The following is a 187,417-nucleotide window of genomic DNA, read 5'->3' as shown; positions in this document are numbered from 1 at the left end:
AGAGCTCGGCCACCTGGGGCGGGCTGACCCTCCAGGTCGTCGCCGAGCGCGGCACCGTCACCGTCAGCCCCTTCGCCAAGGGCGTCGCCGGGCATGATGCGCACGGCGAGACCTGGAGCCCGGTGGGCGCCGGCCTCGACGCGCTGCTGCTCGACGAGTTCGTGCACGCCGTGCGCGAGGGCCGGCAGCCGCAGCCCGACGCCGGCGTGGGCATCCGCACGGTCGAGATCGCCACGGCCGCCCAGGCCTCTGCCTCCCGCGGTGGCGAGGTCGTCACGCTCTGAGCTCGCTCCACGCGGGAGGGCGATCTCGACTCTCCGACGCCCTCCGTCACCGGTAGCGAATTCGCAGCCTCGACATTCCCGCACTCTGCGCTGAACCTCGCAGGTGCGTGATGACGATGCGACTCGCCAGCGCGACGAGCGCAGCCGCAGGCAGCCCGGCGACGGCCAGCACCATCACCCACACATGTCCTGTGAAGCACGCACAGCAGCTCAGCAGAACTCCCGTGAGCCAGACTCCGGCGCTGATCCCGACCGCGTCAGGGTGATCCACAGAACCGGCGACAGCCACGGCGATCGCCGCGATGAGAGCAACGACCACGCCGGTATACCCGAGGAGCCCGAAAACGGGAGCGAGGTCGTTCGAGATGCTGAGTGTCGAGATCATGTGGCGGGCCCTCCGACGAGCGGTATCAATTGCGTGTTCTCTTTCCATGACGCGTAGAGCGGCGAATCGTGACGCGGACGGCCGGAACTCGCTGGCCGCGTCCACAGGCAGGGGCCCTGGGGAGCGAGGGTCCACCAGATAGGACACGAGCGCTGCGCCGACGTAGCACCGATCTGGGAAGAGAACCGTCGAGGCAGGAATACTGCGTTTCGCGTCATGCCCGGCGGCCTCCGAGGTCTCTACAACGAGGACCAGGGGAGAGACTCCCTCGAGGCGAGAGGAAGAGCATGACCGAACATCGCCGACGCGGCGCCCACGCGATCGAAGCCGGATCCCCGGCCACGGCGAACTGCGTCTTCCTCCATCCGCGGGCGCTCGAAACGTTTCGCCGCCGCACCGGTCGTTCCGTAGCGCAAGTCCTGGACGATGCGCAGATGGATGTGCTCGACTTCAGGGCGCGTATTCACCACCTGGGGTTCGAGCGGGGAGAGGCCAACCGACTTGCCCTCGCACTCGACACCACCCTCCGCGAACTGGCGACGACCAGCACCGTGTTCGCCACCGCCGAGAGAATCCGGCGCACCAGCGACAGTCGGTAGCTCCGTCGAAGGAAGCATCTGCCCCACGTTCCCAGCATCGACGGGTATGCTGACCCGTTGGGTCGTCCGACCCCGAAGAGTCCCGAAAGGCGGTGATGGCGATGTCCGGTGATAGTTACGACGCCGCCTTCGCTGCGTCGAGACTCCCTGCGTTCACGCGCTGACCTTCCGGTCCGCTTTCGCACGTCCTCCCTCGCAGCCGTCGGCGGCGTCATCCGCCCCTGACGAATCCGCGCACGGTGCTCTCTGCCGCCGTGCCGCTGACCTTCCGGTCCGCTTTCGCACGTCCTCCCTCGCAGCCGTCGGCGGCGTCATCCGCCCCTGACGAATCCGCGCACGGTGCTCTCTGCCGCCGTGCCCCTGCGAGAACGGAGCCGCATCATGGCGCTCATCGACAACGGCGTGTACGTCCACGGACGTCGCGTGGAGACCCCTAAGAACCTGGACGAGACCTACCGGCTGCTGGATGCGGCCGGCGGGATCGCCTGGATCGGCCTGTACCGACCCAGCCCCGAGGAAGTGGCGTCCGTCGCTCGCGAGTTCGACCTGCATCCGCTCGCCGTCGAGGATGCGCTCTCCGGGCACCAGCGCTCGAAGGTGGAGCGCTACGGCGACACCCTGTTCGCCGTACTGCRCCCCGCGCGCTACCGCGATGAGCAGGAGTCGATCGAGTTCGGCGAGCTGCACCTGTTCGTCGGCCCCCGCGAGTTCGACCTGCATCCGCTCGCCGTCGAGGATGCGCTCTCCGGGCACCAGCGCTCGAAGGTGGAGCGCTACGGCGACACCCTGTTCGCCGTACTGCGCCCCGCGCGCTACCGCGATGAGCAGGAGTCGATCGAGTTCGGCGAGCTGCACCTGTTCGTCGGCCCCGACTTCGTGGTGACGATCCGGCATGCCGAGTCGCCCAACCTCGCCGCCGTGCGCGCCCGCATGGAGGCGAACCCCGCGCTGCTCGCGATGGGCCCCGAGGCCGTGCTGTACGCGATCCTCGACGAGGTCGTCGACGGGTACGAGCCGATCGTGGCGGGGCTCCTCAACGACATCGACGAGATCGAGGACCAGCTCTTCGGCGACGGCGACGACGACAGCGCTCTCTCCCGCCGCATCTACGAGCTGTCCCGCGAGGTCATCAACTTCCAGCGCGCCGTGCACCCCCTGAACGGGATGCTGGAGTGGCTGCGCCGCGGTTCCGAGAAGTACCGCATCGACGAGGAGCTGCAGCGCTCCCTGCGTGACGTGCTCGACCACACGATCCGCGTGAACGAGAAGATCGACTCCTTCCGCGCGATCCTCGAGAACGCGTTGACCGTGCACTCCGCGCTCGTCGCCCGTCGGCAGACCGAGGCCGGGCTCGCGCAGAACGACGAGATCAAGAAGATCTCCTCGTGGGCCGCGATCATCTTCGCGCCGACGCTGGTCGGCACGGTGTACGGCATGAACTTCGATGTGATGCCCGAGCTGCACTGGGCGTTCGGCTACCCGATGGCCATCGGTGCGATGGTCGCCTTCGCCGTCGGTCTGTTCGGGGTGTTCAAGTACAAGAAGTGGCTCTGATCGCCAGGCGTCAGGGGAGGACCATACGGTCCTCCCCTGACGCCTTCTCTTGGGCTACAGCGCCGGTGCGCGACGCGCGCCCGTCGCCTGCTCGTACGCGTACGCGAAGGAGAGAAGCGACGCATCGCTCAGGCGTGTGCCGATGAAGGTGAGCCCGATCGGCAGACCGGAGTCGGTGAAGGCACTCGGCACAGTGATGTTCGGATACCCGGCAAGCGAGGTGTTGCGCGTGCTGCTCTGGAACGACGGGGGCTTCTGAGCCTGCAGTGAGGCCGCGGGCAGATCGGAGATCGTGACGATCGCGTCGAGGTCATGCTTCCTCAGGACATCGTCCACACTCTCCTGAGCGCGCGTGGTCACCATCTCACGATGTGCGCGATACTCGGGATCCTCGACGTTCCCATCGGTCCTGTCCGCCATGACGAAGTAGTCCTGTTCGAGCGGGATCGGCAGTTCGACGTCGGCGTGCTCCTGGTTATAGGCGATGAGTTCGGTCAGACTCCGCGGGTGATCGCCAGGAGTCGTCTCCAGATACCGGTTGAGATCGTGCTTGAACTCGGTGAGCACAGCAGGAAGGAGATCCGTCGGCACCAGCGACTCGATGTCGGGCACGTCGGCGCCTTCGATCACGGTCGCGCCCAGGCCACGCAGCACCTCGACAGACATGTCGAACGCGTCGTCCGCTTCATCATCGACGCCCTCATGACCCTCGCGCCATACCCCAATGCGACTGCCGTGCAGTGCGCCCTGGTCGAGGAGGTCGTCGAGATCCTGGGGAAGACGCCCATCGACGGAGTCAGCGTCTGCATCGTCGTGTCCTGCGATCACCTGCAGCGTGATGGCCGCATCCGTCACGGTGCGGGCGATCGGGCCGGGCGAATCGTGCTTGCTCGTGATGGGAATGACGCCCGAACGACTGACGACTCCGAGGGTGGGCTTCACGCCGACCGTCGATGCGGATGCGGCGGGGCAGGTGATCGAGCCGTCGGTGTCCGTGCCGATCGAGACCGTGGCGGCCGCCGCGACGGCCGCGCCGCTCGACGAGCCACAGGGCGTCCGCTCCCTGTCGTAAGGGTTACGGGTCTGCCCACCCACGGCGCTCCACCCGGCCGGCTGCTTCGACGAGTAGAAGTTGGCCCACTCGGACATGTTGGTCTTGCCGAGGATGATCGCCCCCGCCTCACGCAGCCGTTGCACGAGGAAGGCATCCTGCGCCGGCTTCGATCCGGCGAGCGCGGTCGAACCAGCCGTGGTCCTCTGCGCATCGGCGGTGTCCATGTTCTCCTTCAGCAGCACAGGGATGCCCTCCAGCGGCCCGCGGGACTCATCGGACCGGCGGCGCTCATCGCTCTCCTGCGCGAGGTGGAGCGCGTCGGGGTTGGTCTGCACGATGGCGTGGAGGGTCGGGTTCAGCTTCTCGATCCTGTCGAGGTAGGCCTGTGTCAGCGCCTCGGCATCCAGCTCCTCCTCGTCCATGGCGTGCTGCAGCTCCGGGATGGTCATCTCATCGAGGAACGTCGACATGTCCGCGCCGGGTTCGGGCGCTTTCACGCCGACCGTGCAGGCCGTGAGTGGTGCGGCCAGGCACGCGACTGCCATCAGGGCCACGAACCCGCGCCGTCGATGTCGGTTCGAGTTGTGCATCTTTCATCTCCTGTCACAGCGTCGGCATGGCGACACCGGGTGCGAATCGGTTGGTGTGCTGCCCCGCTTCTCAGCGCGGGGAAGAGCGCTTGAGCGGCGCCTCTATCGACGCTAGGTTCGCGGGACGACGACCACGAGGGAGCCTGTCACCGCATGGGGGTGTGGCAGGCTGCACCGTTCAGAGGATGGCGGATGCGACCTCTTCGTCGTCGCGGTCGCTGTCGCCGCCCGCGACGTATGTCAGGCACGCGCGCACGCACGCGGATGCGAGACACTCCAGGGAGTCCACCACTGTGGTCAGCAGAGAGGCCGGCCCGAGCACGAGCGGGAGTTCCGTGCATGCGGCGACCAGCACGTCGGCGCCGCCCCTGTGCAGGCGCGAAGCCGCGGATGCCACCCGGTCCTCGGCCAGGGAGAGTCGTCGTCCGCTCTTCACGAGCCCGATGGCCTCGTCGATCAACCGGGACTGGTCACAGTCCGAGGGGTACATGACGCGAAGGCCACGACGCGATGCCGCCGCGTCGTACAGTGCCGCCGCCCTGGTGCCGCGTGTACCCAGGACCCCCACCCGCTCCGCTCCGCTGCGAGCAACCAGGTCCAGCGTCTCGCCGACCATGTCGATCCAGACCAGCCGCGTGGAGGCGCGCAGTTCTGGCAGGAAAGCATGCGCGGTGTTGCACGGGATCGCCAGGATCTCCGCCCCCGCTGTTTCGAGCTTTCTGGCGCCATCCACCATCGCGGGCACCGGCGACGGCCCGCCCGCCAGGATCGCGGCCGTACGATCCGGAATCCGCGGATCGCTCCAGATCACCGTCGGAATGTGACCCTGATCGTGGCCCGCCGGTGTCGCTCGAACCACCGCGTCGTAGAAGCGGGCCGTGGCGAGCGGCCCCATCCCGCCGAGCACGCCGAGGACCCGAGGCTCGCCTGGTGCGCGCAGGCGCACGGAAGCGGGCGACGGATTCATGAGTCGATCGTCCCCCTTGGGGGCAGCGGGATGTCGGTGCTGATGGACGAAAGTGCGTCGCCGGTTCGTCCGAGTGCGGTGGACGGCATACGTCACCCGATCCGCGAGGCCGAGAAGATCAGCTGGTCGGCATGAACGCCGAGGCGATGCCCGGGCTACAGTGGCCTTCGGCTACCCGATGGCCATCGGTGCGATGGTCGCCTTCGCCGTCGGTCTGTTCGGGGTGTTCAAGTACAAGAAGTGGCTCTGATCGCCAGGGCGGATCCGGGGGGATGATGCACGTGCGAGGCCGATGGACGGTCGATGCCGCGCGCGAGGGTCGCGCGATTTTCGACTACGTGTGGGGCCTGCGCCCGCTGTTCCTGCGCTGGCCGTTCCTGGCCGCCCTGGCCGTCGTCGCGGCGGTGGCGATCGGGCTCGTCATCGGGACCGGTTCCGTTCTGGGGTGGATCGTCCTGGGCCTGCTCGGGTCGCTGCTCCTGCTCGTGCTCGTTCTTCGTCTGGTGCTGGTGCGCTCCTTGCGGGCGGGTCTGAAGCCGGGCGTTCCCGACGGTTCGACGGTCGGGGTCGCTCTCGATGACACGGCGTGGACCTCGACATCCCCCGGCCAGAGCCACACCTTCCCGTGGGAGGCGTACGACCGTGTCGCGGTCTCGGACGGATACCTGATCCTGACCGCGGCACGGAAGGGCACGTGGATTCCGCACTCGCTCGTCTACGCACCCCTCGCCGCCTTCGACGCCGACCCGGAGTCCGTCGTGGGGTTCGTCACCGCCGCACGGAAACGGCGGTGACCGCCTGCCGCTTCCGGCAGCAGACCTGATGGAGACTGGGTTCACGCAGAAGGATTCCGAGGGGTTGTCAGTGATCACCGCCACGTACAGGCAGCAGTACATGAAGGCCTATGCCGACGACAGCGCGAAGGGTCGAGGCCACTACCGGGATGTGACCGCGTATCTGGATGCCTGCCGCAAGATCTTCGACGACTACTGCGACGGCAAGCCGGCAGATCAACAGGTCCACACGTGGCGTGGGCTGCTGCGGGTGCCGTGGAAGCTGGCCGCGCACGACGCGCTTCTGGCTGAGGACATGCCGGCCCTGAACGATGCCCTGTTCCACTTCGCCGCCGCCGAGGGCTGCCGGAACTGGACCGGCTCCACCCCCGACTACGCCTACCCCACGGTCAAACGCCTCTTGGCGGCGGGGATGTTCGATCGCGTGCCGCTTCTGCTGCCCGAGGAGTTCCTGGACCGCGGTACGTGGGCGCCCATGGCCTCCGTTGTCATGGTGCTCTGGCACGGGCGTGAAGACCTCGCACCGTCGGTGCGGGTGCGCGCTCACCGCCACCTGGAGCGAAAGCAGCCGAAGCTGTACGAGGCGGAGTTGAGGTACCTGCTCGCGCTGCTCGACGAAGACTCGGAGGAGGCTTCCATCCAGCTGTCCAACTACGTCAACGCGGTCTCGCGTGTCTCCGAATCGGGCGTCGGGCCGTTGGAGAAGCTGTTCTGGCCCTTCGCCCACGGACTGTACAACCTGGCGTGGAAGGTCTGGCCGGAAGACCGGGCCCGTTCGATCCGGCTCCCCGAGCACGAGCGCTTCTGCGACGACCTGGCTCTCTGGCAGAGCGAGAACGGCTTCCCGGCCGGCACCGTGCGCATCAGCTACCCCGAGCCGCTCGGGCTCGTCAACACACTGCTAGCCACCACCCCGCCGCCGCTGCATCTGCTCCCCCACGAGGATGCATTCGACGAGGCCCGGTATCGCGCCGAGCTGACCACGGCGGTCCTCGCCTCGCACGGCCGGAGGTGAACCTGGCCCTCAAGTGGGCTACCGGCCGGTGGGGAGTCCGCTTCGGCCGCGTGGAGATCCGCGTCAGGAGCTGAGGAAACGAGGGCTCGCGGTCTCCACGGGAGCGGGCTTACGCCGGCGCTGCGCTCTCGTCGGGACCGCTGATGTGGTCGAGCAGGTCGTCGAGCGTGTCGAACGCGATGGTCTCCGAACCGTCGAGCTCTCGCACCTCGACGCCGTCGACCTCGAGATCTTCGTCCAGCTGCACGAGGATCCGGGAGTCGGGGAACTGCTTCGGTGCGAGGAAGGCGAGCAGCACGGCGTCTGCGAACACCACGACCGACGTGGCCTCGAGGTCGTCGCGCAGGTCGATCTGCTCGACCACGGGCTCGTCGTCCACCGCGTCGTCGATGTCGGCGGCCACCTCGTCGATGATCGCGCGCCAGCGCGACTCCCCCACCGAGAGGATGCGCGAGACCGCGGCGATCAACGCATCGTGATCGACGTCGTCGCCCTGTTCATCATCGTCTTCGAGCTCCGGGTCGACGTTGACGTTGACCACGGTGCCCGCCGCGTCGATGCTCGCACGCCCGTAGACCAGGCCGTTCTCGGCGAGGGGATCTTCGAGCAGTCCGCTCTCGACGATGCGGGCCAGGAGGGTGTCGAGCGCAGGCGAAGTCATGCCTCCAGTCTTTCGTATCGAGCGCGGTCGTGGGCGGTCATCGCGCACGGAGCAGCGGAGCCAGGAGCACCCCGATGGCCGCCAGGCTCGCAGCCACCACCAGCACCCCGGCCGCCCCGGTCTGTGCGTAGGCGATGCCGGCGACCACAGGACCGGCGAAGGCTCCGAGATTCAGCGCCGCGGTGGCGTAGGCGCCCCCGAGCACCGGAGCACCCGACGCCTGCCCGACGATGCGAGCGATCAGCGCCGAGCCGACGGCGAACGACAACATGCCGCCGGCCGCCGCACCGATGAAGACGCCGGGCACCGCGTCGACGCACGCAGCGAAGACGACCCACGCGGCGGTCGTCGCCACGGCACCGCCCCGGATCCAGGTGCGTTCGATGCCGGCGGCCCACCGACCGGTCGCGGACACCCCGAGGAAGGCCCCCACACCGAAGGCGGCGAGGAGTAGAGGGATCCAGGAATCACCGACGCCGGCATCGGTGCCGATGACGGCGAGGAATGTGAAGACGCCGAAGGTCGCGGCGTTCACCACGACGGCCATCACCACGGCGACGAGCACCGGACGACGCCGAAGCTCGGCGAGCTCCCCGCGCACAGCGATCCGCGGCGAGCGCGCGACGGCGACGAGGGTGCGATCACGCAGCAGGGCCACCACGGCGGGCAGACACAGCAGCACGACGGCCCAGAACGTCGAACGCCACCCGTAGGCGTTCGCCAGCGCCGCGCCGGCAGGAACTCCGACGATCGTGGCCAGAGTCGTGCCGGCGAGCAGCACCGCGACGGCACGTGTCGTCTGCGCCGGCTCGACGATGACCCGCACGGTCGCCAACGCGATCGCGAGGAACCCGGCATAGGCCAGCGCCGCGAACACCCGGCTGACGAGTAGCACCCAGAAGGACGAGACGAGGGCGCCGACCGCATGCGCGGCGATGAAGGCGAAGAGCAGCAGCACGAGAGTGCGCCGCGGTGCCCAGCGGCTGGCGAACACCGCCATGGTCGGGGCGCCGATCACCATGCCGACCGCGAATGCCGACGTCAGCAGCGCAGCGGTGGACGGATCGACGTCGAGGTCGGCCGAGAGGGGAAGGAGAAGGCCGGCGAGCATGAACTCGCTGGTGCCCTGGGCGAAGATCGCCAGGGCCAGGACAGGGACGAGCAAGGGCATGGAGCATCCAGACACGAAGACGCCGCTCGAATCGCTCAGGGCGAGGAACAGCGGGCGAGAAAAGGGTCGACAGGGATGCGGGGAGCGCACGACGTGCACTCGACCCGCGATCTACGGTCTGTCGGACTCAGGGCTCACCCCTCCACGGTAACCCACGCCACGCGGCCGATAGGCTCGGAGCCGTGTCGAACGCCGATTCCCCCGCCTCCGCCTCCGCCGCATCCGACCTCCGCCGCATCGCCGCGTCGCTCGCAGCACCCGCACCGCTGAACTGGGTCATCACGGGCGACTCGATCACGCACGGCCTGGTGCACACCCAGGGCGGGCGCAGCTATCCGGAGCACCTGCACGAGCTGATCCGCGGCGAACTGGAGCGCGTGCGCGACGTCGTGCTCAACACCGCGATCAGCGGCAACCGCATCGTCGACCTCCTCGACGACTGGGACCGCCGCGTCGCGTCATGGCGGCCCGACGTCGTCACCCTCATGATCGGCACGAACGACGCCTCCGACGGCGGACCGCGCGAGGTCATCACCGCCGACGACTACGCGGCTTCACTGCGTGACTTCGTCGCTCGGGTGCGCACGCTCGGTGCCGTTCCCGTCCTGCAGACGCCGCCGGCCATCGACGTCCGCAACGCCCCGGAGCGTGCCCGCATCGGAGAGTTCGCCGAGGCCGTGCGTCAGGTGGCCGCCGGCGAAGACGTCATCCTCGTCGACCAGTACGCCCGCTTCGCCGGGCTCGGCGCCGGCGGTGTGCCGTGGGGACTCATGAACGACCCGTTCCACCCGAACACCGAAGGCCACGCGGCCCTCGCGCTCGAACTCGCGCACGCCATCGGGATCCGCCCCGAAGGTCCTCGTGCACGCACCTTCGCGCTGCTCGAAGGACTCGTGGCGACCGCCCGACAGAACGCGTAGGCGGCCCCGGCACGAGCGACACTTCGCCGGCTCCTGCTGGAGCCGACGCAGGAGGTCAGCGCACGACTCGCAGCCGTGACAGCTCCTCGCACTTCGGGACACATCTCGCCTCCCGCGATCGTGTCCGCCGCAGTGCAGAATGAGAGCGGGCGGGGAACGCCTGGGCGGACTTTGGGGGTACGCCCGGAGAGGAGTACGACGATGAGGTCGACCGATGAGCCGCACGGCCCCGCGCATGAGTCGCGGCGCCGCTCGGCATTGCAGATGCAACAGCCGCCTTCCCGATCGACGATCTTTGATCGCGGGGCGTTCCTGATCGGGACAGCGTCGGCAGTGTGGCTCGTCGTTCTGATCTCCCTTCAGGGCTTTCGAACCCCGTGGTCGGTGCTGCTCTTCGTGCCGGTCTGGGCGATCACGGCGTATCTCGTCCTCCCCCGGCTTCACCGCATGCTCTCGGATCTGTACGTTCCCGACTACTTCTTCGGGCGAACCCGCACCGCCGACGGACTCCTGGGGGACCCGGTGAATCTCGGCATCGACGGCGGCGCCGAGCAGCTCGACGCCGCCATGACCAGAAGCGGCTGGCACCGCGCCGATGAGATCACCGCCGTCTCCACGTGGCGGATCATCAGCTCGACGCTCACACGGCGCAGCTACCCCACCGCCCCGGTGTCCCCGCTCATGCTGTTCGGCCGCCGCCACGATCTCGCTTACCAACAAGAGGTCGAGGGCAACCCGAAGCAGCGGCATCACGTGCGCTTCTGGCACTGCCCCCCAGGGTGGCTGCTCCCCGGCGGCGCGCACGCAGACTGGCTGGGGGCGGCCACGTACGACACAGACGTCGGCTTCTCGCTCTTCACGCTCCAGGTCACCCACCGGATCGATGAGAACACCGACGAGGAGAGGGACTACGTCGTCTCCAGTCTCCGAACTGCGAATCCGGATGCGGACCTGCGCGTGCTGAAGGACTTCACGACCGGCTATCACTCGCGAAACGGCGGAGGGGACAGATTCATCACCGATGGCAATCTGCCCATCGTCGACGTGACCGGGGTCACTGTCGAGGATCACACGACGGATCACACGAAGCTGAACAGCACCGTGTCCACAGACCCGCGGGAGATTGCGCGTCGAGCGCCCTTGAGCGTCTTCGTCGCCGTCTTCTGCATCATCCTCAGCGGACTGCTCGAACTGGGAGGTGCGCTCCTCAACCGCGATCTCCTGGCCGTCCTCGACGAGGGCACGGAGGCGGCGAGACTCGCATATCTGATCGTCGCAGTCTTCTCCGGGGCGCTCACCGTGATCCAGATCGTCCTTGCGTGGTTCGTGCTCCGCGGCGGGCGGCGGTCCCGTGCTGTCCTGATGGTGGTCCTCTTCCTCTCCATCCTGACTGTCGCGTCGGACTTCCTCAGCGGCACCATCGCCCTCGGCTTCAACGGGCCGTTGCTCTCGGCCACTCTCCTCTCGCTTTCGCTTCTGACTCTCTCCTCGGAGTCGGCGGGAGCATGGGCGCGGAGGCCCCGTGACCGTGAACCTGCGATGCGTTCGTCAGCCGACCGAGGGCAGGGGTCATGACCACCACCCGCCCTTCAGCGAAGGCAGCGTGGTCGAGAGGCTACATCGGGAGCTGGATCACGCAGTTCGCGCTCTCTGTCATCGGAGTTCTCGCCATCGCGGACGACAGCAGTCTCTTCTGGCTGCTGTGCTGGTGCGGACTCGCGAGCCTGTACGCGGCGACGGCAGTCTCGGCATTGGGAGTCTCCGCACGGCGCAACACGCCTCCCGCGGATTCAACAGTCGCTGCGACGGGCAAGTACCGGCGCTGGCGGCGAATTCTCGTCCTGCTCTTCACCGTGATCCCCACTCTGATCGGCATCACCGCGGCGATTCAGGTCATCGTCTTCGGCTCCGACCGCGACTACGGCGTGGTGATCAAGCTCCTCAGCATCTGGGCGATGCTGCTCGCGTGGGGCTTCCTGCACTGGGGCTTTGCGCAGATATATCAGCTCAGATGGGAGGGAAGCCCGGCAGTGGAGCAGTTCGACTTCCCCAGCACTCCTCACCCGGGGCTGGTCGACTTCGTCTACTTCGCCTACACGATCGGCACGACGTTCGCGGCGTCTGATGTCAATGTACTCACCACGCGAACTCGCTGGCTCGTGACCGTTCACTCGGTGATGTCGTTCTTCGTGAATGCTCTGCTCATCGGCCTGACCTTCAACATCATCCTCAGCGCATCGTCGGCATAGCCTCCTGCCGGCAGACTCCTCGCTCGGCACAGGCACACAGTCGATTTCGAGAACATTCGGGCATCCGCGTCATCCATGACCCGCGTCTCCGTCTATCAAGTAGAGCAGCTTCTCCCCAGTTCTGCTCTTCCCCGCCGGGTGCACCCACACCCGACACACACGAGGACTCGAAGCGTCCTCCCGGGCGGATCGATATCTCCATGTCGGTCCGCCCGGTCGCACCCCACCCTCCTGATGCGTCACGCTCTCGGAGAAGAGACTCACCCACGTTGTCTCCTGGCACGCAGGTCTTCACATCGACGGTCGTCGCCTGCGCGGGGTCCCCTCGAAAGGCGGGTGGGCCTGCTGCGTCAGATAATGGCGATCGAGTCGTTGTCTCTTAGGGAAGTACCGCACCTTAGGCACGCGACGACAGAGGAGACACTCATGACGCAGATCGAGTTCCGGCAGCCCGCTCGACGGTTGTCGCTTATCGTCGGCGTCGCCTACATCGTCGTGGTCCTGCTCCTGGCGTTCACGTACTCCGATCAACTGTCGGAGTACGTGAACGGTCTGGCCGGGGGCGGATACATGGCCACGGGGTTCCTGGTGGCTGTCGTAGGCTTCATCCCCCTCATCGCCGTGACCGCGCTCCTCCGGGAGAGGGTGGCTCTTCGGCAGGACGTCTCGAATCTCACGATCCAGATCGGGCGTCGAGAGGAAGTGATACCTCGCCGCAGCGTTCAACGTATCGTCGCCCACGACCCTGCACTCGGCCCGGTCCGACTCCACTCAGCCACGGGCTCTGTCCTTCTCACGCTGAATCCGCCAAGGCGAGAATACGCGCGGGTGGTCGAATTCCTCACCAGCGACCACGGCTACTCGGAGGCGAGCCGGCACGCCGTGGCCGGAGGGCGTATGACGGCCATCACCTACGTGGGCGCAGCCCAGGCATGACTTCGCCCAGCCAATGAAACCGTGATCGGAAGTATGGTGAGCTGATGAATCTGGACGCGTACGTTTCGAGCCTTCCGCCCGCGCGGAGACAGCTCTTCACCCTCCTGTCGGCACGAGCGGCTCGGCTCGCGGCAGAACGAGTCGATATCCAGGATTTCGTGTTCGTCCCTGGCCACCCGCACCCGACGTGGGAGGACGGCGCCGCCGTCATGTGGCGCGCGATAGAGCAGCTGATGCTCGTGTCGCCCGCCGGAGCCGACGAGTTGCCGATCATCTGGATCGGCTACGACGTGGCGCTGCCTTTCCGCAAGCGAGACGCGCAGGGCTTTCTGCTCACCGACCGGCGACTCATCGCGAAAGACAGCACTGATCTGGTATTCAGCAAAGGGGAAGAGCGGCAGTATCCGCTCTACGTCGGGCCGAACGGCATTGCGTCGACTGCCGCTACCATCGCGTCGGCGGCCATCGGACGCTACGACTGGGCGGGGGCAGGGTCGCTCGTCGATGCTGAAGATGCGGAGTGGTTCAGCCAGTTGCTCGTCGCGGCGATGACGATGACCCTCGAGGTGCTCGCAAGCAGCGGCGCCGAGATCGCCGAGGAACCCGCCACGTCGCAGGATGTCCGTGGTCGCGTGAAGGAGCTCGGCCTGGGATCCGACGTGAAATATGCGGACGACAAGAAGCATGCCAAGCACTTCGCCAGGTTCTCGAAGAAGATGCCGCTGGACGCTGGTGAGCAGATCGTCGCGTCGTTCAGCGACGGCACGCTTGCCGGGGTGTACGGCCTCATGCTCACCGACCGCAACATACGATCGCGGGACCTCATGGAGGAACCCACGTCCACGCCCCGAAGTCAGGTGGACGCCGCGGTGGTGCGGGTGAGTCCGGAAAGCACGCACAAGATCATCGTCGCCCCTGGAGAGGTGCACGACGTCCCGAGCCACATGAGCGAGGCAGGAGTCGCCGCGCTGGTCACGCTCATTCAGGAGTGGGCCGGCCAGAGGATCAGCTGACCTCCGACGGCTGTGACGCGGTGCACCTACTCGACGATCGACACGGGGATCTCGACGAGCTTCGGCGCCTCGCTGTCGTCTTCTGACGCGCCGACGTACGCATCCTCCGCAATCGCGACGACACGGTCAACGAAGGCATCGACCTTCTTTCGATAGCTCGGCTGGGCGCTCTCGAAGAGAGGGAGGATATATAGACCTTCCTCTGTGTCAGCGAGGCCGATCTGCTCGAGGTACGGCGGGAGCGCGACCGAGCGCCCTCCCGAGAAGACCACGTCCTCACCCTCGATCGCGAGCTCGTATCGGGAGAGCTTCGACTCCTGCGTGCCGAACGACTGCGCAACGTACAGGTATTGGCCGTCGAACCCGAGTCCTTGCACCTCCTTGGGCGCCTGGAACGCCGCGTCCGCGGAGATGTGGAGCTCACCTGTTTCCGAGACCCGGATATGCTCGGCGTCACCGACGCTCAGGAGCTGCACCTCTCCGCTCTCGTCGCGTGTGAACTCCAACGAGAAGAGCTGGATCTGCGACTCCTCTGCGGCGTTCGAGAAGTAGCCGGCCCACAGGAAGTCTCCTGCGAAAGACAGAGTAGAGGTCGCTGGGAGACTGTCGACGTAGAGCGACAGGCCGTACTCCACAGGCATCTTGCTGGTGATGTCGTATTGGTCGAGGACTTCCTGTTCGACCCCGGAGATGACAGCATGACCCGACCGTTTGTCCCCGACCCACAGGACTTCCCTTTCCCGGTCATATCCGATTCCCCCCACGTGCGCCTTGTTGTCGAGGGCGATCGTCTTGACGAAGTTGCCGTCGAAATCGAGGACGAAGATCACCGAGTTCAATTCATGCTCGTGGTCGTAGGCAGAGATGAACACGAACTCATCGCTGACTGCGAGACCCTGAGGGGTGAACGTGTCCGAGCGCTCGAGTTCGAAGCCGCCGTCGATCTTGGCAAGGCCGTGCGCTCCGTAGAGGCCGGGAACGGTGATCGCGTCTGAGGAGGCGTCGCCGATGATCGGAAAGGCCCCCATCGCCGCACGGAACTCATCGTCGGTTCGCAGCGGGTTGACGGAGGCGGCACCTGGCGGGATGTGCTCGTCGGCCAGTTCGGGATTGATGCTGAACGGCGCCGCGCATCCGCTGAGGATCATGGGGACCATCAGAGCGAAGGTGGCCACGGCGGCGGAGCGCCGCAGGCCGAGTGATGTCAGTTCCATCGCAGGACTCCTCTGTCGTACTGATCGCTGGCACCGCGCTCATGAGAGCGCGGTGCCAGCGTAGGCCCGGAGTAGGGAGATCAGCCGCTAGCGCTCACTCATCCAGAGCCCCGACGTTCCGGCTACGGCGTCGTCGCTGCAGGATCACGGCGAAGATCGCGAGAGCTCCCAACGCTCCGCCTGCGAGCCAGAACACGAGGCTGCCCCAGCCGCCTGTCAGCGGAAGAGTGGGTCCCTCGGCTTCGCGGTTCTCGATCGGCTGGTCGAGCGTGGTCGCTCCGAGCACCGTGACGAAGCGCGGAGTCGAATCGAGTTGGAACCCCGCAGGCGCCCGCGTCTCCACGAGCCGGTAGCGTCCGTCGACAAGTGGATCGATCGTCAGCACACCGGCCACGGGATCGATGTCCGCCCCGGTGCAGTCCGTCGCGGAGGCGGCAACGCAATCGACCACGGCGACTGCGGCACCGGTCGGTGCATCGTTGGCGTCGACGGGAGTGAGCTCCCACTCGGACCCGGAGAGGCGCTCCGAAGTTCCCGCTGCTGTCTTCGTCCAGGTCAGGCTCGACGGCAACACCAGCACCCCTGCCGGATCGCAGGACTCCTCGACGGGCGCAGGCTCGCCCGGAGCGGGCGGGGTCGCATCCTGGGGAGCGACGCACGCGGTGTTCACGAGGTAGCCGCCCTCGGGGCGGGAGGTGAGCGGAACGTCATACTCGATCGTCACCGCGTTCGCGGCTCCTGGGAGCAGTTCCGGCAGGATCGCCCCGGCCGTCAGACCTGCAGGCAGCGGGTCGAGCGCCGCCAGGTCGACACGATCGTCTGAGATGACGAGGTCGTGCAACGTCTGATCGCCCGTGTTCGTGACGACGAGGCGATAGTGCAGGGTGGCTCCGGTGTGGAAGGACGGGTAGTCGTCGATGTCGTTGGCATCGTGCCAGACGCCATCGGTGTCCTGGACGTACTTCTTCAGCGCGACCGAGTTGACGGCTCCGATCTCGAATCGACTCGAGGTGCGCATGACGAGCTTGGTCCGATCCGACCTCGCCTCGGCGAGATTCACATACGTGTCCTCGAATGTCGCCCCGGTCGTGGTCACTGCCACGACGAACTCCTGCGCCGTCGAGGAGGCGAGAGCCGGCCCGATCACGCGGACACCGGTGGCATTCGGGACGAATGTCGTCGACCACCCGACGGTGTTCCCGGTGACAGAACCCGCAGATCCGTTCGTCGCGTCCGCGGGGTCGGCGTTGAGTGTCGCAGGGCTCGCCGTCGTGTAGTACACGGTCGCACCGGCGACGGCCTGCACGGGACCGCTCAGCTGATAGCTCCCGGTGAAGCTCGTGCCGCGGCCGTCGCCGTTGTAGGGAAGGACGTCGATCGTGTCGGTGAAGGCCTGCGTCCTGGTGTCGTTGGACGAGATCCGCACGGTCCAGGAGTCACTGGCTACGCCGTCGTCGTGTGGCACCTTGGCCTGGGCTGCTGTCTTGGTCAACATCGTGTATCCACCGTCACGGATAAGGGTCGACGCCGTGTCTTCTGCAGTGACTCCGCCGGTCGCCGCTGTCGCAGTGTTCGCGAAGACGTCTCCCGGCTCCGCGTCTGCGGGGATGCGCGCGCTGAACGTGATGACGAAGTCGGTGTTCGTCGGCACGTTGGTCAGCGCCCACTCGAGGTTCTGGCCAGTGATCGACGTCGGGGCCGTCGAAGCGCTGCCCACGATGTACTCCATACCTGCAGGAAGCAGGTCGCGCACGACCAACCCACCGATAGACGTGTTGACCGGAGCCTGTGCACGGTAGGTGAGTGTGTAGTTCACGGTCGCTCCGGGAACAGTCTCCTGCTGATCGACGTCTTTCTGAATCTGCGGCGTCGCGGCGATGATGCGGAACACGTCGCGCCCGCCTCCCGTGAACGGATAGCGTGCCCCCGGGGTGAGCGTGCCGCTAAGCGGCACGCTGCTCGGGGTGAGTTCGCGGTTCGGGTTGAACCAGCTCGTGCCGCCGTTGAGCGTGTACGACGTCCATGTCCAGATGTCCTGCCCGACAGCTACCGTGGGCTTGATGACCGAATCCACATACAGGCGCGGGACGGCTTCAGGGATGGTCAGGCCGACTGCAGGGCTGATGATCGCCTTGACTGCGCGCACCGTGCTCATGTCGGCGGGGCGTGTAGTGGTCCAGCCGCCGCCATCGCACGTGAACGTGTTCGGATTGTAGTTGGCGTGCGCCGGGTTCAGGTTGTTCAGGGTTCCGGTGCCCGTGTAGTACTGGTACTGCACGCCCGGATACGGCGTCACAACCCCGCCAGACACGCTGCCCATGACGGCGTCGGTGACGTCGAGGTAGCGCGAGTCGACGATCGTGCACACCTGCGTGCTCTGGGTGTCCCCCGGCAACGGCGACCGTACGCCCGAGACCGATCTCGCAGGCTGCCCTGCGAGCGTGCGATAGGTATCGGTCCAGATCGAGCCCGACACCGGCGGCTCAAGATTGTTCAGGCTCCAGCCGCCCGTCCAGACTCCTCGCGTCGACGCGACACTGTTGGTGTTGTTCGCCGCGACATCGACGGACGTGGCCCCGAGCACCGATGTGTAGGTGGGCGTCGTCGCCTGAAGCGAGGTGGTGGTCGGGTTGGTGTAGGTGAACTGAAGCTTCATTAGACCCGCAGCGACGACATCCCACTCAGTGGGCAGAGCGGTTCCTGCCGAATCGAGGGTGGGGCGGAGAGTCTTGGAGTAGTCGATTCCCGTCAACGTGAGACGCACTCGATTCGTGCCGATGCTCACGAGCGTGCAGGCCGTAGGGAACGGCGCCGTCTCTGCCGCGGGCTGACCGGCGCCCGAGTGCGGGTGCCCCGCCTGTGTGGAATTCTGCACCACGCAACCCGCCGACATCGCCGAGATGGTGTTACCTGCGGTCGAAGAGAGTGTGAGGTCATAGCTGACCGTGTTCGGTCCGGCCTCGGCACCGGGAGAATGACGCAACGACCAGGGGAATGACAGTTCTTGGAGCGCTCCGGCCTGTGAGCTGGTCGGTTTTCCTTCATCGAACTTCATGTCCATCGCGAATGCGTTGACGATCGGAATCTCGGGGAGCGTAGCGTCGACGCCGCCGACGGACCCCGAGATCGACACCGCAGAACCAGTCGTACCGTCGACCTGCAGACCAGCGATGAGCAGCTCGGCTGTTCCCTGATCGCGGGTGCCGACGTTGCAGGTGAGGGTCTTGCCATCTGTCGAGATCGACGACGCCGGAGTCACGCCGGTGGTGAGACACACCGACGGCAAGGCCGTGAACTTCGCGTTCTGGGCGACGAAGGTGACGGTGACGTTGTCGACCGGGTCGTTGGTCGGCGCGGGGGAATCATCGTTGATGTTGAACCGCCACGCCGAGCTCAGCACATCGCCGGATTTGACCTGTGTCGGCACCGGCGCCTGCCAGCTGCCTTCGATCTCATAGACCGTCGCTGCGTGCGCAGGGGCGGCGAGCACAGTGCTCATGCCGCCGACGACGAACACGGCGAGCGCTCCCGCGCACAACCTCCGCAGCTGCGCGCGCAGCGCGACTCTCCGCCGCACGTCCATCTTCTTCATAGCTCCCCCAGAGTTGTTGTCATTCATTGCTGTCTGTCCCCACGCCATCGGCGGCCTCTGCCGCCCCGGCCGCACTCATCTCGACGCGCCGCGTGGCTCTCGCCGAACGCGCATCGACGAATCCCTGCCGGAGCAGGTATGCGAGGACGATCGCGATCCCGGCCCCTCCGTACACCGCCCACCAGGGAAAGCCGGGAATCGTCGGACGCGCCCCGGCAGATCTGATGTCGTCAGCCGGCGTCGGGGTGACCCGTTCTGCGGTGACGACGATGCGGTGCGAGTTGATTCCCAGCGGTGTGCACGTGATCAAAGTCACCAGGTCCTCGCCCGGCACGGCACGCAAGGTGTCCGTCTCCTCGGGAGCGATGACGTGAATCTCGCGTACGCGATAGCTGAGCACCTCGCCGAAGGTCTCGATGACGACGGCGTCTCCGACCTCCACCTTGTCGAGGTCAGAGAACATCGTCGCGTTGGCGAGTCCCCGATGCGCTGTCACCACCGATCTGGTGCCGATCCCGCCCACCGGAAGGTGCGAACCTTCGAGGTGGCCTGCCCCTTCGAGAAGGACCGCGTCGCTCGTGCCGTGGTAGACCGGCAGATCCACATCGATGTGCGGAACCTTCACCCGCGCCATCAGACCCTGCGTGTTCGCGCTGAGGATCTGGGAGTAGTCGAGCGCGTCATCGGACAGCGTTCCGTCACTCACCGGAACATTGCCGTTCTCTTCCAGCACGACTCCCGCGCTCAGCGCGTCGTTGTATAGATGCGCGTCGCGAAGCTGCTCCCTCGCGCCGGGTTCGACGTCTCGAAGCTGCTCCTCGTAGGAGCTGATGACCAGGGACTGGTTGTACGAACTGATCCAGGACGCTGTCATCGGGTACAGACCTGTTCCCAACGCAACGATTCCCAGGCACGCGACGAGCCAGGTCAGCGCCCCCGGCGCCCATCTTGGCCGGCGCCTCGGACCAGCGCCCGCGGGCGACATTGCGGTCGCCGCGCTGGTGTCCAATGTGATCGTCATCATCCCCCCACCCCTCCCGAGGTCTCCTCGTGCTGGTGGGGGAGTGATCCCGGCAGCGCCAGGATCACTCCCCTCTCGACTACTCGACGCTCGTGATGTCGAGGTTGCGTCGACGGTGCTTGACCAGCAGCAGCCCGATGGCGATCGCAAGAGCGGCGAATCCGGCCGTGATCAGAATGATCTGTCCGTTCGCACCGGTCAGCGGCAGGGGCGGCACGCCCTGCTGAGTGTTGACGATCTCGACGTTGTCCGACGTGGTCGTCTGCCCGATCTTCACAGCAACCGGTGTGAACGGCTGTGCCGGCAGAACGTACCCCGACGGAGCGGCGACCTCCTTCAGCACGTAGCAGCGCTGCTGGGCGTCGATGACCGGGTTGACGCTGTCGCTCACGAAGAGCCCCGCGATCGAGATGACACCGGTGCCTGCCGAGGTGAACTCAGACTCACCGTTGACCACGACCGGCGAGCCGGTCGCGGTTGCCGCAGAGCAATCGGCGGCATACGGGTCCGCAGCGTTGTACACCTCGAAGACCGCACCGTTGAGCGTTCCCTCGGTGCCCGAGGTGCCGGCCGCGCGCTTCTGCACGTCGAGGCTGCCCCAGTAGGTCTTGACCTCGTTGGACGGAAGCGGCGGGCGCACGGTCGGGTCGAAGCCGGGGTTGTTCGGCCAGAGCTCGGCCTGGTTCGTGATCGCGCCGTCACCGACAGAGGTGACCGTTCCGGCGAACACGACCTGAACCCGTTCGCCGACATGGGCGTTGGGGCCTTCATTGAGCCAGGCGATGCCAGCCGCGGTGAAGTTCATCGTGATCTGCTGGCCGCTCACCGTGATGGTGTAGAAGCTCGGGTCGAGCGGCACTCCGTCGACCGTGACCGCCATGTCTGCAGGTGCGACAGGGGTGAGACGCGCGTCGAGCGTGTCGCGCATCGCGAAGCCGGTCCACGTCTCCTGCATCGTCGGCACCGGGACGGTAACGGGGAAGCGGATCACGGAGCCCAGTCCGGTGTCCTGCTGAGGATCGATCGTCTTCTCGACAACTCCTTCGCCGTTCTTGGGGTATGCATGGACGTCGTAGACCCAGCCGTTCTCGTGCGGCATGGGAACCGCGAGGATGAACGGGATCGCGCGGTCGACGATCTGCGGCGGAGCCGCGGTCTCACAGACCTGGTAGACGCCGAGGGGAAGCGACACCGTCGCGGTGCCCAGGGCATCGGTGGCGGGCATCACGATAGGAGCACCGAGCGTGTAGCCAGACGGCGCCGTGCACGCGGCACCGGGCGCCAGTGCATCCAGCCCTTCCCAGTTCTCCGGGACCGTCAGATCGATCGGCGTTCCGCCCTCGAGGAGCGGGTACACCGTGAACTCCACGCCGGCGACGGGATCGGTGAAGGTACCGTCAGCAGGCGCTTGACTGATGTCTCCCTCGACGGTTCCCGTCTGATGCAGGTACTTGTGCACTGTCAACGAGCCGGTGCGATCCGGGTCGATGTTGCCGTAGTCCTGTGGTGCTGCGTAGGCCGCACCGGCCCCCATCAGCGTCGAGACGCCGAGGGCAGCAGCGCCCATCAGCGTCAGTGTGCGTCTTGCTTTGATTCGTCCAGACACTGAACGTCCCCTCCCTAGAATGGCCTAAGGCCCCGGTATCGGAACGACGGTGGCGCAAGCGCTCCCCAGTCATCCCCGTACATTGCAGACGGAAGATCCCGACCTCGATGACGCGATACTCAACTTTTTTCATCGGGCATTGCCGCTGCGACGAGTGAATTCCGGAATACCGGCCGTGCGCGTCATCGCCTGCGATCTCGCGTGTCTGTAATGCACAAGTCACTTTGACCGGAGGCTGTGCAGATGATTGCGACACTGGGGTTTGCTCGCCGTCATCCTGCGCCCGACGGTCATCGACTTGAGCGGGAGGCCCATGGGGAGTCTCGCGCGGTCCTCGGTCGAAGATCGGGGGGACGGCTGAGGGCTTCGCAGCCCTCATCCAATGGGGAGGGGGCGACCCCTCCCCATTCCCATCGTGACGCGAGCTCTCTCGACCGATTCTCGAACTCGCGTCATCCAGATGGCCTTCTTCTGTCTGAAATCAAGAGTGGATACCCTCCCCGGATTCACTCGATCGTCAAAGGCTCTCCCCACAGGGTCTTCGACTGGGCGATCTGCCCCCCAATGAGGAATCAGATCCTCCCGGTGGCGGGAGGGAATCCACCCCTCCCGCCACTTCGGTCCTTCTCTGCGACCTAGGGAAGTCGAACGATGTCATCACGAACAACAGGTGCACAATGAACAGCCCGCGCGTCAATATCGTCGAGACCGAGCACATCGAGTACTTCACCGGGGATGCGATCCACACCGAAGTACCGGTCCTGTGCCAGTGCGAGATCGGCCACGACCACAGCTACGCGGACTGGATCGAGCGATTCCAGAAGAACGCTGACGCCTCCGTCTCGTAGAACATCACCCTCGCTTCGACGCCGCCGTTCACCCGAACGCGCGCGGCCTCAGCGCGTCACGGGGATCGGGGCTGAAGCCGGCGAGACATTGCCCGCCGTGTCCGCCGCTGTTGCGGTGAGCACGCTGCGCCCTGCCGGGAACCCCGCGATCGGCGCGGTTCGCCACGCGCCGTCCGCGCCCGCTGCAACGGCTGCGTCGACACCGTCTCCGCGAACCGTGACGATGGAGCCGGGGTCGGCACGGCCGCTGACGACGACCCCTTCCGGTTCGTACGTGACGGCGATGCCCGAGGGGATGGAGATGGATCGATCGACGACTATGCCGGCAGTCGCTGAAGCCGAGACGACTCCGACGAGAGACGACGTCACGGTCAGCTGGTGCGGACCGTCCTGCAGACGAGACAGGTCCGCTGTGAGCGTCCATCGGCCATCGGCACCGACCGTTGTCCCTCCGACCGCCTCGCCGCCGGCACGCACGGTGATGGAGGAGCCTGCGGTTCCTGTACCGGACAGTACAGGACGCGGAAGCCGGACCGGTGCGCCGGTGAGATTGAGAACCTGCGGTGCGGCGAGAGGGGCGCGCCACGGCGCCTCGGGCTCCATCGGTGTCGGCGTCGGCGTGGGCGTCGGCGTCGTCGACGGAGTCGCCGCGGGTGTCGACGAAGGCGCAGGCGCGGGCTTCGATGGGAGTCCTGGCTGCTGTGAGGGTTGCGCTTCCGGAGGTGCGAGGAGGCCTGGCAGGACCGACAACATGGCGGCGATGAGGAGCAACAAGAGGATCCCGCCGATGATGTACTTCCTCGTCGCCGGCTTGGGAGCCTCCTCGACCGGCCGTGCCTCTTCGTCGGCCCCGATGCCATCGGCTCCCATCGCCACCGTCTGCACCGCAGCGCCGCCGTGAAGGCTCGCGATCCATCCGGCCAACGCCGCTCCGGTGAGGCCGGTGATCGCCGGCACCACGGTGAGGGCGAGCCGGGAGCTGATCTCGGATGCCTCGCTCGCGATCAGCGCGCATCGCGCGCACTCGGACAGATGCTTCTCCATACGGTCGCGGTCTCGGCGTGCGAGGGCGTCGCGTGCATGCGCGCCCATCCGCTCGAGAGCCCACTGGTGATCGCTGCCTTCAGCAACCGTGTCCAACTGCACCTGGATCCAGGCCTGACGCAAGCCCTCACGCGCGCGGTACGTGCGTGCGGCGACGCTGTTCGCCGAGACGTCGAGCAGGGGCGCGATCTCGGCAGCAGCCATCCCCTCCACGTCGACGTACCAGAGGACCTCCTGCCAGATCTGCGGGAGACTGCGGAAAGCCTCCATCGTCGGCGAGCTCTCGACCGCGGAGAACATGGCCTCGCTGCGCTCATCGGGCAGGTCCTCATCTTCACCCAGAGGGCGCGTGCGGTTGTCTCTTTGCCAGTTGATCGCTGTATTGCGGATCGTCGTATAGAGGTAGGACCGGAACGATGCGGTCGGGCCGCCGCCGGCGTCGATGATCCGCAGAATTCGGGCGAAGGCCTCCGACACGAGATCGTCCGGGTCGAAGCTCTTGGTGAACGAACGGGCAAAAGCTGTGCCGGCATGTGCGTGCCTGCGCCACAGCTCGGCGTAGGCACTGCGATCGCCGTTGCGCAGCGCCGTGATCAGATCCGTGTCGGCGGTCTCCGTCACGAGAATGTCGTCGTCAGTCATGCGATCGTCCGTTCACGGGGCCCACCGCGCGTCCGGGCGCGATGGCTGAGGCGTCGACGTCGGTGCGCTCGTACGGGGTCGATACGCGTTGGGCGACGATGACCAGGTTCTCGACGGATGGTGTGTCGGTGGCCGCTTGGAGACAGGTGATGAGAACGAGTCGGTCGGGAATCGCCGACCAGAGGTCTCGATCCCCCTCGAGTTGCGTCTTCGGCACGATTCTGAGGCTCTCGACGGCGTACTCGACTCCATCGACGACCATCGTGTCGCCCGCCTCCAAGGTCGGCTGCCCCGTGTCCGTCTCGAACAGGTAGTTGCCCGGTGCCATTCCCCCGCCGCGGAGGGAGTGCGTGACGATGTACACGGTGCCGTGCGCTGCCTCCTCGACAGCCACTCCACGATTGCGCACCCAGTACATCGAGGCGAAGCCCGGCGGCGTGATGACACCGTCCACCTCGTTGAGCGCCCCCAACGGGACGTCCAGGTGGACCGACGGAACGACGATGCGCCCGCTGCCCGCATCCACGGCGTCCTGCCGGGCGACGACCTCGCGAGGGGGAACATCGCTCGGCTCGAGAGCGGCGACGGCACCGTTCAGGTCGACAGGACCGCAGCACGGGTCCGCCGTCCACACGAGATGCGTGAGGATCACGCCGGCAGAAAGGAGAAGCGCGACCAAGGCTGCGCTCAGGCTTCTGCCGCGCCACCTGCGCAGGCGCGCGCCTTCCGTGTCCGTGTCAGACCCAGACCCTGGCCCGTGTGCTTCACGTGGCGTATCCAGACGGTGTGCGTACCTCATAGCCGGGCTCGCCTCCTTGCGCGACCGATGATGAGACCGATCGTGCACGCGAGGAAGACGGATATCCAGATCAGTCCCGTCCATCCCGCCTTCGCGAGCGAAGAAGCCGTGTGGCCTCCCGTGCTCACCTGAGCGCCGACGGGGCTGATCGGAGTAGTGACGCGGCAGTCCGGGTTGCGTGTGCTCTCACCGCAGTTCCCTCCGGAGGACGGAGGCGTGACCACGACGTTGAGCAGGTGACCGGATGCGCCCGGCTTCACGGTCATGGAGTAGGTGATGCTGACGCTACCGCCGACCTCCAGAGGCCCCGCCCAGCTGATCACCGGAGATGCGAAAACTGCACCGCTGTCCGCATCACGGTTGTAGTCCGCCTGTGTGAGAGCGCGCGTGAGATCATCCGTGAACGATGCCGGATCGACATCGGTGTAGTCGGCCCGGCCTGTGTTCTTGACCGTGATCGTGTACATCACGGTGCCTCCGGGGTCGACTTCCGACACGGAAGCCGTCTTCGTGACCGCGTACGACATGACGGCGGTCGCGGTTCGGCATGTTCCGGCACACGACCCTTCTGGACCCGTGGGGATGGCGACGTTGTGCAGCATCCGGTCGCCGGCACGGGGGTCGTCGACAGTGACCGAGTAGCGGATCTGCACGGTCGACTCCACCGGCAGGGCACCGGACCAGAACAAGGTGTCCCCGAGGACGACCACACCTTGTGTGGCGCCATCGTCGTATGTGGCGTCGTCCAACACACCGGACAGATCATCGGTGAAGCTGGCCGGAGCGCCCGCGGTGTAATCGAGGCGCCCCGTATTGGTCACCGTGATCGTGTACGTGACTTTCTGCCCGGGCCGTGCCGTATCGGCGTCCACCGTCTTGGCGATCGTGTACGAGCCGATCGGAGTCACCGTGGTGCATCCGGTCGGGCTCGCACATTCGCCCCCGATACCGGTGGGAGCGACCGTGTTGGTCAGTTGCAGATCTCCGGGATTCGATTCATCGACAGTCACGGAGTATCGGACCACGACGGTGCCACCGATCGGAAGCGCACCCTCCCAGCTCAGCTGCGGAGCCGTGAAAACCGCACCACTGCTCGCGTCGCCGTTGTAGGTCGCATCGTCGAGGACGTCGGTGAGGTCATCGACGAAGGATGCCGGATCCGCCGCCGAGTAGTCGACTCGGCCCGTGTTGGAGACGGTGATGGAGTAGGTGATCACATCTCCCGGAACGGCAGACGGCGCCGATGCGCTCTTCACGATCGAGTACCCCGCGACAGGGTTCTGCGTGCACAGCGGATCCCCTGCTGCGCAGACCGCCGGAGGGGTTCCGCCTGACGCGACGACGAAGTTCGCCAGGAGGTCGTCGCCCCGCTCGCTGTCCGGGAGGACTCGCACCGTGTACGAGATGGAAACGGTCTGCAGGGCGGCCAGAGTGCCCGAGATCGAGAATCGTCCGGCAGATATGGCGGTGACGGACAAGGCCGGGTCGGAGGAGACCGGCTCATCGACGATGACCGCATCGTCGAGCACTCCGGCGATGACATCATCCTGGGCGACGTTGACCGGAGAGCCGCCGATGTTCTGCAAGGCGACGGTGTAGGTGACGGACTGCCCCACCCCCACGGGGGAACCGCTGCTCGGATTCACCGACTTGACCACGACCAGTTCGCCGGGCGTGCAGCTGGTGCTCTGCGACCGATTGTCGGCGGGGTCGGGGTCCGACTCGTTTCCGAGCACGTCCGCGACGTTGGTGATGCAGGGCGTCACCGTTGCTGCATCCGTGCCCACGACGACGGTGATCGTGATGCTCTGCCCGACGCTCAGCCGCCCGCCATGGCAAGAGATGTCCTGGCCTCCGCCCGCTATCGAACAGGAGCTTCCCGCGGTCCCGGTCGCAGACAGCGCGACCAGCCCGGTCGGCATGCTGTCTGTGACGTGCCAGCCACTGGATTCGCCCCCACCTTCGTTCGTAACGGTGAGCGTGTAGGCGATCTGCCCCCCGGGGGTGAACTGCGCCGGCCCGGACTTGACGATGCCGAGGTCGACGGGGTCGCCGGGGATCGCCGTTCCGTCGTTGTTGGTCGATGGCGGGCTCGGCGAGACGGCCACGACGCTGAAGGTCGGAGTCGCCGACGTGGGATCGGTGATCTGGAGCTGCACGATGTCGCCCGTGTCGTTGCCGGAGAAGCCGAGGTTGCCGTTGCCGAACCTCCAGGCGCCTCCATAGCCGCCGCTGTCGGCTGGGCCCACGGCGGCGAAGACCGTCACCGCCCCGGTGGCGACATCGATCCGCTGCACGGCTCCGGTCGCTGTCATGGACCAGAGATACCCGCCGAGGAACTCGAAATCCTGCCCGGCGGCGACGTCGGGCGACAGATCGAACGTTCGCACCACGGCGCCGGAGGTGACATCGATCACCGTGACCGGATTGTTGGCCCCACCGCCGTCCGCGACATACAGGAATCCGTCATCAGGGCTGAAAGCTCCGGCGTACCATGCATACTGGCGGGCCGGGTCGCCGGTATGCGAATAGCGCGCGGTGCCGACCCGCGTCACCGCCCCGCCTTCGCCGATACGAATCAGACTGCCACTCGGAATCGCTCCGATCGCCTCGACCACCATCCCATAGACGTAGCCGTCCGCCGGCCTCCACGAGATCGCGTTGTAGAGGCCACTCGAGTCCGTCCCCTCCGGGAGAAACTCGAACGAGCCGTCGTTCGCCGTCTCCGCCCGGTAGAGGCTCGTGCCCTCACCCGCCGGGGATTGCGCGACGAGGACGGTGGGGCGCTGAGCCCCGAAGGGGTCGCCCACGGCCGCGGCGGCCGAAGACACCGACGTGATCGCCCACAGCATCGAGACGATGAGCAGAACCGAGGTTCCGAACGCCAGGTACCTCACTCCGCGCCATCCAGACGATAGCTCCATGTCCACCCCTCCCCGGGAGAGCGACCCGTACTTCCACAGGGATCGCCTTGATTACAGACACGCGGATACGCCGCGGATGACGCTGAGCGCCAGGTTACTCCTAGAGACGGGCGATATACCGATCGACGCAACATCGCGGCCTTTCACGAACCGCGTCATCCGCGGGGCATTCGAGTGTCCTCCCAGTGAGGATGCGAACATCTCCCCAGCTGGTCGCATCCTCAGAGTGAGGCACACGACATCACCTCCCCGATGTCGTTGCGCGGCCGTGAATCGCTCACGGCCAAGAGGGTGGATCGGTGGGGATCGATCCACCCTCTTCTCGAACGCTCGGGCGCGATGCGGACAATGCCCCGACCCCGGCCGGTCGAACGGCGCCCGACCCTGCACCTCGACGAGCCGCCGGGCGATATCGTAGGGACGGGACCTGGGGAGGTGCAGTGTCGTCTTTTGCCGTGCAACGGGACGGGTATCTGCCGCGGGTGTCGGCGCATGCGGTCAGCCACCCCCGTCTGACGGCCGCGCTCGAGACCGCGTCACCGCTGACGCTGATGCGCTCCGCATCCGGGTCGGGCAAGACGACCGCCCTCGTGGAATGGGCGTCCGCCACCGCGTCCCGCGTCGTGTGGATCACCGTCACCCCCGCCATCGCGACCGGAGACGCCCTCGCCGGCGCCCTGCTACGGGCCCTGCCGGAGGCGGATCCCGCGCACACCGCCGCCGGAGAGGAAGGCTGGGCCGCCGTGACGGCACGGCTGCGCGCCGTCGATGCTCCTCTGGCCCTGGTGCTCGATGACGCGGCCGCGGTCGACCGTGAGGGCGTGTTCGCCCTGTGCCGTGCCGTGGCCACCGCCGCGATGACCCGGCTGATCGTCGCCACCAACCGCCCCAGTCCCTTCGACAGCGAGGGCCTCGACCTCGTGATCGACACGACGCTCATCACCCCGGAACAGCTCATGTTCGACACCGACGAGATCCGTCGTGCTCTCGACGTCGACGAGCACACGGCCGCCGCAACGCGAGAGGCGACGGGCGGCTTCCCCGCCCTCATCCGGGCTCTCGCGCTGCGCGGCGCCGCAGTTGATGCCTCATCGCTGCGCGCCGCGACCACCGTGATCGAGGACTACCTGCAGGATCGGCTCGCCGAATGCGCCTTCGATCCTCAGGCCCTGCAGGGACTGCTGCGGATCAGCGTCACCGACTCGGTCGACCTTCCCCTCGCGGTGGCGCTCACCGGCGACTCCGCGATCGCGAAGGCCCTCGACCAGGCCGAGATGTTCGGCTTCGGCCGCTGGTCTGCCGACGGACGCAGCAGCTTCGCCCTCACCCCCCTCACCCGCGGCATGCTGCGCCGTGAACTGCGCCGGACCTTTCCGGACGAGGTCGCTCAGCTGCGACGCGTCGCGGCAGAGGGTGCGGTGCGCCGCGACATGCCGCTCGAGGGGCTGCGCCTCGCGATGGAGGACGACGACCTGCGCCTCGCCACGCATGTGACGATGTCGGGGTGGAACCGCCTGCTCCACCGCGACCGGCATGCCGTCGTCGACCTGCTCGGCGACGTGCCGGTGTCACGGCTCAAGGAGGAGCCTCTCGTGGCCATGCTGCTCGGGATGTGTCTCAAGCCCAATCGCCTCCGCCGCCAGCGCGGGCTCCAGCTCCTGCGCATCGCGGTGGCGGCGGCGGATGCCCGTCGGACCACGCTCTCGGCGACGGAGCGGATCTTCATCTGGGCCGCCGAGAGCGCATCGCTGCGCGCCATCGGCCGACCCGAGCGCGCCGCCCAGGTGGCCGCACGCGCACTGGCCCTGTTCACCGAGACACCCGAGTCGCAATGGCAGCAGTACGCCTGCGACATGCCCCTCCTGTGCACCCACCTCGGCATCTCGCTCTATGACGGCGGACGACGAGACGACGCCGTTCACATCTGGGAGCAGGCGACGGCGCTCGCCGCCGCGCACGGCAACAAGAACGCCTTCCACGGCATCTGCCTCCTGGGCGGGGTCCACGCGCTGAACGGAGACCTGCCGGAGGCCAGGCACTATGTCGCCCTCATCCGCGACGGCGACTGGGATCCGGCGCTCCTCGACAGCTATCGGAGCACGTTCTACCATGTGGCCGAGGCGATGCTCGCGGTGGAGGACGGTGATCTCCCCGCGGCCAAGCAGCACATCCGCTTCTTCGAGCCGTACCGGGCGACGAGCGAGCACTGGACGACGATGGCCGCTGTCGAGGCGTGGGTCGCTCTGCACGACGGTGAGCCCGCAGCGGGACTGGAGCGTCTGGAATCGTTCGTGCGTCTCCGGGGCAAGGAGGCGGCTACAGCCCACGTGCGCCAAGCGCTGTCTCAGCCGCGCGTTCTGCTGCACCTCGCCCTCGGTGACGTGAGCTCGGCCCGGAGCATCCTGCAGCGGGATGCGGTCGCCGATCGTTTCGGCACGGTCCTCAAGCGGGCGCGCCTGGCTCTCATCGACGGTAAGGCCGCCGACGTGTCCCGGCTTCTGGGTCAGACCCGCCTGCGGCCCTCCACCGCCAGAGAACGCGCGGAAGCAGCGGCTGTGCACAGTGCCGCACTGCACCGCGTCTCCTCCGCGGCCGCGCAGCCCTCGAGCGAGGCGCTGAGCGTGCAGCTCATCGACCGGGGTCTCACCACCCCGCTCGTGCTCCTGAGCGCCGAGGACTTCGGTGCCGTGCGTGCCGACCTCGACCCGACGGGCCGTGGGACCTTCCCCCTGCGATCGGCGCTGCCGTCGTTCGCGACGCGGCCACGGCTGTCGTCTCGCGAGCAGATCGTGCTGCGGGCCCTGACCTCGGGCGCGTCTCTGCCGGCGATCGCGGACGAGCTGAACGTCTCGCAGAACACCCTCAAGACCCAGCTCCGCAGCATCTACCGCAAGCTGGGCGCCCACAACCGCACCGAGGCGATGGAGCAGGCGGCGCGCCACGGTCTGCTGCCCGAGTAAGGGCGACCGGGCGAGACACCGCCCGGGAGACACAGAAGGCCTCGTCCGTCGCACGCGACAGACGAGGCCTTTCCTGTGACCGCTAGGCCTGCGACCGGCGTCGACGCAGGATCAGCAGCACGGCACCGCCGAGCAGCAGAGCGATCGCGAGCGCCAGCACCCACGGCGTCAGCAGTCCGCCGGTGAGGGCGAGCGGCGTCAGCACCGGGTTCTCGGTCGAGCTCTTCGGCGGCGTGATCGTCTCACCGCCGGGAGGTGTGGCCGAGCCCACGGCCGCGTTGCGCAGCGTCGCCCCTGCCGCGTCGGCGTGCACCGTCACGGAGTACGTGATCGTGACGCTCTCGCCCTCGGCGAGGCTGCCGGACCAGCGCAGCTGCGTTCCGTCCACGACGGGTGCGGCCACCGTGCGGTCGCCGATGACGGCGGTCGCACCGGGGCGGAGGTCGGCGTGCCGCAGCACTCCGGAGAGGTCATCCGCGATGGCGACATCGTCCAGGCCCGTCTCACCGGTGTTGGTGCCGACCAGCGTGTAGGTGACGGTGCTTCCCGTGGCGACGGCCGTGCCCGAACCGGGATCGGCCGTCTTCGCGAACGTGAAGCCCGGGGTGCCGACCGGGTTCTCGGTCGTCACGGGCGGGGGCGTGATCTCCGCGCCACCGGGCGGGGTGGCGATTCCGGCGACCGTGTTCGCGATCGTCGCACCGCCGGCATCACCGTTCACGGTCACCGAGTAGGTGATCGTGACGCGCTGACCCACGGCGAGCACGCCGGACCAGGTGAGCTCGTCACCCTCCACGACAGGCTCCAGAGCGGGTCCGTCGATCACGGTCGCTGCGGCATCGTCGTTGTAGGCGGCGTGGGCGAGAACACCCGACAGGTCGTCGGTGATGCGCACGGGCGACAACGCCGTCTCACCGGTGTTCACACCGGTCACCGTGTAGGTGATGACGCTGCCGGGGTCGACCCGGGTCCCCGAGGCGGGGTCTGCCGTCTTGCGCAGCTCGAAGCCGGGCTCGTTGACAGGGTTCTCGGTCGTCGCGGGAGGCGTCTCGATCGGAGGCACCCCACCCGGCGGGGTCGCCGAGCCGGAAGCCGAGTTCTCGAGGATCGTCCCGCCGGCATCCGCGTGCACGGTCACCGAGTACGTGACGGTGACGGTCTCGCCGACCTGGAGGACGCCCGTCCACGAGAGGCGATCGCCGGCCACCGCGGGAGCGGTCGTCTCGGCGGCACCGATCGTGGCGGTCGCGTCGCCGTTGTAGTCGGCGTGAGCGAGGACGCCGGAGAGGTCGTCCGTGATCGCGACAGGATCGAGGACCGTCTCGCCGGTGTTCACACCGGTCACCGTGTAGGTGATGACGCTGCCGGGGTCGACTGCCGTACCCGCTGCCGGGTCGGCGCTCTTCGACACCGAGAATCCGGGCACGTTGACGGCATTCGTCGTGGTGCCGGGCGGCGGCGTGATGACCGAGCCTCCGGGCGGGGTCGCGGTCGCACTCGCACTGTTCTCGATCACGGAGCCCACGCCGTCGGCGCCGACCGTCACGGAGTACGTGACGATGACGGTCTGACCGACCGCGAGTGCGCCGGACCAGCCGAGCTTCGCACCGTCGACAGTCACCGCACCGGCGGGCTGCCCGCCGATCACGGCCGCGGCATCGCCGTTGTACGACGCGTACGGCAGCACCTTCGAGAAGTCGTCCGTGATCTCGACCGGGTCGAGAACGGTCTGGCCGGTGTTGACGGCGGTCAGCGTGTAGGTGAGCACGTCACCGGGGTCCACGGCCGTGCCCGCTTCCGGGTCGACCGTCTTCGCGAACGTGAAGCCGGGCTCGTTGACCGGGTGCTCCGTGGTCGACGGCGGCGGCGTGATCGGCGTGCCCGGCGTGGTGGGGCTGTCCGGGTCGCTCGGGTCGGTCGGTATCAGCGGAGTCGCCGAACCGGTCGCGGTGTTGGCGATCATTTCACCGCCGGCGGTCGGGTCGACCTTCACCGAGTAGGTGATGACGACGTCCTGGCCGGGAAGCAGCACGCCGCTCCACGCGAGGGCACCGTCTGCCACGCTGACGTCGCCGCGAGTGGCCGTCACGTCGTCGTTGTACGACGCGTGCGCCAGCGCACCGCGCAGGTCATCGGCGATCGAGGCCGGGTCGAGCACGGTGTCACCCGTGTTGCGACCGGTGACGGTGTAGGTGATCACGCTGCCGGGGTCGACGCGCGTGCCCGTCTCGGGGTCGGCCGACTTCGTGACCGTGAAGCCGGGGGTGGCCACCGGGTGCTCCGTGGTCGAAGGCGGCGTCGTCACCGGGGTGCCGGGCGTGGTGGGGCTGTCCGGGTCCGTCGGGTCGGTCGGGATGAGGGGCGTTCCCTCGCCCGTGACGGTGTTGCGCAGCAGCACGCCGGTCGCGTCCTCGTCGACCGTCACCGTGTAGGTGATGTCGACGCGGGCGCCGGGCGCGAGCGCTCCTGTCCAGGTGAGCGTGGTGCCGGCGAGGTCGACCGCACCGGTCGAGGCCGACACATCGCCGCCGTACTGGGCGTGTGCGAGCACCGCCGACAGGTCGTCGACGATCGTCGCCGGGTCGAGTGTCGTGTTGCCGGTGTTGACGCCCGAGATCGTGTACGTGATCGTGTCACCCGCGCGCACGGCGGTGCCGGAGGCGGGGTCGGCGGACTTCGTCACCTCGAAGCCGTTGTCGACGACCGGGTGGTTCGTCTCCACGGCCGGCGGGACGATCGGCGTTCCGGGGGTCGTGGGGCTGTCGGGGTCGCTCGGGTCGACCGGGATCCGAGGAGTGGCCGTACCGGTGGCGACGTTGTTCAGCAGCGCCTGCTTCACGCCCGCGTCGACGGTCACCGTGTAGCGGATGGTGACCGACTCGCCCCGGGGCACATCGCCGGTCCAGGTCAGCGTGTTGGCGGTGACGGCGACCGAGCCGCGGTCGGCGGTGACGTCGTCGTTGTAGGCGGCACTGTCGAGCACGCCGGAGAGGTCGTCCACGATCCGGGCCGGGTCGAGGTCGGTGTCGCCGGTGTTGGTGCCGGTGATCGTGTACGTGACGGTGTCTCCAGCGGAGACGGCCGTGCCCGAGGCGGGATCGGCGGACTTGCTGATCGTGAAGCCCGACCCGATGACCGGGTGCTCGGTGGTCGCGGTCGGCGGGACGATCGGCTCGCCCGGCACCTGCGGCCCGGTGGGGTCGCCCGGGTTCGGTGTCGTCGGAGTGGCCGTGCCGCTGACGGTGTTCTGCAGGACCTCACCCGAAGACGCCGCATCCACGGTCACGGAGTAGGTGATGGTCACGGTCTGCCCGGGCTGGAGCGCGCCGGTCCAGGCGAGGTCGTCGCCGGTGATGGTGGCCGCCCCCGTGGTGACGGGCGTGCCGTCGATCGAGGTGGTGACGTCGGAGTTGTACGCGGCGTGCGCGAGCACACCCGACAGGTCGTCGGCGATCGAGGCCGGGTTCAGCACGGTGGCGCCGGTGTTGGTCCCGGTCACCGTGTACTCGATGGTCTGTCCCGGCTCCACGACGGTGCCGGCGGCGGGGCTTGAGCTCTTGGCGACGGTGTAGCCCGCGACGGGGTGCTCGGTCGTGACGGCGGGGGGATCGATCGGGGGGAGACCGCCTGGAGGGGTTCCCGAGGCGGTGACGCTGTTGGCGATCCGCTCTCCTTCGACACCGGCGTCGACGATCACCGAGTAGGTGACGGTGAGCACCTGACCGGGCTCGAGTGCGCCGGTCCAGGCGAGGTCGTCGCCCGTGACGGTCGCGGCGCCCGAGGCGACGGGCTTTCCATCGATCTTCGTGGCGACATCACCCTGGTACTCGGCGAACGCGAGCACGCCGGACAGGTCGTCGGTCACGCTGACGGGGTCGAGGCGCGTGTTGCCCGTGTTCTCCGCCTCGACGGTGTAGGTGAGGCGCTGACCGGCGTGCACGGCGACGCCGGCTGCGGGGTCGGACGTCTTGCGCAGCGCCAGGTCGGGCGCGAGGCGCACGTTCGTGAACGTGCAGGTGACATCCGTGCCGAGCGAACCGGCAGGCTGCTTCACCTCACCCGATGCCGTCACGGCCACCGGGATCGTGGAGCCGTCGGAATTGACCTGCACGCAATCCAGGGACTCGGCGTAGCGGGTGCGGTCCGTGGTTCCGGATGCGGCCTCGGAGAGGCGGAAGGTGTCGCCCTGGTTGGTGAACACCGGTCCCGCGTAGTCGGGCTGCAGCCCCGTGCGCTCACCGCGCGTGGTGGCGTCGGTCTGCGCGACCTGGTATCCGGCCGGCGACTGCACGCGCAGCGCGAACTGGTCGGTGGCGGCGTGACGCCCCTCGGGAAGGTCCTTCTTCAGGGTGAGGGTGTTCGGGAAGGTGCAGCTCGCCATGTCGGTGGGCGAGAAGCCGGGGGTCGACGTCGAGTTGACGGTCAGCCCGCGCGGAAGATCGACCTCGATGATCCTCGGATCGCTACCGGCGACCGACACGAAGATGTGCCCGAGGTTACCGAAGGCGATGCCGTTGCCCTGCACACCGGCACCCATGTTGTGGACCTGCTTGGCCTCGATGGTCGCGTTGCTCGGCACGAGCGAGGTGGGAAGGTCAGACGAGTAGATGACGTTGTCCGCCACGAGCACGAGCTGACCCGAAGCGCTGAAGGCCATGTCGCCGTTGGCGCCGAACGCGGTGCTGTCAGCGGTCGGGCGGAGCGTGCCGACCTGCACATAGGCCTGCGGCGTGACGCTCTCGTTCCAGGCGTACAGGTTGATGGCCCCGTCGACGGAGGTACCGCTGGCGAAGTAGTAGACGCCGGTCACCGGGTGCACAGCACCACGGAGCACAGAAGAGTTGAGCGTGAACGTCGTGCGGCTCGTGGAGTCGGTCACGCGATCGTGCTTGGCGAGCACCTTCGAGCCGGCGGCGTTGGTGACCGTGTACGCGTACTGACCGCTGGACGAGATGCCGAGGGCGTTGTTGGAGTAGTCGAGGCCGACCGTGGAGGAGCCCAGCGTGCCGCCGTCGCCCGGTGCACCCTGCTCCTTCACCGTGAACTCGCGCACCTCGGTGGCGTTCTGCACGTACACCGCGCCCGGTGTGCACAGGAACGGACTAGCCGCGGCCGCAGGCGCGGCCGTCAGCGTCCCGCCGACGAACACCATCGACGACGCGACGAGCGCCGTACTCACGGCGCCGCCGATCAGTTTCCTTGCACGGCCCCGCCAGCGGCTCTGCCGCTCGGACGGAAGGCCATCGGCTGTGTGGTCCTTGCGGGCAACACGAAACCCCATGACTGTCTCCCCATTCATCGCTTCACCGCTGCGCGTTCGCACGCGGAAGCCCCCGCCCCCTCAGGCGACCGCCGAGCGTCATTCGGGCATGACGAACTCGGTCCGGGACAAGTCCAGCCTGCCCGGCCCCCGACACGCGGCCCCGCCGATCCCGGAGAATTCACCCCGCCTTTTCACCCCACGCAGAAGGGGCGCACCGATGACTCGGTACGCCCCCGGCCCCGAGGGGCCTACTGGCGCGAGCCGATCTCGTCTATCGGACGCGTGCGCATGGTCGCCGTGGTCCCGATCCACATCGCCACGAGGGCCAGCGCGCCCATCCCTGCGATGATCGCCAGCGATCCGAGCCCGGGCAGCACGGGCAGCGGCTGCCCTGAGATGCCCATGCTCATGCCGATCAGCGGAGGCAGGGCGACGACCACCCCGAACACCATGGCGATCACCGCGACGAGCACGGCTTCGATCCGCATCATCGAGCGCACCTGCCCTCGCGACGACCCGATCAGCTGCAGCAGTGCCAGTTCGCGCGAGCGCTCGCCCGTCGCCATCACGAGGGTGTTCACCACGGCGATCGCGATGTACCCGAGGATCACCAGCAGCGCGATGAGACCCGTCCACCCGTTCTGGGACTGCGTGGCCGCGCCGGCGGCCTCCTGCCCCGACCGGTCGCTCACCAGCAGACCGCGAGCGCCCAGCGCGGCACGCACCTCGTCCGATGCACCCTCATCGATCGTCACGAGCGCGAAGGAGTCGAGACCGGTGGTGGTGTGCGCCCTGACCGCGTCGACGGCCATGGCGAGGTCGCCGAATCCGAGACCGCGCTCGTACACCGCGACGACCGTCGCCTCGAAAGGCGAGCCGTCGCCGAGATGCCCGACGACGGTGCCGCCGATGCCGACCCCCAGCACCTGCGCGGCATCCGTGCTCACCGCGACCGTGGTGGTGCCGTCGAGTTCCGCCAGCGAACCCTCCCGCACGCGCAGATCCAGGGCGTGCGCGACGCTTCGGGGATCCAGGCCCTGCAGCACGTGCTCCGCGCGCTCGAGCTTGCCCTCCAGGTCGTGCGAGTCGAGCACCGCCGTGCTCAGCGAGACCCCCGATGCCTCGCCCACCCCCGGGGTCTCGCGGATCGCGTCGACGGCCTCGGGGGAGAGACCCGTGGGTGCCGTCACGCGCAGGTCGGCGATGACACCGGCACTGGCCTGCGTCGCCGCCTCCGCCGCGATGATCGACGGCGCACCGATCTGCACGAGCCCCAGCCCGATGCCGAGGGCGATCGGCAGGATAGCGGAGGCGAGGCGCCTGCTGTTCGCCGCAGCGTTCGCGGAGGCGAGGAATCCCGCGGATGACATCCGGCGCAGCACGGTTCCGATCAGTCGGACGCTCAGCGACACCAGCCACGGTCCGAGCACCGCGAGCGCGATGATCAGCAGCATGACAGCGCCACCGGCAGCACCGGCGGCGATCTGCCCGCGCACCACGAGCGGCACGGTCGACACCGAGATCCCGGCGGCTGCCAGCACGATTCCGATGATGATGCGCGGCAGGCCGATGGCCGGAGCACCCGTCGTCGACTCCCGCAGAGCCTCGACGGGATCGAGCTTCGCCACCCGAGACGCCGCGATGCGCGCGGCGCCCCAGGCGGAGGCGAGCACGAGCAGCACGGCTCCGACCGCGGGGAGCGGGCCGACGGCCAGCGCGAAATCGCCGGGGATCACGCCGGCTGCCACGAAGGCCGACTGCAGCACGCTCGAGAGCAGGTATCCCGGCGCGAGTCCCAGCAGCACGGCGACCACCGAGACCCACAGCACCTCACGGGCGACGAGCGCATGCACCTGGGACGGACTCGCCCCGACCGCCCGCAGCAGCGCGTAGTCACGACGTCGCGACTGTACCGACAGCGACAGGGTGCCCGCCACGATGAACATCGCCACGAGGATGCACGTGCCGACGAATGCGCTGCCGATGGACACGAGCGTCGACCGAGCGGCACCGGAGTCGAGGAACTCGACGTCTCCTCGGGCGTCGCCGGTGCGGGCGCTCAGGCCGGGGAATGCCTCGCGGATCGCGGTCGCCGTCTGCTCGGGATCTGCCCCGGAGACGAAGACGCCGAGCGCCTGTGCAGCGCCCTCGTGCGGGTCGAGCTCGTCGATGCGATTCTCGCTGAGGAACACGTGCGAGGCCCGCTCCGGCGCCTGGGGAGCGACGACCTCGCCGACGACGCGATACTCCGACGGCACGCCACCGTGAGCCAGGACGACCGTGTCGCCCACGGCATGCCCGCTTCCGGCGGTGACGACGACCTCGTCCGCTGCGGCGGGCTCCTGCCCTTCTCGCAGCTCGAAGCCCGTGAGTGCGGTGGCCTGCCAGGGGTGCGCCTCGATCACGGCGGATCCGGCATCCGCGGCCTCCGCTCCCGCATCCTGCCGCACGAGCGGGATGGTGACATCGACCACGACGCGGTCGACCCCGGGGAGGGCGGCGATGTCGCGCACCGCGTCAGCGGGCAGCGGCACGCGCTCCCGCAGCGGAACCGGCAGATCCTGCGGCACATCCACCTGCTGCGGTGCACCGACCACCACGTCGACCGCGGCGTAGCGCTCGGGTGCCAGTCCTCCACGCATGCCGGACTCGACGAGCACCCCGAGCCCCGTCACGAGCGCGCTCGCGACGAACACGGCCACCGCCACCCCGACGAAGCTGCCACGGTGGTGACGAAGGTCAGCACCGACGAGTCGACCCAAGCCCAGAGACGCCGACATCACCATTCCCCCAATGCGCTCATGCGGTCGTTGATCTGGGCCGGGTCGGCGCCGTCGAGGTATCCGGCGAAGGCTCCGTCGGCGAGGAAGATCACCCGATCGGCGTGCGAGGCGACCACCGGGTCGTGCGTCACGACCACGACCGTCTGGTCCAGCTCCCTCGCGGTGTGGGCGAGCAGGTCGAGAACCTGCTTGCCGGAGCGCGAGTCGAGCGCGCCGGTCGGCTCGTCGCCGAACACCACGTGAGGCCGGGTGATGAGCGCGCGTGCGATCGCCACCCGCTGCTGCTGACCGCCGGAGAGCTCGGAAGGACGGCGACGACGGTACTCGGTGAGGCCCACGGCGTCGAGGAGGAAGTCGAGCCACCGGGCTTCGAGCCGGCGACCGCCGAGCCGCAGCGGCAGGGTGATGTTGTCCTCGACGTCGAGGGCCGGCAGCAGGTTGTACGCCTGGAACACGAAGCCCACGTGATCGCGCCGGAAGGCCGTGAGCTGTCGCGCTTTCAGCCCCGAGATCTCGGTCCCGCCGAGGTGCACGGTGCCGCTGCTCGGCCGGTCGAGTCCGGCGGCACTGTGCAGCAGCGTGCTCTTGCCCGACCCTGAGGGGCCCATGATCGCGGTGAACGTACCCTTCGCGATGGCGAGGTCGACGCCCCGCAGAGCCGTGACGCGGCTGGCGCCTGAGCCGTAGGTCTTGACGACGGACTGCAGCCGCAGCGCTTCGGAGGGCCGCGCGTCGACGGCGGGGGCGAGTGGTGTGAAGGTCATGATTCGACGCTAGGGACGGCCGATGCGGCACCCCATCCCGCCCGCTGCCGCATCGATGGTGGTGCTGGCTATACCGTGCCGTCACGAGCCCTCGGGCAGACTGTGAGAGTGAAGGACGGATGGATGCGCCGCTGGCTGCGTGCGTGGGGGTATCTGGCCGTCGAGGCCGGAGTCTCGATCGCCTCGGTGGTGTTCCTCTGCCTGGGGATCGTCCTGCTTCCCTTCATGGCCCTCACCGGCGGCGTGCTGGTGATGCCCGAGGCCGTGCAGGGCCTGCATCGATGGACGGATCTGAACCGTCGCCGCGTCGGCGCCTACCGCGGCGTGGAGCTGGCGCCGATCGGCCATGTGCTTCCGCCGGGGTCGACCATCGACGATCGTCTGCGCTTCGCGTTCTCGCGCGCCACCGGCCGCGACGTGCTGTGGCTCGCGGTGCAGGGGCTGCCCGTGCTGTTCGCGTCACTGCTGACGATCTCGCTCCCCATCGCCGCGGTCAACACCCTCGCCATCACCTACTACTGGCAGTTCGCACCCGCCGATGATCCGGTCGGTTCTGTCTATCCGGTCACATCGTGGGAACTCGCGGCGACGCAGCCTCTGCTCGCGCTCGGGTATGCGATCGTCGCGGCGTTCCTGATCCCCGCGGTCGCACGGCTGGTGTCGTTCGTGTCGGCGAAGCTCCTCGCGACCCCCGAGAAGTCGCGCCTCGCCGCCCGTGTCGATGCCCTGACCCTCAGCCGTGCCGCGGCGCTCGACGCCCACGCGGCCGAGCTGCGCCGCATCGAGCGCGACCTGCACGACGGCGCGCAGAACCGCCTGGTGAACGTGGTGATGATGCTCGGGATCGCCGAGCGCGCCCAGGAGACCGGGGGCGACGTGCTCGAACCGCTGCGGCGAGCGCAGGATGCGGCGACCGATGCGCTCGCCGGGCTCCGCCGCACGGTGCATGACATCTACCCGCCGATCCTCGACGAGCTGGGTCTGGAAGGGGCGCTCACCTCGCTCGCCGGGCGCAGCGTCGTGCCGTGCACGATCGAGGCGGACGAGGTCGGACGCGTGCCCGCGGCCGTCGAATCGGCCAGCTACTTCGTGGTGGCCGAGGCCCTCACGAACGTCAGCAAGTACAGCGAGGCGACGCGCGCCGCGGTGCGGGTCGCGCGCGAGGGCGAGATCCTGCGCATCACCGTCGAGGACGACGGCGTGGGCGGAGCCGTCGAGCGTCCCGGTGGCGGGGTGGCCGGCATCCGTCGCCGCATCGAGGCCTTCGAGGGTGCGCTGGAGCTGACGAGCCCGGTCGGCGGACCCACCATCCTGAGAGCGGAGCTTCCATGCGGATCGTGATCGCCGAAGACGACACCCTGCTGCGCGAAGGGCTGGCCCTGCTGCTGCGCAGCGAGGGGTTCGAGGTGGTGGCGGCCGTCGACAACGCCGAGGCGTTCCTCGCACGGCTCGACGAGGCGGATGCCGCGGTGGTCGATGTGCGCATGCCGCCCACCTTCACGAGCGAAGGGCTCAAGGCCGCCGCCGAAGCCCGTGCCCGCCGCCCCGGCTTCCCCGTGCTGGTGCTGTCGGCGTATGTCGAGGACCGCTACGCCGGTGAGCTGCTGGCGGCCGGAGCCGACGGACTCGGCTACCTGCTCAAGGAGCGCGTGGGCAAGGTCGCCTCCTTCGTCGACGCCCTGCATCGCGTGGCGGCCGGCGGCACGGTGATGGATCCCGAGGTCATCTCGCAGCTGATGAGCAGGCGTCGCGCCGACGACCCGGTGCAGACGCTCACCCCCCGCGAGCGCGAGGTGCTCGGACTCATGGCCGAAGGCCTCGACAACGGCACCATCGCCGGGCGACTCTTCGTGACCGAGACCGCGGTGAGCAAGCACATCGGCAACATCTTCGCCAAGCTCGGCCTCGCCTCCAGCGACAGCGGCCACCGGCGCGTGCTCGCCGTGCTCGCCTACCTGCGCAGCTGACCGCGTCCCGCGCCCCGCGCCCCCAGCCTCGAGACCCACGCCCATCGCCGATACCCACCGGCGCGGACGCACGCGGGCGTGGGTCTCGACGCGCGCGATGGGTCTCGATGCTTGCTCTCGGAAAAACAAGCCCAGTAATCGGTGTTGCTAAGTACCGGTACTCAGTGCTACTTTGTACCAGTACTCGGCAACACTGAGTACCAACCGACACGAAAGGGGAACCCGATGGGCAAGCAGATGACCGAGATGCTCAAGGGCACTCTGGAGGGCATCGTCCTGGCCCTCCTCGCCGAGCAGCCCGCGTACGGGTACGAGATCACCACACGGCTGCGCGCGCACGGGTTCACCGACACCGCCGAGGGCACCATCTACGCGCTCCTCGTGCGCATCGAGCAGAAGAACCTCGTCGACGTCGAGAAGGTCCCGAGCGAGAAGGGGCCGCCCCGCAAGGTGTACACCCTGAACGCGCAGGGCCGGCAGGAGCTCGAGGAGTTCTGGAAGACCTGGGACTTCCTCGCGCAGCGCATCGCGCAGCTGAAGCAGACCCACACCGACAACAAGAGCAACACCCAGAGCAAGGAGAACTGATCATGGCCGCGAAGTGGATCGAAGCGCTCACCGGATCGCTCGAGGAGAAGAAGCAGTACAAGCAGGCCCAGGCCCGCATCAACGCCCTGCCCGAGCCCTATCGCGAGGTCGCGAAGGCCCAGCAGCGCTACAACATGTACTACGGCGGCGTCACCGACGGCGACATCATCGTGCAGATGTTCCTCGACATCGCCGACCTGTGGGAGCGGGCCGCGATCGACGGCACCCCCGTCAGCGCGATCGTCGGCGACGACCCGGTCGAGTTCGCCGAGAACTACGCCGCGGCCTACGGCGGGCGGCAGTGGATCGACAAGGAGCGCACGCGTCTCATCAAGGCGTTCGACGACGCGAAGAAGAAGGGGCAATCATGACGGATGCAGCCATCTCGGTGCGCGGCATCGAGAAGTCGTACAGAGATCTGCACGTGCTGCGCGGCGTCGACTTCGAGGTGGAGAAGGGCAGCATCTTCGCCCTCCTCGGCTCGAACGGCGCCGGCAAGACCACCGTGGTGCGCATCCTCTCCACCCTGCTGAAGTCGGATGCCGGAACCGCGACCGTGCAGGGCATCGATGTCGCCGCGAACCCGGTGGGCGTGCGTGAGCGCATCAGCCTCACCGGACAGTTCGCCGCGGTCGACGAGATCCTCACCGGACGCGAGAACCTCGTGCTGGTCGCGAAGCTGCGGCACCTGCCAGACGCCGGGAAGGTCGCCGACGACCTGCTGGCGACCTTCCGCCTGACAGATGCCGGCGCCCGCAAGGTCGGCACCTACTCCGGCGGCATGCGTCGCCGCCTCGACATCGCGATGAGCCTGGTCGGACACCCCGAGGTCATCTACCTCGACGAGCCGACCACGGGCCTCGACCCCGAAGCCCGCATCGAAGTGTGGGGCGTGGTCAAGGAACTCGCGAACACGGGCACGACCGTGCTGCTGACCACGCAGTACCTCGACGAGGCCGAACATCTGGCCGACCGCATCGCGATTCTGCACGAGGGCCGCATCATCGCCGGCGGCACGCTCACCGAGCTGAAAAAGCTGCTCCCGGCCGCGAAGGTCGAGTACGTCGAGAAGCAGCCCACTCTGGAGGAGATCTTCCTCACTCTCGTCGGCACCACGTCCAAGAAGGAGGATGCGGCATGACCACGCACTTCGCCGCCGACACGGCGACACTCACCGGCCGCTCCATGCGGCACATCTTCCGCAGCCCCGACACGATCATCACCACGGCGGTCACCCCGATCGCGCTGATGCTGCTCTTCGTCTACGTCTTCGGCGGTGCGCTCCAGCAGAGCACCGGCACCGACAACTACGTGAACTACCTGCTCCCCGGCATCCTGCTCATCGCGATCGCCTCGGGCATCGCGTACACGGCGTTCCGGCTGTTCACCGACATGCAGAGCGGCATCTTCGAGCGGTTCCACTCCATGCCGATCGCCCGATCGAGCGTGCTGTGGGCGCACGTGCTCACGTCGCTGACGGCGAACGCCATCACGCTGGCGATCATCTTCGGCGTCGGATTCCTGATGGGTTTCCGCACCGGGGCGAGCTTGTGGGCCTGGCTCGGAGTGATCGGCATCCTGATGCTGTTCACCCTGGCACTGACCTGGCTGGCGATCATCGCGGGTCTGAACGCCAAGACGGTCGACGGCGCGAGTGCGTTCTCGTACCCGCTGATCTTCTTGCCGTTCATCAGCTCGGCGTTCGTGCCGACCGACACCATGCCGGCTCCGGTGCAGTGGTTCGCCGACAACCAGCCCGTCACCTCGATCGTCGACACCGTCCAGGCGTTGTTCGCCGAGAAGCCCGTCGGCTCCGACATCTGGGTGGCCCTCGCCTGGTGCGTCGGCATCCTCGTGGTCGCCTACGTGTTCGCGATCATCTCCTACCGGAAGAAGGTCAGCTGATCTTCACCCAGCGAGACGGGACGCTCCGACCGGGTCACTCGACCCGGCCGGGGCGTTTCGCCGCGCTCGGATGCTCCTCCCGACGCCGAGAACTCCGCTCCGGAGTGCGCTGACGGTCAGACCGTGCGCAACGCCGAGGTGGGCGACAGCCGCGCGGCACTGATCGCCGGATACAGCCCCGCGATCACGCCGACCACCAGCGCCACGAGCGGGCCGCCGACGAGCACGACGAGGGGTATCGTCGCTGCCTGCCCCTGGATGCCGGCGTAGACGAACACACCCGCGGCGCCGAGCAGCAGCCCGGCCAGGCCCCCCAGGCCGCCGAGCACGATCGCCTCCGCCACGAACTGACCCGCGATCTGACCCGAGCGCGCGCCGAGCGCCCGTCGGAGTCCGATCTCGCCGCGCCGCTCCAGCACCGCCACCACCATGGTGTTCGCGATGCCGATCCCTCCGACCAGCAGAGCGATCGCCGCAAGTCCGACCGCGAGGCCGGACAGCGAGTCATCCGCGGTGTCCCGCGCCCCGGCGAGGTCGCCGAGTCCGGTCACCTGCACATACGGGGACGACGGATTCGCCGCACGGGCGATCGCATCACGGACCTTCTCGCCCGTGCCCCCGTCGGTCATGCGCACGTAGATCGAGGCGATCGTGTCATCGCCCTCAGCCGACACGTGCTCGGCCGCCCAGTGGTCGCCGAGGAACGCGCTCGCGTCGATCGATTCGGCGAGTCCCGCCGAATCGAGGATCCCGATCACGGTGTACCACTGCTCGCCGATCCACACCCGCACACCCGGCTCCGTGATGCCCATGCGCGCAGCCGCAGCCGACCCCAGCACGGTCACCGGCAGCGAGCGGTCGGTCTCGTCGAACCACGCCCCCTTCGCCACCGATCCCTCCACCGACGACAGGAAGTCGGGACTCGCCGCATATGCCGTCAGTCCGTTGCCCTGGCTCTTCGGCATGAGGTCGTTGCGGTACACGCCGGTGCCGTCCGGCACCTTCTCGAGCACCCCGACCTGCTCGACCCCCTTCACCCGTTCGATCATGCCCGCGGCCGTCTCCGGCAGCGCGACCGGCTTGTTGTCCGGCCCGTAGCCCGGCTGCACCACGATCATGTTGGCGCCGAGCGCATCGAGCTTCGCCAGCAGCTCGGCCTGATTCGAGGCGGCGATGCCGGTGATCGCGGTGAGTGCCGCGATCCCCACAGCGACACCGAGCGCCGACAGCGCCGTACGCATCTTGCGGCTGCGCGGTCCGATGAGCGCCGTGCGGATGCTGTCCGCAGCGCTCAGCCGCGGCATCCGCTCTCCCCTCCGCCTCATGCCGCGACCTCTTCCATCTCCGGTGAGCCGGTGTCGCTCACGATGCGCCCGTCGTGGATGCTGACCTGCCGCTGCGTGCGCTCGGCGATGTGCGGATCATGCGTGATGATCACGACCGCGGTACCGGCGCCCGCGATCGAGGTGAGCAGCTCGAGGATGTGCTCGCCCGTCGTCGAGTCGAGCGCGCCCGTGGGCTCATCGGCGAAGAGCACCGACGGGTTCCCGACGATCGCCCGGGCGATCGCGACCCGCTGCTGCTCGCCGCCCGAGAGCTGACCCGGCCGGTGCTTCATCCGAGCGCCGAGGCCGACCCGCTCCAGGGCCGCAGCCGCCCGCACCGAGCGCTCCGTCGCGGGGACTCCCGAATAGAGGAGCCCGAGTGCGACGTTGTCGAGCGCACTGAGCGCCGGCAGCAGGAAGAACTGCTGGAACACGAATCCGATGCGGCGAGCGCGCAGGACCGCCCGGTCTCGTTCGGCGAGGACTGCGGCATCCGTCCCATCGATCAGCACGGTGCCACTGGTGGGGTCGTCGAGGGTTCCCATGATCGAGAGCATCGTGCTCTTTCCCGATCCGGATGCTCCGACCACGGCCACCAGCTCGCCGCTCTCGATCGCGAGGCTCATGCCGTGCAGCACGCGCAGCGGCGGGCTGCCCGGGTACTCCTTGATCACGTCGACCAGCTCGACCACGGTGTCCGGCGTCATCGCGCCACCACCACGGCATCGCCGGCGGCGAGGTCGCCGCCCGTGACCTGCACCTTGGTGTCGGCGATCAGCCCGACCTCCACGGCGACGCGCACGATCTTGCCGCCCTTGCGCAGCACGTCGACCGCGTAGCCTCCGTCGGTCGTCGCGACCAGGGCGGTTACCGGCACGACCAGGGCGTCCTTCACCTCGGAGGTGGCGAACACGACCTTGACCGCACGCAGCCCGATCCCCTCCGCCACAGCGGGATCGTCGAACTCGACGTTCGCGGTGGCCGGCGTGGTCTCCCCCTCCTTCTCGGTCGGCTGACCGCCCGGGTCGACGGCGGTCACCGTCGCCGGCACCTCCGTGCCGTCCGGGAGGACCACGGTCACCCGGGTCGCGGGCAGGATCTCACGCGCTTGCGCATCGGTGAGCTTGGCGACGACCCGCAAAGTGGTGCTGGTGTACTTCAGCGGACTCGTGCCCGCCGGGTCGCCCAGCTGCGCCGTGACCGACTCGACACGCACCGAAGAGGCGGTGATCGCGACGACGTCGCCCAACTTCACGATGCCGTCCTGCGGCACGCCGAGCGACTTCTGCCAGGCCTTGACGTTGGTCTCGGTGACCGCGGTGAACTCGTCGTCCACCGTCAGGTTCCTGCCGAAGCCGAGGTCGGCGAGAGCCTGCTCGAGCTGTCGGACATCGGGACCCTTGTCGACGCCGACGCCGAGGTCGCGCCAGAACGGGCGGTCGCCGCGCATCGCGATCACGGGCCTCCCGTCGACCTCGTAGATCGCCTGGCCGACACCGATCACATCTCCCGCGGTCGGCAGGCGGGTGATGGTTCCGCCACGACCCGGCAGCGCGATCGACGCGCCATAGCTCAGGGTTCCGTTCAGTCGCAGATCGGACGTGAGCGTCGTGAGCTCGGCCTTCGCGGTGATCGGCTTCTTGCCGTCATCCGGAGACTCGGCGACCGAGCTCCACGGCTGCAGCACCGCCAGCGCCACTGCGGCGGCCACGAGCAGGACCCCGACCGGCACCAGCACCTTCGTCAGTCGGCGGCTCATTCGTCGCCTCCGGAGGGGATGGTGGACGCTGCCGCGAACATGCCGTCGAAGAACTCCCCCATCAGCGCGAACCAGTCGAAGTCAGCCGCCTCGATGCTCTCCTGCGTGAACATGGGCGGCATCTCTCCCGTGGTCTCCGCGCACGCCTCGAGAAGGGTGCGCGCCTCGTCTTCGGTGATGCCCGTGGGCAACGTGAGCATGCCGTCGGCGTCGGGATCGGCGAAGTCGGTGAAGCCGTTCTCCCTGGCGCACGAGGCGAACGCGAGTCCTGCCTCGGTGAGCTCCTCGGGAGAGATCATCTGGGTCTGCGCCCCTTCCTTCATCGAGACGTCGGGCTCCGGCTGGGTGAACTCGGGGACCTCCTGCTCGCAGGTCTCCCAGGCGGCGCGCTGGCCACCCTCCTCCGGATAGCCGGATGCCGCGGTCGAGGCGAGCCACGCGCCGTCGTCGTCGGAGAAGAACATCGTCATGGGCATCTCCTCGCCTTCGCCGACGCTGATCGAAGCGGAGCTGTCGCTGAGCGTGCCCATGGATCCCCCGCCGTCGACATCCGGCATCAGCAGACCCACCTGGCCGCCTTCGAGGATCTTCGCCGTCTGGCCTTCGTCGGTCAGGCAGGTCACGAACCGGGCAGCGGCCGCATCGTTCGCGCCGTCCTTCGCCTTGTCGTCTCCGGAGGGGACGCTGCAGGCCGAGAGCGCGAAGAGCGCGAAGACAGCGGGCATCACCACCATGGAACGGCGTGCTTTCGAGTCGAACATGACTTTCCCTTTCTCGCGGTCGCAGCTCATCCGCGACGTGCAGTCAGTTCTACGGATGCGCTGGTTTGCTGGGGGTATGACGCCGCCTAACCGGAAACTAACCGCGCAGCGCGCACCCTCGGAGACGGGAGGTGCCATGCGACTGCTGCTGGTGGAAGACGAGGTCGATCTGGCCGACACCCTCGCCGATGGCCTGCGCCGCGAGGGCTACCTGGTGGATGTCGCACGCGACGGGGCGAGCGCCCTGACCGCCGCCGCGTCGAACGATGTGGACGTGATCGTGCTCGACCGCGACCTACCGGTGCTGAGCGGCGATGCCGTATGCCGCACACTCGTGGCGCAGGAGTATCCGGCGCGCATCCTCATGCTCACCGCGGCCGGCACTCTCAACGACCGCGTCGAGGGTCTCGATCTCGGCGCCGACGACTACCTCGCCAAGCCGTTCGCGTACGTCGAGCTGCTGGCCCGCCTGCGCGCTCTCGGTCGCCGCGGACAGTCGACGCGGGCGAGTGCGGTCCTGGAGTTCGCGGGCGTGCGCCTCGACGTCGTGCGCCGCATCGTGGAGCGGGACGGCAGCCCGATCCGACTCACGCTCAAGGAGTTCGGGGTGCTCGAGACGCTGCTCGCCGCGGAGGGCGGCTACGTCAGCGCCGACGATCTGCTCGACGAGGTGTGGGACGAACCTCTCGAGCGCACCCGTGGCGTGGTCAAGATCGTGGTGCACACGCTGCGACGCAAACTCGGCTCACCCGCGGTCATCCACTCCGCGGCGGGGCACGGCTATCGAGTGGGGACGCAATGAGACGCATGAGCTTCCGCACCCGACTGGTGATCATCATCGCCGGAGTCTTCATCGCCGCGGGCGCCGCGCTGCTCACGGTGCAGTATCTGGTGGTGCAGTCGCTGTTCGCCTCCGCGATCAACACGACCGCAGCGACCTGCGTGCCGTCGATGTCGATCACTCAGATCTCGCAGGAGGCAAGCGCGACCGACCCCGAGGGCGTCTCACCCTTCACCGACAGCAGCGCGCTCTTCTACGGGGACAGCAGCACCGGATGCGCGTACTTCGCAGAGACCGCCGATGTCGCCGGGCTCCCGGCGGCCACTCCGATGCAGACGGTGACGATCGACGCCGTCGAGGGCGCGGTGCTGCAACAGTCGACGTTCCTCGCGGATGAGGTCGGCGGCGGGCTGCTGCTGTGGTCGGTCGTGGTGCTCGTGGCCTTCACCGGTGTCGCCGCCGCGATCGCGTTCTGGCTCGCGCGACGCTCCCTCGACCGGATCGGGGAGGTCACCGCCGCGGCGCGGGACATCTCGGAGCGCGACCTCGGGCGCCGGCTCGACCTGCCTGGTCCCGACGACGAGATCAAGGAGCTGGGCGACACGATCGACGGGATGCTGGACCGGCTGCAGTCGGCGTTCACCGCGCAGGATCGCTTCGTGGCGAACGCCTCGCACGAGTTGCGCACCCCGCTGACCACGACCAGGACGGCCCTGGAGATCCCGCTCGAACAGGGCGCGGTGCCGGCAGACCTGCAGGCGAACATGCAGCGCGCCCTCCGCGCCACCGAGCAGAGCGAGCGCCTCATCACGGCCCTGCTCTCCCTCGCCCGAGCCCGCACCGGGCTGGACGAGGTCGAACCCGTCGAGCTGCGCACCCTCATCGAAGACGAGGTCGAAGACCTCGGCGCCGGGGAGATCGCGGTGCACGCGAATCTGCGCGAGCTCACGGTCGATGGCGACACGGTGCTGCTGGCCAGGGCCGTGCGCAACCTGCTCGAGAACGCCATCCGCCACAACGTGCCGGATGGCGAACTGTGGGTGCGGTGCCGACGCGAGCGTGGTCGTGCCATCATCGAGGTCGAGAACACCGGGGCGCTGATCACTCCCGCCACCGTCGAGCTGCTCACCGAGCCGTTCTATCGTCGCGACGCGAGCCGCACCTCCACCGGCCCCGACGGCACCGGGCTGGGGCTCGCGATCGTGCAGAGCATCGCGAAGACCCACGGCGGCGAAGTTCGCCTGCGAGCCCGCAAGGGCGGCGGCCTGATCGCCGCGATCGTCCTCCCGCTCTGAGACCGTCGTACCGGCGCCAGAACGCAGAAGCTCCGGTCGCACTTCCTGCCGCCCGGCGGACCGGGAAGCGGCAGCAAGTGCGACCGGAGCGAACCTCTGAGAGGCGTGTGTGTGAGGCGGGTCAGCTGGTGACGGTCCAGTCGAACTGGTCGCCGTACTGCTTCAGCCATGCGTCGACGGCATCCGCTTCCTTGCCCTCGCCGTACTCGTTGACCACGAGGTCCTCGAGCGCGCCGTACTGCTCGTCGTCGAGCTTGATCTTCTCGATCAGCTCTGCAGCCTCGGGGAACTCCTCGGCGAAGCCCTTGGTACCCAGGAAGTGCAGGCCCTCGGCCTTGCCCATCGCGCCCTTCGGGTCTTCGAGGTCCTTCACGGGGAAGGCGTCGTTGGCCCAGAACGGACGCCACAGCGTGACGACGATGTCCTCCTGCTTGTCGGTCGCGGTCTTCAGCTCGGTGAGCATGGCCGCGGTCGACGAGGTGACCAGCTCGTACTCGCTGTCGAGTCCGTACTCGGGCATCATCTTCTGGGTCTGCGCGGTGAGTCCCGCACCCGGCTCGATGCCGTAGATCTTGCCGTCGAACTCGGAGCCCTTGCCCACGAGGTCCTCGATCGAGGTGAGCTCGGAGTACTCCGGCACCGCGAGCGTGAGCTTGGCGTTGTCGTAGTACTTGCCCAGGTCCTCGATGTCGTCGCCGTACTTCTCCATGTACGTGGCGTGGGTGAGCTCGGGCCAGGCCGACGGGTACATGTCGACATCACCCTGCGCGAGGCCGGTGTAGAGCGGGCCCGCCTCGGTGAGCGTCTTCATCTCGACCGTGTAGCCGATCTTCTCGAGCTGGTCCTGCAGCAGGTATGCGGTGCTCAGGCCGTCGGTCCACGAGGGCAGGAAGCCCAGGGTGATCGTGCCCTTGTCGTCGGCGTTGCTGTCGCCGCCCGTGCCACCGGCGCCGTCACCGCTGCATCCCGCGAGGGTGAGGGATGCCGCGATGCCGACTGCTGTGATTGCGAGGATCTTCTTCTTCATGTGATTTCTCTCTCTCGGTTCCGTATGTGTGTTGTTCCGTAGGGGTGAAACTCTCAGTGCACTCCGCCGCCGACGGCGTTGCGGCGAGGCGAGGTCGCAGCGCGCTCCGCCTCGTCCGCGGCATCCTGCTGCGCGGTGACCTCGGGGGCGGGGGCGGATGCTGTTCCGCCACCACCGTCGCGCGGCGCGCGGCGCCGCGCGAGCATGCCCAGCAGCGAGGAGCGGTTCTCGCCCGGTGCGCCCAGCGCTGCGGTGACGCGGTCGAGGAAGACGGCGATCAGCACGACGCCGAGACCGGCCTCGACACCCTTGGGGATGTTGATGGTCGAGATCGCCTCGACCACCATCTTCCCGAGGCCGTCCGCACCCGCCATTCCGGCGATGACCGCCATCGACAGGGCGAGCATGATGACCTGGTTGACGCCGGCCATGATGGTCGGCATCGCGAGGGGGAGCTGGATGCCGCGCAGGATCTGACCCGGCTTGGCACCGAACGCGTGTCCGGCCTCGACGGTCTCGGAGTCGACACCGCGGATGCCGAGCTCGGTCAGTCGCACGCCCGGGGGCAGCGCGAAGATCACGGTGGCCACGAGGCCCGGCACCACGCCGATGCCGAAGAACACGATCGCCGGGATCAGGTACACGAACGCCGGCATGGTCTGCATGAAGTCGAGCACGGGCTTGAGCACCGCGCGCACGGTCGCGTTGCGTGCCGACCAGATGCCCAGCGGCACGGCGATCAGCACCGCGATCACGGCGGCGACGAGCACGAGCGCGAGGGTCTGCATGGCGGGGACCCACAGATCCATCGCCACGATCAGGCCGAACGAGACGACCGTTCCGATCGCGAGCTGCCACGAGCGCACGACCCAGGCGATGAGCGCGGCGATCACGATGATGACCGCGAAGTGCGGGGTCAGCAGCATGCGCGTGAGGCCGTCGACGAGGAAGCTCATCACGAACGAGATCACGTCGAGCAGACCGTCGAGGTTGTCCTTGATCCAGTCGACGCCGGATTCGATCCAGGTTCCGACGGGGATGCGGAAGTCATCCATCAGCGCACCTCCTCCGTGGTCGGGGCATCGGCCGGGTCGGCGGTCCACCCGTCATCGAGCACGGCATCGATCTCGGCCTGCGGCATCGGCATCAGCGGGAGGGTGATCTCCTCGGTCGCTCCGGGGCCGGGGCCGAGGGCGGCGAGCAGGGTCACACGCGGGATCACGCCCACCAGGCGGCCGTCGGCATCGGTCACCGCGAGCGGCAGCGGCGACTCGACGGCGGGGACGAACAGGTTCATCAGCACCTCGTCCTCGCGCACGCTCTGCAGCACGGGCTTGAGGATCGAGTCGAGAGTGGTCGCGCCGTTGCGCACGAGCTTGACCGCATCCCGGTCGGTGACGACACCGACGAGCTGTCGGTCGCGACCGACCACGTAGGTCGCCGACATGTACGCATCGCGCATCTGGCGCAGCGCGGTGCGCGGACCTGCGGTGTGCGGCACGACGGGGCGCGGGCGCTCCATCACGTTCGCGGCGGTGAGCACGCGAGCGCGGTCGACGTCCTGCACGAACTGCTCGACGTAGTCGTTGGCCGGGTCCATCAGGATGTCCTCGGGGGTGCCGATCTGCACGATGCGGCCGTCGCGCATCACGGCGATCCGGTCGCCGAGGAACATGGCCTCGTTCAGGTCGTGCGTGATGAAGACGATCGTCTTCTGCAGCTTCTGCTGCAGTTCGAGCAGCTGCTCCTGCATCTCGCGACGGATCAGCGGGTCGAGCGCACTGAATGCCTCGTCCATCAGCAGGATGTCGCTGTCGGCGGCGAGCGCGCGGGCGATCCCCACGCGCTGCTGCATGCCACCGGAGAGCTCGGACGGGAGCTTCTCGCCCTGGCCCTCGAGACCCACCAGGGACAGGATCTCCTCCGCCTTGGCCAGGCGCTCGACCTTGCCGACGCCCTTCAGCTCGAGCGGGTAGGCGACGTTCGCGGCGACGGAGCGGTGCGGCAGCAGGGCGAAGTGCTGGAAGACCATCGAGATGCGGTCGCGACGGATCTCGCGGAGCTTCGACGACGGAATGCCCGTGATGGGATCGCCGTTCACCGTGACGGTTCCGGAGGTGACATCGTGCAGCCCGTTGAGCATGCGGATGATGGTGGACTTGCCCGATCCGGACAGCCCCATGATGACGAAGATCTCACCGCGGTTGACGGTGAAGCTGGCGTCGATGACCGCTGCGGTGCCGGCATCCGCGACGGCGGCGCGGCTCTCACCGGCTTTCAACCGACGGACGGCGGTGCTCGGATTCTTACCGAAAACCTTGTACAGATTGCGCGCTTCGAGAGCGATTTCGGACACGTTTCCCCCGCGGCTCGCCTTCGGGTGGCTGAGCCTGCTTCGGTTACGCCCGGGTGAGCTCTCGGGGCCGTTCGACATGATCGCTGTGGCGGCACAGGCGGCGGATTTCGGATCCGCCGCGATAGAGCATCGACCGTACGTCCACGCCTCTTCGCAGCACAGCTCATCGAAAGAAGGACGTGGTCGCGGACTGGTCTTCGGGCCGTCAGGCCCACGTTCCAACGTAACGAAATGGCCGATCAGGGGCAAATCCCGGGCGCTCGACCTGCACGAGTTTCAGCGGCTGACCGGGGAATTGCACGGGTATTCAACAATCCCCCTGACGAGGGCCCCGGCGTCAGGAATCGGGCGTGTCGGAACGGCGGATGCTGCGCGTCACGGTGAACTTCGCCGTGCGTGTCACCTGCGTGGTCGCACCGATCAGCCGGGTGAGTTCCGGACGATACGCGAGCGAGGAGTTGTAGACCGTGAAGAGCTCTCCGCCGGGTCGGAGCACGCGCGCCGCGGCCTCGAACAGGCGGGTCGCCGCCCCCGTGTGGACGCTCGCCCCGAGGTGGAACGGCGGGTTCAGCAGCACCACGTCGACGCTCGCATCCGGGACGTCCGAGGCAGCGTCGTCGAGGGTGACCACGACCCGGTCGGCGACCCCGTTCGCGGCCGCCGTCGCCCGCGCGGAGGCCACGGCCGCTGCCGACCGGTCGGTCGCCGTCACGCGCACCTCGGGATGGGCGAGCGCGTACGAGACCGCGAGCGCCCCGGTGCCGCAGCCGAGGTCGAGCACGTCGACCGCCGCCCCCGTCGCCTGAGCGCCGAGCACCTCCAGCAGCACCCGGGTGCCGATGTCGAGGCGCGCGCCCGCGAAGGCCCCGCCGTGCGCCACCAGAGCGAGCCCGTCGTGCTGCGCGCTCACGGGGAACGGCGGTGTCGACGGGGCGGGGAGCGGCTCCGACGCCACGATCAGCCGCGACTTGCGCTCCGCGCGCTGGGCCTGCACCTGGGCGAAACGGTGCCCGAGCACCTCGTTCTGGGTGAGGGTCATGTGCTTCACGCGACCTCCCGCGATGAGCACGACGTCGGACGCCGCCCAGCGGACCACCGCATCCGTGATCTCCTCGAGTTCCGCGAGTGCCTTCGGCAGCTGCAGCAGCACGACCTTCGCCCCGGCGAGCAGCTCGGTGTCGAGCTCGTGTGCGGTGAAGCCGGCGAGCCCGAGCTCCTCGGCATTGCGGCTCAGGGCTCGACGACCGGTCGCGAGGTCCTGATGCACCCGGATGCCGTGCCGTCCGGCAGCCGTCAGCGCCAGGGTGATCGCGCCGTACTCGTCACCGATCACGACGGTCTCGGAACCCGGGGCATCGAGAGCGAGGGCCCGTTCGACGAGCAGCAGATCGGTCGCGTCATACGCCTGGAGGTTGTCCGCCTCGACGTCGGGCCAGCGGCGCAGGCGGCTGTAGGGGAACTCCGGCACCAGCCCACTGTACGCGGGGGCCGTGAGGATTTCGCATGCGTCGTCTTCGCCCGATTCACAACTTCATGAATCGGGCGTACGCTCCCGCGCATGACCACCGTCATCGCCACCCAGGACCTCGCCAAGCACTACGGCACCGTGCACGCGCTCGACGGCCTCGACCTCACCGTCGAGCACGGTCAGGTGCACGGCTTCCTGGGGCCGAACGGGGCAGGCAAGTCGACCGCGATCCGCATCCTGCTCGGCCTCGCCCGGCGCACCTCCGGCCAGGCGACCGTGTTCGGCGAAGACCCCTGGGAGCGCGCCGTCGACCTGCATCGACGCATCGCGTACGTTCCCGGCGACGTCAGCGTGTGGCCGAACCTGTCCGGAGGCGAGGCCGTCGATCTGCTCGCCCGTCTGCGCGGCGCCCGCACGAACGACCCTGGGTACCAGCGCGAGAAGAAGCGGCTCCTGGACGCCTTCCAATTCGACCCGCGCAAGAAGGGCCGCGCCTACTCGAAGGGCAACCGGCAGAAGGTCGCGTTGATCGCGGCGTTCGCGGTGCCCGCCGACCTCTACATCTTCGACGAGCCCACCAGCGGACTCGATCCGCTGATGGCGGTCATCTTCCAGCACGAAGTCGCCCGCGCCCATGCGAACGGTGCGACCGTGCTGCTGTCGAGCCACATCATGAGCGAAGTCGAGCAGCTGTGCGACCGGGTGTCGATCATCCGCGCCGGCCGTATCGTCGAGACCGGCACGCTCACGCAGCTGCGGCACCTCACCCGCAGCGACGTGTCGTTCACCCCCGCCGGGGCCACCCTCGACCAGGTGTCCCGCATCCCCGATGTGCACGACGCCCAGCAGCAGGGCGACCGCATCCGCCTCGCCGTCGACAGCGACCGCACGGCCACCGTGCTCCCCGCCCTCGCCGCGCTCGGCATCGATGACCTCCGGGTCGCCCCGCCCTCGCTCGAGGAGCTGTTCCTGCGTCACTACGGCGACGACCTCGCCACACTCGAAGCCGCGGAAGAGGGCGGCCTCGATGACTCCGCACCCGCCACCCGTCGCGAGCGTCGCGCCCTGAGGGGTCGCGCGTGATGTCCGCGTTCGGCGTGCTGCTCCGACAGCGGCTGCGGCGAGACCGGCTGCAGCTGACGCTGTGGATCGTGGGCACCGCGCTCATGGCATTCGCGGGATACGCCGGCGTCAGCCAGTCGTACGCGACCGTCGCCGACCGGCAGAGCATCCTCGCGGCGGCACTCGCGAACCCCGTGATCCTGATGTTCCGCGGGCTGCCCTCCGGCACGTCCGAAGGAGCCTTCCTCGCCTTCGCGGTCCTCCCGTGGCTGGCGCTGCTCGCCGCCCTCATGAGCACGTTCCTGGCGGTGCGGCACACGCGCGGCGATGAGGAGGCGGGACGGGCGGAACTCGTATGGGCCACTCCGGCCGGACGCCGACTGCCGACCATCGCGACCATCGTGCACGGCCTCCTGGCGAACGTGGTGCTGGCCGCGCTCACCGCGCTCGCGTTGATCGCCACCGGACTTCCGGCCGCGGGCTCGCTCCTCGCGGGGGCGGCGGCCGGCGCGACCGGGATCGCGTTCCTCGGCGTCGGCCTGCTCGCCGCGCAGCTCATGCGCACATCGCGCGGGGCGAACTCCCTGACGATCTGGGTACTCGTGGCGACCTTCCTGATCCGCGGCATCGGCAACGCGGCGGGTACTCCGAGCGACGACCTGACCCGCATCACGAGCGCCTGGCCCGCCTGGCTCTCGCCGTTCGGCTGGGCCGAGCAGACGCGCCCCTACGACACCGATCTGGCCTGGCCGGTGCTGCTGGGCATCGCGTTCGGCCTCGTGCTCGCCGGCGCATCCGTCGCCCTGCAATCCGTGCGCGACGTCGATGCCGGCTTCGTCGCGGAGCGCCCGGGCCGGGTCTCGGCGCGAGCGGCGCTCGCGTCGCCGCACGCGCTGGTGTGGCGGCTCACCTCGGGTTCGATCGTGGGATGGGCGATCGGCGGGGCGATCACGGGCATCCTCGCCACGACGCTGAGCGGGGTGGTCGACCGGATCTCGGGCGAGAACCCCGCCGTCGCCGACATCCTGAAGAAGATCGGCGGCGCCGCGGGAGGACTCGACGAGGTTGTGGTGACCGTGTTCTTCACGCTGCTGGGCATCCTCGCCGCCTGCGCGGCGGTGCAGACCGTGGCGCGCGCCCGCCAGGAAGAGGCGCGTGGCACCGCCGAGGCCGTGCTCGCCACCCCGGTCGGACGCGTGCGCTGGCTCGCCGACTACATGATGGTCGGCGTGGCCGCGGTGCTGATCGTCGTCGCCGCCGCCGTGCTCGCCGGGTGGGTCGGCGCCTGGTCGAACGGCGGCGACGACTCGCTGTATCGCATCGTGGCGGTGGCCGGATTCGGGCAGGCGGTCGCTGCCTCGATCTTCGCGGTGCTGACCGCCCTGGTGTTCGTGCTGCTCCCGCGGGCGACGACCGCCGTGGCGTGGAGCCTCGTGCTGCTGGCGGCCCTGCTCGGCATGTTCGGGCCGCTGTTCGGACTGCCCGAGTGGAGCGCGAACCTCTCGCCGTTCGCGGTGACCCCGGTGGTCGACGGCGGCGGAGTGGACGTGCGCGGCCTGTGGTGGCTCGTGCTCGCCCTGGCCGCAGGAGGCGCGGCAGCACTGACGTTGATGCGGCGACGCGAGCTCGCCCTCGGCGCGTAGGAGGAGCCGGGATGCCCGACGACACCGCCGAGAGCCTCGACACCGCCGACCTCGAGACCGCCGACCTCGAGACCGCCGACCTCGAGACCGCCGCGGTGCATCGAGGGATCGAACCGGCGGAGAAGGCGGCGGCCATGATGACCGCTGCGGGAATGCCCCGCATGCCGGCGCGGGTGATGATGGCGCTGATCGCCGCGCCCGCGGGCGGGTATACGGCCTCCCAGCTCGGCGAGCGTCTCGGCGTCTCGGCTGCGGCCGTCTCCGGTGCGGTGCGCTACCTGCAGCAGCTGCACTTCGTCCAGCGCCGCTCACGGCCGGGGGAGCGCCGCGACCGCTACGAGTTCGTGCACGACCCGTTCACGACTTCGATCGCGGGGAACATGCCCGTGTACTCCCGCCTGTCCGCGTACATCGACGACATCGCCGCCGCTCACACCGACGACCAGGGCGCCCACGACCGGGCCGTCGAGCTCGCCGAGTTCTTCCGCTTCCTCTCCGCGCGCATGCTGCAGATCGTCGATGACTGGCACGAGCAGCGCCGCGAGACCGACCCGAGCTGACTCCCGCCCGCCCCTTTCCATCCCGCCCCGCTGTACCGTCCCGCCCGCCGTTCCGTCTCGCCTCGGATCATTTGTCGGGAGGATGCACGACTGTCGGGGCATTCGGTGCATTCTCGCCCGACATCCGCCCGCCCTCCCGACATCCGTTCCGCCAGCCTCCGGACCCGGCGCCCGGGTAGGGGTTGACACTCGTCCGGGTTATGTGGTTACTTAGTCAAGTAAGTAACCCACTAACCACGCGGAGGACTCGTGATCGAAGAAGGCAAGCCGCTCTTCGTCCAGATCGCCGAGCAGATCGAGGACTCGATCGTCGACGGCTCACTCGCCGAAGAGGCCCAGGCCCCCTCCACGAACGAGCTGGCCGCGTTCTACCGGATCAACCCCGCCACCGCAGCGAAGGGAGTCGCCGTGCTCACCGACAAGGGAGTGCTCTACAAGCGCCGAGGCATCGGCATGTTCGTCGCGGAGGGCGCCAGGGATCTCCTCCTCGGCGAGCGCCGCGCCGCGTTCGCCGACCGCTACATCGACCCGCTCCTCGCCGAAGCCCGAACTCTCGGGCTCGGCGCCGAAGACCTCGCGGCCCTGCTCCGGCAGCGTGCCGCACTGACCACTGACGCAGAAGGGAAGGCCTCCGCATGACCGCCGTCATCGAGGTGCACAACCTCAGCAAGCGCTACAAGGAGAAGCGAGCGCTCGACAACGTGTCGCTCTCCATCGAGGGTGGCGCGATCTACGGCCTCCTCGGCCGCAACGGTGCAGGGAAGACGACACTCATGTCGATCCTCACCGCTCAGAACTTCGAGTCGTCCGGCACCGTGAAGGTGTTCGGGGAGCACCCGTACGAGAACGCGCACGTGCTCAGCCGGATCTGCTTCGTCCGCGAGAGCCAGAAGTACCCGGACGACGCCTACCCCAAGCATGCGTTCAAGGCCGCGAGTCTGTTCTTCCCGAACTGGGATCAGGCCCTCGCCGACGAGCTCATCGCCGAGTTCCAGCTGCCGATGAAGCAGACCATCAAGAAGCTCTCCCGCGGTCAGCTCTCCGCGGTCGGGGTGATCATCGGACTCGCCTCGCGCGCCGAGATCACGTTCTTCGACGAGCCCTACCTCGGCCTCGACGCCGTCGCCCGGCAGATCTTCTACGACCGCCTGATCGAGGACTACGCCGAGCACCCGCGCACCGTCATCCTCTCGTCGCACCTGATCGACGAGGTCTCGAACCTCATCGAGAAGGTCATCGTCATCGACAACGGCCAGATCCTCCTGAACGAGGACACGGATGCGGTGCGCGACCGCGCCGTGACCGTGGTGGGCGACGCCGCGAAGGTCGACGCCTGGATCGGCACTCGAGAGGTGCTGCACCGCGAGGCGCTCGGGCGCGTGGCATCCGTCACCGCCCTCGGGGCCGTATCGGCGGAGGAGCGCGCGGAGATCACAGCCTCCGGCCTCGACCTCGCGCCGGTCTCGCTGCAGCAGCTGATCGTACGTCTCACCCAGAAGGCCGATGCCACGAGACCCGCCGCCACGAAAGAGGAGGTGCGCTGATGCGACGCACACTCAACGTCATCCGCCTGCAGATGATCAACCGGCAGACCTTCATCTGGGTCCCGCTGATCATCCTCGCCGGAGCGACCCTGATCTCGGTGCTGATCTACGCGATGATCCCGGGCGATTCCCCCAAATACGGCGGCGGCGGCCAGGCACCCCTGTGGTACTTCTTCGCCATCGGCCTCTCGGCGATGACTCTCACCTTCCCGTTCTCCCAGGCGATGAGCATCACGCGTCGCGAGTTCTTCTTCGGCACGATGCTCACCGCCATCATCGCCAGCACGTTCATGGGGGTCCTGTTCCTGATCGGCGGAGGGATCGAAGTCGCCACGAACGGTTACGGCATGAACGGGTGGGTGTTCTACCTCCCGTGGCTGTGGGAGGCGGGCCCGCTCGGGGCCTTCGTCGTCTACTTCACTCTCGCGCTGTTCTTCTTCGTGATCGGGTTCACGGGAGCCACCATCTACAAGAGCTGGGGCCTGATGGTACTGACGATCGTGTGGATCACGCTGGCGCTCGTGCTCGTCGGCCTGGTGTACCTGGTGACCCGGCTCGAGCTGTGGGGGCAGGTCTGGACGGGGATCGGAAGCCTCGGCGCCCTCGGCCTCGCACTCTGGGGGCTCGTGGTCACGGCGGCCCTCATGGGCGTCTCGTTCCTCGCCTTCCGCAGAGCCATCCCGTAGACCCATCCCTCTCGCCGACGCCGGTCGCCCTCCTGGGCGGCCGGCGTCGCGTGTGCGCGCTACCGGTACGTCGCCGAGCACGCAACCCGCTCGCCTCCTGCGCACCGGAGCGCCTACGCTCGCGGAACCCCCTGCCCCCGACAGAGAGGATGCCGTGACGCAGACCCGCACCCGGCTCCGGGTACGACGAGCGGGCGCCCGACGCGCGCTCCACGACGCCGTCCGTCCTGCCCGGCTGCTGCTCGTGGCCAAGACGACCCTCGCCGTCGGACTGGCCTGGATGATCGCTCCGCACATGCCCGGGGTCACCGACCAGTACCCGTACTACGCGCCCCTCGGGGCCCTGTTGAGCATGTACCCGACGCTGATGGGTTCGGCGAAGTCGAGCCTGCAGACGCTGCTCGGCCTCGCCACGGGAATCGGTCTCGCCACGATCGTGGTGCTGACGGTCGGCCCGACCTGGTGGACGATCCCCCTCGTGGTCGGCGTCGGAGTGCTGCTCTCCGGCACGGGCTGGTTCGGCGTCGGCCGCGAATACGTGCCGATGGCCGCCCTGTTCGTGCTGATCATCGGCGGACAGAACGCCGACGACTATTCGCTCGGCTACCTCACCCAGACGGCGGTCGGCGTGGTCGTCGGGCTGGTGGTGAACCTGGTGATCGCACCCGCACCACTCACCGTCGCCGCGGCGGGACGGGTGGCGGCGTTCCGGGAGCAGTTGGCCGCGCACCTGCACGACATCGGATCCGCGGTCTCGGAGGCATGGCCGCCCGAGCACGAGCAATGGGCCGACGATGCGGCCTCTCTCGCCGACACCTCCTCCGCACTGCGAGCGGCACTGACGGAGGCGGACGAGAGCCGACGGGGCAACCCGCGCGCCAGGGGGCATCGCACACGGATCCAGCAGAGCCACGACGAGCTCGCGGCTCTCGATCGCATCGCCCACCTCATCCGCGACATCTCCGACGAGATCGCCGACACGATCTGGGACCGGCCGTCGGCACTGGCGCTCGACCCCGCTCTGCCTGCGCCCCTCTCTGCGGCCTGTCACGCGGTCGCCGATGTGATCGCGCGGGGGGATGCCTCCTCGAGCGACGATCATCGCGCCCGCGGTGAAGCGGCGCGCGCGATCCGACTGCTCCTCGAGACGGTCGACGACCGCACCATCGATGTGCGGCGTTCGATGGGACCCGGTGTGCTCACCGCGATGCACCTGCGTCGCATCCTGATCCTGAGCGATTCGCGCCCTCCGACCGAGGATTGATCCGACCGGGGCCGCCGCCTCAGATGGTGTCGTCGGCGACGACCAGGTCCATCTGCCAGTAGCGGCCGTCCGGGTCCGCACTGTCGTGCGCGTCGTCGGCCGCACTCAGGATGTCGTTGATCTTCACCATCACGTCGTCGAACTCCGACTCCGTGAGCCGGATCGTGCGCTGGGTGAAGGCGGCGTGCACCTCCCTCGTGCGTCCGGCGACGTACTCCGGGGTCCAGGCCATCACCCGACGGATCAGATCCTGATGGTCTTCGACGAGCGCGGCGACCACCGCGACGCCGAGGGCCTCATCCGGGACGGGGCTCTCCGGACCGCCGACGTTGAGCGCGCCCTTGTGCCCCGTCCAGACACGATCGCGTCGGTCACGAGCTTTGTCTGGTGCCTCTTCGATGAGCCCGGCATCGGCGAGGGCGCGCAGATGGAAGCTGGCGCTGTTCGCCGGAACGCCGAGCTCGGCGGCGATGTCGGCGGCGCGGAGGAAGTCCCGCCGTGAGAACAGCCGGATCATCTGGCGTCGCAGGGGGTGCGAGTAGGCCTTGAGCATGGCCGAGGTCATCCAGACGGGATCGGTGCTCGTGCTCTTCGCGCTGTCCTCCGTCATGTGCCGATCCTACTCGCACCCACTATTGCGCAATAAGACTTGCGCAATAGTTCTTGCGCATCTACTCTCGTCCCATGACCACCGTCACCGAGCCCCACCGTCTGTGGCGCAACACCCGCTACCTCACCTGGTTGGTGAGCGACACGAGCAAGGGCCTCGCGGCCTCCCTGTTCGGCTTCGCCATCCCGCTGCTCGCCCTGATCGTGACGAACGACCCCGCCCAGGCCGGCATCATCGGCGGAGCCGGAATGGTCGCGCGACTGCTCATGACCCTGGCCGGCGGCGTGCTGGCCGACCGTCATCGCCGCATCGCGCTGATGCTCCTCGGCTCGCTCATCGGCATCGTGCTCGCCGGCGGCTTCACCCTCCTCGCCCTCGGCGACGCGATGACGTTCGGATCACTGCTCGTGATCGACGTGCTGCTCGCCGCGCGCAGCGGACTCTTCGACGTCGCCGGTGAGAGCGCGCTCAAGGAGATCGTGCCCGACGACGCGATGGGCCGAGCGCAGGCGGCGAACCAAGGGCGCGACGCGGCGCTCCAGCTCGCGGGCGGACCGCTCGGCGGTCTGCTGCTGGGCGTCGGCGGATGGCTCGTGGGCGCGGTCATGACGCTGTGCCACGCGATCGCAGCCCTGACCGCATGGATGCTGGGGCGTCAGGCCCGTCGTGCAGGAGTGGTCGATGCGGGCGCGGACGACGACCTCGCTCCGGCCCCGACGACGAAGCCCAACGCCTGGGCGGAGCTGCGCGAGGGGTTCGGCTGGCTGCTCTCCCGCCCCGACCTCGGCGGTGTGCTGCTCATCACGACGGTCATCAACCTCGGCTTCAACGCCACGATCACGACCGTCATCTACGCCCTTCAGCAGGACGGGTACTCCGAGCTGTTGATCGGCACCCTGAGCGCATCGATCGGGGCCGTGATGCTCGTGGGCGCCGTGTGCGCTCCGCTGCTCGTCCCGCGGATCAAGACCGGGATCCTGACCATCGCCGGACTCTCGGTCGTCTCGGTCGGCGCGATCGTGCTGTCGATGGTCACCGGGCCCTGGGCCATCGCGGTGGTGCTCGGCGCCTCGGTCCTGCTCGTGCCCGCGCTCAACGCCGGCATGATGGGCTACTTCATGGTCGCCACCCCGAGCCACCTGCTCGGTCGAGCCAACAGCGCCGCCGGAGTGCTCGGCATGGGTGCGATGCCACTCGCTCCCCTGATCGCCGGCTTCGGACTCGCCTGGATCGGCCGCGAAGGCACCATTCTGATCTGCGCCGCGCTGTGCCTGGTCGCGGTCCTCCTCGCCCTGGGCAACAGGGCGCTGCGGGCACTGCCGGTCGAAGCGCGCTGGGCCGCGCACGCGAAGCAGTACGAGACGGCTTGATGCCGCAGCGGTGCGCGCCGGCAGCCGTACGGGCTAGAGCGCGCCGGTCAGTGCCGCGATGCCGGCGAGCAGGGAGACCAGGGCGAGCACGAGAGCGATCGCGATGAGGACGGCGTGCACCTTGAGGAATGCCGTGGCCCTGCCGTTCTCGTCGCGCGCCCGCGGATCCTTGGCGACGCGCGTGTAGAACCGCGGCCAGACGAGGGCGTTGAAGGCGGCGTTGAGCAAGAGCAGGACGGCGAGCGGGATCACCCCTCAACGCTATCGACATCGCCCGTGGGTGCCGACCGCCGCCGGGATGCGGAATTCTTGGATGCGGACTTGTATCAGAAAGCCCTTGCCGCGCTCCTGGTAGGTGTGATCACAATGGGCTTCATGATCGACGGTGCACCCGGCGCCGGTCTCGATCATGCCTCGGATGACGGGCGTGCACGCTGGGAGCGCGCCGCAGATCTGTTCGACGCATGGCGCGAGAGCGACAGCCGCGCGATGGACGAGCTCGTACGGCTGATGACGCCCGTGCTCTGGCACGTCGTGCGCGCCTACGGACTCGAACGCACCCTCGCCGAAGACGTCGTGCAGACCACCTGGCTGCGGCTGGTGCGCGGTCACGGATCGATCAGCGATTCGCGGGCCGTGTCGGCCTGGCTCACCACCACCGCACGCCGCGAAGCCTGGAAGGTCGCGAAGGCACACGGCAAGGTCGACACGACCGATGTCGACGATCTCGACACCCTGCTCCCCGAGCAGGCGTCGGCCGAGGAGCACGCGACCATCGGCGACGAGAACCGTCGGCTGTGGTCGGCCGTACGCCGCCTGAACGACCGCTGTCAGAGGCTGCTGCGCGTGATCGCCTTCGAGGACCGCCCGGACTATGCGCACATCGCCAGCGACCTCGCGATGCCCATCGGCAGCATCGGCCCCACACGGAACCGGTGCCTCGCGAAGCTCCGCGCCCTGCTGGACGCACCGCCGACAGCGCCGGCGGGGGGACTCGCATGACCGACCACGAAGACGCCAGGATGCTCGCCCGGCTCCGCACGCACTGGAGAGCGGTCGACCCGGTGCCCGCGGGCCTGATCGACCGCATGGTCGCCGCAGTCGCTTCGGACGGCCTGAACAGCGAGTATGCGCTGCTTACCCTGGTCGAGGGACAGCTCGGCGAGGTGCGCGGCGAGGCGGATGCACTCACCCTGCAGTTCAGCGACGGCTCCACCAGCATCCTGCTGCATGTGACGACCACCGCTTCCGGCCGCCGCCGCGTCGACGGCTGGGTCGACACCGCGGCCGCCGAGATCGTCCTGACGCAGGGAGAGAAGGCCAGGTCGGTCTCGCCGGAGGAGACCGGACGCTTCGTGTTCGACGAGGTGCCGCCCGGTCTCACGCGCGTGCGCCTGACGACCGTGGTCGGGGACGAGACGCGCACGCTCGCGACCCCGCAGTTCGAGCTGTGACCACGGGCGCCGCCCGTCGATGAGGACGCGGGGCGACCCGCAGGGAGAGGATGACGCATGGATCAGCCCAAGGGATGGACCTGGCAGGACCGCGCGGAGGGATCGATCCGCCGGGGAACCGCGCTCGATCCGAGCACGGAGCCGGTGGACGGCATCCGCGCGTTTCCGACGGCGTATCTGCCGGAGCGGCTGCTGATCACCCGCGCCCTCGGCGACGGGGAGGCCTACGACCGCGAGGTGCGCACTCTGCGTGATGCCGCCGACACCTTCGGATGGCAGCTCGAGATCGAGGACGGCACCCGCTCGGCGGTCGATGGCGAGCTGGTTCCGGGGGTTCCCGGCTTCCTTCGCGCACGGCTGCGGACTCCCGACGAACCGGTCAGGGGCGAGTCACCCGTCGCCCCCGACGCCTGGCGAGTGCTCCAGCGCGCACGCCGCATGTCGCGCTCGACGATGCCGCGGACGAGCCTCGACCACGTGCTGTCCATCGATCCGGTCGGGCTCAATCCCTTCACCAGGACGAACCCCTTCACACGCACCAACCCGTTCACCCGCACGAACCCGGTGCGCGGCGCCGGAGGGGGCGCGGGCGGCAGCGACGACTACCTCGAGCCCGGACGCGGCGCACGGCAGCCCGTGAGCTGGTTGGGCCCCGCCCCTGTGCGCGGACCCGCGCCGAAACGCGGACGGCGCCCGGTGGTCGCGGTGCTCGACACCGGTTGCGGCGAGCACGCCTGGCTGCCTGCCGACATCGTCACGCGCACGGTCGACCTCGACGGCGTGCCGGTCGGGCTGACCGACGACGCCGATCCGGAACGCTACCCCGATCTGTACGGGCAGCTCGACGGTGAGATCGACGCGGTCGCCGGACACGGCACGTTCATCGCCGGCATCGTCAGACAGGCGGCTCCGGAGGCCGACATCCTCTCGATCCGGGTGGCGGGAGCCCTCGGGGTGGTCGACGAGAGCACGCTGCTCGAGACCGTGGCCCAGGTCGTGACCCTGCTGGCCCGCCACCGGGAGGATCCGAAGACCGGCTTCCCGATCGATGTGCTGAACCTGTCGCTCAGCTACTACCACGAGACGCCGATCGACGGATTGTTCAGCCTCACGCTGTACCAGCTGCTGGCCAAGGCACGCGAGCTCGGCTGCATAGTCGTGTGCTCGGCCGGCAACGACGCGATCGACCGCCCCTCGTTCCCGGCGTCGCTCTGGTCCTGGCCCGGCGCCGACAACGGCATCCGTCGGGACAGAGACGCGCCGCTCGTGTCGGTCGGAGCGCTGAACCCCTCGGCGCAGTCGGTCGCCCTCTTCTCGAACATCGGCCCGTGGGTTCAGGCCTACGCGCCGGGGGCCGCCGTGGTGAGCACGTCGCCCGCGTTCGTGGGCGGCACCCAGGCGGTCACGAAGGCCGACGTCGAGGGCCTCCGCCGCGAGACGATCGATCCCGACGACTATCGGGGCGGGTTCGCGGTGTGGAGCGGCACCTCGTTCTCTGCCCCGTACGTCGCAGCGCGCATCGCCGCCCAGCTCGGCACCGTCCCCGTCGGCGGTGTCAGCCCCGCCGCTGCGGCGAAAGCCGTCGCCGCCGTCCTGAAGTCCCTGCCGACCCCGGTCGACCTCGACTGACGCACCCCCGGGACGAGCCGTCCGTACCGATGCGGGCGGCTCGTCCTGGTGCCGAGCGCCGCCCGAGCGGCTCGCGGGACACGCTCCGGCGGCTCGTCCTGGTGCACCTGTCGGGCGGATGTTCGGCTGTCGGATCCGAACGCGGCGTGTCGCCCGACACGTGCTCTTCCTCCCGACAGGTGTCCACTGCCTCACCCGAGCGATCACGCACCGCTCCCGCTCGGAATACGCGCTCTTCCCTGCAGCCCCGACGCAGGGCATTCTGAAGGGATGCCCCTGTCCGCGATCGAGCTGCACCGGCGCGGGGTCGAAGCGGCCAACGCCCGGCGATTCACGCAGGCGCAGCGCGCTCTCGACGCGGCATCCGCCCGCACCGACGATCCCGACCTGCGCGCGCGCATCGACGGCACGACCGCCTACGTCCTCGCCCAGACGGGAGAGCCGGCGGCCGCAGAGCAGCTGTGTCGCGACGCCCTCGGCCGATCCGGGCTGCGCGCCGAGACCATCGCGGTGCTCAGCGGCCAGCTCGGCACGCTCCTGACGCACAGCGGTCGGCTGGGTGACGCCGAGGCCGAACTCACCCGTGCGATCGAGACGCTCACGGCCGTCGGAGACGAGACGACCGAGCTCGCGAACTGCCTCATGAACCGATCCGTGGTGCGGATGCAGCAGCGCGAGCTCGACTCCTGCATCGCGGATCTGCGGCGCGCGGTGGCCGTGTACGAGGCGAACGACGACGAGGAGCCGCTGGCGGAGGCCCGGCACAATCTCGGGTACGCGGCGCTGCTCGGCGGAGACCTCGTCACCGCGCTCACCCTGATGACCCGCTCCCGACCGAAGCTCGCCGCGATCAGCGACCTCGCGGCGGCGATCAGCGACCTCGACCGGGCGGAGGTGCTGCGCGACGCGGGTCTCACGACCGAGGCCGAAGCGCTGCTGGAGCAGGTCGCCACCCAGTTCGGCGCGCAGCGGATGCGGCAGGCCAGAGGCGAGTCCGAGTTCCACCTCGCCCGCTCGCTCCTGCGCCACGATCCCGCCGCCGCCGAGCGCGCAGCCCGCACCGCGGCGCGACGGTTCACGGCACTCGCGAACCACGGGTGGGCGGCGCGAGCCGAGGCGGTGCGCCTCGAGGCGCAGCAGCGGGCGAGACCGCACCGCCCCATCGACGAAGCGGAGTTCGCCCGCACAGCGAAAGCCCTGGACCGGGGAGGTTTTCGCACCGAGGCGACAGGACTGCGCCTGAGTGCTCGACGCGACGGCACCGGACGCCTCCCGCGACTGGACGACGCCGCCCCCACGCCTCTGCGCCTGCGCGCCCAGGAGGTGCGTGCTGCGCGCGCCGCGGCTGCCGGCCGTGACCGCGACGCGCTGCGTGCGGCCGCCGAAGGCCTCGACCTGCTCACCGCCTGGCAGCAGTCCTTCGGTGCACTCGACCTGCAGGCATCCGTCGCGATGCACGGCAGCGACCTGATGTTCGCCGGCCTCGCCGCTGCTGCCCGGCTGCGCGACCCCGCGATCCTGTTCGAGTGGTCCGAACGCGCGCGCCACCTCAGCCAGCAGGTCGCCCCGGTGCGGCCCCCGCGTGACGAATCCCTGGCGGTGGATCTGGCGGAGTTGCGAATGCTGCGCGCCGAGCTGGCCGGCGCCGATTGGACGACCGATGCCAGGGTGCGCGCCCTCCGCGACCGCGTGCGCGAGCGGCAATGGGCGGCCACAGGATCCGGCGGCACCCGCGAACGATGGGGACTCGCCGAGGCGACCTCGATGCTCGACGCCGACGTCGTCGTCCTGTCCTACGTGTTCACCGGTTCGACGCTGCATGCCATCGTGGTCACCTCGTCGGGGGCGACCATCGTCGACCTGTCATGGGAGCGGGTGCAGTCGGCTCTCGACGGCCTCCGCGCCGACCTCGACATGGTCGCACTGACCCGTGGCGGGCTGATGGGGGAGGTCACCGCGCGGGCGCTCGCGTCACGGCTGGCGATCCTCGACGCCGAGCTGCTCACCCCGCTGCTGCTGGCGGTGCCGACCACGGCGCGGCTCGCGATCACCGTGCCAGGAGCACTCGGCGGCGTGCCGTGGGCGATGCTCCCCGGCATGTCCGGCATCGCGTTCACTCTCGCGACCTCCGTGTCGCGTCTGCTGGCCGCGCCCGCCCGCGACCGGACCCGGCCGACGACGATCGGTTTCGCCGCAGGCCCCCGTGTCCCGCGCGCCGGAGACGAGGTCGCGCGTGCGGCTGCGGCCTGGCGTGAGGCGGGCCGCGCACCGCGGATCCTGGAGTCCTCCGCGGCGACGGTCGCGGCGGTCACCGAGCTCGCCGCCGCCACCGACGTGCTCCACATCGCCGCCCACGGCCGGCACGCGGTGGACAACCCGCTGTTCTCGGGGTTCGAGCTCACCGACGGCATCCTCTTCGGCTACGACGTCGACCTGATACCGCGCGTCCCGACGACCGTGATCCTCTCGGCCTGCGAACTCGGGCGCTCCTCTGTGCGCTGGGGAGAAGAAGCGCTGGGCATGACGCGGGTGTGGTTGCACGCCGGAGCCGACTGCGTCATCGCCGCCCCCGTCGCGGTCCCCGACGATGTGGCCGGGGAACTGCTCAGCGCCGTGCACACCGGTCTCTCCGAAGGCGCAGCGCCCGCTGTCGCGCTCGCGAGGGCAGGCCTCGACACCGGTCTGAGCGCGCCGTTCCAGTGCCACGGCGACGGATTCTGAACTTTTTCCTCCATTCGGTGTATCAGAACGGATGCCGCACGCTCCTGTTCTTCGGAAGGTGCCAGGCGAAGGGCCTCGAAGGGTGAGGCGCGAGGGAGGCGCTGTCGGATCTGGGGATCATGCGCACTGGGGAGCGCGAACACGACACGGACACCATCTGCTCGGGGGCATCGCGGCGCACAGCCGTGACGCCCTCAGAGGGCCTCGACGTTGTGGGGACGTCGAGGCCCTCGGGGTGTCCGGGGGGGGTCAGGCGACCAGCACTGCGTATCCGGCCGCCCGCAGCGACGCGAGTGCTTCGGCGTCCGCTCCGGCGTCGGTGATCACGGTCGGGAAGAGGTCGACCCCGCCGACGGCCGTGAACGCCTCGACACCGAGCTTGCTGGCGTCGGTCACCACGACCGCGCGGCGGGCACGCTCTGCCATCATGCGGTTGACCGCGGCCTCGCGCTCGTCCTGCGTGGTCGCACCGGCGGCGGCATCCATCCCGTTCACACCGATGAAGGCGATGTCGAGCCGCACCCCGCGCAGCAGCTGCTCCACGAACGGACCGACGAGTTCGTAGCTGCGCGAGTGGATGACGCCGCCGGTGACGACGACCTTGATCTCGGGCCGCGTGGCGAGCTGGGCGGCGATGTTCACGGCGTTGGTGACGACGGTGATGCCGCCGTTCGCTGCGAGATCGTCGCGCGCGGCGAGGGCTGCCGCGATGGCCGTGGTGGTCGTGCCACCGGAGAGCCCCACCACCATGCCGGGTGCGACGAGGCCGGCGGCGGTCTGCGCGATGCTCTCCTTCTCGTGCGTGCGCAGGTGGCTCTTGTAGCGGATGGGCAGCTCATAGGCGACGGTCTGCGCCACAGCACCGCCGTGGGTGCGGGTGAGCAGGCGCTGCTCGGCGAGCGTGTCGAGGTCTCGCCGCGTGGTCGCGGACGACGCCTCGAACCGATCGACCAGTTCTTCGACCGTGACCTCGCCCTTCGCGGCCAGCAGGTCGAGGATCGCGTTCAGCCGGGCGGCCCGCTTCATCAGGAGACCGGTTCCGCGGGCTGCAGTGCGAAGAGTCGGAGCATGCGGGCGGCCTCTTCCGCGAGTGCCTCCCGGGCGGGCGCGAGGTACTTGCGGGAGTCGACCAGACGCTCGTCGGCGTCGAGCTTGTCGCGCACCGCCCGCGTGAAGAAACCGTTCAGGTGGGTGGAGACGTTGATCTTCGTCATCCCGGCGCGCACGGCGTCGGCGATCACGGCATCCGCGACGCCGGACGATCCGTGCAGCACCAGCGGAACCGGGAGCGCTTCGTGCAGGCGCCCGATCAGGTCGAGGTCCAGCGACGCCGTGCGATCGGTCATCGCGTGCGAGGAGCCGACCGCGACCGCGAGGGCGTCCACTCCCGTGGCGGCCACGAACGCGCGCGCCTCTTCGGGGTCGGTGCGCACACCCGGAGCGTGCGCCCCGTCCTTGCCGCCCACCTCTCCGAGCTCGCCCTCGACGTAGACCCCAGCCTCGTGTGCACGGGCGGCGACCGCCGCCGTCAGGGCCACGTTGTCGTCGTAGGGCAGCGCGCCCCCATCGAACATGACCGAGCCGAAGCCCAGCGCGATGGCCTCGTCGACCAGCTCGGGCCGCTCGGCGTGGTCGAGATGCACCGCTACGGGTGTCTGCGCGCGCCGTGCCACCGCGAGCGTGGCCAGGGCGATGGGCTCGAGCCCACCGTGGTAGTCGGCGCAGTTCTGCGAGATCTGCAGGATGACCGGCAGCTGCGCCAGAGCGGCCGCCCGCACCAGCCCTTCCGCGGTCTCGAGGTGGATCACGTTGAAGGCGCCGATGCCGGTGCCGGCAGCGGATGCGGCGGAGACGAGGTCACGAGCGGAGACGAGGGTCACGAAGGGTCCTTCCGGAACGATTCAGGGTCGGGATGCGAGATGCGCAGCTGCTGCTCGATCTCGGGCCAGCGCGGGGAGATGTCGCCGGCGAGCGGGGTGAGCACGGCGGCGGCGGACCACGCCGTGGCGCGGCGGAGGATCGTCTCGGGGTCGCGCACCCCGTCGGCGTACAGCACGGCACAGGCGGCGACACCGGCATCGCCCGCGCCCGTGGGGTTGCCGGCGAGCGGTTCGTCGAGACGCGCATGCACGAGAGCGGTCGCCGTGACCGCGAGCATGCCCTCGGCTCCGAGGGAGAGCAGCACGAGCTCGGTGCCGCGGGCGATCAGCGAGCGGGCGCCCTCGACCGGGTCGGCCACACCCGTGGCCTCGACCAGCTCGGCGGCGTTCGGCTTGAGCACGGTGGCGCCGGCATCCGCCGCACGCAGCAGGGCGGGACCGGAGGTGTCGACGATCACCGGCACACCGGCATCCTTGCCCACCGCGATGAGCATGGGGATGAGCGATTCCGGCGCTCCGGGGGGCACGCTGCCTGACACGACCAGCACACGCACGCCCGAGAGCCGCTCGACGACTTCGGCGAGCACGGCAGCCCATTCGACGTCGGTCGGGTTCACGCCCCGCTCGTTGATGATCGTGGTGTCTCCGAGGGTCTCGTCGACCACCGCGATGCTGCGACGGGTCTCGGCGGCCACCGGGACCAGAGCGTGCGGCACCCCGCTCGCGATGAGCTCTGCGGCGAACTCCTCGCCGACCCGACCGCCCAGAGTGGTCACCGCGAGCACCTCAGTGCCCTCGGCGTGCGCCACGCGCGCGACGTTGAGCCCCTTGCCGCCGGCGCGTGCGGCCCCAGCATCCGCCCGGTGCGTTCCACCTTCGACGAGCCGTTCGACACGCCAGGTGAGGTCGAGTGCGGGATTGGGGGTGACGGTGAGGATCACGTGAGCTCCCGCGCGCGGAGGGCCGCCCCGAGCAGTCCCGCGTTGCCGGAGAGCTCGGCGGGCACGAGGGCGGGGATGCGGTGGAAGCTGAGCCGTGCGGCCAGGCGGGTGCGCAGCTCGTCGAAGAGTGCGCCTCCGGCGCGCGACAGGCCGCCGCCGATGACCACGGCCTCCGGAGCCACGACGGCGGTGAGCTGAGCCAGCGACATCGTGAGCGCGTCGAGCGCCGAGTTCCAGATATCCGCGGCGATCCGGTCGCCGGCCGCCGCACGGGCGATCACGTCCTTCGCGCCGTCGGGAGCGATCCCGGTCGCCTCGCGGTAGCGCCGGGCGATGGCACCGGCGGAGGCGACGGCCTCCAGGCAGCCTCGGGCGCCGCACGCGCAGATCGGCCCGTCCGCGATCGGGGAGTGCCCGATCTCGCCCGCGTATCCCCCGGCGGTGTAGGGCACGCCACCGACGAGCAAGGCGCCGGCGATCCCGGTGCCGATCACGAGCACCACCGAGTCGGCGTAATCCCGCGCGCCGCCCAGGCGACGTTCCGCCCAACTCGCGGCGCGGACGTCGTGGTCGAACGCCACGGGCAGCCCGAGGCGATCGGCTGCGAGGTCGCGCAGCGGGGAGTCGTGCCAGCCGAGGTTGCTCGCGAAGACACCCAGTCCGGCATCCGCATCGACGATCCCCGGTACGACGAGACCCACCGCCTGCGGCACGACCTCGGGGTGAGCGGCACGGAGTTCCTCCGCCAGCACCTCGAGGCGTTCGAGAAGCACCTGTGTGCGGTCGCCCTCGGCGATCGGCGTCGGCGTGCGGCGCAGCCCGAGAGCGGTGCCGTCGGCGTCGAACAGCGCCGACTTGATGTCGGTGCCGCCGACGTCGAAGGCCAGCACGGGCGCGCCGATACCGAGGGTGCGCACGGCGGCGAGCTTCTCCCCGGTGGCGTCACGCTCGACGTCGGGAACGGCGGCCGTCCCGTCAGCTCGGGTCATGGTCAGCTCCGGCGGCGGGTTGCGTCATGCATCCAGGATGACGGATCGCGTGAGGTTGCGGGGCTGATCGGGGTCGAGGCCTCGCGCCACAGCGCGGTCGAGCGCGGTGCGGTGCAGGCGCACGAGGTCGGCGAGCGGGTCGATCGTCCGCTGCTCGAACCGGGCACCGGTGGCCTCGACCTGCGCCGCGAGCCCCTCGGGAGCCTGGCCGAACTGCCAGGTGACGCGCCCCGGTGCCGCGATCGCGATCGGGCCATGGCGGTAGTCCATCGACGGGTACGCCTCGGTCCACGACTGCGACGACTCCCGCAGCTTCAACGCGGCCTCGTGGGCGAGACCGATCGTCCAGCCGCGACCCAGGAACGTGTACTGCTCGGCGTCACGCAGCTCGTCGTCGCCGTCCTCGGCGAGCACGGCCTCGGCATCGGCGATGGCTCCGGTGAGGTCTTCACCGAGCGAAGCGCGGAAGAGGGCCAGCGCCGTGGTCGCGAATCGCGTCTGCACGACCGACTTCTCGTCGGCGAACGGCAGCAGCACAGCCTCGTCGACGAGCGAGACGAGCGGCGAGTCCGGGTCGCCGATCACGCCGACGGTGGGGATGCGCCCCTTGATGCGGTCGACGAGCTCGAGCACCTCGCTGGTCGTGCCGGAACGGGTGAGGGCGACGACGGCGTCGTATCCGCGGTCGAGGAACGCCTCGGACGCCGCGTACGCGTCGGTCTCACCGTGGCCGGCGGACTCGCGCAGAGCCGCGTACGACTGCGCCATGAACCACGAGGTGCCGCAGCCGACGACGGCGATCCGGGCACCGGAGGCAGGCAACAGCGCCTGCTCGGCCTTCAGATCTGCGGCCGTGGCCCACGTCTGAGGCTGTGAGTTGAGCTCTTCGCGCATGTGTGCGCCGGGCAGCGATTCGGTCATCGATGTGCCTTTCTGGCGATAAGTTGCAGACTTGTGATTGTTTGAAGCTTGATTCGATCATAGTATGGCGTCAGATTGATGCAACACCAGCTTTACCTTGATTTGTTTGTTCTCCTGACAAATAATCAGACGAGTTCCACCCTCGACGCCGACCCCGGCCGACGTCGAGAGCCCCGAGCCCCGGCTTGAACGATCGCGGTAGCCCTCCCGGCGACGCGATCACCACGCACTGTCGCGTGATGTGCTTGCGACTGTGCACCACACCCCCCTCCCGAAGCGGCCCCGCCGCCGAGGGTTCGGACATCACAGTGAGGAATGCAATACACATGAAGAAGTCACTGCGGTTCGGCGCCGCCGCCATCGCGGCCGTCGCCACGCTCTCGCTCGCTTCGTGCGGGTTCGGCGGTTCTTCCGGCGACAGCGGCGATGCCGATGGAGCGACCACGCTCGATCTCCTCGTCCCCAGCTACTCCGACGGCACCAAGGCCAACTGGGAGACGGTGATCGACGGTTTCGAGAAGGCGAACCCCGACATCAAGGTCAAGCTCGAGGTGCAGTCGTGGGACAACCTCGAGAAGGTCGTCTCCACCAAGATCCAGGCCGGCGAGGCTCCGGACATCTACAACGGCGGACCCTTCGCGGGCTTCGTCGGCGATGAGCTGCTCTACCCGACGAAGGACGTCGTCTCCGAAGACACCTTCTCCGACTTCCAGGACTCGTTCATCAAGAACGCCGAGATCGACGGCACCGCGTACGCTCTCCCGCTGATCGCGTCGGCTCGCGCCCTGTTCGTCAACAACGCCCTGCTCGACCAGGCCGGCGTCGAGGCGCCGACCGACTGGGACTCGCTGCTGGATGCCGCCACCAAGGTGTCCGCGCTCGGCGGCGGCGTCGCCGGTTACGGCATGCCGCTCGGATCCGAAGAGGCTCAGGCCGAAGCGGCCGTGTGGCTGTGGGGCGGCGGCGGATCGTTCGGCGACGCATCCGAGATCACGATCGACACCCCCGAGAACCTGGCGGGTGCCGAGCAGATCAAGAAGATGATCGACGCGGGTGCGACCCAGGCCGACCCGGGTTCGACGCAGCGCTCCCCGCTGATGGACATCTTCATCCAGGGCAAGATCGGCATGCAGGTCGGCCTCCCGCCGACGGTCGGCCAGATCGCAGAGGGCAACCCCGACCTGGACTACTCGATCGTCCCGATCCCGACCAAGGACGGCTCGCCGTTCACGCTCGGCGTCATGGACCAGCTGATGGCGTTCCAGAACGACGACGACAAGAAGGAAGCGATCACCAAGTTCTTCGACTACTACTACTCGGCAGACGTGTACGTGCCGTGGGTGCAGGCCGAGGGCTTCCTGCCCGTCACCAAGTCCGGTGCTGAGCAGCTCTCCGGCGAGGAGGCTCTCAAGCCGTTCCTCGACGTGCTGCCCGACGCGCAGTTCTACCCGTCGACGAACCCGCAGTGGTCTGCCGCAGACGGTGCGTTCAAGTCCCTGTTCGGTCAGATCCAGACGAAGCCGGCTCAGGACGTGCTGACCGAGATCCAGGCGCAGGTCGACGCGGGCTGAGCCCGCTGAACGGAGAGGTTCGGGTACCCGAATGAACCAGAAGACAGAGTCCTCGAACCTCGCGGGGGCGGCCACCGGCCGCCCCCGCACCCGGAAGACCCCGGATGCTCTTCGGGGCAGGCCGGGCGGAAAGGACCTCCTCCAGGCGCTGCCCTGGATCGCCCCCGCACTGCTGCTCATCATCGGCGTGGTGTTCTTCCCCGCCGGAGTGATGTTCTTCAACTCGACGCGCGACATCTCGCTGTCGGGCCTCGACAAGGGATCGGTCGGCTTCGACAACTTCGTCACGGTCTTCACGTTCGCCGAGTTCTGGCCGATCTTCTTCCGCACGATCCTCTGGGTCGTGTCGGTCGTGGTCTTCACGGTCGTCATCTCGCTCGGCCTCGCCCAGATCCTGAACAAGGCGTTCCCCGGACGCCAGCTCGTCCGCATGGCCGTCATCGTGCCGTGGGCGGCATCGGTCGTCATGACCACGATGGTGTTCTACTACAGCCTCGAGCCGTACTTCGGAGTCTTCAACAAGTTCCTCTACGACATCGGGCTCTCGGATGACGCGGTCGGATACGGGTGGACGAAGAACCCGACGACGGCCTTCATCTGGTCGATCGTGATCGCGATCTTCGTGTCTCTCCCCTTCACGACCTACACGATCCTCGCCGGTCTCCAGTCGGTACCGGCCGATGCGATCGAGGCCGCGAAGATGGACGGAGCCAGCCCCGCCCGCACCTACTGGTCGATCGTGCTGCCGCAGCTGCGCAGCGCTCTCGCCGTGGCCGTCCTCATCAACATCATCAACGTCTTCAACTCGCTGCCGATCCTGAAGGTGATGACCGGATCCATCCCCGGCTACGGCGCCGACACGATCATGACGCTGATCTTCAAGTACATCGAGCTGCAGAAGAAGGTCGATGTCGCGAGCGCCCTCTCGGTCGTCGCATTCCTCATCGTCATCCTGATCGTCGCGGCCTACGTGAAGATCGTCAAGCCCATGAAGGAGGTCTGATCATGACCGTGACCGAGACCGCCCTCGTGACCACCGCCGGTGGCCGCGGCCGTCGCACACCGCCGACCCCCGGCCGCAAGCGCCGCTACACCGAAGACCAGGTGACGCTGCCCCGCGTCATCCTGCGCACCGCCGCCGGGTTCCTGGTGCTCGCGATCTTCGTGCTGCCGTACCTGATCATGTTCTTCGGCTCCGTGAAGACCAAGCCGCAGATCCGGTCGGTCGACCCGACGTACCTGCCGACGGAGTGGCACTGGGAGAACTACATCACGATGTGGTCCACCCCCGAGACGCCGTTGCCGTACAACCTGATCTCGACGATCGTGATCGCGGTGTTCGCGACGCTGCTCGTGCTGCTGGTGTCGCTGCCGGCGGCGTACTACACGGCACGGTTCAAGTTCCCCGGCCGCATGGTGTTCCTCTTCCTCGTGATCGTCACGCAGATGCTGCAGCCGGCGGTGCTGACCTCGGGTCTCTTCCGTCAGTTCACGGTCCTCGGACTCGGTGACACCTGGGTGGCGATGATCTTCATCAACGCCGCGTTCAACCTGTCGTTCGCGGTGTGGATCATGCACTCGTTCTTCGCGGGCATCCCCAAGGAGGTCGACGAGGCCGCCCAGATCGACGGGGCAGGACGCTTCACGGTGCTGTTCAAGATCAACCTGCCGCTCGTGTGGCCGGGCATCGTGACCGCGATCGTGTTCACGTTCGTCGCCTGCTGGAACGAGTTCGCGGCATCCCTCGTGATCCTGTCGACCGACAAGAACCAGCCGCTGTCGGTCGCTCTGACCAAGTTCGTCGGTCAGTACGAGACCAGCTGGCAGTACGTGTTCGGCGTCTCGATCGTCGCGATCCTGCCGGTGGTCATCCTGTTCATGCTCATCGAGAAGCGACTCGTCGGCGGACTGACCGCCGGCAGCGTGAAGTAGCGCTCCTCGCCGCGCTTCGCCATCCGCCCGACAGCACACCTGTCGGGCGGATGTGCGTCTGCAGGACCGACCTGCGGCGTGTCACCCGACATCCGTCCGTTCTCCCGACATCCATGCAGGGCACGGCACCGGTGAACTCGGCGGCTGATCCGGCTCAGAGGACAATGGGGGCATGACTCCTCTCGGACGGATCGGTCAGGTCGTCGCGACGACATCGCTCGGCGCCATCGGAGCCATCCATCTGCTGTGGGCCTCCGGCGCCTCCTGGCCGGCACCGAACCGGAAGCGGCTGGCGCGACAGGTCATCGGCAGCGACGAGATGCCTTCGGCCGGCGCATGCCTCGTGGTCGGTGGAGGAATGCTCGCCGGGAGCGCGATCGTCGCGGGCGCAGGGGGCACCCGCACGCTCGCCATCGCCGCCCGCGTGGCGGCGGCACTGGCGTTCCTCCTCCGCGGCGCGATGGACGGGGCTCGAGTGACCGCGCTTCTCGGGCGTCCGGGGCCCCATCGCCGATTCGTCGCGCTCGACAGGCGCATCTACCGTCCGCTGTGCCTCATCACCGGCGCCGCGATCGCCCTCGCGGTGCGTGGCGACCGACGAAGCTGACGTCGCGGGGTCGGCTACCGAGGGGCGGGAACCTGGAGCCCTGCCCGCGGCCGCTCCAGGTTCCCGCGCGCACCGACCACCGGCGGCGGAGCGCCCCACTCAGATCCCGAGGCTCCGTCGCCTGATCGCGACCGCACCACCCGCGAGGAGCAACGCCGCAAGCAGCAGTCCGCTGGTGATGAGGATCGGGTCCGCTCCGGTTCCGGCGAGCCCGGCGGGGCCCGACGATCCGGCGCCCGAACCCGAACCGGAACCGGATGCCGCACCTCCACCGGCACCTCCCTCCGTACCGGGATCGCCTCCCGGCACGGCCGCGGCGGTGACGGTCAGCGGCACGGCGATCGTGGTCGTGTCGGCCCTGGTCATCACGACCTCGTGCGCCCCGGCCGGCGTGCCCGTCGGCACCTTCCAGGTGAGCGACACCGCACCGTCGTCATCGGCGATGGCCGCCCCCATGTCGACCGGATCCGAGTGGAGCGCGAAGGACACCCGCTCCCCCGGGGTCAGGCCGGTGGCATCGACCGTGACCGTCGATCCGGCCTGGATGGTGGAGGCGGAGAGCGCGATCACGGGAGGTGCGACGACCTCGGCCTCGACGATGAACGGTGCCGTGATGTCCAGACCCGCCGGCCCCGTCACCCGCACCGAGCCGGTGCCGGCCGCAGCGGAGGGAGCACTGGTGTGGCTGCCGGTCACGGTGAAGAGCGAGGCCGCATCCGCACCGATCGCATCCTTGCCGTCGATCACCCCTGCCGACGTCTGTCCGTCCGGCCAGGTGATCGTCGCGTTGAGCTGACCCTTCGGCACCCGGGGCGAGGCGATCTGTGCGACGACGCCGGCGACTTCGCCCTCGGAGCCCGCGGCGACTCGCGTGCCGGCGAGCTCGCTGACCCAGGCCAGCTCGGGGTCGTTCCAGAAGTTCTGCCCCTGCACCAGCATCCGTGCGCCCTGCGCCCCTGCGCGCTGGGCGAAGTCGGCGAACGAGGTGGTGTCCGCCTTGGTCGACCAGCCCTTGTCGGCGATGCCGAGCGTGCGCGGCCAGAGCATGTACTCCACATCCTCGCCTCCGCGGAGGAAGGTCTCTCCCCACGCTGCCGCTTCGACACCCTGCACGTCGTCCTCGGTGAGACCGAAGGAGGTGTTGAGGTTCTTCTTCGTCGTGGCGTCGACGACACGGCTGGGGTCCCAGTCGTACTGGTACTTGGTGCTGTAGATCGCCTCCCGGAAGCCGAGCGGCGATCCGGGGAACTTGTAGTCCATGTAGGCGTTGTTCACGGGGGAGAGGATGACGTCGCGTCCCTCGAACCAGCTGGTCGCGAGGTGGTTCTTGCGATCAGCCCAGTACTGATGCACGGCGTCCTTGGAGACTCCGGCCTGCGGCATCGGGGTCCAGCCGATGATCTTCTTCCCGTTCTCGGCCGCGATCTGCTCGACCATGCGGATGAACAATGCGTACTGCTCTGTGCTCACACCCTCCACCTCGTCGGCGCCGATGTGGAGATAGTCGCCGGGGGTGATCGCGGCGAGCTCGCCGATCACGTCGCGCATGAACGTCTCGACGATCGGCTTGCCGATGCACAGCGAGTTGGTGGAGATGCCGCCGGTGGTGCGGATCGGGATGCTGCGCTCGGCGCAATCGAGCACGGGGTAGGAGGACAGTGCCGCGTCGACGTGCCCCGGCACGTCGATCTCTGGGACGACCGTGACCTGGCGAGCGGCCGCATAGGCGACGATGTCGCGGAACTCGGCCTGCGTGTAGAAGCCGGACTGCCCGTTCTTCATCGACGACGATGCGCCGTGCGCGGTGAGATTCGGCCAGGAGGCGATCTCGAGCCGCCAGCCCTGGTCGTCGGTGAGGTGCATGTGCAGCCTGTTCATCTTCGCCTGCGAGGCCTGGTCGATGATGGCCTTCACCGCGTCGACCGTGATGAAGTTGCGTGCCGGATCGATCATCAGGCCGCGCTGCTCGAGCCGAGGATGATCGACGACCTCGGTCGCCGGCACCGTCCAGTCGACGACGACGTCGGGGTCGCCGGCGAGCACCCAGGAGGGCAGCAGCTGCAGCAGGGTGCGCGTACCGTTCCACGCTCCGGCCGCGGCCTGCGCAGTGATGGTCACGCTCGAGGCATCGGCGTTCAGCCGGTACCCCTGCTCCTTCTGGTACGCCTTCGCGCCGCCCGTGGCCGGGTCGCCCTCGACGAGCACGATGTCACCGTCTCGCGGCGGGTTCGCGACGACCGGGAGAGCGTAGCCCGTGCCGCTGCGGAGGGTCGCCGCGAGCTGCTCGGCGATGCCGGAGAAGGATGCAGGCGCGACCACGCGCGCATCCGCTCCCAGGGTGAACGCGGCGCCTTCGGCGTCGTTCCGGCTCACGGGCTTCGGGACGATGTCACCGCCCTGCGGGTCGGGCACCTCCACCGGAGGCTTGGCCGCTCCCCAGATCTCGAAGTCGAACAGCGAGTACCCGTAGATTCCGGCCGTCTCCACACCCTGCATGCGCACGAACTTCCAGGCGTCCGCGGTATCGACGACGATCTCCTGCACACCGGCCTTCGTGGCGGCGCCTTCATGGATCGTCGTCCACGCCGAACCGTCACCGGAGACCTGGAGCAGGTACTTCTTGCCATAGGCCGCTTCCCAGTTCAGGACGATCGTGTGCACGCGAGAGGCTTCTGCGAGCTCGACCTGGATCCAGTCGGACCTGTTGTCGTAGGCGGGAGTGCCGCGCGTGTAGTGCGAGCCCCAGCGCGATGCCGAATCACCGTCCGTGGCGTTCGCGGGAGCGAAGGTCGTGGTGTTGTACGAGGACTTCGCCGTGGTGGTGCCGTCGAGGGCAAGGTCCCTGGCCTCCCCCGGAGGGACGCTGACGGGCTGGTCCCAGACCTGGAACGAGTACAGCGACAGGCCGTACTTCGTCGCGACGCTGTGGGACAGGATGCGCACGTACGACCAGGCGTCGGACGTGTCGACATCGCTCTGCTGCACGAGGCGGCCTCCGACGGCCTGCCCGGTGGGAGTCGTCACCCGGCGCAGGGACGTCCACTCCACCGCGTCCTGGGACACCTGGATCTCGTAGTCGGTGGAGTAGGCGGCCTCCCAGTCGAGCACGACCTTGAGGATGTAGGTGGGCTCGGCCAGGGCGATCTGCACCCATTCACCGGCCGTGTCGTAGGTGTCGTTCGGGTTCGTGCGCGTATACCTCGATCCCCAGCGCGTCGCTGCGTCGCCGTCGTTCACGTGCGCCGCGGCGAAGCTGCCGCTCAGCGAGTACGTGGATCGCGCCGTGGCGGTGCCCTCACGGGCGACGTCGCGGCTGTCTGCGGCGCTGGCCGGAGCGGCGGAGAAGGCGAGACCGCCGAGCGTCACGAGCACGGCGAGCGCGCCGGCGAGACTGCGAAGGAGCGATCGGGGACGGTCACGGTGTGCGTCGTTGCGCATCTTGATCTCCAGTTCGAGCTGGTGCGGGGCCGTCTCGACACATTCCGGGAGCGTGCTTGCGACGAGGCGACTCGCGTCTACGGCGTCGTTCCACAGTGAAGCTGACGCCGGGATACTTAATTTGTTAAGTATCCATTCATTATTGGATGGGTAAAGAGTATCCAGAGGATCGGCGAGAGCACAAGGACGCCGGCGAAATCCGCCACGATCGTCTCTCCCTCACCTTGAGGGACTCCACGGCCGCGCCTTCCGCGAGAGAAGGCGCGAGGCGCTCAGAGGCTCGACGCGGATGCGGCGCGCAGCTGCTCCGGGTTCCAGCGCACGCCGAGCGCCGCGGTCAGGGCGGCCTGGGCGGCTCCGGCCGCGAGCGATGCGCGAGGGTCGGCATAGCGGACGGGCACCTGCGCCGTGCCGCGGGCGGGGTACTCGGTCTCCCGACGGACACGGTCGAGGAAGCGGGGCCCGAGTTGCGTCGCCGGTCCGCCGATGACGACCTCGATCGGGTCGAGCAGCGCGCCGATGAGCTTGACGGCCCGTGCCAACGCGCGAGCACCCTCGTCGAGATGCTCCTCATCGGCCTGGGCTGCGAGCTCACGGATCTCCGGCGCATCCATGGCGTCGGAGAACTCCTCGCCGAGCATCGCCCCGAGCGCGGCGGCCGACTCGAGGCATCCGCGCTGACCGCATCGGCAGGCGCGCGCGGCCTCGCCGAAGACGACCTGCACATGCCCGATCTCGCCCGCCCGATCACGCGGCCCCGGCGCCAGTTCGCCGTCGAGCGTGACAGCCGCGCCGACACCGCCACCGAGGTGGATGAAGAGCCGATAGCCGGACGGCGACTCCTCCATGCCGGCTTCGGCGATGGCCTCGGCGTCGACGTCGTTGATCAGCAGCACGGGCGCACCCAGCACACGCTCGAACCGTTCGGCGAGAGGCACGTCCTCCCACTTGAGCTGCACGCTCTCGAGCACCGACCGCCCATCCGTCGTGCCCGGCAGCTGCACACCGGCGGCGAGGAGTCGTCCCCCGAATTCCTCGGCCACCGCGGACACCGCCTCATCGAGGGCGAGATCGCGGTTCTCGACGGAGTAGCTGACCCGCCGGATGTCGACTTCGGTGCCGTCGAGGGCGACGAGGGCGATGTCGACGTGCCGGGGCTGGATCACCAGCACCAGGATCAGGTGGTGGCTCGCGTCGACGCTCAGCGTGGTCGCCCGCTTGCCGCCTGTACTCGCCGCCTGCTCCCCCTCGATGATCAGTCGGTTCTCGATGAGTTCGGCCACCAGAGACGATGCGGTGGCGGCCGTCAGACCGGTCGCCCTCGCGATGCCGGCCCGCGTCTGCGTCCCCGGATTCAGGAAGACCAGCTGCAGCGCCCGCCGAAGGTTCGCGCGCCGGACCGACGCCTGGGTGTCGAAGCCATCATCCGTGCTGAGCATGCGTTTCCGTTCCGACGCTCGTCCGTCGCGAGCAGTTGACAGATCGTGACGCGATCCGTAGTCTCTCCCTAAGTTTATTCATTGAACTTAGTTGGTCAACCGACCTCACAAAGCTCCGGACGGGCGAGTGCTGCACACACCGTCGCCCGTCCGGCTCCTCCTCCTCATCGACTCTCGGCCGCTTCGGTGTGATGACGGATGACCTCCGCCACCACGAAGTTGAACCACTTCTCCGCGAACTCCGGATCGAGATGCGCCTCTTCGGCGAGAGCGCGCAGGCGCGCGACCTGCTGCTCTTCCCGACCAGGGTCGGACGCCGGCATCTCGTGCTCGGCCTTCAGATGCCCGACCTGCTGGGTGGCGCGAAAGCGCTCGGCCAGCATGAAGATCAGTGCGGCGTCGATGTTGTCGATGGTGGCGCGAAGCCGGAGCAGTTCGGCCTTCGGATCCTCGGCGGCGGTCATGCCCCTACTCTAGAGCCGCGTGACATCCTGGTTTCGATCCGTGGCACCGCTATCGTGAGCACATGAGCAACGAAGAGTCGCCGGAATCCGCGCCCCACGACGACGACGCATCCGCCGCAGCTCCCGCCGCATCCGCGACCGCCCGACGCACAGCTCGCCGGGCCCCCGTGACCGCCACGACAGACGCTCCGCTCCCCGTCGTGATCGAGCCGATGACCCCGAGCCGGTCGTTCTGGACACGCATCGACCGCCCGTTCGTGTTCGGCTTCCTGGTGACGCTGGGAGGACTCGGGGCGATCGTGATCGGCCTCGCGCTGTCGAACCTGTCGACCGTGCTCATCTACATCGCTCTCGCACTGTTCGCTGCGCTCGGCCTCGATCCCGCCGTGCGGTTCCTGGAACGTCGCGGCCTCTCGCGCGTCATCTCGGTGGTCATCACGATCCTCGCGCTCCTCGTGGTGTTCGCCCTCGTGCTGTGGATGATCGTTCCCGTGGTGATCGACCAGATCGTGAGCTTCGTGCAGTCCGTTCCCGGCATGATCAGGGACTTCACCCGCAGCGACCTCTACGCGACCCTCGAAGCCCAGTTCGGCGAGCAGTTCCAGGAGCTCGTCTCCCAGGTGCAGTCGTTCCTCACCGACTTCGGCAACCTGGCCACGATCGGCGGCGGCGCTCTGGCTGTGGGGGCCTCGATCGCCACCAGCATCTCGGGCGCCATCGTGGTGCTCGTGCTCACGCTGTACTTCCTCGCCTCTCTTCCTTCCATGAAGCAGGGGATGCTGCGCCTGGCTCCCGCCCGCGACCGCGCTCGCGCCGGAGACATCGTCGAGCAGATCACCGACTCGGTCGGCGGCTATGTGATGGGGATGGTGGTGCTCGCGTTCTGCAACGCGACGCTCGCCTTCCTGCTCTACTTCTTCCTCGGGCTGCCGTTCCCGCCGCTGATGGCGGCGATCGCATTCTGCGTCACCCTGATCCCCCTGGTGGGCTCGGTGCTGTTCTGGATCCTGGGCACGTGCCTCGCGTTGTTCTCCAACCCGATCGCGGCGCTGATCTTCGCGGCCATCTACCTCGTCTACATGCAGATCGAGGCCTACGTGATCACGCCGCGCGTCATGAACCGCGCCGTCTCGGTCCCGGGGTCACTCGTCGTGATCGGCGCCCTCGCCGGCGGCACGCTGCTCGGCCTGCTCGGTGCTCTCGTGGCCGTGCCGGTCACCGCCTCGATCCTGATCATCATCAAGCAGGTGCTCGTCCCGAAGCAGGACGCCCGGCTCTAGGCGTCTCCTCGCGTCTCGCACACACAGAAGCGCCCGGACCCCGTGAGGGTCCGGGCGCTTCTGGCTGTCCGACTCAGATGAGGTCGTTGTCGGCCAGCCACTTCTTGGCGATGTCCACAGCCGACTTCTGGTCGACCGTGCTCTGCACGTTCAGACCCACGAGCTCCTCGGCGGTGAGCTTCTTGCTGATGGCGTTGATCACATCGGCGATCTCGTCAGCGACGTCGCTCGAGGCGATCGGCACGACGTTCGACGAGATGATCAGGTTCTCCGGGTCTTCCAGCGCAACGATCTCCTCCGTCTGGAAGGCCGGGTCGGCGGTGTAGATGTCGGCCACCTGGATCTCGCCGGCGAGCAGCGATTCGAGGGTGGTGGGCCCCGTGGCCGAGAACGTCAGGTCGACACCGTAGGCCTCCTTGGCCTTGGCGGGGCCGTAGGGACGCTCCTCGAACTCCGGTGCGGCACCGATCGTCACTGGGGTGGTGACCTTGGCGAGGTCGCCGATCGAGGTGAGATCGTTCGCCTCGGCGAAGCTCTTCAGCACCGTGTACGTGTCCTGGTCGGAAGCCTCGGCGTATTCGAGAGCGGTGAGGCCCTCGGGCAGCGCCTCCTTCAGTGCCGTGTACACGTCTTCCGGGCTGGTCGCGGTCGCGTTCTTGTCGAGGTACTCGAGAAGGCTGCCCGTGTACTCCGGGAACAGGTCGATCGCGCCGGACTCGACGTCGGGCATGTAGGCGTCGCGCTGTCCGATGCTGAATTTGCGGTCGACCTTGAAGTCGGCGTTCTCGAGTGCCTGGGCGTAGATCTCGGCGATGATCTCGTTCGAGTAGTAGGCCTGCGAGCCGATGACGATGGTGTCGTCGCTGGAGCCCGAGCTCTCAGTCGGAGTGTCGAGCGGATTGCTGCTGGCGCAGCCGCCGAGGACGAGCACCGCGACGAGCGCGGCGCCACCGGCGAGGGCGAGTCTTGACTTGCGTGCTGTGAACATGGGAATTCCTCTTCTCTGGGACAACAGGTGTGAAGCTGTGGGACGTTGTCAGGGCTGTGAACGTGTCAGGCTGTGGCGGGCGACGGAGACGAGGCTGCGGCTCGCGACCGGCGTGTGGTGGTCGGCGCGCGCACCCCGGCGGGGACGGCGGCGTGCTGGAGGAGAGCGAAGATCAGGTCGACAGCGAGGGCGAGGACGGCGACGAGGATCGCCCCACCGAGCACCTGATCGAACTTGCGCAGCGGGATGCCCTGGATGATCGGCCATCCGAGCCCGCCGAGATTCACATAGGCCGCGATCGTGACCGTGGCGATCACCTGCAGGAGAGCCGCCCGGATGCCGCCGACGAGCAGAGGCAGTCCGAGGGGAACCTCGACCTTCCAGAACACCTGCCACTCGGTCATGCCCATCGAACGCGCGGAGTCGAGCACTCGACGGTCGATGGCCTCGAGCCCGGTGTAGGCGCCGGCGAGGAGGGAGGGGATCGCCAGGAGCACGAAGGTGATGATCGCCGCTTCGGGAACGCGCAGCACCCCCAGCAGCAGCACGAGCAGCACCATGAGACCGAACGACGGTATGGCGCGCGCTGCCCCGGAGACGGCGACCGCGATCTCACGACCCTTTCCCGTGTGGCCGATGAGCCACCCGAGCGGGAGAGCGATGAGCGCGGCGATGACGACCGACACGACCGTGTAGTAGATGTGCTGGCCGAACAGGACGGGAAGCGCATACGGGCCCACCCACCTGTCGGGCGAGAACAGCCAGGCGAGTGCTTCGGAGAACAGGTTCACGCTGCCGCCCTCACCGTCGCCGTGCGCGTCGCGGCCGACTTCGTCGAGGCACGGGAGACTGCCCTGGTCCACGGCATGAGAGCACGTCCGGCGAGCAGCAGAAGGAAGTCGATGATCAACGCGATCACGACGACCGCGATCACGCCGGCGAAGACCTCGGGAATGATCCGGCGCTGCAGACCGTCGGTGAACAGGTAGCCCAGGTTGCGCACACCGATCAGGATTCCGACCGTGGCGAGCGAGATGGTGCTCACAGCCGTCACTCTCAAGCCCGCGAGGACGACCGGACCGGCGAGCGGGAACTCCACCGCCCAGAATCGCCGGAACGATGCGAAGCCCGTCGCGGTGGCGGCCTGACGCACATCGTCATCGACCGAGTCGAGCCCGTCGGCTACGGCGCGGACCATGATCGCGATGGCGTAGATCGTCAGAGCCACGATCAGGTTGGGCTCGCTGATGGCGGAGTACCCCAGCACCGCAGGCAGCAGGATCAGCAGCGCGAGTGAAGGGATCGTGTAGAGCAGTCCGGTGAGGGCGATGATCGGTCCCCGCACGAGCCGGTAGCGCCATGCGACCCAGCCGAGGGGCAAGGACATCAGGAAACCGAGCAGGATCGGCACGACGCTCTGTCGCAGATGCGCCGCGGTCAGCTCGAGGATGAGGCCGAGGTTGTCGACGATCCAGTTCACGGAGCGCCCTTCGTGACGCTCTCCTCGCTCAGGAGAGCGTCGGTCACGGCATCCGGCACATCGACGATCGAGCCCTGGGTGCGGCCGTCGGCGTCGACCACCACGGTGCCGCGCGGTGTCTGCTTGAGGTGCAGGGCGCGGCGACCCCGATCGGCGCCGATGAAGGCTGCGACGAAATCGTCTGCCGGATTCTCGATGATCTCGCTCGGGCTGCCCACCTGCACGATGCGCGCGCCCTTGTCGAGGATCACGACCTGGTCGCCGAGCAGGAACGCCTCGTCGATGTCGTGCGTGACGAACACGACGGTCTTGTCGAGTTCGCGCTGCAGCCGCAGGGTCTCCTGCTGCAGGTCGGCCCGCACGATGGGGTCGACCGCGCCGAACGGCTCGTCCATGAGCAGGATGTTCGGGTCGGCGGCGAGCCCGCGGGCGACACCGACGCGCTGCTGCTGCCCACCGGAGAGCTGACTGGGGTAGCGGTCGGCGAGCGCCTGGTCGAGGCCCACCGTGTCGAGCAGCTCACGCGCCCGCTTGTGGGCAGCCGTCTTCTTCACGCCGGTCAGCCGCAGCACCGTGGCCACGTTGTCGATCACCGTGAAGTGCGGCATGAGGCCGGAGTTCTGCATGACGTAGCCGATGCGGCGGCGCAGAGCCACCGGGTCGCCCTGGAGCACGCTCTCGCCGTCGATCTCGACATCGCCGGAGGTGGGCTCGACCATGCGGTTGATCATGCGGAGCAGGGTGGTCTTGCCACAGCCGGACGAACCGACGAACACAGTGGTCTTGCGCGACGGCAGCACGAGGCTGAAGTCGTCGACGGCGAGGGCGCCACCGGGGAACCGTTTGGTGACGTTGCGGAACTCGATCATGGGCTGGTCTCCAGTCGGTCGATCGATGTGCGAGCGGACGAGTCTTGGCTCTTCAGATGGCTACGGGCCGACCTCGACGCGGGGATCGAACGCGACGTACCCGGAGAAGTCCTTGCCCACGCGATCGAACGCGGAGGGGTAGGGGTTCGGGTACGACCAGGCGTAGTCGGTGTAGAGCTCTCCGTCGGTCTGCACCGAGAAGTACTGCGCCGCGCCCTTCCACGGACAGGTGTACGGCGTGGGACTCTCGACGAGTGCCCCGGGTGTGATGGATGCGGGCGGGAAGTACCAGTTCCCTTCGATGCGGGCGAGATCGCTCTCGTCGGCCTCGGCGATGACGGTTCCTGCGAGTACAGCCTTCATGGTCCTGCCTCCTCGGATGTGAGTTCGAGCGTATAAGACGGCTGCGACATCGGGGATGAGGGTTGCGTCGCGGCCGTCAATATGAGAAACAATCCCTTTCCTGTTCGGCGCGATCACGCGAACGGATTGCTCCCGATGTCGGGATCGACTCCCTCCACGGATCAGGCGGAGTCGCGGCCGTATCCCTCGAGCAGCCGCAGCCAGATCTCGCTGATCGTGGGGTACGACGGCACCGCGTGCCAGAGGCGGGCGATCGGGACCTCGCCGACGATCGCCACGGTGGCCGCATGCACGAGCTCCGCCACCTCGGGACCGACGAACGTCGCACCGACCACGACGTCGCGGTCGGTGTCGACCACGAGTCGCGCCTGGCCCTCGAAGCCGTCTTCGTAGAGGCTCGCGCCGGCGACCCAGCCCAGGTCGTAGTCGACGGCCTTCACCGCGATGCCGGCCTTGACCGCCTGGGCCTCGGTGAGACCGACGGAGCCGACCTCGGGAATCGAGAAAGTGACCTGCGGCACGGCGGCCTGGTCGGCGGTGGCGACGTGACGGCCCCACGGGGCGTCGTCCACGTCTTCACCCTGGGCGCGGGCCACGATCACGTCGCCCGCGGCGCGCGCCTGGTACTTGCCCTGATGGGTGAGGAGCACGCGCCCGTTGACGTCGCCGACCGCGTAGAGCCAGTCCGATCCGGGGACGCGGAGCGTGTCGTCCGTCTCGATCCAGCGGCCGGGTTCCAGCCCCACCACGTCGAGGCCGATGTCACCGCTGCGCGGCGAACGACCGGTCGCGGCGAGCACCTCGGTCGCAGTGATCTCCTCGCCACCGTCGAGGGTGATGGTGACGCCGTTCGCGCCGCGGTGCACGGATGTCGTTCCCGCACCGGTGCGCACGTCGACGCCGAGTTCCTTGAGGCCTGCCGCGACGCGTTCGCCCGCGAAGGGCTCCATCCCGCCGAGCAGACCGCTGCGGGCGATCACGGTGACCTTCGAGCCCAGTGCAGCGTAGGCGGTCGCCATCTCGACGGCCACGACCCCTCCGCCGATCACGGCCAGGCTCTCCGGAAGCTCCTCGACGCTGGTCGCCTCGCGGCTCGTCCACGGGGTAGCCTCGCGCAGGCCTTCGATGGGTGGGATGACGGCATCCGATCCGGTGCTGATAGCCACCGCGTGCCGGGCTTTGAGCACGCGCTCTGCGCCGTCGGCATCCGTCACGGTCACCTCGCGCTCGCCCGTGATGCGTCCGTGGCCGCGGGCCAGGTCTATGCCTGCGGAGTCGAGCCACTTCACCTGACCGTCGTCGGACCAGTTGCTGGTGAACGAGTCGCGACGATCGAACACGGCGCGCACGTCGAGCTTTCCGGTCACTGCCTGCGAAGACCCGCCCACGTGCTGCGCGGCACGGAGCGCCTGCGCCGAACGCAACAGCGCCTTCGACGGCATGCACGCCCAGTAGGAACACTCGCCTCCGACGAGCTCGCTCTCCACGATGATCGCGGTGAGTCCGCCCTGCACGGCCCGATCGGCGACGTTCTCGCCCACCGGCCCTCCGCCCAAGACGATCAGGTCATACTCGTCGGTCTTCTCCGCAGCGTTCATGCGTCGCACCTCTCCGTGAGCCGGTTACGTGGCCCAGTCTCGCTCATGAGCAACGCCGAGTCACGGGCGAGTTGTTCCCTGCGGCGTGGCGCGAGAACGCCTGTGGCAGGTCATAGAGTGTGGTTCGTTGTTTCGATCGGCGGCGGAGGCCCGCACGCAGATCCGCTCCGCGCGCTATTGGCCGCACGATCTCCGAGGACGCCCAACGATGAGCAGCGCCATCACTCCCCCGCCGCCTGGTTGGTACCCGGCACCTGATGACACCGAGGCCACGTGGTGGTGGAACGGTACCAGCTGGCTACGACCACGGAACGAACAGGCCACGCTGCGGACAATCACCAAGCTCGCCACCGCGACCCAGGTCATGGTCATCGTCTGCGGCGTTCTGGCGCTCGCGCTCGTTGGCGTCGAGGCCATGGGCATCACGGCGCTCACCAGCTATCTCGACGGGAATACCTCGGCCGTCGAGACTCTCCACCTATACGACTGGGCTTGGACCGTCGGCAACGCACTGGCGACGGTTTCGATGATCGCTGCCGCGGCGCTGTGGGCCACCTGGCAGTACCGTGTCGCCCTGCAAGTCCCCGGGCTCACCCGTCGCGCCGCCGGCTGGCACGCGGGGGACTGGTTTATCCCCATCCTCGCCCTCTGGCGCCCGTTCCAAGACATCTCTGATCTCTGGCGGGCGATCGGCCGCACTCCCCCGCGCTGGCTGATCGTGTGGTGGCTTCTCTGGATCGCCAGCTTCATCTCGTTCAAATGGTCGAACCAGATCGACTCACGCGCCGAAGCACTAGAGCAGATCCGCGCCACGATGTGGTCCAGCATTCTCGGTGAAGCCTTCCTCATCGCCGCCGCCCTTTTGGCCTGCATCATCATCCGTGGAATCACGCAGGGCGTGATCCACCGTTCACAGCAGCGGTAGTCCGAAACCGTGGTCGCGCCGGGGATCAACCCCCTCAGCGCGAAGGAAGACCAAGAGCCTCACGCATCCGCCTCGCGAGGTGCAGCACACGGTTTCGGCGACCGATCGTCGATGGCAACGGAATTCGCTTTCCATTGACGCACTCAATCTCGATCATCCGCAGCGACCCCACGAACGGGAGCCAGCCGACGCCCGCCCCTCCCGCACCGTAGTAGAGCTGCTTGTCGACGGCCGCGATCTCTCCTGATCTGAAGCGGCGTCTACGAAACCAGGCGCACACGACAACCGCGCCTGGCTCCACCCACCAGTCCGTGTCTCCTGTCGACTTCGTCGCGACTGCACGGCCCCACGCGTCATACGCGTACTCGGTCGTGATGGCCCCACCCGAAGCCGGAGTCGGCCCCGTGGTCGACTTCGCCATGCCGTACTGCTTCGTGCCCGAGGGGATGCCACACACCGCCGGCGCGTTCTCGAGGTCACGGTAGTACGTGCTCGTGGTCTTCGCCGTCGCCGTGGACGGGCGGTCAGAACTCGAACGCGATACCTACGCCGCCGCCACCGCGGCCTCCCGCACCCGCCGGTTGTCGGCGAAAGCACGAGGGTAGGCGCGACGGAGCGCGACCACGACCAGCGTCGCTGCTGTCACCTTGATCAGATCCCCCGGGAGGAACGCCAGGCTCGACAGCGCCGTCGGCCCGAGCGGCACCGCCGTCACGAGGGCCTGCACGGGGATGCCGAACGCGTAGACCACGAACACTCCGCCGATGAGCGCGGCGCCAGCGGAACGCCACCACGTGAAGCGCCCGGTGCGCATGAGGAGGCCGATCACCACGACACCGGCGATCCAGCCGAGGAGGTACCCGGCGCTGGGGCCGACGAACACGCCCAGCCCTCCGCGGCCACCCGCGAGCACCGGAAGCCCCACCGCGGCGAGCGCCAGCACCAGCACGACGGCGAGCGGTGCGAGGCGCGGTCCCAGCACGAGACCGGCGAGCATGACCCCCAGGGTCTGCGCGGTGATCGGCACGCCGCTCGGCAGGGGCACGATCACGGTACCGAGCACGACGATCAGTGCGGCGAAGACCGCGATGCGGCCGAGTGCGGCGCTGGTATCGGTGGCGCGGGACGTGGTCATGTTTCCTCCTGAACACCGTTCACCTGAACGGTGTTCATTAGAATAGGGATGCCCTCATCTCCACGCAAACTCGTCCCCACGCAAACCCGTCCCAGGAGTCCTCACGTCCCTCTCCCCGATGCTGCGTCGCATCGCCGCCGAAGACCCCGACCGGCCGGCGATCGTCGGCCGCGACGCCCAGATGACCTATGGCGAGCTCCACACCGATTCGCGCCGGATCTCCGCGGCCCTGGCGCACGCCCTCACGGATGCCTGCGCGACGGCGACTTCAGCAGCTCACCCACCGCTGCCGCCGGTCGTCGCCATCTGCCTGTCCACCGCGTTCGACACCGCGCGCGCCGTCGTCGCGGTGGAGGCGGGCGGGCGCATCCTCACCGTCGTCGACGCGCACTGGCCCGTCGCACTCCAGATGCAGCTGATCGTCGCGACCGGAGCGGCCGCCGTCATCACGGATGTTCCGACGATCCGGGCCGCTCTGAATTCGGCCGGCTGGTCGGGACTCGTCGTCGGGCTCGACGATCTCGCACGAACCCCCTCCCTCGCCTCGACCCACGCAGAAGCATCGGCCGACGATGCGCCGTTCCTGATGCTCACCTCTTCGGGGACGACGGGCCCACCGAAGGCCTTCCTCAAGACGCGCAGGCAATACGCGGCGAACATCGACGTCTCCCGCGACCACCTGGGCGCGAGAGACCGGGTGGCGACCTTCGCCCCGGGCCCGATGTCGTACAGCCTGACCCTGTACACGCTGTTCGAGGTGCTCGCCACAGGCGGTCGGATGCACGTCGCCGACCGCCTCGACGAGCTCTGGCTCAGCTCGCGGGTGCACGACGAGCGCATCACACGCCTGGTCGCGGTTCCTGCGGCGGTGACGGCTCTCACCGACGCGGCGCGGCGCCACCCGGCGCGGTATGACGGCATCGATCTGATCGTCACCGGGGGTGCGGGGTTCCCGGCATCGGCGCGAGCGGCCGTCGCCGACGCCCTCCCCCACGCCCGGACGATCAGCTACTTCGGCACCGGCGAACTCGGCTTCATCGGTGACGACCGCGCCGGCCACGACAGCATCCGGCTCTACCCGCAGGTGGAGGCGCGGGTGCGCGGCGACGACGGCAGTGAGCTGGCACCGGGCGAGCTCGGCAGCCTCTGGGTGCGCTCCCCCTCATGCTCGGCCGCCTACCTGGCGGGCACGACCTCGACGCCGTTGACAGACGGCGACGGCTGGGCGAGCGTGCACGATCAGGGGCGGCTGCGCGGCCGGGACTTCACGTTCGTCGGCAGAGGAGGCGACGTCGTCACCACCGGCGGGCACACCGTCGCACTCGACGAGGTGGAGCGCGCCTTCGACGGCATGCCGGGCCTCAGCGCGTGGTGCGCCATCGCCGAGAGCGACGATCGCCTGGGTCTGCGGATCGCGCTGGTGACCGAGGGCGATGCGCCGCCGGCCGCAGAGCTGCGCCGATGGGCGCGCGAGCGTCTCGCTCCGGCCGCCCGGCCCCGTCGCTGGCACACGGTGGCGGAGCTCCCCCGGACCGCGGGCGGGAAGATCCGCCGCGCTGCGGTCGCGGATCTCGTGGCTGTCGGACGGGGACGATCGTGAGCGCCGGGCGCTCCGTGGTCGTCACCGGCGTCGGGGCGGTCACCCCCAGCGGCCTCACGGCACCGGAACTGTGGACGTCTGTGCGCGCGGGACGCAGCGGCATCACGCGGATCCCCCGGGAGATCGCCGGGTCAGGGCCGGTGCAGGTCGGCGGAGTGGTGCGTGGATTCACCGGCGCCTCCGACCTGTCGGCACCCCTCGCGCGTCGCCTCACGCCGATGCAGCAGTGGGCGATCGCCGCGGCCGATGAAGCACTCGCCGATGCGGACCTGGGCGCGCCATCGGGGATCGCGGACGTCGCGCAGGTGATCATCGCGACAGGGTCGGGCCCGGTGGATGCGACGGTGCAGGCGGCAGTCGCGCTGCGAGATCGCGGCCCCCGCCGGGTACCGCCCGGGCTCACCGTCTACGGAACTGCGGATGCGATCGCGACAGTGCTCAGCAGACGATACGGATTCCTCGGCCAGACCCACGCGATCGCCGCGGCGTGCGCGAGTGGCGCGGTCGCGATCGGAGAAGGTCTCCGGAGGATCCGTCACGGCTACGCCGACGCAGTGCTGGTCGTCGGGATGGAGGATTGCCTCGGCCCGCTGCACCTGGCGTCGCACACCAATCTCCGCTCGCTCGCCACGGGCTTCGGCGACGACCCCTCGGCGGCTTCGCGCCCTTTCGACCGCGCACGTACAGGCTTCGTGATGGCACAGGGCGCGTCCGCCGTGCTGCTGGAGGCCGCGGACCTCGCACACGAGCGCGGCGCTCGACCCCTCGCGACCATCGCCGGATTCGGTGCGACCAGCGACGCGCATCACGCCACGGCACCGGACCCGGCCGCCGCCGGGGCGACCAGGGCGATCGATGCATGCCTCGCCGACGCCGACATCCGCGCCGCGCAGATCGACCATGTGAACACCCACGGCACGGGCACGGTTCTCGGCGACGAAGCCGAGCTCGTCGCGCTCGCACAGGCGCTGGGATCGGGAGCGCCATCCGTTCCACTCACCGCGACGAAGTCGACCACCGGGCATCTGCTCGGCGCAGCGGGCGTCGCCGAAGCCGTCATCGCCGCGATGACTCTTCGCGACCAGGTGCTGCCTCCGACCATCAACCTGTCGCATCCGTGCGCGGACGGGTGGGACTTCGTCCGCGACCGGGAGCGACCGCATCCGGTCCGCACGGTGCTGTCGACCTCGTTCGGATTCGGAGGTCACAACGCGGCGCTGCTGCTCACGGCGTGCGAGTGAGCCCGACCGGCGCCCGTACCCGTGCCAGGTGTCGGGAGAACGGACGGATGTCGGAGCAGGACGCGGCGCGTCGCCCGACATCCGCTCCCACTCCCGACAAGTGTCCCCGGCAGGCAAGGCCGACCCGGCCGCACGAGCCGCGGTCAGCGCACTGGCAGGAAGTGCGTGGGGGTCGGAACCTGCGCCTCGTGGCGGATGCCGAGGGGCGCGCCCGTGCGCTCGTCGAGGTCGATCAGCGTGATCGTGTCGGAGCGCTGCCCCGCGACGAGCATCTTGCCCTCGTGGACGAGGTGGTGCCGCGGCCAGTCGACCCCCGCGTCGGCGAGCGCCACGGACTCCAGAGACTCGCCGCCGCCACGTACCCGCAGCGCCGCGATCGTGTTGCTGCCGCGCAGGGCCGTGTACAGGAACTGTCCGTCGCGCGTGCGGGCGAGCTCCGCGGGGAAGTCCGTGCCCACCTCGGCGATCGGGCTCGTCAGCGTCACCGACACGACGCTCCAGGTGCCATCCGCCGCCGGCGCGAGCGTGAACACTTCGCACGAGTACTCGGTGACCACGTGCAGGTGCCCGCTGGGGTGCAGCACCATGTGCCGCGGACCGGTGCCGAGCGGGAGCACCACCTCGTGGTCGAGGGTGAGCCCGCTGCCGCTCTGCCGCCAGAACCGCACGAGGTCGAACCCGAGGTCGGTGGTCGCGACACGGCCGTCGGGGAGGAACGTCGCCGCATGCGCGTGCGAGACGCGATCGCCGCCGACCCCGTACGGGTCGACCGCCGCGACGCCGTCTCCGGGAGGAGTCGCGGCCGGAGCATCGGGGTCGGCGTCGCCGAACAGGGCCGCACGAAGCGCCGCCGCGGCATCCGGCTTCGGGGCGACGATGCGACCGTCCGCATCCAGATCGAACCGCACCACGCGACCGTCGCCGTAACAGCTGGCGATCAGGGCCGAACCGTTCGGGGCGACCGCGACATGACAGACGTACTGGCCGACCGCGGCGGGCGGCCCCAGAGGCGTGAGAGCGGCTTCGCCCGCGCGGGAGAACGCCTGCACCGCGGAGTCGCCTTCGAGTGCCGCATAGACGACGTCGAGGGTCGGGTGCTGCGCGAGCCACGAGGGCGAGGGCGTCTCGACCACGGCGCCACGGTAGGCGAGAGTGGAGGCCTCGCGCCCTTCATCCCCCGCGAGCAGGCCGATGCCCTCGGCCGAGCCGTCCATCGCGGCCCCGTAGCCGCCCAGCCAGAAGCGCGTCACGACGCGGGTCAGTCGAGCAGGTCGTGACGGACGACGACCTGGTCACGCTCGGGCCCGACGCCGATCACCGAGATTCGCGTGTTGCTCATCTTCTCGAGCGCCAGCACGTAGTCCTGTGCGTTCTGCGGCAGGTCCTCGAAGGTGCGCGCGACGGAGATGTCTTCGCTCCAACCAGGGAAGTACTCCAGGATCGGCTTCGCGTGGTGGAAGTCGGTCTGGTTGACCGGCACCTCGTCGAACCGCTCGCCGTCGACGTCGTAGGCGACGCACACCGGGATCTGCTCGAGGCCCGTGAGGATGTCGAGCTTGGTGAGCACCAGGTCGGTGATGCCGTTGATGCGCGTGGCGTAGCGCGTGATGGGCGCGTCGTACCAGCCCACACGGCGCGGACGACCGGTGGTGGTGCCGAACTCGAAGCCCTGCTTGCGCAACCACTCGCCCTGCTCGTCGAAGAGCTCGGTCGGGAACGGACCGGAGCCGACGCGGGTCGTGTACGCCTTGACGATGCCGACGATGCGGTCGAGCGCACCGGGGCCCACGCCCGCGCCCGTCGCCGCGCCGCCGGCGGTTGCCGACGAAGAGGTGACGAACGGGTAGGTGCCGTGGTCGATGTCGAGCATCGTGGCCTGGCCGCCCTCGAACACGACGACCTCGCCGCGGTCCAGAGCCTGCGCGATCAGGTAGCCGGTGTCGGCGACCATCGGCCGCAGCCGCTCGGCGTACGAGAGCAGGTCTTCGACGACCTCGTCGGCGGTGATCGCACGACGGTTGAAGATCTTCACCAGCAGGTGGTTCTTCTGATCGAGGGCACCCTCGACCTTCTGGCGCAGGATGTTCTCGTCGAACAGGTCCTGCACGCGGATGCCGACGCGGTTGATCTTGTCGGCGTATGCCGGGCCGATGCCGCGACCGGTCGTGCCGATCATGCGCTTGCCGAGGAAGCGCTCGGTGACCTTGTCGAGCGTGCGGTGGTACTGCGTGATGATGTGCGCGTTGGCGCTGACCTTGAGGCGCGAGACGTCGATGCCGCGGGCGGCGAGCGCCTCCAGCTCGAAGAAGAGCACCTCGAGGTCGACCACGACGCCGTTGCCGATCACGGGCGTCACGCCCGGAGACAGGATGCCGGAGGGCAGCAGGTGCAGCGCGTACTTCTCGTCGCCGACGACGACGGTGTGCCCGGCGTTGTTGCCGCCGTTGAACTTCACCACCCAGTCGGTGCGCTCACCGAGAAGATCGGTGGCCTTGCCCTTTCCTTCGTCGCCCCACTGCACGCCGACGATAACGATTCCTGGCATGGGTAACCCCCTGGCTTTCGCCGGGTTTGCACCGGCCGATGAGCTGGCCCTCTTCGGGCGGTCCCATCCTATCGAAGCGATTCGCAGCGCCCTCCCGTGAGGTGAGCGCAGCGGGCGTCGACCGGCGGAGTCGGCGGGAAAGCGACGGCGGATGGCGCTGCGGCGGCTCGCCCGATGTCGGACGCCACTGCCAGGATCGAAGGATGTCAGCAGCCGCATCCGGCGACCCCGGGATCCGCACCGATACCGGAGCGCCGAAGAAGCAGGGCGCACTCGTGCTCGCCGCCGCGCTGGTCACCGTGGTGCTGTGGGCTTCGGCCTTCATCGGCATCCGCGGCGCGGGCCCGCACTACGACCCAGGCGCTCTGGCACTGCTGCGCATGGCGGTCGGCACCGTCGTGTTGACGTTCATCGCGCTGCGGCACGGCATCCGCATCCCGGCCCGTCGCCACTGGCTCCTCATCGCGGTGTGGGGCGTCGGCTGGTTCTGCGTCTACAACCTCGCCCTCAACAGCGCCGAGCTCACGCTCGATGCGGGCACCGCCGCGATGGTGGTCAACCTCGCGCCCCTCATGGTGGTCGTCTTCAGCGGACTGTTCCTGCGGGAGGGATTCCCGAAGCCGCTCGTCATCGGGGCGCCCATCGCGTTCCTCGGCGTCGTGCTGATCGGCATGAACTCCTCCACCAGCGCCGGCCCCGACATCACGGGCCTTCTGCTTGCCCTCCTCGCCGCGGTCATGTACGCCGGGTGCACGCTCGTGCAGAAGCGCCTGCTCACCTCGGGGGTCGACCCGACCACCCTGACCTGGCTCGGCGCAGGCGTCGGCACCATCGCGCTGCTGCCGTGGATCGGCAACCTCATCGGCTCACTTCAGACGGCACCGCTGGATGCCACGCTGTGGGTCGTCTACCTCGGCATCTTCCCCACCGCGATCGCCTTCACGACCTGGGCCTACGTGCTGCAGCGCAGCACCGCAGGGCAGACGTCGGCCACCACCTACGTCGTGCCGGCGATCGCGATCCTCATGTCCTGGGCGATCCTCGGCGAAGTGCCGACGCCGCTGATGTTCCTCGGCGGAGCGCTGTGTCTTCTCGGCGTGCTCATCACGCGCCTGCGGTGGCACAGACGCGCCTGACGCTCGCGAGCATCCGGAGGTGACTACAGTTGCGACCGGAGGCGAAATGACGACCTGGTGGCCCTATCTGCGCATCGCCGCAGCCCTGCTCGCGCTCGCGGCTGTCATCGCGCAGCTGAACCGCTCGGTGCAGAACGCCCTCGATGCGACGACCGAGTGGGGCGGGCATCTGCCGACAGTGACGGCCAACTTCCTCAGCTTCTTCACGATCGAGTCGAACATCCTCGCTGCGATCGTCCTGCTCGTCGCCGCGATCTGGGCACTGCGCCACCGCCGCACCACCGACGCCGAACCGCGCTGGCTCGCGGTACTGCTGGTGTGCGTCAGCACGTACATGATCGTGACCGGCATCGTCTACAACACGCTGCTGCGAAACGTCGAGCTCCCCCAAGGCGTCACCGTCCCCTGGTCGAACGAGGTGCTGCACGTCGTCATCCCGTTGTTCCTGCTGGCCGACGTACTGCTCGCCCCGCGCCGCCGGGCACTGGGCTGGAGCACGGTCGCGGTGACGGCGATCTTCCCGCTGGTCTGGGCGGTGTACACGCTGATCCGCGCGAATCTCATCATCGCTCCGGCGACCGGTCAGCCCTACTGGTACCCGTATCCGTTCCTGAACCCGCACACCGTACCGGGCGGCTACCTCGGCGTCTCGGGGTACATCGTCGGCATCGCGGTCGCGATCATCGTCGTGGCGGCCGGCGTCGTCTGGATCGGGCGGCGCCGCGGAGCCGTGCCGCGTCCCGTCCTCTCCTGATCTGCACGACGACGCCCCTCGCGCCCGGGAACGGGCGGAGGGGCGTCGTCGATTCACACGATGCTCAGGCGGTCGCGAGCGCCTCACGGTCGTCGTCATGCGGCCGACCCGCGATCATGCGCGCCGTCTCGGTGGCATCCGGATCCACGTCGAGGTAGCGCTCGAGGGAATCGTCGAGCTCTTCGAGCCACGGCGTGTGGTGAACCACGGCGATGGTCCCGGTCATGACCGACTCGTAGGTGCGGTCGCGATAGCCCATGATGTCGTCCTTCTTGTCGCGCTTCCACGCGAGGAAGATCTCGACGACCCGGTCGATGTCGAACTCCGGATAGTCGGTGAGCTCGAGCAGGTCACGGATGTAGTCGGCCTGGAAGCGGATCTCCGCCGCGGCCGAGTCGATCCGGCCGAAGCGCGCGCGCCACTCGGCGATGGATGCCGCGCGCTCCTGCTCGGCAGGCAGCGCGAGGCGACCGAGGATCAGGTCGCGCACGTACCAGGCCTGCGCGTCGAACATGTTGAACGTGAACCACTGGTCCTGCGCGCCGAGGTAGGTCAGGCGCGGATTGCCCTGCCAGACCACACCGCGGTACAGACCGTCGGGGTACACGTTGTTCGGCGAGGAGAGGGCGAGGTCGTCCGGGAGGAACGGGTACTTGTGCAGGTATCCGGTGCACAGGATGACCGCGTCGATGTGCTTCGAGGTGCCGTCGGCGAAGAACGCGGTGCTGCCCTCGAAGCGCTCGACGACCGGGCGCTCCTCGATGCCGTCAGGCCAGTCGTACCCCATCGGCGCCGACCGGAAACTCGCCGTCACCGAGCGGGCGCCCATCTTGAACGCCTGACTGCCGATGTCCTCCGCGGAGTAGCTCGCGCCGATCACGAGCACATCCTTGTCCTCGAAGGCCTCGGCGCCCCGGAAGTCGTGGGCGTGGCTGATGTAGCCCGGGAACGTCTCGATACCGGGGAAGTCCGGCACGTTCGGGAAGGAGAAGTGCCCGCTGGCGATGATGACCCGGTCGAACTCCTCCACGGTCGACTGGCCCGTCGGCAGGTCTTCGCTGGTGAGGGTGAAGACCTCGCGCTCGCTGTCGAACTCGACCCAGCGCACCACCGTCTGGAAGCGGATCAGCTCCCGCACATCGCTCTTCTCCAGGCGTCCGGCGATGTAGTCCCACAGCACGGGGCGCGGCGGGTAGGACGAGATGGGACGCCCGAAGTGCTCGTCGAAGCTGTAGTCCGCGAACTCCAGCGCCTCCTTCGGACCGTTCGACCAGAGGTTGCGGTACATGCTGGAGTGCACCGGCTCACCGAATTCGTCCAGCCCGGTGCGCCAGGTGAAGTTCCACTGTCCGCCCCAGTCCGCCTGCTTCTCGAAGCAGACCAGCTCGGGGATCTCCGCCCCCGCGCGGGCCGCGGACTCGAAGGCCCGCAATTGCGCCATGCCCGAGGGGCCGGCGCCGATGATCGCTACTCGTTCTCTGCTCGTCACGTATTGTCCTCATACTCTTCAGTCATGTATCGGCACGGCCGCATCCGAGCGAGGAACAGTTCTGTCCCGGTGGGAGCGGAATGCTCGACCTGCCCGGAAAGCGGCTGCTCTTCGACGTTAGCAGGGTCGGCCACCGGGACCGGAGGCGAGGACTCGGAGTGCGGACCCGACCGGGGGTCCGCACTCCACACCCGGTGTCTACTCCCCCGCGTAGGCGACGAGCGTGGCCCGCGCGATCGTGTGCGGGCCGGCGTTGAAGCCCAGGAACGCCGGGGATGCACCCGCATCCAGCTCGAGCCGCGCGACATCCAGTGCACTCACGGTGATGTAGTACCGGTGCACGCCCGATCCGGCGGGCGGCGCGGCACCGATGTAGCGTGCGAGCCCGGCGTCGTTCGGGAACGCGACGGCACCCGCAGGCAGCAGCTCCTGCGTCTCGGATCCGGCGTTCTCGACGAGATGGGTCGTGCTCACGGGGATGTTCCCGACGGCCCAATGCCAGAACCCCGATCCGGTGGGGGCATCCGGGTCGAAGACCGTGACGATGAAGCTCCGGGTCTCATCAGGGAAACCCGACCAGGTGAGTTCGGGAGAGATGTCCTGCCCGTCGGGGACGCCGAACACCCCGGAGTACTGTGCCGGCGCGAAGGGGGTTCTGTCGCCGACGGTGGAGCTGCGCAGCTCGAAGCCCGGCACCTCCGGCAGTGCGTAGTAGGGATCGTTGTTCGCCTGTGTCTGATCTGTCATGCGAGGACGGTACCGACGGGCACGTGGTTTCCCGCAAGGGGTGCAGGTCACCCTCAGGTAACCACCCTGGTGCGCTCTCAGATGTCGGGGAAGCGCTGGATGTTCGACTCGACCCAGTCGCGAAGGCTCTGCAGCGGCTTCGCCGCATCGGCGCCGAGGCCGGTCAGCGAGTACTCGACGCGGGCCGGCACCTCGGCGAAGATCTCGCGGGCGACGAGGTCGCGGTCTTCCAGCCGTCGAAGGCACGAGGTCAGGACCTTCGGGCTGATCCCCTCGAGCTTGCGCTTGAGCTCACCGAACCTCATCGGTCCGTCCTCGAGCGCGCCGAGGATGAGTGCGCTCCACTTGTCGGCGAGCAGATCGAGGATCCCGCGGCACGGGCACTGAGCGTCGTAGACATCGTGGGGCCTGCCGGCGGCGCAGGTGCTGAGGGTGGTCATCCCCTCATGGTATCCGAAAGTTACCAGCACTCCTTGCGGGTAACTGCTCCCTTTCGAGTAGTAATGGGAGCGCGGCGGTCCCGTCGCACTCGACATCCCCGAAAGAAGGACCCCACCATGGCCTCACGATCGTCAGACCCGCTGTACAGCCTCGCGATCCTGCGCGCGCTTCCCGACCGCCGAGACGAACTGCTCGCGGCCCTGCAGCGGCTGATCGAGCCGACCAGGGCGGAGCCCGGCAACCAGGACTATGTGCTGTTCGAATCGCGCAGCGAGCCCGGGACGTTCTACATGCGCGAGGCGTTCGACGACCAGGCCGCGCTCGACACCCACTTCGCCACACCGCACTTCCAGGCGTTCGCGAAGGGGGTCGATGCGCTGCTCGCCTCACCGCTCGAACTGCTGTTCCTCGACCGACGCTCGGAGTAGTCGCACAATCATCCGCTGGGAGTACGAGCCGGGTACTTCCGACGGATGCCCGTCGACAGGCCCCCGCCATAGCGTGGATGTCATGTCAACCACCGTCTCCGCGTCAGCCACAGCCACGCCGTCAGATCCCGCAATGTCGACCGCGAAGGGCACCGCCAGCCTCGTGCTCGGAATCTGCTCCGTGTTCGCCGGGTGGACCTTCTTCGCGCCCGCCGTCGGGCTCATCCTCGGGATCGTGTCGCTGCGAGGAGAGCCCCGTGCACGCACGCAGGCGGTGTGGGGGATCACGCTCAACGCGATCGCTATGAGCATCTGGATCATCCTGACGCTCCTCGCCCTCACCTTCGGCTGGATCGCGGCCACCTCGGCGATATTCGGCCAGTGACGGCACCTAGCCGTCGCACGACGCGGCATCCGTCGGTGCGGACGCGACGACGCTGGTGGTCACGGCCGTCCAGCCGGTGACCGTCCCCGGAGGGATGCCGGCGTACCCGTCGAGGGTCACTCGTCGTTCGCCGATGTACTGCCCCGTTTCGGGGTCGATGATGAACTCCTGGCGCGTGTTGGAGGCCGTCTCGAGGCGGCCGATCGCGATGCCCGTGGAGCCGTCGAGCGTGGCCTGATCGTCCGTGATCTCCACGCCCGGGATCTCCGCTGCGGCTTTGTAGAGGGCCGCGCGGAAGTCGGCCGGCACGATGCCCCACTGAAGCGTGCTGATGATCCACTCGAGCGCCTGACCATCGCGCGACTGCCCCGAGTTTCCGTTCAGCTCGTAGATCCTGTCGAGAAGCGGGCGCGGCTCTCGAGGGAGAGCGTCGTAGTCGATGCTCGTCGTTACCCCCTCGGCGTAGCCTCCGAAGCTGCCGCCACCCGGCGTGATGCCCCCGGGGAATCGGCGGATGACGTCGAGGTCGTAGGTGTTCATGGCGTCGGCATATTCCTGCGCGTACCGTTCCGATCGGGGTCCGAAGGTCTGCGAGGGCTGCGACGTGCACGTGATCCACACCCACGCGTCGCTGCGATCGGCGGGCACGTAGAGCTCGCCGCGGGTGGAGGCCAGGATGGCCACTTCGTCGGAGGGCTGAACATCACCGCCCTCTGCTCTGATCCGGTCCGCGTCCTCCTCGAGGGACCCCACACCGGCGTACACGCCGTCGGTTCGGACGAACAGATACTGCCCAGGGCCTACGACGGGGTCGCTGACCTGGATCGCGGCGGCCGCAGCCGAACGAAGCGCACTCGCGGCCGCGGGCTCGGCGCCCCCGTTCCACCCGGCGACGCCCAGCACATTGGTGGCCACGAGGGCGACGACCACGCTCGCCGCACCGAGCACGGAGAATCCCGCCCAGGCGACGGTGCGACGACGGCGACGGGTCTTCAGAGGAGTGAACGCGGTCTGCTCGCCCACCTCTGCGAAGAGCGCCACCGGAAGCTCACCGTCGATCTGGGAGACGAGCGCGGCACGCCCGCGCATCAGCGCCTCGCGGCTCGGCTCGCGGGTCAGATCACGTGTGCTGCGGAGCAGTGTCAACTCGTCCATGATCCTTCTCCTGTTCGTTGGCGGGGATTCCGGCGGCACGGCGCAGATGCCGCCGTGCCCTGTTGAGCCGTGAACGCACCGTGCCGATCGGCACCTGCATCGCGAGCGCGATCGATGCGTAATCGAGGTCGCCCCAGGCGTAGAGCAGCAGAGTGTCGCGGTCAGCTTTCGAGAGCCGGCGAAGCGCCTTCTTCAGCCGTCGAGCCAGCCGCTGGGCGTCGATACGCGCGCCCGCCTGCTCGATGAAGTCCGGGACGATCTGGGCCGCAAGGTCTGCAGACACCCCTTTCCACGCGGTGGCCTCCAGGCGCACGTGCTTGCGCATGAGCCGCGTCGCGATGCCCAGCAGCCACGGCCGGGCGTTCTGCACCGTGACGTCGTACGCCGAGCGTCGCTCGAAGGCCACCAGGAACGTCTCCGCCATCACGTCCTCGGCGGCATGGTCGCCGAGGCGCTGCGCCGCGTAGCGGTACACGGACGTCGCATGACGACTGTAGAGCGACTCGAACACCGCCGGTTCGCGGATCGAGCGCTCAATCACCTCGTTATCGGGGCTCACATCCGTATTGCTCGATTCCTTCGATCAGGTTCACGGCAATTCTGGCGGAGTGTCCTCCCGGATGCGGCGACTACCCTGGCCTGGGGGGAGAAGCACCGTGCTCCCCAGGAGGAGAGAGCATGCACGATCTGAACGCCGCAGCCCCGCAGCCCGCGGCACCGCCGCCTCCGCCCGCCCCTGCGCAGGCCCCAGCGCCGGCAGCCCCGCCCACCGCGACGAACGGCGCTCCGACCGACGCCGAGATGGCCAGGGCCTCCGAGGTGCTGCGGATCATCTCCGCCTCGTACTCCGCGAAGATGGTCGGCCAGGACCGGTTGCGCACGAGCCTGCTCGTCTCGCTCATCGCCGGCGGCCACATCCTGCTCGAGAGCGTGCCGGGGCTGGCGAAGACCACCGCCGCCAGCACCCTCGCCGACACGGTGAAGGCGCAGTTCAAGCGCATCCAGTGCACGCCCGACCTGCTGCCCAGCGACATCACGGGCAACCAGATCTATGACGCGGCGACCGGATCCTTCCGCACCGTGCTCGGCCCCGTGCACGCGAACTTCGTGCTGCTCGACGAGATCAACCGCTCCAGCGCCAAGACCCAGAGCGCCATGCTCGAGGCGATGCAGGAGCATCAGACCACGATCGGCGGGGAGATCCACCACCTGCCGAAGCCGTTCCTCGTGATCGCGACGCAGAACCCGATCGAGCAGGAGGGCACATACGAGCTGCCCGAGGCGCAGATGGACCGCTTCCTGCTCAAGGAGATCGTCGAGTATCCGAGCCCCGCCGAAGAACTCGAGGTGCTCAGCCGCATCGACTCGGGAGTGCTCGACCCCGACCGGCACGTGGCCAGCGCGGTCAGCCTCGACGACGTGCGCCTGCTGCAGGATGTAGCCAGCCGCATCTACGTCGACCCCGCGATCCGCAACTACATCGTGTCGATCGCCTACGTCACGCGGAACCCGGCGCCGTACATCGGCGAGGAGCGGGCCCGCTTCATCAAGTACGGCGCGAGCCCGCGTGCGAGCATCGCGTTCCTGCAGGCTTCGCGAGCGCTGGCCCTGCTCAAGGGGCGCTCGCACGTGCTGCCCGAAGACATCCGGGAGCTGCGGCACCTGGTCCTCCGCCACCGCGTGCTGCTGACGTTCGAGGCCGACGCCGAGGGCGTCCGCAGCGAGGAGATCATCGACCAGATCTTCGCGTCGGTCCCCACGCCCTGATCCCCATGCCGAGCCTGATCACGCAGGTGAAGAGCAAGCTCTTCATCCACTCGACGCGCAAGTCGCTGCACGCGCTCGACGGCGCCTACGCGTCGTTGCTGCGCGGGCGGAGCCTCGACTTCGAAGACCTGCGCAAGTACGAGTACGGCGATCAGGTGCGCGACATCGACTGGCGGGCGACCGCGCGACTGGGAACGCCCCTGGTCAAGCGCTCGCGCGCGACGCGCATGCACACCGTGCTGTTCGTGGTCGATACAGGGCGCTCGATGTCGGCCCTCGCCGCCGACGAGCGGTCGAAGAAGGAGCTGGCGATCCTCGCGACCGGGGTGCTCGGGGTGCTGACGCTGCGCCACGGCGACGACTTCACCACGGTCTACGGCGACTCCGCGAAGGTGCGCCGGCTCGCGCCCGGCCGCAGCGAGGGTGCGCTCGAACATGCGCTGCGCACGATCGACAGGGCCATCGACGACAGCAGTGCTCCGAGCGACCGTGACGCACTGCTGTCGTTCGTCACACGCACGATCGCCCGCCGCATGATCGTGGTGGTGATCACCGACGAGGCCCCGGTCACGAGCGAGACGGAGCGGATGCTGCGCCGACTGCGCGTGCAGCACGACGTGCTCTGGCTCACTCTCCGCGACGCCGAGCCCGTGCTGGACCACGCCACCGGACGCATCCGCTCGGATGTCGACAGCCGCTGGCAGGTGCCGGGTTTCGTGCAGGGCGACCGCGAGATCGTGCAGGAGCTGACCGCGCAGCGCCAGGCCGATGCCGCGCACCTCACCGAGCTCCTCACCCGCATGGAGATCAGCCACTCCACGCTGGACGGGCAGGACGACGCCGTCGCCCAGCTGCTGACGCTGCTGAACCGGAGGTCGAATGCCCGGCTCTGACGACCTCTACCCGCCGGTGCAGTACGGCTGGGGCTGGATGCTGCTGGCGATCGGCATCCTTGCTCTGCTGGTGCTGGGCGCCTGGCTGCTGATCGTGCTCACCCGCCCGCGCCGCACGCTGGCGACCGCCGACGCGAATGCCGGCCAGGCTCCGCTGATCATCGACGTGCTCTCGCAATTGCGCACCGAATACCAGGCGCGCATCCAGCAGATCGAGACCGAGTACCTCGAACGCCGCATCTCCGCCCGACAGGCGAACCTCGAGCTGAGCCGGGTCGTCCGTGCCTTCGTGAACGAGTACAGCGGCCTGGAGGCTCCGGTGCTCGCACTCGACGATCTCGTGGCGCGCGGCGTGCATCCCGCCCTGATCGACGCACTGAGCAGGCACTACTACCCGAGCATCTTCCGTCAGGGACCGGTGATCGACCCGGTGGCCGGCGCTGATGCGGCCAGGACGGTGGTGCGCACGTGGCACTAGCCAACATCTGGATGCTGGTGGCCGCCGTCGCCGTCGTGCTGATCGCGCTGACGATCGGCCTCGTCGTCGGACTCCGACGGAGCGGGCGCACCAGCGGTGGGGACGCGGCGCGCATCGCCCGAGCCGAGCGCCTGCGCACGCTGCCCTCCTTCCGCCGGGCACTGGCTCGACGGGCGCTCGCCCTCTCCGGAATCCTCGCCCTCGGCGCGACCACCGCGATCGTCGCGGGCGTTGTGGCCGCACGGCCGATGTCGGCGCAGACCGTGCAGCCCGTCGACACGAGCCGCGACATCATGCTGTGCCTCGACGTCTCCGGCTCCATGACCGAGGTCGACGTCGAGGTGCTGACCGTCTTCGACGAGCTGCTCGACAGCTTCGAGGGCGAGCGGATCGGCCTGACGATCTTCAACAGCTCGCCGGTGCAGATCTTCCCCCTCACCGACGACTACGACTTCGTGCGCGAGCACCTGGCGAGCATGACCCAGAGCTTCGACTACGTCGACCGGGTCCCGGAGCACTGGGTCGGCACCCTCAACGGCGACGGCGCCTCCCTGATCGGCGACGGGCTGGCCGCGTGTGCGATGGGCTTCGACCACCCGGACGACGACCGCTCGCGCTCGGTCATCTTCGCCACCGACAACGAGGTCAACGGCGCCTCGATCGTCACCCTCGAAGAGGCTGCCGCCTACGCGGCCTCGAAGAACGTGCGCGTCTTCGCGCTGAATCCGGTGCAGGGCAAGGATGCCGACGTCAGCGCCGAGCTGAGCGCCGCGGCCGAGGCGACGGGCGGTGCCGCATTCGGCCTGCGCGACACGACGACTGTCTCGGACATCGTCACCCAGGTGCAGGAGCAGGAGGCGACCGAGCTGCGCGGCGAGGCGCAGGTCGTCTGGACCGACACCCCGAACCTGTGGATCGTGCTGCTCTCGATCTGCCTGCTCGGTCTCGTCGTGGTGCTGTGGAGGGTGCGACTGTGATCTTCCAACCCGTGCTCAACCCCCTTCTGATCGCGCTGCTGTGCGCGCCGGTCGCCGTCGTCGCAGCCTGGGCGCTGGTGCGTCCGCCGAAGTCGGCCGGAGTGCCGATCACCGATCGTCGAGCGCTCGCCGGGCATCGTGGCCTGTGGGCCCTGCGCCTGCTGCTCGTGCTCGCCTGCTTCGCGATGCTGCTGCGCCCGGGCATCCCCGGCGGTGCCACCCAGACCCTCGCGACGGACACCGACATCGTGCTCGTCGTCGACACCACGGCGAGCATCGTGGCCGAGGACTGGGGCGACGGCGAACCGCGGCTCGACGGCATCCGCGACGACGTACGCGCGCTCGTCGAGGAGTACCCGGGGGCACGTTTCGCCCTCATCACCTCGGATGCGGCGGCCCAGCTGCGCATGCCGCTGACCACCGACACCACCGCGCTCATGAGCTCGCTCGAAGTGCTGCGCCCCGAGGTCACCAGCCAGTCCCGAGGGAGCTCCATCGGCATCGCGGCTCCGCTGCTGTCGGAGACCCTCGCCTCGGCGGCAGAATCCTCCCCCGACCGCTCGCGCATGGTCTTCTACTTCGGCGACGGGGAGCAGACGGTCGACACACCACCGGAGTCCTTCCGCTCGAGTGAGAAGTACACCGATTCGGGAGCGGTGTTCGGGTACGGCACGGCCGAAGGCGGACCGATGCGCATCACCACGGGCGGCGTCTCGGATCAGGGTGGCGGCTACATCCAGTACCAGGGCACCGACGCGCTCTCGGTGCTCGACGAGGCGAACCTCGAAGCGATCGCCGACGAGCTCGACGTCGAGTACGCACGTCGGACGGCGGATGCCGCGCCCGTGCTTCCCGAGGCGCCGTCGACCACCACCGATTACACCGATTCGGGCGAGGTCGGCAACGTCGCCGAGCTGTACTGGATCGCAGCGCTCGTCATCCTCGGCATCCTCGGCGTGGAGCTCACGCGCGCCACGGTGCTGATCGCACGGCTCCGGCGGTTGCGCGCACCGCGGCGGCCCGACGCACGCCAGAGAGGCATCTCGTGAGCATGCCGAACGAGGCGGCCGCCCTCCTCCGGTCCAACCGCCGTCGCCGACGCATCCGTCGCTGGGTCGCGATCGGCACCATCCCGCTCACCCTCGTGGCGCTCCTCTTCGTGGGCAAGCTGCTGAGCATGTACGCCTTCGCGCATCAGGCCATCACCGCCTACGTGGTGGACGATTTCGCCGGGTCGGAGGCATCCGCACGCGGACAGGGCTTCCTGAACTGGTTCGAGCCGTACAAGGCGCCGTTCAACATCGGCACGACACTGGGCGCGGCGGAGCAGCTGCCGCACGCACGAGCACAGCTCGAAGAGGCGCTCGACCTCGCGACCGGGCTGGAGGTCTGCGGGGTGCGGATCAACCTCGCCCTCGTCGTCGAGCGCATGGGCGATGCCGCCCGCGCAGACGGCGACGGCGCGGGCGCGGCCGAGCTCTACGGCGAGGCGCTCACGATCACGATCGAGACTCCCGAGGCGTGCCGCAGCAAGGAAGCCCAGCTGCAGTCGTCCGACCCGCAGCGTGACATGGCGGACTCCCTCGACGGCACAGCAGACCGGTTGAAGCAGAAGCAGCAGGAGGAGCAGCAGCAGCAACAGCAGCCCCAGCCTCAGCCCGGAGAGAAGGAGCAGCCCTCCGAGGACAAGCTGAAGGGGCTCCAGGACAAGCTCGAACAGGGCACGCAGGAACGCGATCAGCAACAGGGCGACGACCAGGGCGGTTCGGGAACGGAGAAGCCGTGGTGAGCGATCACGAAAGGCAGCGAGCGCGGTACATCGCGGGCACGGAGGGGGCTCCTCCCGTTCCACCGCCCGGGGGCTACCGCGGCGCGCGGCGCGAGGCGTTCGGATCGACGCCGAGCCCGACCGTCGTGAGCAGTGCGCTGCCGGAGGAACCGAAGAAGCCGGCGAACGCCCTCGGGTGGATCGCCCTCACCGTGTCGATCCTGTTCGCCCTGATCCTGCTCGGCACGCTCATCGCCGGCGGCACCGACATCCTCTACGGCGTCACGATGCTCACACTGCAGCTCGTGGTGGTCGGCACGATCGTCGCTGCGCTGTTCTCGGCACGTGGCCGCACGCTCGGGGCGATCGCCCTGGTCGTGACGGTCCTGTTCAACGTCGCCACCGTCGGCGGCATGAGTGCGCTGCAGACCTCGGCCTCCGGCAACTACGAGGGCACGAAGACGGCCGCGCAGAAGCACGCGGAGGCCTATCCCGCCATCAAGGGCACCGATCCGCAGAAGACGCTCTCGCAGGAGTCGCTCGAGGAGGTGCGCGCGCAGGCGGAGACGATGTTCGCCGACATCCGCACGCGGCTGACCGCGGAGTTCGGCTACACCTGGGTGCAGGTGGGCGACGAAGACCTTCGACCCGAGCGCAACGGCTACGGCGGGGAGTCGATGCTGGTCGAGTTCACCTCTGCGTCGTGGGCGACCGTCGAACCCATCCAGGACTACGAACGCAAGCTCGAGGTGATGGCCGCGATCAGCGAGGTCGTCACCGATCACGGGCTGTGGGCTCTGTACTCGTTCAACGATCCGACCGCGTCGGGCATCGACCCCGCGATGATCGCCAAGCTCTACGGCAGCGACGACCCGCGCACGCAGACCACGTGGGAGTACTACACCGAGAACTTCCCCGGTCCGCTGCGCTTCTACGCCACCATCAACGACCTCTCCAACGATCCGGACGGCGGATTCCTGGCCGCCCGCGAAGCGCAGAACGCCCGTACCGGCGAGCCTCTCGAAGGCCTGCAGCTGACCGTGATCGCGAGCGCCGTGCTCAGCGAAGCCGATCGCGAGGAGTTCCAGACGAGGCTGCAGGACTACCCCGGCTTCGAGTGACCGGCGTCAGCGCCCCGGATCGGGCGCGGTTCAGGAGCCGAGCGTCAACAGCATCCGGGCCAGCACGTAGCGGGCATGACCCCGCGACGTGCGCGGGTCGTACCCCAGGGTCTCCACGAGCGCGGTCAAGCGCTCCTGCACGCTGGAGTGGTGCCTCCCGAGCCGCGCGGCAGCCGCGCGCACGCTCTGCTGCTCGGTGACGGCATCCAGAAGCTCGCGACTGCGATGGTCGAGGGCCGCGAGCGCGGCGGCGTCGGGGTGGAGGGGGCCCGACTCGGCTGCCTCGGCGACGAGCAGCAGCGCCCCGAGGTCGGCGGAATCGACCACCGGCTCCCCCGGGCTCGTCAGCCGCACCGCCACGAGCGCCGACGCCCACGACGCGGGAAGACGATCCCCGGGGCCCGGGATGCCGAGACCCAGGCGCAGGTCCACGCCCTGCGGCCAGGCATCCGGCGCGTCCGTCGCAGTGTCGAGGATCGTCGCGCGCGTGAGGCCGTGCCGGGTGGCGACCACGGCAGAAGGATGCGTCGGCAACGGTGCGGGGTCGGGAGGAGAGGCGACCAGCCGCAGCGACCTCGCGGCGAGTCGGAGCCGCGGCAGTGCGGCGGCCCTCTCCTCCGCGCCGGCGTAGGAGCTGATGGCGAGCTCGACAGCGCTCTCGGGTCCGACCGAGCGGCGCGCGCGGATGATGCCGAGCGCGAGGCTCAACCGTTCCAGGATCATCGCGTCGTTCGTGTGCGCATCTCCCTCGCGCTCGATCCAGGCGACGGCATCCGGTCCGCTCTCCCTGACCGGCCAGGCAGGGGACGGCTCGAGCGGATCCACACGCACCCCATCGGGGCGCACGCGCACGATCTGTCGACCGTCGCGCTGTCCGACCGTCGCGCCGCTCAGCACCGCCGCGCCTCGCACCATGCTCTCGACGCCCACAGAACGGGCGACGAGGGCATCGAAGTACGTGACGACCTTGAGCGTCTCGCTGGCATCCGGGTCGAGGGCGGTGAGACGCCCCAGCAGATCTTGCATGTCGGGCTCCATCACGCAGGGATTCCACCCTACGGGGTCGGCGCACGGCCCCGTAGAGCAGAGTCCGGACTCAGGAGAGCAGGCGGTTCACCCAGTTGTCGCGCGCGGCGAGCATGGCCTGGGCGACGGCGGCGTGCGGGGCGAACATGTCGAAGCCGTGGAAGCCGCCTGCCCACACGTGCAGCTCGGCCTGCACCCCGGCCTCCCAGAGCTTCGTGGCGTAGGCGACGTCCTCGTCGCGGAACACCTCGGCGCTGCCGCAGTCGATGAACGCGGGCGGCAGGCCACTCAGGTCGGTCGCGCGGGCGGGGGCGGCATAGATCGAGACGTCGTCGGTGCCCTTGCGGTCGCCGAGCAGCGCCGTCCACCCCGTCACGTTCGACCCGCGGTCCCAGACCCCGATCCCGTCGATCTGATGGGTGGACACCGACTCGTCGCGGTCGTCGAGCATCGGGTAGATGAGCAGCTGACCGATCAGCTCAGGCCCCTTGCGGTCACGAGCGAGCAGGGCTGTGCCCGCAGCCAGACCACCGCCCGCGCTGCCCCCGCCGATCATCAGCCGCGAGAGGTCGATGCCGAGCTCCTCGGCGTTCTCGGCCGTCCACAGCAGGGCCGCGTAGCAGTCCTCCACCGGATACGGATCGGGGAACTCGGGGGCGAGCCGGTACTCGACCGTGACGATCACTCCGTTGAAACGCTCGGCCCACTCGAGGAACCCGGCCACACCCAGCCAGCGGTTGCCGATGATCATGCCCCCGCCGTGGGTGTGGAAGAAGCCGGGGCCCGTGCCCGTACGCCCCTCCTTCTCGACCACCGATACGACGATCTCGTCGCCACCGTGGCCGGCGATCGTGACATCGCGCCGGGTGAAGCCCCGCTCGGCGAGCACGGCGAAGATCTCCTCCTCACCGCTCACCGGCGACTGGCGCATCAGCGGGATCATCTCGGGCGTCAAGGTCGACGGCAGCTGGTCGCCGACGAGGGCGAGGGCGGCCTCGAGCTCGGGATCGAAGGGCGGTCGTCTCAACGTGGTGTCAGTCATCAGAACTCCTTTGTCCTCGGCCGCCATCGCGACGACGTTCCGCCAGCCTCGCGCACGCCGCACTCGAGGCTAACCCGCCAGCCGGGGCCGATCCGGGGCCCGGAGTCCGCCGGATGGCGGGGGCAGAGTGTCCTGCAAGGAGAACCCCTTGAGGGCGTGTGCCGCGCTGGATAGCCTGGCGCCAGAGGGAAGGAGTGCGCGAAATGATTCGAGTGCTCGACGAGCAGCAGTCCTACGAGTTGCTGACCACCACCACCATCGGCCGCGTCGGTTTCGTCCATGAGGGACGAGTGCAGATCCTTCCCGTGAACTTCGCCGTCTCGGGGCACGATCTACTTCTTCGCACCACGCCCGACGGCGTGCTGGGCGCCCTGAGCAGCGAGCCGCTGGAGGTCGCGTTCGAGGTCGACTACCACGACCCCCTCGGCAGCACGGCCTGGAGCGTGCTGATGCACGGCTCGCTCACGCGGGTGCCGGACGACGACGCCGCGGGCGACGCCGCTCGCGTGCACCCGTGGGCGGGCGACGACCGGAGCCTTCCGCTGAGCCTGCACATCGACACCATCACGGGTCGCAGTGTGAAACGGGACCAGTTCCGCGGCAAGGACTGACCCGCGGCCGGATCTCGGCTCACGGATCTGCCCTCACGACGCGAGAGCCAACCCCGCGGCGAGCGCGAAGCCCAGCACGGTCGCGAGTCCTGTCGACTCCTTGGCCTTGGACTGCGCCTCGGGGACCATCGAGTCGACCAGCATCACCAGCAGCGCCCCGGCAGCGAAGCCGCTCGCCGCCGCACGGAACTCGTCGCCGGTGACACTCGCGAGACCGAATCCCGCAACCGTCGCGACAGCGCAGATCACGGCCACGCCCGCCCAGAGAAGCAGCACCCGCGACTTCGCCATGCCGCCTTCGAGCAGGTCGGCGGCCGAACCGATCGACTCCGGCAGGTTCGAGACCAGGATGGCGACCACGAGCGCGATGCTGACGGGCTCGCCGGATGCGAGCCCGATGCCGAGGACCAGCTGCTCAGGGATGCCGTCGAGCAGCGCCCCCACGGCGAGCTGGCCTCCGCCCGCCTTCTCCTTGGCCTTCGCGGCTCGGGCGTCGAGGATGCGGTCGGCGATGTAGTAGCTGATCGCTCCCGCCGCGACGCCGATCACGAGAGGGATGGGACCGGCGAGGTCGAGTCCCTCCTCCCAGAGTTCGAAGGCGATCGAGGCCATCAGCGCGCCGGCGCCGAAACCCAGCACGATGCCGAGCCAGCGCGGCGGCCATGTGCGCAGCAGCGCGAGCACCGCACCGACGAACAGCGGCGCCGCCGCGACCAGACCCCACAGGATCGCTCCACCCATGTCCGACCTCCGTGCGCCCTACTCTCCCACTTCTGCGGGACTCCGCCACCCTGGCGTCGCCGAGGACGGCGACGTGTCGCGTGACGGCGACGGGAGTTCCTTCCCCGCTGCGCCTGGCGCGCCACGAAGATGTCGTTCAGTCGGAGTAGTCGGCGTTCGGGGTGACGAACGTCGCCGTGTACTCCTCGGTGCAGGGTGTCAGGACATAGACCTTGCCCCAACCCCAGCCCATGAGCATCGGATCGTCCTGGCTCAGACGCGTCTGCCGGTCGCCCGCCTCGATGACGACCCACCCCGCATCGTCCGTCCGCCAGCTGGCCTTCCCGACGACCGGGGTCACGTCACCGTCGAGACACACCCGCCCGTCGTCGAGCTCCCGTTCCTCGGTGCCGAGCATCAGCGCCGAGACCTCGGCTGTGCCGTCATCGTTGAGTGTGAAACCGGCGAGTTCCGAGGCCTCTTCGAAGCCGTGATACGTCGCGGGGAACGACAGGTGCGCCGCCATGTCCTGCCGCGCGAGCGTCGACCCGCGGAAGGTCTGAAACGCCGCGACGAGAAGCACGGCGAGGATCACGCCTCCCGCGACGAACCACCACAGTCCACGCAACCGTGCTCTCTGCATGCGGGCACTGTATCGATGCGTCCTGCGCGTATGCCGCCGATATGAAGCACTCCGCATCCGCCTTTCAAATGGTACCGTCATGGCATGAGGGCAACCATGGACAAGGCAGGCCGGATCGTGATTCCGGCCGCGCTTCGCGAGCGCGTCGGATTGATCCCCGGTCCGGTAGATCTCATCCTCGACGGCAACGGCATTCGCATCGAGATCGATACCCCGGACAACGTCGTCGAGAAGGATGGCCGTCTGGTCATCACAGGAGGACCGACACTCACCGTGGATGAGATCCGGGAGCTCCGACTTGCCGATCAGCGCTGATCTCCTCCTCGACACCAGCGCCGCGATCGCGCTGGTCCACGACCAGAATCCGGCACACGAACGCATACTCCAACTCACCCACGGTCGCGTCATCGGCCTCGCCGGGCACGCCTCCGTCGAGATGTACTCGGTACTGACGCGGATGCCGGGCGCCGCGCGCGTCAGTCCCGGGCGCGCGCAGGAGATCATCGAGCGGTCGTTCCCCGCTTCCGCACCGCTCTCGCCGACGTCGGCGGAGGCCGCGATCGCCACCTTCGCCGACGCGGGAATCGCAGGAGGATCGGTGTACGACGGACTCGTCGGCCTCGCCGCACGTGATGCCGCCGTCACGCTTCTCACGTGCGACCGCCGCGCCATGGGCACGTATGCCGCGTTGCGGGTGGAGGTCCTCCTCGCCTGACGGGCTTTCGTCACTGTCATGCGAGACAGGGCGACACGCCGCCCGCGGATAGACTGGGAGCCATGTCCAAGGTCCTCCAGTCCCTGCCCGTCGGCGAGCGCGTCGGCATCGCCTTCTCCGGAGGACTCGACACCTCCGTCGCCGTCGCCTGGATGCGCGAGAAGGGCGCAGTGCCCTTCACCTACACCGGCGACCTCGGTCAGTACGACGAAGACGACATCGCTTCGATCCCGGGTCGCGCACTGGAGTACGGCGCCGAGGCCTCGCGGCTGATCGACTGCAAGACCGCCCTGGTCGAAGAGGGCTTCGTCGCCCTCTCCTGCGGCGCCTTCCACATCCGCTCCGGCGGCAAGACCTACTTCAACACGACGCCCCTCGGGCGCGCAGTCACCGGCACCATGCTGGTGCGCGCCATGAAGGAGGACGGCGTCGACATCTGGGGCGACGGCTCCACCTACAAGGGCAACGACATCGAGCGGTTCTACCGCTACGGCCTGCTCGCCAACCCGCGCCTGCGCATCTACAAGCCGTGGCTCGACGCCGACTTCGTCACCGAACTCGGCGGCCGCAAGGAGATGAGCGACTGGCTCGTCGCCCGCGACTTCCCCTACCGTGACTCCGCCGAGAAGGCCTACTCGACCGACGCCAACATCTGGGGTGCGACGCACGAGGCCAAGACGCTCGAGCACCTGAACGTATCGCTCGAGACCGTCGACCCCATCATGGGCGTCAAGTTCTGGGACCCGGCCGTCGCCATCGAGACCGAAGACGTCACCGTGACCTTCGAGGCCGGCCGCCCCGTCGCGATCAACGGCGTCGAGTACAGCGACCCGGTGGCCCTGGTCATGGAGGCCAACACGATCGGCGGACGCCACGGCCTCGGCATGAGCGACCAGATCGAGAACCGCATCATCGAGGCGAAGTCCCGCGGCATCTACGAGGCTCCGGCCATGTCGCTGCTGTTCATCGCCTACGAGCGCCTGGTCAACGGCATCCTGAACGAAGACACCCTCGCGACGTACCACGAGCAGGGTCGCCGCCTCGGTCGCCTCATGTACGAGGGACGCTGGCTCGAGCCGCAGTCGCTCATGCTGCGCGAGTCGATCCAGCGCTGGGTCGGCCTCACGATCTCGGGCACCGTCACGATCCGTCTGCGCCGCGGCGACGACTGGACCATCCTCGACACCGTCTCGCCGAACCTCTCGTACGGCCCCGAGAAGCTGTCGATGGAGCGCGTCGGCGACGCGGCCTTCGGACCGGTCGACCGCATCGGCCAGCTCACGATGCGCAACCTCGACATCGCCGACTCGCGCGCACGCCTCGAGCAGTACGCGGGCCTCGGTCTCGTCGGAGGTGCAACCGGTGAGCTCGTCGGCCGCGTGACGGCGGGCGAGTCGAGTGAGATCACCGACTCGGTCCCCGGTTCGATCTCCGAAGCCGACGAGACTCTGGCCGGCGCCGTCGACTCCGCATCCGAGGGCGCGGCCTTCGACTCCGGCACCGACTGACCCGACGAACGAACGACGGATGCGCCGACGCCCTGAGGGTGTCGGCGCATTCGTGCGTCAGGCCACTCTGCTCGCCTCGGCGATCCGCGTCGCAGAGCGATCGATGATCCCCGGGAGCACGTCGTCGAACAGGAACAGGAGCGCGGTACACCCCCATCGCGCAACGCGTGACACCACACGGCGCGGACGGAGCCGGCGGGGCACCCGTCGCCGAACGCCTCGCGGCGAGCGCCGGTGCGGATATGATGCGAAGGCGCGACCCTGAAACGCGCACTGGGGCTCGGTGGGACTGAGTTCCACCTGTCTACCCGAAAGAGTTCTCGACGATGATGACCGATTCGCAGGAATCCGCCGTACCTTCTCGCCCCTCGCTGGGCGTTCGCATCGGACGCATCGCGTTCCTCGTGGTCGCCGGAATCATCGTGATCGCCGTGGCTGCGGCGTTCTTCGTCACGTGGACGATCCAGCGCTCGTTCCCGCAGACCGACGGATCCGTCGAGCTCGACGGACTCACGGCCGAGGTCACGGTGCAGCGCGACGACCGCGGCATCCCGACCATCACCGCCGACTCGACCGACGACCTGTTCTACGCTCAGGGGTTCGTGCACGCGCAGGACCGCTTCTTCGAGATGGACTTCCGTCGCCATGTCACCGCCGGCCGCGTCGCCGAGATGTTCGGGGAGTCGCAGGCGGGGACCGACGCCTTTCTGCGCACGCTCGGCTGGCGCAAGGTCGCCGAGGCCGAGGTCGAGGCGATGGACGACACCACCCGCAGCTACTACGAGGCGTACGCGGATGGCGTGAACGCCTATCTGGCCTCGCGGTCGGGCGCCGAGCTTTCGCTCGAGTACGCCGTGATCGGCCTGCAGAATCCCGACTACGTGCCCGAGCCGTGGGAGCCCGCGGATTCCGTGGCCTGGCTCAAGGCCATGGCCTGGGACCTCCGCGGCAACATCGAGGACGAGACCGAACGATCGCTCCTGGCAGCCGAGCTGAGCGGCGGCACGGATGGCGAGGGCACGGATCCCACGGCGACCGAAGACACTCTCGCCAAGCTCTACCCCGACTACCCGTTCGACGAGAACCCCGTGATCGTCCCGAAGATCTCGACCGTTCCGACGCTCGGAACCGACGCGGAGCCTGCGGCGTTCACCCCCACCGAGACCGAGGGAGAAGTCGAGCAGGCCTCCACGACCATCGAATGGGAGGAGACGTCGAGCGTCATCGAGGCAGCGAGCGTTCTGGTGGGCGACGTCGGCGAGGGCATCGGCTCGAACTCCTGGGTCGTCTCCGGCGCCCTCACCGAGACCGGGATGCCCCTGCTCGCGAACGACCCGCACCTCGGAGCATCCCTCCCCTCGGTCTGGTACCAGGTGCAGTTGAAGTGCTCGACGGTGGACGAGGAATGCCCGTTCGACGTCGGAGGCTTCTCGTTCTCGGGGCTCCCCGGCATCGTGATCGGCCACAACCAGAAGGTGGCCTGGGGGTTCACGAACCTCACCACCGACGTCACCGACCTCTACATCGAGCGCGTCGAAGGCGACCAGTACTGGCGCGACGGGGCACTGGTACCCCTCGAAGAGAGCACCGAGACGATCAAGGTCGCGGGCGGTGACGACATCGAGCTCACCATCCGCTCGACCGTGCACGGGCCCCTCATCTCGGGCCTCACCGACGACTTCACCGCGATCGCCGGCGACCCCGAACCCGCGCTCGAGGCTGAGGCCGCCGCCCCGACCGCCCCGGTCCCCGGTTCCGAGGACGACGCCGAGTACGCCGTGAGCCTCCGGTGGACGGCCCTGGACCCCGGCACCGCGGCGACCGCGATCTTCGCGCTCTCCACCGCGCAGGACTTCGAGGACTTCCGCTACGCCGCCTCGCTCTTCGACGTGCCGGCCCAGAACCTCATCTACGCCGACACCGAGGGCAACATCGGGTACCAGACGCCCGGTCGCCTCCCCATCCGCGGCGCCGGGGACGGGTGGATGCCTCAGCCCGGATGGGACAGCAGCTACGACTGGACGGGCTTCATCCCGTTCGAGGAACTGCCGGTGTCGTACAACCCGAACTCCGGGTACATCGTGACCGCGAACAACGCGATCGTGACCGACGACTACGAGTACTTCCTCTCCCGAGACTGGGACTACGGCTACCGAGCGGCACGGATCGCCCACCTCATCGAACGGCGGGCGGCCGTCGCGCCCCTGACCGCGGAAGACATGCGCGAGATCCAGATGGACAACGAGATGTGGATCGGCACGCAGCTGGCGAGCGTCATGGGCGACGTCGACGTGTCCGGCGCCGGTCCGACCGAGGCCGTCGAACTGCTGCAGGGATGGGACGCCCAGAACACGGCATCGTCGCCTGCCGCGGCCTATGCGAACGTGTTGTGGTCGAACCTGGTGCAGAACATCTTCGCCGAGCGCGCCCAGCCCCTCCCCATCGACGGTCAGGCCCGCCTCTTCACGGTCGTCTCCGCGATGCTGGCCGATCCCTCCGACCCGCTCTGGGTCAACGAGCAGATCGACGTCGACGGGATGGAGCAGATGCTGGCGCTGTCGGCGCAAGAGGCCTACGACGAGCTCGCGGCGCTGCAGGGAACCACCGTCTCACGCTGGAACTGGGGCGACCTGCACGCGATCACCCTCACCAGCGACACGCTCGGCTCGTCGGGCATCGCGCCGATCGAAGCGCTCTTCAACCGAGGGCCGTTCCCGGTGGGCGGAGGTGCGTCCGTGGTGAATGCGACCGGGTGGGAGCTCGGCGTCTCGTACGCGACCACCACCGTGCCGTCGATGCGCATGGTGATCGATCTGTCGGATCTCGACGCGTCGACGTGGAACCACCTCACCGGAGCGTCCGGCCATGCGTACAACGAGCACTACACGGATCAGACGGCGGACTGGGCAGCAGGCATCCAGAAGCCGTGGGCGTACTCGGCGAAGGCGGTGAAGGCGGCTGCCGTCGACACTCTGGTGCTGACTCCGGCCGGCTGAGCGAAGGGCGCGCGACGGCGTCCCGAGCGGCGCCTCAGGATGCTCGGCTACCGTTGGTGGGTGCCATCCAGCTATCTCGCCCCCAAGGGCACCTCCGTCACGCTCCTGGAGTTCGAGCACGGAGGTGCGACGCTCATCGCCGAGACGTTCGGCGACGGACCGCACACGTACCTTCTCCTGCACGGCATCGGCATGGGTCGCAGCGTCTACCTCGACGTCGTGCAGCGCCTGGAGGGGCGGGTCATCGCGGTCGATCTGCCCGGCTTCGGCGAAGCGCCCGAGCCCACGCGGACCCTCACGATGGAACGGCACGCCGACCTCGTCGCCGCCTACCTCCGACACGTGGACTCGGGCCCCGTCGTGGTGATCGGTCACTCGATGGGCAGCCAGATCGCGGCCGAGCTCGCCGCGCGGCATCCGTCCCTCGTCGAGGCGGTGGTGCTCGCCGGCCCGACCGTCAACAAGGCGGCACGCAACATCGGCGCGCAGGCGCGGTATCTGCTGACCGACCTCGTCGGAGAACGACCGCTCGTCCTCTGGCGCGGAGCCAGGGAGTACCTCCGCGGCGGCCCCCACCTCTTCCGCAAGATGCGCGCCACCATCGTGCACGAGCCCGAAGACGCCTTCGTGCGCATCGAGTGCCCCGTGCTCGTGCTGCGAGGAGAGAGCGACCCGCTCGCCCCGATGAGCTGGTGCCGCGAGATCATCGACGCCATCCCCGGCGCCGACCTCGAGGTCATCCCCGACCACGGTCACGGCACGCTCATCAGCGACTCCGAGCCGGCGGCGCGCCTGATCCACGAGTTCACCGCCCGCCTCTGAGACGGTGGCCGCGGGTCAGCCTGCGGCGGGCGGGGTCTGCTTCGACTCGGCGAGCTCGTCCACGACGAGGCCCCGCTGTTCGATGGTGCCGTTGCGGTAGGCCTGCCGCCCGACCATGTGCGCCGAGAGCGGGGCGGTCGCGAACTGCATGAGCACGACCGGGGCGACGAGCACGAAGCCGAGCAGGATGCCGCCGATCGAACGCTGCGACAATGCGATCGCGATGCAGATGAGCAGCAGTCCGAGCACCTGGGGCTTGGTCGCCGCGTGCAGACGAGACGGCACATCCCGGAAGTGCAGCAGCCCGACGGCCGCCGACAGGCACAGCACGGCGCCGAGCAGGATGAGCACCAGCACCGCCACGTCGATGACGGCATCGGGGATCATGAGACCGAACACGTTCATGGTGTCGTGTTGTCCCTTCTCGCGACGAACCGGGCGACGGCGATCGACCCGAACACTCCGACGGCCGCGATGATCAGGAGCACGGGGATGTTGCGGGTGTGGCCGTTGATGGCCATCTCGGCACCGATCACGCACATCACCTCGGTGAGGAGCACGTCGGAGGCGACGGCGCGGTCGAGGATCGACGGCCCGCGCACGATGCGGATCAGGGCGAGGACGGCGGCGAGGCCGAACACCACCATGATCAACAGCAGCAGGATGTTCATCGGGCACCGCCCTTCGTCGCTCCGACGCCCGCACGCTCGTCAGCCTTGAGGGCGCGGTACTGAGCAGGGTCGCCGAGGGCTCGCACGACGCGTCGCTCCCAGCGGAGCACCCCGGCGCGCTGCTTCTCGACGTCGTCGAGGTCGCGCACGCCGATCACGTGCAGATAGAGGATCTGCCGATCGCGATCGGTGTCAACGACCAGGGATCCGGGGATCAGCGAAGACACGACAGCGACGTGCGTCATCACCAGGTCGTCGGCGTAGCGCAGCGGCACCGCGATGATGGCCGTGCCCGGCTGACGACGGAAGTCGAACACCTGCACCGTGACCGAGAGGGCGCCCCTCAGCACGGCGAACAGGAACTGCACCACGAACAGCGCGGCGTACCAGAGGTTGATCCGGCCCGAGAGCGCGACGGTCGGCAGGCGGAAGACGCGGGTGACGAAGATCGCGACGACGAGTCCGGTGAGGAACGACAGCACGGTGAACTGCGCCCACAGCAGCATCCAGAGCACGACGAGCCACGCGAGGAACGGCAGCTGCACGCGGATGTCGCGCCAGAGGTGACGTCGGGTGTCACGCGCCATCAGCCCACCTCCTGTTCCAGCTGCACGAGGCTCACGGGCTGCAGCAACGAGGCGCCGATGCGGTCGCACAGTGCGTAGAGAGGGCCAGCGAAGATCGTCAGGGCCAGTGTGACCGCGACCATGCCGCCGGTCGCCAGGGTCATGATCTTCGGGATGCGGCGACGCTCCTGCTGCTCATCGGCGGCCGGTGCATTGCCAAGGTACGAGATGCGCCCCTCGGTCTCGGTAGAGTCCTCCTCCTCGCGCCAGAAGGCGAGGTTCCAGGCGCGCATCAGGGCGTACAGGGTCAGCAACGACGTGACGATGCCGCCGAAGATCAGCACGATCATGATCGGAGTGCCGACCGACGCCGCCGCCTCGAACAGCGCGAACTTGCCGATGAACCCCGAGAAGGGCGGCAGGCCGCCGAGGTTGATCGCGGGCACGAAGTAGAGGATGGCGATCAGGGGCGCGACCTTCAGCAGTCCCTTGACGCGCAGGATCGACGTGCTTCCCGCTCGACGTTCCACGAGCCCCACGGCGAGGAAAAGAGTCGTCTGCACCACGATGTGGTGAACGATGTAGTACACCGTGGCGCCGATCGCGGCGGGCGTCGCGATCGCGAGACCGAAGATCATGTAGCCGACGTGGCTCACCAGAGTGAACGACAGGATTCGTTTGAGCTCGGCCTGCGCCACGGCGCCGAGCACACCGACGATCATGGTCGCGAGGGCGATGATCAGCAGCACGGTGTCGATGCTGTTCGAGGCGAACAGCTGCGTCTCCGTGCGGATCAGCGCGTACACGCCGACCTTCGTCAGCAAGCCGGCGAACACCGCCGTGACCGGAGCCGGTGCGGTCGGATACGAGTCCGGCAGCCAGAACGACACCGGGAAGATGGCCGCCTTGATGCCGAACGCCACCACGAGCATGAGGTGCAGCACCAGCTGGGTCTCCTGCGGGAGTTCCGACATCCGCTCGGCGATCTGAGCCATGTTGACCGTGCCGAGAGCCCCGTAGATCATCGCGATCGACGCGAGGAACAGGATCGACGAGACCAGCGAGACGACGATGTAGACGGCGCCGGTGCGGATGCGGGATTCGGTGCTGCCGAGCGTGATCAGCACATACGAGGCGACGAGCAGGATCTCGAAGCCGACGTAGAGGTTGAAGAGGTCGCCCGCGATGAAGGCGTTGAAGATGCCGGCCGCGAGGATCAGGTACGAGGGGTTGAAGATCGAGATCGGGGTCTCGTCGGTGCCGTCCGCGGCGCCCTGGCCGATGGAGAAGAGCAGCACCGCGAGCAGCACGATGCTGGAAATGAGCACCAGGAGCGCGGCGAGCCTGTCGACGTAGAGCACGATGCCGAAGGGCACGGGCCAGCCGCCGACCGACACCGCCAGCGGCGCACCGGAGTCGACCACGACCAGGAGCACGGCGGCGATCACCGAGACGGCAGCGAGGGTCGCGACCGTGACGACGACCTGCAGGCGCGGGTTCCGACCGAACACGAGCGTGACGGCGGCCCCGAGCAGAGGTAGCGCGACCAGGAGCGGGACGAGGGCGGTCATGGCCTGCCCTCCTCGTTCTCGTCGCGGTCATGGGGTTCGTCGGGGCTCGGTTCACGGCCCTCGTCTGAGGGCGCAACGGGTTCGCTCCCCCATCCGGTCGGAGCGTCGAAGGGCGCGTCGTCGTGGATCGACGGGTGGTCGCGCATGTGCAGAACCGTGATCGGCGCGGTCTGCACGCCGACGAAGTCCGTCGTCGCCTCGTCGTCGTCGGTCTCGGACTCGTCGTCCATGAGGTCTTCGTCGGCGTCGGTGCGCTCGCGGAGCGCGATGTCGGCCTCGTCGTCCTCGACCGTGTCGGCCTGGCCCAGCTGCCAGGAGCGGTAGATCAGGGCGAGGAGGAATGCCGAGACCGCGAACGTGATCACGATGGCGGTGAGGGTGAGCGCCTGCGGGAGCGGATCGCTCATCTCGCCCTCCGTCCCGAAGAACGGGGCATTGCCGGGGACGCCCATCACGATCAGCAGCAGCAGGTTCGTGGCGTTGCCGAGCAGCAGGAAGCCGATCAGCACGCGGGTCAGGCTGCGCTCCAGCATCGCGTACACGCCGCACGCGAAGAGGATGGCCATGATGACGATGAGGGTGAGGGAGACGTCCATCAGCTGCTCCTCCCGCCCCGGGAGAGGAATCCTTCAGGACCCGGCGTGGTGCGAAGTGCCGCCTGACGGTCGACCTCGGCACCGAGGCTGCGCAGCACGTCGAGCACGAGGCCGATCACGACGAGATACACGCCCACGTCGAAGATGGTCGAGGTGACGAACTCCATGTGCCCGATGCCGGGGATCTCCCACTCCCAGAAGGTGCTGGTCAGGGGCGCCAGGCCGAAGAACAGCGGGACGACGGCGGTGCCGACGGCCAGGATGAGGCCGGTGCCGAGCAGCCGACCCGCATCGGTGGGAGCCGCGGCGCCCAGCTCCCAGCGACCGCCGGCGATGTAGCGCATCACCAGGGCCATGCCGGCGACGAGACCGCCGGCGAAGCCGCCGCCGGGCAGGTTGTGACCGGCGAACAGCAGGAAGATCGACACCACGATGATGGTGTGGAACAGGATGCGGACGATCACCTCGAGCAGGATCGATCTGTTCTCGGGCTTCATCTTCTGCCCGCCGACGAGCCAGGCCCGGGGACTGCTCTCGTTCTCGGAGGTCTGGAAGCGGATGCCCTCGGTGGTCTCGACGAGCGGACGGCTGCGCGCGGCCTTGCGCGTGGCGCGCGGGAGGTTCTTGGTGGCGGCGAGCAGGTCGGCGCGGTGCGTGACGAACACGAGGGAGGCCACACCGGTCGCGGCGAGCACCAGCACCGAGAGCTCGCCCATGGTGTCCCAGCCACGCAGGTCGACCAGCGCCACGTTGACGACGTTCTTGCCGTGGCCGATCTCGTACGCGAGCCTCGGGAAGGCCTCCGAGATCGGGGTGGCCACACGGGACTGGGTGGCGACGACCGCGACGAAGGCCATCGTGACGCCCACCCCGATGGCCAGCAGCGCCCGGGGGATGCGTCCGACCGAGGCGTTGTGCTCACCCATGCGTGCGGGGAGGCGACGGAGCACGAGCGCGAAGGTGACCATCGTCACCGTCTCGACGAGGATCTGCGTGAGCGCGAGGTCAGGGGCGCCGCTCGTCGCGAACAGCACCACCATGCCGAGGCCGGTGACCGAGACCAGCACCACCCCGGTGTACCGCTTCTGCGCGCGGACGGCGAAGACGCCGGCGATCGCCATGATCGGCGCGACCACGATCTGCGCCGGGGTGTGCCAGGCCGACAAGTGGTACCGATCGATGTCGCTCGCGATCAGCGCCGTGACCTCGGCGGCGACGAACACGACGAAGATCGTGCCGACGTAGACCGGCAGCGAACCGCGCTGCGTGAGCGTGGTGCTGAGCACCGAGAGCCGGTCGACCCCGCGCATGACGAGGTAGTACACGTCGGCCGCGGTGAAGCGCAGGAACCGCGCCTTGCGGTCCCAGCCGGTCTTCCGAGTGAGCAGGAAGAGCCCGATGCCGAGGACGATCGACAGGATCGAGATGCCCAGTGCGGGTTCGAATCCGTGCCAGAGCGCGAGGTGGCCGGGCCCCTCGACGGCCTCACCGGCGTGGTCGAGCCCGGGTGTCGCGGTGAGGGCGTAGCCCTGCAGAGCCGTGTCGAGTGCGGGGGCGCCGATACCCGCGGCGAGTGTGACGCCGGCGAGGATGATCGGTGCGGACAGGAAGCCGACCGGCGGGTCAGGCCACGCCGTGTCCGGCAGCTGCCCACCCTGTTCGTCGCGCTTCTTCCAGAACGCCCCCCAGAGGAAGCGCACGCCATATGCCGCAGTGAGCATGGATCCGAGGACGATCCCGATCAGGGCGACGAGGCCCCAGGGAGAACCGCCCTGCGCGTCGTCGAGGAGGGCCGTGAGAGTCGACTCCTTGGCGACGAAGCCGATGGTGGGGGCGATGCCGGCCATCGAGGCGACCGAGATGAATGCCGCTGTCGCCATGACCGGCGCCTGCCGCCCGACACCGGAGAGCTCGTTGATGTCACGCGTCGACAGCTGACGGTCGATGACGCCGACGATGAGGAACAACGCCGACTTGAACAGCGCGTGCCCGATGACCAGGGCGAGTCCCGCGAGCGCGGTCGCCTGCGTGCCGTAGCCGACCACGATGGCGAAGAAGCCGAGCTGGCTGACCGTGCCGAACGCGAGGATGCGCTTGAGGTCGGTCTCGCGCAGCGCCTGGATGCCGCCGAGCAGCATCGTCACGATGCCGAGGGTGATGACGATCGGGCGCCACGTCGTGCTGAAAGCGAAGATCGGTGCGAAGCGGGCGATGAGGTAGATGCCGGCCTTGACCATCGCGGCCGCGTGCAGATAGGCGCTCACCGGCGTGGGAGCGGCCATGGCGCCGGGAAGCCAGAAGTGGAAGGGGAACAGCGCCGACTTGCTGATCGCTCCGATCAAGAGCATCACGATCGCGGCATCCACGAGGGGCCCGCTGGGCGCGATCGCGAGGATCTCGCGGATGCTCGAGGTTCCGGTGTCGACCACGAGCAGCACGACGCCCACGAACATGACGAGGCCGCCGAGCGTGGTCACGAGCAAGGCCTGCAGCGCCGCACGACGGCTGGCCGCGCGACGGCGGTAGTGACCGATGAGGAGATAGGAGAGGATGCTCGTGACTTCCCAGAACATCACGAGGATCACCAGGTCGTCGGTCAGGACGAGTCCGTACATGGCGCCCGCGAAGCCCAGCAGCACCCCGGCGAACTGCCCGACGCCCGCCGAGTCCTCGTAGAAGTACCAGCGGCAGTAGAGGAGAACCAGTGCGCCGACGCCCGTGACGATCAGGGTGAGCACCCACCCGAGCACGTCCATGTTCATGGAGAGGTTCAGACCCAGTTGGGGGATCCACTCGACCGATTCGAACGGTACCGGCCCGTCGAGCACCTGCGGCGTCATGACCAGCGCGTGCACGAAGGCGACGGTCGGAACGAGGGCGGCGATCGCGAAGGCCTGAGCTCCGAGCCAGCGCACCAGAACGGGCATCAACAGCGACCCGAGGAGGAACACAGCGAGGAGCATCAGCATATACGCGGCTCCCTCAGGGCTCGTCGGCCGTTTGGCTCAGGCGGGCGGGTGTACCTACAGTTTACCGGCGCGAGAGGTTCCTGAGGTCCACCGTTGCACGATCGTGCGAGAGTAGGCCCATGCGGCGGGTCTGGGTTCGAGAGCTCGCGGGCTGGTCGGGGGCGCTGGCCGTCGCGCTGATCACGGCGGCACAGGTCGCTTCGTCCGCTCGCTCTGAGCTGCTGTTCCGTGACGGGGATTCCCTGATCGTGGCTCTTTTCGCGAGATCCGTCCTCTCAGGTGCACCCCTCGACTGGGCGATGTCGAGCGTGCTGTTCCTGCCCGAGTCCGCGGTGTTCGCCGGCCTCGACACGCTGCTTCCGCTCGACGTGAACGGATTACTCGCCGTCAATGCCGTCATCAACATACTCGCGCTCTACGGTGCCCTCCGGCTGGTCGCGGGCCGGCGGCGGAAAGGCACGGCTCCGGTCGCGTGGGCTCTCGTGGGACTGGTGACCTTCGGCGTCCTGGCCATGACCGACGTGTCGGGATCGAGGGACGCTCTGGACCTCGCATCCCTCGTGTTGACGACGACCTACTACTCGGCGACCGTCGTCGCCGTCGTGCTGTCGGTCGGCCTGGTGCGGCGGCTCGTCGACCGGGATCGATTCGGTGGAGCGCTCCTGGTCGTCCTCGGCGCCACGGCCGCGATCGCCACGCTCTCGAACCCGCTCTACGCCGTCTGGGCAACGGTTCCGATCACCCTGGTCCTCGCCCTGATGCTCCCTCGCGCGCCCCACCGCATCCGCCCGACGATGATCCTCGTCGCGCTCATCACCGGCACCGCCCTCGGCTTCCTGGGTCGCATTCCGCTTCGGGCATGGATCAGCAACACCGGAGCCGACTACATCCAGCCCGAGCAGTGGACGGAGTCGGTGGGGTATTACGGAGCCCTCCTCACCACGCGCGCGGGGACGCCGGCCGGGGTGATCGGCATTCTGATCGTGATCGCGCTCATCGTGCTCGCGGTCGTGGGCACGGCACGGGCGGAAGACTTCGGGTCGCGGTTCGTCTCCACCGTCGCGTGGACCATGCCCGTCCTCGTGATCATCGGCGCGATCGTCCTGGGCACGCACGCCGCCCGCTACCTGCAGCCCCTCGCGTTCGCCCCGGTGCTCGCCCTGGTGGCGGCGCCGCGTTCCTGGCGAGCGCCGTTCCGGGTGCAGTCCGTCGTCGCGGCCACCGTGTCCGCGCTTCTCTTGATCGGCGGCGCGCTCAGCGTTCCCCGGCTGGTCGGCGCGAGCGCGAGCCCCGATCCCGATCTGACGTGCGTGACCGATTGGGTGAACGCCTCGGGTCGCACCGGTGCCGGCCAGTTCTGGACGGTGCGCCTGCCCAAGCTGCATGTGGAGGATCCCGCCCGTCTCGTGCAGGTCGATCATGAGCTCAACGGCTATGCATGGCTCGTGAACCGAGAGGACTTCGAGGCCCGCGAGGTGTCGTTCCTCGTGGAGGATGCGCAGACCGTCGAGTGGCGTCTTCCCACATCGGAGATCCCCGACGAGGTGATCGGCTGCGGTCGATATCGCATCATCGACTTCGGCGACGCCACTGTGCCGCTCGGCCCGCAGCACAGCTGAGGCGACGGTCGTCCCAGCCGCTCAGCGGGGAACGGGGCCGGTCGTCGTGCCGGCGCGGAACACACATGTGAGGTGCTGCGTCATCCCGGGCTCACCGCCGAGCATGCGGGCGACCTGCTCCCCCGCCGCGCGGCCCTTCTCGACGGCCGGCTGCACGCTGGTGGTGAGGGTGAGACCGCCGAGTCCATCGACCTCGATGCCGTCGAAACCGGCCACGGAGAGATCTTCGGGCACGCGCAGCCCGAGTTCCTCCGCCGCGCGGATCACCCCCACGGCGAGCAGGTCGCTCTGTGCGAGCACGGCGGTCGGTCGAGTGGCGGGGTCCGTCAGGAGCATCCTGCCGACCAGCACCCCCTCGTCGATGAGGCTGCCGGATGCCGAGATCGCCGGGGCGTCGGGGAACACCTGGCGCATCCCCTCGAGTCGATGCACGGTGACGTCGACGGTGGCGTTCGCGATCCGCTCCGGGCTCACCGCGGCCCGCTCCCGCTCGCTGTCGAGCGGGAGCGTGACCAGGGCGACATCGCGGTGGCCGAGATCGTGAACGTGTCGCGCGACGTCGGCGGAGGCGGCGACGTTGTCCAGGGTGATGCGCGGGATCTCCCCTCCGGCATCGCCTTCGATCACGACGACAGGCAGACCACGACCGACGACCACTTCGAGCGAGGCCTTCGTCCGCCCGGAGCAGCCGATCAGCACGAAGGCATCGACGGGTGCGTGCGTGATCGCGGCACCCTCCTCCCCCGGCTCGTCCCGCATCAGAAGGATGCCGGCGCTGAGGTCGGCGAGCCCGTCGGTGAGCCCGTCCATCATGGCCGTGGTCACCGGGTCGAGGAATGCCGCGCGCAGATGCCCTTCGAGAACGACGGCGACGATACCGCTGCGTCCGCGGCGCAGGGATGCCGCGCGAGGATCCGGACCGGCGTAACCGAGGTCGGCAGCGGCGGCGAGCACACGCTCCCGTGTGGCAGCCGCCACGTTCGCCTTGCCGCTGAAGACGATCGAGGCGGTGGATGTCGCCACGCCCGCCTCGCGTGCGACGTCGGCGATCGTGGGCCGACGCGGCGTCTCCTGACTGCTCATACTTCGAGGATAGCTCCCTTCGCTTCCCTCGGGTCGAATCGATTCGATAGGCTGTCCGACATGGAAACAGCCCTCTCCCGTTCGCAGTTCGTGCGCTGGCGCGCCGCGATCTTCGCCATCTTCCTCGCGAGCGGCCTCTCGATCGCGACCTGGGCGTCACGCGTCCCCGGGATCAAAGAGGCGCTGGGTCTGGACAACGCGCAGGTCGGTCTCATCCTTCTCGGCATGGGCGTGTCGTCGATCGTCGGCATCTCGACGGGCCCGGCCGTGATGGCGCGCCTGGGTGCTCGACGCGGGATGCTGCTGACGATGCTGACGTTCGCGCTCGGCATCGTGCTCGTCGGGCTGGGCGCCAACGTCTTCGGTTCGGTCCCCGTCGTCCTCATCGGCATGGTGCTCTTCGGCTTCGGCAACGGATCGGTCGACGTCATGATGAACGTCGAGGCGACCGCGATCGAACAGCAGATGGGCCGGACGATCCTCCCGGTCTTCCATGCGTTCTTCAGCTTCGGCACGGTCATCGGCGCGGGGATCGGCGCCCTCGCGGCACAGCTCACGATCGACGTCGCCACCCACGCCGCGATCATGGGCGCACTGATCGCCGTGATCGCCGTCGTCTGCTTCTTCCAGGTGCCCGTGCGCGAGGCCGCCCTCGACCCGGCGCCGCACGAGAAGCCGGCGTTCCGCGCACGCATGCACACCGCGCTCGAAGCCTGGCGCGAACCTCGCACCTACCTGATCGGCGTGGTCATGCTCGGCATGTCGTTCGCCGAGGGCGGCGCGAACGACTGGATCGCCCTGGGCACAGAACAGGGTCACGGCTTCGCCGAGGGCACCGGCGCCGTCTCGCTCGCCGTGTTCTCGGTCGGCATGACCGTCGTGCGCCTGTTCGGCGGACCCCTCGTCGACCGGTTCGGACGCGTCCTGGTGCTGCGCGTCCTCGCAGTGGCGGCGGCCTCGGGCATCCTGCTGTTCATCCTCGCTCCCACCTTCCCGCTCGTGCTCGTCGGGGCGGCGCTGTGGGGTATCGGCGCATCGCTCGGCTTCCCGCTGGGCATGTCCGCCGCGGCGGACGATCCCGCGAAGGCGGCCGCCCGGGTGAGCGCTGCGGCCACGATCGGCTACATCGCGTTCCTCGGCGGACCGCCCGTCCTCGGAATCATCAGCGAGCACATCGGCCTGCTGAACACCCTGTTCATCCTGGTCGCTCTGGTCGTGATGTCCGGACTGTTCTCAGGTGCAGCGCGTCCGCTGCGCGAAGACGAGAAGATCCCGGTCACGACGGCGTCACAGGACTGACGTTCAGCCCTCGCGACCCCGCACGAGGGCCGCGGCGTGCGAGCGGCTGCGCGCTCCGAGTTTGGTGAGCACGTTCGAGACATGCGTCTTGACCGTGGGCACCGAGATGCGCAGCCTCGCGGCGAGCTGGGCGTTGGACCACCCCTGCAGTATCCCGTCGAGCACCTCCTGCTCCCGCACCGTCAGGTCGGAGAAATCCCCCCGACGCGAGACGGGCACCGACGGCATCGCACTCTGGGCGGCCGCGGCGAGCGCGCGTCGGGTCACCCGCGGATCCAGCGCGCCCTCCCCCGCCGCGACCGCGCGCACGGCCTGTGCGAGAGCGGGAGCGTCGACCGTCTTCAGCAGGAAGCCCACCGCGCCGGCACGGATCGCTCCGAACACGAGGTCGTCCTCGTCGAAGCTCGTCAGGACCAGGACATCGCCCAGACCGCGCTCGACGATCTCCCTGGTCGCTGAGATCCCGTCTCGCCCCGGCATCCGCAGGTCCATGAGGACGACGTCGGGACGCAGCGCCGCGGCATTGCGCACAGCGACGTCGCCGTCGGCGGCCTCCCCGACCACGGTGATCCCCTGCGCCTCGAGCATGATGCGCAGCCCCGCCCTGATCGCGCCGTGATCATCCGCCAGCAGCACAGTCGGAGCCGTCATGCCGTCGCCTCCCTCGGGATCCGGGCGTGGACCGACCATCCGCCGGCGACCGGACCCGCTGCGAAGACACCACCCAGTGCGCCGACGCGTTCCCGCAGCATCTGCAGCCCCCAGCCCTCGTCGCCGTGGGCGGCTGCACGGCTGGCGACGCCACCACGCGAGCGCACCTCCACCCGCACCTCGGCGCTGCTCCCACGGATCCCGACCTCGACGTCGGCACCGCTCGCATGGCGGACGCAGTTGTTCAGCGCCTCCCGCACGATGCGGATGACGGCTTGTTCGCGTGCCGCTCCGAGATCGTCGACGTCATCGACGACCATGCGCACCACCAGCCCTCCACGTTCCGCCTCCTGCACGATTGCCCCGAGATCCGCCCACCGCGGCGTGGGGGCGAGGGTGCCGTCGCCTCGCCGAAGCACCGAGATCATGGATCGCAGCGCCCCATGGGCATCGAGCCCCGCATCACGCACGGCCTGCAGGGCTTCTCGGTCCGCCGTGCGGTCGGGCACGGTCGACAGTGCGGCCTCGGCCCGGATCGCCATCGCCATCACGTGACCTGCGACCACGTCGTGCAGCTCCCTCGCCATCGTCTCGCGCTCCCGCTGCACCGCCTCGGCGCGGTCACGCTCGGCGACGGCAGCCGCGGCCTCCGCACGCTGGCGGTGCAGCTCGGCGAGCTCGTGCGCCTGGGAGACGGCCACCGCCCACCAGTAGTCGGTACCGAAGATCGCACCGAACTGGACCCCGATGAGAAAGGCCACGGCGAGCGACACATCGGTGAAGAGCCAGGCGACGAGGAACAGCACGGCCGTCGACAGGGCCAGCGCGATGAGCAGCACCCGTCGCCCCTGCGGCCCCGCGAGGAAAGACGCCGTCCACAGCACGTCCAGGAGCACCACCAGGGTGCCGATGCCCCCGACGGTGAGCAGATCGACAACGAACAGGAGCGTGACGAGCACGAGAACCGTCACGGGCAGGCGCCTCTTGACGAGGGCGAGGGCGCAGGCGGGCAGGGCGAGCGCCAGCGACCACCACGGGGAGACGGCTTCCTGGAGGATCGAGAACGGACCCCAGATCCCGCGGAACCCGAACCAGGCCATGACGACCGACAGGAGCGCCATCCCCAACGGGTCCGCCCACCAGCGGTGCCGACGGTACCAGGCGCCGAATCCGCCTTCGACCTGCTCGTGCATGCCCTCATGCAATCACGGTGCGCGCCACCGCGCATCCGACGAAGGGATGAGGAGGTCGGAGGGAACGGTACTTTCGCCCGATCCGCCGCGGCCCCGGCTCGGCGAGCGTGGAGACATGGAACTCTTCGGCGGACTGCCGCTCCCCTTCTCTCTCGCTCTCCTGGCGCTGATCGACGGGCTGAGCGTCGGCACACTCCTCATCCCCGTCTTCCTGCTCCTGCATCCGGGGCGGGTGCACGCCCGACGCATCCTGCTGTACCTGGGGACGATCGCCGCGTTCTACCTGCTCGTCGGCCTCCTGTTCCTCTGGGGGTTGGTGAACCTCGTCGACGTCGCGTCCGACTTCCTGGCCTCGCCCGCCGGACTGATCATCCGCCTCCTCGTGGGCGGAGCGCTCCTCATCACCGCCTTCGTGATGCCGACCGGTGACAAGAGTGCCGCAGCGGCCTCCCTGTCCGCCTCGCTGCCCGCCTCCGCGTCGGTCCTGCCGGGAACGGACCTGCCGACCGCACACGAGGCGAGCGGATCGTCGATCACGACCCCGCCTCCTGCGCCAGCCGCAGTGGCGGAGCCTCGGGCGCGCACCGGTCGCATCACCCGGTGGCGGGAGCGACTGCTCGACCCCCGCACCCGCGGCACCGCGGTGATGGCCGTGGCTGTCGCGGCAGGGCTAGTCGAGGTCGCCACCATGCTTCCCTACATCGTCGCGATGACGATGCTCGCGGATGCCGGAATCGACACCCCGCTGCGCGTGCTCTCGCTCGTCGGCTACTGCGCGCTGATGATCCTGCCCGCTGTCGTGCTGCTCGTCCTCCGCCTGGTCGCCGCCCCGCTGGTGCAAAGGCCGCTCGAACGATTCGCCGCCTGGATGGAGCGCACCGGCGCCGAGAACACCGCATGGATCATCGGCATCATCGGATTCCTCATCGCGCGCTCCGCCGCCACCGAGCTCGGGCTCTTCCAGGCGATCGGATCCTTCCTCGACCGATGACCGCCGCGCCCGCGGAGTGCGACCGCGGCGCACCCCCCGACGAAGTAGGCTCGACGGGTGCGTCTCGTCATCGCCCGCTGCTCGGTCGACTACACCGGTCGGCTCAATGCCCATCTCCCGCTTGCCACGCGTCTGCTCGTGCACAAGGGAGACGGGAGTCTGCTCGTGCACTCCGACGGCGGCAGCTACAAGCCGCTCAACTGGATGAGCCCGCCGTGTTCGCTCTCGAGCGAAGAGCCGGGCGAGGAAGAGGCCAGCGCCGGCGTGGTCGAAGTCTGGCGCGTCACGCACAAGAAGACCGGCGATGCGCTGCGTGTGCAGATCTACGAGATCATCCACGACACCTCGCACGAGTTGGGCATCGATCCCGGGCTCCAGAAAGACGGCGTGGAGGCCGACCTGCAGCGACTTCTCGCCGAGCAGGTCGAGCGCATCTCCGAGGGCGCCACGCTCGTGCGCCGCGAATACCCGACGGCCATCGGCCCCGTCGACCTTCTGGTGCGCGATGCCGACGGCGCCGCGATCGCGGTCGAGATCAAGCGACGCGGCGACATCGACGGCGTGGAGCAGCTGACCCGCTATCTCGAACTTCTGGGTCGCGACCCGCACCTCTCCCCCGTGCAGGGTGTGTTCGCCGCGCAGGAGATCAAGCCGCAGGCACGCGTGCTCGCTGAGGACCGCGGAATCCGCTGCCTGGTGCTCGACTACGACGACATGAAGGGCATCGAGTCGGGCATCCCCCGCCTGTTCTGAGGCGTCGCCCGTCAGCGCGCGGCGATGAGCCGGGGTGTCGGGCCCTCAAGGCGCGCGATCGCGATCTTCACCTCGACGATCTCTTGCTCGATACGGTCGAACCGCGAATCGAGCTTCGCGTCCTGCGCTTCAAACCGCGCATCGAACTTCGCGTCCTGCGCTTCAAACCGCGCATCGAGCTTCGCGTCCTGCGCTTCGAACCGCGCATCGAGCTTCGCATCCTTCGCTTCGAACCGCGCATCGAACTTCGCGTCCTGCGCTTCGAACCGCGCATCGAGCTTCGCGTCCTGCGTTTCGAACCGCGCATCGAACTTCGCGTCCTGCGTTTCGAACCGCGAATCGAACTTCGCGTCCTGCGTTTCGAACCGCGCATTGAACGTCGCCACCACCTCCGCGAATCGCGCGTCCATCCGGTTGATCATCCAACCGAAACCGCTGATGATCGCCACCAGTAGCGTCACTGCTGTCGCCAGCATCGTGATGACTTCCACCGACACGTACATGCCCCCTATTCTCGCCCGCGAATCCACCGTTGTCACGACCTTATATGTGGACACTAGGCGTTCACATGAGGCGTGCAGAATTGACTCAGTTGCACACCTGTGCAGGAAGAGCGGCCATCGCCGTCCCGGCCCATAGGCTGGAGAGATGCCTCACTCCCCCTACTCCTGCGTGCTGTGGGACGTCGACGGCACCATCGTCGACGCGTCCGTCGGCATCCTTCGCCGGCTGAATGTCGCGCTCACCCACTTCGGGCGTCCGGCACCGACACGCGAGGAACTGGTGCACTGGATCGGCCCGCCCATGTTCCAGTCCTTCCAGGACCAGGCGGGCATGACGCCGGAGCAGTCCGCCGAGGCGGTCGCCTTCTACCGCACGCTCGGCAAGGCCGACGGCTACACGACCGACGCCGCGACCTACCCCGGCGTGGTGGACCTCATCAACGAACTGCACGCTACGGGAATGCCGCAGGCGACAGCCAGCTCGAAGCCCGAGAACCAGGTCGACGCACTGGTCGACCACTTCGGACTCCGGCCCGCATTCCTGACGACCGTCGGGGCAACGCCCGACGAGTCGACCCTCGCCTCGAAGACCGACATCGTCGCCGAAGCTCTTCGTCGGCTGCGCGAGCACGGCGCCGACACCTCACGCCCCGTCCTCATCGGCGATCGGCACCACGATGTCGAGGGTGGCAACGCCAACGACGTCCCGGTGATCTTCGTCGAGTGGGGCTTCAGCGACGCCCACGAGGGTGACGAAGCCGCGTTCCGGGTGGCCTCCGTGGCCGAACTCCGCTCTCTGCTGCTGACCTGACCGGCGCGCTGGTGCGCGACCTGCAGACCACACGCCACGTGCAGGGAGCCGAATCGGACCCGGAAAGCACAGAACTCCCCGCCGGATGACGCATCGGGACGCGATCCGGTGGGGAGTTCTGTGTCTCGCCCGTCTCAGACGGGGCGAATGTTCTCTGCCTGCAGGCCCTTCGGGCCCTGCGCCACATCGAACTCGACTCGCTGGTTCTCTTCGAGAGACCGGTAGCCGGATGACTGGATGGCGGAGTAGTGCGCGAAGACGTCAGCGCCTCCGTCGTCGGGGGAGATGAAGCCGAAGCCCTTCTCCGAGTTGAACCACTTAACCGTGCCCTGGGTGCTCATGTACTGCCTGTTCTGCTGGTGAAGAAGCCGACGCAGGGATGCCCCGACATCGCTAACGCTAGTGGAGGAGGCCCCGAGCGGAATAGCACCTGCAAGAAGGTAATCCAAATGTTGCACGAGCGGCACGCGGCCGTCATCCGGCGCGTTCGGAGGCGCACGGCCCAGAAGGCGCCCAGAAAATGGTGTGGCCCTCACCGCGGGGGGAGCGATGAGGGCCGAAGACGACCGGAGGGTGCGTCAGAGACAGCTTAGCTCCTTTTCGACGCCCTTGTCCCCCTTTTGGGGGACAAATCTGAACTTCGTCGCGAAGGCGAACGATAGCGGCCCCCTCGAGTAGCCCATTGGGGACTGAACTACTCGAGAGGGCCCAATCGCACGCACAGATCGTCTGCCCCTGGGGTGGGCCGCCGCCTCGTGGGGAGAGACGTAGACGATCAATCCCCTCGTGCATGCACCTTCACCATAGGGGAGGAAGCGCCGTCCCGCCATCGAATTTCACCCGGGCGAGACCGGCGCGGTCGGGACTTGACCCTGAGGGGTCCGCGGGTCTCGTCCAGGTGTGTCACGGATGGTCGCGTCGGCGACATCGCACGCGACGTCCGGCTCGCGAGTAGCCTGATCCGGTGACTCTGCTCAACAAGGACATGACGCTGTGCATCTCGCTTTCGGCACGGCCGAGCAACAACGGCACGCGCTTCCACAACCACCTCTACGAGGCGCTCGGGCTGAACTGGATCTATAAGGCCTTCGCCCCCACTGACCTCTCCCAGGCGATCGCAGGCGTGCGCGGACTCGGCATCCGCGGATGCGCGATCTCGATGCCTTACAAGGAGGACGTCATCGCCCTCGTCGACCGGATGGACCCTTCGGCGAGCGCGATCGACTCCGTCAACACCATCGTCAACGATGACGGCGTGCTCACCGCACACAACACCGACTACTCCGCGATCGCGCAGCTCATCGAACGTGATCGCCTCGATCCCGCGGCCTCGGTGCTGCTGCGTGGGTCGGGAGGGATGGCGAAGGCCACCGCCGCCGCGTTCCGCGACGCCGGATTCACGCGCGTGACGATCGTCGCCAGGAACGAGCGGAACGGCCGTATGCTCGCCGACCTCTACGGCTTCTCCTGGCTGGCCGAGGTCGGAGACGCCACCGCAGACATCCTCGTCAACGTCACCCCGATCGGCATGGCCGGTGGCGCGGAGGAGCACACGCTCGCGTTCTCGGAAGAGGCGATCGCCGCGGCATCCGTGGTGTTCGATGTCGTGGCTCTTCCCGCGGAGACGCCGTTGATCGCCGCCGCGCGCTCCGCAGGCACCCCCGTGATCACGGGGGCCGAGGTCGCAACGTTGCAGGCACTGGAGCAGTTCGTGCTGTACACCGGCATCCGGCCGTCGGCGGAGCAGGTGCGCGAGGCCGAGGAGTTCATGCGCGCCGGGAACGCGTGATCGGAGCGTTCTGATCGCGGAGACCGCGTCTGACGCACGCGTAGCAACGTAAGTTGACAGCGCCTCGTTAGCAACGTAGGTTGACGACATGGAATCCCTCGATGTCGCACAGATCGCCGCGGACACGACCGACCCGCGTGCAGGCCTGCGTGCGGTGGCATCGCTGCGCACGCTCGCGGACGCACTCGAATTGCGCCAGGTCGAAGCCGCACTGCGGTCCGGCATGAGCTGGCAGGCGATCGCCGATGCCCTGGGCGTCACCCGCCAGGCAGTGCACAAGAAGCACGCGAAGCGGATCGATCCGACCATCGCCGTTCCCCGGAGGAGCTCATGAGCAGATTCACCCACGCCGCCGCCACGATGCACACCCTGTCGCTGGCCGCCATGGAGGAGGCCTCACGCTTCGGAGTGCGCGACGCCGACATCGATCATCTGCTCCTCGCCCTGACCATCGATCCCGACACGGGAGGGCAGATCCTGCGCGGCATGGGCGCCGGCCTCGATACGGCCCGCGCGGCGGTCGCGGCACAGCACGCAGCTCAACTCGAGCTCGTGGGCATCGCCTCAGACACCGACGGTCTCGGTCGCATCGTCTTCCACGAGACCTCGGGATATGAGTGGACGGAACGGGCGCTCGCTGTCCTGAAGGAAGCATCGAGCGGGGATCGACACGGCGACTCCGCTGCGGTGCTGCGCACCCTCATCGACGAACCGAGCGGTCTCATCCAGGAGATCCTGCGACGAATCGACGTCGACCCGGAGATCCTCAGCGCTCGCCTGGATGAAGTGCAGCGACTGCGACTGGTGCCGCTGCAGGCGCCCGACACGCACACGCTGTCCGGCACGCGCTCCCTCTTCGCCCCGGCTTCGCGGGAAGACGTCTGGGCTCTGCTGTCATCCGCCGGCCGGATTCCCGAGTGGGATCCGGCAGTGGGCACCATCCATGCCGACCATGACACGACCGGGCCGTGGGAGGCGGAGTCCACGACAGAAGCCCCGGACGGCAGACCCGTGCGCGTGAAGGAGGAGTTCCGGCGACAGCGCGTCGAGCTGGTGGAGTGCGAGAAGCCCGCCCTCATCCGGTGGCGCTTCTCCTACCCGGACGCCGTCCGATCGAATCCGAGGCTCGTCGATTTCGAACTCGAACATGCCGCTGGTGGAACGCAGATCCGCGCGACCCTCACGTGGGAGGCAACGCAACGCCGTGGTGGCCGGCGCCTGGTGCGCGCCCTCCTGAAGCCGCTCCACCGTCTCCTCGTCTACATCCAGCTCACCCAGATGGAGAGTGGGATCACCCGCGTCTTCCGTTGACCCTGCGACCCCCATGGCGGGCGCACCACGCGGATGCGCCCGCCGGACCGAATCCGATCAGCCCTTCGCGCCCTTGCGAGGCTTGATGAACTCGGCCGGGGCGTTCTTCTCCCGCTTCGCAGCTCGCTTCTCCTTGAGCGAGAGCTGCGGCGCCTTCTTGCTGTCGCGACCCTGGATGGACTTTCCGGACATGGTTACTCGCTTCCCCTTCGGTGGCTGGCGTAACCTCCGACCATAGCCCGGAACCAGGGGAAGTCAAATTTCCTTTTGACCGGGAAAAAACACACACCGCTCAGTGCTCGTGGCTTTCATGCCGTTTTCGGAATGTTCCCGCCGCAACACCACAGCGCCGACGCGGTTTGCTACCGTGGGGCGGGAAACGACGACGGAGGACGACCTCCGACGGTGAGGCAGATCGGGGACGGCCCCACCTCGAAGGAGTCCGGCGATGTCACGCACGGAGCTTAAGCAGTTGATCGGCGTCACCGATATCGTCCGCGTCGCATTGGGATGGGGCGCTTTCGCGGCCCTCCTCCTCTTCCACCCGGTTCTGGAACCCCCTGTGCCCGTGCCGGTACTCGTGATCGCGCTCGGGGCGATCATCGTCGTGATCCTCGTCTGCGCGTTCGGTGTCGTCAAACAGGCCGAGGCCCTCGCCCACAGGCTCGGCGACCCGTACGGCTCGCTCGTGCTGACCCTGTCTATCGTGCTGATCGAGGTCATCCTCATCTCCGCGGTCATGCTCGGTCCTGGTGAGCACGCGACCATCGCCCGCGACTCGGTCATAGCCGTCGCGATGATCATCCTCAATCTCGTCATCGGGCTCGCACTCCTCCTCGGCGGACTCCGCCACCGCGGCATGGCGCACAACCGCACCGGCACGTCGGCGTATCTGTCGATGCTGGTGGCGCTGGTCGCGCTCGCGTTCGGCCTCCCCGCTCTGATCGGAACGGACGGCTCGTACACGACGGCGCAGGAGATCCCGATCATCGTGCTCACCCTCGTGCTCTACGCCTTCTTCCTCTACCGGCAGATGGGCGCGCAGGCGAGCGACTTCACCGAGGTCGATCCGCGTCTTCTCCAGACCGTGGAGGACCAGGAGAAGGGCGAGGCCAGCGGCGGGATCCGCCAGGTGCTGTCCGCGCACCGCACGGAGGTCGTCGTGCGCCTCGCGCTACTGGTGGTCACCGTGATCCCCATCGTGCTGCTGTCGCACGACATGGCGGCGCTGCTCGACGACGGGCTGGGCCGCCTCGGCGCCCCGGTCGCCCTCGCCGGTGTGCTCATCGCGGGCATCGTGTTCCTTCCGGAGTCGATCACTGCGGTGCGCGCCGCGCTCGGCGGTGAGGCCCAGCGCGTGAGCAACCTCTGTCATGGCGCGCTGGTGTCGACCGTGGGCCTGACCATCCCGGCGGTGCTGATCATCGGCATGTTCACCGGCCAGACCGTCGTGCTCGCGGAATCGCCGGCGAATCTGCTGATGCTCGGCGTCACGCTGCTGCTGTCGGTGACGACCTTCGCCGCGAAGAGGGTGACCGCGATGCACGGCGCTGCACACCTCGTGACATTCGCGGTCTACCTGGTGGTCCTCTTCAGCTGAGCGCGGCCCATCCGGATAGTTGCCGCACGCAACTGAACTGATATCCTTAGTGTCATGGCGGTCGATGACGAGATCGAAGACATCCGCGAGGCACTGGTTCGCGTGGTCGCGGAGTGGACGCAGGGCGAGCTGCAGACACAGGTGGCCGCGAGCGTCGGAGGATCCCTCGACGCCATCGAGGTACGAGCCCTGTACGTGGTCGGCATGCACGGCGGTTCCCTCGGGTTCAGTCGACTGGCCGACCGAGCGGCGATGTCACGCCCGACGACGTCGAAGCTGGTGTCGCGCATGTCGGCGTGGGGGCTCTTCGATCGCGTACGAACGGGGCGGACGGTCGAGGTGCGCTTGACGGATGCGGGCCGAGACGCTTACGCCCGCCTCGTCGCCTCCGGGCAGCAGATGGTCGGCGGCGCGCTCACCGGCTGGTCCGCGCACGAGATCGCCCAGTTCCAGGCCCATCTCAGCCGCTTCGTCGCCGCCCTTCCCGAATCGACATCCAGGGCCACCGCATCCCCGTCGTCATCCGACCACGTCTCATCACCCCAGGAGGAAACATGACCCGCACCTACGTCGTCACCGGCGCCGCATCCGGCATCGGTGCCGCGACCGCCGAACTGCTTCGCGCCCAGGGACACACCGTGATCGGGGTCGACCTGGGCGGAGTGGAGGTCACGGGTGATCTTTCGACACCCGCCGGCCGGATCGCTGCGGCGGACGCCGTTCTCGCCGCCGCCGACGGCGGCATCGATGCGATCATCGCCTGCGCCGGAATCGCCGCACCGATCGCCAAGACCATGGCCATCAACTATTTCGGCGTGACAGAGTTCCTCACCGCGCTGCTGCCGAAACTGAGTCTGGCGGACCAGCCGCGCGCCGCCGTGGTCTCATCGATGGCATCGTTGCAGCCGGTGTCGGCGGACCTCGTCGATGCGGCCCTGGACGGCGACGAGAGCCGAGCCCTCGAGATCGGCGAACAGCTCGCCGTCACGGCCGAGGGCGGGTTCCTCAACTACTCCTCCAGCAAGCGCGCCCTGTCACGCTGGGTCCGCCGCGAATCCGTCTCCGAAGCCTGGGCCGGCGCCGGGATCCCCCTCAACGCCGTCGCCCCCGGCACCGTCACCACGGCGATGACCGCCGGATTGCTGGCCAGCCCGGAGGGTCTGGCGCAGGTCGACGCCGCCGTGCCGATGCCGCTGAACTACCACCAGCCGGCATCCTCGATCGCCGAGTTGCTGGTGTGGCTGACGAGCCCGGCCAACACTCACATGGCCGGCCAGACCATCTACTGCGACGGCGGCGCCGACGCGGTGCTGCGCGGTGACGACATCTGGTCCTGGAACGACGCCCCGCGCGACTGACCCGCCACGCCACGCGACGAAAAGACCCGATCCCGCTGCGGACCGGGCCTTTTCAGCATCTTCCTCTTGTCCCGTCATCTCCTTATTTTTAGCGACTCAAAATAAGGTGTACTCTCGAAGAGAACCGGACGACCACATCCCCTTCTTCCCACCGGCATCCGGCCTCACTGGGGAAGGGTCTGGCCGCCGGACAGCGCGTCGTCCATCGGGGGCAGCATCGCCACCCCGGGTGTGTTCGGCGTGCCCGCGCACAGGACCGAGTGCGCCCGCATTCAGGGGCACCCGAAGACAGGAGAGGAATCGCTGATGGAGGAGAACCGAAACGACTGGAAGCCCAACCCGGTGTTCAGCTCGATGCCGCATTCGATGGGCCGCGGCTCCCGCGAAGACATCGTCTGGGAGGCGCTGGACCGGGTGAACGGCAAGCCGGCACCCACGATGGACGCCATGCGGGCCGCGATGGGGAACGAAGCACAGATCCGCATCGTCCACGACACGATCCGCGCCTACCTCGACGCGCACGGGCTCCGCGACACCAGCGAGCTGGGTGTGCACACCTCGCCCTGAGCGGGTTACGAGCGGGTGCCGTGAGGACCGTCATCCTCCGAACACGGCCACCGAGCCCGCCCGTGCGCGAGCAGCCCTGAGCGCAACGGCACCCAGCGCCCCGGTGGCGAGGATGCACGTCAGGATCAGCACATTGGAGACGAGGATCATCGCGTTCTGGTCGGAGACACTGCCCGACATCATCGCGACCTCCATCAACGACCCCAGCACCACGGCGGCGAGCGCGATCGCAGGGATGAACCGCCACGGCTTCGCCAGCGAACTGCGGAGCACCCCGGCGACGATCACACCGCACAGCCCCAACTTCACGAGGGCGTTCACGTAGACCGGCACCGCCGAGGTGAAGTCGAACGAGACCATCAGAAGTGGCGGCCCCACAGGGAGCCAGACGGCGAGGAGGAACAAGGAGACGATCCCCCCTCTGGAAAGTCGAAGAGTGTCATCGCGGCGCGCAGCTCCGATACCAGCGGCGACCAGCGCGAGGCTGAAGGCCAAGGTCGATGCGGTCGAGATGATCGCGAGGGCATCGACGTCGAGCGTCCCGGGAAGACTGCGGAACGCGGCCAACAGGGCCGACGTGATGAACAGCGCTCCGGATGCCAGCCACCACGTCGACCACCGTGATGACGCGTCCTCGACCCCGATCACCGGGAGATCAGGTCCGCTCATCGCTCACCCTTTCGTCACTCAGGGGCACATCCCGCATCCACCATCTCAGACACCGCCCGGCCGCACGAGAGGGGAGAACGACTCGGCGGTATGGCAACCTGGATCGTGCACCTGTCCGTCTGCGAACACCGAGAGCGTCGTGACCTTTGATGAGCATCCGGATCAGGGATGTCGATCCTCGCGACGTCGCTGAGCTTCTCAGGTGGAACGGCATCCTCCGAGACGGCTACTCGGCCGGGCGGCAGAAGGTGTGGTCCCGCAGCGACGAGGCGACGCGCCTGCAGTTCCAGAGCCCGCATCCGACTCGCCGCTTAGTGCTGCTGCTCGCGGAGATCGACGAGGTGCCGGTCGGGGCGGCCGAAGCGCACGTGCATCCTGGCGAACCTGCCGACGTCGAGATCGCGGTTCTCGACGCCTTCCGCCACCGCGGCGTCGCACGTGCGCTGCTCCACGCCATCCGAAACGCGCTGCGCGGCACCGCCACGATGATGCGCACCGAGACGTACTCCGATGCCGGGGTCTCGTTCGCACGCTCCGAAGGGCTCCAGGTGGGCGTCCGCGAGAGTCGCCAGGTGGTCGATCTCCCGGTCTCCACGAAGACACTCGACCGGCTCCCGACTGCACTCGCAGACGTCGACATCGTCTCCTGGGTGGGCGCGTGTCCGGATGAGCTGCTCGATGACTGGGCGAGGCTTCGCGCTCACATGTCGGAGGACGTGCCGATGGGCGACCTGACACGGACCCCCGCGCCCGCCGACGTCGCGGCCGTTCGCCGGAACGAGGAGCGCATGTCCGAACAGGGGTATGCCCTGGTGCGGAGCGTGGCGCGCGCGGACGGGGAGGCCGTGGGGTACACCGAGATCCTGCTGTCACGGCCGGATCCGAAGATCGTCCTTCAGGACGACACCTTCGTCGCGCAACGGGTTCGTGGTCGTGGGATCGGCCGCGCGTTGAAGGTCGCCAACCTCCGTCGTCTCATGAGCCTCCCGGAGAGCTCGGACTCGCGGTTTCTGCAGACCTACACGGCCCTGACGAACGCGCCGATGCTCGCCCTCAACAGATCGGTCGGATTCGAAGAGGTCGACGTGCTCACCATCCTCGAGGGCCCGCTGGGCTGACGATCTCGTGGACCCTCGGGGCTGAAGGCCGACTGTGGGCCCTCGCCGTTCACCCCGCGGAAGAACGATCGAGCGAGCGCAGTGCGCGCGTGATGATGCGAGCGGTAGCGGCATCGTCGCTGGCGGCGCCCCAGCGGTCGCAGAGTTCGACGGCCCAGTCCGGACGGGTCTTCGCCGCGTCGTTGATCCAGTTGGCGACGGAATCCTGGACGTAGCGGGAAGGATCGTCGCGCAGAGGATGCAGGATCGGCTCTCCGCGCTCCGGCTGCTTCTTGAGCGCAGCGATGTGGGCGGCCCACACGCCTCGCGGCCGCAGCGCTTCGCTGGCGAATCGGCGAACGCGCTCGGAAGGGTCGCCGGTCCACGCGGCGAGCATGTCGATGCTGGCGTCGAGGTCGGTGACGAGCACAGGGCGCGCTGCCATCCACACCCACTCGCGGACCGCGAAGTGCTCATCGTCGGCGAACCGTCGGAGTCGATCGAGCATCACGGCGGGAGTGACTGACGGCTGCGCAGCAATGAGGAAGCATGCCCACCCGCGCACGGTGTCGGACGGGTGCGCGGCCATGTCGTCGACCTCGGCGGAATCACAGCGGATCGCGAGCGCGGCACCGATGCGGGTCATCCGCTTGAGGATGCCCAGCTGCTGCGCCTCGGCGACTTCGGCACTCAGGGCAGCGTCGGCGTCGGGGAAGACGTTGCGGAACAGAGTCGTGTGATCTATCGCGAGCGCGTCGGACAACGTCCTCGACGCTGCCAGGCCCGCATCGAGTGCGCTCAGGTGCTCCGCGTCGGCCCCGGGCGATGTGCGGGCCGCCCGTCCTCCTGCTGTTCTACTCATCGCCGAGGTTCCGCTGCATCGCCGCCAAGACGAGGGAAGCGCGGTCGCGATCGGTGGCACTGATCCCGGCCCCGAGCTGACGGAGCCATTCGGCGTAGACCGGCACCAGCTCGGCGATGAGCCGCTCGCCGGCGAGGGTCGTCACGAGCGTGTGCGTGCGCCCGTCTGTCGGGTGCGGGTGTCGCTCGATCAACCCGTCGCGGTCGAGTCGATCCAGAAGTCCCGTGACGGTCGCCGAGGTCACGGCGAGCCGGGTCGCCAGCAGCCGTGGCGTGATCCCCTCCTCGGCGGAGACCGCGAGGAGGGCCGCCATCCGCCCCTCCGACAGATCGTGTCGAGCGAGCAGCTCCGCGCAGGCCGCGTCGATCCGCCGCGCGGTCGTGAGCACCGTCATCACCAAGCGCGCAGCCTCGTCGTCGCCGAGTCGCGACAGCAGGAGCGCCTGCTTGGTCCCCACTGCATCCGTCATCCCCCCAGATTACTAGGCGGCTTACGAAATCCCGGACCGCGCCTCTTCCGGCGAGTTCTCGACCGTCTCGGCATCGAACGATCCGACACCCGCAGGGGAGGTTTCGGAAGGGGCGGGGGAAGCACAGGCGGCGAGCGCGAGCGCCGAGGTGCTGAGACCGACGGCGGCGAGCGCGAGCGAATCGAGGGCTGGGGTGCGTGAGGTCACGGGACGCCTTCTCTAGGGGAGGGGACACTCCCATCGTCGCCGGGCCGACTGCTCGACGCATCGGTCTGAGGGAGGGGCATCGTCGTACCGCAGGCGGATGTTCCACCACCGCGCATGGGCGTCCGCCGTCAACGGGAGAGCGCGTGCGGCTGTTCGGGCGCGAGTGCGTCGGCGCCCTGTCGGGCGGCCTCGGCATCGGTCAGAGCGGGCCGGCGGGGCCACCAGAACCTGTCACGAGTGATGAACGCGAGTGCGGGGACGATGACCGTCCGCACGAGGAGTGTGTCGATGAGCACGCCGATGCAGACGATGACGCCGATCTGCGTCAGCGTGATGAGGGGGAGAACGCCCAGGACGGCGAACACCGCGGCGAGAAGGATGCCGGCGCTGGTGATCACGGCGCCCGTCGCGGCGAGAGCACGAATCATGCCCTGGCTGGTGCCGAGTCGGGCGGCCTCCTCTTTCGCACGGGTGACGAGGAAGATGCTGTAGTCGACACCGAGCGCGACGAGGAACAGGAAGCTGAACAGCAGCACGTTCGTATCGATGGCGGGGAATCCGAAGAGTGGCGACTGGAACAACCACCAGCTCACCCCGATCGCCGAGAAGAAGCTGGCGACGACGGCGATCAGGAGCAGCAGCGGCGCGACGAAGGCCCGAAGAAGGAGCACGAGCACGACGAAGACCAGCGCGAGGATGAGGGGGATGAGGAGAGCCTGATCCCGGGCCTGGGCTTCGGCGACATCGAGCGCCTGCGAGTCGAGCCCTCCGACGAGCCCTTCGCCCGATCCGACGTCGTCGAGCGCTTCGCGCATGCGTTCGACGGTGGCGAAAGCCGCGTCGGTCTCGGCGCTGGCGTCGAGGGTGACATCGATCCGCGCGAACTCATCCGTCGTCTCTCCCGGCCTCGCCGCGTCGACACCGTCAAGATCCGCGAGAGCGGTGGTCGCCGCCTCGGCGTCCTCGACAGGAACGACGACGATGGCGGGGGAGGTGGTTCCAGCGGAGAACGCCTCGGCGAGGACCTCCTGACCCTGCACCGCTTCGGGCTTCTGCAGGAAGCGGTCGTTCTGGGAGAGTCCGGTCTGCACGAACAGCAACCCGCTGGCCATCGCGCCGAGAACGACGAATCCGACCGTCGCCACCACGACCGGGCGCTTCGACACTCCGCGACCGAGCTTCCCCCAGACGCTGCGGGAGATCGCGTCGGGCGACTGGAACCGGGGGATGTAGGGCCAGAACAGGCCGCGGCCGAAGAGCACGAGAGCAGCGGGCAGCACGAAGAGCGCGAAGAACATCGCGACGACGATGCCGACGGCGCAGGCCAGCCCCAGCGCACGGTTGCCCGCGATCTCGGCGAGGAGCAAGGTGAGCAGTGCCAGTGCGACCGTCGAGCCGCTGGCGATGATGGCGGGACCTGCTCCGCGAAGGGCCCGCTGCATAGCCTCTCTGCGACTCTCATGCAGACGCAGTTCGTCACGGTAGCGGGCGATCAGGAGGAGCGCATAGTTCGTCCCCGCGCCGAAGACGAGCACGGAGAGAATGCCCGTGATCGACGCATCGAGCTGGATGCCGACGGCGCTGGCGACCTGTCGGGCGACGATTCCCGCGAGTGCGTCGGCCAGGCCGATGACGACGAGGGGGACGATCCACAGCCATGGACTGCGGTAGGTGATGAGCAGCAGAACGGCGACGACGATGACGGTGGTGAGGAGAAGGGTGAAGTCCGCCCCGTCGAACACGGCGGCGATGTCGACCTCGAAGCCTTCAGCGCCGGTGAGATAGACGCGAACTCCCTCCAGGTCCGCAGCGGCGATGTCGCGGATCTCCTGCGCGCGTGCAGTCTGCTCCGCAACGTCGGGCTCCGGCTCGAGAGGCACCACCACGAGGGCGACCGTTCCGTCGTCGGAGACCTGAGCGGGCGGTACGGCGCCGTCGAGGGCGAGCGCGGCGAGATCGCCGAATGCCTTCTGATCGATGAGGGAGAGCGTTTTCTCGTCGAGCACGCCGTCTTCGGAGGCGAAGACCAGCAGCGCCGAGGTCGCGTCGGCGCTGGGGAACTCTTCGAGCAACTGATCGACCTTGACGGATTCGGCGGAAGAGGGCAGACCGACCGACGGGGCTGTCTCGGACTCCTCGCTGCCGGCGAGCGCGAACAGCGCGGTTGCGGCGAGCGCCGTGATCACGAGAATGATCCACGATGTCTTCGCGGACGTCAGGAACCGTGTGAGTGCGCCCATGAAAAGTCCCAACCTTGGATAGTAGTTCGATCATCAAACTATATGACTATCGAAAGATAGTAGCGATATCGTGGAGGTCATGCAATCGAGCGGGGTGCCACCTTTCGACGCCGACGGGGCGGACTTCATCCCTGCCCGTCCGGCGACGGCCCTACTTCGGGACTTCATCGAACTCAGCGAAGTCTTCGAGTCCTCCCTCGCGGATGAACTCGGGGTCAACCCCACCGATCTGCAGGTGATGGAGCACCTGCTCATGAGCGGTCCTCTGGCCCCGACCGAGCTCGCGCGGAGAGTGGGGCTGTCCGCGGGCGCTACCACCACGTCCATCGACCGCCTCGTCGCGCTCGACCACGTCTCCCGAGAACCCCACCCGAACGACCGCCGAGGAATCCTCGTAGCTCCGCGGCGCGCGTCGCGTGACAAGGCGATGGGTCGCCTGATCCCCATGATCATGGGGATCGACGCCGAACTGGACGCCTTCACGCCGGCCGAACAAGACGTGATCACCCGCTACCTGCGGCAGGTCAGTGAGTCTCTGCGGCGGCACGCCCATTCGGGATCATCGGACTCCGAATGAAGGGCGCCGGAGCCGCAGGGTGACCCCGATCGATCGGCGTTTCCGGAAAAGCGAAGGGCCCGATCCATGGACCGGGCCCTTCATCTCGCTGTGCGCGAGGGGGGACTTGAACCCCCACGTCCTTACGGACACTGGCACCTGAAGCCAGCGCGTCTACCATTCCGCCACTCGCGCGAGTGTCTCGTTCCGAAGAACTCAACTTCCCAAAGATATCATGCGTTTTCGGCCTCGTTGCACATGCCTGGAGGGCCATCGGCGGCGTTCCCCCAGGACACCTGGCTACGATGTGTCTACCAGTCGGCATGCCAGAGGAGCCCAGTGGGACTACTTGACAGCTTTGAGAAGGGTCTCGAACGCGCAGTTAACAGCGCGTTCGCCAAGACCTTCCGTAGCGGCATCCAGCCTGTGGAGATCGCTTCGGCGCTGCGGCGTGAAGCCGACACGAAGGCCGCGGTCGTGAGCCGCGATCGCATCATCGCGCCCAACAGCTTCGTGGTGCGTCTGAGCGCCGACGATGCGGAGCGGATGCGCGGGCTCGGCGGCGCCCTCACGGACGAGCTGCACGCTCTTCTCACCACGCACGCCACGTCGCAGGGCTACAGCTTCGCGGGCCCGCTCTCGATCAGCCTCGAAGCCGACGAGAAGGTCGCCACCGGCACGGTGCGCGTGAGCTCGGGCACCGTCGAGGGCCGCGTCAGCTGGCAGGCCGTGGTCGACGTCGACGGTCGTCGCCACTCCATCTCCCGCGCCCGCACCGTGATCGGTCGAGGCTCGGATGCCGACATCACGATCGCTGACGCGGGGTCGAGCCGCAAGCACGTCGAGATCCTGTGGGACGGCGAGCGCGCCATGATGCGCGACCTCGGTTCCACCAACGGCACGAAGGTCAACGGGCAGAAGCTGCGCGAAGCCGCCCTCCCGACAGACACGACGATCACGATCGGACGCACCGACCTGGTGTTCCGCATCGTCCCCGTGGCCGCACCCTCGCGTCCTGCGGGCAGAGGCGACGACGCCACCCGAGCGTTCGGAGCCCTCGGTTGAGTGAACTGATCCTTCTTCTCCTGCGCATCGGGTTCCTCCTCCTGATGTGGTTCTTCGTGTTCGGTGTCGTGTACTCGCTGCGCGCCGACCTCTTCGGTGTGCGGGTGCGCAAGCTCCCCGTCGAGGCGACGGCAGGGGCACCTGTGGCGGCGGGTGCACCCGCGGCCCCCGTTTCGAAGCCGGCATCCGCCCGCCCGTCGACCGGACCGGCGACGGTCGCGACCGCCAAGCGTCTCGTGATCACCTCAGGCCCCAAGGCGGGCCTCGAGCTGCCGCTCAGCGCCGACTCCCTCACGATCGGCCGCTCCAGTGAGTCCGCTCTCGTGATCCGTGACGACTACACGTCCAGTCACCACGCGCGCCTGATGCTGCGCGGCGACAGCTGGGCGATCCAGGACCTCGACTCCACCAACGGCACCTTCGTCGCGGGCCAGCGCGTCTCCGGCTCGCCCGTCGCCCTCTCGCTCGGCACGCCCATCAAGGTGGGCGCCACGACCTTCGAGCTGCGAGCCTGACGCCGGCATGGTCTTCGAAGGCTCGAGCGTCGCGATCTCCCACACCGGGAAGGTCCGCTCCAACAACCAGGATTCCGGTTACTCCGGAGCGAACCTCTTCGTCGTCGCCGACGGCATGGGCGGCCACGCCGGTGGTGACGTCGCCTCGAGCATCGCGATCCAGCGTCTGGAGCCCCTCGACCAGCCGTATGCGTCGACGGAAGACGCGCAAGCCTCACTGCAGGCCGCGGCCACCACGGCAGCGGGCGACCTCATCCGTGCCGCGAAGGATCGACCGGAGCTCGCCGGTCTCGGAACCACCGTCAGCGCGATCATCATGGTCGACGAGTACGCGGTCATCGGCCACATCGGCGACTCGCGCATCTACCTCTACCGCGACGACGCCCTGACGCAGATCACCGCCGACCACACCTTCGTGCAGCGCCTGGTCGACTCGGGCCGCATCACCCCGGAAGAGGCGCGCTACCACCCCCGCCGCTCCGTGCTCATGCGCGTGCTCAGCGACATGGACTCCGACCCCGAGCTCGACATGTTCGTCATGCACACGCAACCCGGCGACCGCTGGCTGCTCTGCTCCGACGGACTCTCCGGCGTGGTCGACGAACCCCACATCCTCAAGGCCATGCAGCTCGGCCTCGCTCCAGGACGCACCGCCGACAACCTCCTCAAGCAGGCGCTCGACGGCGGAGCGCCCGACAACGTCACGATCGTCTTGGTCGACGTCGGCGGGCAGCACCCGATCCACTCGGGCACGCCCACGATCGTGGGCTCGGCCTCGAACCCCGACGGCGTGTACGTACCCCCGGTGCGCCCTCCCCGCGGCAACTGGCTGCACCCGGTGCGCCAGGCCGCGAACGAGCCGAGCCACTTCGAGCCGGCCCCCGAGTACCTCGAGGAGCTCATCGAAGAGGATCGTCGCCGTGCCAAGCGCCGTCGACTCGGTTGGATCGCCGGTGCTCTCGTGGTGATCGCGATGCTGGGCGTGACCGCCTTCGCCGCGTACAGCTGGACCCAGACGCGCTACTTCATCGGCGCCGACGAGGACAGCGTGGTGATCTTCCAGGGCGTGCAGCAGAACATCGGACCGATCACGCTGTCGACCCCGATCCAGGACACCGACATCCTCCTCGCGAACCTGCCGCCGTACCAGCGGGCATCGGTCGAGCGCACCATCACCGCGCGCTCACTCTCCGACGCGATGGCGATCGTGGACCGGCTCAAAGCGGGTGCCGACGCGAACACGATCGAGACCCCGCTGCCCACGCCCATGCCGACACCTGTCGACACCCCCGAAGGCGGTGAGGGATGAGCACCGACGTCGCGGCCGACACCAGTGTCATCAAGGCCCTCAAACGCATCCGGATGCCGCAGAACCAGCGCAACCGCGAGTTCTGGCTGCTGCTGTTCGCGTGCGCGATCAGCGGCGCCGCCCTGACGCTCGTGCAGCTGGGCGCACTCGGCGTGATCGACCCGATGATCCTGGCGATCGGTGGCGGCCTCGCCGCTCTCGCCTTCGCCCTGCACATCGTGCTGCGCTTCGTCGCGTCCGACGCCGACCCGTTCGTCGTGCCCATCGCGACCCTGCTCACCGGCCTCGGCATCGCGATGATCTATCGGATCGACATCGCCTTCAAGAACACCGGCTGGAACGCCTACTCGACCAAGCAGCTCGCGTGGACCGCGATCTCGCTCGCGGGTGCGATCGCGGTGGTCATCCTGCTGCGCAACTACCGCATCCTGTTCCGGTACACCTACATCTTCGGCCTCGCCGGAATCCTGCTCCTGCTGCTGCCGTTCGTGCCCGGCCTGCGCATCCCGGACGCGAACGCGGCGGTCTGGGTGTCGCTCGGCGGTGCGTTCGCCTTCCAGCCGGGTGAGCTCGCAAAGATCTGCCTGGCCATCTTCTTCGCCGGCTATCTGGTGCGCACCCGCGAGAGCCTGACCTCCGTCGGCAAGCGCGTGATGGGCATCACCTGGCCCCGCATGCGCGAGCTCGGCCCCGTGCTCGTCGTCTGGCTCATCTCGCTGGGGATCATCGTGTTCCAGCGCGACCTCGGCACGGGAACGCTGATCTTCGGCATGTTCGTCGCGATGCTCTATGTCGCGACGGGCAAGACCAGCTGGGTGCTCATCGGCCTCGCCCTCGTGGTCGCCGGTGTCGCCCTCGCGACGCAGATCCTCAGCTATGTGCAGGGCCGCTTCATCAACTGGCTGTTCCTGTTCGATGCCGATCAGGTCGACCCCGACGGCGCCGGGTACCAGCCCATGCAGGGGCTCTTCGGACTTGCACGCGGTGGACTCATGGGCACCGGCTGGGGCCAGGGCCGCCCGGAGGTCACGCCTCTGGCCCACAGCGACTACATCATCACCAGCCTCGGCGAAGAGCTCGGACTGATCGGACTGTTCGCGATCCTCTGCCTGTACATGGTGTTCGTCAGCCGCGGCATGCGCATCGGCCTCGCGGGACAGGACGACTTCGGCAAGCTGCTGGCCACCGGGCTCTCGTTCACGATCGCGCTGCAGGTGTTCATCATGGTCGGTGGTGTCACCCGCCTCATCCCGCTGACCGGTCTGACCACACCGTTCCTCGCGGCGGGCGGCTCCTCCCTCGTGGCCAACTGGCTCATCGTGGCGCTGCTGCTGCGCATCTCCGACGGGGTGCGCCGTCAGCCCAGGGTGGTGATCGGCTGACATGACCAAGGAACTCCGCCGTCTCAGCATCATCATGCTGTTCATGTTCATCGCCCTCTTCGCCGCGACCAGCTGGATCCAGGTCGTCGAGGCGGATGCGCTGGCCCAGAACAGCAACAACAAGCGCACCCGGCTCGACAGCTACGAGATCCAGCGAGGGTCGATCATCGTCGACGGTGTCGCGATCGCCAGCTCGGTGCCCAGCGACGACCGGTACCAGTTCCAGCGCGTCTACACCGATGCCCCGATGTGGGAGCCGGTGACCGGGTACTTCAACCCGGCTCTGGGCTCGAGCACCGGCATCGAGAGGGCCATGAACGCCGAGCTCTCCGGCACCGGCTCGAACGCGTTCCTCGGCGAGGTCGAGCGCATCCTCTCCGGCCAGCCGCAGCGCGGCTACAGCGTGGAGCTCTCCCTGAACACCGCGGCGCAGCGGGCTGCCTACGAGGCCCTCGACGGGCTCAAGGGCGCGGTCGTCGCGATGGACCCGAAGACGGGACGCATCCTGGCGATGGTCTCGACCCCGGGTTTCGACGCCAATCTGATGGCGACGCACGACGCGGATGCGGCGAATGCGACGTACGACCAGCTGGTCGCCGATGCGAACAAGCCGCTGTCCAACCGGGCGATCGCGGGCGATCTGAACCCTCCCGGTTCGACGTTCAAGGTCGTCGTCGCGGCCGCTGCCTACGCGACAGGCAACTGGACTCCCGACTCGACGCTGCCGAACCCGATCTCCTACACCCTGCCCGGTTCGACGAACCGCGTCTCCAACGCCTGGGGCGGCACCTGCGGCCCCGGCGAGACGGTCACGATCGCCGAGGCGATCAGGCTCAGCTGCAACATCCCGATGGCCGAGCTCGCCGTGGAGCTCGGCGACGACACCATCCGCGAGATGGCGGACAAGCTCGGGTTCAACCAGACGTTCGACACGCCGTTGACCTCGACGGCCTCGAGCTACCCGCGCGCCCTCGATGACGCCCAGACCGCGCTGACCGGATTCGGCCAGGGCAAGGTCACCGCGACCCCGTTGCAGATGGCCATGGTCTCTGCCGGACTCGCGAACGACGGCGTCGTGATGAACCCGCGCATGGTCGACGCCGTGATCGGGAACGACCTCTCCGTCATCAAGGCGTTCCAGGACAGCGAGTTCGGACGGGCGATGGAGGCCGACGTGGCGAACAACGTGACCGCAGCCATGGTCGCGAGCGTCGCTACGGGCGCGGCCCAGGGTGCAAGAATAGACGGGATCGACGTGGCCGGTAAGACGGGCACCGCAGAGAACGGAAACAGGCCGCATACGTTGTGGTTCACCGGCTTCGCGCCGGCGAACGACCCCGCGGTCGCAGTAGCGGTCGTCGTCGAAGACGGCGGCGGACAGGGACAATCAGGTAGCGGCGACACCATCGCCGCTCCGATTGCGAAGAAGGTCATAGAGGCGGTGCTGGGCAGATGAGGCCGACGCAGGGTGTGTCGTTCGGTGGTCGTTACGAGCTGCAGTCGCGTATCGCGATCGGTGGCATGGGCGAGGTGTGGGAAGCGACGGATCACGTCATCGGACGTACCGTCGCCATCAAGATCCTCAAGGACGAGTACATGGGGGACCCCGGGTTCCTCGAGCGTTTCCGGGCCGAGGCCCGTCACGCCGCTCTCGTCAACCATGAGGGCATCGCCAGCGTGTTCGACTACGGCGAGGAGAACGGCAGCGCCTACCTCGTGATGGAGCTGGTGCCCGGCGAGGCGCTCTCGACCGTGCTCGAGCGCGACGGCGCGCTGAGCGCCGACAAGACGCTCGACATCGTGGCCCAGACGGCTTCCGCTCTGCAGGCGGCTCACGCCGCCGGCCTCGTGCACCGCGACATCAAGCCGGGCAACCTGCTGATCACGCCCGACGGCCGCGTCAAGATCACCGACTTCGGTATCGCCCGCATCGCCGACCAGGTGCCGCTCACCGCGACCGGTCAGGTCATGGGCACCGTGCAGTACCTCTCGCCCGAACAGGCATCAGGACACCCGGCATCGCCCGCGACCGACACCTACTCGCTGGGCATCGTCGCGTACGAGTGCCTGGCAGGCAAGCGTCCGTTCACCGGCGAGTCGCAGGTGGCGATCGCGATGGCGCAGATCAACGAGCAGCCGCCGCCCCTGCCGCCCACCGTTCCGATCCCGGTGCAGAACCTGGTCATGGCCATGATCGCCAAGAAGCCCAGTGACCGTCCGTCGTCATCGGCGACGGTGGCACGCGCGGCCCAGGCCCTGCGTCGCGGAGATCTGAACTCGGCGGCCATCGCCGTTCCCGCCATCGCGACCGGCGGCATCGCCGGCGGCGACGACGCGACCAGGCTTCTGAACGCTTCTGGCGACGACGGCACCACGCGCATCCTCCCCACCACCGCTCAGCTGCCCACCGAGGACGCTGCGGAAGAGGAGAAGAAGAAGAAGAAGCGCAGCCCGTGGACCTGGCCGCTGATCGCCCTGATCGCGTTGCTGGTCATCGTGCTCGGCGGAACGGTGTGGGCGATGCTGGCGAACCAGGGCAACGGCGACGACAAGCCCTCGGCCTCGCCCAGCGCGTCGGCATCCCGCACCCCGACGCCGACGCCGACTCCGACACCCGAGGTGACCCGCGTCGATGTGACCGCGCTGAATCTGAACGGCAAGGACTGCGGGGCGGCCACCGCCACGCTGACCGAAGCAGGCTTCAACAGCGAGATCACCTGCGTCGACGGCGACCCGGCGCCCACCGATGCCGAGGTCGGCACGGTTTACCGCGTTGCGCCTTCCGGCAACGTCGAGACCACCCAGCCGATCACCCTGACGGTCTACGCCGCTCGCGCCGGTCTGCCGACGCCGAGCGATGCCCCGACCATCACCGGTGACCCCGTCGCCGGCTCCACGGTGACGATCTCCTGGGGCACCGGCTTCACCTGCCCCAGCGGCACGACCCTCTCCGGCTACGTCGTCTCGGTGCAGAACGGCTCGTTCGTTTCGGGCGGACCGAACTTCCAGCCGACCCAGCGCAACACGCAGGTGAAGATCGCCGACGCCGAGGGGCAGCAGCTCATCGTCACCTACCAGGGCATGTGCTCCGGCGGCGACCAGCGCACCTCGGCCGCCTCTCCGCCGCTCTCGGTCACGATCACCGCGGCAGCGAATCCCGGCGATGGGGACACCGGCACCGACGGGTAACCTGTAGTTCAGTTTCAGCAAGAGTAGTTTCCAGGGGGGGTCATCCGTGTCCACAGAGCCACGAGTCATCGCGGGCCGGTACCGCGTCGACGAGCTCATCGGGCATGGCGGAATGGCGAAGGTGTACCGCGGGTACGACCTGACGCTCGGGCGCGAGGTCGCGATCAAGGTCCTCGACCCCGAACTGGCGCGTGACACCGCCTTCCGCAACCGATTCCGGCTCGAGGCGCAGGCTGCGTCGCGCATGTCGCATCCGTCGATCGTCCGCGTCTTCGACGCCGGCGACCCGTCGACGAGTGAGATCGGCTCCGACGAGCCGCCGTACATCGTCATGGAGCTCGTCAAGGGCACCCTGCTCAAGGACATCATCTCCGCCGGCCCCGTGCCGGTGGCCGACGCGGTGCGTTACGTCGACGGCATCCTCGAGGCGCTCGACTACTCGCATCGCGCCGGTGTCGTGCACCGCGACATCAAGCCGGGCAACGTGATGGTGACCGACAAGGGTCAGGTCAAAGTGATGGACTTCGGGATCGCCCGAGCCGTCTCCGACTCGTCGTCGACCGTGGCGGAGACCACCCAGATCATCGGGACCGCCGCCTACTTCTCGCCGGAGCAGGCGAAGGGCGAGCCCGTCGACGCTCGAGCCGACCTCTACTCCACCGGTGTCGTCCTGTACGAGTTGCTGACGGGCCGCCAGCCCTTCCGGGGCGAGTCACCGGTGGCCGTCGCCTACCAGCACGTCAGCGAGACCCCCGTTCCTCCGACCGAGGTGAACGAGGAAGCTCCCCGCACCCTCGACCCGATCGTGCTCCGCGCGCTCGCGAAGGACCCGTACCAGCGATACCCGGATGCCGCGCACTTCCGCGCGGCCTTGGATTCCGCCATGACGGGAAACGCTCCGACCCGCAAGGAACTCGGAGCGCTGACCAGCGAGCTCTACGGCGCGAGCCCGCGGCAGGCGCAGGAGACCGCGCGGTCGCTGCGTCAGCTCAGCACCGACACGACCATGACCAGAACCCAGTCCGGTCCGCCGGTCGCGTGGATCTGGGCGGGCGTGGCTCTGCTCGCCGTGCTGCTGGCCTCCGTGCTGTTCTGGGTCGTCACGATCAGCATGCGGCCCCCTGAGGTGTCGAGCAGCTCACGGATCATCCCGAACCTCGTCAACGTCTCCTCGGAACGCGCGCAGGACGACCTCGCAGGGCTCGACCTCTCGTCGAAGATCGTGATCGAGACGAGCTCCGAGGTCGCCGAAGGCAACGTGATCCGCACCGACCCCGAAGCGGGCGTCTCGGTGGAGGAGGGATCCACGGTCACGTTGTACGTCTCCGCGGGCGAAGAGACCGTGGTCATGCCCAAGATCGAGGGCATGGCGCTCGGCGACGCCACGAACGCGCTGAAGGCGGCGGGGCTCGAGCTCGGCACGGTCATCCAACGCAACGACAAGGCCCTGGCGGCGAACACCGTCATCTCCGCCAGTGAGAAGGCCGAGACCGAACTGGATCCGGGAACCGTCATCAACCTGGTCGTGGCCAGCGGCAAGGTGACGCTGACCGACCTCGTCGGCTGGACCGTCGATGCCGCCACGACCAACCTCGGCGATCTCGGTCTGGTCGCCGTGCCGGCCGAGACGGCGGAGTGCCCGGCCACACAGCCGGCGACCGTCCACTCGATGTCGGTGGCTCCGGGTGACGTTCCCGTCGGCTCATCGGTGCAGATCTTCTTCTGCACCGGATAGCGGTCGCAGGTCGGAGAGCCGACCCCGCCCGTCACCTCGACAGCGGGTGCAGGTCCTCTGCGCGCGCCACGGCATTCTCGTCCCCGCACAGCTCCAGCCAGTTCGCCAGAAGCCGGTAGCCTCCCTCGGTGAGCACGCTCTCCGGATGGAACTGCACACCCCACAGCGGCAGGTCACGGTGCGCCAGGGCCATCACCGTGCCGTTCTCAGTCCAGGCGGTCACGATGACATCGGAGGGCAGGTCGGACGCCGCGAGCGCCAGCGAGTGATAGCGACCCGCGTCGAACGGAGAGGGGATGCCGTCGAACAGCGGGGAGCCGTCGTGCGTGACCGCCGACACCATGCCGTGCATGAGCTCCGGCGCGGCGATCACCGGTGCCCCGAAGGCCTCACCGATCGTCTGATGCCCGAGGCACACACCGAGGGTCGGTATGCGCAGCCGCGTGGCGATGCGCACCGCGTCGAGCGAGGCACCGGCGTCGGCCGGGGTGCCCGGCCCGGGCGAGAGCATCACCGCGTCGTATGCGGGGAGCATGTGCTCGAGCTGTGCGGCATCGGTGGCGTCGGACTCGATCAACACGGTGTCGGCCCCGAGCTCGCTCAGGTATCCGACCAGGGTGTGCACGAAGCTGTCGTGGTTGTCGACCACGAGCACTCGCGTCATTCGACGTCGACCTCGCCCGGAGCGATGATCGGGCTCACCCAGGGGAAGACGTACCAGAACAGTCCGTAGAGCACGGCGGCGATGACGACCACGAGGATGAGCACACGCAGCCACCACGGACCGGGCAGCAGGCGCCAGATTGCGGCGTACATCAGTCTTCTCCCTTGTCGACGTCCACGATCACACCGATGGTGCGGCCGGCGGGGGCGGCGGGTCGGTCAGAGCGGTCGGCGGGCCCTCAGCGCGCGGCTGGAAGCTCTCGAAGACCCCGTAGGCGACGATGCGCTCGGCGAGGGAGTAGAGCGGGGAGCAGGCGGTGAGGGTGATGTACTGCTCTCCGGTCTGCTGCTCCGGCATCTGCGGCACATCGGCGAGCACGTCCGTCTGCGTGGGCTTCACGTATTCGAGGGTGCGGAAGCGGTAGGTGTACCACCCGTCGGGCGTCTCCACGACGATGGCGTCGCCGAGCTGCAGCTTGTCGAGCTGGTTGAACGGCTTGCCCCAGGTGGTGCGGTGTCCGGCGAGGGAGAAGTTGCCCACCTCGCCGGGCATCTTCGAGTTCGTGTAGACCCCGATGCCCTGCTGATCCAGGGTGCGTGCGCGGCTCGTGCCCCCGAAGATCCCGAAGTTGTAGTCCGCGCCGAATCGAGGGATGTGCATCTGTCCGAACCACTGGGCGTCGGCCGGAGCTGCGGGCACCGGCGGGACGTATGTGGTGACACCGTCTTCACCCTCGACGACGGGTGGGAGCTCTGGTGCCTCGGCCTGTGCGAGCGCCTGCGAGACAGCGGCCCCCTCATCGTTCTTCTGGGCGCTGATGATGATGTCGCCGATCCACATCTGCCAGGCCACGAAGAGGAGGACCACCACGCCGGCAGTGAGGAGGAGCTCGCCGAGTACACTCGCGAACGTCGCGCGAGAGCGTGGTCGCTGCCGCCGCGGACGTCGCCCCCCAGGCACGACGGATGCAGTCATGCGGTGATCATATCCGGGAACGCTGGGCGGACGCCGAGGCCTCCCCGTCTGTGCGGGCATATGTGCCTCGGCGGAGGACAGGTCTGATGGGTACAATGACGGAATGGCACGTGACCGCAAGACTGAAGAACCCGCCGTCGAGCGCGCCGAAGGCGAGGCCGCTCCCAACGCCGTCTGGTTCAAGCCGGTGATGATCGGCTTCATGCTGCTGGGCCTCGTGTGGATCCTGGTCTTCTACATCTCCGGCATGCAGTACCCGATCCCGGGACTGTCGAACTGGAACCTGGCCATCGGCCTCGGCATCGCGCTGATCGGCTTCCTCATGACCACCCGCTGGCGCTGACGCTCCCCCCTTCTTTCCAGAAAGGCCCTCTCGCATCGCGAGAGGGCCTTTCTCACACCTGGAGGGAAAGTTATCCACAGGTCCATCCACAGCCTGGGGAGAATTACACCGGTGTTATTCACAGGGGCTAACAACCCTGTTAACAACTCGGGATCAGGACAAAAGGATGAGCGGCGGCACGAACGCCACGACGACGATCAACAGGACGACCACCGCGGACAGCAGCACGATCTGCTGGGTGCGCTGTTCTCGGCGCTTCGTCTTGACGAGGATGAGGGCGACGAGGGCTCCGACGAGGGCTCCGCCCAGGTGGGCTTGCCATGAGATGCCCCCGACGAAGAAGCCGAAGGCCAAGTTGATGCCGAGGATGACGAGGATCCCGGTAACGTTCGCGCCGATGTGGCGGCCGATGATCAGCAGAGAAGCAAGGAGCCCGAAGATCGCCCCGGAGGCTCCCACGGTCCACGAATCCGGCGCGAGGATAGCGACCATCACCGATCCCCCGAGACCGCTGATCAGATACAGGGCGAGGTACCGGGTGCGGCCGAGCATGGGCTCAAGGCTCTGGCCCAGCATCCACAGGGCGAGCATGTTGAGCGCCAGGTGGATGAAGCTGCCGTGCACGAGCAGCACGGTGAGAAGACGCCAGGGCTCGAAGGGCACGGCGAAGAGATTCGGGTACAGGAATAGGGCGAAGAACCCCAGAGCCTGAATGATCGGTTCCTTGAACCCCGGGATCAGCTGCAGCAGGCCGATGAACGAGGTGACCGCGAGCAGCGCGTAGGTCACGACTGGCTTGCCGCCGCGGGTCATCGCCATGGTGGCGCCGCCGCCGCGCCAGCGTCGTGCCGCCTTCTTCTGCGCGGGAGTGCGGTTCTTGCGATCGGCGCTCATGCACTCCGGGCAGATGACGCCCACGGGCGCCTGTGTCTGGCACTCGGGGCAGATGGTGCGCATGCACCGCTGGCAGAGCACGAAGCTCTGCCGATCCGGATGCCGGTAGCAGAAGTTGTCGCGATTGCTCGTGAACTCAGGCGTGGTCATCCGGATCGGCCGCAGCTGTCGTCAGGCCGCGACGATGTCGATCGACTGCAGCACGACCGGCTCGACGGGGCGGTCGCCCGCACCGGTCTGCACAGCGCCGATCGCGTCGACGACGGCCTTGGAGGCGTCATCGGCGACCTCGCCGAAGATCGTGTGCTTGCCCTGCAGCCACGGGGTCGGGTCGGTCGTGATGAAGAACTGCGACCCGTTGGTGCCCTCGGGCTTGCCCGTGATGGCGTTGCGACGCAGGCCCGCGTTGGCCATCGCGAGGATGTAGGGCTCGTTGAAGTTGAGCTCCATGTTGATCTCGTCGTCGAAGTTGTAGCCGGGGCCGCCGACGCCCTGTCCGAGCGGGTCGCCGCCCTGGATCATGAAGTTCGGGATGATGCGGTGGAAGATGACGTCCTTGTAGAGAGGTCCCTCGCCGGGCTTGCCGGTGGCGGGATCGGTCCACTCCTGGGTGCCGTCGGCCAGGCCGACGAAGTTCTTGACCGTCTTCGGGGCGTGGTCACCGAAGAGGTTGATGACGATGTCACCGTGGTTGGTGTGCAGGGTTGCGACATGAGAAGCGTGAGCCATGTCAACATTCTCGCAGAGCTTCCGGTGAGTTGGCCGTGGTGACTACCCCTGTTCGGTCGAAGAAGCAAGGGGCGGGCGATTCCCGCCCGGCTTCCAGCCTCTCGTGGCAAGATGGGGAACCCGTACTCCAATGGACAGGAGAGCATCGTGAGCCTCAGCCGCAAGCGGAAGAAGGAACTGCGTCGTCTTCAGAACGACGCGAACCAGCTCTGGGAGAACCAGCAGGTGCTCGTCGGTCACGCCGCCGATGTCGCCCGTGAGGCCGGCCGTCAGCTCGGCAACCTCAATCGTGAGCAGGTCGTGCCGGTCATCCAGGACACGTACAACCGCCGTGTCGCCCCGGTCGTCGACCGCGGCGTGAAGATCGGCAAGCACGTCGTCGACGACAAGTTCGTGCCGATCGTGGGCGGAGTGGTCGGAACTGCTCTCACCGCGTGGGACGTCGCCAACGCCAAGCGCCACGGCGTCGCCGTGAAGGTGCGCAAGGCGACCGCGCCGCAGAAGTCGGGCCCCGGCCTGGGCTCCATCATCGCGATCATCCTCGGTGCTGCCGCGGCGGTCGGTGTGCTCTACGCCGCATGGCAGACGCTGCGCGCGGACGATGAGCTCTGGGTCGCGGACGACCCGCTCGCCGCACCCGACGCGTGAAGCCGTCTGACCCCGCCTCCGTCGCCTCTGGTGACGGAGGCGATCAGCATGCCCGGGTGAGGGAGGCGGCCGCGGCCCGGGGGCTCGAGATCGAGATCCGCGAACGACCCGCCGCCGGCAGCCTCTTCGAGGCAGCAGAACTGCTCGGCATCCCGGCGTCGGGCATCGTGAAGACCCTCGTCGTGAAGCGGTCGGATGACACGTTCCTGTTCGCGCTCGTGCCGGGTGGTCGATCGATCTCCTGGCCCAAGCTGCGTGCTCTGGTCGGTGTGAACAAGCTGCGCCTGCCCGAGCCCGAGTTGGCGCTCGCGGCGACCGGCTACGAACGGGGAACCATCGTCCCGATCGGCAGCACCACGGATTGGCCGATCTACGCCGACGAGTCGATCGTCGGTGAGCGGATCGCCATGGGCGCGGGTGCCCATGGGTACAGCCTGTTCGTCGAGGCGGACGACCTGATCGCCGCGTACGGCGCCATCGTCGCCGACATCTCAGTGCCCGAAGAGCGCTGATCCTCATCGCCGCGTTCGCGGCACGAGCGCCGCACGTCGACAGGGTCGGTCAGAGGATGCCGGCCATCCTGAGCGCGATGTCGACCAGTTTGACGCGCTGCAGCTCCGCGACCGTCTTCAGGGGGAACCACTCGGCCATGTCGGTCGAACCGCCGGTCTCGAACCGGAGCTTGCCACCCGTCACCTCGGCGCGGTACACGATGCGCAGGGTATGCAGCGGATCCGCGGCCTTCTGCACGCGACGACCGGCGGGGATCACCCGGGAATGGATGCCGAGCAGTTCGCCGACCTTGACCGTGTAGCCGGTCTCCTCGCGAAGCTCGCGACGCACCGCGTCCTCCGGCGACTCACCGGCCTCCAGCCCGCCGCCCGGCATCGTCCACGCCACGCGGCGGCCCTCGGTCCAGCGCGCGAGCAGCAATCGCCCGTCGTCATCGGTGACGACCGCGTACGCCGCGACACGCAGGTCCATGGATCACACACTATCCGTCGGCGAAGACGCTCGATGACAGCGCGTCAGACCACTCGCACACCGGCCACGTACGTGGACTTCACCTGCGTCGCGGCGAGGTCTTCGGAGGACACCGTGACCGGGTCGCGATCCACCACGATGAAGTCCGCGAAGAGGCCGGGGGCGAGGGCACCCACCTCGTGCTCGCTGAACAGCTGCCAGGCCGCGTTCACCGTGTGCGCGAGGAGCGCCTGATCCCTGGTGACCGGTGAGCCGCCGGGCATGCGATACCCGTTGCGGGTGGTGCGGGTCTCGGCGACTGCCATGTTGCGGAAGGGCTCGTCGGGGGTGACCCACCCGTCGTTGTGGAACGTCACGCGGTGACCGGCTGCGAACGCGGCGCCGGCATCCGCCCATGCGCCCCCGTGTTTCGGACCGAAGAGGTCATCGACGAGCACCTCGCCCCAGTACGTGATGTGGTCGACGAACAGGCTGACCGTGACTCCCAGAGACGCCGCGCGCTCGAACTGCGCTGGCGTCATGGCGCCGCAGTGCTCCAGCCGGAACCGATGATCGGTGAGTCCGTGCCGCGCGATGATCTGCGCGTAGACGTCGAGGGTCGCATCGATCGCGCGGTCCCCGTGCGCGTGACAGGCCAGCTGCCAGCCCACGGCGGCATAGGGCTCGGCGATGGCCGAGAGCTCGTCCGAGGTGTAGTTCGCCCGCCCGATGTGGTGGGGCTCGAGTCCGAGCGCACGAGTCGCCGGGGTGTCGAGATAGGGGAAGGACGTGGCGATGTTGCCGACCCACGGAGAGCCGTCCGACCACGTCTTCACGCCCGTCTGGCGGAAGAACGCATCGCCGCCGCCTCGTGCGGAGGGAATCCCACCAGGACGGGACATCTCGTACCACCGCAGGCGCACCGGCATCGCACCCTTCGCGCGCAGGGCGTCGATGAGCGGATCGAGTCCTCGATTCCACGACAGGTCGGACACGGTGGTGATGCCGCGCGCGGCCAGATCGCGCAGGTGCGCAGGAAGGATGCGGGGGAGATGCTCCTGCGCCGTGGCGAGCATCGGGGCGACGACCATCTCGACCGCAGCCGCCTCGAGCGCGACGCCGGTGAGCTCCCCCTCGGCATCACGACCGAACGAGGCGCCGACCGGATCGGGTGTGGTGCGGTCGATACCCGCAGCGAGCGCGGCGGCGGTGTTGAAGTAGACCGAGTGCCCGGAGTTGTGGATCACGACGAGAGGAACACGGCCGGCGAGGTCGTCGAGGAAGCGGATGTCGGGGTCGGGGAGTCCGCGCTGCAGCAGCGAGTCCCATCCGTTCGCGAAGACGGGTTCCCCGTCGGCCTCCGCGACCGCCGTGCGCAGAGCTGCGAGGACATCCTCGGCCTGGGGCACGACCACGGGGCGGAGGTCGACGACCAGATCGGACAGAAGGATCGCGGCGAACCCGGGATGCCCGTGCGGCTCGATCAGCCCGGGCATGACCCATCCGTCGAGTGCGACCATCTCGGCGTCGGGGTAGGTGCGGCGAATCTCCTCCGCCGAACCCACGGCCACGATCGTGGCGTCGTCGACCGCCATGGCTTCGACTTCGATGTCTGTGCTCGGCGCGAACGGGCGGATGCGGCCGGTGAAGACTGTCGTCATGGCGTCAGTCTGGCACTCGGGCGCGGCGCGGCGAGGGATCGATCAGGAATCGAGAAGCGCATCCGTGTCCTTCCTCCGTAGTGTGAGCACCACACCGGCAGCACATCGAGAGGACCGATCATGGCCGAGAACGAGAAGAACTTCAGCGCCGAGGAACGCGAGGCCATGCAGGCTGCCGCGAAGGAGGCCCGCACACGGCGTTCCCGGGCGAAGAAGTCACCGGAAGAGCTGCGGGCAGCGGGGGAGGCCGACCTCAAGGAGGCCATCGAGAAGCTCACTCCCGAAGACCAGGCTCTGTCGAACAAGCTGCACGCTCTCGTCTCCGAGGTCGCCCCCGAGCTCGTCCCTCGCACGTACTACGGGATGCCGGCGTGGGGTCGCGACGGGAAGGTGCTCTGCTTCTTCCAGCCGGCGAGCAAGTTCAAGGTGCGCTACGGCACTTTCGGCTTCGAGCCGATCTCGAACCTCGACGACGGCACCGTCTGGCCTACCGCGTATGCGGTGACCGATCTCACGGAGGCAGACCTCGCTTTCCTGGCCGAGCGCATCCGTGTCGCGATCAGCTGACGCGCAGTAGCGTGGAGCGCGTGAGCACACTGCCCTTCCCCGCCGCCGTCTACGCCGCCCGCCTCGCCCGTGCCGCCTCCCTCGCCGCCGAGGCCGGGCTCGACGCCATCATCGTGGGACCGGGCCCCGATCTGCAGTATCTGGTCGGCGTCGAGGGCGACACGATCGAGCGACTCACAGCTCTGGTGCTCGGACCCGGCGTCACCCCGACGGTCGTGGTGCCGAGGATGGAACTGGCGAAGGTGCGCACCACCGCGGTGGGCGAGCTCGGACTCGCCATCGCCGACTGGGTCGACGGTGAAGACCCGTATGCACTGGTCACCGCAACCGTGGGCACCGCATCGCGCGTGGGTGTCTCCGACGCCCTTCCCGCCCTTCACGTCATCCCGATCGGCGAACGACTGGGCGTGCGCCTCGAGCTCGCGACTCCGGTGCTGCGGGAGGGGCGGATGATCAAGGACGCCGAAGAGATCACAGAACTGCGTCGAGCAGCCGACGCCATCGACGCGGTGCACCGCCGCGTGCACGAGTGGCTGCGGGCAGGACGCACCGAGCGCCAGGTGGCCGCCGACATCGCCGAAGCCATCGTCGCCGAGGGCCACCGCACGGTCGAGTTCGTGATCGTCGGGTCGGGTCCGAACGGCGCCGACCCGCATCATGAGGTCTCGGACCGGGTGATCGAGAGCGGCGATGTGGTCGTGGTCGACATCGGCGGCGCGGTGCCGAGCGGCTACAACTCCGACAGCACCAGGACCTACGCCGTCGGCGCCCCCGACGCCGCAGCGGCTGAGCGCATCGCGGTTCTCGTGCGGGCGCAGCAGGCGGCCGTGGATGCCGTGCGTCCAGGAATCACCGCAGCCGAGGTCGATGCCGCAGCGCGAAGCGTGCTCGCCGAGGCGGGCCTGGGTGAGGCCTTCCTGCACCGCACGGGGCACGGCATCGGCGTCTCGGTGCATGAGGAGCCCTACATCGCCCCGGGCAACGATCTGTTGCTGCGCGAGGGCATGGCGTTCAGCATCGAGCCCGGCATCTACTTCGCCGGCGAATGGGGTGCCCGCATCGAGGACATCGTCGTGGTCACGGCCGACGGGGGAGAGCGGTTGAACGTCGCGCCGCACGAGCTCACCTCGGTCGGCCTCGGCTGACGCCCCGCATGTCCTCCGGGGCGGTGGGGGAGGCGGAACGCGCTGACCGCCGCTCCCTACCGCGATAACATCGGGCCATGCGCCGCCGCCGCAAGGTCTCTTCCGCCAATGTGTCGCCGGCGACCCGTGCACGCTATGCCAAGCGCCGACAGAATCGGCTCGCGCGCGTCGACAACGACCTCACCGACGAGCAGTGGTACGACCTCATGGAGGCCTGGGGCGGATGCGCCTACTGCGGCGGCGAAGGCGCCGCTCTGCAGCGCGACTGCATCCAGCCCGTGTCGCGCGGCGGCCGCTACACGCTCCAGAACGTGGTCCCGGCGTGCGCCTCCTGCAATGCGAGCAAGCACAACGACGAGGTCACCGCCTGGCTGCGTCGCAAGAAGCTCGATGAGCGCACCTTCCTCGTGCGGCACGCCATGATCCTGCAGGCACTGCGTCCTGTCGAATGACGTCTCCGCCCACACTCGCTACTCTCGACTCATGACGACGATCGCGCCGATCACTGCCGACGACCGCGCCGAATGGGACGCCCTGTGGAGGGGATACCTGGCCTTCTACGAGACCGACCTGGATGACGCGACCACCGCGGCGACCTTCCGAAGGCTCGTCGACCCCGGGTCTGGCATCCGCGGAGCGATCGCGCGCGACGACCGCGGCGCCGCGGTCGGCATCGTGCACTGGCTGACACACCAGGGAACGTGGACGATGACGGACTACTGCTACCTCGAGGACCTCTTCGTCGCTCCCGGGGTTCGTGGCGGCGGAGTCGGCCGGGCACTGATCGCTCACGTACGTGCCTGGGCCGAGCAGCACGGCTCAGCGAAGCTCTACTGGCTCACGGCGGAATCGAACACCACCGCCCGCGGCCTCTACGATCGCGTCGCCTCCCGGTCGGGGATGATCCACTACGAGATCGATCTCGACTGACAGCGCAGGAAAAGAAGAAGCCCCCGGCAGGTGCCGGGGGCTTCTCGATCCTGTGGAGCCTAGGAGATTCGAACTCCTGACATCCTGCTTGCAAAGCAGGCGCTCTACCAACTGAGCTAAGGCCCCGTAAGGGATTTTCTTGAGTTAAGGAGTGGGGCTACCAGGACTTGAACCTGGGACCTCTTCATTATCAGTGAAGCGCTCTAACCGCCTGAGCTATAGCCCCGTCAACCTCCAAGACTTTACCGGAGAAACACGGAAAATCCGAATCGAGGGGGAGCACCCGGGAGTGTCTTCCCCCTCGACCGTGTTCAGCGGCCCGGTCTGATGGTCGCGGTACCCGCCGAGAGCGAGACGTCGATGCTCCTGCGCGAGCTCGATGCCTCCTCGATCTCGGCGTTCAACGTGCCGGCACTGATGTCCTGAGTGATCGCGTACTCGACGTCGGGAACCGTCAGATCCAGGGTCCCGGCGCTCACGTCGACTGCCGTCTGCGTCGGAGGGGTCCCCGTCAGCTCCACCGTGAGATCACCCGCGGAGACACCCAGATCGGCCATGGTGACGCCGTCCAGGAGGATGTCGGCGCGACCCGCACTCATCTGCACGTCGAGTTCCTTCGCGGCTCCCTCGACATCGAGCGCACCGGCGCTCACGCTCACATCGAGCACTCCGAAGTCACCGACCACGTCGAGGCTGCCGGCATCGAGGTTCAGGTCGGCATCGAGTCGCGCGTCACGCAGGCTCTCGGGGAGGGTGAGCACCGCGATCTCCTCGTCGCCGAACCAGCCGCCGATCCACCAGCCGAACACCCCCTGGGGGCTCCGCACGACCAGCTCATCGCCGTCGCGTTCGAACGTCCACGGCGTACCGCGGCCGTTCGTGATGGCGAGCGTCGCCTCGTCGACATCGCCGAACTCGACCCGCATGCTGCTCGCGTCGGCGGAGACGTCGACGCTCTCGAGTCCGTCGACCTCCACGCTCTGCACGGAATCAGGACGGCTCGAGGAGACGATGGTCCCGGCCGCCGCGGCTGCTGCCGTTCCCCCGGCCCCGAGCAGGGCGAGCCCGCCGACGACCGCGGTCACGACCATGACCGCGGTGGCCCCCGACGATCGTCCACCCCCCGAAGGAGGAGGCGTCGGAGCGGACGGCGATGCCGGCGCCTGGGGAGGGGATGCGGGCGGAGGGGTGAGCGGGGTGTGCTCGCCCTGGGTGCCGTTGTTGTCGGTGGTCATCGTGCCACTCCTGTCTGGCCGGTCGGCGGCGTCGGGCCACCGGTGTTCTCGATGTGGGCGAGGGCGGCGAGCACGCGGCGGTTTCCCGACTCGTCCTGCTCGAAGCCCAGCTTCTGGAAGATGGAGGTGATGTGCTTCTCGACACTGGCCTCCGAGAGGAACAGGATCCCGGCGATCGCCTGGTTCGACTTCCCTTCCGCGATCAGAGCGAGCACGGTGCGTTCGCGCTCGGTGAGCCGCAGCATCCGGTCGTCCCGGTTGCGACGGGTCAGCAGCTGCGCGACGACCTCGGGGTCGAGCACGGTGGCCCCCTCGGAGATCCGCTGCACGGAGGCGAGGAACTCGGAGACATCGGCGACGCGGTCCTTGAGCAGGTAGCCCAGCGGACCCCCCTGCGCTGCGATCAGATCCGAGGCGTACCGCTCCTCGACGTACTGCGAGAGCACGAGGATCGCGAGCGTCGGATGCGTCGAGCGCAGACCGAGCGCGGCACGGATGCCCTCGTCGGTGAATGTCGGCGGAAGGCGTACGTCCAGGATGCACAGGTCGGGCGCCGTGGTGGCGACGGCCTGGTCGAGACCTTCGATGTCGGGGAGGGCCGAGACCACGTCGTGGCCGGCGTCTTCGAGAAGACGGACCAGACCTTCTCGAAGCAGGACCGAGTCCTCGCAGATCAGGATGCGCATGGGACGTTCACCTCCAGGCTGGTCGGTCCGCCCTGCGGACTGTCGAGACGGAAGGTTCCCCCCGCGGCGAGGATGCGGTTGGCGATCCCGTCGAGTCCGCCTCCCGGCTGCACCTGCGCGCCACCGATGCCGTTGTCCTCCACGCGTGCCCAGAGGGTGTTGCCCTCGCGGAGCCGCACGATCACCCGCGCTTCACTGGCCCGCGAGTGCTTCGCCGCATTGGTCAGGGATTCGGCGATGGAGAAGTACACGGCGGCCTCGGCCTCGCGACTGCAGCGACCCTCCATGCGCACATCGAGGTGCACGGGGATGTGCGAGCGTCCGGCGAGTGCCGACAGAGCAGCGTCGAGACCGCGGTCGTCAAGCACCGAAGCGTGGATGCCGCGGGCCAGCTGACGCAGCTCGGTGATGGCTGCCTTGGTGGAGGTGTGGGCCTCGTTGATCAGTTCCTTCGCGGCGTCGGGATCGCTGTCGATCTTCTGCTGCGCGAGTCCGAGGGTCATGCCGACCGAGACCAGTCGGGGCTGAACGCCGTCATGCAGGTCGCGCTCGATGCGGGTGCGCTCCACGTCGGCGGCCCGCACGGCGCCTTCCCGCTGCGCCGTGGAGGTACGCACGCGTTCGGTGAGCTCGGTCTCCTTGCTGCGGATCACGATCGCGAGCGACAGGGTGCGATGCAGCAGGGCCAGCCCGATCATGCCGACGACGCACGCCGCGATGCCGAGGATGCCGACCAGGGGAGCCCAGGCGACGGGGATGCCTCCGCCGCCGAACGGCCCCATGACGGAGTCTGCCGCGGTGAGGGGAGCGAACGAGATGATGATCGACCACACCAGGCCCCAGAACAGACGGAGGACGACCCAGCCGAGCAGTGCGGAGATGGCGAAGTTGGCGATCGCACGCCACATGCGCCCATCGATCGCCTGACGTCCGAGCGCACGCAACCAGCCGACGAACCCGGGGCGGTCGCGCGGCTGCAGGCGCAGCGGAGCGATCGGCGTGCGGTACAGCGTGCCGACGCGCGCGACCTCGAACCAGCCGAGTCCGTACAACGCGTAGACCAGTCCCACCAGCAGGACGAGGCCGATGCCCGCGGCGAAGAGGAGGCCGAGGCCGGTGCCGAGAAGCCCGCCGAGCATGCTGAAGATGGCACCGCCGAGGATGCCGACGCCTGCCAGGTGCAGGATCGTGAGGAAGATGCGCAACGGCGGCTTCACCGCCGTTGCGGGAGCCGGGGTCGCAGTCTGAGTGGTCATGATTCCAAGGTACGGCGGGCCGGGTGAGCACGACACCGAGTCAACCGGACACTCCGATTCGGGTTTTCCGTAACATGCCCGCTCGTCTCTTCCTGCTTCGTTGACACTCTTCAGCAGTACAGTTAGATAACAAAAGAAGACAAGTCTTTTGTTTTGTCATGCTTTGAACAGGAGGACATCGACTCATGCCGCTACGTCATCCGGCTCCAGATCTTGTTGAACTTCAGTCACGTGTGCTCAACAAGGACGCCGATAGTGTGCGTGGGCTCCTGTTCACCCCTCCACTGGACGACTCGCGCTACCTCCACTGGGAGCAGTTGATCCGCCGGACTCCGCCAGACGGCCTCACTCATGATGAGTGGTGGTTTCGGCTCAAGCTCCAGCGCAGTGCCCAGATGCGAACGGTGCCGTTGCGAGCAAAGGACGGATCGTCCTTCACCTTCGCGATGACCGACGAAGTTCTGCAACTCACCGAGGAGATCGGACGCAGAGCCGGAGGCAGCGTAGCCGGGGGCGGCACTGCCATGACCCCGGGCGGCCGCGATCAGTTCATTGTTCGATCTCTCGTTGAAGAAGCGATCACATCGAGTCAACTTGAAGGCGCTTCTACGACCCGGCGGGTCGCCGTGGAGCTCCTGAGCACTGGACGAGACCCGCGGACTAAGTCCGAACGAATGATCCTCAACAACTACCGCGCTATGCGCCAGGTCACCGAGCTCTCGAGTGACCCGCTCACGCCCGGGTGGATTCTTGAGCTGCACCGAATCCTTACCGAAGGAACCCTGAGCGACCCCGCAGATGCCGGACGCATCGAAACTCCTGAGCACGAGCGAGTAAGCGTTTGGGCAGGGGAGGTCCAAGTTCACATACCACCTCCGGCAGAGGAGCTTCCCGATCGCCTAGGAGAGCTCAGCGCCTTCGCGAACGGCTCGTCGTCCGAATCGCCCTACATCCCTCCCATTGTCCGCGCGATCATCACCCACTTCATGTTCGGGTATCATCGCTACTTTGCTGATGGAAATGGCAGGATCGCCCGAACCTCCTTCTACTGGTCGATGCTTCACAACGGGTACTGGCTGGCCGAGTACCTTGCGATATCAAAGATCCTCCGTGCCGCTCCCGGAAAGTATGGCGACAGCTACCAATACACCGAAGATGACGGCAATGACCTCACGTACTTCATCCTCCACCAGCTCCACGTGATCGCACGGGCTCTCGACGAGCTCGACCTCTACATCGAAGGCCGCCAGCGTGAATCGCAGCGGGTGCAGTCCGCGCTTCGCAGCGCTGTCCGGGACTTCAATATGCGTCAGACTCAAATCCTCGAATGGCTCACGCGAGAATCTCCTTCAGGAATCACTGCGATCGAGATCGCCAACCGCTATCGAGTTTCCACCCAAACGGCTAGGAACGATCTCTCATACCTAGAGTCGTTCGGACTACTCACCCGCGGGGTGGCCAAACACCCGATCGTTTGGCACCCGACGAACGATCTATCGTCACGGCTTGCTCAGCTGGGAGATCAGGAGAGCTCATAAAGCCAAACGCATGTTCTTCTTTGGCTTTCTTGTCGCTTCGGAGTCGAACTGGGCACCCTCGTCACATCCCCATCGCCGATCTGCTTCACTGGGGGCATGACGACACACGAAGGGGAGCCGCACGGCGCCGGGCTCGGTCAGCGACTGAACTGGTTGCGCGCGGGGGTGCTGGGCGCGAACGACGGCATCGTCTCGGTCGCCTCGCTCGTGGTCGGAGTCGCCGGCGCGACGACCGACAACGCCGCACTCCTCACCGCGGGAATCGCCGGCCTCGTGGGTGGAGCCATCTCGATGGCGCTCGGCGAGTACGTCTCGGTGAGCAGCCAGCGCGACAGTGAGCGTGCCCTCATCGCGAAGGAGAGCGAAGAGCTGCGCACGATGCCCGCAGCGGAGCTCGACGAGCTCACTCAGCTCTACCGCGACCGTGGACTCTCCGATGAGACGGCGCGTCAGGTCGCGGAGGAGCTCACGGCGCACGACGCCCTGGCTGCGCACCTGGAGGTCGAGCTCGGCATCGACCAGGACGACCTGGTGAATCCGTGGCACGCGGCGATGTCGTCGGCGATCGCCTTCACTCTCGGCGCGCTCCTGCCCTTGCTGGCCATCCTGCTTCCGCCCCCCGAGTGGCGGGTCCCGGTCACCTTCGTGGCCGTCCTCCTGGCTCTGGCCGTGACGGGCACGCTGTCCGCGAAGATCGGAGGTTCGGCGCCGGTGCGCGCATCGATCCGACTGGTCATCGGCGGCGGGCTCGCCCTCGCCGCGACCTGGCTCATCGGCACCCTTCTCGGCACCACGGGCGTCGTCTAGCGATCACCGCGACGAGGAACGACGAAGGGCGGATGCCGCAGCATCCGCCCTTCGTCTGATCCGTTCCGAGGATCAGTTCGACATGAAGCCGACGAGCAGTCCGCCCGTCACCTTCACCGCGAGGTTGTAGATTCCGGCCACCACGGCGCCGAGCACCGTGAAGACGATCAGGTTCAGGATGGCGACCACAGCCGCGAAGGCCATCACCTGGGGAAGACCGACGACCTCGGAGAGAACGAAGGTGTTGTCGGTGATGCCGAGCAGGAAGCTCTCCGCCGTCGTCATGATCCCCGTCGCCTGGAACACCAGGAAGATGAGGAAGAACGACACCATCGTGACGACCGCGAGGGCGACCGCTCCGAGGAACGAGAGCTTCACGGCCGACCAGAAGTCCACGTAGACCAGTCGGAGGCGTACCTGCTTGCCACTGGTCTTGCGGGTCGACTTCTTCGCCAGCTTGTCGGCCACTGTGCTCATGCGTCTGTATCCTCGGGGGTCTGTGTCGTCTCGGGGGCCTGGGTCTCGGCATCCTCCGCTTCCGCCTCGTCTTCGGCGAGGCCACGCTCGCCGTTACGGGCGATGGCGAGGATGCGGTCGGCCTCCGTCGTACGGGCGAACACCACTCCCATGGTGTCTCTACCCTTGGCGGGGACCTCGGCCACGGCAGAGCGTACCACCTTGCCGCTGGAGAGAACCACCAAGACCTCGTCGTCCTCGGAGACGATCAGACCACCCGCGAGAGTGCCCCGATCGTCGTTGAGCTTGGCGACCTTGATGCCTGTTCCACCGCGTCCCTGCACGCGGTATTCCTCCACCGCGGTGCGCTTGGCGTACCCGCCGTCGGTGACGACGAAGACGAACTTGCCGGGCGCTGCGACGGAAGCCGAGAGCAGGCAGTCCTCGTCGATCTTGAACTTCATGCCCCGGACACCGGCCGTGGCACGACCCATCGGACGCAGTGCCTCGTCGGTCGCCTCGAAGCGCACCGACATGCCGCGACGGCTGATGAGGAGGATGTCGTCCTCGGCGTTCACCAGGAGCGCGCTGACGAGTTCGTCCTCCTCGTTCAGGCGGATCGCGATGACGCCGCCCTGGCGGTTGGTGTCGTACGCCTCGAGTCGCGTCTTCTTGACCAGACCCTCGCGCGTCGCCAGCACCAGGTAGTCCGCCACCTGGTAGTCGCGGATGTCGAGCACCTGCGCGATGTTCTCGTCCGGCTGCAGGGCGAGCAGGTTCGCGACGTGCATGCCCTTCGCATCGCGCCCGGCCTCGGGCACCTCGTAGGTCTTCGCACGGTAGACGCGACCCTTGTCGGTGAAGAACAGCAGCCAGTGGTGCGTGGTCGTCACGAAGAAGTGCTCGACGATGTCGTTCGCGCGCAGCTGCGCACCCTTGACGCCCTTGCCGCCGCGGTGCTGCGAACGGTAGTTGTCGCTGCGCGTGCGCTTGATGTAGCCCTCGCGGGTGACGGTGACGACCATCTCCTCCTCGGCGATGAGGTCTTCCATCGAGACATCACCGTCGAATCCGTGCAGGATGTGCGTGCGACGCTCGTCTCCGAAGCGGTCGACGATACCGGTCAGCTCTTCGCGGATGATCGTGCGCTGACGACCCTCATCGGCCAGGATCGACTTGTAGTCGGTGATCTGGGCCTCGAGCTCGTTGGCCTGGTCGATGATCCGCTGACGCTCGAGAGCGGCGAGGCGGCGCAGCTGCATCTGCAGGATCGCGTCGGCCTGGATCTCGTCGATGTCGAGGAGCTTCTGGAGTCCCTCGTTCGCATCCGCGGTGGTCTGCGAACGACGGATCAGCGCGATGACCTCGTCGAGCGCGTCGAGCGCCTTGAGGTATCCGCGCAGGATATGCATGCGCTTCTCGGCCTCGCGCAGACGGAACTCCGTGCGACGGACGATCACATCGATCTGGTGCGAGATCCAGTGCGTGATGAAGCCGTCGATCGCGAGGGTGCGCGGCACACCGTCGACGATCGCGAGCATGTTCGCGCCGAAGTTCTCCTGCAGCTGGGTGTGCTTGTACAGGTTGTTCAGCACGACCTTCGCGACGGCGTCGCGCTTGAGCACGACGACCAGACGCTGTCCGGTGCGGTCGGAGGACTCGTCGCGGATGTCGGCGATACCGGTGATCTTGCCGTCGCGGGCGAGGTCGCCGATCTTCACGGCCACGTTGTCGGGGTTCACCTGGTAGGGCAGCTCGGTGATGACGAGGCAGGTACGACCCTGGATCTCCTCCACGTTGACGACCGCGCGCATCGTGATCGAGCCGCGACCGGTGCGGTACGCCTCGTGGATGCCCTTGTTCCCGAGAATCTGCGCGCCGGTCGGGAAGTCCGGTCCGGGAACACGCTGGATCAGACCTTCGAGCAGCTCCTCACGGGAGATGCCGGGGTTGTCGAGGGCCCAGAGGGCGGCGTCGGCCACCTCGCGCAGGTTGTGCGGCGGGATGTTGGTGGCCATGCCGACCGCGATGCCGACCGAGCCGTTGACGAGCAGGTTCGGGAACCGGGCCGGCAGGACCGTCGGCTCCTGCGTCTGGCCGTCGTAGTTGTCGGTGAAGTCGACGGTGTCTTCTTCGATGTCGCGCACCATCTCGAGCGCGAGCGGGGCCATCTTGGTCTCGGTGTACCGCGGGGCCGCGGCACCCATGTTGCCGGGCGAGCCGAAGTTGCCCTGGCCGAGGGCGAGCGGATACCGCAGCGACCACGGCTGCACCAGTCGCACGAGGGCGTCGTAGATCGCCGAGTCGCCGTGCGGGTGGTACTGGCCCATGACCTCGCCCACCACACGGGCGCACTTCGAGAACGACTTGTCGGGGCGGAACCCGCCGTCGTACATGCCGTAGATCACACGGCGGTGCACGGGCTTGAGCCCATCGCGCACATCGGGGAGCGCGCGCCCCACGATGACGGCCATCGCGTAGTCGAGGTAGCTGCGCTGCATCTCCGACTGCAGGTCGACCTGATCGATCTTGCCGTGATCGTGTTCCGGTTCGGTGCGTTCTTCGTCAGTCATGAATCAATCTCTCTGTCACACATCTGGTCTGAGCCCGCGGGCATCAGATGTCGAGGAAGCGGACGTCCTTGGCGTTGCGCTGGATGAAGCTGCGTCGGGACTCGACGTCCTCGCCCATCAGCACGCTGAAGATCTCGTCGGCCGCGGCGGCGTCCTCGATGGTGATCTGCTGCAGGGTGCGCGTGGTGTGATCCATCGTCGTCTCCCACAGCTCCTTCGGGTTCATCTCGCCGAGACCCTTGTAGCGCTGGATGCCGGCATCCTTCGGGATGCGCTTTCCGTTCTCGATGCCGTGCTTGAGCAGGGCGTCGCGCTCGGCGTCGCTGAACACGTACTCGTGCGCGGAGTTCGACCACTTCAGGCGGTACAGCGGCGGCATCGCGAGGTACACGAAACCGGCCTCGATGAGTCCGCGCATGTAGCGGAAGAGCAGCGTGAGCAGCAGCGTGGTGATGTGCTGGCCGTCGACGTCGGCATCGGCCATCAGCACGATCTTGTGATACCGCGCCTTCTCGATGTCGAACTCTTCGCCGATGCCCGTGCCGAAGGCCTGGATCATCGCCTGGACTTCCTTGTTGCCCAGGGCCTTGTCCAGACGCGCGCGCTCGACGTTGAGGATCTTCCCTCGCAGCGCCAGGATCGCCTGCGTGTGCGGGTCGCGACCCTGCACCGCGGAACCACCGGCCGAGTCACCCTCCACCAGGAAGATCTCGCTGATCGACGGGTCCTTGCTCGTGCAGTCCTTGAGCTTGTCGGGCATCGCCGCCGACTCGAACACGCTCTTGCGACGGGCGGTCTCTCGCGCCTTCCGCGCCGCGAGGCGCGCGGTCGCGGCGTCGATCGCCTTGCGGATGACGTTCTTCGCCTGGTTCGGGTTGCGCTCGAACCAGTCGCCGAGCTGATCGCCGACGACCTTCTGCACGAAGGCCTTGGCTTCGGTGTTGCCGAGCTTGGTCTTCGTCTGGCCCTCGAACTGCGGTTCTCCGAGCTTGATCGAGATGACCGCGGTCAGTCCCTCGCGCACGTCGTCGCCGGAGAGGTTGTCGTCCTTCTCCTTGAGGAGGTTGTTCGCGCGGGCGTACTTGTTGACCAGGGTGGTCAGTGCCGCGCGGAAGCCCTCTTCGTGGGTTCCACCCTCGTGGGTGTTGATCGTGTTGGCGTAGGTGAACACGTTCTCGGTATACGACGTGGTCCACTGCATCGCGACCTCGAGCGAGATCTTGCGCTCGGTGTCTTCCGACTCGAAGGCGATGATCTCGTCGTTGACCACTTCGGCGTGACGCACCTTGTTGAGGTACTCGACGTAGTCGACCAGGCCGCGCTCGTAGAAGAACACGTCTCCCGGCTGCTTGGTGACGGTCGAGCCGTCTTCCTCGACCTCGTAGGCGGAGGACTCGCGCTCATCGCGCAGCTCGATGCGGAGGCCCTTGTTGAGGAAGGCCATCTGCTGGAACCGCGTGCGCAGCGTGTCGTAGTCGAACTCGATGGTCTCGGTGAAGATCGAGGAGTCCGGCCAGAACGTGATGCTCGTCCCGGTCTCGTCCGTCGCCTCGCCCTTCTCGAGCTTCTGCTGCGGGATGCCGCCGTCGGCGAAACTGTGCCGCCAGACGAATCCCTTCTGCTTCACCTCGACGTCGAAGCGCGTCGACAGCGCGTTCACGACGGAGGATCCGACACCGTGCAGACCACCGGAGACGGCGTAGGCGCCGCCACCGAACTTTCCGCCGGCGTGCAGGATCGTGAGCACGACCTCGACCGTCGACTTGTTCGGGTCGGAGGAGTGCGGATCGACCGGGATGCCTCGACCGTTGTCGACGACGCGCACGCCGCCGTCGGCGAGCATCGTGACGAAGATCGTGTCGGCGTAGCCGGCCAGAGCCTCATCGACCGAGTTGTCGACGATCTCGTAGACCAGGTGGTGGAGTCCTCGAGGCCCGGTGGACCCGATGTACATACCGGGGCGCTTGCGCACAGCCTCGAGGCCTTCGAGGATCTGGATCGAATCCGCACCGTACTCACCAGGCTGCTTCGCCTTGGGTGCAATGGTGCCCTCGGTTGCGGGGGTTCCCCCGGTGTTCGATTCCGTCTCGTCAGCAGGGGATTCAGGCGTCATCAGAGGGCATTCTCCACATCGATATCACGAACTCCCATTCTAGCGGAGTTTCGTCGGGAAATGCCGCTCAACGGCCGTGTGTGGGCCTGTGAGCGTTTCGACCCCCTTGCGTGGTGCCCTACCCGTAGGTATCGCGCGGACCCCGTCCTGGAACGGCTCTGGGACCCCATTTCCACGAGGGAACGTCCGGTCCGATGAAGCGAAGATTCTCGACCCCCGCGTCGGGATACCGTCGGCCGATCTCCGTGAGAATCGTGGCCCGCATGAACTGCAGGTTCTTCGCCCACGCGGTCGAGTCGCACTTCACCGTGAGCAGGCCGCGCTCCAGGGAGACGGGTTCGGAGTGCTTCGCTGTGTCGGCGCCGGCGAGATCGGCCCACTGACGGACGAGATCTTCCCGAGCGAGGGTGATCTGCCAGCCGGAGTCACGGCTCAGCTTGTCGAGCACCGCGCCGAGAGCACCAGGATCGCGCCCAGGAGTGAAGGGAGCGTTGTCATCGTCGTTGGCGATGCGCCGCTTGCGCTTCCAGCTTTTGGAGCTCGGCTGCAGGCCCCGAAGGCGCAGGTACGTGCCGATCGTCTCGGGAACTTCGGCCGCGGGAGTCGAAGCCGCGTCAGTCATCCGCCGCCTCCCGTTCGTCGCTGATCGTTCCGGCGCTGATGCGCACCACGTGGGCATGCAGCACCTCGGGGATATCCTCCTCCACCGCCGCCGTCACCACCACCTGCTCGTAGCCGGCCGTGAGGGCCGCGAGTCGCTGACGCCGATCGGCGTCGAGCTCGGCGAAGACGTCGTCGAGGATGAGCACCGGGTCGCCGGCGGGGGATTCGCTGCGCAGCAGCTCGGCCGAGGCCAGCCGGAGGGCGAGGGCGACCGACCAGGACTCGCCGTGAGAGGCATAGCCCTTCACGGGGAGGTCGCGAACACGCAGAACCAGGTCGTCCCGGTGCGGCCCGGTGAGGGTCAGCCCGCGATCGAGCTCGTTCGACCGCTTCGCCGCGAGCGACGCGCGGAAGAGATCGGCGATGCGGTGCGGATCGCCGAGTCGGTCGATGGCCGATCCGCCCTCGACTCCTTCACCACCGTCTTCTCCTTCTTCGGGGTCGCCGCCGCCGACGGAGAGCGCCCACTCGAGTTCCGGACGATGATCAGCACCGGCGATCGCCTCGTAGGCATCGGCGACCGGCTGCTGCAGATCCGCCGCGAGACGCTGACGTGCCGTGATGATCTCCGACCCGAGCGAGACGAGCTTGTCGTCCCACACATCCAGCGTGCTCAATCCTTCGCCGCGGACACCGCGAGCTCGGGCAGACTTCAGCAGCGCATTTCGCTGTTTGAGCACACGGTCGTAGTCGGCGAGGACGGCCGCGAGCCTCGGAGTGCGTTGGATGAGGAGCTGATCGGTGAAGCGGCGGCGGGCCGAGGGGTCGCCGCGCACGATCTGCAGATCTTCCGGAGCGAACAGCACCACATGTGCGTAGCGGGGGAGTTCGTTCGGCTTCGAGGGCGATCCGTTGATGCGAGCCTTGTTCGATCCCTGCCTGTTCACCTGGACCTCGGCGAGCACGCGACGCTCGCCATGCGAGAGTCGCGCGCGGATCACCGCGAACTCCTGCCCGTCACGGACCATCGGCGCATCCGAGGAGACACGGTGCGATCCGAGCGTCGCGAGGAACACGATGGCCTCGGCGAGATTCGTCTTTCCCTGACCGTTGCGACCGACGAGGACGTTCGGTCCGCGATGCAGGGTGAGTTCGGCGGTCGCGTAATTGCGGAAATCGACCAGACTCAGGTGCTCCACAATCACGGAGTCAGCCTACCTTCGGGGTCTGACACAGGTTCTTCTCTGGTTTTCATGTGGGGCGCAGGTGACGACGCGCCCCTCGCTCGCAGAGCGGGTTCCCTCCCGCTTCGCGGGCCCCTCCCGATGCTCATTCCGGGAGCACCATATCTCCCGAAGGATCTATGTGAGCGCCAAGGCGCCGGCCGAACCGGGAACGTTTCGGGTAGGGAGGTAGCGGAGAGGATCAGCGCAGGAGCAGGTTGGGCTGAAGCAGGTACTTGAACGAGTCGAGGCCGGCCTGGTCCACGGAGGTCTGACTCGTGATCAGCACCGGGCTGAGCTTGTTGGCGTTGTCGCTCGAGGTGAACGTCACGCGGACGAACTCGCTCTTCACGGCGCCGAGGGCCTCGATGAGGTACTGCGGGTTCAGGCCGAGCGTGACCTCGTCGCCGCCGGAGAGGATCGCATCGACGGATTCGGAGGCGCGTGCGTGGTCTCCCCCGGAAGCATCCATGGTGACGCTGTCGCTGGAGAACGTGAAGCGCAGCGGGGCAGCGCGATCCAGAACGAGAGATACTCGGCGGACGGCCTCGACCAGGTCGGCCGTGTTGACGACCGCGTAGTGATCCGTCTGCTCCGGGAAGAGTCGGCGAACAGGCGGGAAATTGCCCTTGATCAGGAGAGAAGTGACGGTCTTGTTTCCCGCGGTGAAGGCGATGATCTCTCGGTCGCCTGCTCCGGAGAAGGCCACCTGGATCGTGCCGGCGTGACCGAAGGTCTTACCCACTTCGAGGAGCGTGCGTGCGGGAACCAGTGCGGTGGCCTCGACGGCTTCGCCGTCCCACGGCACATCCCGAAGCGAGACGCGGTAGCGGTCGGTCGCGACGAGGCTGAGGTTGTGTCCGGAGACTTCGAGCTGCACACCGGTGAGCACGGGGGTCACGTCGTCACGCGACGCGGCGAATCCGACCTGGGAGATGGCGGTGCCGAAGTCGTCGGCGGGAACCACACCGGAAGAACCCGTCACCTCGGGGATCGACGGGTATTCCTCGACCGGCATGGCAGCGAGTGTGAACCGTGCGGAGCCGCAGGTGACGGCGATGCCGCCGTCTTCCTCGACCGCGATCTCGATCGGAGCGTTCGGGAGGCGGCTCGCGATGTCGGAGAGCAGCCGGCCGTGGACCAGAATCGTGCCGGGTGTCTCCACCGTGGCTTCGATGGTCGTCCGCGCGGAGGCTTCGTAGTCGAAGGCGGAGAGTGTCAGACCGGAACCATCGGCTTCGATCAGGACTCCGGCCAGGATCGGCTGGGGGTTGCGCTGCGGCAGAAGCTTGACGACGAACGAGACAGCCTCGCTGAAGACATCGCGGTTGACCTGAAACCTCACGGGTGCTCCCTTGTCGTCGAACTGTGACGCGTTGTCGTCTGCCCTGCCGGTGCAGGGCTTCCCATGCTAGCCCCACACTCCGGCGTATCCCTACGCCGAGGTTCTTGTCGTTCGTCCGGCGGTTCTCCCCACCGTCTGGTGATCGGATCGCGCCTTGAATGACTTAACTCCTTAACGGTGTTAACAGCTGTGGATACTGTGGATAAGTCGGTGGATAGCAAGAGCGAGTAGGGAACTACACAGTTGTCAGTTGTGGAGACCCTGAGGAATCCGGGGGCTGGGGGGTTGTGGGCCGAGGACCGCCCTCCCAGAGTTATCCACAGGTTTGGGTGATCAACCCACATTCGTCCCGACCGAATCCACTTTCATCCACAAGTTATCCACATGTGCATAGAGGCATCTATCCGAGGATCAGAACCCCTGTCCGTGTCACAAAAATGGGGAGGACGGCACCCGTTCAGGTGCTGTCCTCCCCATTTCTCGGAGACGCGGCGTGTCAGCGTCGGCCGAGCTGCGTGGTGATCTCTGTGACCTGGTTGTAGATGGAGCGTCGCTCCTTCATGAGCTCGCTGATCTTCTTGTAGGCGTACATGACGGTCGTGTGGTCGCGGTTGCCGAAGAGCTGCCCGATCTTGGGCAGGGAGAGGCTGGTGCGCTCACGGCACAGGTACATCGCGATCTGTCGGGCGGTGGCGATCTGCTGCGAACGGCTGGAGCCGTACAGGTCGTCGACGGTGAGCTTGAAGTACTGCGCGGTGGCGGTGATGATGTCGGTCGGCGAGATGATGTTGTCCTCGGCCGTGTCGATGATGTCTCGGAGCACGGTCTGCGCGAGGGAGATGTCGAGCGCGGAGCGGTTCAGGCTGGCGAATGCCGACACACGGATGAGTGCGCCCTCGAGCTCGCGGATGTTCGACGACACCACGGTCGCGATGTACTCGAGGACCTCGTCGGGGATGTGGAGCGCCTCACTCTGTGCCTTCTTCCGGAGGATCGCGATACGCGTCTCGAGGTCGGGCGCCTGCACATCGGTGATGAGACCCCACTCGAAGCGGCTGCGCATCCGGTCTTCGAACCCGGTCAGGTGCTTCGGGGCGACATCGCTGGTGATGACGACCTGCTTGTTGTGGTCGTGCAGCGTGTTGAAGGTGTGGAAGAAGGCTTCCTGAGTCTCGGCTCGTCCCTGGAGGAACTGGATGTCGTCGATCAGGAGGATGTCGACGTCGCGGTATCGCGCCTGGAACGCGGCACCGCGGTTGTTCGCGATCGAGTTGATGAAGTCGTTCGTGAACTCCTCGCTCGAGACGTACCGCACCTTCACCCCTGCATAGAGGGACTGTGCGTAGTCTCCGATCGCGTGGAGGAGGTGCGTCTTGCCGAGGCCCGAGTCGCCGTAGATGAACAGAGGGTTGTACGCCTTGGCCGGCGCTTCGGCGACAGCGACCGCCGCGGCATGAGCGAAGCGGTTGGACTGCCCGATGACGAAGTTGTCGAAGGTGTACTTCGGGTTCAGGCGGGACTCATGGCGCAGCTGCGTCGGCTGCTCCATCGGGGACTCGATGCGCACCTGCTCGTGCCGGCCGAAGTCGCCGACGGCGATCGGTGCCGTTTGCTGCTCGGCCAGTTCGTGGTTCACGACGACGCGGTAGGAGGTGACCTCTTCACCGATGTGGGAGAGGGCCTCCATGATCGGCAGGCGCAGTCTCTTGTTGATCTGCGCGGCTGTGAGGTCGTTCGGTACCTCGAGGTAGAGGGTGGCCGACATGACACCGGCCGGGACGGCCAGGCTCAGGAAGCCCTGCAGTTGCGGGGTGACTCGATCGTCGTCGACCAGAAGCTCCTGCACCGTGGTCCAGATGGGGACGTCGGGCTGGGCAGGTGATGACATGACGCTCCGGACGAGTGATCGAGGCGGGGTCGACGTGCCGTGCCCCCTGTGGATAACTTAGGATGCCACGGTAGTCATCCCGGCTGTGAACGGCAACCTGCCCTTGAAAATACGCGCGCGTGTTGCACCTGCCGGGCGTGGTCCGGTTGTGGATAATGGCTGTGCGGTTCGTACCGGGAGACCACCACGTGAGCGCGCAGATTTGCTCTGTGCGTCGGTAAGACGTACCCTTACTTGGTTGACTTATGCCATTTTTGGCAGTACCCCATGTCTCCGGTCGCAGTGAACCCGGTGGCAGCATTCCCGGAGTGATTCCATGAGCAAGCGCACCTTCCAGCCCAACAACCGTCGTCGCGCCAAGAAGCACGGCTTCCGTGCCCGCATGCGTACGCGTGCAGGCCGCGGCATCCTCGCTGCCCGCCGCGCGAAGGGCCGCACCGAGCTCTCTGCGTAGTCTGCTGTGCTCGCCCGCCCGTATCGGCTGACCCGCGGGAGCGACTATCGTCTGGTCGTTCGTCGTGGTTCCCGTTGTGGCGGGGCGCGCGTCATCACCTCGATGTTGACGACGGGCGAGAGCAGAGCCGCGAGGTTCGGATTCATCATCAGCAAGCAGGTGGGCACCGCTGTGGTGCGCAACACCGTGCGTCGTCGGCTCAAGGCCGTGTGCGCGGAGGCGCTCCCGCGAGTTCCCGAGGGCACGGATGTCGTCATCCGTGCCCTTCCTGCGTCTGCCACCGCATCGTTCGCCGAGCTTCGTGCCGATGTCGATCGCTGTCTGAGCAGGCTGACGCCGGCGTCCGACGCGGTGTCGGCATGAGCGCCCTTCCGGCTTCGTCGATCGGGACTGCGCATCTTCGCTCGCAGGACCTGGTGCGCAGCATCCCCTTGATCCCCCGCAATCTGGTGCTGGGGTTTCTGACCGCGTATCGCAAGGTGATCTCCCCGATGTATGGAGATGTCTGTGCGTACTACCCCAGCTGTTCCGCCTACGCTGTAGGTGCGGTGCAGCAGCACGGCGCAGTGAAGGGAGCGGCGCTCTCGGCATGGCGCATCCTCCGCTGCAACCCCTGGACCACCGGCGGCGTCGATGACGTCCGTCCGCACGACCACTTCCGCTACGACCTGACCGCACACGGTTTCGTCGTCCCTTCCCGAAAGGACTGAACGGTGGGTCTTGACCTTCTGCTCGCCAGCACCACCCCCAGCGATGCGCCCGCGGCGGGTGGCTTCGACCTGATCGGCACGATCCTGTGGCCGCTCAAGTGGGTCGTCGAGATGATCCTCGTCGCCTGGCACTGGCTTCTCACCGCTGTCGGTCTGCCCGCGGCATCCGGTCTGACCTGGGTACTCTCGATCGTCGGTCTCGTCATAGTCGTCCGTGCCGCTCTGATCCCGCTCTTCGTGAAGCAGATCAAGAGCCAGCGCAAGATGATGGAAATCGCTCCTGAACTGCGGAAAGTCCAGGAGAAGTACCGCGGCAAGAAGGATCAGCTCTCTCGTGAGGCCATGAGCCGCGAGACCATGGGCCTCTACAAGAAGCACGGCACGACGCCGATGTCGAGCTGTCTTCCGCTGCTGGTCCAGATGCCGATCTTCTTCTCACTCTTCAGTGTGCTGAGCGATGTGAAGAAACACGCCGTCGATGGTGTCGGTGGAGTCGGTTTGCTGAGCGCTGAGCTGACAAAGGAGTTCTACGACGCGAAGCTCTTCGGTGTGGCGTCGTTGCACGAGACACTGGGCGACGCGGTCGATGCGCAGAACACCACGGCGATCATCATCCTGGTCACCCTCGTCGTTCTGATGATCGGCTCGCAGTTCTTCACTCAGCTGCAGATCATCTCGAAGAACCTGTCTCCGGAAGCTAAGACCGGCCAGGCGTACCAGATGCAGAAGATCATGCTCTACGTGCTGCCGCTCGGCTTCATCTTCTCGGGCATTTTCTTCCCGCTCGGTGTCGTCGTGTACTGGTTCATCTCGAACCTCTGGACCATGGGCCAGCAGTTCCTCGTCATCCGCGAGATGCCGACTCCCGGTTCGGAAGCCGCCAAGGCTCGTGAAGAGCGTCTGGCACGCAAGGGCAAGGCGCTCGACTCCTCGGGCAAGGTCGTCCCGATGGCCGCCTACGAGGCAGAGCAGCAGCGTCTGCTCGAAGAGGCTGAGAAGGCGAAGGCAGAAGCACCGAAGCGCCAGCAGCCGGTAGGTAAGAAGCGCGCGAAGAAGAAGGGGAGCGGTTCATGAGCGAAACCATGACCGACAACGCCGAGCCCACCGTGGCTCAGCTCGAGAACGAAGGCGACGTCGCCGCGGACTACCTCGAGGAGCTCCTCGACATCGCCGATATCGACGGTGACCTCAACCTGGATGTTCGTCAGGGACGTGCCTATGTCTCGGTCGAGGCCGAAGGCGATGCGCTGTCAGTGCTCTCCGCTCCGGAGACGGTCCAGGCGCTGCAGGAGCTGACGCGCCTCGCCGTGCAGAGCAAGACCGGCTCGTTCTCGCGACTGATCCTCGACATCGCCGGCTCCCGCGACACTCGTCGCCGTCAGCTGGAGACCTTGGTGGACGCCGCTGCCGCGAAGCTCGATGAGGGCTCGTCGCAGGCGTCCCTGCCTTCGATGTCGAGCTACGAGCGCAAGCTGGTGCACGATATCGCGGCCGAGCGCGGTCTGGTCTCCGAGTCCTACGGTGAGGGTGCTGACCGTCACACGGTTCTTCGCCGTCGTTGATGTTTCACGTGAAACATCGCTCGATCGGAGCCACGCATGAGTGAGCTGGAGCCTGAACCTTCTGTCGCCGTAGATCTCTTCGGAGACCGCATCGATGTGGCGCGATCGTTCACTGCAGCTCTCGCTCGCGAGGGCGAGGAGCGAGGACTCATCGGGCCGCTCGAGCTGCCACGGCTCTGGACGCGACACATCCTCAACAGTGTGATCGCTGCTCCTCTCTTCCACGGCTCCGTCGCTGATATCGGCTCCGGTGCTGGACTTCCTGGGCTGGTGCTCGCGATCGCCCGCCCGGATGTGCAGTGGACGCTGGTCGAACCGATGGAGCGGCGGATCACCTGGCTCAACGAGCAGGTCGAGGCTCTGGAACTCACCAACGTCACTGTTCTTCGTTCTCGTGCGGAGGACGTGCAGCCCGGGGATGGCTTCGATGTCGTGACTGCTCGAGCCGTCAGCGCGCTGCGTACCCTGATCCCGTTGACTGCTCCGCTGGTACGAGACGGCGGCGAGCTCGCGCTCCTCAAGGGGATGAACGCACCGAACGAGATCGATGCGGCTCAGAAGCAGATCAAGAAGTTCCGGCTGTCCGATGTGAGGGTCGAAGTGTTGGGGGAGGGTGTCCTCCCCGAGACCACTCGGGTGGTTCGCGCCCGCGTTCGCTAGCTTCGTTGTGACAGGTAGGCGGGGTGTTTCACGTGAAACACCCCGCTTTCCGTGTCTAGGGGATGGGCATCAGGGCACCGCACGGCGCTGCTGACAGGTGTCGACCTGATTGTTCGTCGGATGCTGGATCCCTCGTCTAGCTTCGCTCGCCCGGGGCTATGAGATTTCGCGCTGCAGTGTCGATCGTCATCGGTTCAGGATCAGGCACTCTTCTGCTCTGGGTTCGCTTCGATGGCCTTGATGGCAGGTTGGTTCGTCGGCACTGCCCCATTCGGATGTCGAGGTCGTTTGGTATGTTTCACGTGAAACATGGGCACCATCTTGCTTCCAGCCGTGAA

General features: G+C 68.1%; 178 protein-coding genes, 3 tRNA genes and 1 pseudogene. 93 read left to right on the top strand and 89 right to left on the bottom strand.

Annotated features, from left to right (window positions below):
* A pseudogene (locus ASD13_RS17510) lies at positions 1 to 284 on the top strand (Gfo/Idh/MocA family protein); the annotation flags it as partial.
* A 46-nt stretch (positions 285 to 330) separates the two neighbouring features.
* On the opposite strand, the gene ASD13_RS17055 reads toward ASD13_RS17510, so the two are convergent.
* The gene (locus ASD13_RS17055) at positions 331 to 669 is read right to left on the bottom strand and encodes a hypothetical protein (protein WP_055871948.1); all 339 of its coding nucleotides are present in this window, start codon (positions 667 to 669) and stop codon (positions 331 to 333) included.
* A 287-nt stretch (positions 670 to 956) separates the two neighbouring features.
* Between ASD13_RS17055 and ASD13_RS17050 the strand changes: the two genes are divergently transcribed.
* Both ASD13_RS17050 and ASD13_RS17045 read left to right on the top strand, forming a co-directional pair.
* Positions 957 to 1,268, top strand: a complete 312-nt coding sequence (locus ASD13_RS17050) for a hypothetical protein (RefSeq protein ID WP_055871946.1) — start codon at positions 957 to 959, stop codon at positions 1,266 to 1,268.
* A gap of 381 nt (positions 1,269 to 1,649) precedes the next feature.
* Positions 1,650 to 2,822: a magnesium and cobalt transport protein CorA gene (locus ASD13_RS17045; protein WP_055871943.1), complete on the top strand. Its 1,173-nt coding sequence runs from the start codon at positions 1,650 to 1,652 to the stop codon at positions 2,820 to 2,822.
* 54 nt (positions 2,823 to 2,876) lie between these two features.
* Here ASD13_RS17045 and ASD13_RS17040 read toward each other — a convergent pair whose 3' ends face one another.
* Positions 2,877 to 4,466, bottom strand: coding sequence for an amidase family protein (locus tag ASD13_RS17040; RefSeq protein WP_235562671.1), 1,590 nt, complete (start codon positions 4,464 to 4,466; stop codon positions 2,877 to 2,879).
* Positions 4,467 to 4,644: 178 nt separating this feature from the next.
* The gene (locus ASD13_RS17035; protein WP_082531553.1) at positions 4,645 to 5,433 is read right to left on the bottom strand and encodes an aspartate/glutamate racemase family protein; all 789 of its coding nucleotides are present in this window, start codon (positions 5,431 to 5,433) and stop codon (positions 4,645 to 4,647) included.
* Positions 5,434 to 5,705: 272 nt separating this feature from the next.
* Between ASD13_RS17035 and ASD13_RS17030 the strand changes: the two genes are divergently transcribed.
* Together ASD13_RS17030 and ASD13_RS17025 are read left to right on the top strand one after the other, a co-directional pair.
* Positions 5,706 to 6,227, top strand: a complete 522-nt coding sequence (locus tag ASD13_RS17030) for a hypothetical protein (protein WP_055871940.1) — start codon at positions 5,706 to 5,708, stop codon at positions 6,225 to 6,227.
* A 28-nt stretch (positions 6,228 to 6,255) separates the two neighbouring features.
* Positions 6,256 to 7,242, top strand: coding sequence for a hypothetical protein (locus tag ASD13_RS17025; RefSeq protein ID WP_157535670.1), 987 nt, complete (start codon positions 6,256 to 6,258; stop codon positions 7,240 to 7,242).
* Positions 7,243 to 7,351: 109 nt separating this feature from the next.
* Here ASD13_RS17025 and ASD13_RS17020 read toward each other — a convergent pair whose 3' ends face one another.
* A complete protein-coding gene (locus ASD13_RS17020; RefSeq protein ID WP_055871936.1) occupies positions 7,352 to 7,903 on the bottom strand; it encodes a hypothetical protein in 552 nt (183 codons plus the stop codon).
* Between the two features lie 37 nt (positions 7,904 to 7,940).
* A complete protein-coding gene (locus tag ASD13_RS17015; protein ID WP_055871933.1) occupies positions 7,941 to 9,074 on the bottom strand; it encodes an MFS transporter in 1,134 nt (377 codons plus the stop codon).
* A 182-nt stretch (positions 9,075 to 9,256) separates the two neighbouring features.
* Here ASD13_RS17015 and ASD13_RS17010 point away from each other — a divergent pair, with 182 nt between their 5' ends.
* The 5 genes from ASD13_RS17010 (at position 9,257) to ASD13_RS16990 (ending at position 14,192) form a co-directional block, all read left to right on the top strand.
* Positions 9,257 to 9,994, top strand: coding sequence for an SGNH/GDSL hydrolase family protein (locus ASD13_RS17010; RefSeq protein WP_055871930.1), 738 nt, complete (start codon positions 9,257 to 9,259; stop codon positions 9,992 to 9,994).
* 333 nt (positions 9,995 to 10,327) lie between these two features.
* The gene (locus ASD13_RS17005; protein WP_235562668.1) at positions 10,328 to 11,569 is read left to right on the top strand and encodes an LssY C-terminal domain-containing protein; all 1,242 of its coding nucleotides are present in this window, start codon (positions 10,328 to 10,330) and stop codon (positions 11,567 to 11,569) included.
* The gene (locus ASD13_RS17000) at positions 11,566 to 12,243 is read left to right on the top strand and encodes a DUF1345 domain-containing protein (RefSeq protein WP_055871924.1); all 678 of its coding nucleotides are present in this window, start codon (positions 11,566 to 11,568) and stop codon (positions 12,241 to 12,243) included. The genes ASD13_RS17005 and ASD13_RS17000 overlap by 4 nt, the downstream gene beginning before the upstream one ends.
* A 426-nt stretch (positions 12,244 to 12,669) precedes the next feature.
* On the top strand, positions 12,670 to 13,179 hold the full coding sequence (locus tag ASD13_RS16995) for a hypothetical protein (RefSeq protein WP_157535669.1): 510 nt from the start codon (positions 12,670 to 12,672) through the stop codon (positions 13,177 to 13,179).
* Between the two features lie 44 nt (positions 13,180 to 13,223).
* Positions 13,224 to 14,192: a hypothetical protein gene (locus ASD13_RS16990; protein WP_055871918.1), complete on the top strand. Its 969-nt coding sequence runs from the start codon at positions 13,224 to 13,226 to the stop codon at positions 14,190 to 14,192.
* Between the two features lie 26 nt (positions 14,193 to 14,218).
* On the opposite strand, the gene ASD13_RS16985 is transcribed toward ASD13_RS16990, so the two are convergent.
* From ASD13_RS16985 to ASD13_RS16970, 4 genes are all read right to left on the bottom strand, one after another.
* The gene (locus tag ASD13_RS16985; RefSeq protein ID WP_055871915.1) at positions 14,219 to 15,406 is read right to left on the bottom strand and encodes a hypothetical protein; all 1,188 of its coding nucleotides are present in this window, start codon (positions 15,404 to 15,406) and stop codon (positions 14,219 to 14,221) included.
* Positions 15,407 to 15,500: 94 nt separating this feature from the next.
* Complete coding sequence (locus tag ASD13_RS16980; RefSeq protein ID WP_055871912.1) at positions 15,501 to 18,998, bottom strand: SpaA isopeptide-forming pilin-related protein; 3,498 nt, start codon at positions 18,996 to 18,998, stop codon at positions 15,501 to 15,503.
* Positions 18,999 to 19,017: 19 nt separating this feature from the next.
* Positions 19,018 to 19,983 (bottom strand): class C sortase, encoded by a 966-nt coding sequence (locus ASD13_RS16975; protein ID WP_157535672.1) that lies wholly within the window; start codon positions 19,981 to 19,983, stop codon positions 19,018 to 19,020.
* A 115-nt stretch (positions 19,984 to 20,098) separates the two neighbouring features.
* On the bottom strand, positions 20,099 to 21,625 hold the full coding sequence (locus ASD13_RS16970) for a SpaH/EbpB family LPXTG-anchored major pilin (RefSeq protein WP_268776193.1): 1,527 nt from the start codon (positions 21,623 to 21,625) through the stop codon (positions 20,099 to 20,101).
* Between the two features lie 677 nt (positions 21,626 to 22,302).
* Here ASD13_RS16970 and ASD13_RS17465 point away from each other — a divergent pair.
* Entirely contained in the window at positions 22,303 to 22,473 is a 171-nt protein-coding gene (locus ASD13_RS17465; RefSeq protein ID WP_157535668.1) for a hypothetical protein, read from the top strand.
* Positions 22,474 to 22,521: 48 nt separating this feature from the next.
* On the opposite strand, the gene ASD13_RS16965 is transcribed toward ASD13_RS17465, so the two are convergent.
* The 3 genes from ASD13_RS16965 to ASD13_RS16955 all read right to left on the bottom strand — a co-directional run bounded on the left by ASD13_RS16965 (position 22,522) and on the right by ASD13_RS16955 (position 27,882).
* Entirely contained in the window at positions 22,522 to 24,159 is a 1,638-nt protein-coding gene (locus tag ASD13_RS16965) for a sigma-70 family RNA polymerase sigma factor (RefSeq protein ID WP_055871906.1), read from the bottom strand.
* On the bottom strand, positions 24,152 to 24,811 hold the full coding sequence (locus tag ASD13_RS16960) for a class F sortase (protein ID WP_157535667.1): 660 nt from the start codon (positions 24,809 to 24,811) through the stop codon (positions 24,152 to 24,154). The genes ASD13_RS16965 and ASD13_RS16960 overlap by 8 nt, the downstream gene beginning before the upstream one ends.
* 143 nt (positions 24,812 to 24,954) lie before the next feature.
* On the bottom strand, positions 24,955 to 27,882 hold the full coding sequence (locus tag ASD13_RS16955) for a DUF7927 domain-containing protein (protein WP_082531551.1): 2,928 nt from the start codon (positions 27,880 to 27,882) through the stop codon (positions 24,955 to 24,957).
* A 440-nt stretch (positions 27,883 to 28,322) separates the two neighbouring features.
* Between ASD13_RS16955 and ASD13_RS16950 the strand changes: the two genes are divergently transcribed.
* Positions 28,323 to 30,842 carry a helix-turn-helix transcriptional regulator gene (locus ASD13_RS16950; RefSeq protein WP_235562664.1) on the top strand — a complete coding sequence of 840 codons (2,520 nt, stop codon included), beginning with the start codon at positions 28,323 to 28,325 and terminating at the stop codon, positions 30,840 to 30,842.
* 82 nt (positions 30,843 to 30,924) lie between these two features.
* Here the strand turns inward: ASD13_RS16950 and ASD13_RS16945 are convergent, their stop codons facing one another.
* From ASD13_RS16945 to ASD13_RS16935, 3 genes are all read right to left on the bottom strand, one after another.
* Complete coding sequence (locus ASD13_RS16945) at positions 30,925 to 36,021, bottom strand: beta strand repeat-containing protein (protein WP_055871893.1); 5,097 nt, start codon at positions 36,019 to 36,021, stop codon at positions 30,925 to 30,927.
* A 332-nt stretch (positions 36,022 to 36,353) separates the two neighbouring features.
* Positions 36,354 to 38,885: an ABC transporter permease gene (locus ASD13_RS16940; protein WP_157535666.1), complete on the bottom strand. Its 2,532-nt coding sequence runs from the start codon at positions 38,883 to 38,885 to the stop codon at positions 36,354 to 36,356.
* Positions 38,885 to 39,652: an ABC transporter ATP-binding protein gene (locus ASD13_RS16935; RefSeq protein ID WP_055871887.1), complete on the bottom strand. Its 768-nt coding sequence runs from the start codon at positions 39,650 to 39,652 to the stop codon at positions 38,885 to 38,887. Before ASD13_RS16935 ends, ASD13_RS16940 begins: the two co-directional genes overlap by 1 nt.
* Positions 39,653 to 39,760: 108 nt before the next feature.
* On the opposite strand from ASD13_RS16935, the gene ASD13_RS16930 reads away from it, so the two are divergent.
* From ASD13_RS16930 to ASD13_RS16905, 6 genes are all read left to right on the top strand, one after another.
* Complete coding sequence (locus ASD13_RS16930) at positions 39,761 to 40,993, top strand: sensor histidine kinase (protein ID WP_235562662.1); 1,233 nt, start codon at positions 39,761 to 39,763, stop codon at positions 40,991 to 40,993.
* Positions 40,981 to 41,619, top strand: coding sequence for a response regulator (locus ASD13_RS16925; protein ID WP_055871880.1), 639 nt, complete (start codon positions 40,981 to 40,983; stop codon positions 41,617 to 41,619). The genes ASD13_RS16930 and ASD13_RS16925 overlap by 13 nt, the downstream gene beginning before the upstream one ends.
* Before the next feature lie 225 nt (positions 41,620 to 41,844).
* The gene (locus ASD13_RS16920; RefSeq protein ID WP_055871877.1) at positions 41,845 to 42,207 is read left to right on the top strand and encodes a PadR family transcriptional regulator; all 363 of its coding nucleotides are present in this window, start codon (positions 41,845 to 41,847) and stop codon (positions 42,205 to 42,207) included.
* A 2-nt stretch (positions 42,208 to 42,209) separates the two neighbouring features.
* The gene (locus tag ASD13_RS16915; protein ID WP_055871874.1) at positions 42,210 to 42,578 is read left to right on the top strand and encodes a DUF1048 domain-containing protein; all 369 of its coding nucleotides are present in this window, start codon (positions 42,210 to 42,212) and stop codon (positions 42,576 to 42,578) included.
* Positions 42,575 to 43,348, top strand: a complete 774-nt coding sequence (locus tag ASD13_RS16910) for an ABC transporter ATP-binding protein (RefSeq protein WP_055871871.1) — start codon at positions 42,575 to 42,577, stop codon at positions 43,346 to 43,348. Before ASD13_RS16915 ends, ASD13_RS16910 begins: the two co-directional genes overlap by 4 nt.
* Positions 43,345 to 44,112 (top strand): ABC transporter permease, encoded by a 768-nt coding sequence (locus ASD13_RS16905; RefSeq protein ID WP_055871866.1) that lies wholly within the window; start codon positions 43,345 to 43,347, stop codon positions 44,110 to 44,112. Before ASD13_RS16910 ends, ASD13_RS16905 begins: the two co-directional genes overlap by 4 nt.
* A gap of 116 nt (positions 44,113 to 44,228) precedes the next feature.
* Here ASD13_RS16905 and ASD13_RS16900 read toward each other — a convergent pair whose 3' ends face one another.
* Genes ASD13_RS16900 through ASD13_RS16885 form a run of 4 tightly spaced genes read right to left on the bottom strand, consistent with a single transcriptional unit; the run spans position 44,229 to position 47,921 of the window.
* Positions 44,229 to 45,416, bottom strand: a complete 1,188-nt coding sequence (locus ASD13_RS16900; RefSeq protein WP_055871863.1) for an ABC transporter permease — start codon at positions 45,414 to 45,416, stop codon at positions 44,229 to 44,231.
* 17 nt (positions 45,417 to 45,433) lie between these two features.
* Complete coding sequence (locus tag ASD13_RS16895; protein WP_055871860.1) at positions 45,434 to 46,144, bottom strand: ABC transporter ATP-binding protein; 711 nt, start codon at positions 46,142 to 46,144, stop codon at positions 45,434 to 45,436.
* Positions 46,141 to 47,196: a peptidoglycan-binding protein gene (locus tag ASD13_RS16890; RefSeq protein ID WP_055871857.1), complete on the bottom strand. Its 1,056-nt coding sequence runs from the start codon at positions 47,194 to 47,196 to the stop codon at positions 46,141 to 46,143. Before ASD13_RS16890 ends, ASD13_RS16895 begins: the two co-directional genes overlap by 4 nt.
* The gene (locus ASD13_RS16885; RefSeq protein WP_157535665.1) at positions 47,193 to 47,921 is read right to left on the bottom strand and encodes a hypothetical protein; all 729 of its coding nucleotides are present in this window, start codon (positions 47,919 to 47,921) and stop codon (positions 47,193 to 47,195) included. Before ASD13_RS16885 ends, ASD13_RS16890 begins: the two co-directional genes overlap by 4 nt.
* 172 nt (positions 47,922 to 48,093) lie before the next feature.
* On the opposite strand from ASD13_RS16885, the gene ASD13_RS16880 reads away from it, so the two are divergent.
* Together ASD13_RS16880 and ASD13_RS16875 are read left to right on the top strand one after the other, a co-directional pair.
* Positions 48,094 to 48,759, top strand: a complete 666-nt coding sequence (locus tag ASD13_RS16880; RefSeq protein WP_055871851.1) for a response regulator transcription factor — start codon at positions 48,094 to 48,096, stop codon at positions 48,757 to 48,759.
* A 5-nt stretch (positions 48,760 to 48,764) separates the two neighbouring features.
* Positions 48,765 to 50,033 (top strand): sensor histidine kinase, encoded by a 1,269-nt coding sequence (locus ASD13_RS16875; protein WP_055871848.1) that lies wholly within the window; start codon positions 48,765 to 48,767, stop codon positions 50,031 to 50,033.
* 121 nt (positions 50,034 to 50,154) lie between these two features.
* On the opposite strand, the gene ASD13_RS16870 is transcribed toward ASD13_RS16875, so the two are convergent.
* The 4 genes from ASD13_RS16870 to ASD13_RS16855 form a co-directional block, all read right to left on the bottom strand.
* Positions 50,155 to 51,060: a glycine betaine ABC transporter substrate-binding protein gene (locus ASD13_RS16870; protein ID WP_055871845.1), complete on the bottom strand. Its 906-nt coding sequence runs from the start codon at positions 51,058 to 51,060 to the stop codon at positions 50,155 to 50,157.
* Positions 51,061 to 51,113: 53 nt separating this feature from the next.
* Positions 51,114 to 52,115 (bottom strand): ABC transporter permease, encoded by a 1,002-nt coding sequence (locus tag ASD13_RS16865; protein WP_055871842.1) that lies wholly within the window; start codon positions 52,113 to 52,115, stop codon positions 51,114 to 51,116.
* Entirely contained in the window at positions 52,115 to 53,416 is a 1,302-nt protein-coding gene (locus ASD13_RS16860) for a quaternary amine ABC transporter ATP-binding protein (protein ID WP_017830050.1), read from the bottom strand. Before ASD13_RS16860 ends, ASD13_RS16865 begins: the two co-directional genes overlap by 1 nt.
* Positions 53,417 to 53,753: 337 nt before the next feature.
* Complete coding sequence (locus tag ASD13_RS16855) at positions 53,754 to 54,884, bottom strand: class I SAM-dependent methyltransferase (RefSeq protein WP_055871839.1); 1,131 nt, start codon at positions 54,882 to 54,884, stop codon at positions 53,754 to 53,756.
* Positions 54,885 to 54,974: 90 nt separating this feature from the next.
* Here ASD13_RS16855 and ASD13_RS16850 point away from each other — a divergent pair, with 90 nt between their 5' ends.
* The 7 genes from ASD13_RS16850 to ASD13_RS16820 all read left to right on the top strand — a co-directional run bounded on the left by ASD13_RS16850 (position 54,975) and on the right by ASD13_RS16820 (position 61,643).
* Positions 54,975 to 55,967, top strand: a complete 993-nt coding sequence (locus tag ASD13_RS16850; RefSeq protein WP_055871836.1) for an ABC transporter ATP-binding protein — start codon at positions 54,975 to 54,977, stop codon at positions 55,965 to 55,967.
* A complete protein-coding gene (locus ASD13_RS16845; protein WP_055871833.1) occupies positions 55,967 to 57,589 on the top strand; it encodes an ABC transporter permease in 1,623 nt (540 codons plus the stop codon). Before ASD13_RS16850 ends, ASD13_RS16845 begins: the two co-directional genes overlap by 1 nt.
* Before the next feature lie 11 nt (positions 57,590 to 57,600).
* Positions 57,601 to 58,149 carry a GbsR/MarR family transcriptional regulator gene (locus ASD13_RS16840; protein WP_055871830.1) on the top strand — a complete coding sequence of 183 codons (549 nt, stop codon included), beginning with the start codon at positions 57,601 to 57,603 and terminating at the stop codon, positions 58,147 to 58,149.
* A gap of 249 nt (positions 58,150 to 58,398) precedes the next feature.
* Positions 58,399 to 58,788 (top strand): GntR family transcriptional regulator, encoded by a 390-nt coding sequence (locus ASD13_RS16835; protein WP_055871827.1) that lies wholly within the window; start codon positions 58,399 to 58,401, stop codon positions 58,786 to 58,788.
* Entirely contained in the window at positions 58,785 to 59,693 is a 909-nt protein-coding gene (locus tag ASD13_RS16830) for an ABC transporter ATP-binding protein (RefSeq protein WP_055871823.1), read from the top strand. Before ASD13_RS16835 ends, ASD13_RS16830 begins: the two co-directional genes overlap by 4 nt.
* Positions 59,693 to 60,379 carry a hypothetical protein gene (locus ASD13_RS16825; RefSeq protein ID WP_055871820.1) on the top strand — a complete coding sequence of 229 codons (687 nt, stop codon included), beginning with the start codon at positions 59,693 to 59,695 and terminating at the stop codon, positions 60,377 to 60,379. Before ASD13_RS16830 ends, ASD13_RS16825 begins: the two co-directional genes overlap by 1 nt.
* Positions 60,380 to 60,533: 154 nt before the next feature.
* Positions 60,534 to 61,643: an FUSC family protein gene (locus ASD13_RS16820; protein WP_055871817.1), complete on the top strand. Its 1,110-nt coding sequence runs from the start codon at positions 60,534 to 60,536 to the stop codon at positions 61,641 to 61,643.
* Positions 61,644 to 61,662: 19 nt separating this feature from the next.
* Here ASD13_RS16820 and ASD13_RS16815 read toward each other — a convergent pair whose 3' ends face one another.
* Positions 61,663 to 62,253, bottom strand: coding sequence for a winged helix-turn-helix domain-containing protein (locus ASD13_RS16815; protein ID WP_055871813.1), 591 nt, complete (start codon positions 62,251 to 62,253; stop codon positions 61,663 to 61,665).
* Between the two features lie 74 nt (positions 62,254 to 62,327).
* Here ASD13_RS16815 and ASD13_RS16810 point away from each other — a divergent pair, with 74 nt between their 5' ends.
* Positions 62,328 to 63,623, top strand: coding sequence for an MFS transporter (locus tag ASD13_RS16810; protein WP_055871810.1), 1,296 nt, complete (start codon positions 62,328 to 62,330; stop codon positions 63,621 to 63,623).
* Positions 63,624 to 63,656: 33 nt separating this feature from the next.
* Here ASD13_RS16810 and ASD13_RS16805 read toward each other — a convergent pair whose 3' ends face one another.
* Positions 63,657 to 63,875 (bottom strand): SCO4848 family membrane protein, encoded by a 219-nt coding sequence (locus ASD13_RS16805; protein ID WP_055871807.1) that lies wholly within the window; start codon positions 63,873 to 63,875, stop codon positions 63,657 to 63,659.
* 123 nt (positions 63,876 to 63,998) lie between these two features.
* On the opposite strand from ASD13_RS16805, the gene ASD13_RS16800 reads away from it, so the two are divergent.
* The 4 genes from ASD13_RS16800 to ASD13_RS16785 all read left to right on the top strand — a co-directional run bounded on the left by ASD13_RS16800 (position 63,999) and on the right by ASD13_RS16785 (position 69,427).
* Positions 63,999 to 64,625, top strand: coding sequence for an RNA polymerase sigma factor (locus ASD13_RS16800; RefSeq protein ID WP_229778765.1), 627 nt, complete (start codon positions 63,999 to 64,001; stop codon positions 64,623 to 64,625).
* A complete protein-coding gene (locus ASD13_RS16795) occupies positions 64,622 to 65,077 on the top strand; it encodes a hypothetical protein (protein ID WP_055871801.1) in 456 nt (151 codons plus the stop codon). Before ASD13_RS16800 ends, ASD13_RS16795 begins: the two co-directional genes overlap by 4 nt.
* Before the next feature lie 57 nt (positions 65,078 to 65,134).
* Entirely contained in the window at positions 65,135 to 66,706 is a 1,572-nt protein-coding gene (locus ASD13_RS16790) for a S8 family peptidase (RefSeq protein WP_055871798.1), read from the top strand.
* Between the two features lie 270 nt (positions 66,707 to 66,976).
* Positions 66,977 to 69,427: a CHAT domain-containing protein gene (locus tag ASD13_RS16785; protein WP_055871795.1), complete on the top strand. Its 2,451-nt coding sequence runs from the start codon at positions 66,977 to 66,979 to the stop codon at positions 69,425 to 69,427.
* A 249-nt stretch (positions 69,428 to 69,676) separates the two neighbouring features.
* Here ASD13_RS16785 and ASD13_RS16780 read toward each other — a convergent pair whose 3' ends face one another.
* From ASD13_RS16780 to ASD13_RS16760, 5 genes are read right to left on the bottom strand one after another with little or no spacing between them, the layout of a single operon-like run.
* On the bottom strand, positions 69,677 to 70,453 hold the full coding sequence (locus tag ASD13_RS16780) for a DeoR/GlpR family DNA-binding transcription regulator (RefSeq protein ID WP_055871791.1): 777 nt from the start codon (positions 70,451 to 70,453) through the stop codon (positions 69,677 to 69,679).
* A complete protein-coding gene (locus ASD13_RS16775; protein WP_055871788.1) occupies positions 70,453 to 71,307 on the bottom strand; it encodes a class II fructose-bisphosphate aldolase in 855 nt (284 codons plus the stop codon). The genes ASD13_RS16780 and ASD13_RS16775 overlap by 1 nt, the downstream gene beginning before the upstream one ends.
* On the bottom strand, positions 71,304 to 72,248 hold the full coding sequence (locus ASD13_RS16770) for a 1-phosphofructokinase family hexose kinase (RefSeq protein WP_055871785.1): 945 nt from the start codon (positions 72,246 to 72,248) through the stop codon (positions 71,304 to 71,306). Before ASD13_RS16770 ends, ASD13_RS16775 begins: the two co-directional genes overlap by 4 nt.
* A complete protein-coding gene (locus ASD13_RS16765) occupies positions 72,245 to 73,237 on the bottom strand; it encodes an ROK family protein (RefSeq protein ID WP_082531548.1) in 993 nt (330 codons plus the stop codon). Before ASD13_RS16765 ends, ASD13_RS16770 begins: the two co-directional genes overlap by 4 nt.
* Positions 73,238 to 73,261: 24 nt before the next feature.
* Entirely contained in the window at positions 73,262 to 74,158 is an 897-nt protein-coding gene (locus ASD13_RS16760; protein ID WP_017830030.1) for an SIS domain-containing protein, read from the bottom strand.
* Between the two features lie 326 nt (positions 74,159 to 74,484).
* Between ASD13_RS16760 and ASD13_RS16755 the strand changes: the two genes are divergently transcribed.
* From ASD13_RS16755 to ASD13_RS16740, 4 genes are all read left to right on the top strand, one after another.
* A complete protein-coding gene (locus ASD13_RS16755; RefSeq protein WP_055871776.1) occupies positions 74,485 to 75,729 on the top strand; it encodes an extracellular solute-binding protein in 1,245 nt (414 codons plus the stop codon).
* Between the two features lie 31 nt (positions 75,730 to 75,760).
* Positions 75,761 to 76,732 (top strand): carbohydrate ABC transporter permease, encoded by a 972-nt coding sequence (locus ASD13_RS16750; RefSeq protein WP_055871773.1) that lies wholly within the window; start codon positions 75,761 to 75,763, stop codon positions 76,730 to 76,732.
* Between the two features lie 2 nt (positions 76,733 to 76,734).
* The gene (locus ASD13_RS16745; protein WP_017830027.1) at positions 76,735 to 77,661 is read left to right on the top strand and encodes a carbohydrate ABC transporter permease; all 927 of its coding nucleotides are present in this window, start codon (positions 76,735 to 76,737) and stop codon (positions 77,659 to 77,661) included.
* Between the two features lie 172 nt (positions 77,662 to 77,833).
* Positions 77,834 to 78,268 carry a DUF3995 domain-containing protein gene (locus ASD13_RS16740; RefSeq protein ID WP_017830026.1) on the top strand — a complete coding sequence of 145 codons (435 nt, stop codon included), beginning with the start codon at positions 77,834 to 77,836 and terminating at the stop codon, positions 78,266 to 78,268.
* Positions 78,269 to 78,367: 99 nt separating this feature from the next.
* On the opposite strand, the gene ASD13_RS16735 is transcribed toward ASD13_RS16740, so the two are convergent.
* The 3 genes from ASD13_RS16735 to ASD13_RS16725 all read right to left on the bottom strand — a co-directional run bounded on the left by ASD13_RS16735 (position 78,368) and on the right by ASD13_RS16725 (position 83,609).
* On the bottom strand, positions 78,368 to 81,706 hold the full coding sequence (locus tag ASD13_RS16735) for a family 20 glycosylhydrolase (RefSeq protein ID WP_055871769.1): 3,339 nt from the start codon (positions 81,704 to 81,706) through the stop codon (positions 78,368 to 78,370).
* A gap of 272 nt (positions 81,707 to 81,978) precedes the next feature.
* Complete coding sequence (locus tag ASD13_RS16730; RefSeq protein ID WP_055871766.1) at positions 81,979 to 83,145, bottom strand: ROK family protein; 1,167 nt, start codon at positions 83,143 to 83,145, stop codon at positions 81,979 to 81,981.
* Positions 83,146 to 83,309: 164 nt separating this feature from the next.
* Complete coding sequence (locus tag ASD13_RS16725) at positions 83,310 to 83,609, bottom strand: chorismate mutase (protein ID WP_055871763.1); 300 nt, start codon at positions 83,607 to 83,609, stop codon at positions 83,310 to 83,312.
* A 62-nt stretch (positions 83,610 to 83,671) separates the two neighbouring features.
* On the opposite strand from ASD13_RS16725, the gene ASD13_RS16720 reads away from it, so the two are divergent.
* Complete coding sequence (locus tag ASD13_RS16720) at positions 83,672 to 84,889, top strand: AI-2E family transporter (RefSeq protein WP_017830022.1); 1,218 nt, start codon at positions 83,672 to 83,674, stop codon at positions 84,887 to 84,889.
* A 73-nt stretch (positions 84,890 to 84,962) separates the two neighbouring features.
* Here ASD13_RS16720 and ASD13_RS16715 read toward each other — a convergent pair whose 3' ends face one another.
* The 6 genes from ASD13_RS16715 to ASD13_RS16690 all read right to left on the bottom strand — a co-directional run bounded on the left by ASD13_RS16715 (position 84,963) and on the right by ASD13_RS16690 (position 90,187).
* On the bottom strand, positions 84,963 to 85,877 hold the full coding sequence (locus ASD13_RS16715; protein WP_055871753.1) for an ABC transporter substrate-binding protein: 915 nt from the start codon (positions 85,875 to 85,877) through the stop codon (positions 84,963 to 84,965).
* A 65-nt stretch (positions 85,878 to 85,942) separates the two neighbouring features.
* On the bottom strand, positions 85,943 to 86,668 hold the full coding sequence (locus ASD13_RS16710) for an ABC transporter permease (RefSeq protein WP_055871993.1): 726 nt from the start codon (positions 86,666 to 86,668) through the stop codon (positions 85,943 to 85,945).
* Positions 86,665 to 87,357: an ABC transporter permease gene (locus ASD13_RS16705; protein WP_055871750.1), complete on the bottom strand. Its 693-nt coding sequence runs from the start codon at positions 87,355 to 87,357 to the stop codon at positions 86,665 to 86,667. The genes ASD13_RS16710 and ASD13_RS16705 overlap by 4 nt, the downstream gene beginning before the upstream one ends.
* Complete coding sequence (locus ASD13_RS16700; protein WP_055871747.1) at positions 87,354 to 88,226, bottom strand: ABC transporter ATP-binding protein; 873 nt, start codon at positions 88,224 to 88,226, stop codon at positions 87,354 to 87,356. Before ASD13_RS16700 ends, ASD13_RS16705 begins: the two co-directional genes overlap by 4 nt.
* Before the next feature lie 60 nt (positions 88,227 to 88,286).
* Positions 88,287 to 88,589 carry a DUF427 domain-containing protein gene (locus tag ASD13_RS16695; protein WP_017830017.1) on the bottom strand — a complete coding sequence of 101 codons (303 nt, stop codon included), beginning with the start codon at positions 88,587 to 88,589 and terminating at the stop codon, positions 88,287 to 88,289.
* Between the two features lie 161 nt (positions 88,590 to 88,750).
* Entirely contained in the window at positions 88,751 to 90,187 is a 1,437-nt protein-coding gene (locus ASD13_RS16690; RefSeq protein ID WP_055871743.1) for a dihydrolipoyl dehydrogenase family protein, read from the bottom strand.
* Between the two features lie 208 nt (positions 90,188 to 90,395).
* Between ASD13_RS16690 and ASD13_RS16685 the strand changes: the two genes are divergently transcribed.
* Positions 90,396 to 91,112, top strand: coding sequence for a DUF4328 domain-containing protein (locus ASD13_RS16685; RefSeq protein WP_055871741.1), 717 nt, complete (start codon positions 90,396 to 90,398; stop codon positions 91,110 to 91,112).
* 34 nt (positions 91,113 to 91,146) lie between these two features.
* On the opposite strand, the gene ASD13_RS17460 is transcribed toward ASD13_RS16685, so the two are convergent.
* Both ASD13_RS17460 and ASD13_RS16680 read right to left on the bottom strand, forming a co-directional pair.
* Entirely contained in the window at positions 91,147 to 91,533 is a 387-nt protein-coding gene (locus ASD13_RS17460) for a hypothetical protein (protein WP_157535664.1), read from the bottom strand.
* A 123-nt stretch (positions 91,534 to 91,656) separates the two neighbouring features.
* Positions 91,657 to 92,247 (bottom strand): biotin transporter BioY, encoded by a 591-nt coding sequence (locus tag ASD13_RS16680; protein WP_055871736.1) that lies wholly within the window; start codon positions 92,245 to 92,247, stop codon positions 91,657 to 91,659.
* 118 nt (positions 92,248 to 92,365) lie between these two features.
* Between ASD13_RS16680 and ASD13_RS16675 the strand changes: the two genes are divergently transcribed.
* Both ASD13_RS16675 and ASD13_RS16670 read left to right on the top strand, forming a co-directional pair.
* Positions 92,366 to 93,847, top strand: a complete 1,482-nt coding sequence (locus tag ASD13_RS16675; protein ID WP_055871728.1) for a class I adenylate-forming enzyme family protein — start codon at positions 92,366 to 92,368, stop codon at positions 93,845 to 93,847.
* A complete protein-coding gene (locus ASD13_RS16670; protein WP_055871725.1) occupies positions 93,844 to 95,088 on the top strand; it encodes a beta-ketoacyl-[acyl-carrier-protein] synthase family protein in 1,245 nt (414 codons plus the stop codon). Before ASD13_RS16675 ends, ASD13_RS16670 begins: the two co-directional genes overlap by 4 nt.
* 143 nt (positions 95,089 to 95,231) lie before the next feature.
* Here ASD13_RS16670 and ASD13_RS16665 read toward each other — a convergent pair whose 3' ends face one another.
* Together ASD13_RS16665 and ASD13_RS16660 are read right to left on the bottom strand one after the other, a co-directional pair.
* Positions 95,232 to 96,338: a lactonase family protein gene (locus tag ASD13_RS16665; RefSeq protein ID WP_082531547.1), complete on the bottom strand. Its 1,107-nt coding sequence runs from the start codon at positions 96,336 to 96,338 to the stop codon at positions 95,232 to 95,234.
* An 8-nt stretch (positions 96,339 to 96,346) separates the two neighbouring features.
* Positions 96,347 to 97,633, bottom strand: coding sequence for an adenylosuccinate synthase (locus tag ASD13_RS16660; RefSeq protein WP_031205880.1), 1,287 nt, complete (start codon positions 97,631 to 97,633; stop codon positions 96,347 to 96,349).
* Positions 97,634 to 97,836: 203 nt separating this feature from the next.
* Between ASD13_RS16660 and ASD13_RS16655 the strand changes: the two genes are divergently transcribed.
* Complete coding sequence (locus ASD13_RS16655) at positions 97,837 to 98,769, top strand: DMT family transporter (RefSeq protein WP_055871723.1); 933 nt, start codon at positions 97,837 to 97,839, stop codon at positions 98,767 to 98,769.
* Between the two features lie 19 nt (positions 98,770 to 98,788).
* Positions 98,789 to 99,523, top strand: a complete 735-nt coding sequence (locus ASD13_RS16650) for a Pr6Pr family membrane protein (RefSeq protein WP_327039753.1) — start codon at positions 98,789 to 98,791, stop codon at positions 99,521 to 99,523.
* Positions 99,524 to 99,587: 64 nt separating this feature from the next.
* On the opposite strand, the gene ASD13_RS16645 is transcribed toward ASD13_RS16650, so the two are convergent.
* From ASD13_RS16645 to ASD13_RS16635, 3 genes are all read right to left on the bottom strand, one after another.
* Positions 99,588 to 101,012: an NAD(P)-binding domain-containing protein gene (locus ASD13_RS16645; RefSeq protein WP_036322945.1), complete on the bottom strand. Its 1,425-nt coding sequence runs from the start codon at positions 101,010 to 101,012 to the stop codon at positions 99,588 to 99,590.
* Positions 101,013 to 101,210: 198 nt separating this feature from the next.
* Positions 101,211 to 101,759, bottom strand: a complete 549-nt coding sequence (locus tag ASD13_RS16640; RefSeq protein ID WP_055871717.1) for a YbhB/YbcL family Raf kinase inhibitor-like protein — start codon at positions 101,757 to 101,759, stop codon at positions 101,211 to 101,213.
* 77 nt (positions 101,760 to 101,836) lie between these two features.
* Complete coding sequence (locus ASD13_RS16635; RefSeq protein WP_017830003.1) at positions 101,837 to 102,199, bottom strand: winged helix-turn-helix transcriptional regulator; 363 nt, start codon at positions 102,197 to 102,199, stop codon at positions 101,837 to 101,839.
* Positions 102,200 to 102,316: 117 nt separating this feature from the next.
* Here ASD13_RS16635 and ASD13_RS16630 point away from each other — a divergent pair, with 117 nt between their 5' ends.
* The gene (locus tag ASD13_RS16630) at positions 102,317 to 102,628 is read left to right on the top strand and encodes a putative quinol monooxygenase (protein WP_055871715.1); all 312 of its coding nucleotides are present in this window, start codon (positions 102,317 to 102,319) and stop codon (positions 102,626 to 102,628) included.
* A gap of 82 nt (positions 102,629 to 102,710) precedes the next feature.
* Positions 102,711 to 103,013: a hypothetical protein gene (locus ASD13_RS16625; RefSeq protein ID WP_235562659.1), complete on the top strand. Its 303-nt coding sequence runs from the start codon at positions 102,711 to 102,713 to the stop codon at positions 103,011 to 103,013.
* 6 nt (positions 103,014 to 103,019) lie between these two features.
* Here the strand turns inward: ASD13_RS16625 and ASD13_RS16620 are convergent, their stop codons facing one another.
* Positions 103,020 to 104,168, bottom strand: coding sequence for a CU044_5270 family protein (locus ASD13_RS16620; RefSeq protein WP_055871708.1), 1,149 nt, complete (start codon positions 104,166 to 104,168; stop codon positions 103,020 to 103,022).
* Positions 104,134 to 104,709, bottom strand: a complete 576-nt coding sequence (locus ASD13_RS16615; protein ID WP_017829999.1) for an RNA polymerase sigma factor — start codon at positions 104,707 to 104,709, stop codon at positions 104,134 to 104,136. The genes ASD13_RS16620 and ASD13_RS16615 overlap by 35 nt, the downstream gene beginning before the upstream one ends.
* 260 nt (positions 104,710 to 104,969) lie before the next feature.
* On the opposite strand from ASD13_RS16615, the gene ASD13_RS16610 reads away from it, so the two are divergent.
* Genes ASD13_RS16610 through ASD13_RS16580 form a run of 7 tightly spaced genes read left to right on the top strand, consistent with a single transcriptional unit; the run spans position 104,970 to position 111,172 of the window.
* Positions 104,970 to 105,935 carry an AAA family ATPase gene (locus ASD13_RS16610; RefSeq protein WP_055871986.1) on the top strand — a complete coding sequence of 322 codons (966 nt, stop codon included), beginning with the start codon at positions 104,970 to 104,972 and terminating at the stop codon, positions 105,933 to 105,935.
* A 5-nt stretch (positions 105,936 to 105,940) separates the two neighbouring features.
* Positions 105,941 to 106,828, top strand: coding sequence for a DUF58 domain-containing protein (locus ASD13_RS16605; protein ID WP_055871706.1), 888 nt, complete (start codon positions 105,941 to 105,943; stop codon positions 106,826 to 106,828).
* A complete protein-coding gene (locus ASD13_RS16600) occupies positions 106,815 to 107,306 on the top strand; it encodes a hypothetical protein (RefSeq protein ID WP_055871703.1) in 492 nt (163 codons plus the stop codon). Before ASD13_RS16605 ends, ASD13_RS16600 begins: the two co-directional genes overlap by 14 nt.
* Positions 107,297 to 108,283, top strand: a complete 987-nt coding sequence (locus ASD13_RS16595; RefSeq protein ID WP_229778768.1) for a VWA domain-containing protein — start codon at positions 107,297 to 107,299, stop codon at positions 108,281 to 108,283. Before ASD13_RS16600 ends, ASD13_RS16595 begins: the two co-directional genes overlap by 10 nt.
* Positions 108,280 to 109,332: a VWA domain-containing protein gene (locus ASD13_RS16590; protein WP_055871697.1), complete on the top strand. Its 1,053-nt coding sequence runs from the start codon at positions 108,280 to 108,282 to the stop codon at positions 109,330 to 109,332. The genes ASD13_RS16595 and ASD13_RS16590 overlap by 4 nt, the downstream gene beginning before the upstream one ends.
* Before the next feature lie 2 nt (positions 109,333 to 109,334).
* Positions 109,335 to 110,072, top strand: a complete 738-nt coding sequence (locus ASD13_RS16585; protein WP_235562675.1) for a hypothetical protein — start codon at positions 109,335 to 109,337, stop codon at positions 110,070 to 110,072.
* On the top strand, positions 110,069 to 111,172 hold the full coding sequence (locus ASD13_RS16580) for a DUF4064 domain-containing protein (RefSeq protein ID WP_235562657.1): 1,104 nt from the start codon (positions 110,069 to 110,071) through the stop codon (positions 111,170 to 111,172). The genes ASD13_RS16585 and ASD13_RS16580 overlap by 4 nt, the downstream gene beginning before the upstream one ends.
* A gap of 30 nt (positions 111,173 to 111,202) precedes the next feature.
* On the opposite strand, the gene ASD13_RS16575 is transcribed toward ASD13_RS16580, so the two are convergent.
* Positions 111,203 to 112,198, bottom strand: a complete 996-nt coding sequence (locus ASD13_RS16575; protein WP_235562655.1) for a hypothetical protein — start codon at positions 112,196 to 112,198, stop codon at positions 111,203 to 111,205.
* 70 nt (positions 112,199 to 112,268) lie between these two features.
* Positions 112,269 to 113,240: an alpha/beta hydrolase gene (locus tag ASD13_RS16570; RefSeq protein ID WP_055871683.1), complete on the bottom strand. Its 972-nt coding sequence runs from the start codon at positions 113,238 to 113,240 to the stop codon at positions 112,269 to 112,271.
* Positions 113,241 to 113,443: 203 nt separating this feature from the next.
* On the opposite strand from ASD13_RS16570, the gene ASD13_RS16565 reads away from it, so the two are divergent.
* Entirely contained in the window at positions 113,444 to 113,851 is a 408-nt protein-coding gene (locus ASD13_RS16565; protein ID WP_055871682.1) for a pyridoxamine 5'-phosphate oxidase family protein, read from the top strand.
* Positions 113,852 to 113,884: 33 nt separating this feature from the next.
* Here ASD13_RS16565 and ASD13_RS16560 read toward each other — a convergent pair whose 3' ends face one another.
* Together ASD13_RS16560 and ASD13_RS16555 are read right to left on the bottom strand one after the other, a co-directional pair.
* Positions 113,885 to 114,592: a ZIP family metal transporter gene (locus ASD13_RS16560; RefSeq protein WP_055871679.1), complete on the bottom strand. Its 708-nt coding sequence runs from the start codon at positions 114,590 to 114,592 to the stop codon at positions 113,885 to 113,887.
* A 136-nt stretch (positions 114,593 to 114,728) separates the two neighbouring features.
* Positions 114,729 to 115,214: a hypothetical protein gene (locus tag ASD13_RS16555; protein ID WP_055871676.1), complete on the bottom strand. Its 486-nt coding sequence runs from the start codon at positions 115,212 to 115,214 to the stop codon at positions 114,729 to 114,731.
* A gap of 84 nt (positions 115,215 to 115,298) precedes the next feature.
* On the opposite strand from ASD13_RS16555, the gene ASD13_RS16550 reads away from it, so the two are divergent.
* The 5 genes from ASD13_RS16550 to ASD13_RS16530 all read left to right on the top strand — a co-directional run bounded on the left by ASD13_RS16550 (position 115,299) and on the right by ASD13_RS16530 (position 121,255).
* Positions 115,299 to 115,529 (top strand): AbrB/MazE/SpoVT family DNA-binding domain-containing protein, encoded by a 231-nt coding sequence (locus ASD13_RS16550; protein ID WP_031205873.1) that lies wholly within the window; start codon positions 115,299 to 115,301, stop codon positions 115,527 to 115,529.
* On the top strand, positions 115,513 to 115,929 hold the full coding sequence (locus ASD13_RS16545) for a PIN domain-containing protein (protein WP_055871673.1): 417 nt from the start codon (positions 115,513 to 115,515) through the stop codon (positions 115,927 to 115,929). Before ASD13_RS16550 ends, ASD13_RS16545 begins: the two co-directional genes overlap by 17 nt.
* A gap of 62 nt (positions 115,930 to 115,991) precedes the next feature.
* Positions 115,992 to 117,437, top strand: a complete 1,446-nt coding sequence (gene argG, locus ASD13_RS16540) for an argininosuccinate synthase (RefSeq protein WP_055871670.1) — start codon at positions 115,992 to 115,994, stop codon at positions 117,435 to 117,437.
* Positions 117,438 to 117,766: 329 nt separating this feature from the next.
* A complete protein-coding gene (locus tag ASD13_RS16535; RefSeq protein ID WP_055871983.1) occupies positions 117,767 to 120,433 on the top strand; it encodes a penicillin acylase family protein in 2,667 nt (888 codons plus the stop codon).
* A gap of 60 nt (positions 120,434 to 120,493) precedes the next feature.
* The gene (locus tag ASD13_RS16530; protein WP_141385580.1) at positions 120,494 to 121,255 is read left to right on the top strand and encodes an alpha/beta fold hydrolase; all 762 of its coding nucleotides are present in this window, start codon (positions 120,494 to 120,496) and stop codon (positions 121,253 to 121,255) included.
* Positions 121,256 to 121,270: 15 nt separating this feature from the next.
* Here the strand turns inward: ASD13_RS16530 and mnhG are convergent, their stop codons facing one another.
* From mnhG to ASD13_RS16500, 6 genes are read right to left on the bottom strand one after another with little or no spacing between them, the layout of a single operon-like run.
* Complete coding sequence (gene mnhG / locus ASD13_RS16525) at positions 121,271 to 121,660, bottom strand: monovalent cation/H(+) antiporter subunit G (protein WP_046748040.1); 390 nt, start codon at positions 121,658 to 121,660, stop codon at positions 121,271 to 121,273.
* Entirely contained in the window at positions 121,657 to 121,926 is a 270-nt protein-coding gene (locus ASD13_RS16520; protein WP_017829980.1) for a monovalent cation/H+ antiporter complex subunit F, read from the bottom strand. The genes mnhG and ASD13_RS16520 overlap by 4 nt, the downstream gene beginning before the upstream one ends.
* Positions 121,923 to 122,513 (bottom strand): Na+/H+ antiporter subunit E, encoded by a 591-nt coding sequence (locus ASD13_RS16515; RefSeq protein ID WP_017829979.1) that lies wholly within the window; start codon positions 122,511 to 122,513, stop codon positions 121,923 to 121,925. Before ASD13_RS16515 ends, ASD13_RS16520 begins: the two co-directional genes overlap by 4 nt.
* A complete protein-coding gene (locus tag ASD13_RS16510) occupies positions 122,513 to 124,063 on the bottom strand; it encodes a Na+/H+ antiporter subunit D (RefSeq protein WP_017829978.1) in 1,551 nt (516 codons plus the stop codon). The genes ASD13_RS16515 and ASD13_RS16510 overlap by 1 nt, the downstream gene beginning before the upstream one ends.
* Positions 124,060 to 124,659 carry a Na(+)/H(+) antiporter subunit C gene (locus ASD13_RS16505; RefSeq protein ID WP_055871667.1) on the bottom strand — a complete coding sequence of 200 codons (600 nt, stop codon included), beginning with the start codon at positions 124,657 to 124,659 and terminating at the stop codon, positions 124,060 to 124,062. Before ASD13_RS16505 ends, ASD13_RS16510 begins: the two co-directional genes overlap by 4 nt.
* Positions 124,659 to 127,628, bottom strand: a complete 2,970-nt coding sequence (locus ASD13_RS16500; protein WP_055871666.1) for a Na+/H+ antiporter subunit A — start codon at positions 127,626 to 127,628, stop codon at positions 124,659 to 124,661. Before ASD13_RS16500 ends, ASD13_RS16505 begins: the two co-directional genes overlap by 1 nt.
* Positions 127,629 to 127,747: 119 nt before the next feature.
* Here ASD13_RS16500 and ASD13_RS16495 point away from each other — a divergent pair, with 119 nt between their 5' ends.
* The gene (locus ASD13_RS16495) at positions 127,748 to 129,247 is read left to right on the top strand and encodes a hypothetical protein (protein ID WP_055871663.1); all 1,500 of its coding nucleotides are present in this window, start codon (positions 127,748 to 127,750) and stop codon (positions 129,245 to 129,247) included.
* A 21-nt stretch (positions 129,248 to 129,268) separates the two neighbouring features.
* On the opposite strand, the gene ASD13_RS16490 is transcribed toward ASD13_RS16495, so the two are convergent.
* On the bottom strand, positions 129,269 to 130,330 hold the full coding sequence (locus ASD13_RS16490; protein ID WP_055871659.1) for a LacI family DNA-binding transcriptional regulator: 1,062 nt from the start codon (positions 130,328 to 130,330) through the stop codon (positions 129,269 to 129,271).
* 60 nt (positions 130,331 to 130,390) lie between these two features.
* Here ASD13_RS16490 and ASD13_RS16485 point away from each other — a divergent pair, with 60 nt between their 5' ends.
* A complete protein-coding gene (locus tag ASD13_RS16485) occupies positions 130,391 to 131,629 on the top strand; it encodes an MFS transporter (RefSeq protein ID WP_055871656.1) in 1,239 nt (412 codons plus the stop codon).
* 3 nt (positions 131,630 to 131,632) lie between these two features.
* Here ASD13_RS16485 and ASD13_RS16480 read toward each other — a convergent pair whose 3' ends face one another.
* Both ASD13_RS16480 and ASD13_RS16475 read right to left on the bottom strand, forming a co-directional pair.
* A complete protein-coding gene (locus ASD13_RS16480; protein ID WP_055871653.1) occupies positions 131,633 to 132,280 on the bottom strand; it encodes a response regulator in 648 nt (215 codons plus the stop codon).
* Entirely contained in the window at positions 132,277 to 133,473 is a 1,197-nt protein-coding gene (locus ASD13_RS16475) for a sensor histidine kinase (protein WP_055871650.1), read from the bottom strand. The genes ASD13_RS16480 and ASD13_RS16475 overlap by 4 nt, the downstream gene beginning before the upstream one ends.
* Before the next feature lie 115 nt (positions 133,474 to 133,588).
* Between ASD13_RS16475 and ASD13_RS16470 the strand changes: the two genes are divergently transcribed.
* Both ASD13_RS16470 and nucS read left to right on the top strand, forming a co-directional pair.
* Entirely contained in the window at positions 133,589 to 134,464 is an 876-nt protein-coding gene (locus ASD13_RS16470) for a GAP family protein (RefSeq protein ID WP_055871647.1), read from the top strand.
* A gap of 57 nt (positions 134,465 to 134,521) precedes the next feature.
* A complete protein-coding gene (nucS, locus tag ASD13_RS16465; protein WP_055871644.1) occupies positions 134,522 to 135,217 on the top strand; it encodes an endonuclease NucS in 696 nt (231 codons plus the stop codon).
* A gap of 11 nt (positions 135,218 to 135,228) precedes the next feature.
* On the opposite strand, the gene ASD13_RS16460 is transcribed toward nucS, so the two are convergent.
* Positions 135,229 to 135,720 (bottom strand): hypothetical protein, encoded by a 492-nt coding sequence (locus ASD13_RS16460; protein WP_055871641.1) that lies wholly within the window; start codon positions 135,718 to 135,720, stop codon positions 135,229 to 135,231.
* A 145-nt stretch (positions 135,721 to 135,865) separates the two neighbouring features.
* Between ASD13_RS16460 and ASD13_RS16455 the strand changes: the two genes are divergently transcribed.
* A complete protein-coding gene (locus tag ASD13_RS16455) occupies positions 135,866 to 136,531 on the top strand; it encodes an HAD hydrolase-like protein (RefSeq protein ID WP_055871637.1) in 666 nt (221 codons plus the stop codon).
* 134 nt (positions 136,532 to 136,665) lie between these two features.
* Here the strand turns inward: ASD13_RS16455 and ASD13_RS16450 are convergent, their stop codons facing one another.
* Entirely contained in the window at positions 136,666 to 136,872 is a 207-nt protein-coding gene (locus ASD13_RS16450; protein WP_017203899.1) for a cold-shock protein, read from the bottom strand.
* Between the two features lie 623 nt (positions 136,873 to 137,495).
* On the opposite strand from ASD13_RS16450, the gene ASD13_RS16445 reads away from it, so the two are divergent.
* The 3 genes from ASD13_RS16445 (at position 137,496) to ASD13_RS16435 (ending at position 139,631) form a co-directional block, all read left to right on the top strand.
* On the top strand, positions 137,496 to 138,320 hold the full coding sequence (locus tag ASD13_RS16445) for a shikimate 5-dehydrogenase (RefSeq protein ID WP_268776192.1): 825 nt from the start codon (positions 137,496 to 137,498) through the stop codon (positions 138,318 to 138,320).
* Between the two features lie 88 nt (positions 138,321 to 138,408).
* Positions 138,409 to 138,654: a hypothetical protein gene (locus ASD13_RS16440; RefSeq protein WP_055871634.1), complete on the top strand. Its 246-nt coding sequence runs from the start codon at positions 138,409 to 138,411 to the stop codon at positions 138,652 to 138,654.
* On the top strand, positions 138,651 to 139,631 hold the full coding sequence (locus ASD13_RS16435) for an SRPBCC family protein (RefSeq protein ID WP_055871631.1): 981 nt from the start codon (positions 138,651 to 138,653) through the stop codon (positions 139,629 to 139,631). The genes ASD13_RS16440 and ASD13_RS16435 overlap by 4 nt, the downstream gene beginning before the upstream one ends.
* Before the next feature lie 57 nt (positions 139,632 to 139,688).
* On the opposite strand, the gene ASD13_RS17765 is transcribed toward ASD13_RS16435, so the two are convergent.
* A complete protein-coding gene (locus tag ASD13_RS17765) occupies positions 139,689 to 139,823 on the bottom strand; it encodes a hypothetical protein (protein WP_017829963.1) in 135 nt (44 codons plus the stop codon).
* Positions 139,824 to 140,079: 256 nt separating this feature from the next.
* Here ASD13_RS17765 and ASD13_RS16430 point away from each other — a divergent pair, with 256 nt between their 5' ends.
* The 4 genes from ASD13_RS16430 (at position 140,080) to ASD13_RS16415 (ending at position 143,156) form a co-directional block, all read left to right on the top strand.
* Positions 140,080 to 141,231: a calcium:proton antiporter gene (locus ASD13_RS16430; RefSeq protein ID WP_055871628.1), complete on the top strand. Its 1,152-nt coding sequence runs from the start codon at positions 140,080 to 140,082 to the stop codon at positions 141,229 to 141,231.
* A 54-nt stretch (positions 141,232 to 141,285) separates the two neighbouring features.
* A complete protein-coding gene (locus ASD13_RS16425) occupies positions 141,286 to 141,789 on the top strand; it encodes a MarR family winged helix-turn-helix transcriptional regulator (RefSeq protein WP_055871625.1) in 504 nt (167 codons plus the stop codon).
* A complete protein-coding gene (locus ASD13_RS16420) occupies positions 141,786 to 142,589 on the top strand; it encodes an SDR family oxidoreductase (protein ID WP_055871622.1) in 804 nt (267 codons plus the stop codon). The genes ASD13_RS16425 and ASD13_RS16420 overlap by 4 nt, the downstream gene beginning before the upstream one ends.
* 306 nt (positions 142,590 to 142,895) lie before the next feature.
* The gene (locus ASD13_RS16415; RefSeq protein WP_055871620.1) at positions 142,896 to 143,156 is read left to right on the top strand and encodes a hypothetical protein; all 261 of its coding nucleotides are present in this window, start codon (positions 142,896 to 142,898) and stop codon (positions 143,154 to 143,156) included.
* A 30-nt stretch (positions 143,157 to 143,186) separates the two neighbouring features.
* On the opposite strand, the gene ASD13_RS16410 is transcribed toward ASD13_RS16415, so the two are convergent.
* On the bottom strand, positions 143,187 to 143,825 hold the full coding sequence (locus tag ASD13_RS16410) for a hypothetical protein (RefSeq protein WP_055871616.1): 639 nt from the start codon (positions 143,823 to 143,825) through the stop codon (positions 143,187 to 143,189).
* A gap of 149 nt (positions 143,826 to 143,974) precedes the next feature.
* Between ASD13_RS16410 and ASD13_RS16405 the strand changes: the two genes are divergently transcribed.
* Positions 143,975 to 144,943: a GNAT family N-acetyltransferase gene (locus ASD13_RS16405; protein WP_055871613.1), complete on the top strand. Its 969-nt coding sequence runs from the start codon at positions 143,975 to 143,977 to the stop codon at positions 144,941 to 144,943.
* A 49-nt stretch (positions 144,944 to 144,992) separates the two neighbouring features.
* On the opposite strand, the gene ASD13_RS16400 is transcribed toward ASD13_RS16405, so the two are convergent.
* The 4 genes from ASD13_RS16400 to ASD13_RS16385 all read right to left on the bottom strand — a co-directional run bounded on the left by ASD13_RS16400 (position 144,993) and on the right by ASD13_RS16385 (position 148,700).
* Entirely contained in the window at positions 144,993 to 145,784 is a 792-nt protein-coding gene (locus tag ASD13_RS16400; RefSeq protein ID WP_082531546.1) for a DNA alkylation repair protein, read from the bottom strand.
* A complete protein-coding gene (locus ASD13_RS16395; protein ID WP_055871610.1) occupies positions 145,777 to 146,253 on the bottom strand; it encodes a MarR family winged helix-turn-helix transcriptional regulator in 477 nt (158 codons plus the stop codon). The genes ASD13_RS16400 and ASD13_RS16395 overlap by 8 nt, the downstream gene beginning before the upstream one ends.
* 21 nt (positions 146,254 to 146,274) lie before the next feature.
* On the bottom strand, positions 146,275 to 146,460 hold the full coding sequence (locus tag ASD13_RS16390; protein ID WP_055871606.1) for a hypothetical protein: 186 nt from the start codon (positions 146,458 to 146,460) through the stop codon (positions 146,275 to 146,277).
* Positions 146,461 to 146,588: 128 nt separating this feature from the next.
* Positions 146,589 to 148,700: an MMPL family transporter gene (locus tag ASD13_RS16385; RefSeq protein ID WP_055871603.1), complete on the bottom strand. Its 2,112-nt coding sequence runs from the start codon at positions 148,698 to 148,700 to the stop codon at positions 146,589 to 146,591.
* Positions 148,701 to 148,779: 79 nt separating this feature from the next.
* Here ASD13_RS16385 and ASD13_RS16380 point away from each other — a divergent pair, with 79 nt between their 5' ends.
* Positions 148,780 to 149,277 carry a MarR family winged helix-turn-helix transcriptional regulator gene (locus ASD13_RS16380; RefSeq protein ID WP_017829951.1) on the top strand — a complete coding sequence of 166 codons (498 nt, stop codon included), beginning with the start codon at positions 148,780 to 148,782 and terminating at the stop codon, positions 149,275 to 149,277.
* Between the two features lie 91 nt (positions 149,278 to 149,368).
* Here the strand turns inward: ASD13_RS16380 and ASD13_RS16375 are convergent.
* Positions 149,369 to 149,451, bottom strand: a tRNA-Leu gene (locus ASD13_RS16375).
* A 144-nt stretch (positions 149,452 to 149,595) separates the two neighbouring features.
* Here ASD13_RS16375 and ASD13_RS16370 point away from each other — a divergent pair.
* Genes ASD13_RS16370 through pknB form a run of 7 tightly spaced genes read left to right on the top strand, consistent with a single transcriptional unit; the run spans position 149,596 to position 158,451 of the window.
* Positions 149,596 to 150,321 (top strand): FhaA domain-containing protein, encoded by a 726-nt coding sequence (locus ASD13_RS16370; protein WP_055871597.1) that lies wholly within the window; start codon positions 149,596 to 149,598, stop codon positions 150,319 to 150,321.
* A complete protein-coding gene (locus tag ASD13_RS16365) occupies positions 150,318 to 150,836 on the top strand; it encodes an FHA domain-containing protein FhaB/FipA (protein ID WP_055871594.1) in 519 nt (172 codons plus the stop codon). Before ASD13_RS16370 ends, ASD13_RS16365 begins: the two co-directional genes overlap by 4 nt.
* Positions 150,837 to 150,843: 7 nt before the next feature.
* Positions 150,844 to 152,145 (top strand): PP2C family protein-serine/threonine phosphatase, encoded by a 1,302-nt coding sequence (locus ASD13_RS16360; protein WP_017829948.1) that lies wholly within the window; start codon positions 150,844 to 150,846, stop codon positions 152,143 to 152,145.
* Entirely contained in the window at positions 152,142 to 153,527 is a 1,386-nt protein-coding gene (locus tag ASD13_RS16355; protein WP_017829947.1) for an FtsW/RodA/SpoVE family cell cycle protein, read from the top strand. Before ASD13_RS16360 ends, ASD13_RS16355 begins: the two co-directional genes overlap by 4 nt.
* Before the next feature lies 1 nt (position 153,528).
* Positions 153,529 to 154,983 carry a peptidoglycan D,D-transpeptidase FtsI family protein gene (locus tag ASD13_RS16350; RefSeq protein ID WP_055871591.1) on the top strand — a complete coding sequence of 485 codons (1,455 nt, stop codon included), beginning with the start codon at positions 153,529 to 153,531 and terminating at the stop codon, positions 154,981 to 154,983.
* Complete coding sequence (locus ASD13_RS16345; RefSeq protein WP_235562652.1) at positions 154,980 to 156,716, top strand: protein kinase domain-containing protein; 1,737 nt, start codon at positions 154,980 to 154,982, stop codon at positions 156,714 to 156,716. The genes ASD13_RS16350 and ASD13_RS16345 overlap by 4 nt, the downstream gene beginning before the upstream one ends.
* A 46-nt stretch (positions 156,717 to 156,762) precedes the next feature.
* Positions 156,763 to 158,451, top strand: coding sequence for a Stk1 family PASTA domain-containing Ser/Thr kinase (gene pknB / locus ASD13_RS16340; protein WP_031205856.1), 1,689 nt, complete (start codon positions 156,763 to 156,765; stop codon positions 158,449 to 158,451).
* Between the two features lie 31 nt (positions 158,452 to 158,482).
* On the opposite strand, the gene ASD13_RS16335 is transcribed toward pknB, so the two are convergent.
* The 3 genes from ASD13_RS16335 to ASD13_RS16330 are packed head-to-tail and all read right to left on the bottom strand — an operon-like array spanning position 158,483 to position 160,090.
* Positions 158,483 to 159,115 carry an anthranilate synthase component II gene (locus ASD13_RS16335; protein WP_055871588.1) on the bottom strand — a complete coding sequence of 211 codons (633 nt, stop codon included), beginning with the start codon at positions 159,113 to 159,115 and terminating at the stop codon, positions 158,483 to 158,485.
* Positions 159,112 to 159,267: a hypothetical protein gene (locus tag ASD13_RS17590; RefSeq protein WP_017829942.1), complete on the bottom strand. Its 156-nt coding sequence runs from the start codon at positions 159,265 to 159,267 to the stop codon at positions 159,112 to 159,114. Before ASD13_RS17590 ends, ASD13_RS16335 begins: the two co-directional genes overlap by 4 nt.
* A 28-nt stretch (positions 159,268 to 159,295) precedes the next feature.
* Positions 159,296 to 160,090: a class E sortase gene (locus tag ASD13_RS16330; protein WP_055871585.1), complete on the bottom strand. Its 795-nt coding sequence runs from the start codon at positions 160,088 to 160,090 to the stop codon at positions 159,296 to 159,298.
* Between the two features lie 103 nt (positions 160,091 to 160,193).
* On the opposite strand from ASD13_RS16330, the gene ASD13_RS16325 reads away from it, so the two are divergent.
* Positions 160,194 to 160,433, top strand: coding sequence for a cell division protein CrgA (locus ASD13_RS16325; protein ID WP_017829940.1), 240 nt, complete (start codon positions 160,194 to 160,196; stop codon positions 160,431 to 160,433).
* Between the two features lie 153 nt (positions 160,434 to 160,586).
* Here ASD13_RS16325 and ASD13_RS16320 read toward each other — a convergent pair whose 3' ends face one another.
* Together ASD13_RS16320 and ASD13_RS16315 are read right to left on the bottom strand one after the other, a co-directional pair.
* Complete coding sequence (locus tag ASD13_RS16320) at positions 160,587 to 161,477, bottom strand: rhomboid family intramembrane serine protease (protein WP_055871582.1); 891 nt, start codon at positions 161,475 to 161,477, stop codon at positions 160,587 to 160,589.
* A 21-nt stretch (positions 161,478 to 161,498) separates the two neighbouring features.
* Complete coding sequence (locus tag ASD13_RS16315; RefSeq protein ID WP_021201367.1) at positions 161,499 to 162,056, bottom strand: peptidylprolyl isomerase; 558 nt, start codon at positions 162,054 to 162,056, stop codon at positions 161,499 to 161,501.
* Positions 162,057 to 162,203: 147 nt separating this feature from the next.
* Between ASD13_RS16315 and ASD13_RS16310 the strand changes: the two genes are divergently transcribed.
* Positions 162,204 to 162,704 (top strand): hypothetical protein, encoded by a 501-nt coding sequence (locus ASD13_RS16310; RefSeq protein ID WP_055871970.1) that lies wholly within the window; start codon positions 162,204 to 162,206, stop codon positions 162,702 to 162,704.
* A 56-nt stretch (positions 162,705 to 162,760) separates the two neighbouring features.
* Positions 162,761 to 163,216, top strand: coding sequence for an aminoacyl-tRNA deacylase (locus tag ASD13_RS16305; RefSeq protein WP_017829936.1), 456 nt, complete (start codon positions 162,761 to 162,763; stop codon positions 163,214 to 163,216).
* 49 nt (positions 163,217 to 163,265) lie between these two features.
* On the opposite strand, the gene ASD13_RS16300 is transcribed toward ASD13_RS16305, so the two are convergent.
* Both ASD13_RS16300 and ASD13_RS16295 read right to left on the bottom strand, forming a co-directional pair.
* Entirely contained in the window at positions 163,266 to 163,688 is a 423-nt protein-coding gene (locus ASD13_RS16300; RefSeq protein WP_055871579.1) for an NUDIX hydrolase, read from the bottom strand.
* 44 nt (positions 163,689 to 163,732) lie between these two features.
* Positions 163,733 to 165,328: an amidohydrolase gene (locus ASD13_RS16295; RefSeq protein ID WP_055871577.1), complete on the bottom strand. Its 1,596-nt coding sequence runs from the start codon at positions 165,326 to 165,328 to the stop codon at positions 163,733 to 163,735.
* 120 nt (positions 165,329 to 165,448) lie between these two features.
* Here ASD13_RS16295 and ASD13_RS16290 point away from each other — a divergent pair, with 120 nt between their 5' ends.
* The 4 genes from ASD13_RS16290 to ASD13_RS16275 all read left to right on the top strand — a co-directional run bounded on the left by ASD13_RS16290 (position 165,449) and on the right by ASD13_RS16275 (position 167,970).
* Positions 165,449 to 165,895 (top strand): DUF1801 domain-containing protein, encoded by a 447-nt coding sequence (locus tag ASD13_RS16290; RefSeq protein ID WP_055871574.1) that lies wholly within the window; start codon positions 165,449 to 165,451, stop codon positions 165,893 to 165,895.
* A 20-nt stretch (positions 165,896 to 165,915) separates the two neighbouring features.
* Positions 165,916 to 167,040, top strand: a complete 1,125-nt coding sequence (locus ASD13_RS16285; protein WP_055871571.1) for a M24 family metallopeptidase — start codon at positions 165,916 to 165,918, stop codon at positions 167,038 to 167,040.
* 77 nt (positions 167,041 to 167,117) lie between these two features.
* Positions 167,118 to 167,492, top strand: coding sequence for an HNH endonuclease (locus tag ASD13_RS16280; protein WP_055871568.1), 375 nt, complete (start codon positions 167,118 to 167,120; stop codon positions 167,490 to 167,492).
* Positions 167,493 to 167,523: 31 nt separating this feature from the next.
* The gene (locus ASD13_RS16275; RefSeq protein WP_055871564.1) at positions 167,524 to 167,970 is read left to right on the top strand and encodes a GNAT family N-acetyltransferase; all 447 of its coding nucleotides are present in this window, start codon (positions 167,524 to 167,526) and stop codon (positions 167,968 to 167,970) included.
* 53 nt (positions 167,971 to 168,023) lie between these two features.
* On the opposite strand, the gene ASD13_RS16270 is transcribed toward ASD13_RS16275, so the two are convergent.
* The 5 genes from ASD13_RS16270 to ASD13_RS16250 form a co-directional block, all read right to left on the bottom strand.
* Positions 168,024 to 168,096 (bottom strand) — tRNA-Ala (locus tag ASD13_RS16270).
* A gap of 26 nt (positions 168,097 to 168,122) precedes the next feature.
* A tRNA-Ile gene (locus ASD13_RS16265) sits at positions 168,123 to 168,196 on the bottom strand.
* An 85-nt stretch (positions 168,197 to 168,281) separates the two neighbouring features.
* Positions 168,282 to 169,205 (bottom strand): hypothetical protein, encoded by a 924-nt coding sequence (locus ASD13_RS16260; protein WP_055871561.1) that lies wholly within the window; start codon positions 169,203 to 169,205, stop codon positions 168,282 to 168,284.
* Positions 169,202 to 169,891, bottom strand: a complete 690-nt coding sequence (locus ASD13_RS16255) for a LuxR C-terminal-related transcriptional regulator (RefSeq protein ID WP_055871558.1) — start codon at positions 169,889 to 169,891, stop codon at positions 169,202 to 169,204. Before ASD13_RS16255 ends, ASD13_RS16260 begins: the two co-directional genes overlap by 4 nt.
* A complete protein-coding gene (locus tag ASD13_RS16250; protein WP_017829927.1) occupies positions 169,879 to 171,147 on the bottom strand; it encodes a sensor histidine kinase in 1,269 nt (422 codons plus the stop codon). Before ASD13_RS16250 ends, ASD13_RS16255 begins: the two co-directional genes overlap by 13 nt.
* A 185-nt stretch (positions 171,148 to 171,332) precedes the next feature.
* Here ASD13_RS16250 and ASD13_RS16245 point away from each other — a divergent pair, with 185 nt between their 5' ends.
* Both ASD13_RS16245 and ASD13_RS16240 read left to right on the top strand, forming a co-directional pair.
* On the top strand, positions 171,333 to 172,685 hold the full coding sequence (locus tag ASD13_RS16245) for a Fic family protein (RefSeq protein WP_055871555.1): 1,353 nt from the start codon (positions 171,333 to 171,335) through the stop codon (positions 172,683 to 172,685).
* 96 nt (positions 172,686 to 172,781) lie between these two features.
* On the top strand, positions 172,782 to 173,492 hold the full coding sequence (locus tag ASD13_RS16240; protein WP_055871553.1) for a VIT1/CCC1 transporter family protein: 711 nt from the start codon (positions 172,782 to 172,784) through the stop codon (positions 173,490 to 173,492).
* 72 nt (positions 173,493 to 173,564) lie between these two features.
* Here the strand turns inward: ASD13_RS16240 and ASD13_RS16235 are convergent, their stop codons facing one another.
* From ASD13_RS16235 to dnaA, 7 genes are all read right to left on the bottom strand, one after another.
* Positions 173,565 to 173,969 carry a DUF3566 domain-containing protein gene (locus ASD13_RS16235; RefSeq protein ID WP_017829919.1) on the bottom strand — a complete coding sequence of 135 codons (405 nt, stop codon included), beginning with the start codon at positions 173,967 to 173,969 and terminating at the stop codon, positions 173,565 to 173,567.
* The gene (gene gyrA, locus ASD13_RS16230) at positions 173,966 to 176,521 is read right to left on the bottom strand and encodes a DNA gyrase subunit A (protein ID WP_055871551.1); all 2,556 of its coding nucleotides are present in this window, start codon (positions 176,519 to 176,521) and stop codon (positions 173,966 to 173,968) included. The genes ASD13_RS16235 and gyrA overlap by 4 nt, the downstream gene beginning before the upstream one ends.
* Before the next feature lie 43 nt (positions 176,522 to 176,564).
* Positions 176,565 to 178,634, bottom strand: coding sequence for a DNA topoisomerase (ATP-hydrolyzing) subunit B (gyrB, locus tag ASD13_RS16225; RefSeq protein WP_174799515.1), 2,070 nt, complete (start codon positions 178,632 to 178,634; stop codon positions 176,565 to 176,567).
* Positions 178,635 to 178,752: 118 nt separating this feature from the next.
* The gene (locus tag ASD13_RS16220) at positions 178,753 to 179,256 is read right to left on the bottom strand and encodes a DUF721 domain-containing protein (RefSeq protein WP_055871548.1); all 504 of its coding nucleotides are present in this window, start codon (positions 179,254 to 179,256) and stop codon (positions 178,753 to 178,755) included.
* Positions 179,249 to 180,442, bottom strand: a complete 1,194-nt coding sequence (gene recF / locus ASD13_RS16215; RefSeq protein WP_055871545.1) for a DNA replication/repair protein RecF — start codon at positions 180,440 to 180,442, stop codon at positions 179,249 to 179,251. The genes ASD13_RS16220 and recF overlap by 8 nt, the downstream gene beginning before the upstream one ends.
* Positions 180,443 to 180,662: 220 nt before the next feature.
* Positions 180,663 to 181,805: a DNA polymerase III subunit beta gene (gene dnaN, locus ASD13_RS16210; RefSeq protein WP_055871541.1), complete on the bottom strand. Its 1,143-nt coding sequence runs from the start codon at positions 181,803 to 181,805 to the stop codon at positions 180,663 to 180,665.
* Positions 181,806 to 182,301: 496 nt separating this feature from the next.
* Positions 182,302 to 183,570, bottom strand: coding sequence for a chromosomal replication initiator protein DnaA (dnaA, locus tag ASD13_RS16205; RefSeq protein WP_442922333.1), 1,269 nt, complete (start codon positions 183,568 to 183,570; stop codon positions 182,302 to 182,304).
* A 439-nt stretch (positions 183,571 to 184,009) separates the two neighbouring features.
* Between dnaA and rpmH the strand changes: the two genes are divergently transcribed.
* The 6 genes from rpmH to rsmG are packed head-to-tail and all read left to right on the top strand — an operon-like array spanning position 184,010 to position 187,079.
* A complete protein-coding gene (rpmH, locus tag ASD13_RS16200; protein ID WP_013584598.1) occupies positions 184,010 to 184,147 on the top strand; it encodes a 50S ribosomal protein L34 in 138 nt (45 codons plus the stop codon).
* A gap of 6 nt (positions 184,148 to 184,153) precedes the next feature.
* Positions 184,154 to 184,510, top strand: a complete 357-nt coding sequence (rnpA, locus tag ASD13_RS16195; protein ID WP_031205843.1) for a ribonuclease P protein component — start codon at positions 184,154 to 184,156, stop codon at positions 184,508 to 184,510.
* Positions 184,507 to 184,857, top strand: coding sequence for a membrane protein insertion efficiency factor YidD (gene yidD / locus ASD13_RS16190; RefSeq protein WP_055871536.1), 351 nt, complete (start codon positions 184,507 to 184,509; stop codon positions 184,855 to 184,857). The genes rnpA and yidD overlap by 4 nt, the downstream gene beginning before the upstream one ends.
* 3 nt (positions 184,858 to 184,860) lie before the next feature.
* The gene (gene yidC / locus ASD13_RS16185) at positions 184,861 to 185,931 is read left to right on the top strand and encodes a membrane protein insertase YidC (RefSeq protein ID WP_055871533.1); all 1,071 of its coding nucleotides are present in this window, start codon (positions 184,861 to 184,863) and stop codon (positions 185,929 to 185,931) included.
* Positions 185,928 to 186,419, top strand: a complete 492-nt coding sequence (locus tag ASD13_RS16180; protein WP_017829909.1) for a Jag family protein — start codon at positions 185,928 to 185,930, stop codon at positions 186,417 to 186,419. The genes yidC and ASD13_RS16180 overlap by 4 nt, the downstream gene beginning before the upstream one ends.
* A 36-nt stretch (positions 186,420 to 186,455) precedes the next feature.
* Positions 186,456 to 187,079, top strand: a complete 624-nt coding sequence (rsmG, locus tag ASD13_RS16175; RefSeq protein ID WP_055871530.1) for a 16S rRNA (guanine(527)-N(7))-methyltransferase RsmG — start codon at positions 186,456 to 186,458, stop codon at positions 187,077 to 187,079.
* The last annotated feature ends 338 nt before the right edge of the window (positions 187,080 to 187,417 follow it).

Source organism: Microbacterium sp. Root1433D1 (assembly GCF_001426835.1).
Lineage (GTDB): Bacteria > Actinomycetota > Actinomycetes > Actinomycetales > Microbacteriaceae > Microbacterium > Microbacterium maritypicum.
This window is presented reverse-complemented; position numbering and strand designations above follow the sequence as displayed.

Bases quoted from the DNA above. Each gene is read 5' to 3' on its own strand.
- ASD13_RS17055 (WP_055871948.1), bottom strand. From the start codon at position 669: ATGATCTCGACACTCAGCATCTCGAACGACCTCGCTCCCGTTTTCGGG.
- ASD13_RS17050 (WP_055871946.1), top strand. From the start codon at position 957: ATGACCGAACATCGCCGACGCGGCGCCCACGCGATCGAAGCCGGATCC.
- ASD13_RS17040 (WP_235562671.1), bottom strand. From the start codon at position 4,466: ATGCACAACTCGAACCGACATCGACGGCGCGGGTTCGTGGCCCTGATG.
- ASD13_RS17035 (WP_082531553.1), bottom strand. From the start codon at position 5,433: ATGAATCCGTCGCCCGCTTCCGTGCGCCTGCGCGCACCAGGCGAGCCT.
- ASD13_RS17030 (WP_055871940.1), top strand. From the start codon at position 5,706: ATGATGCACGTGCGAGGCCGATGGACGGTCGATGCCGCGCGCGAGGGT.
- ASD13_RS17025 (WP_157535670.1), top strand. From the start codon at position 6,256: ATGGAGACTGGGTTCACGCAGAAGGATTCCGAGGGGTTGTCAGTGATC.
- ASD13_RS17020 (WP_055871936.1), bottom strand. From the start codon at position 7,903: ATGACTTCGCCTGCGCTCGACACCCTCCTGGCCCGCATCGTCGAGAGC.
- ASD13_RS17015 (WP_055871933.1), bottom strand. From the start codon at position 9,074: ATGCCCTTGCTCGTCCCTGTCCTGGCCCTGGCGATCTTCGCCCAGGGC.
- ASD13_RS17000 (WP_055871924.1), top strand. From the start codon at position 11,566: ATGACCACCACCCGCCCTTCAGCGAAGGCAGCGTGGTCGAGAGGCTAC.
- ASD13_RS16995 (WP_157535669.1), top strand. From the start codon at position 12,670: ATGACGCAGATCGAGTTCCGGCAGCCCGCTCGACGGTTGTCGCTTATC.
- ASD13_RS16990 (WP_055871918.1), top strand. From the start codon at position 13,224: ATGAATCTGGACGCGTACGTTTCGAGCCTTCCGCCCGCGCGGAGACAG.
- ASD13_RS16985 (WP_055871915.1), bottom strand. From the start codon at position 15,406: ATGGAACTGACATCACTCGGCCTGCGGCGCTCCGCCGCCGTGGCCACC.
- ASD13_RS16980 (WP_055871912.1), bottom strand. From the start codon at position 18,998: ATGAAGAAGATGGACGTGCGGCGGAGAGTCGCGCTGCGCGCGCAGCTG.
- ASD13_RS16975 (WP_157535672.1), bottom strand. From the start codon at position 19,983: ATGTCGCCCGCGGGCGCTGGTCCGAGGCGCCGGCCAAGATGGGCGCCG.
- ASD13_RS17465 (WP_157535668.1), top strand. From the start codon at position 22,303: ATGAACAGCCCGCGCGTCAATATCGTCGAGACCGAGCACATCGAGTAC.
- ASD13_RS16965 (WP_055871906.1), bottom strand. From the start codon at position 24,159: ATGACTGACGACGACATTCTCGTGACGGAGACCGCCGACACGGATCTG.
- ASD13_RS16955 (WP_082531551.1), bottom strand. From the start codon at position 27,882: ATGGAGCTATCGTCTGGATGGCGCGGAGTGAGGTACCTGGCGTTCGGA.
- ASD13_RS16940 (WP_157535666.1), bottom strand. From the start codon at position 38,885: ATGTCGGCGTCTCTGGGCTTGGGTCGACTCGTCGGTGCTGACCTTCGT.
- ASD13_RS16935 (WP_055871887.1), bottom strand. From the start codon at position 39,652: ATGACCTTCACACCACTCGCCCCCGCCGTCGACGCGCGGCCCTCCGAA.
- ASD13_RS16925 (WP_055871880.1), top strand. From the start codon at position 40,981: ATGCGGATCGTGATCGCCGAAGACGACACCCTGCTGCGCGAAGGGCTG.
- ASD13_RS16920 (WP_055871877.1), top strand. From the start codon at position 41,845: ATGGGCAAGCAGATGACCGAGATGCTCAAGGGCACTCTGGAGGGCATC.
- ASD13_RS16915 (WP_055871874.1), top strand. From the start codon at position 42,210: ATGGCCGCGAAGTGGATCGAAGCGCTCACCGGATCGCTCGAGGAGAAG.
- ASD13_RS16910 (WP_055871871.1), top strand. From the start codon at position 42,575: ATGACGGATGCAGCCATCTCGGTGCGCGGCATCGAGAAGTCGTACAGA.
- ASD13_RS16905 (WP_055871866.1), top strand. From the start codon at position 43,345: ATGACCACGCACTTCGCCGCCGACACGGCGACACTCACCGGCCGCTCC.
- ASD13_RS16900 (WP_055871863.1), bottom strand. From the start codon at position 45,416: ATGCCGCGGCTGAGCGCTGCGGACAGCATCCGCACGGCGCTCATCGGA.
- ASD13_RS16895 (WP_055871860.1), bottom strand. From the start codon at position 46,144: ATGACGCCGGACACCGTGGTCGAGCTGGTCGACGTGATCAAGGAGTAC.
- ASD13_RS16890 (WP_055871857.1), bottom strand. From the start codon at position 47,196: ATGAGCCGCCGACTGACGAAGGTGCTGGTGCCGGTCGGGGTCCTGCTC.
- ASD13_RS16885 (WP_157535665.1), bottom strand. From the start codon at position 47,921: ATGCCCGCTGTCTTCGCGCTCTTCGCGCTCTCGGCCTGCAGCGTCCCC.
- ASD13_RS16880 (WP_055871851.1), top strand. From the start codon at position 48,094: ATGCGACTGCTGCTGGTGGAAGACGAGGTCGATCTGGCCGACACCCTC.
- ASD13_RS16875 (WP_055871848.1), top strand. From the start codon at position 48,765: ATGAGCTTCCGCACCCGACTGGTGATCATCATCGCCGGAGTCTTCATC.
- ASD13_RS16870 (WP_055871845.1), bottom strand. From the start codon at position 51,060: ATGAAGAAGAAGATCCTCGCAATCACAGCAGTCGGCATCGCGGCATCC.
- ASD13_RS16865 (WP_055871842.1), bottom strand. From the start codon at position 52,115: ATGGATGACTTCCGCATCCCCGTCGGAACCTGGATCGAATCCGGCGTC.
- ASD13_RS16850 (WP_055871836.1), top strand. From the start codon at position 54,975: ATGACCACCGTCATCGCCACCCAGGACCTCGCCAAGCACTACGGCACC.
- ASD13_RS16845 (WP_055871833.1), top strand. From the start codon at position 55,967: ATGTCCGCGTTCGGCGTGCTGCTCCGACAGCGGCTGCGGCGAGACCGG.
- ASD13_RS16840 (WP_055871830.1), top strand. From the start codon at position 57,601: ATGCCCGACGACACCGCCGAGAGCCTCGACACCGCCGACCTCGAGACC.
- ASD13_RS16830 (WP_055871823.1), top strand. From the start codon at position 58,785: ATGACCGCCGTCATCGAGGTGCACAACCTCAGCAAGCGCTACAAGGAG.
- ASD13_RS16825 (WP_055871820.1), top strand. From the start codon at position 59,693: ATGCGACGCACACTCAACGTCATCCGCCTGCAGATGATCAACCGGCAG.
- ASD13_RS16815 (WP_055871813.1), bottom strand. From the start codon at position 62,253: ATGACGGAGGACAGCGCGAAGAGCACGAGCACCGATCCCGTCTGGATG.
- ASD13_RS16810 (WP_055871810.1), top strand. From the start codon at position 62,328: ATGACCACCGTCACCGAGCCCCACCGTCTGTGGCGCAACACCCGCTAC.
- ASD13_RS16800 (WP_229778765.1), top strand. From the start codon at position 63,999: ATGATCGACGGTGCACCCGGCGCCGGTCTCGATCATGCCTCGGATGAC.
- ASD13_RS16795 (WP_055871801.1), top strand. From the start codon at position 64,622: ATGACCGACCACGAAGACGCCAGGATGCTCGCCCGGCTCCGCACGCAC.
- ASD13_RS16790 (WP_055871798.1), top strand. From the start codon at position 65,135: ATGGATCAGCCCAAGGGATGGACCTGGCAGGACCGCGCGGAGGGATCG.
- ASD13_RS16785 (WP_055871795.1), top strand. From the start codon at position 66,977: ATGCCCCTGTCCGCGATCGAGCTGCACCGGCGCGGGGTCGAAGCGGCC.
- ASD13_RS16780 (WP_055871791.1), bottom strand. From the start codon at position 70,453: ATGAAGCGGGCCGCCCGGCTGAACGCGATCCTCGACCTGCTGGCCGCG.
- ASD13_RS16765 (WP_082531548.1), bottom strand. From the start codon at position 73,237: ATGACCCGAGCTGACGGGACGGCCGCCGTTCCCGACGTCGAGCGTGAC.
- ASD13_RS16760 (WP_017830030.1), bottom strand. From the start codon at position 74,158: ATGACCGAATCGCTGCCCGGCGCACACATGCGCGAAGAGCTCAACTCA.
- ASD13_RS16755 (WP_055871776.1), top strand. From the start codon at position 74,485: ATGAAGAAGTCACTGCGGTTCGGCGCCGCCGCCATCGCGGCCGTCGCC.
- ASD13_RS16750 (WP_055871773.1), top strand. From the start codon at position 75,761: ATGAACCAGAAGACAGAGTCCTCGAACCTCGCGGGGGCGGCCACCGGC.
- ASD13_RS16745 (WP_017830027.1), top strand. From the start codon at position 76,735: ATGACCGTGACCGAGACCGCCCTCGTGACCACCGCCGGTGGCCGCGGC.
- ASD13_RS16740 (WP_017830026.1), top strand. From the start codon at position 77,834: ATGACTCCTCTCGGACGGATCGGTCAGGTCGTCGCGACGACATCGCTC.
- ASD13_RS16735 (WP_055871769.1), bottom strand. From the start codon at position 81,706: ATGCGCAACGACGCACACCGTGACCGTCCCCGATCGCTCCTTCGCAGT.
- ASD13_RS16730 (WP_055871766.1), bottom strand. From the start codon at position 83,145: ATGCTCAGCACGGATGATGGCTTCGACACCCAGGCGTCGGTCCGGCGC.
- ASD13_RS16725 (WP_055871763.1), bottom strand. From the start codon at position 83,609: ATGACCGCCGCCGAGGATCCGAAGGCCGAACTGCTCCGGCTTCGCGCC.
- ASD13_RS16720 (WP_017830022.1), top strand. From the start codon at position 83,672: ATGAGCAACGAAGAGTCGCCGGAATCCGCGCCCCACGACGACGACGCA.
- ASD13_RS16715 (WP_055871753.1), bottom strand. From the start codon at position 85,877: ATGTTCACAGCACGCAAGTCAAGACTCGCCCTCGCCGGTGGCGCCGCG.
- ASD13_RS16700 (WP_055871747.1), bottom strand. From the start codon at position 88,226: ATGATCGAGTTCCGCAACGTCACCAAACGGTTCCCCGGTGGCGCCCTC.
- ASD13_RS16695 (WP_017830017.1), bottom strand. From the start codon at position 88,589: ATGAAGGCTGTACTCGCAGGAACCGTCATCGCCGAGGCCGACGAGAGC.
- ASD13_RS16690 (WP_055871743.1), bottom strand. From the start codon at position 90,187: ATGAACGCTGCGGAGAAGACCGACGAGTATGACCTGATCGTCTTGGGC.
- ASD13_RS16685 (WP_055871741.1), top strand. From the start codon at position 90,396: ATGAGCAGCGCCATCACTCCCCCGCCGCCTGGTTGGTACCCGGCACCT.
- ASD13_RS17460 (WP_157535664.1), bottom strand. From the start codon at position 91,533: ATGGCGAAGTCGACCACGGGGCCGACTCCGGCTTCGGGTGGGGCCATC.
- ASD13_RS16680 (WP_055871736.1), bottom strand. From the start codon at position 92,247: ATGACCACGTCCCGCGCCACCGATACCAGCGCCGCACTCGGCCGCATC.
- ASD13_RS16675 (WP_055871728.1), top strand. From the start codon at position 92,366: ATGCTGCGTCGCATCGCCGCCGAAGACCCCGACCGGCCGGCGATCGTC.
- ASD13_RS16660 (WP_031205880.1), bottom strand. From the start codon at position 97,633: ATGCCAGGAATCGTTATCGTCGGCGTGCAGTGGGGCGACGAAGGAAAG.
- ASD13_RS16655 (WP_055871723.1), top strand. From the start codon at position 97,837: ATGTCAGCAGCCGCATCCGGCGACCCCGGGATCCGCACCGATACCGGA.
- ASD13_RS16640 (WP_055871717.1), bottom strand. From the start codon at position 101,759: ATGACAGATCAGACACAGGCGAACAACGATCCCTACTACGCACTGCCG.
- ASD13_RS16635 (WP_017830003.1), bottom strand. From the start codon at position 102,199: ATGACCACCCTCAGCACCTGCGCCGCCGGCAGGCCCCACGATGTCTAC.
- ASD13_RS16630 (WP_055871715.1), top strand. From the start codon at position 102,317: ATGGCCTCACGATCGTCAGACCCGCTGTACAGCCTCGCGATCCTGCGC.
- ASD13_RS16625 (WP_235562659.1), top strand. From the start codon at position 102,711: ATGTCAACCACCGTCTCCGCGTCAGCCACAGCCACGCCGTCAGATCCC.
- ASD13_RS16620 (WP_055871708.1), bottom strand. From the start codon at position 104,168: ATGGACGAGTTGACACTGCTCCGCAGCACACGTGATCTGACCCGCGAG.
- ASD13_RS16610 (WP_055871986.1), top strand. From the start codon at position 104,970: ATGGCCAGGGCCTCCGAGGTGCTGCGGATCATCTCCGCCTCGTACTCC.
- ASD13_RS16605 (WP_055871706.1), top strand. From the start codon at position 105,941: ATGCCGAGCCTGATCACGCAGGTGAAGAGCAAGCTCTTCATCCACTCG.
- ASD13_RS16600 (WP_055871703.1), top strand. From the start codon at position 106,815: ATGCCCGGCTCTGACGACCTCTACCCGCCGGTGCAGTACGGCTGGGGC.
- ASD13_RS16585 (WP_235562675.1), top strand. From the start codon at position 109,335: ATGCCGAACGAGGCGGCCGCCCTCCTCCGGTCCAACCGCCGTCGCCGA.
- ASD13_RS16575 (WP_235562655.1), bottom strand. From the start codon at position 112,198: ATGCAAGATCTGCTGGGGCGTCTCACCGCCCTCGACCCGGATGCCAGC.
- ASD13_RS16570 (WP_055871683.1), bottom strand. From the start codon at position 113,240: ATGACTGACACCACGTTGAGACGACCGCCCTTCGATCCCGAGCTCGAG.
- ASD13_RS16565 (WP_055871682.1), top strand. From the start codon at position 113,444: ATGATTCGAGTGCTCGACGAGCAGCAGTCCTACGAGTTGCTGACCACC.
- ASD13_RS16560 (WP_055871679.1), bottom strand. From the start codon at position 114,592: ATGGGTGGAGCGATCCTGTGGGGTCTGGTCGCGGCGGCGCCGCTGTTC.
- ASD13_RS16555 (WP_055871676.1), bottom strand. From the start codon at position 115,214: ATGCAGAGAGCACGGTTGCGTGGACTGTGGTGGTTCGTCGCGGGAGGC.
- ASD13_RS16550 (WP_031205873.1), top strand. From the start codon at position 115,299: ATGAGGGCAACCATGGACAAGGCAGGCCGGATCGTGATTCCGGCCGCG.
- argG (WP_055871670.1), top strand. From the start codon at position 115,992: ATGTCCAAGGTCCTCCAGTCCCTGCCCGTCGGCGAGCGCGTCGGCATC.
- ASD13_RS16535 (WP_055871983.1), top strand. From the start codon at position 117,767: ATGACCGATTCGCAGGAATCCGCCGTACCTTCTCGCCCCTCGCTGGGC.
- mnhG (WP_046748040.1), bottom strand. From the start codon at position 121,660: ATGAACGTGTTCGGTCTCATGATCCCCGATGCCGTCATCGACGTGGCG.
- ASD13_RS16520 (WP_017829980.1), bottom strand. From the start codon at position 121,926: ATGAACATCCTGCTGCTGTTGATCATGGTGGTGTTCGGCCTCGCCGCC.
- ASD13_RS16515 (WP_017829979.1), bottom strand. From the start codon at position 122,513: ATGGCGCGTGACACCCGACGTCACCTCTGGCGCGACATCCGCGTGCAG.
- ASD13_RS16510 (WP_017829978.1), bottom strand. From the start codon at position 124,063: ATGACCGCCCTCGTCCCGCTCCTGGTCGCGCTACCTCTGCTCGGGGCC.
- ASD13_RS16505 (WP_055871667.1), bottom strand. From the start codon at position 124,659: ATGGACGTCTCCCTCACCCTCATCGTCATCATGGCCATCCTCTTCGCG.
- ASD13_RS16500 (WP_055871666.1), bottom strand. From the start codon at position 127,628: ATGCTGATGCTCCTCGCTGTGTTCCTCCTCGGGTCGCTGTTGATGCCC.
- ASD13_RS16495 (WP_055871663.1), top strand. From the start codon at position 127,748: ATGCGGCGGGTCTGGGTTCGAGAGCTCGCGGGCTGGTCGGGGGCGCTG.
- ASD13_RS16490 (WP_055871659.1), bottom strand. From the start codon at position 130,330: ATGAGCAGTCAGGAGACGCCGCGTCGGCCCACGATCGCCGACGTCGCA.
- ASD13_RS16485 (WP_055871656.1), top strand. From the start codon at position 130,391: ATGGAAACAGCCCTCTCCCGTTCGCAGTTCGTGCGCTGGCGCGCCGCG.
- ASD13_RS16480 (WP_055871653.1), bottom strand. From the start codon at position 132,280: ATGACGGCTCCGACTGTGCTGCTGGCGGATGATCACGGCGCGATCAGG.
- ASD13_RS16475 (WP_055871650.1), bottom strand. From the start codon at position 133,473: ATGCACGAGCAGGTCGAAGGCGGATTCGGCGCCTGGTACCGTCGGCAC.
- ASD13_RS16470 (WP_055871647.1), top strand. From the start codon at position 133,589: ATGGAACTCTTCGGCGGACTGCCGCTCCCCTTCTCTCTCGCTCTCCTG.
- ASD13_RS16460 (WP_055871641.1), bottom strand. From the start codon at position 135,720: ATGTACGTGTCGGTGGAAGTCATCACGATGCTGGCGACAGCAGTGACG.
- ASD13_RS16455 (WP_055871637.1), top strand. From the start codon at position 135,866: ATGCCTCACTCCCCCTACTCCTGCGTGCTGTGGGACGTCGACGGCACC.
- ASD13_RS16450 (WP_017203899.1), bottom strand. From the start codon at position 136,872: ATGAGCACCCAGGGCACGGTTAAGTGGTTCAACTCGGAGAAGGGCTTC.
- ASD13_RS16440 (WP_055871634.1), top strand. From the start codon at position 138,409: ATGGAATCCCTCGATGTCGCACAGATCGCCGCGGACACGACCGACCCG.
- ASD13_RS16435 (WP_055871631.1), top strand. From the start codon at position 138,651: ATGAGCAGATTCACCCACGCCGCCGCCACGATGCACACCCTGTCGCTG.
- ASD13_RS17765 (WP_017829963.1), bottom strand. From the start codon at position 139,823: ATGTCCGGAAAGTCCATCCAGGGTCGCGACAGCAAGAAGGCGCCGCAG.
- ASD13_RS16430 (WP_055871628.1), top strand. From the start codon at position 140,080: ATGTCACGCACGGAGCTTAAGCAGTTGATCGGCGTCACCGATATCGTC.
- ASD13_RS16425 (WP_055871625.1), top strand. From the start codon at position 141,286: ATGGCGGTCGATGACGAGATCGAAGACATCCGCGAGGCACTGGTTCGC.
- ASD13_RS16420 (WP_055871622.1), top strand. From the start codon at position 141,786: ATGACCCGCACCTACGTCGTCACCGGCGCCGCATCCGGCATCGGTGCC.
- ASD13_RS16415 (WP_055871620.1), top strand. From the start codon at position 142,896: ATGGAGGAGAACCGAAACGACTGGAAGCCCAACCCGGTGTTCAGCTCG.
- ASD13_RS16410 (WP_055871616.1), bottom strand. From the start codon at position 143,825: ATGAGCGGACCTGATCTCCCGGTGATCGGGGTCGAGGACGCGTCATCA.
- ASD13_RS16405 (WP_055871613.1), top strand. From the start codon at position 143,975: ATGAGCATCCGGATCAGGGATGTCGATCCTCGCGACGTCGCTGAGCTT.
- ASD13_RS16400 (WP_082531546.1), bottom strand. From the start codon at position 145,784: ATGAGTAGAACAGCAGGAGGACGGGCGGCCCGCACATCGCCCGGGGCC.
- ASD13_RS16395 (WP_055871610.1), bottom strand. From the start codon at position 146,253: ATGACGGATGCAGTGGGGACCAAGCAGGCGCTCCTGCTGTCGCGACTC.
- ASD13_RS16385 (WP_055871603.1), bottom strand. From the start codon at position 148,700: ATGGGCGCACTCACACGGTTCCTGACGTCCGCGAAGACATCGTGGATC.
- ASD13_RS16380 (WP_017829951.1), top strand. From the start codon at position 148,780: ATGCAATCGAGCGGGGTGCCACCTTTCGACGCCGACGGGGCGGACTTC.
- ASD13_RS16360 (WP_017829948.1), top strand. From the start codon at position 150,844: ATGGTCTTCGAAGGCTCGAGCGTCGCGATCTCCCACACCGGGAAGGTC.
- ASD13_RS16355 (WP_017829947.1), top strand. From the start codon at position 152,142: ATGAGCACCGACGTCGCGGCCGACACCAGTGTCATCAAGGCCCTCAAA.
- ASD13_RS16350 (WP_055871591.1), top strand. From the start codon at position 153,529: ATGACCAAGGAACTCCGCCGTCTCAGCATCATCATGCTGTTCATGTTC.
- ASD13_RS16345 (WP_235562652.1), top strand. From the start codon at position 154,980: ATGAGGCCGACGCAGGGTGTGTCGTTCGGTGGTCGTTACGAGCTGCAG.
- ASD13_RS16335 (WP_055871588.1), bottom strand. From the start codon at position 159,115: ATGACGCGAGTGCTCGTGGTCGACAACCACGACAGCTTCGTGCACACC.
- ASD13_RS17590 (WP_017829942.1), bottom strand. From the start codon at position 159,267: ATGTACGCCGCAATCTGGCGCCTGCTGCCCGGTCCGTGGTGGCTGCGT.
- ASD13_RS16330 (WP_055871585.1), bottom strand. From the start codon at position 160,090: ATGACTGCATCCGTCGTGCCTGGGGGGCGACGTCCGCGGCGGCAGCGA.
- ASD13_RS16325 (WP_017829940.1), top strand. From the start codon at position 160,194: ATGGCACGTGACCGCAAGACTGAAGAACCCGCCGTCGAGCGCGCCGAA.
- ASD13_RS16320 (WP_055871582.1), bottom strand. From the start codon at position 161,477: ATGACCACGCCTGAGTTCACGAGCAATCGCGACAACTTCTGCTACCGG.
- ASD13_RS16315 (WP_021201367.1), bottom strand. From the start codon at position 162,056: ATGGCTCACGCTTCTCATGTCGCAACCCTGCACACCAACCACGGTGAC.
- ASD13_RS16300 (WP_055871579.1), bottom strand. From the start codon at position 163,688: ATGGACCTGCGTGTCGCGGCGTACGCGGTCGTCACCGATGACGACGGG.
- ASD13_RS16295 (WP_055871577.1), bottom strand. From the start codon at position 165,328: ATGACGACAGTCTTCACCGGCCGCATCCGCCCGTTCGCGCCGAGCACA.
- ASD13_RS16290 (WP_055871574.1), top strand. From the start codon at position 165,449: ATGGCCGAGAACGAGAAGAACTTCAGCGCCGAGGAACGCGAGGCCATG.
- ASD13_RS16280 (WP_055871568.1), top strand. From the start codon at position 167,118: ATGCGCCGCCGCCGCAAGGTCTCTTCCGCCAATGTGTCGCCGGCGACC.
- ASD13_RS16275 (WP_055871564.1), top strand. From the start codon at position 167,524: ATGACGACGATCGCGCCGATCACTGCCGACGACCGCGCCGAATGGGAC.
- ASD13_RS16260 (WP_055871561.1), bottom strand. From the start codon at position 169,205: ATGACCACCGACAACAACGGCACCCAGGGCGAGCACACCCCGCTCACC.
- ASD13_RS16255 (WP_055871558.1), bottom strand. From the start codon at position 169,891: ATGCGCATCCTGATCTGCGAGGACTCGGTCCTGCTTCGAGAAGGTCTG.
- ASD13_RS16250 (WP_017829927.1), bottom strand. From the start codon at position 171,147: ATGACCACTCAGACTGCGACCCCGGCTCCCGCAACGGCGGTGAAGCCG.
- ASD13_RS16245 (WP_055871555.1), top strand. From the start codon at position 171,333: ATGCCGCTACGTCATCCGGCTCCAGATCTTGTTGAACTTCAGTCACGT.
- ASD13_RS16240 (WP_055871553.1), top strand. From the start codon at position 172,782: ATGACGACACACGAAGGGGAGCCGCACGGCGCCGGGCTCGGTCAGCGA.
- ASD13_RS16235 (WP_017829919.1), bottom strand. From the start codon at position 173,969: ATGAGCACAGTGGCCGACAAGCTGGCGAAGAAGTCGACCCGCAAGACC.
- gyrA (WP_055871551.1), bottom strand. From the start codon at position 176,521: ATGACTGACGAAGAACGCACCGAACCGGAACACGATCACGGCAAGATC.
- gyrB (WP_174799515.1), bottom strand. From the start codon at position 178,634: ATGACGCCTGAATCCCCTGCTGACGAGACGGAATCGAACACCGGGGGA.
- ASD13_RS16220 (WP_055871548.1), bottom strand. From the start codon at position 179,256: ATGACTGACGCGGCTTCGACTCCCGCGGCCGAAGTTCCCGAGACGATC.
- dnaA (WP_442922333.1), bottom strand. From the start codon at position 183,570: ATGTCGGCCACCCTCTACCTCGAGGTACCGAACGACCTCACAGCCGCG.
- rpmH (WP_013584598.1), top strand. From the start codon at position 184,010: ATGAGCAAGCGCACCTTCCAGCCCAACAACCGTCGTCGCGCCAAGAAG.
- yidD (WP_055871536.1), top strand. From the start codon at position 184,507: ATGAGCGCCCTTCCGGCTTCGTCGATCGGGACTGCGCATCTTCGCTCG.
- ASD13_RS16180 (WP_017829909.1), top strand. From the start codon at position 185,928: ATGAGCGAAACCATGACCGACAACGCCGAGCCCACCGTGGCTCAGCTC.
- rsmG (WP_055871530.1), top strand. From the start codon at position 186,456: ATGAGTGAGCTGGAGCCTGAACCTTCTGTCGCCGTAGATCTCTTCGGA.